The 228,963-nt window shown below is 66.3% G+C and carries 213 protein-coding genes, 1 other RNA gene and 2 riboswitches (2 of these 216 running past the window's edge); of the genes, 115 read left to right on the top strand and 99 right to left on the bottom strand.

Annotated elements, in window-relative coordinates:
- Positions 1-383, top strand: the 3' end of a protein-coding gene (locus ACFPK0_RS02695) for a polyprenyl synthetase family protein (RefSeq protein ID WP_377338185.1). 619 nt of this gene lie to the left of the window's left edge; the window shows 383 of its 1,002 coding nt (coding positions 620-1,002); the start codon falls outside the window, past its left edge; the stop codon is at positions 381-383.
- Between the two features lie 85 nt (positions 384-468).
- On the opposite strand, the gene ACFPK0_RS02690 is transcribed toward ACFPK0_RS02695, so the two are convergent.
- From ACFPK0_RS02690 to ubiH, 3 genes are read right to left on the bottom strand one after another with little or no spacing between them, the layout of a single operon-like run.
- Complete coding sequence (locus tag ACFPK0_RS02690; RefSeq protein ID WP_056606153.1) at positions 469-1,257, bottom strand: dienelactone hydrolase family protein; 789 nt, start codon at positions 1,255-1,257, stop codon at positions 469-471.
- 21 nt (positions 1,258-1,278) lie between these two features.
- A complete protein-coding gene (locus ACFPK0_RS02685; protein ID WP_377338183.1) occupies positions 1,279-2,487 on the bottom strand; it encodes a UbiH/UbiF/VisC/COQ6 family ubiquinone biosynthesis hydroxylase in 1,209 nt (402 codons plus the stop codon).
- Positions 2,484-3,713, bottom strand: coding sequence for a 2-octaprenyl-6-methoxyphenyl hydroxylase (ubiH, locus tag ACFPK0_RS02680; RefSeq protein WP_377338181.1), 1,230 nt, complete (start codon positions 3,711-3,713; stop codon positions 2,484-2,486). The genes ACFPK0_RS02685 and ubiH overlap by 4 nt, the downstream gene beginning before the upstream one ends.
- An 82-nt stretch (positions 3,714-3,795) precedes the next feature.
- Between ubiH and ACFPK0_RS02675 the strand changes: the two genes are divergently transcribed.
- Genes ACFPK0_RS02675 through ACFPK0_RS02665 form a run of 3 tightly spaced genes read left to right on the top strand, consistent with a single transcriptional unit; the run spans position 3,796 to position 5,912 of the window.
- Positions 3,796-4,401: a hypothetical protein gene (locus tag ACFPK0_RS02675; protein ID WP_377338179.1), complete on the top strand. Its 606-nt coding sequence runs from the start codon at positions 3,796-3,798 to the stop codon at positions 4,399-4,401.
- A gap of 6 nt (positions 4,402-4,407) precedes the next feature.
- On the top strand, positions 4,408-4,983 hold the full coding sequence (locus ACFPK0_RS02670; RefSeq protein ID WP_056082316.1) for a cob(I)yrinic acid a,c-diamide adenosyltransferase: 576 nt from the start codon (positions 4,408-4,410) through the stop codon (positions 4,981-4,983).
- 8 nt (positions 4,984-4,991) lie between these two features.
- A complete protein-coding gene (locus ACFPK0_RS02665) occupies positions 4,992-5,912 on the top strand; it encodes a histone deacetylase family protein (protein WP_377338177.1) in 921 nt (306 codons plus the stop codon).
- Positions 5,913-5,937: 25 nt separating this feature from the next.
- Here the strand turns inward: ACFPK0_RS02665 and msrB are convergent, their stop codons facing one another.
- Entirely contained in the window at positions 5,938-6,336 is a 399-nt protein-coding gene (gene msrB / locus ACFPK0_RS02660; protein WP_056082322.1) for a peptide-methionine (R)-S-oxide reductase MsrB, read from the bottom strand.
- Positions 6,337-6,430: 94 nt separating this feature from the next.
- Between msrB and ACFPK0_RS02655 the strand changes: the two genes are divergently transcribed.
- From ACFPK0_RS02655 to ACFPK0_RS02625, 7 genes are all read left to right on the top strand, one after another.
- On the top strand, positions 6,431-8,809 hold the full coding sequence (locus ACFPK0_RS02655) for an LPS-assembly protein LptD (RefSeq protein ID WP_377338174.1): 2,379 nt from the start codon (positions 6,431-6,433) through the stop codon (positions 8,807-8,809).
- Between the two features lie 23 nt (positions 8,810-8,832).
- Positions 8,833-10,167, top strand: coding sequence for a peptidylprolyl isomerase (locus tag ACFPK0_RS02650; protein ID WP_377338172.1), 1,335 nt, complete (start codon positions 8,833-8,835; stop codon positions 10,165-10,167).
- Positions 10,168-10,183: 16 nt separating this feature from the next.
- Complete coding sequence (gene pdxA / locus ACFPK0_RS02645) at positions 10,184-11,233, top strand: 4-hydroxythreonine-4-phosphate dehydrogenase PdxA (protein ID WP_377338169.1); 1,050 nt, start codon at positions 10,184-10,186, stop codon at positions 11,231-11,233.
- Entirely contained in the window at positions 11,230-12,018 is a 789-nt protein-coding gene (gene rsmA, locus ACFPK0_RS02640) for a 16S rRNA (adenine(1518)-N(6)/adenine(1519)-N(6))-dimethyltransferase RsmA (RefSeq protein ID WP_056082332.1), read from the top strand. Before pdxA ends, rsmA begins: the two co-directional genes overlap by 4 nt.
- A 75-nt stretch (positions 12,019-12,093) precedes the next feature.
- Positions 12,094-12,477 carry a Co2+/Mg2+ efflux protein ApaG gene (gene apaG, locus ACFPK0_RS02635; RefSeq protein ID WP_040670114.1) on the top strand — a complete coding sequence of 128 codons (384 nt, stop codon included), beginning with the start codon at positions 12,094-12,096 and terminating at the stop codon, positions 12,475-12,477.
- Positions 12,478-12,492: 15 nt separating this feature from the next.
- Positions 12,493-13,344: a symmetrical bis(5'-nucleosyl)-tetraphosphatase gene (locus ACFPK0_RS02630; protein ID WP_056082335.1), complete on the top strand. Its 852-nt coding sequence runs from the start codon at positions 12,493-12,495 to the stop codon at positions 13,342-13,344.
- 127 nt (positions 13,345-13,471) lie between these two features.
- Entirely contained in the window at positions 13,472-14,242 is a 771-nt protein-coding gene (locus ACFPK0_RS02625) for a class I SAM-dependent methyltransferase (RefSeq protein WP_377338166.1), read from the top strand.
- 49 nt (positions 14,243-14,291) lie between these two features.
- Here ACFPK0_RS02625 and secA read toward each other — a convergent pair whose 3' ends face one another.
- Together secA and ACFPK0_RS02615 are read right to left on the bottom strand one after the other, a co-directional pair.
- Positions 14,292-16,997, bottom strand: coding sequence for a preprotein translocase subunit SecA (gene secA, locus ACFPK0_RS02620; RefSeq protein WP_056606180.1), 2,706 nt, complete (start codon positions 16,995-16,997; stop codon positions 14,292-14,294).
- A gap of 195 nt (positions 16,998-17,192) precedes the next feature.
- Positions 17,193-18,122, bottom strand: a complete 930-nt coding sequence (locus tag ACFPK0_RS02615; RefSeq protein ID WP_056082341.1) for a M23 family metallopeptidase — start codon at positions 18,120-18,122, stop codon at positions 17,193-17,195.
- Between ACFPK0_RS02615 and ACFPK0_RS02610 the strand changes: the two genes are divergently transcribed.
- On the top strand, positions 18,117-18,629 hold the full coding sequence (locus ACFPK0_RS02610; protein WP_082520205.1) for a DciA family protein: 513 nt from the start codon (positions 18,117-18,119) through the stop codon (positions 18,627-18,629). The two genes, ACFPK0_RS02615 and ACFPK0_RS02610, sit on opposite strands and share 6 nt — an antisense overlap.
- A gap of 228 nt (positions 18,630-18,857) precedes the next feature.
- Here the strand turns inward: ACFPK0_RS02610 and lpxC are convergent, their stop codons facing one another.
- The 17 genes from lpxC to rsmI form a co-directional block, all read right to left on the bottom strand.
- Positions 18,858-19,772 (bottom strand): UDP-3-O-acyl-N-acetylglucosamine deacetylase, encoded by a 915-nt coding sequence (gene lpxC, locus ACFPK0_RS02605; protein WP_056082347.1) that lies wholly within the window; start codon positions 19,770-19,772, stop codon positions 18,858-18,860.
- A gap of 400 nt (positions 19,773-20,172) precedes the next feature.
- On the bottom strand, positions 20,173-21,360 hold the full coding sequence (gene ftsZ / locus ACFPK0_RS02600; RefSeq protein ID WP_056082350.1) for a cell division protein FtsZ: 1,188 nt from the start codon (positions 21,358-21,360) through the stop codon (positions 20,173-20,175).
- Positions 21,361-21,467: 107 nt separating this feature from the next.
- The gene (gene ftsA / locus ACFPK0_RS02595; RefSeq protein ID WP_056082352.1) at positions 21,468-22,700 is read right to left on the bottom strand and encodes a cell division protein FtsA; all 1,233 of its coding nucleotides are present in this window, start codon (positions 22,698-22,700) and stop codon (positions 21,468-21,470) included.
- The gene (locus ACFPK0_RS02590) at positions 22,697-23,446 is read right to left on the bottom strand and encodes a cell division protein FtsQ/DivIB (protein WP_056606183.1); all 750 of its coding nucleotides are present in this window, start codon (positions 23,444-23,446) and stop codon (positions 22,697-22,699) included. The genes ftsA and ACFPK0_RS02590 overlap by 4 nt, the downstream gene beginning before the upstream one ends.
- Complete coding sequence (locus ACFPK0_RS02585) at positions 23,443-24,492, bottom strand: D-alanine--D-alanine ligase (protein ID WP_377338161.1); 1,050 nt, start codon at positions 24,490-24,492, stop codon at positions 23,443-23,445. The genes ACFPK0_RS02590 and ACFPK0_RS02585 overlap by 4 nt, the downstream gene beginning before the upstream one ends.
- On the bottom strand, positions 24,489-25,928 hold the full coding sequence (murC, locus tag ACFPK0_RS02580; protein ID WP_056606191.1) for a UDP-N-acetylmuramate--L-alanine ligase: 1,440 nt from the start codon (positions 25,926-25,928) through the stop codon (positions 24,489-24,491). Before murC ends, ACFPK0_RS02585 begins: the two co-directional genes overlap by 4 nt.
- Complete coding sequence (murG, locus tag ACFPK0_RS02575; protein WP_377338159.1) at positions 25,925-27,031, bottom strand: undecaprenyldiphospho-muramoylpentapeptide beta-N-acetylglucosaminyltransferase; 1,107 nt, start codon at positions 27,029-27,031, stop codon at positions 25,925-25,927. The genes murC and murG overlap by 4 nt, the downstream gene beginning before the upstream one ends.
- Complete coding sequence (ftsW, locus tag ACFPK0_RS02570) at positions 27,028-28,260, bottom strand: putative lipid II flippase FtsW (RefSeq protein WP_056082369.1); 1,233 nt, start codon at positions 28,258-28,260, stop codon at positions 27,028-27,030. The genes murG and ftsW overlap by 4 nt, the downstream gene beginning before the upstream one ends.
- 126 nt (positions 28,261-28,386) lie before the next feature.
- Positions 28,387-29,487, bottom strand: coding sequence for a phospho-N-acetylmuramoyl-pentapeptide-transferase (gene mraY / locus ACFPK0_RS02565; RefSeq protein WP_056606196.1), 1,101 nt, complete (start codon positions 29,485-29,487; stop codon positions 28,387-28,389).
- Complete coding sequence (locus ACFPK0_RS02560) at positions 29,477-30,859, bottom strand: UDP-N-acetylmuramoyl-tripeptide--D-alanyl-D-alanine ligase (protein ID WP_377338156.1); 1,383 nt, start codon at positions 30,857-30,859, stop codon at positions 29,477-29,479. Before ACFPK0_RS02560 ends, mraY begins: the two co-directional genes overlap by 11 nt.
- Positions 30,856-32,370 (bottom strand): UDP-N-acetylmuramoyl-L-alanyl-D-glutamate--2,6-diaminopimelate ligase, encoded by a 1,515-nt coding sequence (locus tag ACFPK0_RS02555; RefSeq protein ID WP_377338154.1) that lies wholly within the window; start codon positions 32,368-32,370, stop codon positions 30,856-30,858. Before ACFPK0_RS02555 ends, ACFPK0_RS02560 begins: the two co-directional genes overlap by 4 nt.
- A complete protein-coding gene (locus ACFPK0_RS02550; protein WP_056082382.1) occupies positions 32,367-34,178 on the bottom strand; it encodes a peptidoglycan D,D-transpeptidase FtsI family protein in 1,812 nt (603 codons plus the stop codon). The genes ACFPK0_RS02555 and ACFPK0_RS02550 overlap by 4 nt, the downstream gene beginning before the upstream one ends.
- The gene (gene ftsL, locus ACFPK0_RS02545) at positions 34,178-34,447 is read right to left on the bottom strand and encodes a cell division protein FtsL (RefSeq protein ID WP_007080234.1); all 270 of its coding nucleotides are present in this window, start codon (positions 34,445-34,447) and stop codon (positions 34,178-34,180) included. Before ftsL ends, ACFPK0_RS02550 begins: the two co-directional genes overlap by 1 nt.
- A complete protein-coding gene (rsmH, locus tag ACFPK0_RS02540) occupies positions 34,444-35,382 on the bottom strand; it encodes a 16S rRNA (cytosine(1402)-N(4))-methyltransferase RsmH (RefSeq protein ID WP_377338151.1) in 939 nt (312 codons plus the stop codon). The genes ftsL and rsmH overlap by 4 nt, the downstream gene beginning before the upstream one ends.
- A gap of 42 nt (positions 35,383-35,424) precedes the next feature.
- Entirely contained in the window at positions 35,425-35,871 is a 447-nt protein-coding gene (mraZ, locus tag ACFPK0_RS02535; protein ID WP_056082387.1) for a division/cell wall cluster transcriptional repressor MraZ, read from the bottom strand.
- 312 nt (positions 35,872-36,183) lie between these two features.
- Positions 36,184-36,562: RNase P RNA component class A (gene rnpB / locus ACFPK0_RS02530), an RNA gene on the bottom strand.
- Between the two features lie 153 nt (positions 36,563-36,715).
- The gene (gene rsmI / locus ACFPK0_RS02525; protein WP_056082389.1) at positions 36,716-37,543 is read right to left on the bottom strand and encodes a 16S rRNA (cytidine(1402)-2'-O)-methyltransferase; all 828 of its coding nucleotides are present in this window, start codon (positions 37,541-37,543) and stop codon (positions 36,716-36,718) included.
- Between the two features lie 84 nt (positions 37,544-37,627).
- Between rsmI and ACFPK0_RS02520 the strand changes: the two genes are divergently transcribed.
- The 19 genes from ACFPK0_RS02520 to dusB all read left to right on the top strand — a co-directional run bounded on the left by ACFPK0_RS02520 (position 37,628) and on the right by dusB (position 56,807).
- Complete coding sequence (locus ACFPK0_RS02520) at positions 37,628-39,559, top strand: penicillin-binding protein activator (protein ID WP_056082392.1); 1,932 nt, start codon at positions 37,628-37,630, stop codon at positions 39,557-39,559.
- Positions 39,559-39,915 (top strand): YraN family protein, encoded by a 357-nt coding sequence (locus ACFPK0_RS02515; RefSeq protein WP_056082395.1) that lies wholly within the window; start codon positions 39,559-39,561, stop codon positions 39,913-39,915. The genes ACFPK0_RS02520 and ACFPK0_RS02515 overlap by 1 nt, the downstream gene beginning before the upstream one ends.
- 345 nt (positions 39,916-40,260) lie before the next feature.
- Positions 40,261-40,803 (top strand): hypothetical protein, encoded by a 543-nt coding sequence (locus tag ACFPK0_RS02510; protein WP_377338148.1) that lies wholly within the window; start codon positions 40,261-40,263, stop codon positions 40,801-40,803.
- Positions 40,803-41,678: a VirB8 family type IV secretion system protein gene (locus ACFPK0_RS02505; protein ID WP_056082398.1), complete on the top strand. Its 876-nt coding sequence runs from the start codon at positions 40,803-40,805 to the stop codon at positions 41,676-41,678. The genes ACFPK0_RS02510 and ACFPK0_RS02505 overlap by 1 nt, the downstream gene beginning before the upstream one ends.
- Positions 41,675-42,442: a TrbG/VirB9 family P-type conjugative transfer protein gene (locus ACFPK0_RS02500; RefSeq protein ID WP_082520206.1), complete on the top strand. Its 768-nt coding sequence runs from the start codon at positions 41,675-41,677 to the stop codon at positions 42,440-42,442. Before ACFPK0_RS02505 ends, ACFPK0_RS02500 begins: the two co-directional genes overlap by 4 nt.
- 29 nt (positions 42,443-42,471) lie before the next feature.
- Positions 42,472-43,599 (top strand): TraB/TrbI/VirB10 family type IV secretion system protein, encoded by a 1,128-nt coding sequence (locus ACFPK0_RS02495; RefSeq protein ID WP_082520207.1) that lies wholly within the window; start codon positions 42,472-42,474, stop codon positions 43,597-43,599.
- Positions 43,600-43,636: 37 nt separating this feature from the next.
- Positions 43,637-44,668, top strand: a complete 1,032-nt coding sequence (gene virB11, locus ACFPK0_RS02490) for a P-type DNA transfer ATPase VirB11 (RefSeq protein ID WP_056082407.1) — start codon at positions 43,637-43,639, stop codon at positions 44,666-44,668.
- A complete protein-coding gene (locus ACFPK0_RS02485) occupies positions 44,669-45,625 on the top strand; it encodes a lytic transglycosylase domain-containing protein (RefSeq protein WP_377338144.1) in 957 nt (318 codons plus the stop codon).
- A gap of 136 nt (positions 45,626-45,761) precedes the next feature.
- Positions 45,762-46,157 carry a TrbC/VirB2 family protein gene (locus tag ACFPK0_RS02480; RefSeq protein ID WP_377338142.1) on the top strand — a complete coding sequence of 132 codons (396 nt, stop codon included), beginning with the start codon at positions 45,762-45,764 and terminating at the stop codon, positions 46,155-46,157.
- Positions 46,150-46,458 carry a VirB3 family type IV secretion system protein gene (locus ACFPK0_RS02475; RefSeq protein ID WP_377338140.1) on the top strand — a complete coding sequence of 103 codons (309 nt, stop codon included), beginning with the start codon at positions 46,150-46,152 and terminating at the stop codon, positions 46,456-46,458. Before ACFPK0_RS02480 ends, ACFPK0_RS02475 begins: the two co-directional genes overlap by 8 nt.
- A gap of 51 nt (positions 46,459-46,509) precedes the next feature.
- On the top strand, positions 46,510-48,999 hold the full coding sequence (locus ACFPK0_RS02470) for a VirB4 family type IV secretion/conjugal transfer ATPase (RefSeq protein WP_377338138.1): 2,490 nt from the start codon (positions 46,510-46,512) through the stop codon (positions 48,997-48,999).
- Between the two features lie 34 nt (positions 49,000-49,033).
- Positions 49,034-49,876: a hypothetical protein gene (locus tag ACFPK0_RS02465; protein WP_156458984.1), complete on the top strand. Its 843-nt coding sequence runs from the start codon at positions 49,034-49,036 to the stop codon at positions 49,874-49,876.
- 112 nt (positions 49,877-49,988) lie between these two features.
- On the top strand, positions 49,989-51,113 hold the full coding sequence (locus tag ACFPK0_RS02460) for a TrbL/VirB6 family protein (RefSeq protein WP_056082424.1): 1,125 nt from the start codon (positions 49,989-49,991) through the stop codon (positions 51,111-51,113).
- Complete coding sequence (locus ACFPK0_RS02455) at positions 51,110-51,601, top strand: DUF4189 domain-containing protein (protein WP_162245070.1); 492 nt, start codon at positions 51,110-51,112, stop codon at positions 51,599-51,601. Before ACFPK0_RS02460 ends, ACFPK0_RS02455 begins: the two co-directional genes overlap by 4 nt.
- A gap of 151 nt (positions 51,602-51,752) precedes the next feature.
- Entirely contained in the window at positions 51,753-52,079 is a 327-nt protein-coding gene (locus ACFPK0_RS02450) for a hypothetical protein (RefSeq protein WP_056082427.1), read from the top strand.
- Positions 52,080-52,308: 229 nt separating this feature from the next.
- Positions 52,309-53,679, top strand: a complete 1,371-nt coding sequence (locus ACFPK0_RS02445) for an FAD-binding oxidoreductase (protein ID WP_377338134.1) — start codon at positions 52,309-52,311, stop codon at positions 53,677-53,679.
- Positions 53,676-54,284: a uracil-DNA glycosylase family protein gene (locus tag ACFPK0_RS02440; protein ID WP_377338132.1), complete on the top strand. Its 609-nt coding sequence runs from the start codon at positions 53,676-53,678 to the stop codon at positions 54,282-54,284. Before ACFPK0_RS02445 ends, ACFPK0_RS02440 begins: the two co-directional genes overlap by 4 nt.
- 218 nt (positions 54,285-54,502) lie before the next feature.
- The gene (locus ACFPK0_RS02435) at positions 54,503-55,780 is read left to right on the top strand and encodes a nucleoside permease (protein WP_377338130.1); all 1,278 of its coding nucleotides are present in this window, start codon (positions 54,503-54,505) and stop codon (positions 55,778-55,780) included.
- Between the two features lie 40 nt (positions 55,781-55,820).
- Positions 55,821-56,807, top strand: a complete 987-nt coding sequence (dusB, locus tag ACFPK0_RS02430) for a tRNA dihydrouridine synthase DusB (protein WP_056082435.1) — start codon at positions 55,821-55,823, stop codon at positions 56,805-56,807.
- Between the two features lie 4 nt (positions 56,808-56,811).
- Here the strand turns inward: dusB and ACFPK0_RS02425 are convergent, their stop codons facing one another.
- The 6 genes from ACFPK0_RS02425 to ACFPK0_RS02400 all read right to left on the bottom strand — a co-directional run bounded on the left by ACFPK0_RS02425 (position 56,812) and on the right by ACFPK0_RS02400 (position 61,582).
- The gene (locus tag ACFPK0_RS02425; RefSeq protein WP_056082438.1) at positions 56,812-57,597 is read right to left on the bottom strand and encodes an ABC transporter permease; all 786 of its coding nucleotides are present in this window, start codon (positions 57,595-57,597) and stop codon (positions 56,812-56,814) included.
- Between the two features lie 65 nt (positions 57,598-57,662).
- Positions 57,663-58,868: an ABC transporter substrate-binding protein gene (locus tag ACFPK0_RS02420; RefSeq protein WP_377338127.1), complete on the bottom strand. Its 1,206-nt coding sequence runs from the start codon at positions 58,866-58,868 to the stop codon at positions 57,663-57,665.
- 31 nt (positions 58,869-58,899) lie between these two features.
- On the bottom strand, positions 58,900-59,730 hold the full coding sequence (locus ACFPK0_RS02415; RefSeq protein WP_377338125.1) for an ABC transporter ATP-binding protein: 831 nt from the start codon (positions 59,728-59,730) through the stop codon (positions 58,900-58,902).
- Between the two features lie 8 nt (positions 59,731-59,738).
- Entirely contained in the window at positions 59,739-59,903 is a 165-nt protein-coding gene (locus ACFPK0_RS02410; protein ID WP_007081516.1) for a rubredoxin, read from the bottom strand.
- Positions 59,903-61,018, bottom strand: coding sequence for an acyl-CoA dehydrogenase family protein (locus tag ACFPK0_RS02405; protein WP_056082447.1), 1,116 nt, complete (start codon positions 61,016-61,018; stop codon positions 59,903-59,905). The genes ACFPK0_RS02410 and ACFPK0_RS02405 overlap by 1 nt, the downstream gene beginning before the upstream one ends.
- 21 nt (positions 61,019-61,039) lie before the next feature.
- Positions 61,040-61,582, bottom strand: a complete 543-nt coding sequence (locus ACFPK0_RS02400) for a carboxymuconolactone decarboxylase family protein (RefSeq protein WP_056606256.1) — start codon at positions 61,580-61,582, stop codon at positions 61,040-61,042.
- Between the two features lie 184 nt (positions 61,583-61,766).
- Positions 61,767-61,928, top strand: a riboswitch (cobalamin riboswitch).
- A 138-nt stretch (positions 61,929-62,066) separates the two neighbouring features.
- On the opposite strand from ACFPK0_RS02400, the gene metE reads away from it, so the two are divergent.
- On the top strand, positions 62,067-64,358 hold the full coding sequence (gene metE, locus ACFPK0_RS02395; protein WP_377338122.1) for a 5-methyltetrahydropteroyltriglutamate--homocysteine S-methyltransferase: 2,292 nt from the start codon (positions 62,067-62,069) through the stop codon (positions 64,356-64,358).
- Between the two features lie 193 nt (positions 64,359-64,551).
- Here the strand turns inward: metE and groL are convergent, their stop codons facing one another.
- Both groL and ACFPK0_RS02385 read right to left on the bottom strand, forming a co-directional pair.
- Positions 64,552-66,207 (bottom strand): chaperonin GroEL, encoded by a 1,656-nt coding sequence (gene groL / locus ACFPK0_RS02390; RefSeq protein ID WP_056082455.1) that lies wholly within the window; start codon positions 66,205-66,207, stop codon positions 64,552-64,554.
- 138 nt (positions 66,208-66,345) lie between these two features.
- On the bottom strand, positions 66,346-66,639 hold the full coding sequence (locus ACFPK0_RS02385; protein ID WP_007081521.1) for a co-chaperone GroES: 294 nt from the start codon (positions 66,637-66,639) through the stop codon (positions 66,346-66,348).
- Positions 66,640-66,865: 226 nt separating this feature from the next.
- Between ACFPK0_RS02385 and cutA the strand changes: the two genes are divergently transcribed.
- The 11 genes from cutA (at position 66,866) to ACFPK0_RS02330 (ending at position 77,575) form a co-directional block, all read left to right on the top strand.
- Entirely contained in the window at positions 66,866-67,210 is a 345-nt protein-coding gene (gene cutA, locus ACFPK0_RS02380) for a divalent-cation tolerance protein CutA (protein ID WP_377338119.1), read from the top strand.
- A 177-nt stretch (positions 67,211-67,387) separates the two neighbouring features.
- On the top strand, positions 67,388-69,571 hold the full coding sequence (locus tag ACFPK0_RS02375; protein ID WP_377338117.1) for a protein-disulfide reductase DsbD family protein: 2,184 nt from the start codon (positions 67,388-67,390) through the stop codon (positions 69,569-69,571).
- Positions 69,568-70,101, top strand: coding sequence for a TlpA family protein disulfide reductase (locus ACFPK0_RS02370; RefSeq protein WP_056082461.1), 534 nt, complete (start codon positions 69,568-69,570; stop codon positions 70,099-70,101). Before ACFPK0_RS02375 ends, ACFPK0_RS02370 begins: the two co-directional genes overlap by 4 nt.
- Before the next feature lie 153 nt (positions 70,102-70,254).
- Entirely contained in the window at positions 70,255-70,707 is a 453-nt protein-coding gene (gene aroQ, locus ACFPK0_RS02365) for a type II 3-dehydroquinate dehydratase (protein WP_377338114.1), read from the top strand.
- A 65-nt stretch (positions 70,708-70,772) separates the two neighbouring features.
- The gene (gene accB, locus ACFPK0_RS02360; RefSeq protein ID WP_056082466.1) at positions 70,773-71,231 is read left to right on the top strand and encodes an acetyl-CoA carboxylase biotin carboxyl carrier protein; all 459 of its coding nucleotides are present in this window, start codon (positions 70,773-70,775) and stop codon (positions 71,229-71,231) included.
- 11 nt (positions 71,232-71,242) lie between these two features.
- Positions 71,243-72,610, top strand: a complete 1,368-nt coding sequence (gene accC, locus ACFPK0_RS02355) for an acetyl-CoA carboxylase biotin carboxylase subunit (RefSeq protein ID WP_377338112.1) — start codon at positions 71,243-71,245, stop codon at positions 72,608-72,610.
- A gap of 95 nt (positions 72,611-72,705) precedes the next feature.
- A complete protein-coding gene (gene prmA / locus ACFPK0_RS02350; protein WP_377338110.1) occupies positions 72,706-73,602 on the top strand; it encodes a 50S ribosomal protein L11 methyltransferase in 897 nt (298 codons plus the stop codon).
- 91 nt (positions 73,603-73,693) lie between these two features.
- Positions 73,694-74,491, top strand: a complete 798-nt coding sequence (locus ACFPK0_RS02345; RefSeq protein WP_377338108.1) for a zinc-ribbon and DUF3426 domain-containing protein — start codon at positions 73,694-73,696, stop codon at positions 74,489-74,491.
- Positions 74,492-74,694: 203 nt separating this feature from the next.
- Positions 74,695-74,994: a helix-turn-helix domain-containing protein gene (locus tag ACFPK0_RS02340; protein ID WP_056082481.1), complete on the top strand. Its 300-nt coding sequence runs from the start codon at positions 74,695-74,697 to the stop codon at positions 74,992-74,994.
- Between the two features lie 89 nt (positions 74,995-75,083).
- Complete coding sequence (purH, locus tag ACFPK0_RS02335) at positions 75,084-76,694, top strand: bifunctional phosphoribosylaminoimidazolecarboxamide formyltransferase/IMP cyclohydrolase (RefSeq protein WP_377338106.1); 1,611 nt, start codon at positions 75,084-75,086, stop codon at positions 76,692-76,694.
- A 170-nt stretch (positions 76,695-76,864) separates the two neighbouring features.
- Positions 76,865-77,575, top strand: a complete 711-nt coding sequence (locus ACFPK0_RS02330; RefSeq protein WP_377338104.1) for a glutathione S-transferase — start codon at positions 76,865-76,867, stop codon at positions 77,573-77,575.
- Between the two features lie 7 nt (positions 77,576-77,582).
- Here ACFPK0_RS02330 and ACFPK0_RS02325 read toward each other — a convergent pair whose 3' ends face one another.
- Both ACFPK0_RS02325 and ACFPK0_RS02320 read right to left on the bottom strand, forming a co-directional pair.
- Positions 77,583-78,014: an EamA family transporter gene (locus ACFPK0_RS02325; protein WP_377338102.1), complete on the bottom strand. Its 432-nt coding sequence runs from the start codon at positions 78,012-78,014 to the stop codon at positions 77,583-77,585.
- Between the two features lie 51 nt (positions 78,015-78,065).
- Positions 78,066-78,539, bottom strand: a complete 474-nt coding sequence (locus tag ACFPK0_RS02320; protein ID WP_056606279.1) for a DUF2782 domain-containing protein — start codon at positions 78,537-78,539, stop codon at positions 78,066-78,068.
- 135 nt (positions 78,540-78,674) lie between these two features.
- Here ACFPK0_RS02320 and polA point away from each other — a divergent pair, with 135 nt between their 5' ends.
- The 3 genes from polA (at position 78,675) to ACFPK0_RS02305 (ending at position 84,349) form a co-directional block, all read left to right on the top strand.
- Positions 78,675-81,419 carry a DNA polymerase I gene (gene polA, locus ACFPK0_RS02315; RefSeq protein ID WP_056082495.1) on the top strand — a complete coding sequence of 915 codons (2,745 nt, stop codon included), beginning with the start codon at positions 78,675-78,677 and terminating at the stop codon, positions 81,417-81,419.
- A gap of 322 nt (positions 81,420-81,741) precedes the next feature.
- The gene (locus ACFPK0_RS02310; RefSeq protein ID WP_377338099.1) at positions 81,742-81,963 is read left to right on the top strand and encodes a hypothetical protein; all 222 of its coding nucleotides are present in this window, start codon (positions 81,742-81,744) and stop codon (positions 81,961-81,963) included.
- Positions 81,964-82,078: 115 nt separating this feature from the next.
- Positions 82,079-84,349 (top strand): 3'-5' exonuclease, encoded by a 2,271-nt coding sequence (locus ACFPK0_RS02305; protein ID WP_377338097.1) that lies wholly within the window; start codon positions 82,079-82,081, stop codon positions 84,347-84,349.
- A 125-nt stretch (positions 84,350-84,474) separates the two neighbouring features.
- On the opposite strand, the gene ACFPK0_RS02300 is transcribed toward ACFPK0_RS02305, so the two are convergent.
- From ACFPK0_RS02300 to ACFPK0_RS02290, 3 genes are all read right to left on the bottom strand, one after another.
- Complete coding sequence (locus tag ACFPK0_RS02300; RefSeq protein ID WP_377338095.1) at positions 84,475-85,731, bottom strand: heme biosynthesis HemY N-terminal domain-containing protein; 1,257 nt, start codon at positions 85,729-85,731, stop codon at positions 84,475-84,477.
- On the bottom strand, positions 85,728-86,885 hold the full coding sequence (locus ACFPK0_RS02295) for a uroporphyrinogen-III C-methyltransferase (RefSeq protein WP_377338093.1): 1,158 nt from the start codon (positions 86,883-86,885) through the stop codon (positions 85,728-85,730). The genes ACFPK0_RS02300 and ACFPK0_RS02295 overlap by 4 nt, the downstream gene beginning before the upstream one ends.
- 180 nt (positions 86,886-87,065) lie before the next feature.
- Positions 87,066-87,860: a uroporphyrinogen-III synthase gene (locus ACFPK0_RS02290; protein WP_377338091.1), complete on the bottom strand. Its 795-nt coding sequence runs from the start codon at positions 87,858-87,860 to the stop codon at positions 87,066-87,068.
- Between the two features lie 63 nt (positions 87,861-87,923).
- On the opposite strand from ACFPK0_RS02290, the gene ACFPK0_RS02285 reads away from it, so the two are divergent.
- From ACFPK0_RS02285 to ACFPK0_RS02275, 3 genes are all read left to right on the top strand, one after another.
- Positions 87,924-88,424 carry a YiiD C-terminal domain-containing protein gene (locus ACFPK0_RS02285; protein WP_377338089.1) on the top strand — a complete coding sequence of 167 codons (501 nt, stop codon included), beginning with the start codon at positions 87,924-87,926 and terminating at the stop codon, positions 88,422-88,424.
- Between the two features lie 68 nt (positions 88,425-88,492).
- Positions 88,493-88,900, top strand: a complete 408-nt coding sequence (locus tag ACFPK0_RS02280; RefSeq protein WP_056082516.1) for a hypothetical protein — start codon at positions 88,493-88,495, stop codon at positions 88,898-88,900.
- Positions 88,901-88,988: 88 nt separating this feature from the next.
- Positions 88,989-89,435: a rhodanese-like domain-containing protein gene (locus tag ACFPK0_RS02275; protein WP_056082518.1), complete on the top strand. Its 447-nt coding sequence runs from the start codon at positions 88,989-88,991 to the stop codon at positions 89,433-89,435.
- 44 nt (positions 89,436-89,479) lie between these two features.
- On the opposite strand, the gene ACFPK0_RS02270 is transcribed toward ACFPK0_RS02275, so the two are convergent.
- The gene (locus ACFPK0_RS02270; protein ID WP_377338086.1) at positions 89,480-90,532 is read right to left on the bottom strand and encodes a 2Fe-2S iron-sulfur cluster-binding protein; all 1,053 of its coding nucleotides are present in this window, start codon (positions 90,530-90,532) and stop codon (positions 89,480-89,482) included.
- Between the two features lie 120 nt (positions 90,533-90,652).
- Here ACFPK0_RS02270 and ACFPK0_RS02265 point away from each other — a divergent pair, with 120 nt between their 5' ends.
- From ACFPK0_RS02265 to ACFPK0_RS02225, 9 genes are all read left to right on the top strand, one after another.
- Positions 90,653-91,093 carry a hotdog fold thioesterase gene (locus ACFPK0_RS02265; RefSeq protein WP_056084129.1) on the top strand — a complete coding sequence of 147 codons (441 nt, stop codon included), beginning with the start codon at positions 90,653-90,655 and terminating at the stop codon, positions 91,091-91,093.
- Between the two features lie 46 nt (positions 91,094-91,139).
- The gene (locus ACFPK0_RS02260) at positions 91,140-92,102 is read left to right on the top strand and encodes a serine/threonine protein kinase (protein WP_377338083.1); all 963 of its coding nucleotides are present in this window, start codon (positions 91,140-91,142) and stop codon (positions 92,100-92,102) included.
- 81 nt (positions 92,103-92,183) lie between these two features.
- Complete coding sequence (locus tag ACFPK0_RS02255; protein WP_377338081.1) at positions 92,184-92,726, top strand: DUF1190 domain-containing protein; 543 nt, start codon at positions 92,184-92,186, stop codon at positions 92,724-92,726.
- Complete coding sequence (locus ACFPK0_RS02250; RefSeq protein ID WP_377338079.1) at positions 92,726-93,907, top strand: glutathionylspermidine synthase family protein; 1,182 nt, start codon at positions 92,726-92,728, stop codon at positions 93,905-93,907. Before ACFPK0_RS02255 ends, ACFPK0_RS02250 begins: the two co-directional genes overlap by 1 nt.
- A 54-nt stretch (positions 93,908-93,961) precedes the next feature.
- Entirely contained in the window at positions 93,962-94,396 is a 435-nt protein-coding gene (locus ACFPK0_RS02245; protein WP_377338077.1) for a hypothetical protein, read from the top strand.
- Between the two features lie 144 nt (positions 94,397-94,540).
- On the top strand, positions 94,541-96,052 hold the full coding sequence (locus tag ACFPK0_RS02240; RefSeq protein ID WP_377338075.1) for an ATPase domain-containing protein: 1,512 nt from the start codon (positions 94,541-94,543) through the stop codon (positions 96,050-96,052).
- Position 96,053: 1 nt separating this feature from the next.
- Positions 96,054-98,165 carry a PAS domain-containing hybrid sensor histidine kinase/response regulator gene (locus ACFPK0_RS02235; protein WP_377338073.1) on the top strand — a complete coding sequence of 704 codons (2,112 nt, stop codon included), beginning with the start codon at positions 96,054-96,056 and terminating at the stop codon, positions 98,163-98,165.
- Positions 98,166-98,219: 54 nt separating this feature from the next.
- Positions 98,220-99,389, top strand: a complete 1,170-nt coding sequence (locus ACFPK0_RS02230; protein ID WP_377338071.1) for a class I SAM-dependent rRNA methyltransferase — start codon at positions 98,220-98,222, stop codon at positions 99,387-99,389.
- A gap of 68 nt (positions 99,390-99,457) precedes the next feature.
- Positions 99,458-100,528 (top strand): DNA topoisomerase IB, encoded by a 1,071-nt coding sequence (locus tag ACFPK0_RS02225; RefSeq protein WP_377338069.1) that lies wholly within the window; start codon positions 99,458-99,460, stop codon positions 100,526-100,528.
- Positions 100,529-100,536: 8 nt separating this feature from the next.
- Here ACFPK0_RS02225 and ACFPK0_RS02220 read toward each other — a convergent pair whose 3' ends face one another.
- The gene (locus ACFPK0_RS02220) at positions 100,537-101,730 is read right to left on the bottom strand and encodes an NAD(P)/FAD-dependent oxidoreductase (protein ID WP_377338067.1); all 1,194 of its coding nucleotides are present in this window, start codon (positions 101,728-101,730) and stop codon (positions 100,537-100,539) included.
- A 122-nt stretch (positions 101,731-101,852) separates the two neighbouring features.
- On the opposite strand from ACFPK0_RS02220, the gene ACFPK0_RS02215 reads away from it, so the two are divergent.
- Positions 101,853-103,286: a DNA recombination protein RmuC gene (locus ACFPK0_RS02215; protein WP_377338065.1), complete on the top strand. Its 1,434-nt coding sequence runs from the start codon at positions 101,853-101,855 to the stop codon at positions 103,284-103,286.
- A 15-nt stretch (positions 103,287-103,301) separates the two neighbouring features.
- On the opposite strand, the gene ACFPK0_RS02210 is transcribed toward ACFPK0_RS02215, so the two are convergent.
- Entirely contained in the window at positions 103,302-103,745 is a 444-nt protein-coding gene (locus tag ACFPK0_RS02210; RefSeq protein ID WP_377338063.1) for a hypothetical protein, read from the bottom strand.
- 91 nt (positions 103,746-103,836) lie between these two features.
- Between ACFPK0_RS02210 and ACFPK0_RS02205 the strand changes: the two genes are divergently transcribed.
- Complete coding sequence (locus tag ACFPK0_RS02205) at positions 103,837-105,807, top strand: DNA methyltransferase (protein ID WP_377338061.1); 1,971 nt, start codon at positions 103,837-103,839, stop codon at positions 105,805-105,807.
- Between the two features lie 125 nt (positions 105,808-105,932).
- Here the strand turns inward: ACFPK0_RS02205 and ACFPK0_RS02200 are convergent, their stop codons facing one another.
- Both ACFPK0_RS02200 and ACFPK0_RS02195 read right to left on the bottom strand, forming a co-directional pair.
- Positions 105,933-106,238 carry a HigA family addiction module antitoxin gene (locus tag ACFPK0_RS02200; RefSeq protein ID WP_377338059.1) on the bottom strand — a complete coding sequence of 102 codons (306 nt, stop codon included), beginning with the start codon at positions 106,236-106,238 and terminating at the stop codon, positions 105,933-105,935.
- Positions 106,239-106,250: 12 nt separating this feature from the next.
- A complete protein-coding gene (locus ACFPK0_RS02195; RefSeq protein ID WP_426698203.1) occupies positions 106,251-106,619 on the bottom strand; it encodes a type II toxin-antitoxin system RelE/ParE family toxin in 369 nt (122 codons plus the stop codon).
- Between ACFPK0_RS02195 and ACFPK0_RS02190 the strand changes: the two genes are divergently transcribed.
- The 10 genes from ACFPK0_RS02190 to ACFPK0_RS02145 all read left to right on the top strand — a co-directional run bounded on the left by ACFPK0_RS02190 (position 106,618) and on the right by ACFPK0_RS02145 (position 118,078).
- A complete protein-coding gene (locus tag ACFPK0_RS02190; protein WP_377338057.1) occupies positions 106,618-109,560 on the top strand; it encodes a DEAD/DEAH box helicase family protein in 2,943 nt (980 codons plus the stop codon). The genes ACFPK0_RS02195 and ACFPK0_RS02190 overlap by 2 nt on opposite strands.
- 80 nt (positions 109,561-109,640) lie before the next feature.
- Positions 109,641-110,243 (top strand): GTP cyclohydrolase I FolE, encoded by a 603-nt coding sequence (folE, locus tag ACFPK0_RS02185; protein ID WP_377338055.1) that lies wholly within the window; start codon positions 109,641-109,643, stop codon positions 110,241-110,243.
- Between the two features lie 67 nt (positions 110,244-110,310).
- A complete protein-coding gene (locus ACFPK0_RS02180; RefSeq protein WP_377338053.1) occupies positions 110,311-111,513 on the top strand; it encodes a GGDEF domain-containing protein in 1,203 nt (400 codons plus the stop codon).
- A 35-nt stretch (positions 111,514-111,548) separates the two neighbouring features.
- Positions 111,549-111,899: an EF-hand domain-containing protein gene (locus ACFPK0_RS02175; RefSeq protein WP_377338051.1), complete on the top strand. Its 351-nt coding sequence runs from the start codon at positions 111,549-111,551 to the stop codon at positions 111,897-111,899.
- A 102-nt stretch (positions 111,900-112,001) separates the two neighbouring features.
- On the top strand, positions 112,002-113,273 hold the full coding sequence (locus ACFPK0_RS02170; RefSeq protein ID WP_056606332.1) for a TCR/Tet family MFS transporter: 1,272 nt from the start codon (positions 112,002-112,004) through the stop codon (positions 113,271-113,273).
- Positions 113,270-113,776 (top strand): DUF1993 domain-containing protein, encoded by a 507-nt coding sequence (locus ACFPK0_RS02165; RefSeq protein WP_377338049.1) that lies wholly within the window; start codon positions 113,270-113,272, stop codon positions 113,774-113,776. Before ACFPK0_RS02170 ends, ACFPK0_RS02165 begins: the two co-directional genes overlap by 4 nt.
- Before the next feature lie 113 nt (positions 113,777-113,889).
- Positions 113,890-115,530, top strand: a complete 1,641-nt coding sequence (locus tag ACFPK0_RS02160) for an NAD(P)/FAD-dependent oxidoreductase (protein ID WP_377338047.1) — start codon at positions 113,890-113,892, stop codon at positions 115,528-115,530.
- Between the two features lie 77 nt (positions 115,531-115,607).
- A complete protein-coding gene (locus ACFPK0_RS02155) occupies positions 115,608-115,865 on the top strand; it encodes a helix-turn-helix domain-containing protein (protein ID WP_082546030.1) in 258 nt (85 codons plus the stop codon).
- 32 nt (positions 115,866-115,897) lie between these two features.
- Positions 115,898-117,244, top strand: a complete 1,347-nt coding sequence (locus ACFPK0_RS02150) for a type II toxin-antitoxin system HipA family toxin (protein ID WP_377340218.1) — start codon at positions 115,898-115,900, stop codon at positions 117,242-117,244.
- A gap of 180 nt (positions 117,245-117,424) precedes the next feature.
- The gene (locus ACFPK0_RS02145; protein ID WP_377338045.1) at positions 117,425-118,078 is read left to right on the top strand and encodes a DsbA family oxidoreductase; all 654 of its coding nucleotides are present in this window, start codon (positions 117,425-117,427) and stop codon (positions 118,076-118,078) included.
- 55 nt (positions 118,079-118,133) lie between these two features.
- Here ACFPK0_RS02145 and ACFPK0_RS02140 read toward each other — a convergent pair whose 3' ends face one another.
- Positions 118,134-118,301, bottom strand: a complete 168-nt coding sequence (locus tag ACFPK0_RS02140) for a hypothetical protein (RefSeq protein WP_156458986.1) — start codon at positions 118,299-118,301, stop codon at positions 118,134-118,136.
- A gap of 69 nt (positions 118,302-118,370) precedes the next feature.
- A complete protein-coding gene (locus ACFPK0_RS02135) occupies positions 118,371-121,274 on the bottom strand; it encodes a bifunctional diguanylate cyclase/phosphodiesterase (protein ID WP_377338042.1) in 2,904 nt (967 codons plus the stop codon).
- Positions 121,275-121,549: 275 nt separating this feature from the next.
- On the opposite strand from ACFPK0_RS02135, the gene dinG reads away from it, so the two are divergent.
- The 3 genes from dinG (at position 121,550) to ACFPK0_RS02120 (ending at position 124,472) form a co-directional block, all read left to right on the top strand.
- On the top strand, positions 121,550-123,670 hold the full coding sequence (gene dinG, locus ACFPK0_RS02130; RefSeq protein ID WP_377338040.1) for an ATP-dependent DNA helicase DinG: 2,121 nt from the start codon (positions 121,550-121,552) through the stop codon (positions 123,668-123,670).
- Between the two features lie 160 nt (positions 123,671-123,830).
- Positions 123,831-124,028, top strand: a complete 198-nt coding sequence (locus ACFPK0_RS02125; RefSeq protein ID WP_056082576.1) for a hypothetical protein — start codon at positions 123,831-123,833, stop codon at positions 124,026-124,028.
- Between the two features lie 42 nt (positions 124,029-124,070).
- Positions 124,071-124,472 carry a YchJ family protein gene (locus ACFPK0_RS02120; RefSeq protein ID WP_377338038.1) on the top strand — a complete coding sequence of 134 codons (402 nt, stop codon included), beginning with the start codon at positions 124,071-124,073 and terminating at the stop codon, positions 124,470-124,472.
- Positions 124,473-124,499: 27 nt separating this feature from the next.
- Here ACFPK0_RS02120 and ligB read toward each other — a convergent pair whose 3' ends face one another.
- The 3 genes from ligB to ACFPK0_RS02105 all read right to left on the bottom strand — a co-directional run bounded on the left by ligB (position 124,500) and on the right by ACFPK0_RS02105 (position 128,306).
- Positions 124,500-126,182 carry an NAD-dependent DNA ligase LigB gene (ligB, locus tag ACFPK0_RS02115; RefSeq protein ID WP_377338036.1) on the bottom strand — a complete coding sequence of 561 codons (1,683 nt, stop codon included), beginning with the start codon at positions 126,180-126,182 and terminating at the stop codon, positions 124,500-124,502.
- 114 nt (positions 126,183-126,296) lie between these two features.
- Positions 126,297-127,064, bottom strand: coding sequence for an NRDE family protein (locus ACFPK0_RS02110; protein ID WP_377338034.1), 768 nt, complete (start codon positions 127,062-127,064; stop codon positions 126,297-126,299).
- A 72-nt stretch (positions 127,065-127,136) separates the two neighbouring features.
- Positions 127,137-128,306: an aldose epimerase family protein gene (locus ACFPK0_RS02105; protein WP_377338032.1), complete on the bottom strand. Its 1,170-nt coding sequence runs from the start codon at positions 128,304-128,306 to the stop codon at positions 127,137-127,139.
- Between the two features lie 294 nt (positions 128,307-128,600).
- On the opposite strand from ACFPK0_RS02105, the gene ACFPK0_RS02100 reads away from it, so the two are divergent.
- Genes ACFPK0_RS02100 through ACFPK0_RS02075 form a run of 6 tightly spaced genes read left to right on the top strand, consistent with a single transcriptional unit; the run spans position 128,601 to position 133,685 of the window.
- Entirely contained in the window at positions 128,601-129,275 is a 675-nt protein-coding gene (locus ACFPK0_RS02100) for a FadR/GntR family transcriptional regulator (RefSeq protein WP_082520210.1), read from the top strand.
- Positions 129,259-130,230, top strand: a complete 972-nt coding sequence (locus ACFPK0_RS02095) for a 2-dehydro-3-deoxygalactonokinase (RefSeq protein WP_377338030.1) — start codon at positions 129,259-129,261, stop codon at positions 130,228-130,230. The genes ACFPK0_RS02100 and ACFPK0_RS02095 overlap by 17 nt, the downstream gene beginning before the upstream one ends.
- Positions 130,227-130,862, top strand: coding sequence for a 2-dehydro-3-deoxy-6-phosphogalactonate aldolase (locus tag ACFPK0_RS02090; protein ID WP_377338028.1), 636 nt, complete (start codon positions 130,227-130,229; stop codon positions 130,860-130,862). Before ACFPK0_RS02095 ends, ACFPK0_RS02090 begins: the two co-directional genes overlap by 4 nt.
- The gene (gene dgoD / locus ACFPK0_RS02085; protein ID WP_377338026.1) at positions 130,859-132,007 is read left to right on the top strand and encodes a galactonate dehydratase; all 1,149 of its coding nucleotides are present in this window, start codon (positions 130,859-130,861) and stop codon (positions 132,005-132,007) included. Before ACFPK0_RS02090 ends, dgoD begins: the two co-directional genes overlap by 4 nt.
- Positions 132,008-132,012: 5 nt before the next feature.
- The gene (locus tag ACFPK0_RS02080; RefSeq protein ID WP_377338024.1) at positions 132,013-132,780 is read left to right on the top strand and encodes an SDR family NAD(P)-dependent oxidoreductase; all 768 of its coding nucleotides are present in this window, start codon (positions 132,013-132,015) and stop codon (positions 132,778-132,780) included.
- Complete coding sequence (locus ACFPK0_RS02075; RefSeq protein ID WP_377338022.1) at positions 132,777-133,685, top strand: SMP-30/gluconolactonase/LRE family protein; 909 nt, start codon at positions 132,777-132,779, stop codon at positions 133,683-133,685. Before ACFPK0_RS02080 ends, ACFPK0_RS02075 begins: the two co-directional genes overlap by 4 nt.
- A gap of 68 nt (positions 133,686-133,753) precedes the next feature.
- On the opposite strand, the gene ACFPK0_RS02070 is transcribed toward ACFPK0_RS02075, so the two are convergent.
- Complete coding sequence (locus ACFPK0_RS02070; protein WP_377338020.1) at positions 133,754-134,629, bottom strand: methylglyoxal synthase; 876 nt, start codon at positions 134,627-134,629, stop codon at positions 133,754-133,756.
- Positions 134,630-134,794: 165 nt separating this feature from the next.
- On the opposite strand from ACFPK0_RS02070, the gene ACFPK0_RS02065 reads away from it, so the two are divergent.
- Complete coding sequence (locus ACFPK0_RS02065; protein ID WP_377338018.1) at positions 134,795-136,009, top strand: murein hydrolase activator EnvC family protein; 1,215 nt, start codon at positions 134,795-134,797, stop codon at positions 136,007-136,009.
- Positions 136,010-136,086: 77 nt separating this feature from the next.
- On the top strand, positions 136,087-137,451 hold the full coding sequence (locus ACFPK0_RS02060) for a S41 family peptidase (protein WP_377338016.1): 1,365 nt from the start codon (positions 136,087-136,089) through the stop codon (positions 137,449-137,451).
- A 3-nt stretch (positions 137,452-137,454) separates the two neighbouring features.
- On the opposite strand, the gene tatC is transcribed toward ACFPK0_RS02060, so the two are convergent.
- The 4 genes from tatC to ACFPK0_RS02040 all read right to left on the bottom strand — a co-directional run bounded on the left by tatC (position 137,455) and on the right by ACFPK0_RS02040 (position 139,650).
- The gene (gene tatC / locus ACFPK0_RS02055; RefSeq protein ID WP_056082614.1) at positions 137,455-138,216 is read right to left on the bottom strand and encodes a twin-arginine translocase subunit TatC; all 762 of its coding nucleotides are present in this window, start codon (positions 138,214-138,216) and stop codon (positions 137,455-137,457) included.
- The gene (tatB, locus tag ACFPK0_RS02050; RefSeq protein WP_056082616.1) at positions 138,213-138,647 is read right to left on the bottom strand and encodes a Sec-independent protein translocase protein TatB; all 435 of its coding nucleotides are present in this window, start codon (positions 138,645-138,647) and stop codon (positions 138,213-138,215) included. Before tatB ends, tatC begins: the two co-directional genes overlap by 4 nt.
- A 30-nt stretch (positions 138,648-138,677) precedes the next feature.
- Positions 138,678-138,899: a twin-arginine translocase TatA/TatE family subunit gene (gene tatA / locus ACFPK0_RS02045; RefSeq protein ID WP_056082619.1), complete on the bottom strand. Its 222-nt coding sequence runs from the start codon at positions 138,897-138,899 to the stop codon at positions 138,678-138,680.
- A gap of 61 nt (positions 138,900-138,960) precedes the next feature.
- Entirely contained in the window at positions 138,961-139,650 is a 690-nt protein-coding gene (locus tag ACFPK0_RS02040) for a lipid-binding SYLF domain-containing protein (RefSeq protein ID WP_056082623.1), read from the bottom strand.
- Positions 139,651-139,768: 118 nt separating this feature from the next.
- On the opposite strand from ACFPK0_RS02040, the gene hemH reads away from it, so the two are divergent.
- The 3 genes from hemH (at position 139,769) to ACFPK0_RS02025 (ending at position 143,104) form a co-directional block, all read left to right on the top strand.
- On the top strand, positions 139,769-140,836 hold the full coding sequence (gene hemH / locus ACFPK0_RS02035; RefSeq protein WP_056607482.1) for a ferrochelatase: 1,068 nt from the start codon (positions 139,769-139,771) through the stop codon (positions 140,834-140,836).
- Positions 140,833-141,687 carry an alpha/beta fold hydrolase gene (locus ACFPK0_RS02030; RefSeq protein WP_056606401.1) on the top strand — a complete coding sequence of 285 codons (855 nt, stop codon included), beginning with the start codon at positions 140,833-140,835 and terminating at the stop codon, positions 141,685-141,687. The genes hemH and ACFPK0_RS02030 overlap by 4 nt, the downstream gene beginning before the upstream one ends.
- 112 nt (positions 141,688-141,799) lie before the next feature.
- Positions 141,800-143,104, top strand: coding sequence for an NAD(P)/FAD-dependent oxidoreductase (locus ACFPK0_RS02025; protein WP_056084138.1), 1,305 nt, complete (start codon positions 141,800-141,802; stop codon positions 143,102-143,104).
- Positions 143,105-143,188: 84 nt separating this feature from the next.
- On the opposite strand, the gene rpoH is transcribed toward ACFPK0_RS02025, so the two are convergent.
- Positions 143,189-144,049, bottom strand: a complete 861-nt coding sequence (gene rpoH / locus ACFPK0_RS02020; protein ID WP_056082628.1) for an RNA polymerase sigma factor RpoH — start codon at positions 144,047-144,049, stop codon at positions 143,189-143,191.
- A 258-nt stretch (positions 144,050-144,307) separates the two neighbouring features.
- A riboswitch (TPP riboswitch) is annotated at positions 144,308-144,408 on the top strand.
- 72 nt (positions 144,409-144,480) lie between these two features.
- Here rpoH and thiC point away from each other — a divergent pair.
- From thiC to ACFPK0_RS01980, 8 genes are all read left to right on the top strand, one after another.
- Complete coding sequence (gene thiC, locus ACFPK0_RS02015; RefSeq protein ID WP_377338011.1) at positions 144,481-146,313, top strand: phosphomethylpyrimidine synthase ThiC; 1,833 nt, start codon at positions 144,481-144,483, stop codon at positions 146,311-146,313.
- Positions 146,314-146,318: 5 nt separating this feature from the next.
- Positions 146,319-147,308: a glycine oxidase ThiO gene (gene thiO / locus ACFPK0_RS02010; protein WP_377338009.1), complete on the top strand. Its 990-nt coding sequence runs from the start codon at positions 146,319-146,321 to the stop codon at positions 147,306-147,308.
- Positions 147,293-147,490 carry a sulfur carrier protein ThiS gene (gene thiS / locus ACFPK0_RS02005; protein WP_056082634.1) on the top strand — a complete coding sequence of 66 codons (198 nt, stop codon included), beginning with the start codon at positions 147,293-147,295 and terminating at the stop codon, positions 147,488-147,490. Before thiO ends, thiS begins: the two co-directional genes overlap by 16 nt.
- Before the next feature lie 3 nt (positions 147,491-147,493).
- Complete coding sequence (locus tag ACFPK0_RS02000; protein WP_377338007.1) at positions 147,494-148,264, top strand: thiazole synthase; 771 nt, start codon at positions 147,494-147,496, stop codon at positions 148,262-148,264.
- Positions 148,261-148,869 carry a thiamine phosphate synthase gene (locus ACFPK0_RS01995; RefSeq protein ID WP_082520263.1) on the top strand — a complete coding sequence of 203 codons (609 nt, stop codon included), beginning with the start codon at positions 148,261-148,263 and terminating at the stop codon, positions 148,867-148,869. Before ACFPK0_RS02000 ends, ACFPK0_RS01995 begins: the two co-directional genes overlap by 4 nt.
- Positions 148,866-149,852 (top strand): ThiF family adenylyltransferase, encoded by a 987-nt coding sequence (locus ACFPK0_RS01990; RefSeq protein WP_377338004.1) that lies wholly within the window; start codon positions 148,866-148,868, stop codon positions 149,850-149,852. The genes ACFPK0_RS01995 and ACFPK0_RS01990 overlap by 4 nt, the downstream gene beginning before the upstream one ends.
- On the top strand, positions 149,849-150,595 hold the full coding sequence (gene thiD / locus ACFPK0_RS01985) for a bifunctional hydroxymethylpyrimidine kinase/phosphomethylpyrimidine kinase (protein ID WP_377338002.1): 747 nt from the start codon (positions 149,849-149,851) through the stop codon (positions 150,593-150,595). Before ACFPK0_RS01990 ends, thiD begins: the two co-directional genes overlap by 4 nt.
- A 106-nt stretch (positions 150,596-150,701) precedes the next feature.
- Entirely contained in the window at positions 150,702-151,376 is a 675-nt protein-coding gene (locus ACFPK0_RS01980; protein WP_056082647.1) for a Fe2+-dependent dioxygenase, read from the top strand.
- A 22-nt stretch (positions 151,377-151,398) separates the two neighbouring features.
- On the opposite strand, the gene ung is transcribed toward ACFPK0_RS01980, so the two are convergent.
- The 5 genes from ung to ACFPK0_RS01955 all read right to left on the bottom strand — a co-directional run bounded on the left by ung (position 151,399) and on the right by ACFPK0_RS01955 (position 156,536).
- Complete coding sequence (ung, locus tag ACFPK0_RS01975) at positions 151,399-152,097, bottom strand: uracil-DNA glycosylase (RefSeq protein WP_377338000.1); 699 nt, start codon at positions 152,095-152,097, stop codon at positions 151,399-151,401.
- Positions 152,090-152,956 (bottom strand): response regulator, encoded by an 867-nt coding sequence (locus ACFPK0_RS01970; protein WP_056082653.1) that lies wholly within the window; start codon positions 152,954-152,956, stop codon positions 152,090-152,092. The genes ung and ACFPK0_RS01970 overlap by 8 nt, the downstream gene beginning before the upstream one ends.
- 86 nt (positions 152,957-153,042) lie before the next feature.
- Positions 153,043-154,017 carry a permease-like cell division protein FtsX gene (ftsX, locus tag ACFPK0_RS01965; RefSeq protein WP_056082656.1) on the bottom strand — a complete coding sequence of 325 codons (975 nt, stop codon included), beginning with the start codon at positions 154,015-154,017 and terminating at the stop codon, positions 153,043-153,045.
- Positions 154,014-154,691 carry a cell division ATP-binding protein FtsE gene (gene ftsE, locus ACFPK0_RS01960; RefSeq protein ID WP_056082659.1) on the bottom strand — a complete coding sequence of 226 codons (678 nt, stop codon included), beginning with the start codon at positions 154,689-154,691 and terminating at the stop codon, positions 154,014-154,016. The genes ftsX and ftsE overlap by 4 nt, the downstream gene beginning before the upstream one ends.
- Positions 154,692-154,805: 114 nt before the next feature.
- Positions 154,806-156,536, bottom strand: coding sequence for a DEAD/DEAH box helicase (locus ACFPK0_RS01955; RefSeq protein WP_056084144.1), 1,731 nt, complete (start codon positions 156,534-156,536; stop codon positions 154,806-154,808).
- A 450-nt stretch (positions 156,537-156,986) separates the two neighbouring features.
- Here ACFPK0_RS01955 and trxA point away from each other — a divergent pair, with 450 nt between their 5' ends.
- The 3 genes from trxA (at position 156,987) to ACFPK0_RS01940 (ending at position 161,106) form a co-directional block, all read left to right on the top strand.
- The gene (gene trxA, locus ACFPK0_RS01950) at positions 156,987-157,313 is read left to right on the top strand and encodes a thioredoxin TrxA (RefSeq protein ID WP_007081605.1); all 327 of its coding nucleotides are present in this window, start codon (positions 156,987-156,989) and stop codon (positions 157,311-157,313) included.
- A gap of 165 nt (positions 157,314-157,478) precedes the next feature.
- Positions 157,479-159,335 (top strand): transcription termination factor Rho, encoded by a 1,857-nt coding sequence (gene rho, locus ACFPK0_RS01945; RefSeq protein WP_377337996.1) that lies wholly within the window; start codon positions 157,479-157,481, stop codon positions 159,333-159,335.
- A 403-nt stretch (positions 159,336-159,738) separates the two neighbouring features.
- The gene (locus ACFPK0_RS01940; RefSeq protein WP_056082662.1) at positions 159,739-161,106 is read left to right on the top strand and encodes a glutamate--cysteine ligase; all 1,368 of its coding nucleotides are present in this window, start codon (positions 159,739-159,741) and stop codon (positions 161,104-161,106) included.
- Positions 161,107-161,248: 142 nt separating this feature from the next.
- On the opposite strand, the gene dcp is transcribed toward ACFPK0_RS01940, so the two are convergent.
- The 4 genes from dcp to ACFPK0_RS01920 form a co-directional block, all read right to left on the bottom strand.
- A complete protein-coding gene (dcp, locus tag ACFPK0_RS01935; RefSeq protein ID WP_377337993.1) occupies positions 161,249-163,396 on the bottom strand; it encodes a peptidyl-dipeptidase Dcp in 2,148 nt (715 codons plus the stop codon).
- 97 nt (positions 163,397-163,493) lie between these two features.
- Positions 163,494-163,841, bottom strand: coding sequence for a hypothetical protein (locus tag ACFPK0_RS01930; RefSeq protein ID WP_377337991.1), 348 nt, complete (start codon positions 163,839-163,841; stop codon positions 163,494-163,496).
- Positions 163,842-163,953: 112 nt separating this feature from the next.
- Positions 163,954-164,652, bottom strand: a complete 699-nt coding sequence (gene bioD, locus ACFPK0_RS01925; protein ID WP_056082673.1) for a dethiobiotin synthase — start codon at positions 164,650-164,652, stop codon at positions 163,954-163,956.
- Positions 164,649-165,338 carry a TMEM175 family protein gene (locus ACFPK0_RS01920; RefSeq protein ID WP_056082677.1) on the bottom strand — a complete coding sequence of 230 codons (690 nt, stop codon included), beginning with the start codon at positions 165,336-165,338 and terminating at the stop codon, positions 164,649-164,651. Before ACFPK0_RS01920 ends, bioD begins: the two co-directional genes overlap by 4 nt.
- A gap of 59 nt (positions 165,339-165,397) precedes the next feature.
- Between ACFPK0_RS01920 and ACFPK0_RS01915 the strand changes: the two genes are divergently transcribed.
- On the top strand, positions 165,398-165,889 hold the full coding sequence (locus ACFPK0_RS01915; protein WP_056082680.1) for a GAF domain-containing protein: 492 nt from the start codon (positions 165,398-165,400) through the stop codon (positions 165,887-165,889).
- 9 nt (positions 165,890-165,898) lie between these two features.
- On the opposite strand, the gene ACFPK0_RS01910 is transcribed toward ACFPK0_RS01915, so the two are convergent.
- A complete protein-coding gene (locus ACFPK0_RS01910; RefSeq protein WP_377337988.1) occupies positions 165,899-167,263 on the bottom strand; it encodes an NAD(P)/FAD-dependent oxidoreductase in 1,365 nt (454 codons plus the stop codon).
- Between the two features lie 139 nt (positions 167,264-167,402).
- On the opposite strand from ACFPK0_RS01910, the gene ACFPK0_RS01905 reads away from it, so the two are divergent.
- Positions 167,403-169,385, top strand: coding sequence for a UvrD-helicase domain-containing protein (locus ACFPK0_RS01905; RefSeq protein WP_377337986.1), 1,983 nt, complete (start codon positions 167,403-167,405; stop codon positions 169,383-169,385).
- A 279-nt stretch (positions 169,386-169,664) separates the two neighbouring features.
- Here ACFPK0_RS01905 and ACFPK0_RS01900 read toward each other — a convergent pair whose 3' ends face one another.
- Both ACFPK0_RS01900 and ACFPK0_RS01895 read right to left on the bottom strand, forming a co-directional pair.
- Entirely contained in the window at positions 169,665-170,144 is a 480-nt protein-coding gene (locus ACFPK0_RS01900; protein ID WP_156458987.1) for a hypothetical protein, read from the bottom strand.
- 954 nt (positions 170,145-171,098) lie between these two features.
- Positions 171,099-172,091, bottom strand: coding sequence for an AI-2E family transporter (locus ACFPK0_RS01895; protein WP_056606469.1), 993 nt, complete (start codon positions 172,089-172,091; stop codon positions 171,099-171,101).
- A gap of 194 nt (positions 172,092-172,285) precedes the next feature.
- Between ACFPK0_RS01895 and ACFPK0_RS01890 the strand changes: the two genes are divergently transcribed.
- The 6 genes from ACFPK0_RS01890 to ACFPK0_RS01865 all read left to right on the top strand — a co-directional run bounded on the left by ACFPK0_RS01890 (position 172,286) and on the right by ACFPK0_RS01865 (position 178,854).
- The gene (locus ACFPK0_RS01890; RefSeq protein ID WP_056084153.1) at positions 172,286-173,134 is read left to right on the top strand and encodes a 5'-nucleotidase, lipoprotein e(P4) family; all 849 of its coding nucleotides are present in this window, start codon (positions 172,286-172,288) and stop codon (positions 173,132-173,134) included.
- A 299-nt stretch (positions 173,135-173,433) separates the two neighbouring features.
- Entirely contained in the window at positions 173,434-174,360 is a 927-nt protein-coding gene (locus tag ACFPK0_RS01885) for a hypothetical protein (RefSeq protein ID WP_377337983.1), read from the top strand.
- Positions 174,361-174,386: 26 nt separating this feature from the next.
- On the top strand, positions 174,387-176,918 hold the full coding sequence (gene plsB, locus ACFPK0_RS01880) for a glycerol-3-phosphate 1-O-acyltransferase PlsB (protein ID WP_377337982.1): 2,532 nt from the start codon (positions 174,387-174,389) through the stop codon (positions 176,916-176,918).
- Between the two features lie 188 nt (positions 176,919-177,106).
- Positions 177,107-177,874, top strand: a complete 768-nt coding sequence (gene ubiE / locus ACFPK0_RS01875) for a bifunctional demethylmenaquinone methyltransferase/2-methoxy-6-polyprenyl-1,4-benzoquinol methylase UbiE (RefSeq protein ID WP_056606480.1) — start codon at positions 177,107-177,109, stop codon at positions 177,872-177,874.
- Between the two features lie 90 nt (positions 177,875-177,964).
- Positions 177,965-178,231 (top strand): DUF2249 domain-containing protein, encoded by a 267-nt coding sequence (locus ACFPK0_RS01870; protein ID WP_056082698.1) that lies wholly within the window; start codon positions 177,965-177,967, stop codon positions 178,229-178,231.
- Positions 178,232-178,239: 8 nt separating this feature from the next.
- On the top strand, positions 178,240-178,854 hold the full coding sequence (locus ACFPK0_RS01865; RefSeq protein ID WP_056084156.1) for an FmdE family protein: 615 nt from the start codon (positions 178,240-178,242) through the stop codon (positions 178,852-178,854).
- Positions 178,855-178,944: 90 nt separating this feature from the next.
- Here ACFPK0_RS01865 and ACFPK0_RS01860 read toward each other — a convergent pair whose 3' ends face one another.
- From ACFPK0_RS01860 to ACFPK0_RS01825, 8 genes are all read right to left on the bottom strand, one after another.
- Positions 178,945-180,672 (bottom strand): dipeptidyl-peptidase 3 family protein, encoded by a 1,728-nt coding sequence (locus ACFPK0_RS01860; protein ID WP_377337980.1) that lies wholly within the window; start codon positions 180,670-180,672, stop codon positions 178,945-178,947.
- An 84-nt stretch (positions 180,673-180,756) separates the two neighbouring features.
- Positions 180,757-181,965: an ABC transporter permease gene (locus ACFPK0_RS01855; protein ID WP_377337978.1), complete on the bottom strand. Its 1,209-nt coding sequence runs from the start codon at positions 181,963-181,965 to the stop codon at positions 180,757-180,759.
- Entirely contained in the window at positions 181,962-182,696 is a 735-nt protein-coding gene (locus tag ACFPK0_RS01850; protein ID WP_377337976.1) for an ABC transporter ATP-binding protein, read from the bottom strand. The genes ACFPK0_RS01855 and ACFPK0_RS01850 overlap by 4 nt, the downstream gene beginning before the upstream one ends.
- 12 nt (positions 182,697-182,708) lie before the next feature.
- The gene (locus ACFPK0_RS01845; RefSeq protein WP_377337974.1) at positions 182,709-184,283 is read right to left on the bottom strand and encodes an alpha/beta hydrolase; all 1,575 of its coding nucleotides are present in this window, start codon (positions 184,281-184,283) and stop codon (positions 182,709-182,711) included.
- A 123-nt stretch (positions 184,284-184,406) separates the two neighbouring features.
- Positions 184,407-184,601, bottom strand: a complete 195-nt coding sequence (locus ACFPK0_RS01840; RefSeq protein WP_082520214.1) for a helix-turn-helix transcriptional regulator — start codon at positions 184,599-184,601, stop codon at positions 184,407-184,409.
- A complete protein-coding gene (locus ACFPK0_RS01835; RefSeq protein ID WP_377337972.1) occupies positions 184,594-185,202 on the bottom strand; it encodes a hypothetical protein in 609 nt (202 codons plus the stop codon). The genes ACFPK0_RS01840 and ACFPK0_RS01835 overlap by 8 nt, the downstream gene beginning before the upstream one ends.
- Before the next feature lie 39 nt (positions 185,203-185,241).
- Entirely contained in the window at positions 185,242-186,171 is a 930-nt protein-coding gene (locus ACFPK0_RS01830; protein WP_377337970.1) for an alpha/beta fold hydrolase, read from the bottom strand.
- A gap of 151 nt (positions 186,172-186,322) precedes the next feature.
- Positions 186,323-187,069, bottom strand: coding sequence for a ferredoxin--NADP reductase (locus tag ACFPK0_RS01825; protein ID WP_377337968.1), 747 nt, complete (start codon positions 187,067-187,069; stop codon positions 186,323-186,325).
- Between the two features lie 91 nt (positions 187,070-187,160).
- On the opposite strand from ACFPK0_RS01825, the gene ACFPK0_RS01820 reads away from it, so the two are divergent.
- The 3 genes from ACFPK0_RS01820 to ACFPK0_RS01810 all read left to right on the top strand — a co-directional run bounded on the left by ACFPK0_RS01820 (position 187,161) and on the right by ACFPK0_RS01810 (position 189,786).
- On the top strand, positions 187,161-188,144 hold the full coding sequence (locus tag ACFPK0_RS01820; RefSeq protein WP_377337966.1) for an ABC transporter ATP-binding protein: 984 nt from the start codon (positions 187,161-187,163) through the stop codon (positions 188,142-188,144).
- Entirely contained in the window at positions 188,141-188,920 is a 780-nt protein-coding gene (locus ACFPK0_RS01815) for an ABC transporter permease (RefSeq protein ID WP_377337964.1), read from the top strand. Before ACFPK0_RS01820 ends, ACFPK0_RS01815 begins: the two co-directional genes overlap by 4 nt.
- A 146-nt stretch (positions 188,921-189,066) precedes the next feature.
- On the top strand, positions 189,067-189,786 hold the full coding sequence (locus ACFPK0_RS01810) for a pseudouridine synthase (protein ID WP_056082727.1): 720 nt from the start codon (positions 189,067-189,069) through the stop codon (positions 189,784-189,786).
- A gap of 98 nt (positions 189,787-189,884) precedes the next feature.
- Here the strand turns inward: ACFPK0_RS01810 and tsaD are convergent, their stop codons facing one another.
- On the bottom strand, positions 189,885-190,949 hold the full coding sequence (tsaD, locus tag ACFPK0_RS01805; protein ID WP_377337961.1) for a tRNA (adenosine(37)-N6)-threonylcarbamoyltransferase complex transferase subunit TsaD: 1,065 nt from the start codon (positions 190,947-190,949) through the stop codon (positions 189,885-189,887).
- Positions 190,950-191,016: 67 nt separating this feature from the next.
- Between tsaD and rpsU the strand changes: the two genes are divergently transcribed.
- From rpsU to ACFPK0_RS01775, 6 genes are all read left to right on the top strand, one after another.
- Positions 191,017-191,232 carry a 30S ribosomal protein S21 gene (gene rpsU / locus ACFPK0_RS01800; RefSeq protein WP_007081639.1) on the top strand — a complete coding sequence of 72 codons (216 nt, stop codon included), beginning with the start codon at positions 191,017-191,019 and terminating at the stop codon, positions 191,230-191,232.
- Positions 191,233-191,425: 193 nt separating this feature from the next.
- The gene (locus ACFPK0_RS01795) at positions 191,426-191,872 is read left to right on the top strand and encodes a GatB/YqeY domain-containing protein (protein ID WP_377337959.1); all 447 of its coding nucleotides are present in this window, start codon (positions 191,426-191,428) and stop codon (positions 191,870-191,872) included.
- A gap of 104 nt (positions 191,873-191,976) precedes the next feature.
- Positions 191,977-192,147, top strand: coding sequence for a DUF1328 domain-containing protein (locus tag ACFPK0_RS01790; protein ID WP_007081641.1), 171 nt, complete (start codon positions 191,977-191,979; stop codon positions 192,145-192,147).
- A gap of 113 nt (positions 192,148-192,260) precedes the next feature.
- On the top strand, positions 192,261-194,006 hold the full coding sequence (gene dnaG, locus ACFPK0_RS01785; protein WP_377337957.1) for a DNA primase: 1,746 nt from the start codon (positions 192,261-192,263) through the stop codon (positions 194,004-194,006).
- Between the two features lie 130 nt (positions 194,007-194,136).
- Complete coding sequence (locus ACFPK0_RS01780; RefSeq protein WP_377337955.1) at positions 194,137-194,757, top strand: DedA family protein; 621 nt, start codon at positions 194,137-194,139, stop codon at positions 194,755-194,757.
- A 48-nt stretch (positions 194,758-194,805) separates the two neighbouring features.
- Positions 194,806-195,798: a bile acid:sodium symporter family protein gene (locus ACFPK0_RS01775; protein ID WP_377337953.1), complete on the top strand. Its 993-nt coding sequence runs from the start codon at positions 194,806-194,808 to the stop codon at positions 195,796-195,798.
- A gap of 93 nt (positions 195,799-195,891) precedes the next feature.
- On the opposite strand, the gene mgtA is transcribed toward ACFPK0_RS01775, so the two are convergent.
- From mgtA to ACFPK0_RS01745, 6 genes are all read right to left on the bottom strand, one after another.
- On the bottom strand, positions 195,892-198,519 hold the full coding sequence (mgtA, locus tag ACFPK0_RS01770) for a magnesium-translocating P-type ATPase (protein ID WP_377337951.1): 2,628 nt from the start codon (positions 198,517-198,519) through the stop codon (positions 195,892-195,894).
- Between the two features lie 140 nt (positions 198,520-198,659).
- A complete protein-coding gene (locus ACFPK0_RS01765; RefSeq protein WP_377337949.1) occupies positions 198,660-198,857 on the bottom strand; it encodes a hypothetical protein in 198 nt (65 codons plus the stop codon).
- 665 nt (positions 198,858-199,522) lie between these two features.
- Positions 199,523-200,434 carry a heme o synthase gene (gene cyoE / locus ACFPK0_RS01760; protein WP_377337947.1) on the bottom strand — a complete coding sequence of 304 codons (912 nt, stop codon included), beginning with the start codon at positions 200,432-200,434 and terminating at the stop codon, positions 199,523-199,525.
- Between the two features lie 63 nt (positions 200,435-200,497).
- Positions 200,498-201,673 (bottom strand): COX15/CtaA family protein, encoded by a 1,176-nt coding sequence (locus ACFPK0_RS01755; protein WP_377337945.1) that lies wholly within the window; start codon positions 201,671-201,673, stop codon positions 200,498-200,500.
- Positions 201,673-202,257 carry a hypothetical protein gene (locus ACFPK0_RS01750; RefSeq protein ID WP_377337943.1) on the bottom strand — a complete coding sequence of 195 codons (585 nt, stop codon included), beginning with the start codon at positions 202,255-202,257 and terminating at the stop codon, positions 201,673-201,675. Before ACFPK0_RS01750 ends, ACFPK0_RS01755 begins: the two co-directional genes overlap by 1 nt.
- Positions 202,258-202,269: 12 nt before the next feature.
- Positions 202,270-202,998 carry an SURF1 family protein gene (locus tag ACFPK0_RS01745; protein WP_056606512.1) on the bottom strand — a complete coding sequence of 243 codons (729 nt, stop codon included), beginning with the start codon at positions 202,996-202,998 and terminating at the stop codon, positions 202,270-202,272.
- Between the two features lie 59 nt (positions 202,999-203,057).
- Between ACFPK0_RS01745 and ACFPK0_RS01740 the strand changes: the two genes are divergently transcribed.
- Complete coding sequence (locus tag ACFPK0_RS01740; protein WP_082520216.1) at positions 203,058-203,273, top strand: twin transmembrane helix small protein; 216 nt, start codon at positions 203,058-203,060, stop codon at positions 203,271-203,273.
- A gap of 171 nt (positions 203,274-203,444) precedes the next feature.
- On the opposite strand, the gene ACFPK0_RS01735 is transcribed toward ACFPK0_RS01740, so the two are convergent.
- The 5 genes from ACFPK0_RS01735 to ACFPK0_RS01715 all read right to left on the bottom strand — a co-directional run bounded on the left by ACFPK0_RS01735 (position 203,445) and on the right by ACFPK0_RS01715 (position 207,706).
- The gene (locus tag ACFPK0_RS01735; RefSeq protein ID WP_056606515.1) at positions 203,445-204,332 is read right to left on the bottom strand and encodes a cytochrome c oxidase subunit 3; all 888 of its coding nucleotides are present in this window, start codon (positions 204,330-204,332) and stop codon (positions 203,445-203,447) included.
- A gap of 107 nt (positions 204,333-204,439) precedes the next feature.
- The gene (locus ACFPK0_RS01730; protein ID WP_255357426.1) at positions 204,440-204,562 is read right to left on the bottom strand and encodes a hypothetical protein; all 123 of its coding nucleotides are present in this window, start codon (positions 204,560-204,562) and stop codon (positions 204,440-204,442) included.
- A gap of 56 nt (positions 204,563-204,618) precedes the next feature.
- Entirely contained in the window at positions 204,619-206,235 is a 1,617-nt protein-coding gene (gene ctaD, locus ACFPK0_RS01725; protein ID WP_056082757.1) for a cytochrome c oxidase subunit I, read from the bottom strand.
- Positions 206,236-206,309: 74 nt separating this feature from the next.
- Positions 206,310-207,245: a cytochrome c oxidase subunit II gene (gene coxB, locus ACFPK0_RS01720; protein ID WP_056084173.1), complete on the bottom strand. Its 936-nt coding sequence runs from the start codon at positions 207,243-207,245 to the stop codon at positions 206,310-206,312.
- A 20-nt stretch (positions 207,246-207,265) separates the two neighbouring features.
- The gene (locus ACFPK0_RS01715; RefSeq protein WP_056084176.1) at positions 207,266-207,706 is read right to left on the bottom strand and encodes a DUF2244 domain-containing protein; all 441 of its coding nucleotides are present in this window, start codon (positions 207,704-207,706) and stop codon (positions 207,266-207,268) included.
- 335 nt (positions 207,707-208,041) lie between these two features.
- On the opposite strand from ACFPK0_RS01715, the gene putA reads away from it, so the two are divergent.
- Positions 208,042-211,218 (top strand): bifunctional proline dehydrogenase/L-glutamate gamma-semialdehyde dehydrogenase PutA, encoded by a 3,177-nt coding sequence (gene putA / locus ACFPK0_RS01710; protein ID WP_377340214.1) that lies wholly within the window; start codon positions 208,042-208,044, stop codon positions 211,216-211,218.
- A 49-nt stretch (positions 211,219-211,267) separates the two neighbouring features.
- Here putA and folK read toward each other — a convergent pair whose 3' ends face one another.
- Together folK and folB are read right to left on the bottom strand one after the other, a co-directional pair.
- Complete coding sequence (gene folK / locus ACFPK0_RS01705; protein ID WP_377337939.1) at positions 211,268-211,756, bottom strand: 2-amino-4-hydroxy-6-hydroxymethyldihydropteridine diphosphokinase; 489 nt, start codon at positions 211,754-211,756, stop codon at positions 211,268-211,270.
- The gene (folB, locus tag ACFPK0_RS01700; protein WP_056082762.1) at positions 211,756-212,115 is read right to left on the bottom strand and encodes a dihydroneopterin aldolase; all 360 of its coding nucleotides are present in this window, start codon (positions 212,113-212,115) and stop codon (positions 211,756-211,758) included. The genes folK and folB overlap by 1 nt, the downstream gene beginning before the upstream one ends.
- Before the next feature lie 217 nt (positions 212,116-212,332).
- Between folB and dbpA the strand changes: the two genes are divergently transcribed.
- On the top strand, positions 212,333-213,712 hold the full coding sequence (gene dbpA / locus ACFPK0_RS01695; protein WP_377337936.1) for an ATP-dependent RNA helicase DbpA: 1,380 nt from the start codon (positions 212,333-212,335) through the stop codon (positions 213,710-213,712).
- 247 nt (positions 213,713-213,959) lie between these two features.
- Here the strand turns inward: dbpA and ACFPK0_RS01690 are convergent, their stop codons facing one another.
- The 13 genes from ACFPK0_RS01690 to gspG form a co-directional block, all read right to left on the bottom strand.
- Complete coding sequence (locus tag ACFPK0_RS01690) at positions 213,960-215,222, bottom strand: TIGR03862 family flavoprotein (RefSeq protein WP_377337934.1); 1,263 nt, start codon at positions 215,220-215,222, stop codon at positions 213,960-213,962.
- A gap of 82 nt (positions 215,223-215,304) precedes the next feature.
- Positions 215,305-215,637, bottom strand: a complete 333-nt coding sequence (locus ACFPK0_RS01685) for a DUF1161 domain-containing protein (protein ID WP_200945369.1) — start codon at positions 215,635-215,637, stop codon at positions 215,305-215,307.
- A 93-nt stretch (positions 215,638-215,730) separates the two neighbouring features.
- Positions 215,731-218,367: a bifunctional diguanylate cyclase/phosphodiesterase gene (locus tag ACFPK0_RS01680; protein WP_377337932.1), complete on the bottom strand. Its 2,637-nt coding sequence runs from the start codon at positions 218,365-218,367 to the stop codon at positions 215,731-215,733.
- A 186-nt stretch (positions 218,368-218,553) separates the two neighbouring features.
- Positions 218,554-221,052 (bottom strand): ATP-dependent helicase HrpB, encoded by a 2,499-nt coding sequence (gene hrpB, locus ACFPK0_RS01675; RefSeq protein ID WP_377337930.1) that lies wholly within the window; start codon positions 221,050-221,052, stop codon positions 218,554-218,556.
- Between the two features lie 225 nt (positions 221,053-221,277).
- A complete protein-coding gene (gspD, locus tag ACFPK0_RS01670) occupies positions 221,278-223,485 on the bottom strand; it encodes a type II secretion system secretin GspD (protein WP_377337927.1) in 2,208 nt (735 codons plus the stop codon).
- A 2-nt stretch (positions 223,486-223,487) separates the two neighbouring features.
- Positions 223,488-224,234, bottom strand: a complete 747-nt coding sequence (locus ACFPK0_RS01665; protein ID WP_377337925.1) for a hypothetical protein — start codon at positions 224,232-224,234, stop codon at positions 223,488-223,490.
- The gene (gspM, locus tag ACFPK0_RS01660) at positions 224,231-224,845 is read right to left on the bottom strand and encodes a type II secretion system protein GspM (protein WP_056082779.1); all 615 of its coding nucleotides are present in this window, start codon (positions 224,843-224,845) and stop codon (positions 224,231-224,233) included. The genes ACFPK0_RS01665 and gspM overlap by 4 nt, the downstream gene beginning before the upstream one ends.
- Entirely contained in the window at positions 224,842-226,008 is a 1,167-nt protein-coding gene (locus ACFPK0_RS01655; protein ID WP_377337923.1) for a PilN domain-containing protein, read from the bottom strand. The genes gspM and ACFPK0_RS01655 overlap by 4 nt, the downstream gene beginning before the upstream one ends.
- Positions 226,005-226,835 (bottom strand): type II secretion system minor pseudopilin, encoded by an 831-nt coding sequence (locus tag ACFPK0_RS01650; RefSeq protein WP_377337921.1) that lies wholly within the window; start codon positions 226,833-226,835, stop codon positions 226,005-226,007. Before ACFPK0_RS01650 ends, ACFPK0_RS01655 begins: the two co-directional genes overlap by 4 nt.
- A 35-nt stretch (positions 226,836-226,870) precedes the next feature.
- A complete protein-coding gene (locus ACFPK0_RS01645; RefSeq protein ID WP_377340212.1) occupies positions 226,871-227,548 on the bottom strand; it encodes a prepilin-type N-terminal cleavage/methylation domain-containing protein in 678 nt (225 codons plus the stop codon).
- Between the two features lie 160 nt (positions 227,549-227,708).
- The gene (locus ACFPK0_RS01640; protein WP_377337919.1) at positions 227,709-228,293 is read right to left on the bottom strand and encodes a type IV pilus modification PilV family protein; all 585 of its coding nucleotides are present in this window, start codon (positions 228,291-228,293) and stop codon (positions 227,709-227,711) included.
- Positions 228,290-228,736, bottom strand: a complete 447-nt coding sequence (locus ACFPK0_RS01635) for a type II secretion system protein (RefSeq protein WP_377340209.1) — start codon at positions 228,734-228,736, stop codon at positions 228,290-228,292. Before ACFPK0_RS01635 ends, ACFPK0_RS01640 begins: the two co-directional genes overlap by 4 nt.
- A gap of 116 nt (positions 228,737-228,852) precedes the next feature.
- A protein-coding gene (gene gspG, locus ACFPK0_RS01630; protein ID WP_056606552.1) for a type II secretion system major pseudopilin GspG crosses the window boundary here: on the bottom strand, positions 228,853-228,963 show its 3' portion. The gene runs 258 nt beyond the window's last position; only the last 111 of its 369 coding nucleotides appear in the window; its start codon lies off the right edge, out of view — the gene reads right to left on this strand; the stop codon is at positions 228,853-228,855.

Genomic DNA, 228,963 nt, shown 5'->3' with positions numbered 1-228,963 from the left:
TGCGCCGCTACGGCATGGAGCTGGGCTACGCGTTCCAGATCGCCGACGACCTGCTCGACTACGTCTCCAGCCCCGAAGCGCTGGGCAAGAACATCGGCGACGACCTGGCCGAGGGCAAGCCCACGCTGCCGGTGATCTACGCGCTGGAAAAAGCCAGCCCCGATCAGGCGCAGTCGCTGCGTCATGCGATCGAGCACGGCGGCCTGGATTCGCTGGACCGCATCATCGCCTCGATCCGCGACTCCGGCGCGCTGGAGCGCACCCGCGAGCGTGCGCTCGCCCATGCGCAGGCAGCCCGCGATGCCTTGGCCGCCCTGCCCGCTTCCGACTATCGCGACGCGCTGGCCACCCTCGCCGACTATTCGGTGCAGCGCACCTTCTGAGTCCGAGGCTTGCAGGAGCGGCTTCAGCTTCAGCCGCGATGCCCTTCGTCCATCTCGTCAGAAAGGCACCGCGACCGAATTCACCTTACGGCTTGCCCGCAAACGTCTCGTGCAGCCAGTCATGCATCAGGCGATAGCTGCGCTTGGCGATGGGCTCGTCATAGCGGCAACCGGGCGAGTTCTCGCCCACCTCGGTGAAGCAGTGCACCGCGTGGCCGATCACCACGAACTGCCAGTCGGCCGGGCTCTGGCGCATCTCATCCATGAACGCATCGGCGGCCGGCATGGTGCCCTTGTCGTCGGCACCGTTCAGCACCAGCACGCGCGCCTTGATGTTTTTCGCCAGCGCCGGGTTGTCGGTTTCCAGCCCGCCGTGGAACGACACCACCGCCCCCACGTCGGCGCCGCTGCGGGCCAGGTCCAGCACCGCGCTACCGCCGAAACAGAAACCGATCGCGCCCAGGCGGGCGACGTCGAGCGGCGCCGTGCCGGCTTGTGCCTTCAACTGATCGAGCGCGTGGCCGATGCGCTGGCGCATCAACGCACGGTTGGTGTACAGCGGCTTCACCGCGGCCTGCGCCTCGGTGAAGGAGGTGGGCCGCACCTTTTCACCGTACATGTCGGTGAGCAGGATCACGTAGTCGCTGCCGGCGATCGCCTCGGCCTTTTTCACCGCGCCATCGTTGACGCCGTACCAGTTCGGCACCATCACCAGGCCCGGGCGTTTCGCCGTGGTGGCGTCGTCGTAGATCAGCACGCTGTGGAATTTGGTGCCGTCCAAAGTCCAGTCCACGGCACGATGGACCATCTTGGCGTTGGCGGAAAACGCCGCGCCGGCAAGCACGAGCAGGCAACACAATCGAACGATGCGCATGAGGTTGGCTCCGGTGGGTGGTTATTGCCCTGCCGCGTGTCCCGACAGCAGGCGTTTCAAGGGCGTGAGGCGATCGAGCAGGCGGACACCGGCGCCGCGTGCGGCCACCAGCGGCGACGATTGCCAGGCGTAGACCCGCGCCAGCGCGTCGAAACCCAGCGCGTCCAGCGTGTCGGCGCTGCGGCGACGGCGGGCGTAGCGGCGCAGCACGTGCGCGGCGCCGATGTCCCGGCCGGCGGCGCGCGCGGCCAGCAGCGTGTCGCGCAGTTCGGCCACGTCGCGCAGACCCAGATTGACGCCCTGCCCGGCCAGCGGATGCACCGCATGCGCCGCATCGCCCAGCAGCACGAAACGATCGGCCTGGTAGCGCTGGGCCAGTTGCAGCTTCAACGGAAACGAGGCGCGCGGCGTGGTACCGGTGACGCGGCCCAGCCGGAAATCGCTGGCCACGCCCAGGGCATCGCTGAAGGCGGCATCGTCCAGCGCGAGTACGTGTTGCGCCTGCTCCTCGGGCAGCGACCACACCAGCGAGCTGCGGCCATCGGCCAGCGGCAGCAAGGCCAGCGGACCATCGGGCAGGAAACGCTGCCATGCGGTGCTTTCGTGAGGGCGCTCGGTATGCACGTGGGCCACCACCGCGCGCTGCGCATAATCACGACCACGCGTGCCGATGCCCGCCAGCTGGCGCAAGGGTGATGAACTACCGTCAGCCGCCACCAGCAACGCTGCCGACAGTGTTTCGCCGTTATCCAGTTGCAGCCGGACGTGATCCTCGCGCGCCTCGAAACCGTGCACCGCCGACGGACACAGCCGCCGGACGCCGGCGGCTTCCAGCGCCTGCCACAGCGCCCACTGCACCAGATTGTTCTCGACGATGAAGCCCAGTTCGCGCCGACCTTCGGCCGCCGCATCGAAATCGATCGCCGCGCCGCTGGCCGCGTCCCATACGTGCATGTGTGCATAGGCGGATGCACGCGCGTCGCGAATGGACGGCCAGACGCCGAGATCGTCCAGCAGCGCGATCGACGAGGGCGCCAGCCCGACCACGCGCAGATCCACCTCGTCCTGCGACTGCCACGGCGAGGGCGCACGCGCTTCCAGCAGCACCGTGTCGAAGCCCGCGCGCGCCAGCGCCAGCGCGGTGGCGGCGCCGACCATGCCGCCGCCAACCACGGCAACGTCAGGCATCGCAGTACGCCGGCGCGGCATTTCCCGCAAGGGACGGTTCATGGCAAGCGCTCCAGCACGGCCAGCGGCGGCTCGCCGCGAAAGCCCATGCCGCGCCGCGCCAGCGCGCGTTGCAAGGGCGGCACCCGATCGCAGGCCAGCAGCGCCAGCGAGCGCAGCGGGCCCAGCAAAGGCTGCGGCAGGCAGGCAAGCTGCACCAAGCCATGGCTCATCGCCATGGTGCCTTCGCGATCCGCCGCACGCCGCGCCGCATAGCCTCGCAGCAGGTCGGCGGCGCCCGGATCGCTGGCGCTGGCCAGCAACTCGGACAGCGTCAGCGCATCGCGCAGGCCGAGGTTGAAGCCCTGCGCGCCGATCGGATGGATAGTTTGCGCCGCGTTGCCAACCAGTACCGCGCGCGGGCCGATCACCTGCTGTGCGGCAATGCGGTGGATGGCATAGGGATGCCGCCGGCCCGGCCGGCTCAGGCGACCCAGCCGCCAGCCAAAACGCTGCTGCGCCAGCGCGATGAAGTGCTCGTCGTCCATCGTCGCCACCGCCTCGGCCTGCGCGGCAGGCACGGTAAGCACCAATCCGCAGCGACGCTCGGCCAGCGGCAGCAGCGCCACCGGGCCGTCATCGGCGAAGCGCTCGTAGGCGCGGCCGGCGTGGTCGCGCTCCGGTGTGACGGTGCTGACAAACAGGGTCTGTTGGTAGTCGTGCCGTTCCGCATCGATGCCCAGTTGCGTGCGCACGAACGATTCGCTGCCATCAGCGCCCACCAGCAGCGCCGCATCGACGTGACGCACGCCATCGGCGGTGGCGATACCGGCACGCCAGCCCGTCGCCAGCGGCTGCAGGGTTTGCAAGGTGGCGGGCGCCAGGCGCGTCAGTCGGGTGCATTCGTCCAGCCGCCGCAACAAGGCGGTGCCGAGTTCACGCGCGGGCAGGGTCCAGCCCAACGCGTCCACGTCATGCCGCGCCGCGTCGATGCGCGCGCTGCCGAACTCGCCCGCGCGGCTCACATGGATATGCCGGATCGGCGTGGCGCGCGCGGCGGCATGACGCCATACGCCGATGGCATCCAGGCCGTTGACAGTGGCGCGCGCCAGCGCCAGGTTGCGCTCGTCGTAGCTGGGCTGCTGGTCGGCGCGCGGTGCAACGGTTTCCACCAGGGTGGCGGCGATGCCGGCCGCATCCAGCGCGATGGCCAGGCTGGCGCCGACCAGGCCGCCGCCAACGATCAGCACGCCGGAGTTCGAGTGGGGGAAAGAAAGCGGTGCGTTCATCCGCCGATGATACCCGCGGCTCTCGTCGCGGCCACATTGGGCTAAACTGCGCATCTCTCACCGCCGCACATGGAGCCTCCGCATGCCCAAGACATCAACCCAGCGCCTGGGCATTTTCGTGGCTCTCGCCGTGGTGATGGCCGCCACCCGCATGCACCACTCGATCCTGCATCACTTCGATGCGCTGCCGGACGCGTCGTGGGGCATCTTCTTCCTGGCCGGCTTCTGGCTGCGCGGGGCGGGCCGCTGGGCGTTCCCGCTGTTGATGGCCGAAGCGGTGCTGATCGATTACCTGGTGATTTCCGGCCAGGGCCTGGATTTCTGGAGTCATTACTGCGTATCGCCGGCGTACCTCGCCCTGCTGCCCGCCTACTTCAGCCTGTGGATGGGCGGCAGCCTGCTGGCGCGTTACCAGGTGGGCCTGCGGCTGCAGACGCTGGGCATGGCCGCGGTGGCCTTTCTGGCGAGCTGGGCCGTCTGCTACCTGCTGTCCAACGGCAGCTTCTACTGGCTGAGCGACAGCGTGCCGCTGCCCCGCAGCATGGCGGCGTGGTCGGCCAACATGGCGGACTGGTACCTGCCGTTCCTGCAGACCACGGCCTTGTACGTGGGTATCGGCGCCGTGCTGCATGTGCTGGCAACGCAGGTGTCGCGCGCACTGAACGGCGCGGCTCACTCGTCCCGCTGATCGGCGATGGGCAACCGGCTGTCGCGGATCTACACCCGGACCGGCGATGACGGCAGCACCGGGCTGGGCGATGGCTCGCGGGTGGGCAAGGATTCGCTGCGCGTCACCGCCTACGGCACCGTCGACGAGCTCAACAGCACGATCGGCATGGTGCTGGCCACCGATGGCGTGCCGGATGACGTGCGCGAGGTCCTGACCCAGGTGCAGCACGACCTGTTCGACCTGGGCGGTGAGCTGTGCATTCCCGGCATGGCCACGGTGCAGGACAGCGATATCGCGCGGCTGGAATCGACCCTCGACGACCTCAACGAACCGCTGCCGCCATTGAAGGAATTCATCCTGCCGGGCGGCGGTATGGCGGCCGCCTGCGGCCACCTGGCGCGCACGGTCTGCCGCCGCGCCGAACGCGAAGTGGTGGCACTGGCACGCGCGGAAGACATCCGCGCGCAGCCGCAGCGCTATCTGAACCGGCTGTCCGACCTGCTGTTCGTGATCTGCCGCGTGCTGGCGCGCGCCAGCGGTCACGGCGAAGTGCTGTGGCAGCACGAACGCCGGCGGAAGCCCAAACCCGCCGCGGAATAGACCGCCGGATGATGCGGCTCTACACCCACGCCGATTGTCTGCAGCACGCTGGCGGCCTCGATCACGCCGAACGCCCGGCCCGCCTGCGCGCCGTGCTGCAGGCGCTGGATCACGACCGCTTCGCGGCACTCGACCGCATCGAGGCGCCGCGCGCCAGCCGCGAACAGTTGTTGCGCGTGCACAGCGCCACTCACGTCGACCGCATCCTGGCCCATGCCGGCGACAGCGAGTTGCATGCACTGGATGAAGACACCTGGATCGGCCCCGGCTCGGTCGAGGCGGCACTGCGCGCCGCCGGTGCCGTGGCGGCGGCGGTCGATGCGGTGATCGGCGGGCAGTGCGAGGCTGCGTTCTGCGCAGTGCGTCCGCCGGGCCACCATGCCACCCGCGATGAGGCGATGGGGTTTTGCCTGTTCAACAACCTGGCCGTGGGCGCGGCCCAGGCGTTCGCCGTGCACGGCTTGAAGCGGGTGGCGATCGCCGACTTCGACGTCCACCACGGCAACGGCACCCAGGCCATCTTCGAGCGCGAACCGCGCGTGCTGTTCCTGTCCAGCCATCAGTCACCGCTGTATCCCTCCAGCGGTGCCGAGGACGAATGCGGGGTGGGCAATATCGTCAACGGCACGCTGTCGCCCGGTGCCGGCTCGCTGGAGTTCCGCGAGCTGTGGACGCACCGGCTGCTGCCGCGGCTGCACGCGTTCAAGCCGCAACTGGTGCTGGTGTCGGCGGGTTTCGACGCGCACCGGCAGGACCCGTTGGCCGATCTCCGGCTGGGCCAGGAAGACTACGCCTGGATCACCGATCAACTGCAGGCGCTGGCCCGGCGCCATGCCGGCGGGCGGCTGGTCTCCACGCTGGAAGGCGGCTACGACCTCGGCGCCCTGGCCGCCAGCGTCAGCGCCCATGTCGGCGCGCTGATGGCGTGACGGGAACCGCCGAGACCTTCGGCCATCAGGCCGGCTTGAAATCCAGCGCCATCGAGTTGATGCAGTAGCGCAGCCCGGTCGGTGGCGGGCCATCGGGGAAGACGTGGCCCAGGTGCGAATCGCAGCGCGCGCACACGACTTCGGTGCGGTGCATGCCGTGACTGTCGTCGTCCAGCTCGGCCACCGCTGTCGGCGCGATCGGCTGGAAATAGCTGGGCCAGCCGCAGCCGGACCGGAACTTGCTGTCCGAACCGAACAGCTCGGCCTGGCAAGCCGCGCAAACATAGGTGCCCGCGGCATCATGCTCATAGAATTTGCCACTGAACGGCGCCTCGGTCGCCGAACAGCGACAGGTGGCATATTGCTCGGGGCTCAATTGCGCCCGCCATTCGGCGTCCGACTTGGTGATTTTCTGCTCGGCCATGCTGAATCCTCGCTCGGTTTCGGAAGTACCCGCCTGCCGTACATGGGGTCTTTCTGCTAGCTTAACGAGCCTTCGAAGTCGGCAGAATCCCATTGTGACGCGCAAGCTACCCCCACGACGCCTGCTGGCCGTTGCCGCCGCACTCGCCCTGATCGGCCATCAGGCCAAGGCGGAAACCGCGCAGCCGGGCCGCACCACCACGGAAGACACGGATACGGCATGTCCGCTGGGCACCTTCCATTGCCCGCCCAAGCCGCCCAGCTACGCGATGTGCCGACCCAACGCGATGCTCGACTTCTACGACCCCACGCTGAGCCGTGACCCGAGCCTGCGCGAAACCAGCCCCACCAGCGTGCTGGCGCAGCACGTGGACAGCTCCGACCAGGCGGTCTACCACCTTTCCGGCGACGTGAAACTCGACCGCGCCGACCAGAAGCTGCAGGCCGACAGCCTCGATTACAACAACGTCAGCACCGATTACGACGCCCGCGGCAACGTGCGCTACCAGGAAGCCGGCCAGCTGCTGTCGGCCAGCCACATGCAGGGCAACACCAACGCCAGCCACGGCATCGCCCATGACGTGAGCTATCAGATGCTGGACGCACGCGGCAACGGCGTCGCCGAGCAGGGCCAGATGTTCGACGCCCAGCGCACCCGCTATACCCGCGCCACCTATTCCACCTGCGACGTGGGCCACCACGTGTGGGAATTCCGCGCCAAATCGATCGCCATCGACAAGACCACCGGCGTGGGCGTGGCGCGCAACGCCACCATGCGCCTGGGCAAGGTGCCGTTCCTGTACCTGCCGTACATTTCCTTTCCGGTGAACGACCAGCGCAAGAGCGGCTTCCTGTACCCGGTCTTCGGCAAGAGCAGCCGCGGCGGTTTCGAGCTGAGCACGCCGTATTACCTGAACCTGGCGCCGAACTACGACGCCACCCTGGACCCGCGCATCTACACCGCGCGCGGCCCGATGCTGGGCGGTGAATTCCGGTATCTGTTCCCGCGCACCCGCGGCCAATTCAACGTGCAGTACGTGCCGGACGATCGCGGTGAGCGGGTTGGTCTCGAAGATACCAAGGACACGGAACGTTACCTGGTCAACTTCAGCAACGTCACCAGGCTGTGGGGGAGCTGGAACCTGATCAGCTCGATCAACCGGGCCTCGGACAGCGGCTACTACTACGATTACGGCGAAGACCTGGCGACCACCGGCGCCGTGGTGCGCACGCTCAGTTCCAACGTGGCCGTGCGCGGAGCGGGAAAGTGGTGGAGTGCGGCCGTGGGCGCCACCGTCTATCAGAACGTAAACCCGTTCGTGACCGACGCGTCGCTGCAGTACCGGCAACTTCCCTACGCAACCTTTTCGATGGATGTGCCGCTGACGCCATGGCTTGAATTCGGCATGGATACGCAAGCCGTCGCGTTCCGCAAGCCCGGCTACATCGAGGGCGAGCGCGAGGATCTGTACCCCTACCTGGCCGCCTATTTTGGTACACCCGCGTGGTTCGTGCGGCCGAAGGTGGCGTACCGGTATACCGCCTACCAGCTTGACGGCGACTTCCAGAAATACGGCGGCTCACGCGGAGCCCTTCTGGGCGCGGGCGGGATTTCGCAGTTCACCGAGCAATCGCCCACCCGTGCCCTGCCCATCGTAAGCGTCGACAGCGGGCTGGTGTTCGATCGCAGCACGTCGCTGTTTGGCAGCAGCTACACCCAGACGCTGGAACCGCGGCTGTATTACCTGTACGTGCCCTACCGCAACCAGAACAACCTGCCGGTGTTCGACACCCGGCTGATGTCGTTCGACTATTGGCAGCTGTTTTCGCCGAACCAGTTTTCGGGCGCCGACCGGCAGATGGACGCCAACAACCTCACCGCCGCACTGACCAGCCGGCTGCTGGACGAGAACGGCGTGGAGCGGATGTCGGTCAGCCTGGGGCAGATCCACTATTTCTCGCCGCAGCGTGTGGTCGGAAACGACTGGGTGCACTCGGCCTACGTGGCCCAGTTCGGCCTGCAGCTGAGCGACCGCTGGCGGTTGAACAGCAGCTACCAATGGAGCCCGAATACCCGGATGACCGAAATGGGCTCGTTTGAGTTGCAGCGCCGCGTTGGCGACGACGGCATCCTCAACGTGTCCTACCACTATCGCCGCAACCTGCTGGAACAATATGGCGTTTCGGGGGTCTACCCACTCTCCGACCGCTGGCGGGTGGTGGGCGCGGTGGCGTGGTCGGTGCCCGATGGCCATTCGGTGGAAGCCGCGGCCGGCGTGCAGTACGACAGTTGCTGTGTGGCGCTGCGGCTGGTTGAACGCAACTACGTGAAGCAGAGCGGCTACGGCCACCCTGCCGGCAGCGGCAACCAGCGCGACAACGCGATCATGTTCGAAATCGTCTTCAAGGGCCTCGGCTCATCCGGCCATCAGATCGACTCGCTCTTGCAGCGTGATATTCTCGGCTATCAATAATCGCATTACGCGGGCTTTCATCGATGAAGCAACTCCTCGCCTCCCTGCTGCTCGCCCTGGCGATCGCGCTCCCGGCCCATGCCCAGTTGCTGGCGCCTGCTGCACCGGCCAGCCAGCCGCTGGATCGCATCGTGGCGGTGGTGGACGAGGATGTGGTCCTGCAGAGCGAGCTGGACCAGGCCGTGGCCTCGGTACAGCAGCAGTACGCGGCCCATCCCGAACAACTGCCGCCGCAGCAAGTTCTGCAGAAACAGGTGTTGAATCGCCTGGTACTGATGAAACTGCAGATCGCGAAGGCACACGAACAGGGCATCCGCGTATCCGATGCCGACGTCGACCAGGCCGTTGCCGCCGTGGCAGCGCAGAACAGGATCACGCCGGAACAACTGCGCATGGAAGTGGAGCGCAGCGGCGACAGCTATGCAGCGTTCCGCAGCCAGCTGAGCGATCAGCTGCTGGTGCAGCGCCTGCGCCAGAGCGTGGTGCAGAGTGCGGTCACGGTCACCGACAGCGAGATCAACAACCTGCTGAGCAGCCCCACCTACAAGGCCGGTGAGGTCCATCTGGCCCACATCCAGATCAGCATCCCCGGCGGCGCCGACGCGGCGGCCATCCAGGCCAGCGCGCAGAAAGCGCAGCAGGCGCTCGATGCCATCAAGGGCGGGATGGATTTCAACGCCGCGGCGATCCGCTACTCCGACGCCCCCGATGCGCTCGATGGCGGCGACCTGGGCTGGCGCAAGCTCGACGAGATCCCGCCTGCATTCGCCGAAACGCTGGCGCCCATGAAGCCCGGCGACGTCAGCAATGCACTGCGCGGCCCCACCGGCTTCCACATCCTCAAGCTGATCGGTCAACGCGAGCCGAGCAAGCAGATCGTCACCGAGTTCCACGCACGACAGATCCTGATCAAGCCCAGCGAACTGATGACGCCGGCCCAGGCCGAGCAGAAAGCCCGCGATCTGTACGACCGCATCGTCAACAAGCATGAGGACTTCGCCAAGCTGGCGAAGGAAGATTCCGACGACGACACCACCGCCAATGCCGGCGGCGACATGGACTGGTTCCCGCAGAAGGCCTGGGGCGCGACCATTGCCGCGCAGCTGGGCAACCTGAAAGACGGTGAAGTGTCCCAACCGTTCCAGAGCGAAGCGGGCTGGCACATCCTGGAGCGTCTTGGCACGCGCCAGAGCGACCAGACCGTCGAACTCGAGCGCAACGAGGCCCGCCAGGCCATCGGCAACCGCAAGGCCGAGCAGGCCTACGACGACTATCTGCGCGATATCCGCTCCAATGCCTACGTGCACGTCGTCGTGCCCGAGTTGCGCGACGCCGACACCGACAGCGCTTCCTCGTAATACCCGCAGCATGCCGATGTCCCTGCCACGGCTCGCCCTCACCGCGGGCGAACCCGCGGGCGTCGGCCCCGAACTGCTGATCCGGTTGGCGGCCACGCCGCTGGCCGCCACGCTGGTGGCGATCACCGATCGCGCCCTGCTGCAACGCGCGGCCGCACGATGCGGCGTGGCGATCGAATTGATCGACGACGATGGCAGCGCCCCCGCCGATCGTGCGGCGGGTACTCTCCGCGTTCGGCACGTGCCGCTGGAAACGGAAGAAATCCCGGGCCAGCCCGATCCCCGCAACGCCGGGCATGTGCTGACCACCCTCGCCATCGCCGCCGACGGCTGCATGGCGGGAAGCTATGCCGCCGTGGTCACCGCACCGCTGCAGAAATCATCGATCAACGAAGCGGGTATCCCCTTCAGCGGACACACCGAGTTCTTCGCCGAACGGGCGCAGGCCGATGTGGTGATGATGCTGGCTAGCCCCGAGCTGCGGGTGGCGCTGGCAACGACCCATCTGCCGCTGCGCGCGGTCGCGGACGCGATCACCGCCCCGTTGCTGACCCGCGTATTGCGCATCGTGCATGCCGAGTTGCGCGGGAAGTTCGGCTTGCCGCATCCCCGTATCGCCGTGCTGGGCATCAACCCGCATGCGGGCGAAGGCGGGCATATGGGGCGCGAGGAAATCGACACCGTGATTCCCGTGCTGGACCAGTTACGCGCCGAGGGCATGCAGTTGCTGGGGCCGCTCCCCGCCGATACCGCCTTCGTGCCGACCATGCGTCCGCGCTACGACGCCGTGCTGGCGATGTACCACGACCAGGCGCTGCCGGTGCTGAAGAGCGAGGCGTTCGACCGCACCGTCAACCTCACGCTCGGCCTGCCGTTCATCCGCACCTCGGTCGATCACGGCACCGCGCTGGACCTGGCCGGTAGCGGACGCGCCGACCCATCCAGCCTGATAGCCGCCGCCAACATGGCACTGGACCTCGTGGCTCGTGGCTCCACGCAGCCCTCCTCGTCCCTCGGTGACGGGGAGCCCGGCGAGGGGCCAATCCTGCGGGGAACGACCCAGTGAACGCGCGCCCCAAGAAAAGCTTCGGCCAGCACTTCCTGCACGACAGCCGCTACATCGACCGCATCGTCAGCGCGATGGCGCCACGCGCCACCGACTTCGTGCTGGAGATCGGGCCTGGCGAAGGCGCGCTGACGCTGCCACTGCTGGCAGCGGCCGGCAAACTCACCGCCATCGAACTGGACACCGACCTGATCCCGGCGCTGCAGGCGCGCGCGGCCAGCGTCGGCGAGCTGCAGATCATCCACGCCGATGTCCTGAAGGTCGATTTCACCGCACTGGCGCAGCGCCATGGCATCGACCGGCTGCGCATCGCCGGCAACCTGCCGTACTACATCTCCAGCCCGATCCTGTTCCATTGCGTCGAGCACTTCGGCGCGATCGCGGACATGCACTTCATGCTGCAGAAGGAAGTGGTCGAACGGATGGCCGCCGAACCCGGCAGCAAGGTCTACGGCCGCCTGTCGGTAATGCTGCAACTGGCCTGTCGCGTGGAACCGCTGTTCACCGTGCCGCCCGAAGCCTTCCGGCCACCGCCCAAGGTGGAGTCGGCGGTGGTGCGGCTGGTGCCGCTGGCACCGCAGGATCGCCACGATGCCGATGCGGGTGACGTCTACACCGTGGTCAAGGCGGCCTTCGCGCAACGGCGCAAAACCCTCAACAATGCACTCAAGCAGTTGATGGATACCGACGCCATCCGTCGTGCCGGCGTCGAACCGGGTGCCCGCGCCGAAACGCTCGCGCCCGGAGATTTCGTGCGGCTGGCGAAAATCTACGGCGGCCAGTGACCCTTCCTGCATCCTCGCATGCAATTGCGCCACGCGCCGTGCCCCATGCGTGGCGACAAGCCCTACAATCCGGACATGACTGAGAAATCTTCCTACACGATCGATGTGCAGGTCGAAACACGTTTCGTCCCCGATCAATCCAAACCCGGCGACAACCGCTACGTTTTCGCCTACACCATCACGCTGCGCAACGCCGGCGACGTGCCCGCTCGACTACTCACGCGGCACTGGATGATCACCGACGCAAACGGCAAGGTCGACGAAGTGCGCGGTGACGGCGTGGTCGGCGAGCAACCGTGGATACGCCCTGGCGACGCCTTCGAGTACACCTCCGGCGCGGTGCTGGAAACCTCGGTGGGCACGATGGGCGGCAGCTACCAGATGCTGGCCGACGACGGCACCGAGTTCGACGCACCCATTCCCACCTTCACCCTGTCCATTCCGCGTACGCTGCATTGATGGACGCGTTCTGACATGGCCACCTACGCCATTGGCGACGTGCAGGGTTGCTACCCCGAGTTGCAACGGTTGCTGGAGAAGCTGCGCTTCGATACGGCGCAGGACGAGCTGTGGTTCTGCGGCGACCTGGTCAACCGTGGTGGGCAGTCGCTGGAGACGTTGCGGCTGATTCACGGCTTGCGCGAATCCAGCGTGGTCACGCTGGGCAATCACGACCTGAGCCTGCTGGCGATCGCCCAGCGCAGGCCCGAGGCGCAGGCGCGGGTGAATCCCGAATTGCGCGAAGTCCTGTTCGCCCACGACGCACCGGTGCTGTTCGAGTGGATGCGCTCGCAGAAGCTGCTGCACCACGACGAGAAGCTCAACTGGACCATGATCCACGCCGGCCTGGCGCCGAGCTGGACCTTGCGCCAGGCACAACGCGCAGCGCAGGACGTGGAACGCGAGCTTTCCAGCCCACGCCATCCGCGACTGCTGCGCAACCTGTTCGGCAACCGGCCCGCCGTCTGGTCCAACCGCCTGCAGGGTATGGATCGCCAGCGCGCCACCATCAATACGCTGACCCGCATGCGCTATTGCGACGTCAACGGCCGCATCGATTTCGATGCCAAGGGCGTACCCGGCACGCAGAAGCCGGGCCTGTATCCCTGGTTCGAAGTCCCCGGCATGCGCCGGCGCGATACGCGCATCGTCTGCGGCCACTGGTCGGCGCTGGATCGTTTCGCCGGCTTTGGTGTCCACGCCATCGATACCGGCTGCGTCTGGGGCGGAAAGCTCACCGCGCTGCGACTGGATGCGGAAGAGCTCCAGTACATCACGGTCGACGCGGAACCCCATCGCGTGCGTCCGCCCGGCGGCGGCGACTAAGTCAATCGCACCACCTGTTGCGCGGCATCGGCTGTAACCATTCGACCATCCCGAACGCGGCGCGTTGACGGCGCACACGCCTCGCATCGCGTGCTAGCTTTGCCGCTCCGCAACATGAGCGATGGCCATGGAACATCACGACAAGGTCGACCGGCAATTCGGTTCGCGCGCACAGGCCTACCTGGAAAGCGCCGTACACGCGCGCGGGCAGGACCTGCAGCACCTGGCGGCACTCGCGGCGACGCTGCCGACCGACGCACGCGTACTGGACATGGGTTGCGGCGCCGGCCACGCCAGTTTTGCGATGGCGCCTCATGTGGGCGAGGTGGTGGCCTACGACCTCTCGCGCGACATGCTTGCGGTGGTGCGCGACGCGGCGGCGCAACGCGGGTTGTCGTCGGTGCGCACCGAGCAGGGCGCCGCGGAACAATTGCCGTTCGAGGCCCACGCGTTCGACCTCGTCGTCAGTCGCTACAGCGCCCATCACTGGAGTGATCCGGCCGCCGCGCTGCGCGAAGCGGCCCGGGTGCTCAAGCCGGGTGGGCACCTGTGCTTCATCGACGTGGTGGGCCCGCAAGGGCCCCACGCGACGCTGCTGGACACGCATCTGCAGGCGCTGGAGCTGCTGCGCGACACCTCGCATGTTCGCGACTACAGCCCCGCCGAATGGCAGGCGATGTTGCAGCGTGCAGGTTTCGAGTTGACCGCCGAACAGACCTGGCCGCTGGAAATCGAGTTCGCGAGCTGGGTCGCGCGCATGCGTACGCCGCCGGTACTGGAAGCGGCCATCCGCCATCTGTTGGCGGATGCGCCGATGGAAGTGCAGCGTTACTACCGTATCCGGGCGACGCTCGATTTCACGCTGGAATCGTCGATGTTCACCGCGCGCCGGGCGTAAAAAAAGGCGGCCACGCGGGCCGCCTTTCTCTTTCAATCACCCGACATGGTCAGGACAGCTGGCCATGGCAGTGCTTGTACTTCTTGCCCGAGCCGCACGGGCACTGGTCGTTGCGCCCGACTTTTTCGCCCGTGACCGGCCGCATGGATCCACCGCCGGCGGGCAACGGGGATTCGCCCGGCGCACCGCCACCGCTGGCGAGCATCTGCTTCTGCATGCGCTCGGCGAGACGTTGCTGCTCGGCCTCCATCGCGGCCACCTCCTCCTCGCTGCGAATGCGGATGCGCGCCAGCATCTGCACCACTTCGGTCTTGATCCGGTTGAGCATCTCGGAGAAGAGCTTGAACGCCTCGCTCTTGAACGCCTGCTTCGGATCCTGCTGCGCGTAGCCGACCAGGTAGATGCCCTGGCGCAGGTAATCCATGTTGGCCAGGTGGTCCTTCCAGGCGTTGTCGACCACCGTCAGCATGATGTGCTTTTCCAGCTGACGCATGGTTTCCGCGCCGATCTGCGCTTCCTTGGCCACGAACAAGGTGTCGAGCGCCTCGCGTACGTGCGCCAGGATGGCGTCCGCGTCCACTTCCGCCTGCTGTTCCACCCAGTGAACGAGGTCGAGCGACAGACCGAACTGGCCCTCGAGCTCACGGTTGAGCGCGGGAACGTCCCACTGCTCGTCGATGCTCTCGGGCGGCACGTGGGTGCGCACGATGTTGCCCACGACATCCTCGCGGATGTCGGCCACGGTAGCGGCCACTTCCTCGCCTTCGAGCAATTCGTCGCGCTGGCGGTAGATCACCTTGCGCTGGTCGTTGGCGACGTCATCGAACTCCAGCAAGTGCTTGCGGATGTCGAAGTTGTGCTGCTCGACCTTGCGCTGCGCCTTCTCGATCTGCCGGCTGATCATGCGATCTTCCAGCGAGTCGTCGTCCTTCATGCCGAAGCGCTTCATCCAGCGCACCAGGCCTTCGCCGCCAAAGATGCGCAGCAGGTTGTCTTCCAGCGACAGGTAGAAGCGCGAGGAGCCCGGGTCGCCCTGGCGACCGGAGCGGCCGCGCAGCTGGTTGTCGATACGCCGCGATTCGTGCCGCTCGGTACCGATGATGTGCAGGCCGCCGGAGGCCAGGACCTGGTCGTGCAGCTTCTTCCATTCGGCCTTGACGCGGGCACGATCGACCTCGCTGGCGCCTTCGGGCAGCGCGGCCAGCGCCACCTCCAGGCTGCCGCCCAGCACGATATCGGTACCGCGGCCGGCCATGTTGGTGGCGATGGTGACCTGCCCCGGCGCACCCGCCTGGGCCACGATTTGCGCTTCGCGCTCGTGCTGCTTGGCGTTCAGCACCTCGTGCGCCACGCCGGCCTTGTTCAACAACCCGGAAAGCAGCTCGGACACCTCGATCGACGTGGTACCCACCAGCACCGGCTGGCCGCGCTTGTGGCAGGCCTTGATGTCCTCGATCACCGAGTTGTACTTCGGTGTCTGCGACAGGAAGATCATGTCCGGGTTGTCCTTGCGGATCATCGGCTTGTGGGTGGGGATCACCACCACCTCCAGGCCGTAGATGCTCTGGAACTCGAACGCCTCGGTGTCGGCCGTGCCGGTCATGCCGGCCAGCTTCTTGTACATGCGGAACAGGTTCTGGAACGTCACCGTGGCCAGGGTCTGGTTCTCGCGCTGGATCGGCACACCTTCCTTCGCCTCGACCGCCTGGTGCAGGCCGTCGGACCAGCGCCGGCCGGTCAGGGTGCGGCCGGTGAACTCGTCCACGATCACCACTTCGCCATCGCGCACGATGTAATCGACGTCGCGCTGGTAGATGCCGTTGGCGCGCAGCGCGGCGTTGAGGTGATGCACCACCGCCAGGTTCTTGGAGTCGTACAGGCCGCTGTCCTGGTCGATCACACCGGCGGCGCGCAACAGCTCATCGGCGTGCTGCATGCCCTCTTCGGACAGGTGCACCTGCTTCTGCTTTTCGTCGACCCAGTAATCGCCGCTGCCGTCTTCCTCGGTCTGGCGGATCATCTGCGGCACGATCTTGTTCAGCGCGATGTACAGCTGCGGGGAATCCTCGGCCGGGCCGGAGATGATCAGCGGCGTGCGCGCTTCATCGATCAGGATCGAGTCGACCTCGTCGACGATCGCGTAATTCAGGCTGCGCTGGTAGCGCTGCTCCTTGCTGAGCGCCATGTTGTCGCGCAGGTAGTCGAAGCCGAATTCGTTGTTGGTGCCGTAGGTGATGTCGGCGGCGTACGCCGCATTCTTGTCGGCGTGATCCATGCCCGGATACACGACGCCCACCTCCAGGCCCAGGAAGCCGTACAACTGACCCATCTGGGCCGAGTCGCGCCGCGCCAGGTAATCGTTGACGGTGACCACGTGCACGCCCTTGCCCTCGAGCGCATTGAGGTAGACCGGCAGCGTACCGACCAGGGTCTTGCCTTCACCGGTACGCATTTCGGCGATCTTGCCCTGATGCAGCACGATGCCGCCGATCATCTGCACGTCGTAATGGCGCATGCCCAGCACGCGCTTGGCCGCCTCGCGCACCACGGCGAAGGCCTCGGGCAGCAGCTTGTCCAGCGACTCGCCCCCGGCGACGCGCTGCTTGAATTCCTCAGTCTTGCCGCGCAGTGCTTCGTCGCTGAGTTTCTCGAACTCGGGTTCCAACGCGTTGATGCGGGCGACGGATCGGGAAAGCTGACGCAGCACGCGCTCGTTGCGGCTACCAAACAGGCTCGTCAAGGCACGATTGAACATCGATCTTCCGGGTAGATAAACGGGATGCCCGCCGACTGGCGCAGGCCAATCAGGCATATTACTACACACCCCGAGGGCGATCGGGAATGTGGTGATTCGGAATGGCGGTCGCAGCGCCGGTATTCAAGGGCGATACGCCATGGTGACGGCCATCGGCCTCGGCCGAGCCATCACGAGGGGGATAGCGGGAGCTATTCAGCGATGGCTGCGCACGTAGGTGAGCGGGTTGACCACCCGACCACCGCGCCACACTTCGAAATGCAGATGCGACCCGGTCGAACGCCCGGTCGAACCCGCATCCGAGATCACCTGACCCACGCGTACGCGCTGGCCCGGATGCGCCAGCAAGGTGCTGTTGTGCGCGTAGCGCGTCATGTAGCCGTTGCCGTGGTCGATCTCGACCACCTTGCCATAGCCGCGACGCACGCCGGTGAACGTCACCATGCCCGCGGCCACGGCGTGCACGGGCGTGCCCTTGGGCACCGCGATATCAATCCCGGTATGGCGCGCCATGTGGCCGTCGAAGGGGTCGGGGCGCGTGCCGAAATACGACGAGATATAGCCCTGCACAGGCATGCCCGTGGGTTTCAGGCTTGATTCGATGCGCGCGTCCAGCAACAGGCTTTGCAGCGCGGACAACTGCGCCTGCTGGCTGTCGAACTGTCCGGCGAGCTGGTCGATGCTGGCTTCCAGCACCGGCGGCAGCGCATAGCCTGTCTCGCCGGCTTCCTCGATGCCGCCCACCGGGGGTGGCTGGTCGAAACTGAACTCGCCGTCATCGAGCTTGCCGACCTGGGCCAGCCGCACGCCCAGCGCATTGAGGCGGGTCGATTGCGCCTGCAGCTGGCCGAGTTTCAGCGCCAGCGCGTCCAGTCCGCGCTCGGCGTCCTGGCGGACCCCGCTCAATTGCGCATCCTGTTGCTGGATCTGCTGCTGCAATTCGTGGATGTGCGCCAATGTGCGGTCCTGCGGACTGGCGATGGTCAGTGCCAGCGCGGCCCCCACGCCAACGCAGCCAAGCAGCACGAATCCCGCGGCCGCATAGAGCTTCCAGCGCAGCCAGCGCCGGGAAAGATCGAGCGTGCGTGGCAACTTTCGATGACGTGAGACGAGTATGATTTGCATGAGTTTCCCAAGTCGAATCCCGCCGTGACGCAGCACGCCAACCCCGCTTCGCGCCGCCACGGCCACGGCCCGAAAGCCCTGGTCGATTGCGGCTCCTTCGCGGCCCTGGCCCGAAAGGCCGGCGCGCTGGAAGCGCTCGATCGCGCATTGCGTCAGACATTGCCCTTGCCGTTGCGCGACGAAATACGTTTCGCCAATGTGCGCTACGGACGCCTTGTCTTCCTAGCAACCTCACCAGCCTGGGCGGCACGTCTGCGATTGATGCAGACGCAGATCCTGGCCGCCGCCGATGCCATTGGCACCAACGCCAGTGCGATTACCGTGAAAGTGGTCCCCCAACCGCCGGCCCCTACCGAGCCGTCCCGATCAAAACCGCTTTCGCCTGCCGCCGCCGCCCATCTTCGGGCCGCCGCCGCGTCCATGACAGACCCCGAATTGCAGGGACTGTTCCTTGAATTGGCGTCCATCGCCGAACCCGCTGATTCCCCTTTTCCCGGGGCAGAGTAGCCACGAGTCGCTCATTGCGTCCTCGTCGGCTTGTGCGCCAGGAACCCCCCGTTGGCCGCCTGCGATCGCGGCCGAGGGGTTTTATAGCACGCGTTTGTGCCGCCAAGCACCTTGTCGATCACGAAAGTGTGAACTGACCCGGCCCGACGAGCGGGCACGGCGCATGCGAAAACGGCCCTGTCAGGGGGCTGACAGGGCCGTCGGGGTGTTTCGGTTAGCCGGGTGGCGTCAGATCGCCTGGGCCGGATGCGCGTAGGAAATCGGCGAGGTGGCCGGATCGTCCTGGTAGCTGACTTCTTCCCACGCCGAGGCGTCGGCGATCAGCGTGCGCAGCAGCTTGTTGTTGAGTTCGTGGCCGGATTTGTGCGCGTCGTAGGCACCGATCAGGCTGTGGCCCAGCAGGTAAAGGTCGCCGATGGCATCGAGGATCTTGTGCTTCACGAACTCGTCCTCGTAGCGCAGGCCGTCTTCGTTCAGCACCCGGTAGTCGTCCAGCACCACCGCGTTGTCCATCGAGGCGCCGAGCGCCAGGTTGTGTTCGCGCAGCATCTCGATGTCACGCATGAAACCGAAGGTGCGGGCGCGGCTGACTTCCTTTACGAACGAGGTCGTGGAGAAATCAATCTCGGCGCGCGAAGTGCGCTTGCTGATGATCGGATGGTTGAAGTCGATCGAGAAGCCCACCTTGAAGCCGTCAAACGGCGTGAAGCTGGCCCACTTGTCGCCTTCCTGCACCTTGATCGGTTTCTTGATCCGGATGAAGCGCTTGGCGACAGCCTGTTCCTCGATGCCCGCCGACTGCAGCAGGAACACGAACGGGCCGGCGCTGCCATCCATCACCGGCACTTCCGGTGCGGAAAGGTCGACATAGGCATTGTCGATGCCCAGCCCGGCCATGGCCGAGAGCAGGTGTTCCACCGTGGAAACACGCACGTCGCCCTTGGCCAGCGTGGTGGACCGGCGCGTATCGCCGACATTGTCGGGTCGCGCGTGGATTTCCACCGGTGGCTCGAGGTCGGTACGGCGGAACACGATGCCCGTATTCGGCGCGGCCGGGCGCAGGGTCATGTAGACCTTGTCGCCGGTATGCAAACCCACGCCGGTGGCCCGGATGATGTTCTTGAGCGTACGCTGCTTGATCATTTTTGTTGGTACCTGTGTAGGTAGCAGCCAATCAGGGAGCGGATGCTAACACAGATTTAACCTGTGATAAAAGCAAACCGAACCGTACAGTCTGATTAAGCCTTCATGATTCCTTCATCCCTGCAGAGAGCGACCCACGAAGCCGGGTCGAGCGGTGGCGGCGAAGCCGTACGTATGAGCGCGCCGCAAGAGCGAAATGACCGTAAGTGACGTACACGCTTGATTAGGCGTGACATCACACCATCCGCTTGTCGCAGTGAACCCACGCCGACTTTCGCCGCACGACAATCACGTCCGCGCGGCAACGACGCAACGCTACAGCGCCGGATGCAACCGACCGACGCCAGGCGATGCAGAGATGGACAAGCTGTGCGTATGTTTGTTCAGTCTATGTGATACCTCAGTCGGCCTGGCGACGCAGGAAAGCGGGAATGTCGAGGTAATCGATGTTCGGCTCGGCGTTGCGGGCCGGCGCGGCACCAGCATCTGCACGGTTGTGACCGGCCACCGCGTCAGGCTGCGCATAATCGACCACTTCGTTGCCGGTGCCGGTACGCAGCACCACCGGGCGCGGACGCATCTGCACCTGCTGCTGGGTCTCGACCGCACGGATCGGCTGACGCGATGCCGCAGCGCGGTTCAGGCCGGTGGCGACCACGGTGACGCGCACGTCGTCCTTCATTTCCGGGTCCATCGAGGTGCCGATCACCACGGTGGCGTCTTCGCTGGCAAAATCGTGGATAACCCGCCCAATTTCGTCGAATTCACGCATGGTGAGGTTCGGGCCGGCCGTCACGTTGACCAGGATGCCGCAGGCGCCGTTGAGGTTGACGTCTTCCAGCAGCGGGTTCTTGATCGCCGCTTCAGCGGCTGCCTGGGCGCGGTCGTCGCCGCATGCGGTGCCGGTGCCCATCATCGCCAGGCCCATTTCCGACATCACGGTGCGCACGTCGGCGAAGTCGACGTTGATCAGGCCGGGGGCGGTGATCAGGTCGGCAATGCCCTGCACGGCGCCTTGCAGCACGTCGTTGGCGGCCTTGAACGCATTCAGCAGGGTGACTTCGCGGCCCAGCACGCTGAGCAGCTTTTCGTTGGGAACGGTGATCAGCGAGTCCACGTGCTGCTGCAGATCCTCGATGCCCTTCAGCGCCACCTGCATGCGGCGGCGACCCTCAAACGGGAACGGCTTGGTGACCACGGCCACGGTGAGGATGCCCTTTTCCTTGGCCAGCTGTGCCACCACCGGCGCAGCGCCAGTGCCGGTGCCGCCGCCCATGCCGGCGGTGATGAACACCATGTCGGCGCCTTCCAGCATCGCCTCGATGCGTTCACGGTCCTCCAGCGCGGCCTGCCGGCCGACTTCCGGGTTGGCGCCGGCGCCGAGGCCCTTGGTGACGTTGCCGCCCAGTTGCAGGTGCGTACGCGAGCCGCAGCTGGTCATGGCCTGGGCGTCGGTGTTGGCGACGATGAATTCCACGCCTTCAATGTGGGCATTGAGCATGTGCGCCACGGCATTGCCGCCACCACCGCCCACGCCGATGACCTTGATGACGGCATTGGGTGCGAGTTTTTCGATCAGTTCAAACATTTCCCGTTCTCCGTGGAGTTGTTGTCGTTGTAACCGCGAGTACGGCTCCTGCCGTTTCGCGGTGGGTGGGTGAATCCGTCACCCGCGGTGGCGCGTCCCGCGCCCCCTCAGAAATTCCTGGTGAACCAGTTGCGCCATTTGCCGACCAGGCCGCCCACGCTGCCGCCCATCGGGTGGCTGACGCGGGTGCCGCCGGCGCGCGAACCGTGCAGCAGCAGGCCCACGCCGGTGGCGTGCAGCGGGCTGGAGACGACTTCGCCCAGGCCGCTGATCTCCTGCGGTACGCCGATGCGCACCATCATGTGGAAGATCTCCTCGGCCAGTTCCAGCGCGCCTTCCATCTTCGAAGCGCCGCCGGTGAGCACCACGCCGGCAGCCACGAGGTTCTCGTAGCCGGAGCGGCGCAACTGGTCCTGCACCATCTCGAAGATTTCCTCGTAGCGGGCCTGCACGCTCTGCGCGAGGGACTGGCGCGCCAGCCGGCGCGGCGGTCGATCGCCCACGCTGGGCACCTGGATGGTTTCGTCCGCGTGCGCCAGCCCGGCCAAAGCGCAGGCGTACTTGATCTTGATTTCCTCGGCATGCGCGGTGGGCGTGTGCACGCCCTGGGCGATGTCGCCGGTGACGTTGTCGCCGCCCACCGGCAGCGAGGCGGTGAAGCGGATCGAGCCGTGGGTATAGATGGCGATGTCGGTGGTGCCGGCGCCGATGTCGACCAGGCACACGCCCAGCTCGCGCTCGTCGTCGGTCAGCACGGATTTGGCGCTGGCCAGCGCCGAGGGCACCAGCTCGTCCACCGACAGGCCGCAGCGCTGGATGCACTTGGTGATGTTCTGCACCGCCGCCGCCGCGCCGGTGACTAGGTGCACATTCGCCTCAAGCCGCACGCCACTCATGCCGACCGGCGAGCGGATGCCGTCCTGGCCGTCGATGCGGTATTCCTGCGATTCCTTGTAGAGCACCTTGCGGTCGGCAGGGATCGCCACCGCGCTGGCCGCTTCCAGCACCTGTTCCAGGTCGCCCACGGTGACCTCGCGGTCGCGGATGGCCGCGTTGCCGTGCGAGTTGCGGGTTTCCAGGTGGCTGCCGGAAATGGAGGCGTAGACCGAGCGGATATCGCAGCCGGCCATCAGCTCGGCCTCCTCCACTGCGCGCTGGATCGAGTGCACGGTGGATTCGATGTCGACCACCGAGCCGCGCTTCATGCCGCGCGATACGTGGGTGCCGATGCCGATCACGGTGATCGGCTCGCCGATCTCGTATTCGCCGACGATCGCCACCACTTTCGAGGTGCCGATATCGAGACCGACGACGAGTTGCTTGTCGTTGCGTGGTTTCATGAGGAAATGTTCATGGTGGGGGGCGAACCTCCAGCGTTGGCGGGGGCCGCTTGCGACCAGCGCACGGCGAATCCGTTGGTGTAGCGAAGATCGGCGTAGGCAAACGGCTCGGTATGGCCGGCCATCAGCTGCGGGTAGACATCCAGGAAACGGCGCAAGCGGCGGCCCGCCTGTTCGCGATCGCCGATCACGATGCGCGCGCCGGTGGCGGTGCTGATGCTCCAGCTGCCGCGCTCGCTCAGTGCCACGCCGTTGATGCGCAATCCGCTGCCGCCAAACGCCTTCTGGGTCTGCGCGTAGAAGCTGACCACCTCGGCCAGCCGATCGTCCGGGCCTTGCAGATGGGGCAACGCGACGAGGTCGCCCGCGCCGGGCGCATCGAACACCAGGCCCTGGCGGCTGATCAGCCGCTTGTCGTTCCAGCGCGCGAACGGCTGGCGCTCGTAGATGCGCAGCGACAAGGTATCGGGCCAGCGCTTGCGTGCCTCCACCGACTCCACCCATGGCAGCGCGGCGACGGCCTTCTGCACGTTGTCCAGGTTCAGCGCGAAAAACCCGCGGCCGATGCCGGGCAACACCGCGGCACGCACTTCCGCGGGCGTCACGTGCTTGAACTCCGCCTGCACGGTCAAATGGTTCACCGGCCACCGCGCCGCCGCAAACCAGCCGCGCAGCACGCCCACGATGGGCAGCGCCACCAGGGCGATGGCCAGGCACCAGGCGATCAGGCGGACGGAGCTTTTCACTGGGCGCCTCCTTCGGAGTCGCGGGAGTGGGGAATGGGGAATGGGGAATGGGTAGAGCCAGCTGTCGGTTTTCCCGATTCCCTATTCCCTATTCCCGACTCCCTGGCGAAACTCGTTTCCAGCACGCGCCAGCACAGCTCCTGATAATCGATACCGGCGGCGGCGGCGGCCTTGGGTACCAGCGAATGCGAGGTCATGCCGGGCGCGGTGTTCACTTCCAGCAGCCAGTTGCGGCCCTGGCGATCGCGCATCACATCGACGCGGCCCCAGCCGTTGCAACCGAGCGCATCGAAGGCCTGCAACGCCAGCGCGCGCAGCGACGCTTCGGCCTCGCCGTCCAGACCCGGGCACAGGTACTGGGTGTCTTCGGCCACGTATTTGGCGTTGAAATCGTAGAACTGCGCCTTCGGCACGATATGGATGCTGGGCAGCACATCGCGACCCAGGATGCTGACGGTGAGCTCGGCGCCTTCGATCAGCGTTTCCATCAGCATGTCGCCGGGATACTGCGTCGCCAGCGCCACCGCCTGATCCAGTTGCGAGGCATCGAACACGCGGCTTACGCCCACGCTGGAGCCCTCGCAGGCCGGCTTCACGATCAACGGGAAACCGATCGTCCGCGCCGCGGCTTGTACTTCGGCGCCGCGCGGCAACGGCATGAACGCCGGCGTGGGCAAGCCCAGCGACTGCCACACCCGCTTCGAGCGCGTCTTGTCCATCGACAAGGCGGAACCCAGCACGCCCGAGCCGGTGTACGGCACGTTCAGCGCTTCCAGTGCGCCCTGCAGCACGCCGTCCTCACCACCGCCATGCTGGCCGTGCAGGATGTTGAACACGCGGTCGAACCGGCCTGCCCGCAGCGCATCCAGCAAGGCCGGAATGCCGTCGACGGCATGCGCATCGACGCCGCGCGCCTGCAGCGCGGCCAACACGTTGCGGCCGGAATCCAGCGACACGCTGCGCTCGGTGGAACTGCCGCCCATCACCACGGCCACGCGGCCGAAGTCGGCGGGATTGTCGATGCGATGGCGTTGCATGGTGCTCATTTGCGTGTCCTCAGCTCACCGACCCGCCCCAGCTCGACCGCCACCGCGCCGATATCACCGGCGCCCATCAGCAGCAGCAGGTCGCCATCGCGCAGCAGCGCCGGCAGGGTGTCGGCGAATTCGCGCGGGTGATCAACCAGCACCGGATCGACCTTGCCGCGCGCACGCACCGCACGTGCCAGTGCGCGGCCATCGGCACCGGCGATCGGCGCTTCGCCGGCGGCGTAGACATCGGTCAGCACCAGCACATCGACCTCGGCCAGCACGTTGGCGAAATCGTCCAGCAGGTCGCGCGTACGGCTGTAGCGATGCGGCTGGAAACCCACCACCAGCCGCCGCTCGGGCCAGCCGCCGCGCACCGCGGCGAACACCGCCGCCAGCTCGCTGGGGTGATGGCCGTAATCGTCCACCAGCAGGACCGAGCCCTCGTCGAGCGCGATTTCGCCACGCCGATGGAAGCGCCGACCCACGCCCTGGAACTTGCCCAGCGCATGCGCGATAGCTTCCGCCTCGACCCCGAGCTGCCAGCCGATCGCCGCCGCGGCCAACGCGTTCAGCACGTTGTGGCGCCCGGGCAGGTTCAGCATCACCGGCAAGGCTTCGCCCCGACCCGGCAGATGCAGGTTGAAATGCATCTCGAAGCCGCTCTGCCGCAACCCGCTGGCGCGCACGTCGGCGTCCTGCGAGTCGATGCCGTAAGTCATCACCCGGCGGGTGGTGCGGCTGGCCAGTTCACGCACTTCGGCGTCATCCACGCACAACACGGCCAGCCCGTAGAACGGCAGCCGGTGCAGGAAATCGGCGAACGCCTTCTTCACCAGGGCGAAGTCGCCGCCGTAGTTTTCCAGGTGATCGGCGTCGATATTGGTGACCGCCGCGATGATCGGCGACAGCAGCAGGAATGAACCGTCCGACTCGTCGGCCTCGGCCACCAGGTATTGACCGGTGCCCAGCCGCGCATTGGCGCCAGCAGCGTTCAACTGGCCGCCGATGACGAAGGTGGGGTCGTAGCCGGCCTCGGCCAGCACGCTGGCGGTGAGGCTGGTGGTGGTGGTCTTGCCGTGGGTGCCGGCGATGGCCACGCCACGGCGGAAACGCATCAGCTCGCCCAGCATTTCCGCGCGCGGCACCAGCGGGATGCGCGCCTCGCGGGCGGCCAGCAATTCGGGATTGTCCTGCGGGATCGCGCTGGACGTGACCACCACATCGGCATCACCCAGGTTCGCCGCCGCATGTCCGATGTGCACGGTGATACCCAACTCCTGCAACCGCAACGCCGTGGGAGACGCGTTGCGGTCGGAGCCGGAAACGGCATAGCCCAGGTTGTGCAGCACCTCGGCGATACCGCTCATGCCCACGCCACCGATGCCGATGAAATGCACCCGGCGGAACGTGCTCATCAGATCTTCCTGAGCGGAGAGTCGACGCGGGTTCATGCGGCCACATCCAGGCAGGCGCGGGCGATGACCGCGGCGGCATCGGGTTTGGCCAGCGTGCGAGCTGACTCGGCCATGGCCAGCAACCGGCTGCGGTCGCCAAGCAGCGCAGCGAGTTGCTGCGCCAGAAGTTCTACGTTCAAGCTGTTCCCTTTCAGATCGGATTCCGGCAGCAGTACGGCGGCGCCGGCCTGCACCAGTACGTCGGCGTTGCGGGTCTGGTGGTCGTCCACCGCGTGCGGAAACGGCACCAGCACCGCACCCAACCCGGCCGCCGACAGTTCGGCCAGGGTCAGCGCGCCGGCGCGGCAAACCGCCAGATCCGCCCAGGCATAGCTGGCCGCCATGTCTTCGATGAACGGCACCACCTGCGTGTGGACGCCAGCTTCGGCATAGGCCGCGTTGGTCTCGTCGATACCGCGCGCGCCGCACTGGTGCAGCACCTCGGGCCGCTGCGACGGGTCGAGCCGGGCCAGTGCCTGCGGCAGCGCCAGGTTCAATGACCGCGCGCCCAGGCTGCCACCCAGCACCAGCAACCGCGGCGGATCCTGGCGCTGCGCCATGCGCGACGCGGGCGGCGGCAGTTGGGCGATCGCCTGGCGCACGGGGTTACCCACCCATTCCGCCTGCGGCAGCGCATCGGCAAAACCGGTCAGCACACGGCGGGCCATGGTGGCCAGTTTGCGATTGGTGAAGCCGGCCACGCGGTTCTGTTCGTGCACCAGTAACGGCCGCCGCAACAGCCACGCCGCCAAGCCGCCGGGCCCGGCCACGTAGCCGCCCATCGACAACACGCTGCGCGGCTGGATCCGCCGCAGCAGCGCCAGCGAAGCGAACAAGGCCTGCAGCAGCATCGCCGGCGCCAGCAGGCGGGCCTTCCAGCCTTTGCCGCGCAGCCCGCGCACCGCCACCGTGTGCAGGGGGATGTTGTGGGCCGGAACCACGCGGGTTTCCATGCCACCGGCCGCACCCAGCCACATCACCGGCACACCCTGCCCACGCAGCGTTTCCGCCACGGCCAGGCCCGGGAAAATGTGGCCACCGGTGCCGCCGGCCATGATCAGCACGGGGCGGGAATCGGCAACACGGGATTCGGGATTCATGCGGCCACCTGCTCACGCGGGGTGACCGCGGCATTCGCATCGACGGCGGTCACCGCCGCCGGCATCCGGGTCGCCATGTGCCGAGCGTCCAGCGCGCGGTTGATCTCGAACGTGGCGCGCAGCAGCACGCCGGCCATGGCGCAGGTCAGCACCATCGAGGAGCCGCCGTAGCTGATCAGCGGCAAGGTCAGGCCCTTGGTCGGCAACGCGCCGAGGTTGACGCCCACCGAGACGATCGCCTGCATCGCCAGCATCAGCGAGATGCCGAACGCCACGTAGCCGGCGAAGCGCTGCCCCACTTCCACACCCTTGAGGCCCAGGTAAAGTCCACGCCCCACCACCATCGCGAACAGGCCGATCACCAGCACCACGCCCGCCAGGCCCAGCTCTTCGCCGATCACCGCGAAGATGAAATCGGTATGTGCCTCGGGCAGGTACGACAGCTTCAACACGCTGGAGCCCAGCCCCACGCCGGTCCACTCGCCGCGACCGATCGCCATCAGCGACTGGGTCAGCTGGAAACCGTCGTTGAACGGGTCTTTCCACGGATCCATGAACGAGGTCAGCCGCTTCATGCGGTAGCTCTCGCCGGTGGCCGCGATATACAGCAGCGGCATCAGCGGCAGCCCCATCAGGAACAGGAAGATCGGCCGCGCGCCACCCAGCCACACCATCGCGATGGTCACCGCGATCACCAGCGTGGCCGAGCCGAAATCCGGTTGCGCCAGCAGCAGCAATACGATCAACCCCGCCACCACCACCGGCTTGAACAAGCCAAGGAAGCGCGTTTCCACGTTCTCGCGGTGACGCACCAGATAGCTGGCGATGTACACCACCAGGATCAGCTTCACCGCCTCCACCGGCTGGAAGCTGGTCACCAGCAGGTTCAGCCAGCGCCGCGCGCCATTGATGCGCATGCCCAGGTGCGGCACGAACACCGCCAGCAGCAACACGAACGCCAGCGCCAGCAACGGAAACGCGAACTTCTCCAGCAGCTTCATCTCGGTGCGCATGGCCACGCCCGCCACCAGCAGCCCCAGGCTGAGAAACACCAGGTGCCGCTCCAGGTAATAGAACGCCCCCAGGTGCTGGCTGTCCGCCACCGAGATCGAACTGGACGCCACCATCACCACACCGATGCTGGCCAACGCGATCAACGCCACCAGCAACAGCAGATCGAAGCTGCCGCGCGGGCCGTGCCGCCGTTTTGCCTGGGTGGTGTCAAACATGGGCTTGCTCCGCAAGCCGGGAATGGGGAATCGGGAATGGGGAACAGGTAAAAGCGCGCACGACACGATGAGCCGGCGCGCACGTGCCGTTCCTATTCCCGATTCCCGATTCCCGATTCCCGGCCATCACCGCACCTTCAACGTGGCGAGGCCGATCAGCACCAGCACCACCGAGATGATCCAGAAACGCACGATCACCCGGGGTTCCGGCCAGCCTTTCAGTTCGAAGTGGTGATGGATCGGCGCCATGCGGAAGATGCGTTTGCCGGTGAGCTTGAAGCTGGCCACCTGCAACATCACCGACACGGTTTCCATCACGAATACGCCGCCCATCACCAACAGCACGATTTCCTGGCGCACGATCACTGCCACGCAGCCCAGTGCCGCGCCCATCGCCAGCGCGCCCACGTCACCCATGAACACCTGCGCGGGATACGTGTTGAACCACAGGAAGCCCAGTCCCGCCCCCGACAACGCGCCGGTGAAAATCGCCAATTCGCCCGCGCCAGGAATGGAGGGAATGCCCAGGTATTCGGAGAACACCTTGTTGCCGGCCAGGTAGGCGAACACGCCCAGCGCGCCGGAAACCAGCACCGTCGGCATCACGGCCAGGCCATCCAGGCCATCGGTGAGGTTCACCGCATTGGAGAAACCCACCATCATGAAGTACGCCACCACCACGAAAAACAGCCCCATCGGCAGCACCACGTGCTTGAACAGCGGCACGTACAGCGCGGTCTCCGCCACCGGCAGCGTGCCGGTCGCGTGGGGTGCGGTGTAGTACAGGAACAACGCGGCGCCGAGGCCGAACACGGACTGCCAGAAATATTTCCAGCGACTGGCCAGGCCGCGGCTGTCCTTCAGCACCAGCTTGCGGTAGTCGTCGTAGAAACCGATCACGCCGAAGGTCAGCATCACCGCCAGCACCACCCACACGTAGCGGTTGTGCAAGTCGGCCCAAAGCAGCGTGGCGACGCTCACCGACAGCAGGATCATCACGCCGCCCATGGTCGGCGTGCCGGCCTTGACCAGGTGCGTCTGCGGGCCATCGCTGCGCACCACCTGGCCGGCTTTCAGCGCGCTCAGCTTGCGGATCAGTGCCGGGCCCAGCAGCAGCGACACCGACAGCGCGGTGAGCGCGGCCATGATCGCCCGGAAGGTGATGTACTGAAACAGATGCGGTGCCACGAAGTGGCGCGACATCCATTCGGCCAGTTCATAAAACATCGGACGTGCCCTCCTGCGCGGGGCCGGACGCGCCCGAAGGCTGCGCCAGCGCCACCACCACCTGTTCCATGCCGGCCGAGCGCGAACCCTTCACCAGACAGGTCACGCCCGGATGCAGTTGCGAGCGCAGCGCCGCGATCAGCGCGGGCTTGTCGGCGAAATGCGTCGCACCGTCGCCGAACGCCTCGACCGTGGCCGCGCCCAGCGGGCCGACCGCGAACAACCGTTCCACCCCGCGCTCGCGGGCGCGTTGTCCTACCGAGGCGTGCAGGGCACGCGCATCGGCGCCCAGTTCCGCCATGTCGCCCAGCACCAGCCAGCGCTCGCCTTCGGCCAGCAGCAGCGTGTCGATCGCCGCCAGCATCGAGCTGGGGTTGGCGTTGTAGCTGTCGTCGATCACCGTCCAGCCACCGGCCGTCACCTCGCGACGAAGCCGGCCGGGTACGCCCTCGGCCGATTGCAGCCCCGCCACGATGGTGGCCAGCGGCACCTCCAGCGCCAGCGCGATGGCGCTGGCGGCCAGCGCATTGGCGATGTTGTGGCGACCGGGCAGCGGCAGCGAAACCTCGGCCTCGCCAACCGGCGTCTGCAGCACGAAACGCGATCCATCCGGGCGCTGCTCAAGGATGCGGGCGCTCACATCGGCCGCATGATCCAGCCCGAAATGCAGCAGCTTGCGGCCACCAGCCAGGCCATCGAAAAAGCTGGCGAACGCATCGTCGGCGTTGACGATCGCCACGCCGTCGGCGGGCAGCGCCTGATACAACGCGCCCTTGGTTTCGGCCACGCCTTCGATGCTGTCCATGCGCTCCAGATGCGCCGGCGCAATCAGGTTGACCACACCGACGTCGGGCCGCGCGATGGCTGCCAGATAAGCGATGTCACCCGGTTTGCCGGCGCCCATTTCCAGCACCGCGAACTGGGTGTCGAGCGGCATCGCCAGCAGGCTCAGCGGCAGGCCCAGCTCATTGTTGTAATTGCCCGCGCTGACGTGGGTACGGCCGTGCCGTGCCAGGATCGAGGCGGTCAGCGTCTTGACGGTGGTTTTGCCGTTGGAACCGGTGATGCCCACCACGCGCACATCGCGCTGCGCGCGCACCGCGCTGGCCAGGTCGCCCAGGGCCAGTGCGCTGTCGTCCACCACGATCTGCGGTAGTTCGTGCTCCAGCTTGTGCGTCACCATGGCGGCGACGGCACCGCGGGCGGCCGCGTCGGCCAGGTAGTCATGGCCATCGACGTGCTCGCCCTTGATCGCCACGAACAGGTCGCCGGGCTTCACCCGGCGCGTGTCGATGACCACGCCGGTGACCTTGGCGTCGGCGCCGTGCAGGCGGCCGTGGGTCCACATGGCGATGGTGTTCGCGGACATCATGCGCGCGGCTCCCGGCGTTCCAGCGCGGCTTGCGCCACGGCCATGTCGTCGAAGGGATGCTTGCCGGTGGCGTCTTCCTGGTATGGCTCATGGCCCTTGCCGGCGATCAGCACCACGTCGCCAGCGCGTGCGTCGCGCAACGCGAGGGCGATCGCCGCCGCGCGGTCGCGTTCGATCGTCGTGCCTTCGGGCATGCCGGCCACGATCTGCGCCACGATGGCGTCGCCGTTTTCGCGGCGCGGGTTGTCGTCGGTGACGATGGCCACATCGGCCAGTCGCGCCGCGATTTCACCCATCAACGGACGCTTGCCGGCATCGCGCTCGCCGCCGCAGCCGAACACGCAGATCAAGCGGCCGGCGCAATGCGCGCGCAGCGCGGTCAGTGCCTGATCCAGCGCATCGGGCGTGTGCGAATAGTCCACCACGACCAGCGGCAGATCGCCCTGCCCGCCGAGGCGGCTCATGCGGCCGGGCACCGGCTGCAGATTCTCGAGTGCGGCGACGATGCGCTCGAACGGCTCGCCCAGCGCGCCAAGGCAAGCGGCCACCGTGAGCAGGTTCGCCACATTGAAACGCCCCAGCAGCGGGCTCTTGACGGGCGCGGCACCCCACGGCGTGCGCAGGTCGAAGCTGAGCCCGTTGGACGAGGTGACGATGGTGCTGGCGGCGACATCCGCATCTGCGCTGTCGGCCATGCTGGTGCGCAGCGGCTGCACAGCGCCATCGAGCTGCGCCAGCAGTTCGGGACCGAACGCGTCATCCAGGTTGATCACGGCGGCGCCGAGGCTGGGCCACGCGAACAGCTTGGCCTTGGCCGCGCCGTAAGACGCCATGTCACCGTGGTAGTCCAGGTGGTCGCGGGTCAGGTTGGTGAAGGCAGCCACGTCGAAATCCACCGCGGCCACGCGATGCTGCGCCAGCGCGTGCGAGGACACCTCCATCGCCACATGGCTCACGCCCGCGTCGCGGAATTCCGCCAGCAGCCGATGCACGGCCACCGCATCGGGCGTGGTGCGCTCGCCCTCGTGCAGCTGCCCGTGCACACCGGCGCCGAGTGTGCCGATGGTGGCGCTGCGATGGCCCAGGAAACTCAGCGCCTGCGCCAGCATCTGCACGCACGACGTCTTGCCATTGGTACCGGTGACGCCCACCACGCGCATCGCTTCGCTGGCGCGCCCGTAAAGGCGCGCGGCGATCTCGCCGACCTGCGAAGCGAGGTGGTCGATCCACACCACCGGCACGCCTTCGATCGCCTCCGAGGACAAGGTGTCGATGTCGGCCGGTACCGGCGCCTCGGCCAGCACCACCGATGCGCCGCGCTGCACGGCGACGGGGGCGAAACGGATGCCATGCGTCTGCGTGCCGCGCAAGGCGACAAAGGCATCGCCGCGCACGATCTGGCGCGAGTCGATGGCGAGCCCGGTGATCGAAAGGTCACGCGCGCCGGCTACCTGCGCCAGCGCCGTATCGCCGATGCCCAGCAACAGGCGGTCGAGACGATGCATGCTCATGGCGCACCCTCGTCGATGGGTGCGTCATCGATCGGCACATCAGCCGGTGGGTTACTGCCAACCAGGCCACCTGCGCCCTGCAGCGGGCCACCCACGTACCAGCGGCCCACGTTGTCCGGCGGCACGTCCAGCAATCGCAGCGCGCCTTCCATTACCTTGGCGAACACCGGCGCGGACACCATGCCGCCGTAGTAGCTGCGCTTTTGCGGGTTGTCGATCACCACCACACCGACCAGCCGCGGGTTCGACGCGGGCACGATGCCGGCGAACGCGGCGGTGTAATTGCTCTTGGAATAGCCGCCGGCGTTGGCCTTGTGCGCCGTGCCCGTCTTGCCCGCCACGCTGTAGTTGGGGATGCGTGCCTGCGGCGCCGTGCTGCCGGGCCCGGTCACCGTTTCCATCATCCGCACCAGCTCATGCGCCACTTTCGGCGAGATGATCTGCTTGGTGGGGCCGTCGCTGTCCTTGATGAAGGCGGGCGTGTGCATCAGGCCGCCATCGGCGATGGTGGCGTAGGCGTTCGCCAGCTGCAGCACGGTCACGTTGAGGCCGTAGCCGTAACCGAGGATGGCCTTTTCCAGCGGCCGCCAGTCACGCCCGATCCGCAACAAGCCGGACGCCTCGCCCGGAAAGCCGCTGTTGGTGCTGTTGCCGAAACCGAAGCCCCGATAAGTGTCGTACATCAACGTGGTATCCAGCGACATCGCGATGCGCGCCGCGCCCACGTTGCTGGATTTGGTGATCACGCCGGTGGGCGTCAGCAGCCCGTAGTTGTGCGTGTCATGAATGTCGTGGCCCTGGAAATACCAGTGGCCGCCGGTGGTATCGATGATCGGCGTGGTGGGCGTGTACTGGCCGCTGGAAAGCGCCGCCGCCATCAGGATCGGCTTGATCGTGGAACCGGGTTCGAGCAGGTCGGTCATGGCCCGGTTGCGGCGCTGGCCGGGTTGGCTGTCGTTGAGCGCGTTGGGGTTGTAGGCCGGCAGGTTGACCATCGCCAGCACTTCGCCGTTGCGCGCGTCGAGCACCACCATCGAGCCGGAGTCGGCCTCGAATTTCTCCAGCGCGTTCTTCAGCTCGTTGAAGGCGAGGAACTGGATGCGCCGGTCGATGCTGAGCGTGAGGCTCTGCCCCGGCTTGGGCGCGCGCACCTGCTCCACGTCTTCCACCACGTGACCCATGCGATCGCGGATGACGCGCTTGGCGCCGGGCTTGCCGGACAGCCAGTCGTCATACGCCAACTCCAGCCCTTCCTGGCCGTGGTCATCGATGTTGGTGAAGCCGAGCACGTGCGCGGTCAGCTCGCCCGACGGGTAATAGCGCTTGAACTCGCGCTGGCCGTTGATGCCCGGGATGCCCAGATCCAGTACGGCCTGCGCCGCTTCCGGCGCCATTTGCCGGCGCAGGTACACAAACTCGCGCTCGGAGCGCTGCGCCAGCTTGTTTTTCAGCTCGGCGGCATCGACACCCAACGCCCGCGCCAGCGCGGGGATGCGCTCTTCATTGGCCAGCACTTCGGGCGGATTGGCCCAGATCGAGGTGACCGGGGTGGACACCGCCAGCGGTGCACCGTTGCGATCGAAGATGGTGCCGCGCGATACCGGGATCGGCATTTCGCGCAGGAAGCGGGCGTCACCCTGACGCTGGTAGAACGCCTTGCGCACCACCTGCAGATCGAACGCGCGCGCCACCAGCCCCAGCCCGCTGAGGCTCAGCAGGGACACCACGATCAGCATGCGCTTGCGTGCGCTGGGGCCGGCCGCGTGGCGGCGGCCTTGCGGTGCGGCGATGTGATTGCGCCAGCCCATCAGCGCAGCAACCTGACATCTTGCGGACGCGGATCGACCATGCCGAGCTTCTCGCGCGCCTCGGCATTGATGCGGCTGGGGTCGGCCTTGGTGGCCTGCTCCAGTTCCAGCTTGCCGAACTCGATGTTCAACTCGTCGCGCTGGTTTTGCAGCGCCGTGAGGCTGACGAACAGCACGCGGCTTTCGTGGCGCGTCCACACCACGCCCAACGCGCTGGCCAGAACGGCAACCAGCAACAGCAGGGTGGCGATGGCGCCGACTGCCTTCATGCGCCTTCCTCCGCCAGCTTTTCGGCCACGCGCAACACCGCCGAACGCGAACGCGGATTGGCCGCCAGCTCTTCCGCGGAAGGAAATTGCGCCTTGCCCACGGCCTTCAGGTGCGCGGGCGCGGCCTGCACCGGCGGGCCGCGGCGGGAGTTCTGCACGCGACCGGACTGATCACGGATGAACTGCTTGACCGCGCGATCCTCCAGCGAATGAAAGCTGATTACCGACAGGCGGCCCCCCGGGTTGAGCCGCGACAGCGCCGCATCGAGGCCGTCGTGCAAGGCATCCAGCTCGCCGTTGACGCGGATACGCAGCGCCTGGAACGTGCGCGTGGCCGGATGTTTGCCCGGCTCGCGCCGGCCCACCACGCGTTCGCACAACGCCGCCAGCTGGCCGGTACGGGTGAACGGCGTGGCGTCGCGATCGGCCACGATGGCACGGGCGATGCGCCGGCCGTGGCGCTCCTCGCCGAAATTCCACAGCACGTCCATGATCTCGCGCTCGCTGGCGTGGGCCAGGAATTCGGCCGCGCTTTCGCCGCGGCTGGTGTCCATGCGCATGTCCAGCGGGGCGTCCGCCATGAAGCTGAAACCACGCGCGGCTTCATCCAGCTGCGGCGACGACACGCCCAGGTCGAGCAGCACGCCATCGAGGCCAGAGGCGGTTTCGTCCCACTCGGCCAGGCTGGAGAAATTGGCGTGGCGGATGGCCACGCGCGGATCGGCGGCGAATTCGGCCTGCGCCGCGGCGATCGCCTGCGGGTCACGATCCATCAACAGCAGCCGACCGTCGGGGCCCAGGCGCGACAGTACGGCGCGAGCGTGACCGCCGCGTCCAAAGGTTCCGTCGAGATAACGCCCGTCAGAACGCACGGACAGACCCTCCACCGCTTCGCCCAGCATCACCGGGATGTGCCGCAAAACTTGCTCGGCCATGCCGCACTCCCGCCCTCATCCCACGTGTGTTGCCGCGCCCGCTTACAGGCGCAGTTCGGCCATTTCGTCTGTGATGTCGTTCTCGCCGATCGTCTGGCGGGTTGTCTTCAGGTGCTCCTGTTCGCTCCACAACTCGAATTTGTCGCCCATGCCCAGCAGCACCGCCTTCTTCTCGATGCCGGTGGTGGTGCGCTGACTGGCGGGCAGCAGGATCCGCCCGGCCCCGTCCGGTTCGACCACGGCCGCCGCACCCACCAACTTGCGTTGCAGGTTGCGGTGCTGGGCCCGGACGCTGGGGAGCGCATTGACCGAGTCGCGCACGCGCTCCCATTCGGCATACGGGAACAGCCACAAACAACCTTCGTCGAACGGGTTGTAGGTGATCACCAGACGGTTGCCACACTCGCCCGCCACCTGTTCCCGATACGCAGTCGGAATGGCCAGGCGGCCCTTGTCGTCGACGGTGATGGCGGTCTCGCCCTGGAACACGGTGTCAGAACTCCACTAAAACCCACGATTTCACACAGGAACCCACGATAGTCTCGCCCTATGAGACTGTCAAGGGAATTTCGCTTGTGAATCAAGGAGTAAAGGCAGAATGCTGACCGTACGTGCAGGAGTTTATGAGCTATGCCGGCAAGGTGGTTGAATGCAGGGAGTTTTCTTATCGGGAGCCGCCACCCTTTTCAGGCCAAATCGGCGCCGTTGCAGGGTTTTCCGGGGGGCGGGGATGAATCGGCGTTCACACAACAAACCGCCGGCGCGTGAATCCACGCGCCGGCGGTTTATCAGGCAAAAAAGAGGTGGAGTCGGCCTGTAAGCCGGGTTCTGTACGTCTTGCGACGCGACAGTCATTCCTCTCGGCCAGGCGTCGCCGCCTGGCTCCAGCAACCTACCCGGGAACAACGCGGGCCGCGTTATCGTTCCCCTATTTGGTCTTGCTCCGAGTGGGGTTTACCGTGCCGTACGACGTTGGCCCCGTACGCGGTGCGCTCTTACCGCACCCTTTCACCCTTACCTGTGCCCGAGCTACCCGAAAGTAGCCATGGCCATCGGCGGTCTGCTCTCTGTTGCACTGGCCGTCGGCTCACGCCGCCCAGGAGTTACCTGGCACTCTGCCCTGCGGAGCCCGGACTTTCCTCGATGCGCTTGCGCGCGACGCGACTGTCCGGCCGACTCCATGAGGAAGTGTAGCGCGAAGCGCTATCAATACTTCCCTCTCCCCCTGGGAGAGGGTGCCCGCAGGGCAGGAGAGGGTGCGCAGGTAGCCGCGCGCCTTCAACAGGAAACCGCAAAGCGTCGCGGCTGAAGCCGCTCCTACAACAGCTGGTGACTACCCCTCATACAACAGCTTCCGCGCCGCCCCGCTGATCGCCGCCGCCAGCTTCGCCGCCTTGGCCGGCGGCAGCTCCTCGCGCAGGATCGCGAAAATGCGCCGGCCTTCGGCCAACTTCGCGTCAGCCTCCTCGCCGCGGCCGGCCACCACGATCACATGCTCGCCGCGTTGCTGGTCGGGGTCGGCGACGACGTGCGCGGCCAGCTCCGCCAGCGGCTCGCCCAGCACGGTCTCGAACATCTTGGTCAGTTCGCGCGCCAGCACCGCCTCGCGCTCGGCACCGAACACGTCGCGCATGTCGGCCAGGCTCTCGGCCACGCGGTGTGACGACTCGTAGAAGATCAGCGTGCGCGTCTCGCTCGCCAGCTCCTGCAGACGACTGCGCCGTGCGGCGGCTTTCGATGGCAGGAAACCCTCGAACACGAACCGGTCACTGGGCAGGCCAGCCACCGACAACGCCGCGATGGCCGCGCAGGCGCCCGGCACCGGAATGCAGCGGATGCCGGCCGCCCGTGCCGCGCGCACCAGCCGGAACCCGGGGTCACTGATCAACGGCGTGCCCGCATCGGAAATCAGCGCGACGGATTCGCCGCCCTGCAGCCGCCGCACGATCGCATCCACCACCTCGCGCTCGTTGTGCTCGTGCAAGGCCACCAGTGGCGTCGCCACATTGTGGTGTTGCAGCAGCGGCCGGCTGTGGCGGGTGTCTTCGGCCGCGATCACCGCCACCGCGCGCAAGGTCTCGATCGCACGGGCGGACAAATCATCGCGATGGCCGATCGGGGTGGCCACCACCCACAGGCATGCGGGTTGAATTGCTGACATCGGGGAAGCTCCTGCGCCGTGGGTCGCGCGAATACGATCGGCTATGATCGCGCATTGCCGACCATGACGAACAAGGGACCTCCCATGCACCTCATGCGCCCGATTCGCGCCGCCGGATTCTGCCTGCTGGCGGCGCTGGCCTTGAGCGCCTGCGTACCCGGCAACGTGCAGCGCACGCCGGAGGAAACCGCCGCGGCGCAAAGCGCCAATGCGCTGGCCCAGCGCGGGCAGTTCGATCAGGCCGCACAGGCCTATCTCGCGCTGGCCGCGCAATCACCGGGGCGCGCCGATGAATACCGCCTGCTGGCCGCCGAAGCCTGGCGCCAGGACGGCCACATCGCGCAGGCCGCCCCCACCATGGCGGCCATCAACCGGCGGCGTTTGCGCGGTGACGAACCGTTTCGCCTGGACCTGTTGCAGGCCGAGCTGGCGCTGGAACGCAACGATGCGGCAACCGCATTGCAGATCACCCTGCACCCGAGCATGGGCGCGCCCGATGCCTACCTGACGCGGCTGCTGGAACTGCGCGCGCGCGCCATGGCCGCCAGCGGCGATCGCTGGGGCAGTGCGCGTACGCGGGTGGGGATGGATACGCGGCTGACCGGCCTCGACCAGAGCCAGAACCGCCAGCAGATCCTCGACCTGCTCACCCAGCTCGGCGTGGGGCCGCTGCAGCGACGCGCGTCCGCAATGCAGCCGGGCAGCCGCATGCTGCCGTGGGTCAATGAAGCGCTGAGCCAGCTCGGCGTGGCCGTGGCCCGTCCGCAGCCAACCCTGCAACAGCCGGTCGGCACCTTGTTGCCGGGGGCCGATGCCAACGTTCGCGAAGGCTACAAAGTCCCCGCGCACCTGGCCTTGCTGCTGCCCGCCAACGGCAACTACGCGGCGGCCAGCAGCGCCATCCGCCAGGGTTTTTTCGCGGCCTACCTCGACGCAGCGCGCAACCATGCACCACGACCCAGCGTGCGGGTCTATGACAGTCTGGGCAGCCCCGACGGCGCCGTGAAAGCCTACCGACAGGCCGTCAGCGATGGCGCACAGCTGGTCGTGGGCCCGCTGACACGCACGGAAGTGGCGGCCGTATTCGCCCAATCGCCGCTGCCGGTGCCGCTGCTGGCGCTGAACCACCCCGACGACAAACAGCTGCCTGCCGGCGACGTCAGCGAATTCGGCCTGCTGCCGGAAACCGAAGGCGCGCAAGCGGCCGACCACATGGTCGAACGCGGCATCCACCATGCCTATGTGCTGACCTCCGACGACGACTTTGCCCAGCGCGCGGCCAGCGCGTTCAAGGCCGAGATGGAATCCCACGGCGGCGACGTATCCGGCCGCACCATCCTGCCCAACGGCTCGGTGACCTATACCGATGCCATCGCCAGCCTCAAGATTCCGGGCGCCGGCACGCCAGCGACTCCTGTCGCAAACCCGGCCACCACTGACGACACCACCATCACCACCGTGCCGGCGCCTGTCAGCGACACCGGCATCTTCATCAGCATGCGGCCTGCCCAGGCACGCCTGCTGGTGCCGCAGTTGAAGATCGCCAACGTCACCCTGCCGATCTTCGCCACCTCGCACGTCTACGCCGGCGTGGACGACACCAGCGCCAATGGCGATCTGGACGGCGTGGAATTCTGCGACGCGCCGTGGCTGTTCGATGCCCAATCCGGCCTGCCGCGCCACGACGATGTGGCCAACCTCCTGCCCACCGCCCGCGGCGGCGCCGCGCGGCTGTTTGCGTTCGGCATGGACGCATGGAATCTGGTGCCGTACCTCGACTGGCTGCGCGACCACCCCGGCAGCTACCTGCCCGGCGCCAGCGGCCAGCTCACCGCCGACCAGTTCGGTCGCGTGCGGCGCGTGCTGATCTGGGCAAGATTCCAGGGCGGCCTGGCCCGGCCGCTGGGCGGCAGCCTGCAGATGGACGAGGTACCGGTCACCGTGCCGCCCGTCGGCGACACACCCGCACCCACCACCAGCACGTCCGCGCCAGCCAGCCAGCCCGTCAACTACTGATGCGCGCCGCCGGCGACGTCTTCGAGCGACGCGCCCGCGCCGAACTCGAACGGGCCGGCCTCAGCTGCCTCGCGCAGAACTTCACCACCCGCCACGGCGAGCTCGACCTGGTGATGCGCGACCGCCACACCATCGTCTTCGTCGAAGTGCGCTACCGCAAAAGCGCCACTCATGGCGATGCCGCGGCGTCGGTCACGCCGACCAAGCAGGCGAAGCTGATTCTCGCCGCACAGCAGTGGCTGGCCGCGCATCCGCAACACGCGAAGCTGCCGTGCCGGTTTGATGTGATGAGTTATGACGGCCCGGCCGGGGCAATATCGCAACAGTGGTTGCGCGGCGCGTTCGAAGCGGCCTGATCTATCCCTGCCGGCATCCGCCGACTTCCTCGCCCGCTCCGGGCCGCCCGTCCGTAGGAATAGGACTACGTCCTTCGGCGCATTTCTATGACTACCCCTACGCAAAACGCTTACTTGGCCGTCTAGACGTCTGTTCTATATTCACGGCTCCAAAACCGAGGCACGTTCAGCGGCTTTGTCGCCGATACACACGACGAAGTTTCCGCCGACCGGGGGCTTGCACGAACGTGCCCGACTCAACATGCAATTCGTGGCGCAGCTAGGGACCGGCTGTCGCAACGGTGAATCGGATTCGGGAAGGCCTTTCCCGGACAGGGGGATCGAATGGAATCGACGTGCGGGAGCTTGTTCTCCACCACCATCATGGCGAATCGGGAAGTAGCGACCGATGGCATCGGCCGAACCCGTCGCACCTCCCTTCCTTGCAGCTTCATCTTCAGGACCGGCCTGATCATCGCGGCTGGCGCCCTGGCCGCGTGCGGAACACCTCCCACCAAGAACTTCGGTGGACGCTGGAAGGCCGTCAATCATTTTCAGGCACAACCCACCGAAATTCCGCTGGTAGCGGACTACACCTACTACGCGGCACCGATGGATGGGACGCTCAAGACCATGCTGGTGCGTTGGGCAAACGACTCCGGGCGCGAGCTGTCGTATCAGCTTCCCTTTGACGTCACCCTCTACACGCCGGTATCGAGTATTCACACCACCAGCATCGACAGTGCCGCGCAGCAGCTGACACAGATCTACACCGCGCAACACGTGCACGTTTCCGCAACCGATCAAAAAATACTGGTGCTCGCTTCCGACGCCGCCAGCCGTGGCGGCCCTCATCCGAAGATCGCTTCAACGGCACCCACTCCGGCCGAACACGCGGGTGCCAAGTGATGCCGAACAAGAAGCCTTCCTCCGGCCGGAAAGTCGACGAAGCGGTTTCCAGGTCGGTCAATTTCGAGCTGACCCTTGCCGACATCGCCCGGCGCAGTGAACGACGAGCGTGGTACGTGGCGTTCGCTGCCATGGCGATGGCACTGATTCTTGCCGGCGGCTATTTCTACATGCTGCCGTTGAAGCAGAAAGTCCCTTATCTCGTCATGGCGGATGCCTATACCGGCACCGCCACCGTCGCCCGCCTCGATGGCGATTTCGCCATGCGCGGCATCACCACACGTGAGGCCGTCAACCGCAGCAACGTCGCCCACTTCGTGCTGGCCAGGGAGTCCTACGACCAGGCTCTGGTGAACCTGCGCGACTGGAAAACCGTGCAGACGATGGCGTCCGGCGGAGTCAAGGCCGAATACATGGCGATGTTCTCGTCGACCAACCCGGACAGCTGGGTCAAGCAGTACGGGCCGTATCAATCCATCCGCATCAAGTTGCTCAGTATCCAGCTGGTGGGTGGCGGTCGTGGCAAGACGCCCCGGGGCGCGACCGTGAGGTTCCAGCGCAGCCTTTTCAACAAATCGAGCGGGGCGACCCGGGCGATCGACAACAAGATCGCCACCATCGAATTCACGTACAAGCAGAACCTCGAAATGGACGACCAGAACCGCATCGAAAACCCGCTGGGATTCTGGGTCACCAGCTATCGCGTGGACGATGACTACGCCACCGCGCCACCGGCGGAGATTCCCGGGCCGCCCATCGCATCAACAGCTGGCGCGCAAACCGACATCGCCCCTGTGGCGCCGGCGGCTACCGCCGTCACCCTGCCAGGGCCGGCGATGGCCACTGACTCCGCCACGGGAGCATCACGCCAATGAATCGATCGGTCCTCTGGCGTCTTGGAGCCATCCTGTGCATCGCCGCCACCGCCGCGCCTTCAGCGGCAACGGCACAGGTGCTGACGCGTTATCAATTCAAGCCGGACAGCATCTACCCGGTGAACACCGGCCTGGGCATCACCACCCAGATCGAGCTCAGCCCCAATGAAAAAGTGCTCGACTACAGCACGGGTTTCAGCGGCGGCTGGGACCTCACCCGCCGCGAAAACGTGTTCTATCTGAAACCCAGAAACGTGGACGTGGACACCAACATGATGGTGCGTACCGCCACGCACTCGTACATCTTCGAACTGAAGGTGGTGGCCACGGACTGGAAAACATTGGCGCAGGCCCGCCGCGACGGCGTGCAGTACAAGATCGCCTTCAGCTACCCGGCCGACACCAGCTTCGCCAATCAGAAGAAAAAGCAGCTGCAGGCGACGGCGCAGAACAGCGCCCTGTTGCCCGACCGCAGCTACAACTTCAATTACGACTACGCCACCAAGAGCAAAGCGGCCCCATGGCTGATCCCCGCCAACGTTTATGACGATGGCCGCTTTACGTACATCCGGATGAGTGACCTGAAGGCCTTTCCCACCGGCGACTTCCCTGCCGTCTACATGCGCGAGCAGGAGAAGAGTGAGGACTCGCTGGTGAACACCACGGTGGAGGGCAACACCATCGTCGTCCACGGCACCTACAACTATCTCGTCATCCGCCACGGCAGCGACGTGGTTGGCCTGCGCAGGAATACCAGAAAGTGAATACTCCCCCGTATCCCGACGGCGAGCGCATGGGCAACGACGCGGCGGCTCCAGCCAACCCCTACGCCAACCAGTACCAGCGCAGCGCCGAACCCGACCTGGACGCCAGCGCCCCCTCGCTGCAGAGCAGCGAACTGAGACAGATGAACCGCCGCGCACTATTCCTGCTTGGCGCGGTGGTGCTGCTGCTGTTGTTCCTGGCGTACTGGATGGTCAGCGGCGTCGGCAAGAAGGATGAACGTGCCAAGCCGCGCGAGGAAAAGGTGACGGTGGCGGACGCCCCCACATCGATGGCCTTGCCGCCACTGCCTCCCGCCGCAGCGCCAGCGGCGCCAACACCGCAGCCGGCTCCTCAATCCATCCCGCTGTTGCCTACCTCGACAGCCATGTCGGCGAGGCCGATGCCGGCGGCGCCCAGTGGCCCCACCTTGTTGCAGCGGCGCATCGCCGCCAGCAGCATCGATACCGGCGGTGGCGAACCGTCCAATCCACTCACGGCAGCGGGGATCGTCGGAAAGAAGCTGCCTGGCGATGTTGATTCAAAACCCACCAGCGCCCAATCGCTGCCGCACCCCGACACGCTGATGCAACGCGGAACCTACATCCGCTGTGTGCTGGAGACGCGCATCGTTTCGGATATCCCCGGTTTCAGCACCTGCCTGGTCACCGAGCCCGTCTATTCCTTCAACGGCCATACCTTGCTGCTACCCAAGGGCTCGAAGTTGTTGGGCAGTTACAGCGGCGGCCCCACGGGCGATCGCGAAGCCGTGATCTGGGATCGCATCATCACCCCCACCGGCATCGACGTGAACATGTCCAGCCCCGGCATCGACAACCTCGGCGGTGCAGGCCTGCCCGGCTATTACGACGCCCACTGGGGCAAGCGCATCGGATCGGCCTTGCTGATCAGCCTGCTCAGCGACGCCTTCAAGTACGAGGCCGCCGAACACGGGCCGCGCAACACCACCATCAGCAATGGCCTGGTGACCCAGACCCCGTTCGAAAGCAACACCGCCCAAACCATCCAGAACCTGGCCAATCAGGCCGTGCGCGAGGCCGCCAACCGGCCGCCGACCGTCACCATCAACCAAGGCACGGTCATCTACGTCTACGTGACCAAGGATGTGGATTTCAGCGGCGTGGTCGCCCGCTCCTGACGCCATCGTCAATCAACGGAATGACAGAAAGCACGTAATGGAAGACGTCACCACCCACATCTCGCATGACTTTCTCGACTACCAGTACGAGGTGCTGGGCGTGCGCGAATACATGGCATCTGCCGACGTCACCGAGATCTGCATCAACCGCCCGGGCGAGCTCTATCTGGAGAGCCGCGGCAACTGGCAGCGGGTGGAAGTACCCACGCTCACCTTCGAGCGGGCGCGGCAGTTCTGCACGGCAGTGATCAACGAAAGCAACACCGGCCAGCGCATCACTGACGTGGATCCGGTGGTGTCGCTGACCTTTCCCACCGGCCAGCGCGCCCAGTTCGTGATTCCACCGGCCTGCGAAGCGGGCTTCGTCTCGATCACCATCCGGCTACCGTCCAAACAGCTCAAGACGTTGCAACAGTACGAAAGCGACGGCTTTTTCGACCAGATCGTGGAAATAGGTCACGGCCTCAGCGAGTTGGACACCCAGCTCCTGGAGCTTCGCGCCGCCCGCCGCTACGCGGACTTCTTTCGCCAGGCCGTGCTGGGCAAGAAAAACATTGTGGTTTCCGGCGCCACCGGCAGCGGCAAGACCACCTTCATGAAGTCACTGGTCAACCATATTCCCGCCGATGAACGTCTGGTCACCATCGAGGACGCGCGCGAGCTTTTCATCGACCAGCCAAACGTGGTGCACCTGCTTTATTCCAAGGGTGGGCAGAGCGCCAGCAACGTTACCGCCAAAAGCTGCATGGAAGCCTGCCTGCGGATGAAACCCGACCGCATCATCCTGGCGGAGCTGCGCGGTGACGAGTCGTTCTACTTCATCCGCAACTGCGCCTCGGGCCACCCCGGCTCTATCACCAGTTGCCACGCCGGCAGCACCAAGCAGACCTGGGACCAGCTCGCGCTGATGGTCAAGGCCTCGGCCGAGGGCGCCGGGCTGGAATTCAACACCATCAAGCGTTTGCTGATGATGACCATCGACATCGTGGTGCACATCAAGGCGCACGGCGGGCGCCGCTGCATCACCGGCATCGACTTCAACCCGCAGCGCGCTCACGAGGAGCACTGAATGCTGCCCGGGATGGAAATGCTGGCCTGCCCCAACCTCGCAGTCTCGCCCGAGGTGATGCAGCACATCGTGCATGTCGAATCCAGCGCCAACCCCTACGCCATCGGCGTGGTCGGCGGCCAGTTGGAGCACCAGCCCGGCAGCCTGCCCGAGGCGTTGGCGACCGTCCGGATGCTGGACGCCAAGGGTTACAACTTTTCCCTGGGTCTTGCCCAGGTGAATCGCGCCAACTTTGATCGTTACGGGCTCGATTCCTACACGAAGGCCTTCGACGCCTGCGCCAATCTTTCGGCCGGCGCACGGATTCTGGCGGACTGCCATACCCGCGCGCACGGCGATTGGCCCAAAGCCTTCAGTTGCTATTACTCGGGCAATTTCACCACGGGTTTCCGCGACGGCTACGTACAAAAGATCTACGCGTCGATCGACCACCAGGCCGGCAAACCGGTGAACCCGGCCGGTGCCGCACCGGCACCCGTCGGAACCACTGCGCGGCGCGCGCCACCAGCGGCCACACCGATGAATGTGGTGACAAGCCGCCATGTCGATCTCAAACCCGTCACCGTCTATGCCCCTCGCGGAGCCAACTATCGCGTGACTCTACGCAGCATGGCGATCGACGCCACCGCTGCAGCAACGGTGCCTGCGACCGCGGCGATGGCCGACGCCCCCTCACCAACGCGGACGCCAACGTCAGATGGCGGCAGGACTGCGTTGCTGGCATCCCGCCAGTCGAACGTGCCTGGAAAGCCGACTTTCCCTCAACGGCAGGGCGCGGCCGACGGCAGCTCACCCGATGACGCCGTGTTCGTACCCGAAGTGCGCGGACCTGATGATTTGCCTGGCATCTCCGCCCCCGCTCGAACCCGGATCACGGCACAAACAGGGCGCTCCAAACCCGGCGTAGATCCCGCCAACCCACGCCAGGAGCAGCGCGATGCCGCTTTTGTCTTCTGACGGGACCAGACCCAGTCCATCCCATCACATTCTTTCCAACCAGCGTGCACCTCGGTTCGCGTTGTCCTGGCCTCACGGCCGTCCACGCGTCACGGGGCAACCCGGGACTTCAATCATCAAGAAAAGGAAAACTTAGATGGCCATCCAATCACTCAACGAAAGCATTCTCCACTCGCAGCGCACGCGTCTTTTCATGGTCATGTGCATCATGGCCCTTATCGTGATGCCCGGTCTGGCGCTTGCACAGGACGCAGGCGCAACCATCGATACAACCTGCAACTTCGCCTCGAACATCCAGAAAATCCTCAATGCGCTGTCCATCGTCGTCGTCACCATCGCCGTGATTTTTTCCGGCTATCAGATTGCCTTCGCGCACAAGCGCATCGGTGATGTCGCACCCGTCATGATCGGTGCCGTGCTGATCGGCGCCGCCGGACAGATTGCCAAGATGTTCCTGGGTACCAGCGCGGGAGCTGACGCCTGCAAACCGACGGCGGACCTGCTCACGCACATCCTCACCAACTATGTATAAAAACCCGCTATTTCGCGGCTGCACCCGCCCGCCAATGTTCATGGGCGTGCCATATGTGCCCTTTTTCATGGGGGCGGGCGGGTGTTTTCTGCTGGCGGTCTACACCAACATCTTCTATTTGCTGCTGCTGCCGGTGGTGATCTTCATCATGCGGCAAATGGCACGCCGCGATGAAATGATCTTCCGGTTGCTTGGCTTGCGCTTGCAGTTCCGCACGCGGGTAAGAAACCTGGGGGACAACGATGGCATGTGGGTATTCACCCCCAACAACCATCGCGGCCAAGGCAAGGACAAACCGTAGTTATCCCAGATGGCCTGGCCTTCAACACCAGGCATCACCCCGGACCGGATCATGGCCAAACCAAGCTTTACACCCGACACCCCCATCGCGGAATTCCTGCCGTTGTCGACGCACGTCTCACCCACGGTGCTGAAGACGACCGGCGGGGATTTCCTGCTGGTGTGGCGCCTCGGCGGGCTGCCGTTCGTGGGGCGCGAAGAATGGGAGATCGAGCACCGCCACAACGGCTTCAACCGCCTCTTGCAGACATTACGGGCGCCGGATTTCGTCAACGTGGCGTTCTGGGTGCACGACGTACGTCGCCGTCGCCGCTTGAAGGATCACAGCCGCTTCCGCCAGAGCTTCAACCAGCAGATGTCCGATGCCTATTACGAGGCCTTGTCGACGCAAAAGCTGATGCAGAACGAGTTGTACCTGACCATGCTGTACCGGCCCATCGTCAGCGGCAAACGCTTCGCGGAAAAATCCAGCGATATCGGACGCCTGGAGTCGCAGCAGCTCGACGCCGTAAACACCATGCTGGAGCTGGCCGGCAACGTGGAAGCCGTGCTCAAGGACTACGCACCCTACCGCCTCGGCATGTACGAGGCGAGCAATGGCGTGGTGTTCTCCGAAGCGCTGGAGTTCTACGGCTATCTGCTCAATCGGATCGACGAGCCGGTGCCGGTACTTGACGCACCTGTCTACAACTACCTTGCCGTGAGCAAGCAGCGCTTCTCGGCCAAGACCGGCGATTTCGTCATCACCACGCCGGAAGGCAAGAATCACTTCGGTGCCATCCTCAACATCAAGGAATACACCGACAGCACCTACCCGGGCATTCTCAACGGGCTGAAGTATCTGGATTTCGAGTACGTCATCACCCATTCCTTCAGCCCCATGGGTCGGCAGGACGCGCTCAAGGCGTTGGATCGCACCAAGGGCATGATGGTGTCCTCCGGTGACAAGGCCTTCAGCCAGATCGCCGAGCTTGACCACGCCATGGATCAGTTGGCCTCAGGCAACTTCGTGCTGGGCGAGTACCACTTTTCCATGGCGATCTACGCATCAAGCCAGGAAGCGCTTTCGCAGCAGATCGCCACCACCCGCGCGGAACTGTCCAACGCCGGCTTCGTCACGGTGAAGGAAGACCTGGCCGTCACCGCGGCGTTCTACGCGCAGTTTCCGGGCAACTGGAAATATCGCACCCGGCTGGCCAACGTCAGCTCGCTCAACTTCCTGGGTCTGTCGCCCATGCACAACTTCGCCACGGGCAAGAAGGAAAACAATCCCTGGGGCAACTGCGTCACCACCCTGCAGACCACCAACGGCCAGGCCTACCACTTCAACTTCCACGCCACCCACCCCGCGGAAAACTCGCTGGGGGAAAAGGCCATCGCCAACACCATGGTCATCGGCAAGTCCGGTACCGGCAAAACCGCACTGATCAACTTCCTGCTGAGCCAGGTGCAAAAGCTCGAGCCGTCACCCACCATCTTCTTCTTCGACAAGGACCGCGGCGCGGAGATCTTCGTGCGCGCTTGCGGCGGCAACTACCTTGCGCTGGAAAACGGCAAGCCCACCGGGTTCAACCCGTTCCAGTGCGAACACACCGAAGCCAACGTGCAGTTTCTGGCCGAGCTGGTGAAGGTGATGGTGGGCAAGAGCGTCTACAGCTCGCGCGAGGAAGAGGACATCTTCCGCGCCGTCGAAAGCATCCTCGACACCCCGATGCATCTACGCACCATGACCAACTTCCAGAAAAGCCTGCCCAACATGGGTGATGACGGCCTTTTCATCCGCATGCGCAAGTGGACGGCTGGCAATTCGCTGGGTTGGGTTTTCGACAACCCCATCGACACCATCGACCTGGAAAAGGCCAACATCATCGGCTTCGACTACACCGAGCTGATCGACAACCCCGAAGCGCGCGTACCCGTCATCAACTACCTGCTGCACAAGCTGGAAGCGCTCATCGACGGTCGCCCGCTCATCTACGTGATGGATGAGTTCTGGAAGATTCTCGATGGCAAGGGCGGCCTCAAGGACTTCGCCAAGAACAAGCAGAAAACCATCCGCAAACAGAACGGCCTGGGCATCTTCGCCACCCAGAGCCCCGAAGACGCGCTCGCCAGCGACATCGCGGCCGCCCTGATCGAACAGACGGCCACCATGATCCTGCTACCCAACCCCAACGCGAGTCGCGATGACTACGTGGGTGGGCTGAAGCTGACAGACGCCGAGTACCAGGTTGTCGTAAGTTTGGATGAACGCTCGCGTTGCTTCCTGGTCAAGCAGGGCCACGCCAGCGCCGTCTGCCAACTCAACCTGCGCGGCATGGACGACGCCTTGGCCGTGATCTCGGCCTCCACCGACAACATCGAGATCATGCACGAGGTGCTTGCAGAACGCGCAGAAGCCGAAGGCCTACCTGTCGAGGGGCTTCTTCCCGAGCAGTGGCTGAGTCGGTTCTATGAAACCCGCAAGGGAAGCGGTAAATCCAAGCCCAGGCCGTCTGACCCGCAGTCCGCCACCCGAGCCGCAAGCGCGGTCGTACGTTAGGCCGTCGCCAACGGCAACACGAGAGGAATGCATCATGACCAACTCAAGCACTCATACGACGCCTTCCAGCTTGAGGATCAACCATATCTGTCTGGTCACGTTGTCTGTGGTTCTACTCGTCGGCCTCTTCGCTGGAACCGCTCATGCCCAACAAGCAGTCGCGGTGACAGACCGCACGGTCGAAAACAACACCAGTGACATCAAAAAGAATACCGGTGACATCAGAACAAACACTGGCGATATCAAAAAGAACACCAACAACATCAGCAAGCAGATTGGCGGTAGCACCTCTGGTGGCTCCGACACAACCAATGGGCACCTGAAAAATATCGATACCTTAGGCGCTGCTCCCTCCAACGCGCTCAGCACCGTTGCCAAACCCGACGTCGATTTGGACACCATTACTCAAGGTACAGATGCCGGTTCGTGCGGTGGGCGTGCCACGGCGCAACAACAGAACTGCAAGGACATTCTCAGTACCAAGAACGCACAATTCACGTACATGAAAGCCATGTACGACATGGCGATCGAGCGGCAAACCACCTTGAACGATCTGCAAAGCGCGCGCCGCAATCTAGGCACGGAAGACTTCGGAAAACTGCAGGACAACACCAATCAGATCCTCACCCTTATTGCGCAAATACAGATCGATCACCAGAAAATGGAGTCCGTCAACAACGCCTACGCAGCACGCCTGACATACCTTCAGAACCAACAGACTCAGTTGGCAAAGTCGGCAACCGCACCCAGCTCGGCCACCATCATCAGCAATGTTGCTTCGCAAGCAATCGCTGGCATCGTCCTGAAAGGTGCATTGGACATCCAATCATCGGACGACACCAAGCCCTTGAGCATCGAGAATTCAAATGGCTGGTAGGAGACGCGTCGCGTCCAGTATTGCTTACATTGCAAATAAGCGAACGATCCGACGCATGGTCCACGCCTACCATTGTTCCGCCAGAAATACGCTCGGCAAGGAAGCCTGACCCATGGGATCGTTCGTTTTTTTCACCATCATAAACGAGTGGTTGAGCAACGAGATCTACAGCTTCCAGGGTGGGCTGTTGACGCGCATGACACTGCTCATCAGCGGCATCGCGTTGGTTGTTCTGACGATCTGGATCATGGTCCACGGCTATCGCGCCGTCACGGGTCAGTCACAGCAGCCAATGATGGTTCTGGTCGGCGATTCGTTGCGTGCAGTGGTAGTCGTGATGGCGGCCACCTCAATGGGCGTGGCTGGTTCACAGCTGTACTGGACACTGACTGACGGTACTTCCACCGCAATCGTGCAGGTGGTTACCGGCAACAACAGCGGGCCATTCCAGAAGATTGACGACAACCTTGCCGCAATGCAGATAGCCATGTCCACTATCGACACCATTGACGACGGCGGTAACAGCAATATCGCCAATGACCTCGCCCGTGACAAATGGATGTCTGGCATTGGCATCGCCGGTCCAGCTGTGGTTGCTGGCTCCCTATTGTTGCTTAACAAGATCGCGTTGGCGCTGTTCATCGGATTCGGCCCGCTGTTCATTTTGTGTCTACTTTTCAAACAGACCGCATCACTTTTCCAGAAATGGTTGATGTACGGAGTCGGCACGGTGTTTTCGCTGGCCGTCTTAAGCATCATGATTACCATCTCCATGAAAATGTTGGGGGCCATTACCGTCGCCTATATCGGCCAGTACGTCGCGTCGATGGCTTCCCACGGCATCACGGGTGGCGCAATAGATCTGTCTACCGACGGCCTCAACTCCATGGCGCTGCAACAGGGGGGCATCGGCCTGATCCTCACCACTTTGATCATCTCCGCACCGCCCATGGCCGCGGCGTTTTTCCAGGGAACCTTGGGGCAGTTCCAGTCGTATAGCCCATTCGGCCGCACCGGTGAGGGTCCTGCAGCTTGGCGGCAGCAGACTGCACTGGGGCATCATCCCGGTAGTGGCATGTCACCGACATCTAATCAGGATAACGGTCACGCTCGGCCCGGCCAGGCTGCATGGGGTACCCAAGAAACCGGGCGCGGCCACCGGCCAACCAGCAACGCTCAAGCCGTAGGCACTTATGGCTTGGCAAACGGATCGGGTGCCATGGGACCGGGCTCATGAAAATTTTCCTTGCAATGATCTCCCTGATCGCCGTTTTCTACGTGCCTGTGGTCCTGGGGCAATGCGCCACAGGCGTGAACACGGGCGGTCAATGCATTCCACCGGATGCCTTGGGGCCATACAACGGCTCACCTCGATATCGTCAACCGCAAGAACCTATGATCATTTGGGCAGATCGGTGGGGAGCGATCGCCGAAGACCCTCAAATTCTCGGCGCGATCGGGACAGTTGTTGGAAAGAAAAGCAAATCAAAGGCCAAGAAAGATGCGCTGGCCATTTGTGCCCTGCATAACGGAAGAAATTGCAAGATTATGTTGGCTTACTACAACCAGTGCGCGGCCGTCGCAGTGGATGATAGGGGCTTGGCTGTACGCGCCCACGCCTCTACGAGAGAGGAGGCGGAAAACTTGGCACTGACCGGCTTTGATCCGGGCGACAGTAGCACTCTCGTTTACAGCGCCTGCAGCCTGCCTGAGCGAATTCAGTAGCACCTGTCAATGAAATACCTTCTTACCGCTCGTTTTACGCAGGGGAGCCCGGCGTAGAAGCGCCGCTCGTCAACAAAAGCACCGGCTTCTGCGTCGGTAGATCAAGCACCTGAAAAAATCCGTTGCAAGGGAATTCAACCGGAGAACCGTCATGAAACTGCGCGCTCTTTTTGCCACCGCTGCCATCGGCGCCTTTGCCAGCCTCACAACCACTCCCGTCTACGCTCAGGACGCCTGCGCAAGCTTTCTCTGCATGGCCGGCAAGACCCAGGGCAAGAACAACGTCCCGGGCTGCGCCTCCCCAGTTCAAGCTTTCTTTTCTCCCAATCTATATATTTACGATGAAGAGAGCATCGATTGGCCTGCCACTTCTGCCAATCGAGCTTTGTTCCTTGCTCAATGTCCCGGCAGCCAAGGTCAGAACTCCGGCGTCCTGACCACAATCATCAGCGAGTACGGCATGGAGGCCTCAGGCTAACTCGGCCTGACGGCAACGCGCTGGCACGGATCATCGACAAGAGCCTCGCCCGCATCTCAAGGGCCTTGGCTACCTTCGGCACGTACAGATCCGACGAGTGCTGTCGAAAGTACCGCCCGCGACGTGCATGGCCAGTTACCTGCCGCTGTCGGCATCATTTCGCTCTCCGTCGCGTGTGATGGCGCTAGGGAAACGGGGGTTGCAATAGGTTCAGCGTTAAACTTGGCAGATGCCGCTCCCGCCCGCTCTGCTCGACAGCCTTCGCTCCACCTTCCCCGCCGATGCGTTCGCCATCGGCGAAGCCGAGCGCATTGCCTATTCCTACGACAACTCGCGCCGGCATGCCTTGCCGGATGCGGTGGTGTTTCCGACGGAGCACGCGCAGGTGGAGGCGCTGGTGCGGGCGTGTCGGGAGCATGGCGTGCCAGTGATCGCGCGGGGCCGCGGCACCAACACTACCGGGGCCACGGTGCCGGTGGCCGGTGGCGTGGTGGTGAGCTTCGAGCGGATGAACCGGATTGTGCGCATTGATCCGGACAACCGCCTCGCGGTGGTGGAGCCGGGGGTGCTGAACGCGGATTTGCAGAAGGCGCTGGCGCCGCACGGTTTCTTCTGGCCACCGGACCCGAGCTCGGCGCCATGGTGCAGCGTGGGTGGCAACCTGGCGTGCAACTCGGCGGGGCCGCGCGCGGTGAAGTACGGCACGCCGCGCGAGAACACGCTGGGCTTGCGTGCGGTGGCGGGCAGTGGCGAGGGTTTTCGTTGCGGCACTTACACCAGCAAGGGCGCGACGGGTTACGACCTGACCCGGTTGCTGATCGGCTCGGAGGGTACGCTGGCGCTGATCACCGAGGCCACGTTGAAGCTCACGCCGAAACCCTCTGCGGTGCGCACGTTGCGCGCAACTTATCGCGATGTGAGCAGCGCGGCGCGGGCGGTGGCGCGGATCATGGCGCAGCCGGTGACGCCGTGCGCGCTGGAGTTCATCGACGACGTGGCGTTGAAACTGGCGCATGCGCATGGCGGCGACAGTGTGCCGCTGGCCGGTGCGATGCTGATGATCGAGGTGGATGGCGAACCGGCCACGCTGGACAGCGCCGTCGATGCGGTGGCTGCGGCCGCGCGAGGCGACGGGCTGGAGGAGTTGCGAGTGGCGCAGAGCGCCGACGAGACGCGCGCGCTGTGGGCCGCACGCAAGGCGCTGTCGCCGGCGCAGCGCACGATCTCGCCCAACAAGATCAACGAGGACGTGGTGGTACCGGTCAGCCATCTGCCTGCGCTGGTCGACGGGATCAAACGGTTTGCGGCGAAGCACGATGTATTGATCGTGACGTTTGGCCACGCGGGCAACGGCAACCTGCACGTGAACCTGTTGCCGCGCGACGACGCCGAGCGCAAGCGCGCGCATGCCTGCCTGGCCGAGGTGTTTGCGCTGGTTATCGAGCTGGAGGGCACGCTGTCGGGCGAGCACGGCATCGGCCTGGCGAAGCGTGAGTTCATGCCGCTGGCGGTTCCGGCCACCACGTTGGAATTGATGCGCAACGTCAAGGCGGCGTTCGATCCCGATGGCATCCTCAACCCGGGCAAGTTGTTGCCGTGAGCACGGCGTTGCCCACGAAACTGGAGCGCCTGCTTCGCGAGATTCGCGCCTGCCAGATCTGCGCCGCGCACCTGCCGCATGGCCCGCGGCCGGTGCTGCAGGCATCGGCCACGGCGCGCTTGCTGATCGTGAGCCAGGCGCCGGGACGCAAGGTGCACCTGAGCGGCGTACCGTTCGACGACGTCAGCGGCGACCGCTTGCGCGAGTGGATGCAGATCGATCGCGACACGTTCTATGACGCCAGCCGCGTGGCGATCGTGCCGATGGGTTTCTGCTTTCCCGGCAGCGCGCATGGCGGCGATCTGCCGCCGCGGCCGGAATGCGCACCCACCTGGCATCCGCGATTGTTGCCGTTGCTCAGCCAGGTGCAACTGACCCTGGTGATCGGGCAGTACGCACAGATGGGCATGCTCGGCGTACCGCGTGGCACCCGGCTCACCGACACCGTGCAGCGCTGGCGTGACTATCTGCCGAGCGGGCGATTGCCGCTGCCGCACCCCAGTCCGCGCAACCGGCCCTGGGTGATGCACAACCTGTGGTTCGAGGCGGAGCTGCTGCCGGTATTGCGCCAGCGCGTAGCCGACGCGCTGGCTGCGCCACGCTGAAGCGGGTCTTGCATAGTTCCAGTAACTCCTCATTCCAACCGGAGCTGGAATCCAGTAGCTCTGCTTTTCAAAAGCTTGAAGGCACTGGATTCCGGCTTGCGCCGGAATGACGGGCTTTTGGCATCCCTGAAACGGTACCGCTGCGCTGCAGCGTGCCTTGCCGGTTTCGGGCCGCTTCTCTAACCTCCAAAATTTTATGGCCGTGTGCCGGATATCAGATGAGCATCAAGCTGCGCCTCGTGGCCATGAACTTCCTGCAGTTTTTCGTGTGGGGGGCGTGGCTGATCACCATCGGCGCCTATTGGTTCCAGTATCGCCATTGGTCAGGCGCGCAGTTCGGCGCGATCTTTTCCACCATGGGTATCGCCGCGCTGTTCATGCCCTCGCTGATGGGCGTGATCGCGGACAAGTGGCTCAACGCGGAGAAGCTCTACGGCCTGCTGCACATCGGCGGCGCAGTGGTGTTGTTCATGGTGCCGACGATCGACGACCCGAACACGCTGTTCTGGGTGATGTTGCTCAACATGATGTGCTACATGCCGACCCTGTCGCTGGCGATCACCGTGGCCTACAACGCGCTGAAGGAAAACGGCGCCGACGTGGTGCGCGTGTTTCCGCCGATCCGGGTGTGGGGCACGATCGGTTTCATCGCCGCGATGTGGACGGTGAGCCTGCTGCACCTGGAAACGTCCGGCGGCCAGTTCCGCGTGGCGGCCGCGGCCGCGTTGCTGCTGGGGCTTTACGCGTTCACCCTGCCGCCCTGCCCGCCGCGCCTGCGCAGCACGGCGCGGCGTTCGTGGGTGGATGTGCTGGGGCTGACCGCGTTCAGCCTGTTGCGCAACCGCAAGATGGCGGTGTTTTTTGTTTTCGCGATGCTGCTCGGTGCGGCCCTGCAGTTGACCAACGCCTACGGCGACACCTTCCTGCATGACTTCGCCAACGTGGACGCGTACCGGGGCATGCTGGCGGTGCGTTATCCGGCGATCATCATGTCGATCTCGCAGGTATCCGAAACGCTGTTCATCCTGGCGATTCCGTTCTTCCTGAAACGCTTCGGCATCAAGACGGTGATGCTGATCAGCATGGTGGCGTGGGTGCTGCGTTTCGGCCTGTTCGCCTATGGCAACCCGGGCAACGGACTGTGGATGATCGTGATGTCGTGCATCGTGTACGGCATGGCGTTCGACTTTTTCAACATCTCCGGCTCGCTGTTCGTCGAGGGGCAGAGCGACCCGTCCATCCGCGCCAGCGCGCAGGGCCTGTTCATGCTGATGACGAACGGCATCGGCGCGATCCTGGGCAGCTCGATCAGCGGCTGGATCATCGATTTGTGGTTCACCGCCGCGGACGGCGCCAAGGACTGGCGTGGCATCTGGCTGACCTTCGCGGCCTACGCGCTGGTGGTGGCGGTGCTGTTCATGATCTTTTTCAAGCACCGGCATCATCGCGAGGGCGAGGCGGTGCCGCTGACGCCGGAAGGCACGCTGCGGGTCTGAGCTGCGACCGCCGATCCAGCGCTGCCGCTACAATGGGCGGATGCGTATCGGCCCCTACCTGATCGACCCGCCGGTGGTGCTCGCCCCCATGGCGGGCGTCACCGACAAGCCGTTCCGGCTGCTGTGCAAGCGGCTGGGCGCGGGCCTTGCCGTGTCGGAGATGACCACCGCCGATCCGCGCCTGTGGCATACGCGCAAGTCGCTGCAGCGGATGGATCACGACGGCGAACCGGAACCGGTCAGCGTGCAGATCGCCGGCTACGACCCCACGATGCTGGCCGAGGCGGCGCGCTTCAACGTGGCCAACGGCGCGCAGCTGATCGACATCAACATGGGCTGCCCGGCCAAAAAAGTGTGCAACGTGTGGTCCGGCTCCGCGCTGCTGCAGGATGAGCCGCTGGTGGCGCGCATCGTGAAAGCGGTGGTGGACGCGGTCGAGGTACCCGTGACATTGAAGATCCGCACTGGCTGGAACCGCGACAACCGCAACGCGCTGAACATCGCCCGCATCGCCGAGGACGCCGGCATCGCCGCGCTGGCCGTGCACGGTCGCACCCGCGCCGACAAATACGAAGGCGAGGCGGAATACGACACCATCGCCGCGGTGAAGGCGGCCGTGCGCATTCCGGTACTGGCCAATGGCGACGTCTGTTCGCCGCAACAGGCAAAACACGTGCTGGATGTCACCGGCGCCGATGCGGTGATGGTGGGCCGCGGGGCGCAGGGGCGGCCGTGGATCTTCCGCGAGATCGCCCATTACCTGGCCACCGGCGAACTGCTGCCCGAGCCGACGCCGGCCGAGGTCGCCACGATCCTGCTGGGCCACCTCGACCAGCTTTACGCGTTCTACGGTGAACAGCAGGGTGTGCGCATCGCGCGCAAGCATCTGGGCTGGTACGCGAAGGACCGACCCGAAAACGCCGCCTTCCGCCAGGTGGCCAACCGGGCCGAGACCGCTGCCGAGCAACGACGGCTGACGCGCGATTATTTCGCCGCGCTTGGCGACGCCAGCGCGCTGGCGGCCTGAGGTATCAATCGGTGCCGGCGGGCACCCAGTGCCGGTGCAGCCGCTGCGCCAGCGCGTCCAGCAGGAAACCCAGCGCACCGATCAGCACGATCGCGGCCATCAATTCCGAATAGGCCAGCCGGTCGCGGGTGTCGAGGATGAAATAGCCCAGGCCGGAGCTGACGCCCAGCATTTCGCAGGGAATCAGCAGGATCCAGATCATGCCGATGGCGACCCGCACGCCGGTGAGCACGTGGCCCAGGGTGCCCGGCACCACGATGCGCCACAGGATCTCGCCACGGGTGGCGCTGAGGCTGCGCGCCAGCAGCAACCAGCGCGGGTTGAGCTGACGCACGCCCGCGGAGGTGTTGAGGATGATCGGCCACACCGCCGTGATGGTCAGCAGGAAATAGATCGGCGCATCGCCGATGCCGAAGATCATCACCGCGATCGGCATCCACGACAGCGGCGAGATCATGCGCAGGAACTGGAACGCACCGCTGGTGCTGCTGTCCAGCGCGCGCGAACTGCCCACCGCCACGCCGATCGGCACGCCCAGCGCCAGCGCCGCCAGCAGGCTCACCATGACGCGCTTCAGGCTGGTCAACGTGTGCCGGGTCAGTTCGTTCCGTGCCAGCAAGTCGTACAGGCTGTGAAAGGTATCGCTGGGGCTGAGCGCGCCGGCCAGCGGCATGCTCTTGCCCAGCACGTGGATGCCCAGCGACCACAGCACCAGCAGCACGAACAGGCCGAACAGGCTCAGCCCGATGCGGGCGCTGGAACGGTGGAGGGGAATGCTTGTTGCGTTCATGGAGTTGCAGCCTGCATGCGGGCGCCGCGCCATGCGGCGAGCGGCGGCGGCATGGCGTTACGGGTTCAGGTGGTGATGTGTTCTTGGCGGGTGAAACCTTCGGGCAGGCCGAAGGCCGTCATGCCGCCCAGCCCGGCGATTGCCTTCTTCACGAAGCGGTCGTCGACCAGGTCGCGCGCCACGAAGGCGGGGTCCAGCCCGGGCAGGAAGTCGTTCTTGCCCTCGACGTAGGTGGTCTTGAGCATCGACACCAGGGTTTCGGTGTAGCTGGGGAACGGGTACGGCTGGAAGTCGATGCGGTGCTGCTTCCACTCCGGATGGTGGATCGCACCCGACGCGATGTAGGCCGCGTCATCGGACGGCGGCGGCGCCAGCACCTTGGCCAGGGTTTCGTAGCTGTGCGGGGTGTAGTGGTCGGCGGCGTCCTTGGCCAGCAGATGCGAAGTGTCGTCGCGATGGTCGCGTGCCCAGGCCTGCGCCTGCACGATGCCGTTGACCACTTTCTGCGACCACTCGGGGCGCTCGTTCAGATCGCGCTCGTGCATCTGCACAACGCAGCAGGCGTGATCCTTCCACACATCGCCGGTGAAACGCAGCACCTTGCCGACCTTGAGTATCTCGGCCAGCGCCACGAAGGGTTCTGCCACGATGTAGGCGGAAATCTGCCCGCCGGCCAGCGCCGGCAGCATGTCCGACGGCGCCATCACCACCAGCTTGACCTGTTTGGGCCCGGGCGTGCCGCTGCCGATGGACTCGATGCCGCGGGCTTTCAGAAGATGTTGCAGCACCACGTTGTGCACCGAATACCAGAACGGGATCGCCACCGTGGTGCCGGCCAGGTCGTCCAGCTGCTGGACGTCCTTCTTGACCGTCATCGCCAGCGCGGAGCCGCAGACGTGGTTCCACGCCACCACCTTCGCCGGCGCCTTGCTGCCGTAGCGCGCCCAGACCGTCATCGGCGACAGCATGTGCACGACGTTCACCTGGCCGCTGAGAAAGGCCTCCACGATCTGCGCCCAGCTGCGGAACATGCGCGGCTTCTCCACCGACAGTCCCTGTTTCTGGAACAGGCCGCGCTGATGCGCCACCAGCAACGGCGTGGCGTCGGTGATGGGCAGGTAGCCGATGCGCACGGGCGCATCGGGTTCGGCCGCCACGGCGCGGTTGAAGCCCTGCAACAGCGGCAGCGCACCGGCCACGGTGAACATCGCCGAAAGCTTGAGGAAGCGGCGGCGGGAGGCGTTGCTGTCGGAATCGTGGTCTGTGGTCATGACGGCTCGATGATTGGATGGGTGCCGTCGCTCACGCCACGGCGCGCTGGAGCTCGGCGGGTGGTGAACCGGCGCGGCGGGCGTCGCGCAGCGCCTGCACGATCTCCACGCGAACGCGGGTCAGTTCGGTGGCAACGGCATCGCGCGGATGCGGCTGCTCGATGCGCCACTCGCCGATCAGCCCGCCCGGCTGGCCGCCCAGCAGCACGATGCGGTCGGCCAACACCAGCGCCTCGTCGATGTCATGGGTCACCAGCACCGCCGCCGTCTTGTGGCGCGCGGTGATCTGCTGCAACAGGGTCTGCATGTCGCCACGGGTGATTTCATCCAGCGCACTGAACGGCTCATCCAGCAACAGGATTTCCGGCTGGCGCGCCAGGCAGCGTGCCAGCGCCACGCGCTGCGCCATGCCGCCGGACAATTCACTTGGGTAGTGACCCAGCGCGTGCTGCAGGTCGACCTCGGCGATCGCATCGCGCACCCGCTCGCGCCGTGTCCTGGCATCGAGCACGGGTTGGTGACGGAAATCCAGGCCAAAGCCCACGTTCTCTTCCAGCGTCAGCCACGGCAGCAGGCACGGGTCCTGAAACACCAGGCCCACCCGCGGATGCGGCCCTTTCAGCGACTCACCATGCACCCGCACGCCGCCGTTGTCCGGCGTCTGCAGGCCCGCCAGCACGCGCAACAAGGAGGATTTGCCGACGCCGCTGGGGCCGAGCACGGCCACCACTTCACCCGCCTTGAGCTGCAGCGAGAAATCGCGCAGCACCACGTTGGTCGCGCGCCCGGCATGGCCGTAGCTCAGCGCGATGTGGCTGGCTTCCAGCACGGCGGGATGCAGCATTGGGGTGGGCTTGCTCATGCTTGCACTCAATTCGGTACCAGGAAGAAATCGTCCTTGCTCACGCCGCAGTCCGGGCAACTCCAGTCATCGGGAATCGATTCGAACGGCGTACCCGGCGCGATACCGTCCTCGGGCATGCCTTCCGCCTCGTCGTACACGAAGCCGCATGGCCCGCACATCCACTTCGCCATTACGCGGCCTCGGCTTGCTGTTGCCGCTGCTCGAGGTCGCGGATTTCCTTGCGCAGATGCTTCAGCGCCGGCGTCACGATGGCCACGAAAACTGCCTCGCGCAGCTGGCGCTGGGCTGGGTGGCGCATCAGGTAACCACGCGCACCCGCATGCAGCACCGCCGAGTTGGCCGCACGCAAGGCCAGCTCCGACGCGGCTGCGCGCAGCTTCAGCACCGGCAGGATAGCGACTGCACCGGCCTGCGCCTGGCGCGACAACGCATCGGCTTGCGTCTGCAGCGCCACCAACTCGGCCTGCAGATCGGCTTCCTGGTCGTCCAGCAGAGCATTCACGTGCGCATGGGTGACGTTGCTTTCGCGCAGCGTTTTCAAACAGCCCTCGACCACGCCGAAGCCCATGCCTGCCTGACCCAGCACGAAGCCGGCCTTGATCCGCGCCATGAAGGCCTCGAACTGTTCCGGATGCGCCAGCACGCTGTCGGCGCCCACTGCCACGTTCTTGAAACGCAGGTTGAGCGTGCTGGTGCCTTCCATGCCCGAGAAATCGGGGCACGGGTGCAGCTCCAGCCCTTGCGCACGGCCTTCCACGGCAAACATCAGGTAACCGCCGCCTTCGACCGCCGCGGCCACGATCACCAGGTTGTCGGCACCCGCGTTGGACACCCACGGCAGCACGCCGTTGACCACATAACCGTTGCCATCGCGACGCGCGTCGAGACGGATCTTCTCGATCCCGGCCAGATGCTTCACCGCATTGGACATGCCGGTACCCGCCAGCAGCGAGCCGCTGGCGACCTTGTCCAGATAGCGCTGCCGCACCGCGGCCGAAGGCGCATGTTGCAGGTACCAGGCGCAGGTGGACTGGCACCACACCAGGAACGCGGTGGAACCGCAGACGCGGCCCACCTGCGTGGTGATGGCGATCTGCCGCGGGAGGTCGAGCGCATACGCATCCGTGCCGGTCGCGCCGAAACCGCCCAGCTTGCCCAGCTCACGCATGAAGTCGACCGGATAGAAGCCTTCGCGATCGATGCTGTCGGCCAGCCGCGACAGCGACGCGTCGACCAGCGTGGCGATCGCCTGCAACGACGGGTTGTGGTTTTCGGACGGGCTCATGCCGTTCCCTCCGCTGATGACTCAGGCGTACGGTTGCAATTCGGGGTTGATCGGGGTCTTCGCCAGGTTGTTGGCGTAGTTGCACAGCGTGGCCAGGCTCACGCCCAGCACCACTTCCAGCGCCTGGCCCTGGTTGTAGCCGGCGGCAAGGAACGCCTGCAGTTCGTCGTCGGACACCTGGCCACGCTCCTCGATCACGGCCAGCGTGAACAAGGCCAGCGCGTTGAGCTTCGGGTCATCCAGCGCCTGCTTGGCGCGCAGGGCCTCCAACAGGGGCTCGGGCATCTGCAGCTTCTTGCGCGCGATGGCGGTGTGGCCGGCGACGCAGAAGCCGCAACCGTTGCGGGCAGCGGCGGTGATCTGGATCACCTCGCGCTCGGTGTCGGACAGGCTGTTGCGTGCATTGATGGCGCTGACGGTCTGGTAGGTCTCGATCGCGGTGGGCGCATTGGCCAGCACACCCAGAAGATTGGGCACGAAACCGCTGTTTTTCTTGGCGGCGGCAAGGCGCGGGCCGGCTTCTTCCGGGGCGCTCTCGATGGTCTGGATGGCAATGCGGCTCATGGACTTACCTTTACTAATAGACGGCTAGACGTCCGTCCACCTTATCCTGCGGATCGCCGCATCACAAAGGATCGGTTTCCATGTGCTTATAACCAACGAGCATGGTCGTGGCGGTGGGCGACGAGTAACGGGCAACGGCCCGGACGGAATTGACATGGATCATTGATTCGCCCCTTCCGCACCTCTATCCTGCGCTCGCTGGTTCAGATATCTCTCTATTCGAATAGAAAGATATATGGCAGGGAATCCCGGTCCTGAAGCCGGAGCTGCCCCGCAACGGTAGGTGGACGCGACGTTCTGAGACGCGTCCACGAGCCCGAATACCTGCTCCAGCCGGAAGCGTTCGCGCTTCCGCCCGACTTGGTCCGGGCGCGCCATCACGGCGCCCGGCTCGATCGCCCGCGGGGGCGAAGGTCGCGGGGCGGCGGACATTGCCCCACTCCTTCGTTCCTCTTTGCTCACTGTCTGCAAGAGGAATCACTACATGTCACAGGTCACCTACTCCGGCTTTCCGCGCATCGGCTTGAAACGCGAGCTCAAGCGCGCGCTGGAATCCCACTGGCGCGGCGAAATCACCGCCGACGCCCTGCAAGACACCGCCCGCGAGTTGCGCCAGCGTCATTGGCAACTGGCGTCCAACGCCGGTGTCGACGTCGTTCCCTGCAACGATTTCAGCCTCTACGACCATGTGCTGGACACGGCGGTGTTGTTCGACGCAATCCCGGACCGCTATCGTCCGGTGTTCGCGTCTGGCCATCTGGACGGCTATTTCGCCATGGCGCGCGGCCACAAGCGCAACGGCCATGACCTGCACGCGCTGGAAATGACCAAATGGTTCGATACGAACTACCACTACCTCGTGCCGGAGCTGCAGGCCGGCCAGCAGTTCCGCCTGGCCGGCGACAAACCCGTGGCCGAATTCCTGGAAGCGCGGGCGCTGGGGCATCAGGCGCGCCCGGTGCTGCTGGGGCCGGTCTCGTTCCTGCTGCTGGCCAAGGCGGTCGACGGCAGTGACCGGCTGGCGCTGCTCGACGCGTTGCTGCCGGCTTACGTCGAGCTGCTCGGCAAGCTGACCGCCGCGGGCGCGACATGGGTACAACTGGATGAACCGTGCCTGGTGCTGGATCTTGATGAGGAGGCACGGGCTGCCTACCGTCGCGCGTACGCCGCACTGGCCACAGCGGGCGGCCCCAAAATTCTGCTGGCTAGCTATTTCGGGGCGCTGGGCGACAACCTGCCGGTGGCCGCCTCGCTGCCCGTCGACGGCTTGCATGTCGACCTGGTGCGCGCGCCGGGCCAACTCGACGCCGTGCTGGATGCGCTGTCACCGACACAGGTGCTCAGTGCCGGCGTCATCGACGGCCGCAATATCTGGCGCAGCCGGCCGGACAAGGTGCTGACACTCTTGCGCAAGGCGCAGTCGCGGATCGGTGACGAGCGGCTGTGGCTGGCGCCGTCGTGTTCCCTGCAACATGTGCCGATCGATCTGGAGGCGGAAACTGCGCTCGATCCGGCACGGCGTGCCTCCATGGCCTTCGCGCGGCAGAAGCTGGAGGAGCTGCGCACCTACGCCGACGCCCTGGCCGGACAGGCCGAGGCCACGGCCGCACTCGCCGCGCAGCAGGCATTGCTGGATGCCCAGGCGCAATCGGCAGGCGTGGTGGATGCCGGCGTGCGAGCACGGCTGCGTACCCTCAGCCCGCAGATCGCGCTGCGTCGTTCGTCCTACGCCACCCGCCACGCCGCCCAGGCCGAGACGCTGAACCTGCCACCGCTGCCGACCACCACGATCGGCTCGTTCCCGCAGACCGACGACCTGCGCAAGGCCCGCGCCGCCCACCGCGGCGGCAAGCTCAGCGACGTCGCCTACGACGATCTGCTGAAGTCGGAAATCGCCCGGGTGGTGCGCTTCCAGGAAGCCATCGGACTGGACGTGCTGGTTCACGGCGAGCCCGAGCGCAACGACATGGTCGAGTATTTCGGCGAGCAAATGGATGGCTATCTGTTCACCAAGCTGGGCTGGGTGCAGAGCTACGGCTCGCGCTGCGTGAAGCCGCCGGTGATCTGGGGCGACATCGTGCGGCCGGCGCCGATGACGGTGGCCTGGTCCAGCTATGCGCAATCGCTGACCAGCAAACCGATGAAGGGCATGCTGACCGGGCCGGTGACGATGCTGCAATGGTCGTTCGTGCGCGACGACCTGCCGCGCGAAACCGTCTGCCGGCAGATCGCGCTGGCGCTGCGCGACGAGGTGCACGACCTCGAAGCGGCCGGCATCCAGCTGATCCAGATCGACGAGCCGGCCTTGCGCGAAGGCCTGCCACTGCGTCGCGCGGAATGGCCGCATTACCTGGCGTGGGCTGTGGAGTGCTTCCGCATCACCGCCGGTGGCGTGCGCGATACCACCCAGATCCACACCCACATGTGCTACTCGGAGTTCAACGACATCATCGAGGCGGTGGCGGCGATGGATGCCGACGTGATCTCGATCGAGACCAGCCGCTCGCGGATGGAGCTGCTCGACGCGTTCGTGCGGTTCCGCTACCCCAACGGCATCGGCCCCGGCGTCTACGACATCCATTCGCCACGCGTGCCCGACCCGGCCGAAATGCTGGAATTGCTGCGCAAGGCGCTGGACGTGCTGAGCGTGGACCAGCTCTGGGTCAACCCCGACTGCGGCCTGAAAACCCGCGGCTGGCCGGAGGTTGAAGCGGCCCTGCGCGGCATGGTCGGCTGTGCCCGGCAACTGCGCGGCGAGTTGGCTGAAAAGGCGTAGCGCGTCCAGGGCACCCTTGTGGGAGCGGCTTCAGCCGTGATGCTCTTGTGGCTTGATGAAAAGCATCGCGACTGAAGTCGCTCCTACAAGAAGGCAAGAAGGCACGCAGCGGGGCGACGCCAGGCCACACCACAAGCAAAGAAAAACCCCGCCGAAGCGGGGTTTTTCGTGGATGCAGCTGGTGGAGCGAGACTTAGAAGCCCATGCCACCCATGCCGCCCATACCACCCATGCCGCCGGCGTCGCCGCCGTGGTTGTGGGCTTCTTCCTTCTTCGGCGCTTCGGCAACGATCGCCTCGGTGGTGATCGCCAGACCGGCAACCGACGCGGCGTGCTGCAGGGCCGAGCGGGTGACCTTGGTCGGGTCCAGGATGCCGAACTCGATCATGTCGCCGTATTCACCGGTGGCGGCGTTGTAGCCGAAGTTGCCCTTGCCTTCCTTGACCTTGTTCAGCACCACGGACGACTCTTCGCCAGCGTTGGCGACGATCGCGCGCAGCGGCGCTTCCAGCGCGCGGCGGGTGATCGCGATGCCCAGGTCCTGATCGGTGTTGTCGCCCTTCAGGCCTTCGACGGCCTTCAGCGCGCGGATCAGCGCCACGCCACCGCCGGGGACCACGCCTTCTTCGACGGCTGCGCGCGTGGCGTGCAGGGCGTCTTCGACGCGGGCCTTCTTTTCCTTCATCTCGATCTCGGTGCCGGCACCGACCTTGATCACGGCAACACCGCCGGCCAGCTTGGCCACGCGCTCCTGCAGCTTCTCGCGGTCGTAGTCGGAGGAGGTCTCCTCGATCTGCGCCTTGATCTGGCCGATGCGCGACTGGATCTTCTCCGCCTCGCCCGCGCCGTCGATGATCGTGGTGTTTTCCTTGGTGATGACGATGCGCTTGGCGCGACCCAGGTCGGCGACCGTGGTCTTCTCCAGCGACAGGCCCACTTCCTCGGACACGACCTGGCCGTTGGTGAGGATGGCGATGTCTTCCAGGATGGCCTTGCGACGATCACCGAAGCCCGGCGCCTTGACGGCGGCGACCTTGACGATGCCGCGGATGGTGTTGACCACCAGGGTGGCCAGCGCCTCGCCTTCCACTTCCTCGGCCACGATCAGCAGCGGCTTGCCGGCCTTGGCGACGGCTTCCAGCACCGGCAGCAGGTCACGCACGTTCGACACTTTCTTGTCGTGGATGAGGATGTACGGGTCATCCAGCTCGACCTGCTGGCTCTGCTGGTTGTTGATGAAGTACGGCGACAGGTAGCCGCGATCGAACTGCATGCCCTCGACCACGTCGAGCTCATTGTCCAGGCCCGAGCCTTCCTCGACCGTGATCACGCCTTCCTTGCCGACCTTCTTCATCGCGGTGGCGATGATGTCGCCGATGTTGGTGTCGGAGTTGGCCGAGATCGTGCCGACCTGGGCGATTTCCTTGTCGTTCGCGGTCGGGTTGGACAGCTTCTTCAGCTCGCCCACGGCGGCCGAGACGGCCTTGTCGATGCCGCGCTTCAGATCCATCGGGTTCATGCCGGCGGCAACCGCCTTCAGGCCTTCCTGGATGAACGCCTGCGCCAGCACGGTGGCGGTGGTGGTGCCGTCACCGGCCACGTCGGAGGTCTTGGAAGCGGCTTCCTTGACGATCTGCGCGCCCAGGTTCTCGTACTTGTCGGCCAGCTCGATCTCCTTGGCGACGGACACGCCGTCCTTGGTGATCGTGGGGGCGCCGAAGCTCTTCTCGAGCACCACATTGCGGCCCTTGGGACCGAGGGTCACCTTGACCGCATTGGCCAGGGTGTTGACGCCTTTCAGCATGCGGGCGCGGGCATCTTCGCCAAATCGGACTTCTTTAGCTGCCATTTTCGTTGACTCCGGGATTCGTAATTCGGGATTTGGGATTCGGAAAAGCGGTTACGGCAAGAATGGGGGCGGAGTCGGCTACGGGCCGCGGCGCGAAGCGCCGACGAATCCCGAATCCCGACTGCCGAATCCCGGCTCTCAGCCCTCGATCACCGCCACAATGTCGTCTTCCTTCAGGAACACCAGATCCTCACCATCGATCTTGATTTCCTGGCCGGCGTACTTGCCGAACAGCACGGTGTCGCCAGCCTTCAGCGACATCGGGCGCACCTTGCCGTCGGCCATGATCAGGCCGGTACCGGCCGCGACGACCTTGCCGCGGGTGGGCTTTTCGGTGGCGCTGTCGGGGATGACGATGCCGCCGGCGGAGACGCGCTCCTCTTCCAGGCGCTTGACGATGACGCGGTCGTGCAACGGACGCAGTGTGCTCATGGATGACTCCAAACGGTTGAGGTGGAACAAGGCTTCGAAGACCCGATCCTCGGTCTTGTTAGCACTCGGGGTATATGAGTGCCAATTTTAGCGATACAGCATGCCACTGCAAGCGGTTTGATCGGGTGACCCGACAGCTAATTGGGTGAATGGGCGACGCTTTCAAGGGCACCGGGGCAAATGACCTGGCGGCGACGGCAGCATCGCGTTTTCCGGTTACGCTGGCATGATGGTCGCCACCCCACCACCCGCCGATGCCGTGCTGCTTTGCTATTGCAGTTGTCCCGACGCGGCCAGTGCCAAGGCCATCGCCGCGACGCTGGTGGACGAGAAACTGGCCGCCTGCGTCAGCTGCCTGCCTGGGGTCACCTCCACCTACCGCTGGCAGGGCGCGGTCACCACCGATGACGAGCATCTCCTGCTGATCAAGACCACCGCCGCCCGCTTCGAGGCGATGAAGACGCGGCTGCTGACGCTGCACCCGTACGAGCTGCCGGAGCTGGTGGGTGTACCCGTGGCGCAGGGCCACCGTGCCTACCTCGACTGGGTGCGCGAACAAAGCGCGGGATGATGAGGACACCAGCGGCCGGGCGCGCATAACGCCGCACGACGCGGCTCGATCCCCGCCACTGATCCATAATGTGCAAGAGAGCGTATCGACGACGACGCTGCGGAACCGTTGCGGACACGCCGCCATCCATAGCCCGCCTTTACCTGTTGTCTGCCCGCGTCACCCGCCGGAGTTGTAATGCAAGCGCTGCATTTCCCCCGTTTCCACCGCCTGCCGGTCCAGTTGATGCTGTTGCTGGGCCTGCTGTTCGCCGCGCTGCCCACCTGGGCGCAGGAGGACAACCTGCTGCCGGTGACCGAGGCCTACCAGCTCAGCGCCGACGTCTCGACTCCCGGCGTGCTGAAGCTGCACTGGACCATCGCGCCGGACTATTACCTCTACCGCGGCCGCATGAAATTCAGCGCCGGCCCCGGCGTCACCCTGGGCACGGCACAGCTACCCGACGGTGAAAAGCATCACGACGAATACCTCGGCGACGTGGAAACCTACCACCACGGCGTGGATGCCACGGTGCCCTACACCGTGGCCGCCGGCACCACCCGCCTGAAGCTGGATGTGCAGTACCAGGGCTGCCACGAGGTCGATCCGAAGATCTGTTATCCGCCCCACACCGAACACCTCGACCTGCCGCTGCCAGCCAATGCGGTCGCGTCCCCGCCGGCCGGGCAAAGCCTGGGCGCGGCATTGACCGGGCTGGGCAGTCGCGGCGCCAGCGCGCCGGCGGGCATGGCCGCCGCACCGCTGCCGGAGGATGAGGCGTTCCGCTTTGAAGCCGTGGCACCGGACCCCAGCCACCTGCTGCTGCGCTGGTCGATGCCCAAGGGCTATTACCTGTATCGCGATCGCACCACGCTGAAGCTGACCGATGCCGACGGCCTGCGCCTGCGGCCGCCCGAATGGCCTGACGGCGTCACGCATGCCGATCCGCAGTTCGGCAATGTCGTGGTTTATTTCGACCAGGTCGACGTGCCGGTGGCGGTGGATGGCGACCTGGCCGGCCGCAAGCAGCTGAGTGTGCAGGCCACGTTCCAGGGCTGCCAGGACGGCGGGCTTTGCTATCCGCCGATGACCCGCACGGTCAAGGTCGATCTGGGCGGCGCCGCCACGGCTGCCGCATCGGCACCTGTCGACGCCACGCCCTCCTCCCCGATTCGAACCGGCCTGTTTGCCGCGCTGGCGCTGGCGTTGCTGGGCGGTCTGGTGCTGAACCTGATGCCCTGCGTGTTGCCGGTGCTGTCGATCAAGGCGGTCAGCGTGCTGGAAAGCGGCGAGAGCCGGGCCGCGGCGCGGCGGCATGCCTTGTTCTATACGGCGGGCGTGCTGTGCAGTTTCGCCGCGCTGGGCATGGGCATCCTGGCGTTGCGTGCCGCCGGCCACTCGCTGGGTTGGGGTTCGCAATTGCAACAGCCGTTGCTGGTGGGCGTGCTGGCCTGCGTGATGCTGGCGGTGGGGTTGTCGCTGTCCGGCGTGGTGCAGCTCGGCGCCTCGCTGGGCAATACGGGCGCCGGGCTGGCGTCGCGCTCGGGGCCGGCTGGCGATTTCTTCACCGGCGTGCTGGCCGTGGTGGTGGCCAGCCCCTGCACCGCGCCGTTCATGGGTGGCGCGCTGGCCTATGCGTTCGCGGCACCGATGCTGTCGGCGCTGGGGGTGTTCCTGGCGCTGGGCGTGGGCCTGGCGTTGCCGTTCCTGGCGATCGGCTTCGTTCCCGCATTGGGCCGGCTGCTGCCGCGACCGGGCCGCTGGATGGAAACCCTGAAACAGGTGCTGGCGTTTCCGATGTACCTCACCGCCGCGTGGCTGGTGTGGGTGCTGGCCAACCAGCGCGGTGCGGACGCGGTGGGCCTGGTGCTGGTGGCAATGGTGCTGCTGGCGATGACGCTGTGGTGGTTCGAGCGCAGCCGTTCGCGCGGCATCGCCGGCCGCGCGTGGGTGCTGCCGCTGGCGTTGGCCACGCTGGCACCGCTCTATCTGCTGGCCCACGTGCCGCCAGTGGCGGCCGGCGCCGTGGCTGAGGAAGGCGTGGTGGCGTACAGCCCCGAGAAGCTGGCCGCGCTGCGCGCTGCCGGCACGCCGGTTTTCGTCGACATGACCGCCGACTGGTGCGTCACCTGCAAGGCGAACGAACACACCGTACTCAACACCGCCGCCTTCCGCGCGCTGCTGCAGCGCACCGGCGCGGTCTACATGAAAGGCGACTGGACCGACGTCAACCCGGTGATCAGTGCCTTCCTGCAGCAATACAACTCGCCCGGCGTGCCGCTATATGTGGTGTTTCCGAGCGACGGTGGGCCGGGCCGCCAGCTTTCCACCGTGCTGACCTCCTCGATGGTGGAGCAGGCACTGACGGAGGCGGCGAAATGATCTTCAGCCGCAGCAACTGGATCATCCTGGGGATGGCGGTGCTGGTCGCCGGCGTGGGTGGTTACTGGCAACGTCAGGCCGACGCGCCGCCAGCATCCACGCCCCTGGTCGGACAACCGGCGCCCGCGCTCAAGTTGCCCGACCTTTCCGGCACGACACACGACCTGGCCGACTACCGCGGCCACCCGGTCGTGCTGAATTTCTGGGCCAGCTGGTGCCTGCCCTGCCGTGAGGAAATGCCGGCACTGGATCGCGCCCAGCAGCGCCACGGCGCCGGCGGCGTGACCGTGATCGGCGTCGCGATGGACCAGCCGGCGCCCGTCCGCGCGTTCCTGGCCGCCCACCCGGTGAGCTACCCGATCGTGCTGGGGCAGCTGTCACACCCGAGCTCGGCCTACCGGTTTGGCGACGTCAGCGACGTGTTGCCCTACAGTGTGCTGATCGGCGCCGATGGCCGCGTACGGGCCCAGCATGCCGGCCCGCTGGACGATGCCCAGCTGCAGCAATGGCTGGCGCCGCAGGCCGATTGAGGCGGCCAAACGTACGATTGCGTATCGTCGACGTCGCCGGGAGCGGGACTTCTTCTTCAAACATCGCCGATCTGCGCCGAACTGGACAACTTTGATGCCGACGCGCACACTGCGCGGCATTCCGGGCGTCCGGAGCAAGCAGTCAGGTGGCGTGTGGCAAAGATCCTGGTTCTCCATGGGCCCAATCTCAATCTGCTGGGCTCGCGCGAGCCGCATATCTACGGGCACCTGACCCTGGTCGACATCAACACCCAGCTCGCCGCGCAAGCGCAGGCGGCCGGCCACGAGCTGGTCTGGTTCCAGTCCAACGCCGAGCATGAGCTGGTGGGGCGCATCCAGCAGGCGCGCGACGATGGCACCGCGCTGATCCTGTTCAACCCCGCCGCGTTCACCCACACCAGCATCGCCCTGCGCGACGCGCTGGCCGCGGTGGCGGTGCCGTTCATCGAGGTGCACCTGTCCAACGTGCATGCACGCGAGCCGTTCCGCCACCACTCGTATTTGTCGGACCTGGCCATTGGCGTGATCTGCGGCTTCGGTGGCGACAGCTACCGCCTGGCGCTGGAGGCGGCGATTCACCGCCTGCAGCCGGCCGCGACCGCCTGACCCGGCCGTCAACATTTTTCCAGCCACCCACCGGTGGCATTCACTGAAACTGAAGGGCTGATCCGATGGATTTGCGCAAAATCAAGAAGCTGATCGACTTGCTGGAGGAATCCAACCTCGCCGAGCTGGAGATCAAGGAAGGCGAGGAAGTGGTACGCCTCTCGCGCGTCCCCAAGGGCACCGCGCCCGTCGCCGCCCCGGTCGCCGTGGCCGCCGCACCGGCCCCGGTTGCCGCCGCGGCACCGGCGCCCGTCGTTGCCGAAGCCCCCGCCGCCAACGCCCTGCCGGCCGGCAACGTGGTGAAGGCGCCGATGGTGGGCACGTTCTACGCCTCCGCATCACCGGGCACACCCGCCTTCGTCAAGGTCGGCCAGCAGGTGAAGGTCGGCGACACGCTGGGCGTGATCGAGGCGATGAAGATGTTCAACCAGATCGAGGCCGAGGTCTCCGGCACGGTCAAGGCAATCCTGATCGAGAATGGCCAACCGGTTGAGTTCGACGAACCGATGTTCGTGATCGCCTGAGGGCCACCGGCATGCTAGAAAAAGTCGTCATCGCCAACCGCGGCGAAATTGCGCTGCGCGTGTTGCGCGCCTGCCACAGCCTCGGCATCAAGACCGTGGCCGTGCATTCCACCGTCGATCGCAACTTGAAACACGTAGGCTTGGCGGATGAAAGCATCTGCATCGGCCCGGGGCCGTCGACGGACAGCTACCTCAATATCCCCCGCATCATCGCGGCGGCGGAAATCACCGACGCCCAGGCGATCCATCCGGGCTACGGCTTCCTGTCCGAGCGGGCGGATTTTGCCGAGCAGGTGGAGCAATCCGGCTTCATCTTCATCGGCCCGACCGCCGACGTGATCCGCCTGATGGGCGACAAGGTCGAGGCGATCCGCGCCATGAAGGCGGCCGGCGTGCCCTGCGTGCCGGGTTCTGGTGGCCCGCTGGATGACAACGTCGAGGAAAGCCTGCGCATCGCCCGCGAGATCGGCTATCCGGTGATCATCAAGGCGTCCGGTGGTGGTGGCGGTCGCGGCATGCGCGTGGTGCGCACCGAGGCGCACCTGGCCAACTCCATCGTGATGACCAAGCAGGAGGCCAAGGCGGCCTTCGGCAACGATCAGGTGTACATGGAGAAGTACCTGGAAAATCCACGCCACGTGGAAATCCAGGTGCTGGCCGACGGTCAGGGCAATGCGATCCATCTGGGCGAGCGCGACTGCTCAATGCAGCGCCGCCACCAGAAGGTGGTCGAAGAGGCCCCCGCACCGGGCATCACGCCGGAGCTGCGCGCCGAGATCGGCAAGGTCTGCACCGATGCCTGCATCCGCATCGGCTACCGCGGCGCCGGCACGTTCGAGTTCCTGTTCGAGGGCGGCAAGTTCTACTTCATCGAGATGAACACCCGCATCCAGGTCGAGCACCCGGTGACGGAGTGGATTACCGGTGTCGATCTGGTGCGCGAGCAGTTGCTGATCGCCGGCGGCGAGAAGCTGTCGATCAGGCAGGAAGACATCGTGATCCGCGGCCACGCGATCGAGTGCCGCATCAACGCCGAAGACCCCGACACCTTCATGCCCAGCCCCGGCACGGTGAAGCGCTTCGAGGCGCCGGGTGGCCCGGGCGTGCGCGTGGACACCCACCTGTACGACGGCTACCGCATTCCGCCCAATTACGACTCGATGATCGGCAAGCTGATCGTGCACGGGCCCGACCGCGAAACCGCCATCGCCCGCATGCGGCTGGCGCTGGCCGAGACGGTGATCGAGGGCGTGAAGTGCAACATCCCGCTGCAGCAGCGGATCATGAGCGACGTCGGATTCCAGCACGGCGGCCAGAACATCCATTACCTCGAAAAGCGCATGGCTGAGCAGAAAGAGAAAGCCGCCAGCGGCGCCTGACCACCTGCAGGGGCGCACCCTGTGCGCGATGCTCTTCGTTACGGACGAAAGGCATCGCGCACAGGGTGCGCTCCTACCTGCCACAGAAAACTCCCATGCCTTTCCTCGAACTCTCTCTCGTCGTGCGCACCGAACAGCAACCCCGCGCGGAAGAGGCGCTGGAGGATCTGGGTGCACTCTCGGTCACCTTGCGCGACGCCAATGCGGAGACGCCTGACGAACAGGCGATCTTCGAGCCCGGCGTGGGCGAGTTGCCGTTGTGGCCCACGATCACGCTCGATGCGCTGTTCGACGAGCACACCGATCGCCGCGGTCTGGGCGCCGCGCTGGGCGAACTGCTGCCCTGGCTGGAACCCGACCAGCTCGGCTTCACCGAGGTCGCCGACCAGGATTGGGAGCGCGCCTGGATGGACCAGTTCAAGCCGATGCCGTTCGGGCGCCGGCTGTGGATCTACCCCTGGAACATCGAGCCGCCGGCCGACGACGACCTGGTGGTGGTGCGGCTCGACCCCGGCCTCGCCTTCGGCAGCGGCACCCATCCCACCACCGCCTTGTGCCTGGAATGGCTGGACGGGCTGGAGCTGGCCGGCAAGACCCTCACCGACTACGGCTGCGGCTCGGGCATCCTGGCGATCGCGGCGCTGAAGCTGGGCGCCGCCAGCGCCGTCGGCGTGGACAACGATCCGCAGGCGCTGACCGCGTCGCGCGACAACGCGGAACGCAACGGCGTGGCCGACCGGCTCGCCCTGTTCCTGCCCGACGACGTGGAAGCCGACCTGGCCGACGTCTTCGTCGCCAATATCCTGGCCGGCCCGCTGGGCGCATTGGCGCCCACCTTTGCCGCCGCCGCGAAACCCGGCGCGCCGTTCGCCATCTCCGGCATCCTCGACGGCCAGCAGGATGAACTGCTGCAGCGCTACGACGAATGGTTCGACGCGTTGCGCGTTGACATCCGCGAGGGCTGGGTGCGCATCAGCGGACGGCGCCGCTGAGCATGCGGGCTCGGGCCCGCTGACCGCTGACCGCTGGCCGCTGGCCGCTGGCCGCTGCGCTAAGCTTGCGGCTCACCGAACGAAGGCGCCCATGTATACGCAGTGTCCCGCTTGCCTCACCGTGTTTTCGCTGGACGTCGGGACACTGACGCTCGCCGGCGGACAGGTGTCGTGCGGGCATTGCGGCGACACCTTCGACGCGCTGGCCAACCTCACCGACCAGCTGCCGCCGGAGCCATTCCGGGAACTGCCGCTGCACCCGCCGCTGATGCGTCCGCCGCTGCTGGAGCTGGCGGTGTATCGCCCGCCGGTGGAGCCGATCGCGGTCGTCGTGGCCGATGCCGCCGGCAACGCGACAGCCGATGCATCCGGGCCGCAGGCCTTTGCGCCACGCTTCGCGCGCAACCGGCGCGAATCGACCGAACGGTTCTGGCCATGGGTCTTCGCCTGCACCTTCCTGACCTTGCTGCTGGGCAGCCAGCTGGCCTGGGCCAAGCGGGATTTCCTGATCCGCGATCCACAAAGCGGGCCCATGCTGCAGCAGATCTGCAACACCTTGCATTGCCAGCTGCCACTGGTGGCCGCACCCGGGCAATTGCGGCTGCTCGCCAGCAACGTGCAAACCCACCCCAGCGTACCGGGCGCGCTGGTGATCAGCCTCGGCGTGCGCAATGACGCGCCCTTCAGCCAGCCCTATCCGGTGGTGGCGCTGACGCTGTCCGATGCACAGGGCAAGCGTGTGGCGATGCGGCGCCTGCAACCGGCCGAATACCTCGATGACCCGCAGGCCGTGCAGCGCGGGCTGGCGCCGGGCAGCCGCACAGCCTTGTTGTTCGAGGTGGAAGACCCGGGCACACGTGCCGTCGCGTTCGCGTTCGATTTTGAATAGGCGACATCCTGCCGCACGAACATGACTGCACACGTCATGGCGAACGCGAACTCTCGCATCAGCACTTAAAATTCCTGCCGCGCGCGGGTAGACTCGGTCCCTTCCCGCATGCGGCACATCGCCTTGCATGCGCGCCGCCATCGGCGGAGTCGAAAGAACTATAGCCAGCGGCCTATGCAGCCGCGCTTCGCATGCCAGAGGAAATGCTCGTGAACGCCGTCAGACTGCCTGTTGCCGAGGCCGCAAAACAGCCCCCGTCGCAGAGTACTTCGCAAAGCGCGTTGAGCGAGTGCGTCAGCCGCACCGTGCGCCGCTATCTCGCCGACATCGGCGATGCCGAATGCAGCGAGGGCCTGCACGCGATGGTGCTGCGCGAAGTCGAAGGGCCGCTGCTGCGCGAGGTGATGGCGTTCCACGAAGGCAACCAGAGCCGCGCCGCCACCGCGCTGGGCATCAACCGCGCCACCCTGCGCAAGAAGCTGGCCATCTACGGGCTGCTGTGATCGCGTCACCCCGCGCCACGTTTCCTCGCTGAAAACCGGGCAATCGTTCAGACGGCTATACTGTGACGTTTTCCCCGCTGGAAAACGTCATGCCCACACCCGATCTCGTCCCCGTCCGCCGCGCCCTGCTCAGTGTTTCCGACAAGAACGGCCTGATTGACCTGGGCCGGCGATTGAGCGCGCGCGGCGTGGAGCTGCTGTCCACCGGCGGCAGCGCACGCGCATTGCGTGAGGCCGGCATCGCGGTCACCGACGTCAGCGACGTTACCGGTTTCCCCGAGATCATGGATGGCCGCGTCAAGACGCTGCACCCGAAAGTGCACGGCGGCCTGCTTGGCCGGCGCGGCACCGACGACGCGGTGATGGCCGAGCTGGGCATCGCGCCGATCGACCTGCTGGTGCTGAACCTCTATCCGTTCGAAGCCACCGTGGCCAAGCCCGACTGCACGCTGGAGGACGCGATCGAGAACATCGACATCGGCGGCCCGGCGATGCTGCGTTCGGCGGCCAAGAACTGGAACGACGTGGGCGTGCTGACCTCGCCCGACCAGTACGCCGACGCGCTGGCCGAGATCGAAGCCGAAGGCGGCCTGCGCCGCGCCACCCGCTTCAAGCTGGCCGTTGCCGCGTTCAACCGCGTGGCCAACTACGGCGGCGCCATCAGCGACTACCTCTCGGGTCTGCAGCTCGACGACGCACACACCGCGGTAGCCGGCCACGCGACCTTCCCGGCGCAGGCCAACGGCCGCCACGAAAAGGTGATGGACCTGCGCTACGGCGAGAACCCGCACCAGCAGGCCGCGTTCTACCGCGACCTGGCGCCCGTACCCGGCACGCTGGCCACCTTCCGCCAGTTGCAGGGCAAGGAGCTTTCGTTCAACAACATCGCCGATGCCGACGCCGCGTGGGAGTGTGTGCGCAGCTTCGTGAAGCCGGCCTGCGTGATCGTGAAACACGCCAACCCCTGCGGTGTGGCAGTGAGCCTGGACGGCATCGGCAAGGCCTACGACCTGGCCTACCAGACCGATCCCACCTCGGCGTTCGGCGGCATCATCGCGTTCAACCGCGAGCTGGACGGCGCCACCGCGCAGGCCATCGTGGAGCGTCAATTCGTCGAAGTGGTGCTGGCGCCGGGCTATGCCGACGATGCGCTGAAGGCGTTCGCGAAGAAGGGCAACGTGCGCGTGCTGGAAATCCCGCCGCCGGCAGATGGCAACCTGCGTGCGCCGCATCCGGGCATGAACGTGAAGCGCGTGGGCTCGGGCCTGCTGATCCAGACCGCCGACACCGGCATGATCGGCGCGGGCGACCTCAAGGTGGTGACCCGGCGCGCGCCCACGCCCGCACAGATCGACGACCTGATCTTCGCCTGGAAGGTGGCCAAGTTCGTCAAGTCCAACGCCATCGTCTACGCCCGCGACCGCCAGACCATCGGCGTCGGCGCCGGCCAGATGAGCCGCGTCTACAGCGCGAAGATCGCCGGCATCAAGGCCGCCGACGAGAAGCTGGAAGTACGCGGTTCGGTGATGGCGTCCGATGCGTTCTTCCCGTTCCGCGACGGCATCGACGCCGCCGCGGCAGCCGGCATCAGCGCGGTGATCCAGCCCGGCGGCTCGATGCGCGACAGCGAGGTGATCGCCGCCGCCGACGAACACGACATCGCGATGGTGTTCACCGGCATGCGCCATTTCCGGCATTGATGACAGCCCCAGCAGAGCGGCTTTTGTAGGAGCGACTTCAGTCGCGATGCCTTTGCTTTGGGTTCCGCAGCAGGAGCATCGCGGCTGAAGCCGCTCCCACAGGAAGCACTGCGCTCACGCGCTGTTGAAGCTTTTAGTCACAGCATTGGTGCCCCAGACGGGAGGCTGCCATGCGCTATGCGTTGTATTACTGGTCGGGTATCCAGGGCCGCGGTGAATTCATCCGGCTGGCACTGGAAGACGCCGGCGCCGATTACGACGACGTAGCCCGCGACCAGGGCGACGATGCCATGACGCCCTTTCTCGAAGGCAAACACGAAGGCGCGCTGCCATTCGCGCCACCGTTCCTCAAAGCGGGCCGGCTGGTGATCGCGCAGGTGGCGGAAATCCTGCAATACCTGGGGCCACCGCTGAAGCTGGTGCCCGACGGGGACTCGCGTCGGCTGTACGCGCACCAGTTGCAGCTGACCATCACCGACGTCGTGGCCGAGATCCACGACAGCCATCATCCGATAGCCAGCAGCCTCTATTACGAGGACCAGCGCAGCGAAGCACGACGCCGCGCCAAAGACCTGCGCGAAAACCGCCTGCCGAAATTCCTGGGCTATTTCGAGCAGGTGCTGGAACGCAACGGTGGCCGGCATGCGCTGCGCCAGCACTCGTACGTCGACTTGTCGTTGTTCCAGTTGATGAGCGGCCTGGACTACGCCTTTCCCCGCGCGATGCAGCGATTGAAGCGCGAGCTGCCGCTGCTGTGCGCGTTGAGCCAGCGCGTGACGGAGCGGCCGCGGATTGCCGCCTACCTGGCATCGCCGCGCCGCCTGGCGTTCAACAAGGACGGCATTTTCCGCCACTACCCGGAACTGGACGACCCGCGCTGACCTGCGCTCAGAACAGCGCGATCACCATCGCGCCGGCCACGATCAGCACGCCACCGATCAGCAGCGGCCAGCTTGGCCGTTCGCCCAGGAACACCAGCCCCAACACGATCACCAGCGCCACGCTGAGCTTGTCGATCAGCGCCACCTTGCTCACCGGGCCGAGTTGAAGCGCGCGGTAGTAGCACAACCACGACAAGCCGGTGGCGATGCCGGACAACACCAGGAACAGCCAGCTGTGCAGCGGCAGGCCGGCAGGCCTGGCCCATTCGTGGCGCAGGCTGAGAATGCCGGCGGTGACCACAAGAATCACCACGGTGCGGATGAACGTGGCGAGGTTGGAGTTGATACCGACCACGCCGAGCTTGCCGAACAACGCAGTCAGCGCCGCGAACAACGCCGAGCCCAACGCAAACAGCAACCAGCTTTCACGCAATGGCATGGTGCGTCTCCGCTTCCAGTTGTCGCTCCTGGGCTTACGCGGTCAGGACGATCAGCGGCCGGTGTCGGCGGGGGTCGAGTCATCCGTGGCCGGCGGGCTCTTGCCCCACTCCAGCACCTTGTACATCACCGGGCGGGTGGGCTTCTGGCCATGCTCATCCACCAGCCGGCCCTGCGGGTCGACGGTGTAGGTGTGGGGAATGCCGGTTTTCGGCGTCACCACCACCATGTAGAGCTGGCCGTTGCGGCGGTATTCCTGGATGGTGTTGTCGCCCTCCTTGCGCACGGCGACGTCGGGCAGCGCATCGCTGGTGTCCGGCGCCGCAACCACGTTCGCCTGCGTTGACGGCACCGCGTGCGGCTTCAGGTCGAGCGGCTTTTTGGCGGGCGTGGCGGCGGGAGCCGTGGCGTGCACGCCCGGATCGTTGATGCCCGGCGGTGGCAGCGCCTTGGTCGGCGGTGTCTGCGCGAACGCGCTGGCGGCGAACAGCAAGCTGGAGGTGGCCAGCAGGACAACGGATTTCATGACGGTATCCTCGATCGGAGCCCGCAGAATAACAGCGCCCATGCCCGCCAACCGTGAAGCGCAGCTGGCCACGCGTGCGAGAATGATCGGCCAACGGCCAGCGCGAAGCCGGCCGCCAGCAACGGTTGCCCTGTCATGCCCAAACTTGTCCTGATCGACGGCTCGTCCTACCTGTACCGCGCGTTCCACGCGTTGCCGCCATTGACCAACGAATTCGGCGAGCCTACCGGCGCGCTGTTCGGCGTGGTCAACATGCTGCGCGCCACCTTGCGCGAGGCGCCGGATTACCTGGCGTTTGTCTGCGACGCGCCCGGCCCCACGTTCCGCAACGAGCTGTACGACCAGTACAAGGCCAACCGCCCGTCGATGCCTGACGACCTGCGCAGCCAGGTGCAGCCGATGCTGGCGATCGTGGGCGCGCTGGGCTTCCCCATCCTGTGCGAGAGCGGCGTCGAGGCCGACGACGTGATCGGCACCATCGCGCTGCAAGCGCAGGCGCAAGGCATCGAGGTGGAGATTTCCACCGGCGACAAGGACCTGGCGCAACTGGTCGGATCGCAGGTGACGCTGGTCAACACGATGACCAATACCACGCTCGACATCGAGGGCGTCACCGCGAAATTCGGCGTGCCGCCCGAGCGCATCATCGATTTCCTGGCGCTTACCGGCGACACCGTGGACAACGTGCCGGGTGTCAACAAATGCGGCCCCAAGACCGCCGCCAAATGGCTGGCCGAATACGGCTCGCTGGATGGCGTGATGGCCAACGCCGACAAGGTCGGCGGCAAGATCGGCGAATACCTGCGCGACGCGCTGCCGCAGCTGCCGCTGTCGCGCGAGCTGGTCACCATCAAGACCGACGTGCCGCTGCCACTGGCGCCCACCGACCTCACCCTGCGCGAACGCGACACCGACACCCTGCGCGCGCTGTTCACCCGCTACGGTTTCAAGGCGGCGCTGAAGGATCTGGACGCGGAAGCCGGCGGTAGTAACGTGGTGGTCGAAGTGGTGGCGGTCACGGCCGCTGCCCAAACGCCCGCTGCCTCCGACGCGCCCGACCCTTCGCTGTCGCAGCCGGGCGAATACGAACTGGTGACCACGCCCGAACAGTTCGCGATCTGGCTGCAGCGACTGCACGACGCCGAGCTGATCGCGTTCGACACCGAAACCACCAGCATCGACGCGATGCGCGCCGACATGGTCGGCATCAGTTTTTCGGTGGAGCTGGGCAAGGCCTGCTATATCCCGCTGGCCCACGACTATCCCGGCGCACCCGCGCAGCTCGATCGCGACACGGTGGTGCGCGCACTGAAGCCTATTTTTGAAGACCCGGCCAAGCCCAAGCTGGGCCAGCATGCGAAGTACGACATCAACATCCTGTCGCACTACGGCGTCACGGTGCAGGGGCTGAAGTACGACTCCATGCTGGAGTCCTACATCTGGAACGCCACCGCCACGCGCCACGACATGGATTCGCTGGCGAAGAAATACCTGGGCTACGACACCGTCAAATACGAAGAGGTGGCCGGCAAGGGGGCGAAGCAGATCTCGTTCTCGCAAGTGGATCTGGACACCGCCTGCCGCTACGCCGCCGAGGACGCGGACATCACCTGGCGCCTGCACCACGCGCTGTGGCCGAAGCTGCAGGTGGAACCCAGCCTGCGCAGCGTGTACGAGGACATCGAGATTCCGCTGGTGCCGGTGTTGGCGGCGATGGAGCGGCGCGGCGTGCTGATCGACGGCGACGAGCTGCGCCGGCAGAGCCAGCAACTGGGCAAGCGCATGCTGGAATTGCAGCAGCAATGCCACGGCCTGGCCGGGCGCGAGTTCAACCTCGATTCGCCCAAGCAGCTGCAGGCAATCCTGTTCGACAAGCTGGGCCTGCAGGCGAAACTGAAAACGCCGAAGGGCCAGCCATCGACCAACGAGGAGGCGCTGGAGGCGATCGCGGACATGCACGAGCTGCCGCGGCTGATCCTGGAATACCGCGGCCTGGCCAAGCTGCGTTCCACCTATACCGACAAGCTGTCCGGCATCGTCAATCCGCGCACCGGCCGCGTGCACACCAGCTACCACCAGGGTGCGGTGGCGACCGGGCGGATTTCCTCGTCCGACCCGAACCTGCAGAACATTCCGGTACGCACCGAGGAGGGCCGACGCATTCGCCAGGCCTTCATCGCGCCGCCCGGCTGGAAGGTGATGGCGGCGGATTACTCGCAGGTGGAGTTGCGCATCATGGCCCACCTGTCGGCCGACGAAGGCCTGCTGCGCGCCTTCCGCGAAGGCGGCGACGTGCATCGCGCCACCGCGGCGGAGGTGTTCGGCGTGGCACCGCAGGAGGTGACCACCAACCAGCGGCGCGCGGCCAAGGCGATCAACTTCGGCCTGATGTACGGTATGAGCGCGTTCGGCCTGGCCCGCGCGCTGGGCGTGGATCGCGGCGAGGCCAGCGATTACATCGGCCGCTATTTCACCCGCTATCCCGGCGTGCGCGGCTACATGGATGCCACCCGCGAGAAGGCCCATCGCGATGGCTACGTGGAAACCATCTTCGGCCGTCGGCTGTATCTGGAAAACCTCAACTCGCGCAATCACGGCCTGCGCCAGGGCGCCGAACGCGCCGCGGTGAATGCGCCGATGCAGGGCAGCGCCGCCGACATCATCAAGCGCGCGATGATCGCCATGGCCGGTTGGATCGACGACCGCGACGACGTGCACATGCTGATGCAGGTGCACGACGAACTGGTGTTCGAAGTGCGCGACGACGCCGTGGACACCGTGCGCGCCGCGGTGATCGAGCGGATGTCCGGCGCGGCGGAACTGGAGGTGCCGCTGTTGGTGGACGTGGGCGTGGGCGCGAATTGGGACGAGGCGCATTGATGGGGAGAGCGATTCCCATGGCGCACAACGGCTTGCAGGTTAACGTTCCGTAAGCATGAATCGGCTCTGAATTCTTTCGGCCATCGTGCAACTTTGTGGGCCCGGCGCGTTCCAATCCATCGGATGCACGCAATGGCATCCACGGTTGGCTCACCTCCCTGAACCACCCGACCGGAATGCGAGCCTCTCCCCTGGGCCTCGCCTTCCCCCGGCCCCGAAGGTCCCCCCTGGCCTTCGGGGCCTTTTTTGTGGCGCATCTCCACCTTTCCTGCACACCCTCGGCCGGCATACTCCTCTGCACATCCACAGAGGGGACGTATACATGCGTATGGGATTGATCATCGCCGGCGTCATTCTGCTGATTGCCGGCATCTGGGTAAGCGTGGGCAATGCCAGCTACAAGGACACCGACACGGTGGCGCAGCTTGGGCCGGCCAAGATCGAAGCCACCCACGACCGTGCCGTGCCGCAATGGGTGGGCATCGCCGGCATTGTGGTCGGCGGCCTGTTGCTGGTGGGCGGCATCGCCAACAAGAAACGCTGATCTGTGGCCGGGGCTGAGAGGTTGAAAAAACACAACCTCTCAGCGACCGCACGAAAAACCGCCGCTTTTGCGGCGGTTTTTCGTTTGTGGCACAGCGCGCCCTTACAATGGCGTGATGGATGTTTCGTACCTGATCGACCCGCTCAACGATGCGCAGCGCGAAGCCGTCTGCGCCCCGCCCGGTCACTACCTGGTGCTGGCCGGCGCCGGTTCCGGCAAGACCCGCGTATTGACCCACCGCATCGGCTGGCTGACCCAGGCCGAGCGGGTGCCGCCATGGGCGATCCTGGCCGTCACCTTCACCAACAAGGCCGCCGGCGAAATGCGCGCGCGACTGGGTGCGTTGATCCCCGGCGGCACGCAGGGGCTCACCGTGGGCACCTTCCACGGCATCGCCCACCGCCTGCTGCGCCGGCACTGGCGCGAAGCCGGGCTGCCCGACACGTTCCAGATCCTCGACGCCGACGACCAGCTGCGTCTGATCAAGCGGGTGATCGCCGGCCTGGGCCTGGATGACGCCAAGTTCCCCGCACGCCAGGCCAGCTGGCAGATCAACAACTGGAAAGACGAGGGCAAGCGCCCGGACGGCATCGAACACCGCGACCACCCCGTCACCCGCACCTTCGTGCAGATCTACCAGGCCTACGAAGACGCCTGCCGCCGCGCCGGGCTGGTCGATTTCGCCGAACTGCTGCTGCGCGCGCACGAACTGTGGCTGAAGAATCCCGCCGTACTGGAGCATTACCAGCAACGCTGGCGCTACTTGCTGGTGGACGAATTCCAGGACACCAACACGCTGCAATACGCATGGATTCGCGTGCTGGCGGGCGCCACCGGCCAGGTGTTCGTGGTCGGCGACGACGACCAGGCGATCTACGGCTGGCGTGGCGCCAAGGTGGAAAACGTGCAGCAATTCCTGCGCGACTTTCCCGGTGCGCGCACCATCAAGCTGGAGCAGAACTACCGCTCCACTTCCACCATCCTGAAAGCCGCCAACAGCGTGATCCAGCGCAACGGCAGCCGCCTGGGCAAGCAGTTGTGGACGGCCGGCGACGAGGGCGAACGCATCGCGTTGTACGCGGCCTACAACGAGCAGGACGAAGCGCGTTTCGTGATCGAACGCATCCGCGAGTTCATCGCCGAGCATGGCGACGCGAAGGACTGCGCGATCCTGTACCGCTCCAACGCGCAGTCGCGCAACTTCGAGGAGCAACTGGTCCAGCGCAACATCGCCTACCGCGTTTATGGGGGCCAACGCTTCTTCGACCGCGCCGAGGTCAAGGACGCGCTGGCCTACCTGCGCCTCACCGCCAATCGCCATGACGACGCCGCGTTCGAGCGCGCAGTGAACACACCCACCCGCGGCATCGGCGATCGCACGCTGGATGCGCTGCGTCGCCGTGCCCGTCGCGAGGATGTCTCGATGTGGGAAGCCGCGTTGGGTGAATTGAGCAGCGGCGGCGAACTGGCGGGGCGAGCGAAGAATGCAGTGAAGGCGTTTCTTGGCCTGATCGATGAAATGGCGCGCAGCTTCACGGGAATCGGGAATGGGGAATCGGGAATCGATAAAACAGATACCACGCTTCCCGCTGTTGATCCTCCCATTCCCGATTCCCCATTCCTGATTCCCGTCCTTACCCTCGCCGAGCAGATCGACCACGCCATCATCCACAGCGGCCTGCGCGACTTCTACGAAAAAGACAGCCGCGGCAACGGCGAAGCCCGCGTCGAGAACCTCGACGAACTGGTCAACGTGGCCAGCCGCTTCGAGCGCACCGACGAAGACAACGAACTGGGGCTCAGCGAGCTTTCCGCGTTCCTGGCGCACGCCACGCTGGAAGCCGGCGAACACCAGAGTGAAGCCGGCGACGACTGCGTGCAGTTGATGACGCTGCATTCGGCCAAGGGCCTGGAATTCCCCGTGGTGTTCCTGGTCGGCATGGAAGAAGGCCTGTTTCCCAGCCAGCGCTCGGTGGACGACGAAGGCCGGCTGGAGGAAGAACGCCGCCTGGCCTACGTGGGCATCACCCGCGCCCGCGAAAAACTCATCGTCAGCCACGCCGAATCACGGCGCATGCACGGCACCGAAATGCTGGCCCGCCCGTCGCGTTTCCTGGGCGAAATGCCGGCCGAACTGATCGACGAAGTCCGCCCACGCGTGCACGTGACGCGGCCGATGTTCGCCGGCCGCCCCAGCGAGGTGTCCTCGTCGCTGGAAGAATCCCTGCCGGTAAAACTGGGCCAGCGCGTGAGCCACCCCAGCTTCGGCGAAGGCGTGGTGATCAGTGCCGAAGGCAGCGGCGCGCACACCCGATTGCAGGTGAATTTCGAAGGCGCGGGCAGCAAGTGGCTGGTGGCGGCGTACGCCAACCTCACGCCGCTGTAAAACGGCTGAAGTGGCGCCGGCTTCTTGTTCTTGTGGGAGCGACTTCAGTCGCGATGCTCCTGGCTCGGAAGCTTCAGAGCAAAAGCATCGCGACTGAAGTCGCTCCCACAGGCCGCTCCTGCAGATCACTCCCGCAAACGCGGCACGCCATGCACGTCGCGTTCTTCCACCGCCGTCGGGTGGGTGTCGGGGTAGGCCGGGTTGGCGGCCGCTGCCAGCGGTGCAACGGTTTCGCCCCGGGTTGCGGCCAGCGCGTTGCGATAGCAGCGCTGTGCATGGGTGAAGTCGCCCTGCCCTGCGAAGGCGTCGCCGGAGGCTTCCCAGGCGGCACCGCTGGGGGCGAGCGCCAGCGACCGGTTCAGGTATTGATGGGCCTTGCCCCACAGCTTCAGGCGTACGCACATGCGGCCCAGGGTGAGCAGCAGGTTCGCGTCGTTCGGGTGTGCGTCCAGCCAGCTTTCGGCGCGATGCAGGCGCGCCTCGATGTCCTCGCCGGCCAGCGCGCCGTAGGTTTCGATCAGCAGTGGCGACCATTCGCGGCGCAGCGCGGATTCCACTTCGTCCATGGCCGGCAGGGTCAGGCCGAAGCTTGCGGCACGGCGGGCATACGCATCGATGATGGCGGGTACACGACGCTGCGCCTTGGGCAGCTGCGACCACAGCGTATTGAGCGTGGCGCCATCGGGGGCGGCGTTGATGGTGGCGGACAGCACCTGGATTTCCAGCGCGGCGTAGCCGCGCGTGCCCAGTGCGGCGCTTTTCTGCAGCGGCGCCAGGGCCTCGCGGGCGCGGCGCAGGTCACCGCTGGCCAGTGCGGCCAGTGCCAGTTCACGCCACCCGGCCGGTGCCAGGCTGCCCTTGTCCGCCTCGGGTGCCAGCAGGGCCAGCGCCTCGGCCGACTTGCCTTCGCGGCGCAATACGCGGGCCCGCAACACGCGTGCTGCCTGCGGCGCCGACTGCGCCGCCTGGTTGAGCGCTTCCAGCGCGCGACCGTGTTCGCCGCGGCGTGATGCGGCCTCGGCGGACGCCAGCAGAGCCGGGCCGCGCACGCTGGGCAGGCGCGAGGCGCGGTTCAGATCGCGCTCGGCGTCGCCATGGCGGCCTTCGAAAAGGGCGATGAGACCTTCGCCCAGGCGTTGCTGGCTGAGCCGCCGATGGCGTCGCGAGAGCGCGCCGAACGGCCAGCGCAGCAGCCGCCACGCCAGGCTGAGCAAGGCCCATACCAGTACCAGGATGACCACGGCCGCCACCACCGTGGTCTCCACCCGCCAGCCGCGCAGGCGCAGCAGGACGTAGCCGGGGTCTTCGGCAATCCAATGCCAGCCGAAGGCAGCCAGCGCGGCCACGACCACCAGCAGCAGGATCCAGCGCCAGAGCTTCATCGCCGCGCTCCGCCCGCCGCGGCGCTGCCCGAGCGCACCGGTGCTGCGTTGCTGGCCGCATGGGCGGGGCCACTACCGCCCGCATTCAACGCATGCACGGCGCGCAGGTTGTGCAACTCGATCAGGGCCGCGCCCAACACCACTTCGTCGCCGGCAGGTCGCGCGGCGATGAGCTTCTTGATGGTGGCCCGCGCCTGCTGCACGGCGCTGGCATCGGGGTCGAACCAGGTGGACAGGCTGGCGTCCACCCGCTGCAACGCCTCGGCGTAGGCCTTGCCGTCATGGGCCAGCAAAGCGGCTTGCGCCTGGGCCAGGTCGATCGCGGTCAACTCGCGCGCAAAGCGCGCGTCGGCCACGGCCAGCGGGGCACCGTTATCACGCTGCACGCTGACCACGCTGGCGAGCGCGCGACCGATGCGCGCCCAGCCATCCGCCGCCGGCGCCGAGGCGGCGGTATCCAGCGGTTTCAGCGGCAACTGGGTGAACGTGCCGCGCAAGTCATTCAGCTGCTGCAGCGTGCTGGTCAGATCGACCGGCTGGCTCTTGGCCAGCGCGTCGCGCTCGGCATCGATGCTCTGGCGCAGACCGGTGAAAGCGCCATCGTCCACGCCCGCCAGGGTCTGGTCGGCCAGCGTGTACGCGGCGGCGGCGCCTTGCGCGTCATGGAACAGGGTGTAGCGCTCGCTGGCCATCCGCAGCAGCGATTCGGTTTCGTCCAGCAACATGGCGTCATGGCCGGACAGGCTCTTTTCCGCCAGCTGCGCCACCGCGTCTTCCAGATGCCGCGTGCGCTGGGCCTGGCTGAGCAGGCTTTCGCGCAGTGACTGGTTGACCTGCGCCGCCTCGTTGAGGCGATGGTCGACGCTGCCGCGCTCGCCGCTGATGGTGGCCACGGTGGTCTCCAGCGCGTCGATGCGCTGGGTCAGCGCCACGGCGCCGCGACGGCTGGCGTCGCTGCCCTGCTCCTGTTGCCACTGCCGCCAGCCCACGTACGCGGCCACGGCGATGGCGACCAGCGCCAGCAGGATCGCCAGCGCCAGCATGCCGCCACCGGGGCGCGCGGGGCGCGCGGCGGCGGGAGTCCGGGCGGGACGTGCCGGCACGGGGTCGGGGCGGGAATCGCGGGGCGCAATCGGTTCGTCTGGAGTGGTCATAACGGCATGCTAAGAGGCTGGAAGGGAGAAAGCGAGCGAGGATGAAACGCGAAACGCCGCGCGCTTTTTCGACGTGGAAGGGTGGCGGATCGACGGCCCCGGCAGCACACCGCGCGCCGTGGCTACCGCCAGCGACCTTAACCCGTCAGCCTGGCGACCCGGCGTGAAGACAGCGGCAAGTCATTTGCCCATGGCCGCCGCCAGCAGGTCATCCGCCATCGCCGAAGCGGCCTGCCTGATCCGCGCAAAGCCGGCTGCGGCCGCGATGCCTGCCAACCGCTCGCTGCTCACCACCGCGGTGGTGGCGCACAGGCGGCTCAACGCGTCCGGCGGTAGCGCGGTGGCAAGGTTGTGCCAGCTCTCGGCGCTGGACAGCAGCAGCAACGCCGACGCCGGCAATCGCCGCACGGCGTCGACATGGCGCCGGTCCAGCCGCGCCGGCACGCGCCGATAGACATGCACCTCGCGCAAGGCGGCGCCGCGCTCGGCCAGCGTCGTGCGCAAGATGCCGCGACCGCCGGGTGCACTGATCAGCGCGACGGCGCGGCCATCCAGCTCGCGCAGTTCAGCCAGCGCCAGCAAGCCCTCGCTGTCTTGCCGCTGCGGCGCACGCACGTCGTTGAAACCGTGGCGCCGCAATGCCCGGGCGGTGCCCTGGCCCACCGCCAGCACCAACGCGGCCGTTCGTGGCGGCGCCAGCGCCACGGCGTAGCGCACCGCCGCCGGGCTGGTGAAAATCAGCACCTCACCCGCGCACGCGGCCTGCCATTCCCGGCGCGCCGCGGCTTTGTCCGCCACCTCGCGCAGGGCAAGCCCGGGCAGCAGCAGCGGCAGCCCGCCCAGCGCACGCACCTTGCGCGCTAGCCCCGCGCCACTGCCCACCGGGCGCGTGATCACCACCGTGCGGCCGCGCAAAGGCCCCGCTGGCGACGTGCCGGCAACAGCGCGCGCGTGATTCGATTCACCGATAATCATGGTGACCAGTGTAGCGGCGCCCTACACTATGCGGTTTGCTCCTTTGGTTTGGATTCCACCGACGTGACCTTGCCCGATACACCGTTGCTGGCCCGGCAGCTGATCCAGTTCATGCGCTCGACGATTCCGCTGGCCAAGGCCATGGATCTGCAGCTTGGCGGCTGTGACGCCGACAGCCTCACCCTGTTCGCGCCGCTGCAACCCAACATCAACGACAAGGGCTGCGCGTTCGGTGGCAGCCTGGTGAGCGTGATGACCCTCAGCGGCTGGGCCCTGGTCGAGTTGGCCCTGCGCCAGCGCGGCGATGATTGCGACGTTTTCGTGGGCGAATCGACGGTGCGCTACCTGAGCCCGGTATGGGCCGACTTCACCAGCGTGGCCCGCTTGCCGGTCGATGTCAGCTGGACCAGCTTCTTCCGTTCGCTGGACAGCCGCGGCAAGGCACGCATCGAGGTCAGCTGCGTGATTCCGGGCGACAACGGCAAGCCCGCCGCCACCCTGATCGCGCGCTTCGTGGCCAAACGCCGCGACGCGTCGGCGGCCGTCGCCGACGGCACGCACTGAGAGCCGCGCGCAGCGACGCACGTCTTGCGGCAGAATGCAGGGTATCGCGCTTGCCGGGGGAGCCATCCATGCGTCGCATTCTTATCGTCGTTGCCGCCGTCGTTTTGCTGGCCGGCTGTGCCACGGCCCAGCGCAAAGACGCGCTGACCAGCACACTCAACACCTACGCCGCCACCTTGCGCTGGGGCAATTTCCAGAGCGCGCTGAAATTCGTCGACCCCAAGGTGCTGGAGACAAACCCGCCCACCTCACTGGACATGGCGCGCTACCAGCAGGTGCGCGTGAGCGACTACGACGAGGGCGCCGGCCCGAGCGTGGTGGCGGAAAACGAGGTGCAGCAGGTGGTGCAACTTCACCTGATCAACATCCACACGCAGTCCGAGCGCACCGTGATCGACCGCCAGACCTGGCGCTACGACCCGGAAGCGAAGCGCTGGTGGCTCACCAGCGGCCTGCCGGACGTCACCCAGGAATAAGCCTGACCACGGCGGCGCTGCCGCCACGCTGCCCGTATAATCGCCGGTTCACCCGAACCCGCGCGGTCGCCGCGCCTGTGGACACACGATGAACGAAATACTGCACAAACTGCCGGAATTTGTCGGCAACCACCTGGCCTTGTCGGCCCTGTTCGTGATCCTGCTGCTGGCGCTGATCGTGATCCAGGTCAGCATGCTTTTCAGCAAGACGCGCGAGCTGACCCCGGCCGGCCTGACCGCGCTGATCAACCGCGAAAGCCCGCTGATGATCGACCTGTCCGCGATCAACGATTTCGAGAAGCGGCACGTGCCCGGCGCCAAGCACCTGCCGATGAGCCAGTTCGACCCCGAGAAAAAAGACCTCGCCAACGCGCGCGACCTGCCCGTGGTGTTGATGGACAAGGACGGCCGCGGCAACGCGCCGAAGGCGGCGCAGCGGCTGGTGAAGGCCGGCTTCAGCAAGGTCCACATCCTCGCCGGTGGCGTGCTGGCCTGGCAGGCGGCGCAGTTGCCGATGGCCAAAGGCAACAAGTAAGCGGCAACAAATAACCGCCGCATGGCGGCGAACAGCGCCGCCGGTCAGAAGCCGGTGAAACCCGCGCGACCGGTGATGATGCGCGCCAGCACCTCGGGCGCGTAATCGAACGAGTCGTAGTACAGCCGATCTTCCGGCAGGCCCGCCTCGACGAAAAGCTGGTGGCCGGCGTCGATCATGGGCGGCGGGCCGCTCATGTAGAGATCGTGGCCGGACAGGTCGGGGTGATCGGCCAGCACCGCCTCATGCACCAGGCCGGGCCGCTCGCCGGCACCCACGTCGGCCCCTGAAATCACCGCGTGGAAACGCACGTTTTGCGTGCTCGCCGCCCAGCGCTCGGCCAGCGGTCGCAGGTACAGGTCGGCCGCGCTGCGCGCGCCCCAGTACACGTCGATCGGGCGGCGCGAACCCAGCCCGATGAAGTGTTCGACGATGGCCTTGACCGGCGCAAAACCGGTGCCGCCGGCCATGAAGATCATCGGCCGCTCCGAATCCTCGCGCGGCACGAACGTACCCAACGGCCCTTCGATGCGCAGCCGGTCGCCAACCTGCAGCTTGCCGTCCACCCAGGAAGTGAACTCGCCGCCGTTCACGTGGCGCACGTGCAGCTCGATCATGCCGTCGTCCTGTGGACCGTTGGCGATCGAGAACGGACGATGCTGGCCATCGTCCAGCACCACATCAAGATACTGGCCAGGCAGCCGCAGCAGGCGGCGCTCGCCGGGGGCCGGCACCAGGCGCAAGCCGATCACGCCGGACGCCAGCGTCCATTTCTCCACCACCATCACGCTGAGCTGGCGACGGGCGATGTCCTCGACCGAGGTGACCTCGCGCGCGCGCAACAACATGTCGCTGGTGGCTACCGCCTGGCACGGCAGGATCGCGTGCTGCGCCAGCTCGCCCGCACTCAGTGCCAGCGGCGGATTGCTGGGATATTCACAACTGCCTTCCAGCATGATCGCCTTGCAGCTGCCGCACACGCCGGCGCGGCACGAATAGGGCAGGGCCACTCCGGCTTGTTGCGCCGCCCCCAATACGGTTTCACCAACGGCCACGGGAAACTGGCGGCCAGACGCTTGGAGAGTGACGGTAAACAAGGCAAGCCCCGAATGATCCGCTGCACGCGGCAGCGTAAATACAACGACACAGGTGACGTATCGCATTGCTGCGGCGATATCAGCGATCAACAATACGGTTTCGACCGAGAGGAAGCAACGATGAGCATCTGGAAACAGCCGACCGATCTGGCCCGCATCAACGGCTGGAGCAAGGCCACCATGATGGAGACCCTGGGCATCCGCTTTACCGCCGTCGGCGACGACTGGCTGCAGGGCACCATGCCCGTCGACCACCGAACCCACCAACCCTACGGACTGCTGCACGGCGGCGCCTCCGTGGTGCTGGCCGAGACGCTGGGCAGCACCGCGGCGATGCTGACGCTGGACCCGGAGAAGGAGGTGGCGGTCGGCCTGGACATCAACGCCAACCACGTCCGCGGCGTGCGCGAAGGCACCGTCACCGGCACCGCGCGCATGCTGCACCTGGGCCGCACCACGCAGGTGTGGGAGATCCGCATCGAAGGTGACAACGGCGTGCTGGTGTGCATTTCGCGCATCACCATGGCGGTGATCCCGGCACGTGTGGTGGCGCCGCGTTGAACGCGCCCCACCACGCTCCACCCAACCTCTCGGGGTGCGGCACGCCATGAACGCGCAAGCACCCTACGCGCGACTGAGCCCCGACCTGGTGCTCGATGCCGTCGGCGCCTGCGGCCTGTGGCCCGATGGCCGGTTGCTGGCGTTGAACAGCTACGAGAACCGCGTGTGGCAGGTGGGGCTGGAAGCCACGGGCGACGCGCCGGCGACGCCGGTCATCGCCAAGTTCTACCGGCCCGGTCGCTGGAGCGATGCGGCGATCGAGGAGGAGCACACTTTCGCGCAGGAGCTGGCGAACGACGAGCTACCCGTCGTGGCGCCGCTGGCGTTCAACGGAAAAACGCTGCTGCATCACGACGGCTTTCGCTACGCGCTGACACCGCGGCGCGGCGGACGGGCGCCGTCACTGGAATCGGTCGAACAGCTGCAATGGCTGGGGCGGCTGATCGCCCGCATGCACGTGGTGGGCGCGCGCCAGCCGTTCGTCCATCGCAGCCGGCTCGATCGCGACACGATGGTGCAGCAGCCGATGCAGGCCGTACTCACCTCCACATTGTTGCCCGCGTCGCTGCAAGGCAACTACCGCGCGGCCGCCCATCGGCTGGATAACGCCATCGCGCAGCGACAGGAGGCAGTGGGCGCGGTGCGGCAGATCCGCCTGCATGGCGATTGCCATCCAGGCAATGTGTTGTGGACCGACAACGGCCCGCACTTCGTCGATTTCGACGACGCGCGCAGCGGCCCGGCGGTGCAGGATCTGTGGATGCTGGCCGGCGACGATGCGGCGATGGGGGCGCTGCTCGAGGGCTACCAGCAATTCCGCGATTTCGATCCCGGCGAGCTGGCGCTGGTCCCCGCGCTGCGTGCCATGCGCCAGCTGCACTACGCCGGCTGGATCGCCGAGCGCTGGCACGATCCCGCCTTCCCCACCGCCTTCCCATTCGCCGCCGAGCCGCGCTGGTGGGAGCAGCACGTGGCCGACCTGCACGAGTTGGCCGACGATCTGGAATAAGCGCCACGCGCGCGAAAACCGGGCTTTCCCCCACGCGCGCGAGCAGGCATGCTTGACCGGATACTTTCCCCGAGCATCCCCATGAAGCGATCCAAGACCGCCGCCCTGTTGCTGATGAGCGCGGCCCCCTTGTTGTTGACCGCCTGCGACAGCGAAAGCCCGGCGCGCGAAGGCCTGTACACCTCGGTCGAGGCCTGCGTGGCGCAGACCAACGACAGCTACACCTGCCAGCAGGCCTATGCCAAGGCCGAGCAGCAAGCCGCCACCACCGCGCCGCGCTTCGCCAATCGCGAGGAGTGCGAGGCCAGCTACGGCAAGGAAAAGTGCGCCGAACGCAGCGACGGCGCCCAGCATTCGTTCTTCGGGCCACTGATGACCGGCTTCTTCCTGTCGCAGATGCTGTCGCGCAACGGCGCACCGATGAACGGTTTCAACAGCGGCCCGGCCTTCCGCGACAGCAGCGGCAGCTGGCAGCGCCCGGCCGCCGGTGGCGCGACCGGCAGCGTGTATCGCGGCAGCAGCCGCACGGCGATGGTGCCGATCAGCGCCACGCCAAACCGCGCCGTCACCACCAGCCGCTCCGGCTTCGGCACCTCCGGCCACAGCCGCGGCTTCGGCGGCTGATGCGCCGCGTCGCCACGGCCGAGCGCCCCGATTGGCGCGACAAGGCCGCCGCGTGCGGCTTCGGTTTCCACACCATCGACGATGCGCCGTACTGGGACGAGTCCGCGTATTACGCGTTCAGCCTGCGCGAGATCGAGGATGATCTCGAAGCGCCCACCGAAGAGCTGCACGCGATGGCGCTGGACATGGTCGACCGCATTGTCGGCAGCGAAGAACACATGCAGCAGCTGGCGATCCCCGAACCGTACCGCGACTGGATCGCGCAGAGCTGGCGCGACCGCCAGCCGCACCTGTACGGCCGCATGGATTTCGCCTACGACGGCAGCGGCCCGGCCAAGCTCTACGAGCTGAATTACGACACCCCGACCTCGCTGTTCGAGGCGGCGTTCTTCCAGTGGCAATGGCTGGAAGACCAGCTGGCACGTGGCCAGTTGCCCGCCGGCAGCGACCAGTTCAATTCGATCTACGAAACCCTGGTGGAAGCGTTCGGCACCATCGCGCGCAACATCGCGCGGCCGTTCCATTTCGCCGCGGTACGCGACTCGATGGAAGACCAGGGCACCGTGGATTACCTGCGTGACTGCGCGCTGCAGGCCGGTATCGAATGCGGCGCGCTGGCGATCGAGGACATCGGCGTCTCCGATGACGGCCGTTTCACCGATCTGGACGACAACGTGATCGGTTGCCTGTTCAAGCTGTATCCGCTGGAAGACATGTTCCGCGAATCGTTCGGCCAGCACCTGCCGCGTTCCGGTCTGCAGCTGATCGAGCCGCCGTGGAAGGCGCTGCTCAGCAACAAGGGCATCCTGCCGCTGCTGTGGGACGCGCACCGCGGCCACCCCAACCTGCTGCCGGCCGAGTTCGACAACGGCGGCGCGTTGCCGCGCGGCTGGGTGCGCAAGCCGCTGCACTCGCGCGAAGGCGCCAATATCGCAATGCACCTGGACGACGGCCGCGAGCTGCGTACCGACGGTCCCTACCTGCATGGCGCGAGCATCCGCCAGGCCTGCCATCCGCTGCCCCGCTTCGACGGCCATTACCCGCTGATCGGCAGCTGGGTGGTCGGCGATCGCGCTTGCGGCATCGGTATCCGCGAGGACAGTTCGCTGATTACCAGGGACACCGCCCGCTTCGTGCCGCACCTCATCGTCGAGGAACCCAGCGGCGTGTTGATCGCGTAACCGCCCGCTGCGGCATCGGCTAAGCTCGTCGTCTTTTCTGGACAGGACCCAAGCGTGCGCACTCTTCTGTTCCGCCTGATCGGCATCTTCGAAATCGCTGGCGGCCTGTACGGCGCGGTGAAGATGTTGAACCGCCTGCTGCCGCTCGGCTCCCATGACAGCGTGCTGGCGCTGATCGGCCTGGCCGTGTTCACCTTCGTGCTGGTGGCCGGCGTGCTGCTGGTGGAGGGCAGCGAACAGGGCGTGCGGCTTTCACGCTGGGCGCAACTGCTGCAATTGCCGCTGATCGCCACGCCGGTGTTCAGCTATGCGCTGCACAGTGGTGCCTTCGTCAACGTGTTTGCCACCTTGCAGGCGACCCCGCGGCTGGGCATCGACTGGCATGTCGGCTCGCAGGGTTTCGTGCTTGCGGTGGCCGGGCCGTCGGTCTCGCGGCTGGGCATCAACCTGCTGGCATTGGTGTCGTGGTTGGTCCTTCGGCTGCGCTAGGCGGTCACTCCCCGGAAGTTTTCACGTACCGTCACAAAAGGGTTGAGTACGCTTCCGCGCCAGTCGCCCTCGGCTGCGAACGCATAGCGGAGCCTATGGCAGACGAGGGCGTAGCCGCGTCAACTCGCCTTCCCGGAGCTAATCTTGACCAATCTTTCATCTCCCCTGGTTTCCACCGGAAATGCGGGCCTGGATGCGATCCTCGGCGGCGGATTGCCGGCGAACCGGCTGTACCTGCTGGAAGGGGCGCCGGGCTCGGGCAAAACCACGCTGTCGCTGCAGTTTCTGCTCGAAGGTGCGCGACGCGGCGAGCGGGCGCTCTACATCACGCTGTCGGAAACCTATGACGAACTGGCCGTGGTGGCCGCTTCGCACGGTTGGGATATCAAGGCGTTCGACGTGTTCGAGCTGGAATCAGCCGCCGATGTGCTGGGCGGCGGCACCGAGCAGTCGATCCTGCACCCGTGGGAGATGGAGCTGGGTGAGACGATCCGGCTGATCCAGCAGGAAGTCGAGCGTGTGAAGCCGTCGCGGATCGTTTTCGACAGCTTGTCGGAAATGCGCCTGCTGGCCCAGGACTCCTTGCGCTATCGCCGCCAGGTGCTGGCGCTGAAGCAGTTTTTTGGCAGACGCAACGCCACCGTCATCCTCGTCGACGACATGACCGGCGGCGAGAAAGGCGCGGACGCGCACCTGCACAGCCTCTGCCATGGCGTGATCACGTTGGAGCGGCTGACCCTGGATTTCGGCGCGGCGCGGCGACGGTTGCAGGTGCAGAAGCTGCGTGGCGTCGATTTCGTCGCCGGCTACCACGACCTGGCCATTCGCAAAGGCGGGCTGGAAATCTGGCCGCGCCTTACCGCGTCATCCCACCACAGCCCGTTCAATGGCGAACCGACCCCCAGCGGCGTGGCGGCGCTGGACCGCTTGCTGGGTGGCGGCCCGCTCCGCGGCACCTGCACGCTGGTCACCGGGCCGGCGGGTACGGGCAAGACCACGATCGCCCTGCAATACATCGACGCGGCCTGCCGCCGCGGTGAGCGTTGCACCATTTACGAATTCGACGAGCGCATCGGCACGCTGATGGCCCGTGCCAAGGCGTTCAACCTGGATCTGGACAAGCATATCGAGGACGGACTGCTGGTGATCGAACAGATCGACCCGGCCGAGCTGTCGCCGGGCGAGTTCTCGTGGCGGGTGCGCCAGCAGGTGGCGGAGCGCCGCGCGGGCATGATCGTGATCGACAGCCTGAACGGTTACCTGGCGGCCATGCCGCAGGAGCAGCATCTGATCCTGCAGATGCACGAGCTGCTCTCTTATCTCAGCCAGCAGGGCTTGGTGACCTTCCTGATCAATCCGCAAAGCGGGCTGCTCGGCAGCATGGCGACCAACCTCAATATTTCCTACGTCGCCGATGCCGTGTTGCTGTTGCGGTTTTTCGAAGCCGAAGGGCGCATCCGCAAGGCGATCTCGGTATTGAAGAACCGCGGCGGCATGCACGAGGACTGCATCCGCGAGTTGCGCATCGACTCCCAGGGGCTGCGCGTGGGCGATTCATTGTCGCAGTTCAAGGGCGTGCTTACCGGTACACCCGAGTACATCGGCGCGGCTTCGCCCTTGCTGGAAAGCCGCGACGATGACCGTCGCGGCGGCTGACATGAATGCCGGGACGGCCCCAACCCCAGAGGGGCAACGCGTACTGATCGCCGCCCCGTTCGGCCGCGATGCGCAAAGCGTGGCAAAACTGCTGCAACAGGCCGGGCATGAAACCGTGATCTGCGGGGACCTGCGCGAGCTCGGCGCACAGATCGACGTGCAAACCGGCGCCGTGCTGCTCACGCAGGAAGCACTGGTGGGCAACATGGCCGCGCTGAACCAGGCCCTCGACCAGCAGCCACCATGGTCCGACGTGCCGTTCATACTGCTGATCGCGGCATCGGCCGGTCGCAGTGGCCGGGTCGAGACGGCCCGTCTGCAGTTTCTGGAACTGGCCACCAACTGCGTGATCCTGGAACGACCGATCGGCAAGGGTTCGCTCACCAGCGCGGTGGCCTCGGCACTGCGTCTGCGCCGCAAGCAATTCGAGATGCGCGATCGCCTGGTGGAGCTGCGCGAGAGCGATCGACGCTTCAAGGCCATCACCAATTCCATCGACCAGATGATCTGGACCACCCTGCCCGACGGTCTTCACGACTACTTCAACGACCGTTGGTACGAATTCACCGGCATGGCGCCGGGCGCGACCGATGGCGACGGCTGGAACGCCGTGTTCCACCCCGACGACCGGGAGCGTGCGTGGCAGCGCTGGCGTGCGTCGCTGGCGACCGGCCAGCCCTACGAGATCGAATACCGGCTGCGCCATCACTCCGGTACCTACCGATGGGTGCTTGGCCGCGCCCAGGCGCAGCGCGACGAGGAGGGACACATCGTGCGCTGGTTCGGCACCTGCACCGAAATCCAGGATCTGGTCGAGGCACGTGAAGTGCTGTCCCGTTCGCGCGAAGAGCTGGAACAGCTGGTAGCCGCGCGCACGGCTGCACTGGAGGCCGAGATGGCCAGCCGCAGCGAGGTGGAAGCAGCGCTGCGGCAAAGCCAGAAGATGGAAGCGGTGGGACAACTCACCGGCGGCATCGCGCACGACTTCAACAACATGCTGGCCGGTGTCATTGCCGGGCTGGACCTGATCAAGCTGCGTATCGACAGCGGCCGTTTCGATGGCGTCGAGCGTTTCATGGAAGCCTCCATCGCCTCGGCGCAACGAGCCGCCAGCCTCACCGCGCGTCTGCTGGCGTTCTCGCGCAAGCAGTCGCTGGATGCCCGGCCGCTCGACATCAATGCGCTGGTGGTCTCGCTGGAGGATTTGTTCCGCCGCACGCTCACCGAGTCGATCCGACTGCGCGTGGTGCCCGGCAAAAACCTGAGCCTGGTGGTCGCCGACAGCAACCAGCTTGAGAGCGCCCTGCTCAACCTGGCCATCAATGCCCGCGACGCGATGCCCCAGGGTGGCGAGCTGACGGTCGAGACGTCGATGGTGGAGCTGGATGAAGCCCATGTCGCGGCCGAGCCCGGCATGCAGGCCGGCCGCTACGTGGCCATCGCCGTGTCAGACACCGGCGTGGGCATCAGCGAGGACATGCTGGAAAAAGTCTTTGAGCCGTTCTACACCACCAAACCCATCGGACAGGGTACGGGCCTGGGCTTGTCGATGATCTACGGCTTCGCACGGCAGTCGGGCGGGCGGGTGCGCATCCACAGCCAGCCCGGCCAGGGCACCACGGTCTCCCTCCATCTGCCCGCCAACGACGCCGCCAGCCTGGAGCAGACGCCCCCGGCCGTGGGGCGGGTGCGCGAGGGCAAGGGCAAGGGCAAGGGCAAGGGCCAGAGCGTGTTGCTTATCGAGGACGATCCATCGGTGCGGATGATGGTGCGCGAGCTGCTCAATGAACTGCAATACGAGGTGCACGAGGCGCCGAACGCGGACGCCGCACTGCCGATACTCACTTCGGACTGCGCCATCGACCTGATGCTTTCCGATGTCGGCCTCCCCGGCATGAACGGGCGCCAGCTGGCCGAGATCGCCCGGCACCATCGCCCCGCCTTGCCGATATTGTTTCTCACCGGCTACGCCGAGAATGCGGCGCATCGCCCGGATTTCCTCGGCAACGGCATGGCCATGATGACAAAGCCGTTTTCACTGGAAACGCTGGCGGGCAAGATCGACGAGATGATCGCCTCGACAACCAGTGCGCATTCGGCCCCGGCCCTCTGACGTATCCGCCGGATCGCGTCACGGGCGACCACGGCGACCGGCTATCATGCGCGGATGCCCACGCCCGCCTTGCCCATCATCCGACTCAAATCCGACCGCGCCCCCGGCCACCCCTGGGTGTGGTCCGCCCAGGTGCACAAGCCCGAACAAAAACTGCCGCCCGGCAGCCTGGTCGACGTGCACGACGCGCGGGGTCGCCCTGTCGGCAAGGCCTTCTGGAACGGCCACGCGCGCATCGCGCTGCGCCTGCTGGAAACGCATCCGGATGAAACCGTCGACGCGGCGTGGGTCGACGCGCGCATCGCCCGCGCCGTGCAGTTGCGTCGCGATTGGCTGCAACTGGACAAGGTCAGCGACGCCTGGCGCGTGGTGCACAGCGAAGGCGACGGGCTTTCCGGGCTGATCGTCGACCGCTACGCCGACGTGCTGGTGATCGAGTATTTCGCCGCTGGCATGTGGAAGTTCCGCGAGGCCATCCACGCCGCGCTGCTGGCGCATTTCCCCGGCGCGCAGTTGTACTGGTTTGCCGAGTCGCACGTGCAGAAGCAGGAATCGTTCGATTGCCGCAGCCCCGACGTGCCCCCGCCGTTCGAGGTGCACGAGCACGGCCTGCGCTTCCACGCCGCGCCCGGTTCCGGCCACAAGACCGGTTTCTTCGCTGACCAGCGCGACAACCGCAAGCGCTTTGCCGAATTGGCGAAAGGCCGCCGTGTGCTCGACCTGTGCTGCAACGCCGGCGGTTTCGCCGTGCACGCGATGGCCGCCGGCGCGCGCGAGGCGGTGGGCGTGGATCTGGACGCCGGCATTCTTGAGGTCGCCCGCGCGAATGCGCAGGCCAACAACGTGGCGGTGACCTTCGAGCAGGCCGACATCTTCGACTGGGTGCGTGCGGCGGTGGCGCGCGGCGAGCAATACGACGCGGTGATCCTGGATCCGGCCAAGCTCACCCGCGACCGCAACAAGGTGATGGACGCGCTGAAGAAATACTTCGCGATGAACCGCATGGCGCTGGACATCATCCCACCCGGCGGCCTGCTGCTGACCTGCTCGTGCACCGGTCTGGTGGGCGAGAGCGAGTTCCTGGAAATGCTGCGCCGGGTGGCACTCAACGCCGGCCGCGAGATCCAGGTGCTCGAAGTGCGCGGTGCCGGCGCCGATCATCCGTTCCGCACCGACGTGCCCGAAGGGCGCTACCTGAAAGCGGTGTTCTGCCGGTTGGATTAAGGCGACGCTGATCAGCGTTGCCTTAAGGCTCACATCGGCTTGACCGTCGCCTCGCGCACCATCCGCGCATGGCCAGCTCTCCCGATGACATCGACCCCGTCCTGCGCCGTGAAGTGCGCGCCGCCGGCCTCGTCTACGTCCACGACGACCAACCCGGCATTCGCCGCCAGCGTTGCGGCAAGGGCTTCAGTTATCGCGATGCCGATGGACGTTGTGTGCGCGACGAAGGCCATCTGCAACGCATCCGCGCATTGGCCATTCCGCCGGCGTACGTGGACGTGTGGATCTGCGCCAACCCGCGCGGCCACCTGCAGGCCACCGGACGCGATGCGCGCCAGCGCAAGCAATACCGTTATCACGCGCAATGGCGGGCGCTGCGCGACCACGGCAAGTTCGATCGCGTGCTCGCCTTCGGTGCGGCGCTGCCGGGATTGCGCCGGCGTGTGCGCCGCGACCTGGCCCGCCCCGGCCTCCCCCGCGAAAAGGTGCTGGCCCTGGTCGTGCGGCTGCTCGACGACACCCTGATCCGCGTCGGCAACGAAGGCTATGCGCGCGACAACAAGAGCTACGGACTGACCACCTTGCGCTCGCGCCACGTACGCGCTGAACGCGGCCGCCTGCGTTTCGCGTTCCGCGGCAAGAGCGGCCAGGAGCAGGAAGTGGAACTGAGCGACCGCCGCCTGGCACGCATCGTGCGCCGCGTGCAGCAGCTGCCCGGCCAACGCCTGTTCCAGTACCTGGACGACGACGGCCAACGGCAGCCGATCGACTCGGGCGAGGTGAACGACTACCTGCATGAGGCCTGCGGCGAGGACTTCAGCGCCAAGGACTTCCGCACCTGGGGCGGCACCGTGAACGCCGCCGGCGTGCTGGCGCGCACGCCGCTGCCCGAAACCGGCGGAGAGCGCGCCGTACGCAGCACGCTGGCCGCGGCGATCAAGGAGGTGGCCGCGATTCTCGGCAATACACCGGCGGTGTGCCGCGCCTCCTACATCCACCCGCTGATCCTGCAGGGCTGGCAGGACGGCAGCCTGCAGCAGGCCATCGCGCCCACCGTGGCGGCCCATCCGCGCCAGCTTGAACAACACACGCTGCGCTACCTGCGCCGCCAGCTGCGGCTTGCCCGTCGCGGCGGCTGAGGTGCGCCTCAGCCCGCAGCTGGCAATCGCCCGCGCAGACTCGCCGCGTCGAACGGGCCGGGTTCGGCCAGCAAGGCGCGGGCGGCGTCGACCTGATCCCACACGTTCCACAGCAGCACGCCGCGTACGCGGCCACCGTCGAGGTAATAGATCACGCCCTCGCGGTTGGGCTCGCGCCAGTCCTCGACCACCTGCAGCCGGGTGTCGAGCAGGCCCACCGCCTCGTAGCCCAGGTCGAACAGGTCCGAGTAGAAGAACGGTTGGCTGACGTAATCCCCGGCGACGCCGGCCATGGCGCGACCGGCGTGCCGGCCCATGCCGATGGCGGCATCCTCGTGTTCCACCCGCATGCGCCGGTCCAGCGCCACGCTGTGGAAATTGGCCACGTCGCCGGCGGCCCAGATATCCGCGTCGCTGCTGCGCAACTGCGCATCCACCACGATGCCGTTGTCGACGGTCAGGCCCGCCTGTTCGGCCAGGGCGGTGTCCGGTGTCACGCCGATGCCGGCCACCACCGCGTCCACACGCAAGGTGCCGCCTTCGGACAGCTCCAGCTCCACGCCACCGTCGACGGCGCGACCGCCAGTCACCTTGGTGCCCGCACGCAGCTCGACACCGTGCTCGCGATAGTAGGCATCGAGATAACTGCACAACCCGTCCGGATAGCGGCCCGCGCCGATCGACTTGCCGGGAAACAGCATCGTCACCTTGCAGCCGATGCCGCAAAGCGACGCGGCCAGTTCGCTGCCGATGAAGCCGCCGCCGATCACCGCGATGTGCGCGCCGGGTTTCGCATAGCGGCGCAACGCCTCGTAGTCGGCCAGGGTGCGGAAATCGATCAGCCGCTCGCCGCCATCGAAGCCCAGCGCGCGCGGCGTGGCGCCTGTGGCCAGCAACAGGCGGCGATAGCGATAGGTGTCACCCTGCTCGTCGCGCGCCACGTGGGCCGCGCGATCCAGCGAGACGATGCGCCGGCCCAGGTGGAAGCTCGCCCCGGTCTTCGCCGTGGCCAGGTCGATGTCCGCCGGCGACTTGTCGCCCTTCCACAACGCCTTGCTCAGCGGCGGGCGCTGGTACGGCGGCGAGACATCATCGCCCACGATGCCGATATTCGCGCCGCGCTCGATCTCGGCGATGGCCTTGGCCGCCGCATCGGCCGCCATGCCGCCGCCGATGATCAGGTAATCGTGTACGTATTCCATGATGTTCTCCTGGCTGACGTCAGCCCATGATGCGCCTAGTGACGGCGGCGGAGCGGCAAGCCCGACGCAGCTGGTGAGACGGCGCGACGTACACTGGATGCATCTACCCGGGAAAACGTTCCATGCCGCTCATCCAGATCCTGCTGATTCTCCTCGTTGTGCTGGTCGCCGCCGTGCTGCTGCTTCAGGTGGTGGCGCTGCTGCGTGGCCGCGGCGATCCCGGCCTGGGCGTGAAACTCGACGCACTCAAGGACGACAGCGCCCGCGTGGAACGCACCTTGCGCGAGGAGCAGCGCGCCGGCCGCGAAGAGCTGCAGCAGGGTTTCGATCGCTTCCGTGGTCATTTGGGTGAACAACTCGGCAACGCCTCGCAACAGCAGGCCGAGCGCATCGAAGGTTTCGCCCAGCGCCTGACCCAACTCACCGAACGCACCGACAACGGCCTGCAGTCCCTGACCCAGCGCCTGATCGACGACGCCCGCAAGGGCCGTGAGGAAGTTGCCGCCACGCTCAACCGGCTGGGCGAGCAGCAACAGCAACGGCTTGCCGCGCTCACCGCCGACAACGAAAAACGCATGGGCGAGATGCGCGCCACGCTGGAAGCCAAGCTCGGCGCGATCCAGCAGGACAACGCCGCCAAGCTGGAGCAGATGCGCGCCACCGTCGATGAAAAACTGCACGCCACGCTGGAAACGCGCTTGGGCGAATCGTTCAAGCTGGTGTCCGAACGGCTCGAAGCGGTGCAGCGCGGCCTGGGCGAAATGCAGAACCTGGCCACCGGAGTGGGCGACCTGAAGCGCGTGCTGACCAACGTGAAGAAACGCGGCATCTTCGGCGAGGTGCAGCTGGGCGCACTGCTCGAGGACATGCTCACCGCCGAGCAGTACGCCTCCAACGTCATCACCATTCCGGGCAGCAACGACCGGGTGGAGTTCGCCATCCGCATGCCGGGCCAGGACGAAGGCGACCACGTCTACCTGCCGATCGACGCGAAATTCCCGGTTGAGGATTACCAGCGCCTGCTCGACGCACAGGAGGCCTCCGACGCCGAAGGCGCGCTGGCCGCCGGGCGCGCACTCGAACTGCGCGTGCGCGAGGAGGCCAAGCGTATCCACGGCAAATACGTGGCGCCGCCGCACACCACCGATTTCGCCGTGCTGTACCTGCCCACCGAAGGCCTCTACGCCGAGGTGATCCGCCGCCCCGGCCTGTTCGAAAACCTGCAGCGCGAGCACCGCGTCACCGTCGCCGGCCCCACCACGCTGAGCGCCCTGCTCAACAGCCTGCAGATGGGCTTCCGCACCCTGGCCATCGCCAAACGCTCCAGCGAGGTCTGGAAAATCCTCGGCGCGGTAAAGAACGAATTCGGCAAGTTCGGCACGGTGCTGGACCGAACCCGCAAACAACTCGACGCCGCCCGCAACAGCATCGACAGCGCCGGCCAGCGCACCCGCGCCATCGAACGCAAACTGCGCGACGTGGAATCCTTGTCCGGCGGCGCCGGCGAGGCGTTGCTGGAAGACATGCCGGCCATTGACGACGGGGATACCGAGTGACAGTACCGGTTACGGTCAGCTGCGCTTTGCCTTCGTCACCGCTCCAGGCTTGGCCAGGCTCGTCAGCTTTGATGAGGATGCGGCAAAAGCCATGATCACCTCACATACGGCTTTTTGCTGCGTCTGCGGCAACCTGCGGTATATGTCGAATACCCTCTCGTCGTCGTAGGTCAGCGCATCCTCTTTGACTTGCCTGACCTCACGCTTGCCGCGGCCGGCCCGGTCGCCGAACAGCAGAAGGCATGGATCGGCCTTCAACCAGTCCGCCAACGCGACCAGCTTTTCGTACTCGGGAATCCCGCCGCCGTTCAGCCAGCGCGAGGCGGTCGTGAAGCTCACCGACGCACCGTTGAAGCGCACGTTGAACTGCGTCGACAGCACGCCCGGGCGTGGCTCGTAGCCTTGCGCGGTCATCGCCGTGGCGAGACGTTTCGAGAATTCGGCGCGTTCATTGCTCATCCCATGGCAACTTAGCGACCACCCCGGCTATCGGATCACGCATCGCGTTCACTATGATTAACGTTTGTAGTTAATTCATGGGAGCGGCTGCGTGGCCAACTCACTGCTGGAACAGCTGCCAGAGATCGTCAGGGAAGGTCGCAAGCAGGCCGAGAAGATCCTGGAGAGCCTCGAAGGCCGCCACCGGGTAAGCCTGCAAACGCGCGAATGGGTGCTGCCGTCGAAGGACACCCGCGACAGCGACTGGATCGCCGCGGCGAATCGGCAGGCGCATCTGAGCGAGGAAGACACCGCCGACTGGACCAATCGGCTGATCTACGGCGACAACCTGCTGGCGATGGCCGCGCTGCTGGCCGGCGACGAACACACGCCCAGCCTGCGCGGCAAGGTCGACCTGATCTACATCGATCCACCGTTCGATTCGAAGGCCGACTACCGCACCAAGGTTTCGCTGCCTGGCGTGGAGCTGGAGCAGCGGCCAACGGTGATCGAGCAGTTCGCGTATTCGGATACGTGGTCGGATGGCACGGCGTCGTATCTGGCGATGATCACGCCACGACTGATCTTGATGCGGGAGTTATTGAGCGAGACAGGCTCGATCTACGTGCATCTGGACTGGCACGTAGGGCACTACGTGAAATTGGTAATGGACGAGGTATTTGGAAAAGACAACTTCGTGAACGAAATTTGTTGGTGGTACAAACGGTGGTCAGCTGCCGCCAGCACCTTTCAGCGAATGCACGACACAATCTACTTTTATCGAAAATCTGAAAAATACAAATTCAACCAATTATTCCAACCACTTGCTACCTCAACTGCCTCAGTGCACGGAAACACTCGTCGCATAAATGTGCCCGACGACACCGGGAAGCTCATTACAGTTCGAACGGATGAGCCAAGCAAAGGTGTGCAAATGCATGACGTCTGGGAGGTGCCGTTTGTTGTTGCGCACTCTCAAGAACAAGTTGGCTATGCGACGCAAAAACCAATTGAATTGGTGGCTCGAATACTTGAAGCGTCATCCGATCCTGGCGACCTCGTAGCCGATTTTTTTGGTGGGAGCGGAAGCTTCGCTGCCGCCGCCGAGGGCCGCAGGGTCGAGAAACACGGAAATACAAGTGTGTATACCAATTCAGCGTCCCGCCGCTGGATTGTCACCGACCTAGGCAAACCCGCATGCATGATCATGCGCAAGCGCTTGATCGACCAAGGCGCCAAACCGTTCCTGTATCAGGCGATCGGCGATTACCAGGTCGAGGCGGCGAAGAGCGCGATGGGGCGCAGCTTCCGTGTCGGCGACCTGTCTGGCATCGTGCTGTCTCTGTATGGAGCACAGCCACTCGATCCGGACGATAGCCCTCTGCGCAACCTTGGCAAAGTGGTCTATGCCGGCAAGAAGACGCTGGTCTTGGTGGATTCGCCAAACAAGCTCACTGGCGCCGCCACTCTGCGCAAGGCAATCACTCAACGCGAGCAACTGCTTGGTGGTTGGGACCGGGTGGTGGTGCTGGGCTGGAACTTCGAACCATCGATCGGCCAGAGCATCACCGTGCTGAACGACTCGCGGCTGGAAGTGCTGGTGATCCCGCCCGACCTGCTCGACCGCCTGCGCAAGAAGGGCGGCATCGAGAAGCTGCGTGGCCAGGTGCGCTTCTCCAGCCTGCAATACCTCACGATCAAACCGGTGCGGCGCACGCGCAGCGGCGAAGAAGAAACTTTGCAGGTCACCCTGGACAACTACGTGCTGCTCTCGCCCGAGGCGATCAACCTCGACGACGACAACCGCAAGAAGCTGCTCAAGGTGGCGAACGCCGAACCGCTGGCGCTGATCGAATACTGGGCAGTCGACCCCGACTACGACGGTGAGGTATTCCGTTCGGTCTGGCAGGACTACCGCGGCAACAGCGCCAACGACAACGACCCGCTGCGCGTGATCACCGCCGCCGAATTCAGCGTGCCGCGCAAGGCGGGCGAACGCCGGGTGTGTGTGCGCGTGGTCGACGTGTTCGGCTTCGAGGCTGAAGTGGTGCAGGTGGTGGCCGGGACGGGGGCGGAGGCATGAACGCACTCGCGGGTGCCCCCCGCCCGTCATTCCGGCGGAAGCCGGAATCCAGCGCCTTGGCTTGTCGAAAGTCACTGGATCCCAGCCTTCGCTGGGATGACGGTGAAAGAGACGACAAGGTGGACTCAGGCGGCCAGAGCACGCACCTTGCGCAGGCTGGCCTTCAACTCACGTTCGGTGATCTTCAGGTCATAGTCGGTCTGCAGATTCATCCAGAACTGCGGGCTTTGTCCAAAGGCACGGCCAAACCGCAGGGCCAGCTCAGCAGTGACTGGCCGCACCTCCCTGATCACATGCGAGATACGCATGGGCGACACGTCAATGGCGCGTGCAAAGGCCGCTTGGGTCATTCCATGGTCACTCAGGATTTCCTCCAGAAGCTCACCGGGATGGATGGGTGGAAGACCGTTGGTGGTGGCGGGAATGGACATGATGATGAACTCTCAGTGGTAATCGACGATCTCGACATCAAAAGCGTGGCCGCCCTCAAAGCGGAAGCACAGCCGCCATTGATTGTTGATGCGGACGCTCCATTGGCCGGCACGGTCGCCAGCCAACAGTTCAAGACGGTTGGAGACCGGTTCACGCAGGTCTTCGGGAACTGTGGCGATATCGAGGTATTTCAGCCGAGTCAACGCCCGGCGAACGATGTCCTGCGGCAGTCGTCTGGTCGCTCCAGTGGCAAACAGCAACTCTGTTTCCTTGTCAGCAAAGCTCCTTATCACCCGGTCACTCCTGTGTACACGGTCGATTTTCGTCCGCCAACCATAAACAATTTGTTTACTTCGAGCAAGCCAGCGGAGCGCGCCCATGTCTGACGCGAACAACCCGCTGGCGCTCGCCGCCGCCCTCACCCGCCGTACCGAACAGCTCTGCATCGGCCTCGAACAGGGCATTGCCGATATCTACGAACTGGTGACGCCGGTGACCGCCGAGTTGCTGCGCTGGTGGTTCGGCGAGGATGCCTGTCAGTCGCGTACGTTCAATTTCCATCCGGGCCAGCGCCAGGCAATCCTCAATGTGATCGTGGCCCACGAGGTACTGGACAGCCCGAACCTGAAGAACCTCTACGAGCAGGTCTGCGCCGACGCGCTGCTGGAAGGCACGCGGCTGACCGACGTGGCGCAAGGCAAACACGGCCATCCGAAGTACTGTCTCAAGATGGCCACCGGCACCGGCAAGACCTGGGTATTGCAGGCGCTGCTGGTGTGGCAGCTGTTGAACAAGACCGCGGCACTGGACGAAGGCCGTGACGATCCGCGCTTCACCCGCCGTTTCCTGATCGTTGCGCCGGGGCTGATTGTTTACGAGCGGCTGCTGGATGCGTTCCTCGGCAAGGAGAACGAGGACAAGAGCCGCGACTTCGCCAGCTCCGACATCGCCAGCTATGCCGAGCTGTTCGCACCACCGGCACAGCGCGAGCGCATCGCCCAGTTCGTGCGCGGCAATGTCTGCACCAAGACCGAGATCGGCTTGAAGGCCACCGGCAACGGCATGATTGCCATCACCAACTGGCACCTGCTCAGTGACGCTGGTGACGAGATCGAGGACGACGAAGCCGATTGGGTCGATTCCCCCGGCATGGTCGCCGACGCTTCCCGCGTGGCCTACAACGTGCTCCCGCTGACGCCCGGCCGCGCCACCGGCAACAGCCTCGACGTGCTGGATCGGCGCTGGGCGCGCGGCAATGTATTGAGCTACCTCGCTGACCTGCCCGAACTGATGGTGTTCAACGATGAAGCCCACCACATCCACGAGTTGAAGAAGGAAGGCGAAACTACCGAGGTCGAATGGCAGAAGAGCCTGTCGATTATTGCCACGGGCAAGGGCCGCCGCTTCGTGCAGATGGATTTCTCGGCCACGCCGTACAACGACGTTGGCGGCGGCAAGAACCGGCGCAAAGTGTATTTCCCGCACATCGTGGTCGACTTCGACCTTAAGGACGCGATGCGGCTTGGCCTGGTGAAATCGCTGGTACTGGACAAGCGCAAAGAGCTTGGCGCGTTGCCGCTGGAGTTCAAGGCCGAGCGTGATGCCGACGGCAATGTCGCACTGTCCGAGGGCCAACGCGTGATGCTGCGCGCGGGGCTGCAGAAATTGCGCAAGCTGGAAGCCGATTTTTCCCGGCTCGATGCTGCGCGCCATCCAAAAATGCTGGTGGTGTGCGAAGACACCACGGTGTCGCCGCTGGTCGCGCAGTTCCTTCGTGACGAAGGTCTGCACGACGATGATGTACTCACCGTCGACTCCGGCAGGAAGGCCGAACTGGGCGAAAAACAATGGGCGCCATTGCGCCAGCGACTGTTCAACGTGGACCGTCACGCGCAACCGCGGGTGATCGTCAGTGTGCTGATGTTGCGCGAGGGGTTCGACGTCAACAACATCTGCGTGATCGTGCCGTTGCGCTCCAGTCAGGCGCAGATCCTCCTGGAACAGACCATTGGCCGCGGCCTGCGCCTGATGTGGCGCGACCCGGAATACGCGGATATCAAGCGAGAGAACCGTGAGCGGATCAACCACGGCGAGGAGCCGGGGTCGATGATCGACATCCTCTCTATCGTCGAGCACCCGGCGTTCCAGAGTTTTTACGACGAGCTGATGCGCGATGGCCTGGTCGGGGAAACAGGTGACGACGAGGGCAGCAGCACCGGCGACCTGATTCCGTCCGAATTGCGTGAAGGCTACGAGCGATACGACTTTGCCATCCCGTTCATCCTGCGCGAGGCAGACGACAGCGTCGAACATCTGCCGATCGACGTCACCGCGCTGCCGATCTTCAACGCGATGAGCCGCACGAAGTTGGCCGAGCTGCTCGGCAAGGGCGACACCTTCACCTCGCAGGACCTGCAGAGCAGCACTTTGTTTGGGGACTACCGCGTTGATGGCGCGGCGATGAGCGTCAGCGGTTACAACGAACTGCTGTCGCGGCTTACCCGGCGGGTCAGCCAAGCGCTGAACCATCCGCTGCCGAAGGGCAACAAAATCTCGCCGCACCTGGATCGCCCGTACCTGCAGATGAATACCGCGGCGCTGGCCACGGCGCTGGACGACTACATCCGCGAGCGACTGTTTGGCGAAGCGTTCGAACCGTTCGACGACGAAGGCTGGCGGCTGTTGTTGTTGCAGCCGGTGATCGACCACATCGTGAAGATCTTCGGCTTGGCACTGGTGCGCGCGGAAGAGCACACCGTCACCGGCAGCACCGAAGTACGGCATCGCCGGCTGTCGGAGGTGACTCGATTGATGGTGCGCGAAAGTGCTTCGCTGGAAGTGACCAAGTGCATCTACGAGCGCCTGCCCTACCCCAGCCGCAGCGGTGGGCTGGAGCGCGCCTTCATTGAATGGGCACAAAGCGACGCCAGCGTCGAAGCGTTCTGCAAGATCAGCGAGAACCGGCATGATTTCGTGCGGCTGCGCTACGTCAAGAACGATGGCATGGCGGCGCTGTACATTCCCGATTTCCTGGTGCGCACGGGTGATGCGATCTACCTGGTCGAAACCAAGGCGCAGGAGCAGGTCAACCACCCGAACGTGCAGCGCAAGCTGAAATCGGCAGCGACTTGGTGCGAGCGGATCAACGCGCTGGATGCGGAACAGCGTGGTGAGCGCCAATGGCATTACGCGCTGGTCGGCGAGTCGCTGTTCTACGACTGGCGGGAAAAGGGCGCCCGCATCGATGAATTACTGGCGTTCTGCCGGTTGCGTCCGGCGCCAACAGCCCAGTCACAGGGTGGCTTGGCTCTGGGCGATTGACGGCACGCCCGAAGGATGGGCAGACGGGATTTGCCTCGGGCGCTAAACTGCCGCATCCGTCATTTCCGGAAGCCCCCCGCATGAGCGATCCAAGCAATCCCCATGGCGTTAGCCAGCAAGAAGCCGAAGATGCCGTCCGCTTGCTGCTGCGCTGGGCCGGCGACGATCCCGCGCGGGAGGGTCTGATCGACACGCCCAAGCGTGTGGCCAAGGCTTACCGCGACTGGTTTTCCGGCTACGAATCCGATCCGGCCGAGTTCCTGCTGCGCACCTTCGAGGAGGTGGGCGGTTACGACCAGATGGTGGTGCTGCGCGACATCCAGTTTGAAAGCCACTGCGAGCATCACCTGGCGCCAATCATCGGCCGCGCCCATGTGGGCTACATGCCGACCAACCGCGTGGTCGGCATCAGCAAGCTGGCGCGCGTGGTGGATGGTTTCGCACGGCGGCTGCAGGTGCAGGAAAAACTCACCGCGCAGATCGCCCACTGCATTCAGGAAACCCTGCAGCCGGCGGGCGTGGCGGTGGTGATCGATGCCAGCCACGAATGCATGACCACCCGCGGCGTGCACAAGCGCGGTGTGTCGATGGTGACCAGCCAGATGCTGGGCTCGTTCCGCGACGACGCCCGCACACGGATGGAGTTTCTGCAGTTCATCGGCCTGCAGGGCGGCCATCACTGAAGAATTTCCGGCACCGGCCGATGAGGAGCCACCGGCTGTAGCACGGCCGCCCTGACCCCTCCCCACTGTGCACATTGATCTGGTCACCCTGAGCCTGGTCGGCGCGCTGCAGGCCTTGCTGCTGGCGCCTTTGCTGCTTGCCGCCACCCGCGCCTACACCGGCGTGGCGCGCCAGAGCCTGCGCATCTGGGGCACGGTGCTGGTGTTGCAGGCGCTGGGCTGGGCGCTGATGGGTGCGCGCGACCAGATCAGCGGCTGGCTGTCGATCGTGCTGGCCAACGGCGTATTGATGATCTCCTACGCCGAGACGACGCGCGCCTTGCGCCTGCTGCTGGGCGTGCCGCCGCGACGCGGCCTGCTGGCGGCCATCGGCATCAGCGGCTGGCTCGGCATCGTGTGGTTCGCCCAGGTGCAGCCGGATTACCCGATGCGGGTGTATATCGCGACTGTGTCGCTGGGCGGCTTCCTGCTGTTGTTGCTGTGGCCGCTGCGGCATGCGCTGCGACCGGGCGGGTCGACCGCGCAGCGGGTGATGCTGCTGGTGTTGCTGGGTGCAGCGGCGGGCTGGTTTTTCCGCGTGTGCGAGTTGATATTCGGCGACGTGCCGACACCTGGCCTGCTGGCCGCCACGCCGGGCAATATCGCGCAGATGATCTACAGCGCGATGGAGCCGGTATTCGCCAGCGTCGGTTTCCTGCTGATGTACAACGAACTCGCGCAGGCGGAATTGCGGCGCCTGGCGCGCACCGATGCGCTCACCGGCATGCTCAACCGGTTTGCGCTGGACGAGATGGCGCAGCGGCTTTTCCAGCAGACTTCACCGCATTCCGGCGCGGTGTTGATGATCGACATCGACCACTTCAAGACGATCAACGACCGCTTCGGCCACGCCGGCGGTGACCGCATGCTGGCTGCGCTGGCCCGCGGTATCAGCCAGTGTCTGCGTGCGGACGACGTGCTCGGCCGCGTGGGCGGCGAGGAGTTTCTGGTGCTGCTGCCCGGTACCGGCATCGACGACGCGCTGACCCTGGCCGAACGGTTGCGCACGGCGGTGTCCGGCATCCAGGTGACACTGGATGGCGAGCCGCAGACGGTAACGATATCGGTCGGCGTCGCCGTGCGGCAGGCGGAAGACAAAGGCCCCGGCGCCCTGGTTCGCCGCGCCGACCGCGCGCTTTACGCGGCCAAGAACGCCGGCCGCGATCAGGTGGCCACGCTGGACGCCACGCGGCCCACCCCGACCCGCGACGTCGCGGAATGCAGCGGCTGATGGCAAGCGCGCGGCCAAACTGATCCAATGCGCCGATGCGTTTACCGCCGACCCTGCCGCTGACCCTGCTGTTTTCCCTGTGCTGCGCCGCCGCGCACGGGCGCGATTATCCGGCCACGCCGTCCGGCTACCTGGCCATGATCGATGCGAGCGGTGACGGCCGCATCAGTGAGGCGGAATACGTGGGCTACCTGAGCGCCGGCTTTCGCCGCATGGACCGCAACGGCGACAACGTGCTCGATGCCGATGAACTGCCGCCCAGCCCGCGCCAAACGCCGCGCAGCCTGGCGGCGTTCCAGGCCGACCTCGCCGCGCAATTCCACCGACTGGACCGCAACGGCGACGGCTCGCTGAGCGCGAAGGAACTGGCCCAGCCACCGCGCTGAACAGCCGGGCAGCGTCCACATGCGAGCGTACGGCGCGGATGGCGAATGCGCGCCATGCCGCCATGATTCCGCTATCGTGCGCTTCTTTTCCTGCGCCACCCCATGAACCCGCCGACCGCCACTCGCCATCGCGCCGCGCTGGCTTTCATCTACGTCACCGTGCTGCTGGACATGCTGGCGTTCGGCATCATCATCCCGGTGTTGCCGCACCTGATCGAGCAGCTGGCCGGCGGCGGCATTGCCAAGGCCGCGTGGTGGGTAGGCATTTTCAGCACGGTGTTCGCGATCGTGCAGTTCGTGTTTTCGCCGGTGCAGGGCGCGTTGTCGGACCGCTTCGGACGGCGGCCGGTGATCCTCGTCTCCAATCTCGGCCTGGCGGTGGATTTCGTGGTGCTGGCACTGGCGCCCACGCTGTGGCTGCTGTTCGTGGCGCGCATCCTGCTGGGTATGACCGCGGCCAGCTTCAGCACCGCCAATGCCTATATCGCGGACATCACGCCCAAGGAGAAGCGCGCGGCCGCGTTCGGCATCCTGGGCAGCGCGTTCGGGCTGGGCTTCATCATCGGACCGGGGCTGGGTGGCTTTCTGGGCGGCATCGCGTTGCGGCTGCCGTTCTGGGTGGCGGCGGGGCTGGCGCTGTGCAACTTCCTGTACGGCTGCTTCATCCTGCCCGAGTCGTTGCCGAAGGAACGTCGCACCGCGCGCATCGAGCTGCACAGCGCGCACCCGTTCGGGGCGCTGAAGCTGCTGCGCCGCCAGCCGCAAGTATTCGGGCTGGCGGTGGTGCTGTTTCTGGTTTACCTGGCGCATTACGTGTTGCAGACGGTGTTCGTGCTGTACGCGGATTACCGCTACAGCTGGGGCCCGCAGGCGGTGGGCTATGTGCTGATGCTGGTCGGCGCCTGCGACGGTTTCGTGCAGGCGGTGCTGACCGGCAAGCTGGCGCCGCGCTTCGGCGAGCGCCGCGTGTTGCTGGCCGGCATGGCGTTCGGCGTCGGCGCGTTCCTGGTGATGGGCGTGGCCGACAGCGGCAGCGTGTTCCTGTTCGGCGTCCCGTTGCTGGCGCTGTGGGGACTGGCGATGCCGCCGATCCAGTCGATCATGACCCAGCATGTGGAGCCCTCCGAACAGGGCCGGCTGCAGGGCGCGATCGGCAGTCTCGGCAGTTTCGCGGGCATCTTCGGGCCGTATCTTTTCGCGCAGGTTTTCGCGCTGTCGATCGCACCCTCCGCGTCGATCCACCTGCCCGGTGTAGCCTTCGTGCTTTCGGCCACGCTGATGCTGGTGGGCCTGGTGATTGCCGCCCGCGTCACCCGGCATCCACCGCCGGCGGTGGCCGCGCCCCTTCTCCACGAAACCCAGGAACAACCATGACCCTGTCCATGTACCAAGCCTCCGCTCCCGTCTTCATCCGCGCCCTGGGCAACCTCACCCATGTGCTGAAAAAGGGCGAGGCCCACGCCAAAACCAAGAACGTCAGCGACGAAGCCCTGCTGCAAACGCGGCTGATCATCGACATGCTGCCGCTGATCAAGCAGGTGCAGATTGCCTGCGACATGGCGACCCGCGGCATGGCCCGACTGGCCGGCGTGGAACCGCAGAGCTTCGAGGACAACGAAACCACGCTGGAGCAGGCGTACGACCGCATTGCGCGCGCCACCGACTACATCAAGAGTTTCACGCCCGAACAGATCGACGGCAGCGAAAGCCGCGCCATCCATCTGAAAATGCGCAGCGGCGAATTGAATTTCGACGGCCAGACGTACCTGTTGCACTTCCTGATCCCGAACGTCTTTTTCCACTGCACCACCGCGTACAACATCCTGCGCGAGGCGGGCACGGAGATCGGCAAGATGGATTTCGTCGGCCAGGCGTAAGCCCTGCTCCCTCTCCTCCGACGACGTCCGGGGAGAGGGTTGGGGTGAGGGGCGCTTTGATCCCACCCCACCCACATCTGCGAAAATGCAGTACCCATGCGCCGGATTTACCCATGTTGCGATTGACCGACCTCAAGCTGCCGCTCGACCACAGCGAGGCGGCACTCACCGCCGCGCTGCTCAGGCGGCTGGGCATCGAGGCGGCCGACCTCACCGGTTACCAGGTGGCGCGGCGCGGCTACGATGCGCGCAAGCGCGGCGCGATCGTGCTGATCTATGCACTGGATATCGACACGCCGCGCGAAGCCGAACTGCTGCAGCGCTTCGCCGACGACACGCATGTACGACCCACGCCGGATACGAATTACCACTTCGTGGCCAAGGCGCCACCGCGAATCGAACACCGTCCGCTGGTGATCGGCTTCGGGCCCTGCGGTCTGTTCGCGGGGTTGATCCTGGCGCAGATGGGTTTTCGCCCGATCATCCTGGACCGCGGCAAGGAAGTGCGCGAGCGCACCAAAGACACGTGGGATCTGTGGCGCAAGCGCGAGCTGCATCCGGAATCCAACGTGCAGTTCGGCGAGGGCGGCGCGGGCACGTTTTCCGACGGAAAGCTGCACAGCCAGATCCGCGACCCGCTGCACCACGGCCGCAAGGTGCTGACCGAATTCGTCAAGGCGGGCGCGCCGGAGGAAATCCTCTACGTCAGCAAGCCGCACATCGGCACGTTCCGGCTGGTGTCGATGGTGGAGAACATGCGCACCACGATCGAGTCGCTGGGCGGCGAGATCCGCTTCAGCCAGCGCGTGGATGATCTGCTGCTGGAAGCGGGTGCGGATGGCCAACAGCGGATCCGTGGCGTCGCGCTGGCCAGCGGCGAGCAGATCCGCGCCGATCACGTGGTGCTGGCGCTGGGCCACAGCGCCCGCGACACCTTCGAGATGCTGCATGCACGCGGCGTGTATCTTGAAGCCAAACCCTTCTCCATCGGCTTCCGCATCGAGCATCCGCAGTCGGTGATCGACCGCGCCCGCTTCGGGCCGCAGGCCGGTCATCCGATGCTCGGCGCGGCCGACTACAAGCTGGTGCATCACGGCAAAGGCGGACGCTCGGTCTACAGCTTCTGCATGTGCCCCGGCGGCACCGTGGTCGCGGCCACCAGCGAGCCCGGCCGCGTGGTCACCAACGGCATGAGCCAGTACTCGCGCAACGAGCGCAACGCGAACGCCGCCGTGGTGGTCGGCATCGAGCCCGCCGATTTCGCGCCGTATGGCGAAGGCCCGCTGGCCGGCATCGCCTTGCAGCGCGCGCTGGAGAGTCACGCCTATGTCCTGGGCGGTGAAAACTACAGTGCTCCCGCGCAGCTCGTGGGTGATTTCCTGGCCGGCCGCGCGTCGCGCGACTTCGGCGACGTGCAGCCGTCGTATCAACCTGGCGTGACGCTGGGCAACCTGGACAGCGCGCTGCCCGATTACGCCATCGCCGCCATCCGCGAAGCGCTGCCCGCGTTCGAACGGCAGATACGCGGTTACGCGATGCCGGACGCCATCCTCACCGGCGTCGAAACCCGCACGTCCTCACCCGTGCGCATCACCCGCGATAACGACAGCCTGGAAAGCCTCAACACCCACGGCCTGTATCCCGCCGGCGAAGGCGCCGGTTACGCCGGCGGCATTCTTTCCGCCGCCGTGGATGGGATCAAGGTGGCGGAAGCGGTGGCGCGGGATATCGCGGCGCGAGGCTTGTCTGCATAATTTCAACCCAAGGGTTGAAATGCCGCATTTAAACCTGTAAGTTGAACATCACCATATCAACCTATAGGTTGAAGTGCATGCATTCGACGCCAATCCTCCTTCCCACTCAGTTGGGCGATATTCTGCGTAGTGCACGGCTGAATCGCGGTCTGACCCAAACCGATATCGCCCGGCAACTCGGCATCAGTACCCAAGCCGTATCCAAGCTGGAGAACAATGCCGCCCGGGTCTCGTTCGACCGGATCCACCGGTTATGCCAGGTGCTGGGGCTCGAACTGCTTGTGCAGGACAAACCCACAATGAACTTGCGCGACGCAGGCGCGCCGGAGTGGTAACCACGCCGCGCTCGCTGGCCCTGGACCTATGGATGAACGGCCAGTACGTCGGCACCTGGGAACGCTCCAAAGGTGCCGCCGATCGGCTGACCTACGACGCCGGCTGGATCCAGTCCGAAGCAGGACGCCCGTTGTCACTGTCGCTGCCGTTCGGACACGCCCATGGACGCAGCAATGACATACCGGTCTTGCGCGGCGACAAGGTCGCGGCCTATTTCGAGAACCTGATTCCGGACAACGAGCGCATCCTGCAACGCTTGCGCGATCGCCATGGCGCGCGCTCCACGACCCCCTTCGACCTGCTCGCGGCGATCGGCCGCGACTGCGTCGGCGCCATCCAGTTGTTGCCCGCAGGAATGGACCCGGGCGACATCCGCCGCATCGAGGCCACGTCGCTCAACGAAGCGGGGGTCGCGGATGTATTGCGCAACACCACCCTGTCCCGATACCCGGGCCAAACGGCCGATGACGACGCGTTTCGCCTGTCGATTGCCGGTGCGCAGGAAAAGACCGCGCTGCTGCGGCATCGCGGACGCTGGTGTATCCCGCACGGCGCCACGCCATCCACCCACATTTTCAAGTTGCCCCTGGGATTGGTCGGCAATGTGCAGGCCGACATGCGCATGTCGGTCGAACTGGAATGGCTTTGCATGGCCTTGGTGCACGAATACGGCCTGCCCGTTGCCCATGCTGAAATTGGCCGTTTTGAAGACCAGAAGGCCCTGATCGTCGAGCGCTTCGATCGCATTCGCGCACGCGACGGCCACTACTGGCTGCGCATTCCGCAGGAGGATTTCTGCCAGGTCACCGGATTGCCGCCGAACCGCAAGTACGAAAGCGACGGCGGCCCGGGCGTTCGTCAGATCATGGATGTCCTGCGCGGTTCCGAAAACGCCGACACGGACCGCGAGAACTTCTTCCGGACGCAAATAGTGTTCTGGATCATGGGCGCCACCGACGGCCACGCCAAGAATTTCAGCCTCACCCTGCTCGCCGGCGGCCGCTATCGACGCACGCCGCTATACGACATCCTGTCCACCTGGCCCATCCAGGGCCGCGGCGCAAACCGCATGGATGCGCGCAAGGCGCGGCTGGCGATGGCGGTGGAAGGCGACAACCGCCACTACCTGATTCACGACATCCATCGCTGGCACTGGGTCGGCATGGCCGAAAGCCTGGGACTCGGCGATCGTATTTCGGCGATGATCGAAGACCTCATCGACCGTACCCCGCGCGCACTCGATGCCATGGCAAAGCGCTTGCCGGAGGATTTCCCCGCGGAGCTGTTCGACCGTGTGGCAAGCGGCATGACCGATGCCGTCAAACGGCTGGCCAGAGAGCCTGATCGTCGATCAGCAACGTCAATCGGCAAACGTTGAGCTGAACCTCGCCCAGGCCCCACGCGCACATGCCTGTGGTTGCCATGCAGGTCGTCGCAAAGCGTCTGCCGGGCGCCGTGCAATTCGCTGCGCTTCCTGCGATGGGCGTCGCTGCAGCGCCTTGAAGCAGTCAGCCCCACCCCCAATCTCCTGTCTGTTCACTTCATTGGCAGACAAACCATGACCACTCCCGCCTCCGTCCGCATCGACTTTGTCTCCGACGTTTCCTGCCCGTGGTGCGCGATCGGGCTGACGTCCTTGCAGCAGGCGTTGGCGAAACTCGATGGCGAGGTGGCTGCCGAGATTCATTTCCAGCCGTTCGAGTTGAATCCGCAGATGGCGGCAGAAGGCGAGGATTCCACCGAGCATCTGGTGCGCAAGTACGGCAGCTCGGCCGACCAGATCGACGCGAACCGCGCGATGATCCGCGAACGTGGCGCCGCACTGGGCTTCACCTTCAACATGGATCGGCGCAGCCGCGTCTACAACACGTTCGATGCGCACCGGCTGCTGCATTGGGCCGAGCTGGAAGGGCGACACATCGCGTTGAAGCAGATCCTGCTGCGCGCGTATTTCACCGACGGCGAAGACGTCAGCGCGCACGACACGCTGGTGCGGCTGGCGGTTGAAGCGGGCCTCGATGCGGAGCGTGCGCGGCAGATTCTCGCCGGCGACGAATTTGCCGACGAGGTGCGCGCGCAGGAGCAGTTCTTCCAGTCGCGCGGCATCCATTCGGTGCCGGCCACGATCGTCAACGGCCAGCACCTGATTTCCGGCGGGCAGCCGCCGGAGGCCTTCGAGCAGGCGCTGCGTCAGATCGTTGCGGCAGCCTGAAATCCCCGCGCGGGTTGCTTTCGCTGACCGCGCAGGTACGTACTAGTCCAGCGTTTCAGGGGTGCTCGATGCCCATGTCGCGATGCGACTGGCGCTTCACTTCCTCGGCGCCTTTTTCCTTTTTGTCATCGCGGCGATCCTGCAGCTTCTCGTCGTGTTTGGCGACGTCGCTCTCGTTGCGATCGCCGGTGCCGTGCTTGCGGTCAGCGGGTGGACGGGTCATGGCGCTCCTCCGGGGTTTTCGCCCAGATTAGGCCGCCGCCACTGATGGATTCGTGATGCCGTGCGAGCGTCAGGCGCTCTCGGACGTCAGCCAGTGCGCGATGGGCGAGGGGTAGCCCATCAGATAACCCTGCCCCAGCTCGCAACCCATCGCCTGCAACGCACCGTATTGCACGTCGGTTTCGATGCCTTCGGCGATCACCTCGATACCCAGCGCGCGCGACAGCGCCAGAATCGCGGCGACCACCGTGGTGCTGTTGGTGTTGGCGCCCTTGTCCAGCTCGTGCACGAAGGCGCGATCGATCTTCAGCATCCGCAGCGGCAGCGAGTGCAGGTAGCTCAACGATGAGTAGCCGGTGCCGAAATCGTCAAGTGCGGCGCCGACGCCGGCGGCGCGCAGGCGCTCCAGCGTCGCGCGCACGCGTTCGGGGTTGTCCAGCAACGCGCCTTCGGTGACCTCGGCGATCAACCGCGCGGGTGGCAGGCCGGTGCGTTCCAGCAGGGCGATCAGTCGCTCGTCGAAATCGGCGTGGCGCAGGTGCAGCGCCGAAACGTTGATCGTCATGAAAGTGTCGGCGGCGCCGTCGCGCATCAGATGCGTGCAGCTCAGCTCGAACATGCGCCAGTCGATCGCCTCGATCAGGCCGCTGTCCTCGGCGATCTTGAGGAAGTCGGCCGGGCGCAGCACGCCGCGTTGCGGATGGTTCCAGCGGATCAGCGCCTCGTAACCAACCACCTTGCCACCATCGAGGTGGCAGATCGGTTGGAAGTACGGCTCGAACTGATCCTGCGCCAGCGCCTGGCGCAATTCGCCCTCCATTGCCAGCACGTCGATCACGTTCCTGGCCAGCGTCTCGTCGAACAACGCATAGCGCTTGCGACCCAGCGCCTTGGCGCGGTACAGCGCGATGTCGGCGTCGCGCAACATCTCGTCGGCCGCGTTGTACTGCCCGTCGCCGATGGCAATGCCCACGCTGGCGGTGGTCTGCAGCTCCTTGCCGGCGATCATCATCGAGGCGCTGAGGGCGTCGAGCACGCGTTGCGCCACCATCATGGCGTCGGCGGGTTTGTCCACCTCTTCCACCAGGATGGCGAACTCGTCGCCGGACAACCGCGCTACCAGGTCGGGGTAACGCACGCAGTTGGCGAGGCGGTTGGACACCTCTTTCAGCACCTCGTCGCCGGCCAGGTGACCGAGGCTGTCGTTGATGATCTTGAAGCGATCGACATCAAGGTAGAGCAAGGCGCAGCGGCGCGAGGGCTCGCGCCGGATGGCGGCCAGCACGCGATCCATGCGATCGCGCAGGTAGCCACGGTTGGGCAAGCCGGTGAGCAGGTCGTGCATGACCTGATGCTTGAGCTGGTCCTGCACGCGTTCGCGCTCGATGATCTCCTTGCGCAGCGCCAGCGTGCGCTCCTCGACGCGCTGCTCCAGCTCTTCGTAGGCGCGCCGCAACGACTCGGCCGAGCGCCGCCGCATCAAACTGCTGGCGATCTGGGTGGCGACGAAGCTGAGCAGTTCCTGGTCCGCCTGGTCATAGACGACATCGCGCGAATAACTCTGCACGGTGACCACGCCGATCACCTCGTCACCCACGATCAGCGGCACGCCCAACCAGCAGGTCGCCTTGGCACCGGCCTGCGCCGACGATGCTTCACCGCTGCGCACGAGCTTGCGGATGTCGGCCTTGTTGGCCAGCAGCGCCTTGCCGTGGCGCAATACGTATTCGCTGAGGCCACGCCCCAGCGGGCGCTCCGCCAGCTGCGGATTGGCCGCATCCACCGAGTATGGAAACATCAGCCGCTTGCCGTCGTCGGACACCAGCGCGATGTAGAAATTCTTGGCGTTGAGCAAATCGTCGACCACCGCATGCACGCGGCGATAAAACTCGTCCTGGCCGATGTCGGCGGTCGCCAGCTGCGCGATCTGGAACAGCGCCGCCTGCAGATGCTCGGCGCGCTGGCGCTCCACGATCTCCAACTGCAAGCCGCGGTTGGCTTCAGCCAGTTCCAGCGTGCGCAGTTGCACGCGCTGCTCGAGATCGGCCTTGGATTGCTTGCGCTCCAGCGCCGTGAGAATGTGGCTGCCGACGAACTCCAGCAGGGCCAGGTCCTCATTGGTGAAGCCCAAACCTTGCTGGTAGTTGTGCACCACCAGCGCGCCGCCCAACTGGCCGTCGCGCAGCATCGGCACGCCGAGCCAGTCGTAACTTTCCGGGCCCTGCAGATTCATCGGGCCGGACACCTGACTGCGCAGCTCGCGGGTGTTGCCCATGCGCGCCTTGCCGTCGCGGATTACGTACCAGGTGAGCGTGTGCTCGATGGCGCTCAGCGGCAGGTCCTGGCCATCGCCAGGTACGGCCGGCTCCTCCACGTCCACGAAATACAGGAAACGGATCGTGTCGTTGGCGGGGTGGTACATCACGATGCAGAAGTTTTCCGCGTACATCAGCGTGCTGACAATGCCGTGGATGTCGCTGAGCATGTCCGGCATGTCGCGGTCGGAACCGGCCAGGTCGGAAATGGCGAACAGCGCACGCTGCAGGGTTTCCGAGCGCGCCAGTTGACGGTGGGAATCCTGCAGTTCGAACCATTCCAGCGCCCGGCGCAGGTGCTGACCGGCCAATTGCAGCGGCGCCGCCAGGCCATCGAGGAGCCCGGTGCCGTCCTGACCTCGCGCGATCGTCAGTACCAGCAGCACCGGCTCGGGCCGCTGGCAGATGCGCAGGGCCACGCGGTTCTGTTCCGGATGCGGGCACGCCGAACTGGAGCGCGCGGCATCCTGCAACCATGGCCAGTCGGAAGAATCGACCCAGCATGGCGGCGCGCTGTAATGGTTGGCGGGGTCACCGAGCCCCCACACCACGAACGCCTTCTCGCAACCGGGCTGAGCCTGCGCCAGTGAAGCAATCGTCACGCCGACTTCGTCGGGCGTGTGCGCAGCGGCGAGGCGCGCCAGCCATATCAGCTGCAAAGAGCCTTCTGACGGCGTCGATCGCACAGCACCCGCCTGCATCATTCTGAGGTTCCCCAATCGCGGCCCGCCAACGCCTGTTGGCCGCCGACGGCTTATTGTCGCGCATCGCTCCCTTGCGCGTCGCATGAGCGTGCCCGCAAGCGGGCGTCGGCGCAATACCGATATAAACTGTGCTGCTCGCACCGCGCGCACGGCCGGTGCCCGCGGCATCATCCGCGCCTGCCATCATCGGCCGCGGCGATGCCCTTCCAGCGTCACAGGTTTACCCACGCATGCTTGCCGACACCACCAAAGATGCCATCCGCGCCGCCTATGCACGCCTGAAAGACGGCCTGCCGGGTTTCCGCGCGCGCGCCTCGCAGGGCCGGATGATCGCCGAGGTGGCCAAGGCGTTCGGCCAGGCAGGCGGCGTGGCGGTGATCGAGGCGCCCACCGGCACCGGCAAGTCGATGGCGTACCTGATTGCCGGGGTGGAAGTGGCGCGCTTCCAGAAAAAGAAACTGTTGATCGCCACCGCCACCGTGGCGCTGCAGGAGCAACTGGTACAACGCGACATCCCGCTGTACCTGCAGCTCAACGGCATCGAGGCGAAAGTGGCGCTGGCCAAGGGTCGCGGCCGCTATCTGTGTCCGCGCAACCTGGCACTGGCCGCCAACAGCATCAACGACACCGCGCAGATGGGCCTGGCCGGCTTCGATGCCGACCTGGTGCTGTGGACCAAGCCGCCGCAGCCACGCGACAAGCAGGCACTGGTCAAACTCGGCGCCGCGTTCGAGAGCCACGAGTGGAATGGCGACATGGACAGCGCGCCGGAGCCGGTCAGCGACCTGCTGCGCCCGATGCTAACCACCAGCGCCGGCGGCTGCACCAACCGCAAATGCGCGCACTTCATGAACTGCCCGTTCTTCACCGCGCGGCGCGCGGTGGAAGACGCCGAGATCATCGTGGCCAACCAGGATCTGGTGCTGGCCGACCTGACCATGCCGGGCGAGAGCGCCAGCAACGGCGAGCCAGCTTGGGGCGGCGTGATCCTGCCGCGACCGGACGAGACGCTGTACATCTTCGACGAAGGCCACCACGTGCCGGGCAAGGCGATCGATCGAGGCGCCGCCGAGGTGTACATGAACGTCACCGTGCGCCAGCTGAGCCGGCTTGGCCGGCAGGTGCACGCGGCCTATTCACTGACCGACAAGGAAACCCTGGGCAAGCTCAGCCTGGACAAGGGCGACGAGAAACTGCAGGAACTCAGCAATACGCTGGAGGAGCTGGAGAAGGAAATCCGCCTCGGCTGGCTGCCCGATCCTTCCGAGACCGAACCGATGTACCGCGGCTCGCTGGGCCAGTTGCCGGACGCGTGGGTGGCGCACGCGCAAGTGCTCAGCGCATACACCAACGAGGTGCAGCGCTGGCTGGCCGCCGTGCGCCGCGCGGTGGTGGAGATGACCGACGGCGGCCCCACCCAGGAGGCGCTGTCGCGCGAACTGGGCATCGCGCTGGAGCGGATCGACAAACAGGCCCGCTGCTGGCGCGCATGGGCGGCGGAGGACCCCGACAACGCCCCACCGATGGCGCGCTGGGTCACCCTGGGCGGCGATCAGCAACTGGTCTGCCACGCCTCGGCCGTCTCCGCCGGTGGCCTGCTGCGCAGCGTGCTGTGGGGCAACGCCAGCGGCGTGGTGCTGACCTCGGCCACGTTGAGCGCGGGCGGCAACTTTCGTGGCTTCGCCGACGCGGTGGGGCTGCCCGGCGATGCGGTGACCTTGAGTTTGCCTTCGCCATTCGACCTCGCCGCGCAGGCACGGCTGGAAGTGCCGATGATGCGCACACTGCCCGACGCACGCGAGGCGCACGCCGAGGAGATCAGTGAATGGCTGGCCGAGCATCTGGACTGGGATGCGGGCAATCTGGTGCTGTTCACTTCGCGGGTGAAACTGGACCGCGTGTTGCAGAAACTGCCCATCGCGATGGTGCGCAAGGTGCGCGCCCAAGGCTCGCTGGGCAAGTCGCAACTGGTCGCCGAGCACTGCGCCGACATCGAAGCCGGCAAGGGCAGCACGCTGTTCGGGCTGGCCTCCTTCGGCGAAGGCCTGGACCTGCCCGGCAAGCTGTGCGAGACAGTGGTGATCACCCAGCTGCCGTTCGCCGTACCCACCGATCCGGTGGGCGCCACCTACGCCGAGTGGCTGGAATCACGCGGCCGCAACCCGTTCATCGAAGTCAGCATCCCCGAGGCCACGCGCCTGCTCACCCAGTATTGCGGCCGCCTGATCCGCGCCGAAACCGACCAGGGCCGCATCGTGCTGCTGGATCGACGCGTGGTCACCAAGCGCTACGGCAGCGGCATGCTGAAGGCACTGCCGCCGTTCCGGCGGGTGATTGAGCGCACCGCCTGAACGGCGCGCGCCTTGCTGCATCCCCTGCTCGCAGGGGAGGGCCGGGTTAGGTCGCTCTTGATCTCGCGCTCCCGCAACCCGGAGGTACCGAAAGTCATCTACGCCACACGACGGCCCTGCGCTAGAGTGACCGCATTCTCCGATCCGCGAGGCACACGACATGGCCGGTTTCCTGCTTTGGTTGTTGCTGCTGGTGTTCTGCTGGCCGCTGGCGCTGCTGGCGCTGGTGCTGTACCCGATCGTGTGGTTGCTGTTGCTGCCGCTGCGGTTGGTGGGCATTACCGTGACGGCGGTGTTTGCCTTCCTCGGTGCGCTGATGATGTTGCCGGCGCGCGTGCTGCGTGGGCGTCCCGCCTGAGCGCGACCTGCACAATGCCGCCAAACCGGGTACAAGTGCGGCATGAAATCCATCGACACCATGACGCCGTGCCCGTGCGGCAACGACGCCGGCTACGCCGCTTGCTGCGGCCCGCTGCACGACGGCAAGCCGGCTGAGTCGGCCGAGCAGTTGATGCGCTCGCGCTACAGCGCGTATGTGCTGTTGCGTGAGGATTACCTGCTGGCCAGCTGGCATGCCGATACGCGGCCGGCGTCGTTGCGATTGGCCGCGCAGCAACCGGCGCCGACCTGGCTGGGGCTGGATATCCGCCAGCATCACGTCATCGACAGCGATCACGCCACCGTCGAGTTCGTGGCCCGCTACCGGCTCGGTGGAGGTCGCGCGCAACGCCAGCACGAAACCAGCCGCTTCGTGCGGGAGAACGATCGCTGGTTCTATCGCGATGGCGAGATCAAGGCCTGACCGCCCGCAGCGACGCGGCGGCTTTCTTCAAAACCCGATCACGCCCAGGGCATGGAGGTGCGCTGCCAACGCACGCACGTCGGCATGCCGGAAGAACGCCAGCAGGTGCTGCGCCCGCCCCGGCCCGATGCCTCCGCTGGCTTGCCACTGATCATCGTTGCGCGCCGCCAGAGTGTGCCAATCAGTCAGTGCGATGGTGCCGCTGGCAGGCATGCCCAGCGCGTGCAGCCAGCGTTTGAAAGGACGCGCACGGGCGGCGGCGAACGCGTGCAGCAGTGCCTCCGCACGCGCATCGCCGACGCCGGGCACGGCCGCCAACTGCGCGGCCGTGAGATCCATCCAGTCGAGCAGCCCGTGCACCAGTCCGGCGTCGATCAGGGCTTGCCACGTATCGGGACCCAGGCCATCCAGCTGCAATCCGGATTTGCCGCCCAGCCAGACCAGCCGCGCCAGGAACTGCTGCTCGCAGCCTGGCGCCCATCGCCAGCAACTGAGGGTATCGTGCTGCGCCGGATCGGGCGGCGTCACCGGCTGGCGTTGCTGCGCTCGCCACGCCACCGATTGCAGGCGCGGAATGGTCAGCCCCGCCAGCGCCACTTCCACCTGATCGCCGGGACGAATATCCAGCTGCTGCCAGCGTCGCAGCGAACCCACGCTGACCCGTTGCACGCGGTGATCGTCCAATTGCACCGGCTCCAGTTCCAGCACGGGCGTAATACGGCCGCTGCGACCAACGGTGAAGGTCACCGCACGCACTTCGGCCAGCGCCTGGGCGGCAGGATATTTCCACGCCACGGCCCATTCCGGCGGCTCGGCCCGCCAGGTCGAGGCTTCCGGTCGCCGGCTCTGGCGCAGCACGGTGCCATCGGCGGCAAACGGCATCGGCTGCCGGTACCACCGCCGCCGCCAACGCTCGACATCGGCAAGTGTGCTCACTGGCTGGGTGTAATCCGCGCTGTCGATCAGGCCCATCGCGCGCAAACCGGCCAACCGCGAGGGCATGTCGGCCGGGCCGCTGGGCCAGTCCCACACGAACAAGCCGATGTGCGCCGCGGTCGCCGCGCCCAGCGTGTCGCGCGCCATGGCGCCAGCCACCGCCGAACGTGCGTTGACGCCGCCATCGCGCGCCTGCACATGGCTGCGCAGGCGCCAGTAGAGCTCACCCTGCAATACCACCCGCGACGGCGCGTTGGGTAGGTGGCGCGGGATCGCAGCGATCCGCAACGCCTTGGCGGTCCAGTTCGACCCATGCAGGCCATCGCCGCGGCTGGTCGCCTGGCGCAGTTCGCCATCGCGATATAGCAAGGTCACCGCCACCCCGTCGGCCTTGGGCTGCACCCACAGATCGCTGCCGTGCGACCGCATCCACGTTGCCACCGCGGCGGCATCGGGCAACTTCGCCAGCCCCGTCTGCGCCACTGGCGCGGTTACCGCACCGCGCGCGTCAGCGAGATGCGCGAGGGGTGCGGGTGCCTGCTGGGGAAAACAGGCGCGCCAGCGATCGAACCGCTGCAGCGCCTGGTCGTACACCGCGTCATCGACCGGCGACTGACCGGTCACGCGGTAAGCATGGTTCCAGCCATCCAGCCGGTCATGCAGCGCGCCGAGTTCCTGCCGAGCCTGCGCCGCAGTCCACTGGGGACAGGTCGCCCCCGCCATCGTGGCCACCAGGAAACCGGGCACCCCCAGCCACCGCCATCGCTTGCGCATGTGTGTTCCGCATCGTGATCGTCACCGCAGCGTGACGGGCACGCCCGGTTGCGGAGTAGCGGCCCATGACCTGACCCTTCGTAGTCGGTCGCCGCAACGCGGCGCAGCCGATCGCTAGCCCGCGCCGCCGATGGGTATCGACGATTGGCCGTCCATACGGCCATTCGGTCCGTAGCGACGCTCGACGATCACGCCCGCACCGTGGCGGTCGATCGCCACCACCGTGCTGGCGCGCGTGCCGTAGCTTTCGCCGCGGATGAAGGCGGCCGAAAGCAGCCGCTCGCGCTCAAGCCCCACGCCGGTCTGCGGCAGTTCCGCATCGGCGGCGGGCTGTTCGTCCGCCAATGCCGCGAACAGCGGCTCGAAGCCATCGTCACCGCCGTCATCGATCCACTGCCGCAGCCGCTGCATCAGGTTGCGCGTCTTGGGCCACGGCGTATTGAAATCGGCGTTGGACAAGCCATGCACGCCCGGGGTGATCGCCTGCGCCCGTGGCTGCGGCCGGTTGCCCAGGTAGAAGCCGTCACGGCCGTGGAAGGTGAGCAGATTGAATGGCCGGAACGTGGCCGCCGATGCCAGCAATTGGGTGGCGTGGGTGGCGGCATCGGCGGCACCGGCCAGATAGTCGGTGGCCAGCATGCCGCGCGACACACCCAATTGCGGATCGCTGGGATCACGCACATTGGTCACCACGCAGCAGCGCCCCGCATCGGTGACGCCCAGCCAGGTGCCACCAGCCTGCAGGTCGCGCCCGCCGATGATCGGCAGGTCGTCCCAGCGCGCCAGCGCGGCGCTGGGGCGTGCGTGCATTTCGTCGCGATTGCCTGCCAGCAGCAGGCGCCAGCGCGGATGGGCATCCCAGGCGAAAGCGATCAGACACATGGCGGAACAATGATGGTCGACATGCCGACCATTGTGGGCGATGCGCCACGGCTCGGCCAGCCGTGGCCGGCCTCAGGGCGACGGCGCGACGGCATCCGTGGTGGAGAACGCATACACAATGTGGTTGCGGTAGGTCTGGCCGGGCATCAGGCGCGCCGAACCGAACGCCGGCTGGTTCGGCGTGTCGGGAAACAGCTCCGGCTCCAGCGCGAACCCGGCGTTGTGCTGGTAGCGCGTGCCGCTGGTGCCGATCGAGGTGCCGTTCAGATGATTGGCGGAATAGAACTGCAGGCCCGGCTGGTTGGAATGCAGGGTCAGCACGCGGCCGGAAGCGGGATCCTCCGCCCGCGCCATCAGCCGCATTTTGTTGTCGGGATGGCGGCTGATCACCCAGTTGTGGTCGTAGCCATGGGCAATCAGCAACTGCGGCTCGCCGTTGCGATGGATGTCCTGGCCGATCGGCTTGCCCTGGCGGAAATCGAACGCGGTGCCGGTCACGTCGGCGAAATTGCCGGTGGGGATCGCGCCCGCATCCACCGGAAGGTAGGTGTCCGCGGGGATCGTCAGGCGCTGGTTCAGCACGTTGCCCGAGGCCTCGCCCGCCAGGTTCCAGTAGATGTGGTTGGTGATGTTGACGATCGTGGGCTTGTCGGTGGTGGCGGTGTAGTCGATCGTCAGCCGGTTGTCCGCACCCAGCGTGTAGACGGCGGTGGCGGTCAGCTTGCCCGGAAAACCCATGTCGCCATCGGGGCTGACATAGCGCAGGGTGACGCTGGCGCCGTTGGCGTCGTGCGCGGTGTCGACCACTGTCCACAACACCTTGTCGAAACCGATCGGGCCACTGTGCAGCGAATTGACGCCGTCAGTGAGCGGCAGTTGATAGGTGTGGCCGTCCAGCGTGAAGCGGCCCTTGGCGATGCGGTTGGCATAGCGCCCCACCGTGGCGCCGAAGCACTGCGGCCTGGCCAGGTACTCCGCCAGGTCGATCGAGCCCAGCACGATATTGGCCGGCTTGCCGTCGCGATCGGGCGCGCTGAGCGAGCGCACCGCGGCACCCAGCGTGATCACCTGCGCCACCAGGCCGTGGCCGTTGTCCAGCGTGACCTCGCCCACCTTGCGGCCATCCGGCATGGTACCGAAATCGCCACGGGTGACGCTGGTGGCCGTGCTGGCCACTGCGGTCAATGGCAGCGCGACCACCGCCCAACCCAACCACCGCCTGATCCGATTCGCTCGCTTCATGTCCGGCCTCGTTGAAGGGCACAGCACCATGCGCGGCCGGCCCGTGTGATAATATTGTATGACTAATTGAACTATCCGCCGGGCCGATACCCAACGCCATCCGGCCTTCCGCACACCCTTGCCAGCGCCCCTTCCAACCATCGTACTTACTATGACGACTGCACCCCGCTCTCAGCAAGGCGACCGGCAGCGAGTGGCTGGACGCCCGCTCGTCCGGCCACCCATCGATGCCGGTGCGGCAGGCCTGCGACCATGATCAGGTCGACATCTCCCCGAAACCTGCACGGCCACGTCATGCACGAGCTTGGGCGGCGCATCGTGGGTGGCGAGTTGCGCCCCGGCGATGTGCTGCCGCGCGAGGAACTGCTGGCCGAACAGATGAACGTGAGCCGCACCGCACTGCGCGAGGCGATGAAGGTGTTGTCGGCCAAGGGGCTGGTGGAGTCGCGCACCAAGGTCGGCACCCGCGTGCGCGACCCGCGCTACTGGCATCAGCTGGACGCCGACGTGCTGGCGTGGCGTTGCGCGCTGATGCCCACCGAGGATTTCGTGCAGAAGCTGGCGGAGATGCGCGAGATCATCGAACCCAGCGCCGCTGCCGCCGCCGCGCGGCGCGGCAGCGAGGAACAACTCAAACGACTCGAAGCCGCCTACGCCGCGATGGATGCCGCCCAGACGCTGGACGCCTGGGCCGAGGCCGATCTCGATTTCCACGAGGCGCTGCTCAGCGCCACCAACAACGAGCTGATGATTTCGCTGTTCTCGGTGATCGAAACCGCGCTGGGCACGTTCTTCGTGCTGTCCGCGCGCACCGTGAAAAATTTCAAATATTCATTGCCCCACCATCGCAAGGTGCTCGACGCGGTGCGTCGCCGGCAACCCGAAGCCGCCCGGCGCGCCATGCAACGCATGATCGCCGACTCCAGCGCCCCCACGAACAAGACGCGCCGCCATGTGGAGAAAGGTTGAAACCATGGGCTGGCTGATCGGCCTCGACTGGGGCACCACCAGCCTGCGCGCGATGCTGTTCGACGGCGAAGGCGGCGTGCACGAAACCCGCCACCGCGCCTGGGGCATCCGCCAGTTGCCGCAAGGTGGGTTCGAGGCTGCGCTGTCATCGATCTGCGAAGGCTGGCCGTCATGCCCGGTGCTGGCCGCCGGCATGGTCGGCAGCCAGCAGGGCTGGCACGAAGCGCCCTATGTCGACACGCCCGCCGACGTGCACGCGTTGGCTGCCCATCTGGTAACGGTAGCGGCCGCCGACGGACGCCGCATCCACATCATTCCGGGCGTGCGCGATGGCGTGGGCCCCAATGTGATGCGGGGCGAGGAAACCCAACTGATCGGCGTGCTGGATGCGCAGCCACGCCTCGCCGAAGGCACGCCGCTGGTGTTGCCCGGCACGCACAGCAAATGGGTGCAGTTGTACCGGCGCCGCATCACCGGTTTCACCACGATGATGACCGGCGAGTTGTACGGCTTGCTGCGCACGCACTCGATCCTTGGCACCGGCCTGCCCGATGCACGCGCCGCAGCACGCCACCACGAAAGCTTCGATGGCGGCGTGCGCGCCGCCCGCGCCAGCGGCTCGGCCGGCGTGCTGACGCGGCTGTTTTCCGCGCGCACGCTGGTGCTCGAAGGAAAGCTGGATGCCGCCGCCGTGCCCGACTATCTGTCCGGCCTGCTGATTGGCGAAGAGTGGCGCGCCGCGCTCGCCGCCGGCTGGCTCGATCGCGGCGAGATCCCGGTATTGATCGGCGATGAAGCGTTGTGCCTGCGCTACCGCCGCGCCGCCACCTTGTTCGACCTGCCCGACCCCACCTGGATCGCCGACGCTACCGCGCGCGGCCTGTGGCGCATCGCCCGCGTCGCCGGCCTGGCCGTCGATCGCACACCTCCCGTCCCCATGGAGCTCCCCGGATGATCCGTTCCTGGCTCGACCCGTTACCGCTCATCGCCATCCTGCGCGGCCTCACCCCACGTGAGGCCGTCGCCATCGGCGAAGTGATTGCCGACGCCGGCTTCCGCATGCTGGAAGTGCCGCTGAATTCGCCCGACCCGCTGGAAAGCATCCGCTTGCTGCATGAACGGCTGGGCGAGCGCTGCCTGATAGGCGCCGGCACGGTGATGACGCCGGCGCAGGTCGAGGACATCGCTGCCGCCGGCGGCAAGCTGATCGTGATGCCGCACGCGGACACGCAGGTGATCGCCGCCGCCAAGCGCGCCGGCATGGTCTGTACACCCGGCGTAGCCACGCCCACCGAGGCGTTCGCCGCGCTGGCAGCCGGCGCCGATGCGCTGAAGATCTTCCCGGCCGAACAGGTCAGCCCGGCCGTGGTGAAAGCGTGGCGTGCGGTCTTGCCGCGCGATCTGGCGCTGCTGCCGGTGGGCGGCATCACGCCCGACAACATGCAACCCTACGTCGACGCGGGCGCCAACGGTTTCGGCATCGGGTCGGCGCTTTACGCGCCCGGCCGCGACGTGGCCGACGTGGGCCGCCGCGCGCAGGCGTTTGCGCGAGCGTGGGCTGTGCTGCCGCGGGGAGAACGCGCATGAAGATCACCAAGCTCACCACCTTCCTGGTGCCGCCGCGCTGGTTGTTCCTGCGCATCGACACCGATGCGGGCATCAGCGGTTGGGGCGAGCCGGTGGTGGAAGGCCGCGCGCATACCGTGGCCGCCGCCGTGGATGAGCTTTCCGATTACCTGATCGGCAAGGACCCGCGCCACATCGAGGATCTGTGGAACGTGATGTATCGCGGCGGCTTCTATCGCGGCGGCCCGATCCTGATGAGTGCCATCGCCGGCATCGACCAGGCGCTGTGGGACATCAAGGGCAAGGATCTGGACGTGCCGGTGCATGCGCTGCTGGGCGGCCCGGTGCGCGACTGCATCCGCGTGTATTCGTGGATCGGCGGCGATCGCCCGGCCGATACGGCCAGGGCCGCCAGCGAGGCGGTGGGGCGCGGCTTCACCGCAGTGAAGATGAATGCCACCGAGGAAATGCAATACGTCGACACGCACGACAAGGTCGAGCACGTACTGGCCAACGTGCAGGCGGTGCGCGAGGCGGTAGGGCCGAACGTAGGCCTGGGGCTCGATTTCCACGGCCGCGTGCACAAGCCGATGGCCAAGGTGCTGATGCGCGAACTGGCGCCGTACAAGCTGATGTTCATCGAGGAGCCGGTGCTGTCCGATCATCTGGAGGCGATCCCCGAACTGGCGGCGATTTCGCCCGCGCCGATCGCGCTGGGCGAACGGCTGTACTCGCGCTACGACTTCAAGCGCGTATTGCAGCGCGGTGGCGTGGACATCATCCAGCCCGACCCCTCGCACGCCGGCGGCATCACCGAAACCCGCAAGATCGCCGCGATGGCCGAAGCCTATGACGTGGCGCTGGCGCTGCATTGCCCGCTGGGCCCGATCGCGCTGGCAGCGAACCTGCAGATCGACGCGGTGTGCCACAACGCGTTCATCCAGGAGCAGAGCCTGGGCATCCACTACAACGCCGGCAACGACCTGCTCGACTACATCAGCGACCGCAGCGTTTTCGCCTATGAAAAGGGCTTCGTCACCATCCCCGGCGGCCCCGGCCTGGGCATCACGGTGAACGAGGAATACGTCGCCGAACGCGCCGCCGTCGGCCATCGTTGGCGCAACCCGATCTGGCGCCACGCGGATAACAGCGTGGCGGAATGGTGACCCCGATGAAGCCCGCCTACGCCAGCTATCCCAGCCTCGCCGACCGCGCGGTATTGATCACCGGTGGCGCCAGCGGCATCGGCGCCGCCTTCGTCGAGCACTTCGCGCGCCAGGGTGCGCGGGTGGCGTTCCTGGACGTCGACGCCACTTCGGCACAACAACTGCTCGATGGCCTGGGCGAGGTGAACCACACGCCGCTGTTCATCGCCTGCGACCTCACCGACCTGGATGCGCTGAAGGGCGCGATCGACCAGGCGCGCGCGCACATCGGCCCGATCGCGGTGCTGATCAACAACGCCGCGAATGACGTGCGGCACGATTTCGCCGCCACCACCGCCGCCGATTTCGAGCGCAGCGTGGCGGTGAACCTGCGCCACCAGTATTTCGCCACGCAGGCGGTGGTCGAGGACATGAAAGCGCTGGGCGGCGGCTCGGTGATCTGCCTGGGCTCCACCGGCTGGATGATCAAGAACGCGGGCTATCCGATGTACACGATGGCCAAAGCCGCCATCCACGGCCTGGTGGCGGGGCTGGCCCGCGAACTGGGCCAGCACCACATCCGCATCAACTGCCTGGTGCCCGGCTGGGTGATCACCGAGAAGCAGCAGCGGTTGTGGCTGGACGCCGAGGGCGAAGCCGACATCGCCCGCAATCAATGCCTGCCCGGCCACGTGATGGCCGACGACCTGGCCCGCGGCGCGCTGTTCCTGGCGGCCGACGACAGCCGTATGCTGACCGCCAAGGATCTGATCATCGACGGAGGCTGGACATGAGCAACTCGGCACAACCCGTCGTCGAGGCGGCCAACCGGCTGGGTGAGGGCGTGCAGTGGTGCCCGCGCACGCAGGCGCTGTACTGGACCGACATCCTCGCCTCGACGCTGTGGCGCTACACGCCGCACGACGGGGCCACGCGCCAATGGGCGATGCCCGAGCGGCTGGCTTCGTTCGCGCTGTGCGAGGCCGATGGCTGGCTGCTGTTGGGACTTGCCTCGCGGCTGGCGTTTTTCAACCTCGACAGCGGCGAACTGCAACCCATCGCCGCAGTGGAAGCCGATCTGCCCACCCGCCTCAACGACGCCGTCTGCGACCGCCAGGGCCGGTTCGTCTTCGGCACCATGCACGAACCCGAAGGCGATGCGCCGAAACAGGCCATCGGCGGCTTCTACCGGTTGAACACCGACCTGTCGCTGGAACGCCTGCCGCTGCCGTCGGTGGCGATCAGCAACAGTCTGGCCTTCAGCCCCGACGGCACCACGATGTATTTCTGCGACTCGCCCACCCAGCGCATCCAGTGCTGCGATTACGCGGCCGATGGAAGCCTGGGTGCCCCGCGCACCTTCGTCGACCTGGCTGGCATCGAAGGCGACCCCGACGGTTCCACGGTGGACGCCGAGGGTGGTTTGTGGAATGCGCAATGGGGCATGTCGCGCGTGGTGCGCTACCGCGCCGATGGCCGCGAAGACACCATCGTGCTGCTACCCGCACGACAGCCGACGCGGCCGGCACTGGGTGGCGCGGCGCTGGACACGCTGTACATCACCAGCGCCCGCGACGGCCTGTCCACCGCTACGGTGCGCGATGAACCGCGCAACGGCGCGCTGTTCGCCACACCTGCTCCCGCGGGCGTGCGCGGCCTCGCCGAGGCCCGCTTCGGCGGCAACCCTTCGCTCAGCTGAGCGGCTCGAACTGAGTCGTGCCAAACCCGGTGCGTATCACTCGTGCCGGGTTTTGGCAAAACAGCCGTCTAGACGGCTGCTTTGCGCAGCGCCACTGCTTCGGCCCAGCGCGCGGCCACGTTTGGCGAGGTCATGCAGACGGTGGCGTCGGTCACCGTGGTCACCGCACGCTCCAGCAGCTGGATATCGGCCTCGTGCTGGCGCGCCACGTGCGGGTCCTCGAAGAAGATCGCGCGCTGGCAGCGGCGTTCCAGCACCAGGTCGGCGATCTGCGCGTCACCACCCATCGGGCCGCTCTGGTAGCGCTGCACCCACAGCTTGTCCTGCGGCCAGCCGCGGCTCCAGGCCAGTTCGTTGAGCCGCTGGCCGGTGGTGCCGGTGGCCACGCGGGCGGCGAAGCGCGACAGCAGGTCGAAGTGTTCGGCGGCGAACGCCAGCATCTGCGGCTTCATCGCATCGTGGGCGATCAGCGCCAGCGTATGCGTCTCCAGCGCATGCAGGTCGCTGGCGCCGGGGTCCGGCGCGAAACCGGCGTGGATGCGCTCGATCTCCACCCAGTCGCGCGCCGACGCCACCGTCGAAATGAACGGCTTCTGGTGGATCACGCACTGGCGCTTCAACGCGATCGCCTCGGGGAAGATCGAGGACGGGTCGACCGGATCGATCAGGTAGATCGCACCATCCAGCGCGCGCTCCGATTCCTGCAGGCCGACGACCTCCGCCACCAGCTTCATCAAGCCGCCATCGCGGCCATAGGGATAGCGGCGCAACGCCGGATAGTTGTTGAGCCAGCCGGCGCGGACGATGGCGTCGCAGGTTCGGCCCACCGCGTGCAGGCCCAGTTCCAGCTCGCGGATACCCGGCTCGCAGGCACGCAGCCAGCGAAACAACGCCGCATCGTCGTGACCGTGGTGGCGTTGGTTGGCAGCCAGGCCCATGCGCATAGTGCTCTCCTTGAACATGCATCGATTGAGTTGCGTCGATCCATCGGCCAGCGCCGGGCGCCGCGCCATGAACATCTCGACAGACGGGAAGCTTAACCAACCTGCGTGACAATCGGCACGCCATGGCCGCTCGCTCCCACCGGCCGGCTCGGTGATAATCATCCGATGCCCAGTCCCGCCCGTTTCCTTCGCCTGCCCGCCTGCCTGGTAATCGCCGCGGTGCTGTTCGGCGCAGCGCCCACGCTCGTCGCCAGCCCGCAGAGCAGCACGGAGCAGGCCGCCGCCCGCAAGAAGCTGGCCGACGTGCACAACAAGATGCAGGCCCTGGCCAAGCAGCAATCGGAAACCGCCGCGCGGCGCGAGCAGCTCAATGCGGAACTCGCCAAGCAGGCCACGGCGCTGGCCGTCGCCGCCCGCGCCCTGCGCCAGACCGAGGCCGAGCAGGCGGCCAAGCAGCAACAGCTCGACGAGCTGCAGCAACAACGCAGCGCACTGCAGGAAAAACTGTCGGGGCAACGCGCCGCCATCGCCGCGCTGCTGCGCGCCACCTACACCCTGGGCCGGGGCTCCGACCTGCGCCTGCTGCTGGGCGACGAGGATGTGGGCCGGATCTCGCGGGCGCTGGTCTACTCCACCTATTTCCAGCGTGACCGGGTCGAGCGCGTGCGCCTGCTGATGACCGACCTGGCCCGCCTGCAGCAGGTCGAAACCACCATCACCGCCGAGCAGCAGGCCTTGCAGGCGGTACGCGAAAAGCGCGAGGAACAGGCGCAAGCACTGAAAAAGCAGCGCGCCGCGCAGCAAAAACTCGCCCGCGAGGCCGATGCCACCTACCAGGACCAGGCACAGCGGCTGGCTGCGCTGAAAGAGAACGCACAGGCCTTGAACGCATTGGTCGACAAGCTGCAGAAAGCCATCGACGAAGCGGCCCGCAAGGCCCGCCAGGCGGCGGCGCGCGAGGCGGCGAAACAGAAACGGGCCGGCCACAAGGCGCCGCCGGTGGAAGTGGGCAATGCCGGCGCCAATATCCGCGGCAACCTGCCGTGGCCGGCGGCCGGCGACGTGCACAGCTACGGCAACGGCGTATTGATTCGCGCCAGCGGCGGCAGCGAGATTCACGCCGTGGCGCGTGGCCGGGTGATCTACGCGGGCTTCCTGCGCGGTTACGGCATGCTGTTGATCCTCAACCACGGCGACGGCTGGATGAGCATGTACGGCAACAACGAAACCCTGCTGCACGGCGTGGGCGACGCGATCGAAGCGGGCCAGGCCATCGGCACCGCCAGCGCACCCACCGGCGTCAACACCGGCGTGTATTTCGAGCTGCGGCACAACAGCCAACCGGTCGATCCGCGCAGTTGGCTGAGCAAGCACCGTTGACGCCGAAGGCGTGGCGCCGCAGGCTGGCCCGAACCGCGTCCCCGGCGACGCACCCCGTTTTCCTGGAGTCTTGCGTCATGCGTGTTTTCCTTCGCGGATCCCTCGCCGGCCTGGCCGGCCTGCTGCTCGCCGCACCGCTGCTGGCGCAGACAGCTGCACCGGCGGCCGCCCGCAGCGCCGCCGCCCCGATCGACCTGCCGGCCACCGCCAGCTCCGCCTCCGGGCCGAATGAGGATGCGATCGACCTGGACGACGTGCGGCGCTTCAGCCGCGTGTACGAGGTGGTGCGCCAGGCCTACGTGGAGAAGGTCGACAACAAGACGCTGATGAATGCGGCGATCAGCGGCATGCTCAGCCAGCTCGATCCGCACAGCGCCTACCTCGACAAGGAAGGCCTGCAACAGCTCAGCGAGGACACCACCGGCCAGTACAGCGGGCTCGGCATCGAGGTGTTGCAGACCGACGGCGGCCTGCACATCGTCACCCCGATCGACGACACGCCCGCCGCGCGCGCCGGCATCCAGCCGGGCGACGACATCGTGAAGATCAACGGCACCACCATCGCCCCGCAGAATGTCGATGAGATGTTCAAGCAGCTGCGTGGCGACCCCGGCAGCAAGATCAGCCTGACCATCGTGCACGCCAACAGCGACAAGCCGATCGACCTGGATCTGGTGCGCGAGAACATCTCCATCGCCAGCGTCAAGACGCGCCAGCTGGAGCCGGGCTATGCCTATATCCGGCTGACCCAGTTCCAGAGTGACACCGCCGCCGACCTGGAAAAGAAGCTACCCGAACTGCTGCAGAAAACCGGCCCGCTGAAGGGCGCGGTGCTGGACCTGCGCAACAACCCCGGCGGCCTGCTGACCGCCGCTGTCTCGGTCAGCGACGACCTGCTCGATTCGGGCGTGATCGTCACCACCCGCGGCCGCCTGCCCGACGCCAACCTGCGCTTCGCCGCGCACCCGGGCGACCTGCTCGACGGCGCGCCACTGGTGGTGCTGGTCAACAACGGCACCGCCTCGGCCGCCGAGATCGTTTCCGGCGCATTGAAGGACAACCACCGCGCGCTGATCATCGGCCAGCGCACCTTCGGCAAGGGCGTGGTGCAAACCGTGCTGCCGCTGGACGCCGACCACGCGGTGAAGATCACCACCGCGCGCTACTACACGCCCAACGGCACCTCGATCCAGGCCAAGGGCATCACGCCCGACATCGTGCTGGCCGACCTGGCGGTGCGCAAAGCCGATCGCGCCACCGGCCCGGTGAACTTCGAATCCGACCTGCCTCATCACCTGGCCAACGAAAAAGCGGTGACCTCCCATGGCGACAGCGCCGACGAGGAGGCCAAGCTGGCCACGCAGGATTTCGCGCTGTCGCAGGCGCTGAACGTGCTCAAGGGCATGTCGCTCAACCGTACGGCGGTCAAGCCGGCGCGGTGAAATTCACGCGTCGGGCGACGCCGCCTCGCGCGGCTTCACCAACCAACCCACCGCCAGCACGCCCAGCTCGTACAGCAGGCACATCGGGATCGCCAGCATGATCATCGAGGTGATGTCCGGCGGCGTGATGAACGCGGAGATGGCAAACGCGCCGACCACCGCATAGCGACGGCCGCTGCGCAACTGCTTCACGTCGACCACGCCGACGGCGGCCAGGATCACCACCCCCACCGGCACCTCGAAGCACAGCCCGAACGCGAAGAACATCAGCATCACGAAATCGAGGTAATGGGAGATGTCGGTCATCATCTCCACGCCCTGCGGCGTCACCGCCGTGAGAAAGCGGAACGCGGCCGGCAGCACCAGGAAATAGGCAAAGGCGCAGCCCAGATAGAACAGCCCCATCGCGGCCACCAGCAGCGGCCGCGCCAGGCGCTTCTCGTGCTTGTACAGGCCCGGGCTGACGAACGCCCACAACTGGTAGAGGATCATCGGCATGCCGATGAACAGCGCCGCGTAAAAAGCCAGCTTCAGCGGCGTCACGAACGGGCTGGCGACTTCGGTGGCGATCAGGTGCGCCCCCTCCGGCAACCGGGCCACCAGCGGCGCGGCCAGCTCGGTGTAGAGGCGATTGGCGAAGGGGATCAGCACCAGCAGGATCACCACCACCGCCGCCACCGCCTTGAGCAGGCGCGAGCGCAGTTCGATCAGGTGCGAAAACAGGCCTTGCTGCAGGTCGTCGACGGGATCGTCAGGCGTGGTCATGCGGAGTGATCCCTGTTCGGTTCGGCCGGCGCCGGCGCGCTCAGCGGCAGTTCCGCCTGCACCTGGCTGGACGGATCATCGCCTGCTTCCGTGCCCGTTTCTGCGCCATCCCCGGTCGCCGGGGCCTTGGGGCGCACCATTGCGGCCGCTTCGTCCAGCGCGCCGGCCAGCGGCTCGCGAACCTTTTGCACGCCGTCATTCAACTGGCTCTGCAGCGCTTCGGCGCGCGCCGCGGCCTCGCGCGCGGTGCGCTTGATCTCCTCGATCTCGAACTCCCGCTCCACTTCGGCGCGCACGTTGTCCCAGCCGCTGCGTACCCGCCGCAGCAAGGCACCGGCGGTGCGCGCCACGCCGGGCAGCTTCTCCGGGCCGAGCACGATCAATGCAACCAGCGCCAGCAGCACCAGCTTGCCGAAGCTGATCTCGATCATCGCGATGTATCCCGCCGCGCCCGCGCGCGGTTACTTCGATTCGGTGGAATCAGGTTGCTTCTGCTCGGCAGGTTTCGCGACCGGCGGGTCGGCCTGCAGGCGCTGCTCGTCCTTGGGCTTGTCGTCACCCTCCAGGCCCTTCTTGAAGTCGCGCATGGCGCCGCCCAGGTCCGAGCCGATGTTGCGCAGCTTCTTGGTGCCGAAGATCAGCACAACGACGATCAGCAGGATGATGAGATGGGTGATGCTCATGGTTTGACCTCAAAACGGCGACGGACAGCGATGTGCCGGAGCGCGCCGCAGCGCCGACGGCTCATCGCTGAGTGTACTCTTCCAGCCGGTCGCGAAAATCGACCACCGGCGCGGGGATATTGCTCACGCCACCTTCGAAAATGCGCCGCGGCGTGATGCCGGGGCCATAGATGGCAGCATTCGCATCATAATCGATGCGCAGCGCCGAGCCATCCAGCGCCACGCCGGCAAACAGCCCGCGGGTGCGCGAGTAGGAATAGATTTCCGCCTTCAGCTGGCCATCGGTGGCGGCGCTGGCGGTGCGGCCGACGGGGCCGGCGGCGGCCGACGCATCGGCGCCCAGGGTGAACTTGCCGTTGACGATGGAATCGACGCCGCGCTGGGTGCGAAACACCAGGATCACGTCGGTCGACGACACGCCCGCCTGGAAGCCCACGCTGCCGCCGGTCATGGTGATGAAGCTGGGGTTGGACCAGGTGCCGTCGCGGGTCTTCACCGAGATCAGCCCTTCGCCGCGGCGGCCGCCGAAGATGAAACCGGCCTTGATCATGTCCGGAATCACCGCGATCGCCTTGGCTTCGCGCAGCAGATCGCTGGGGATCGCCTTGTCCGGCGCCTGCATGATTTCGCCCAGGACGCGCACGGCATTGTTGGCACGGACCAACGGCGGATCTTCGGCGTGCACGGCCATGGCGGGCAGCAGCAGGGCAGCGCCGATCACAAGCAGACGATGCAGCGGGATCTTGAACATTGGCTCAGCTCCACGTGGGGTTGGGATGCGGGGCGACGATAGGCGTGCTCACGGCCCGGATGGGCGCTTGTGGCAGACTGCGCGATTGATCGTCTTCGACGCCATCGCCCTCGTCACGATGCCACCCAATTACTATACCGGCCCCACCGGCCATTCCCACACAGCCGACGTTCAGTCCGTTCAGACAGCCGTTTTGCTGGTCAACCTGGGCACGCCGACCGCACCCACCGCACAGGCGGTGCGGCCCTATCTGGCGCAGTTTCTCGGCGACACGCGGGTGATCGATTACCCGCGCTGGCTGTGGTGGCTGATTCTGCACGGGGTCATCCTGCGCATCCGGCCGGCGCGTTCGGCGCATGCCTACGCGCGGATCTGGACCGAGCGCGGCTCGCCGCTGCGCTTCGAAAGCGAGGCGCTGGCGGCGGCACTGCAGGCCAAGCTGGAGCGTGAGCAGCCCGGCACGCTGCGCGTGGCACTGGCGATGCGCTACGGCGAGCCCGCCGTGGCCGATACCATCGCCCAGTTGCATCGCGAAGGTGTACGCCGGCTGCTGGTATTGCCGCTCTATCCGCAATATTCGGCCACGTCCACCGGCTCGGTGATCGATGCCGTGGCCGACGCGATGAAGGCGATGCGCTGGCCGCCCGAGCTGCGCCTGATCAACGATTACCACGACGACGACGCTCACATTGAGGCGCTGGCGCAACGCATCGAGCGCTGGTGGGCCGAGAACGGTCGCGGCGACAAGCTGCTGCTGTCCTTCCACGGCATCCCGGAGCGCTACGTACGGCTGGGCGATCCTTACGCCGACCAGTGCCAGACGACGGCACGGCTACTGCGCCAGCGGCTGCAACTGGGCGAAGGCGAACTGCTGGTGAGCTTCCAGTCGCGCGTGGGCCGAGAGCGCTGGCTGCATCCCTACACCGACGCCACCGTGCGCCAACTGGCAGCCGACGGCGTGAAGCGCCTCGACGTGGCCTGCCCCGGTTTCGCGGTGGATTGCCTGGAGACACTGGAGGAAATCGCGATGCAGAACCGCGATTTCTTCCTCGCCGCCGGCGGCCAATCGCTGCGCTACATCCCCGCCCTGAACGACAGCCCCGAGCAGATCGACAGCCTGGCCGCGTTGTTGCAGCGCCATCTCCGCGGCTGGCCGGCATCCCGCACCGACGACGGCGCGGCGTGATCGAACCACGCGAACGGCGCATCACGCTGCCGCACCTGACCCTGGCCGCGCAGGTCTGGGGCGACGACACGCTGCCGCCGCTGCTTGCCCTGCATGGCTGGCTCGACAACGCGGGCAGTTATGCACGGCTGGCGCCCCTGCTGGCCACGCGGTTCCAGCTGATCGCGCTGGATCTGCCCGGCCACGGGCACGCCGACCATGTGGCGGCGGGCGCGCAGTATCACTATGCGGATTACGTACGCACCGTGCTGGCCGCCGCCGATGCGCTGGCACTGGATCGCTACAGTCTGCTGGGGCATTCGCTGGGCGCCGGCATTGCCTCGCTGGTGGCGACAGCCGCGCCGTCGCGGATCGAACGGTTGTGGTTGATCGAAGGGCTGGGACCCCTTGGCGACGATGGCACGCGTACGCTGCAACGCTTTCGCGAGGCGCTGGCGCCGCAGGCCACACGCAAGCCGCTGCGGCTGTTCCGCAGTGTCGAACAGGCGGTCGACGCTCGCAGCATCGCCAGCGGTTTGCGCGGCGACCTGGCGCGACCGATCGTCACGCGCGGCCTCGTCGACGTCGACGGCGGCTGGCGTTGGCGCAGCGATCCGCGCCTGACCCAGCCCAGCGCCACGCGGTTGGCCGAATCGCAAGTGCGTGCCTTGCTGCAAGGCATTGCGTCGCCCACCGCGCTGCTGCTGGCGCGACCGTCGACATCCTACTTGCCGGCCGCCTTGATGCAGGCGCGCATCGACTGTGTCGAGGACATCGCCGTCAGCCATATGGATGGTGGCCACCATCTCCATCTGGAACATCCCGCCGCCGTGGCGACCTGGATCAAGGCCGCGGACGAACCCGCGCGTTAGCATCGATCACGATCGCCAGCGCACCTGAAGGTGTCGCGGCATTCGACCGCGCATCGACACCCGGGCTGCAAGGATGCAGCGACTGGCACCCGCCATCGCCGAAGGAGCCCCCATGCCAAACCGTCCGACCGATGATCCGGACACCCACGCGAACTGGCCGCATGTGCTGATCCTGGGCGGCGGTTTTGGCGGGCTCGCCGTGGCGCGGCGGCTGGCCGGCGCGAGGGTGCGGATGACGCTGGTGGACCGGCGCAACCATCACCTGTTCCAACCGCTGCTGTACCAGGTGGCCACCGCCAGCCTGGCGGCGCCGGCCATTGCTGCGCCCTTGCGACAGATCCTGCGCCGCCAGCGGGACCTCACCGTGCTGCTCGACGACGTCATCGGCGTGGACACGTCGGCACGCGAGGTACGGCTGGCGCACGGCACCCTGCATTACGACATGCTGGTGGTGGCGACCGGATCGACGCATGCCTATTTCGGCCACGACGAATGGGCGCCCTTCGCACCGGCGCTGAAGACACTCGACGATGCCTTCCTGATCCGCCGCCGCGTGCTGCTGGCCTTCGAGCACGCCGAGCGCGAAAACGATCCGGCGCGGCGTCAGGCCTGGCTGAATTTCTTGGTCGTGGGCGGCGGCTCCACCGGCGTCGAACTGGCGGGCACGCTGGCCGAACTGGCGCGACGCACCCTGCCGCGCGATTTCCGTCGCAGCGATCCGCGCCGCGCCAGCGTGCGGTTGATCGAGGCCGGGCCGCGTCTGCTGCCCGCGTTCGATCCGCTGTTGTCGGAACGCGCCCGCCGCCAGCTGGAACGCCTGGGCGTGGCCGTGCATACCGGCACGGCGGTGACTCACATCGATGCGCAAGGCGTGAACCTGGGCGATCAACGACTGCCGGCGCGCACCGTGTTGTGGGCTGCTGGCGTGGCGGCCTCACCACTGGGTCGCATGCTGGGAGCGCCGCTGGATCGCGCCGGCCGGGTACAGGTTCGCCCCGACCTCAGCCTGCCGATGCATCCGGAGGTATTCGTCATCGGTGACCTGGCGGACGTGCAGCAACCAAACGGCAAACCAGTGCCGGGCGTGGCGCCGGCGGCCAAGCAGATGGGTGAATACGTGGGCGCGGCTATCCGCGCGCGACTCGACGGGAAGGACAGCCCCACGCCGTTCCGCTATCGCGACGCCGGTTCGCTGGCCACCATAGGTCGCATGGCGGCGGTGGCCCAGTTTGGCCGTCTGAAACTGTCGGGCTTTCCCGCGTGGGCGGTGTGGCTGCTGGCGCACATCTATTTTCTGATCGGCTTCCGCAACCGGCTGGTGGTGATGCTGGACTGGGCGTGGGCGTACTGGACCCACGAACGCCACGCCCGCATCGTCAGCGGGCAGGACGAAACGGACGAAGCGGAAAATCGCTGATCGTTTCGGCCACCGATCCCTCCGCGTTGCCCGCCAACGCAAACGGCCCCTTGCGGGGCCGTCTGTCAGTGCGTTTCGAGCCGCTCAGGCTTCGGCGAACAGCCCGCGCATCTTCTTCATCGCGTTCGCCTCGACCTGGCGGATGCGCTCGGCGGACACGCCGTACTCGTCGGCCAGATCCTGCAGCGTGGCCTTGTTGTCGTCGTCCAGCCAGCGACGCTGGATGATGTCGCGCGAGCGGGCATCCAGTTGCACCAGCGCGTCGGACAAGGCCTGCAGACGGTTGTCGCTGGCATCGGCATCGGACACGTTTTCGTACGGATCGGCGCCGTCGTCGACCAGGAACGCGGCCGGGGCAGGCTTGGCGTCCTCATCGTCGCTCACCGGCTCGAAACCGATGTCACGGCCGGACAGGCGCGATTCCATCTCGCGCACCGTCGCCTCGGGCACGCCCAGATCGTTCGCCACCGTGCGCACTTCGGCGGCATTCATCCAGCCCAGCCGCTTCTTGCTCTTGCGCAGGTTGAAGAACAGCTTGCGCTGCGCCTTGGTGGTGGCGACCTTCACGATGCGCCAGTTCTTGAGGATGAACTCGTGCATTTCGGCACGGATCCAGTGCACCGCGAAGCTGACCAGGCGCACGCCCTGGTCGGGGTCGAAGCGCTTGACCGCCTTCATCAGGCCGATGTTGCCTTCCTGGATCAGGTCGGCCAGCTGCAGGCCGTAGCCGCTGTAGCCGCGGGCCACGTGCACCACGAAGCGCAGGTGCGACATCACCAGTTTCTTGGCTGCATCGAGATTGGCGTCCTCGAGGTAGTCGCGCGAGAGCGACTGCTCCTCTTCGGAGCTCAGTACCGGGATGCGATGCACGGCGGAAATATAGGCATCCAGACTTCCGACCACGCTCGGCAGCGGGAAGTTGGCGGTTACCAAGGCTTGAGACATGGTTGGAACCTCCAGAATGGCAACAAAGTTTAGCACTCGGTGGGTTGGAGTGCTAAGTCCGGACATTGGTTCCGGGCCTTTAATGAACTAAATGGTACACATATTGGTGAGCGCTGTCCATCACCCTTCTATTCGTCGCCAGTCTGGCCAGAGTTACGTTCAGAACGCGTCATGTCCAGGTGTCCGTTTCCTGCACCGACGCCGACCAACGGGCACGAGGCGCGCTTGACAGCACGCAACCGTGGCCACCATCCTGCCGTCCATTCCGAGGGGTGCCCCGCAAGGGGCTGAGATAGCGCGAGCTGACCCTTGAACCTGATCCGGGTAATACCGGCGTAGGAACGGGAATCATCACCATGGGCGGCCGGCTGCGGCGCGTCCGTGCGCCGTTGCAGCGTCGCGTCCCGGATCTCCATCGAAGGAGGAGATCCATGAACCATCCCGCTGCCGCACCTCTCAGCGTCACCACCGGGCCGATCGGCGGCTCGCGCAAGGTCTACGTGTCGCCGCCCGCGCATCCTTCGTTGCGGGTGCCGGTGCGCGAGATCGCGCTGAACGATCCGCTATCGCCCGCGCTGCACGTCTACGATCCGTCCGGCCCGTATACCGACGACACGGCGCAGATCGACCTGGCCGCAGGCCTGCCACCGGTGCGCGATGCGTGGATCGCGGCACGCGGATTTCCGGTCACCGAAGGGCGAACAACTCGTCCGGAGGACAACGGCGGCGTCGGCCCGGACCGGCTGGTGGCGCCTTGCCCCGCGCACCACACATTGCGCCGGGGCGAAGCCGGGCAACCGGTAACCCAGCTGGAATTTGCCCGCGCTGGCATCATCACCGAGGAAATGATCTACGCCGCCCAGCGCGAGAACCTGGGCCGCACGCAGATGCATGAAGACGCGCACGCCCGGCTGGCCGACGGCGAAGCGTTCGGCGCGGCCCTGCCCGCCTTCGTCACGCCCGAATTCGTACGCAGCGAGATCGCGCTGGGGCGCGCCATCATCCCGGCCAACATCAACCACGGCGAGCTGGAGCCGATGGTGATCGGGCGCAACTTCCTGGTGAAGGTCAACGCCAACATCGGCAACTCGGCGGTGTCCTCCGGCGTGGCCGAGGAGGTCGAGAAGCTGGTGTGGGCGATCCGCTGGGGCGCGGACACCATCATGGATCTCTCCACCGGCCGCAACATCCACAACATCCGCTCGTGGATCATCCGCAACGCGCCGGTGCCGATCGGCACCGTGCCGATCTACCAGGCGCTGGAAAAAGTCGGTGGCGATCCCGCGCGGCTGACGTGGGAAGTCTTTCGCGACACCCTGATCGAGCAGGCCGAGCAGGGCGTGGACTATTTCACCATCCATGCCGGCGTGCGCCTGCACCACGTGCCGCTGACCGCGCAGCGGGTCACTGGCATCGTGTCGCGTGGCGGTTCGATCATGGCGCGCTGGTGCCTCAGCCATCACCGCGAGAGTTTCCTGTACGAAAACTTCGCCGAAATCTGCGACATCATGCGCCGCTACGACGTGGCCTTTTCGCTGGGCGACGGCCTGCGCCCCGGCTCGATCGCCGACGCCAACGACGCGGCCCAGTTCGGCGAACTGGAAACGCTGGGCGAGCTGACCCAGATCGCCTGGGCGCACGGCTGCCAGGTGATGATCGAAGGGCCCGGCCACGTGCCGATGCACAAGATCAAGCTCAACATGGACAAGCAGCTGGAGCACTGCGCCGAGGCGCCGTTCTACACGCTGGGCCCGTTGACCACCGACATCGCGCCGGGCTACGACCACATCACCTCGGGCATCGGCGCGGCGATGATCGGCTGGTTCGGCACCGCCATGCTCTGTTACGTCACGCCGAAGGAACACCTCGGCCTGCCCGACCGCGACGACGTCAAGACCGGCGTCATCACCTACAAGATCGCCGCCCACGCCGCCGATCTCGCCAAGGGCCATCCCGCCGCCCAGCACCGCGACAACGCACTGTCGCGCGCGCGCTTCGAATTCCGTTGGGAGGATCAGTTCAATCTCTCACTCGATCCCGACACGGCGCGCGCCTACCACGACGCCACGCTGCCGAAGGAGGCGCACAAGGTGGCGCATTTCTGCTCGATGTGCGGGCCGAAATTCTGCTCGATGAAGATCACCCAGGACCTGCGCCGCGAGGTGCGCGAGATGGAAGCCTCCACGGTCCGCGCGGGCATGGATGCGAAGTCACGCGAGTTCGCCAAGCAGGGCGCCACGATCTACGTGCCAGCCGGGGAATGAGCGCCATGCGCGTCACCGTCATCGGCGCGGGCGTGGCCGGACTGGTCACGGCCATCGAACTGGCCAGCCGCGGCGCCCGGGTGGAGATCGTGGAACGCGGCGCCGCGCCGGGCGCGCAGGCCTGTACCTGGTTTGCCGGCGGCATGCTGGCGCCATGGTGCGAACAGGCCACCGCCGAACCGCAGGTGGCGGCGTTGGGCGCCGCTTCCATCGCGTGGTGGCAACGTCATTTCGCCGATACCGTGCAGCGCGGCACGCTGGTGGTCGCCGCCTCCCGCGATGCCGGCGAACTGGAGTTGTTCGGCCGCCGCACCGACCGGTTCGAAGCAACCGACGCCGCCCTCATCGGCGCACTGGAACCGGACCTGGCCGGACGGTTTCACCGAGGCCTGTTCTTTCCCGACGAGGCGCACCTGGACCCGCGCCGCGCGCTGCAGGCGTTGACGGCGCAACTGGCTGCGATGGGCGTGACGATCCGCTACGGCGTGGACGCCGATGTCGAACGGGTGGTGGCCGATCGCGTGATCGATTGCCGTGGCATCGCTGCACGCGACACGCTGGAGGATCTGCGCGGCGTACGCGGCGAAATGATCATGCTGCGCGCACCGGACATCCATCTCACCCGCCCCGTGCGCCTGCTGCATCCGCGCTTCGGGGTGTATGTGATCCCCCGCGGCCAGGGCGTTTTCATGCTCGGCGGCACCTTGCTGGAAAGCAGCAGCCACGGCCCGGTCACCGTGCGTTCGGCGATGGATCTGCTCAACGCCGCCTACGCGCTGCACCCGGCGTTTGCCGAGGCGCAGATCCTGGAACTGGGCGTGGGCGTGCGCCCTGCCTTTCCCGACAACCTGCCGCGGGTGTCCCGTCGCGGCAACGTCATCCACGTCAACGGCCTCTATCGCCACGGCTTCCTGCTCTCGCCTGCGATGGCGCAGCAGGCCGCGCAGATGGCGCTGGCCAACATCCCGGAGGCAAGCGCATGCATCTCCTCGTGAACGGCGCCGCGCACGACCTGCGCGCAACCACCTTGTCGCAGGCACTGGACGCACTTGGTTACCGGCAGGCCATCGTGGCCACGGCGCTCAACGGCATTTTCGTACCCGCCGACCGACGAGAAACCACCACGCTGGCCGACGGCGATGCGCTGGAAATCCTCGCGCCGATGCAGGGAGGCTGAGCCATGCAGCTTTATGGCATCGAACTGGCATCGCGCCTGCTGCTGGGCAGCGCCCGCTATCCGTCGCCGGCGATGCTTGCCGATGCGGTGCGCGCCTCGGGCACCGAGGTGGTCACCGTGTCGCTGCGGCGCGAATCGGGCGGACAGCGCAGCGGGCAGGGTTTCTGGTCGCTGATCCGCGACCTGGGCGTGCACGTGCTGCCGAACACGGCCGGCTGCCATTCGGCGAAGGAGGCGGTGACCACCGCACGGATGGCGCGCGACATCTTCCAGACGCCGTGGATCAAGCTGGAAGTGATCGGCGACGCCGACACGCTGCAGCCGGACGTGTTCGGCCTGGTCGCGGCGGCGGCCGAGTTGTGCGCCGATGGCTTCGAGGTATTTCCGTACACCACCGAAGACCTGGTCGTGGCCGACCGGCTGCTGCAGGCCGGCTGTCGCGTGCTGATGCCGTGGGGCGCGCCGATCGGCAGCGGGCGCGGGCTGAACAACACTTTCGGCCTGCGCACCTTGCGCGCGCACTTTCCCGACGTGCCGCTGATCATCGACGCCGGCATCGGCCGGCCATCGCACGCGGTGGAGGCGATGGAGCTGGGTTTCGACGGCGTGCTGCTGAACACCGCGGTGGCGCTGGCGGGCGATCCGGTGGCGATGGCCGCGGCGTTCGCCCGCGCGATCGAAGCGGGCCGCGCGGGTTTCCAGGCGAAGCCGATGGCGCCGCGCGATCTTGCCGAACCCTCCACGCCGATCGTGGGCAAGGCGTGGCTGGCGTGATCACCCTGCCCCCGTTCTACCCCATCGTGGACAGCGCCGAATGGGTGGGCCGGCTGGCGCCGCTCGGCATCGAGCTGGTGCAGTTGCGGCTCAAGGCGCAGCCGCCGGAAGTGATCCGTCGCGAGGTGCACGCCGCACTGGCGGTATGTCGCTGGCAGGGGGTGCAACTGGTGGTCAACGACCATTGGCAGATCGCGCTGGACGAAGGCGCCGAGTTCATCCACCTCGGCCAGCAGGACTTGCTCGACGCGGATCTGAAGGCGATCCGCGGGCGCGGCATGCGGCTGGGCATCAGCACGCACGACCACGCCGAACTGGACCTCGCACTGGCGGTGTCACCCGACTACGTGGCGCTGGGGCCGATCTATGCCACCACGCGCAAGCAGATGCCATGGGCGCCGCAGGGCCTTTCGCGCATCGCCGAGTGGAAGCGGCTGATCGGCGATCGAGCGCTGGTGGCGATCGGCGGCATCACGCTGGAGCGCGCCGCCGGCTGTTTCGACGCGGGCGCCGACAGCATCGCCACCATCGGCGACGTGACCGGCCACGCCGACCCGCTGGCCCGCGCGGCGGCGTGGCTCACCGCGACGGCAGCACATCCATGAGCGACCGTTACGCGCGCCAGACCGTGCTGCCCCACGTCGGCGAAGCGGGCCAGGCGCGGCTGGCGGCAGCGCATGTGCTGGTGATCGGTGCGGGCGGCCTGGGCTCTCCCGTGCTGCAGTATCTGGCGGGCGCCGGCGTCGGGCGGATCACCGTCATCGATCATGACCACGTCGAGGAGAGCAACCTGCATCGGCAGCCGCTGTATGCGATGGCTGATATCGGTTCGTTCAAGGCGCAGGCGGTGCGCGCCGCCCTGTTGCGCCTCAACCCGACCATCACCGTGGAAGCACTGGCGCAACGGCTGACCCCGACCAACGCGGCAGCGCTGGTGGCCGGCGCCGATGTCGTCGTCGACGCGGCCGACAGCCTCGCTGTCACCTACACCGTGAACGACATCTGCCTGCAACACCACACACCACTGATCAGCGCGTCCGCCGTGGGCCTGACCGGCTATGTCGGTGGCTTTTGCGGCGGCGCGCCCAGCTATCGCGCCGTATTTCCCGACATGCCCGCACGCGCGGCCAGCTGCAGCAGCGCCGGCGTGCTGGGCAGCGTGGTCGGCATGATCGGCAGCCTGCAGGCGCAATGCGTGCTGCAACTGCTGCTGGGCATCGCGCCGTCGCCGTTGGGCCGACTGCTGAGTTTCGACGCGGGCCGCCTGGCGTTCGGCGGCTTCGATTTTCACCAGGCGAGCGAACCCGAAGGCGACGCGTTGCGCTTCATCGACCCCAGCGATGTGGCGCCCGACGACCTGGTGATCGACCTGCGCAGCCTGGACGAAGCCCCGATATCGCCACTGGCAACGGCCCTGCGTTTCACCCTGGAACACATCGACGCTTTCATCGACGCCCATCCACCCGCCGACCGCCGCGTGGTGCTGTGCTGTCACAGCGGCGTGCGCGCATGGCGCGTCGGTCGGCGATTGCAGTCGCGCGGCTACGCCAATCTGGCCTTGGCGACGCTCGCCGGGATACCCGCATGACGCAGGTATTGTCCATCGCCGGCTCCGATTCCTGCGGCGGCGCCGGCTTGCAGGCGGACCTGAAAACGTTCGCGGCCTTCGGCGTCGACGGCGCCACCGTGGTGACCGCCGTCACCGCCCAGAACACCGCGGGCGTTCGCGCCATCCAGACCATGTCCGCGGTGATGGTGCAGGCGCAGATGGACGCGGTATTCGAGGAGCAGGCCATCGACGCCGTGAAGCTGGGCATGCTGGCCAACGCGGACATCGTGGCCACTGTCGCGCAACAACTCGAACGCTGGCGACCACCGTTCGTGGTGCTCGATCCGGTGCTGCTCGCCACCTCGGGGGCGCAACTGCTGGAAGCCGCAGCGGTGGATCTGCTGCGCACGCGATTGTTGCCGCTGGCCGATTGCCTCACCCCCAATCTCGCCGAGGCCGCCGCGCTGCTGGATACGTCGCAAGCAACAGACGAGGCGGAGATGGCACGGCAAGGGCAGGCGCTGCTCTTGTTGGGACCGCGATCGGTGTTGATGAAAGGCGGCCACGCGGCCCTGCCCGAAGCGGTCGACCTCCTCGTCACCGCGCACGACACGCAGCGTTTTGCCGCGCCATGGATAGCCACCACCCGGCTTCATGGAACCGGCTGCATGCTCGCAGCCGGCATTGCGGCCGGGCTGGCAAAAGCACACCCACTGCACGAAGCAATTGATCGTTCCCGACGCCACCTGCGCCAGGTGCTGATCCAGCGGGCGCGCGGCTGAACGCCTGACGTCTGCTGCACCGCGCGTTTCCCCGCCAATCGGTGCCCGATACAATGATTTGCGCATCGAACGCGCCCTTCCCTCCACTGCGTCCAGGCGGCATCCCGTGATCCTTTGCGTCCCCAACGTGTTGACGGCCGACGAACTCGGCGCCCTTCGCAGCGAACTGCGCGACGCGTCGTTCACCGACGGCGCGCGCACCGCGGGCTGGTCGGCGCGGGAGGTGAAGAAGAACCTGCAGGCCAGCGACGACAATCCGAATCAGGAGCGTTTGCGCGACATGGTGCGCAACGCTTTCATGCGCAATGGCATGCTGCAGACGGCGTTGCTGCCGTCGGCATCGACGCTGCCGCTGTTCAACCGCTACGACATCGGCATGCAGTACGGGCAGCATGTCGACGCGCCGGTGATGGGCGGCATGGGCAATGCGGTGCGCACCGACGTGGCCATCACGCTGTTCATTTCCGAGCCGACGAGTTACGACGGCGGCGAGCTGATGATCGATTCCGGCGGCATGGAATACGCGTTCAAGCTGGACGCGGGTGCCGCCATCGCCTACCCCGCCAATTCGCTGCATCACGTGACCCCGGTGACGCGCGGCAGTCGCCATGCGGCGATCATCTGGGTGCAAAGCCTGGTGCGCGACCCGGCCCGGCGCGAATTGCTGTGGGATCTGGAAAACGCCAAGCGGCAACTCTTCGGCCGCGAAGGGAAGAGCGTCACCTTCGACACGGTCAGCCGATCCCACGCCAACCTGCTGCGCATGTGGGCGGACGTCTAGGACGCGAAACCCGGCGCGATTTTCACATCGCGGCCCGCGGCGGCAGCGACCAGTCGATCGGCGCCTGACCACGGCTTTCCAGATACCGGTTGGCCGCCGAGAAATGGCCGCAACCCAGGAAACCGCGATGGGCCGACAACGGCGAGGGATGCACCGAGGTCAGCACGCAATGGCGGTTGCGGTCGATCAGGCTGCCCTTGCGCTGCGCATAGGCGCCCCATAGCAGGAACACCAGGCCTTCGCGCTCGTGGTTGAGCGCGGCGATGGCCGCGTCGGTGAAGCCTTCCCAGCCCTTGCCCTGGTGCGCGCCGGCGCGGCCTTCTTCCACCGTCAGCACGCTGTTGAGCAGCAGCACGCCGCGATCGGCCCAGGGCGTGAGGCAGCCGTGATCGGGGCGCGCGATATCCAGGTCGCGCTGGATTTCCTTGAAGATGTTGTCCAGCGAAGGCGGCACCCGCACGCCCACCGGCACGGAGAAGCACAAACCATGCGCCTGCCCCGGGCCGTGGTACGGGTCCTGCCCCAATATCACCACGCGCACGGCATCGAACGGTGTGTGGTCGAAGGCCGAGAAAATCGCCGGCCCGGGCGGGTAGATGCGTTTGCCCGCCGCCTTCTCCGCCCGCAGGAACGCCGCCAGTGCCTGCATCTCGAGGCGTCGCAGATAGTCCTCCAGCCGCGCCTTCCACGAGGCTTCCAGCCGGATCGGGGCGTCACTCATCGCCGGCCGCTTCACGCAAATGGCGGGCCACCCGCAGCTGGAACAACAGCTTGGTCACCAGCAGTTTTTCCTCCACCGGTTTCTCCACCAGGTCGTTGGCGCCGGCCTTGATCAGCGCCGCCTGGTTGACCGGGTTCTCGTCGCCGGTCATCACCAGCACCGGCAGCCGGCCCTTGCCGTAACCGTATTCGGTACGGATGCGCTCGAGCAGGTCGCCGCCGGTCAGCTCGCCCTTCAGGCTGACGTCGGTCAGCACCACGTCCGCACCGATCCGCCCCTGCGCGCGGGCGGTTTCCAGCAGCACCAGCGCGTCTTCCACGCTGATCACGTGACGCACGGTGAGGCCGTATTTCTCGAGCATGCGACGGGTGGCCAGCGCCACCACGCGGCTGTCTTCCACGTACAGCACGGTGCCCTCGACGCTGCTTTCGGGCCGTACGTAGCCGCGGATGAACTCGGCCAGCGCCTGGAAACCCAGGGACTTGTCGAAGTAGTCGGTGACGTGTTCGCCCAGCTCGCGGCGGTGCAGGCGCGAATCCACGTCGCCGGAAACCACCACGATGGGTACATAGAATTGCGGCGCCGACTCGCGCACGAATTGCGCCAGCTCCAGCCCGTCCATGTCGGGCAGGCGCAGCGCGATGGTGATGAAGTCGAACACGCCCACGCCCAGCAGTTGCTGCGCCTCGTTGCCGCTGCCGCAGCCGACGATCTCGACGCCCGGCAATTCCGCCTCCAGTACCCGGGTGATCAACTGCCGCACCACTCGCGAGCCGTCAACCACCAGCACCCGCGGCGCGGTGGTCAGCAAGCGGTTGCTGATCGCCTGGGGTACTTCCTGGTTGTCCACTCCATTCATGACGATCCCGATTCACGTCGCGGCACGACCCTGTCTGCCACCATACTTTACCGACACCGGGCGGGGTGTCGGCGCAAGTCACAAGTTCAGGCGGCCTTGCGCAATTGCCACGCGCTGACCAGCCGCGCGCCCAGCCAGCCCAGTGCGGCGGCAGCCAGCGGCACGGCCAGCAGCAGCCAGGTGGGAAGGCCGGCCACTTGCAGCTTGCCGTCGTAGGTCTGGCTCAGCTGCGCCACCGGCGCGGCCAGGCCCAGCTCGATCACCACCGCCAGCGCGGCGGCGAAAATACCGCTGAACAAGCCGTACCAGATGCCGGCGTACAGATAAGGACGGCGCACGAACGCATCGCTGGCGCCCACCAGCAGCAGCACGCCGATTTCCTCGCTGCGGCTGGCGATGTCCACCCGCACCGTGTTGCCCACCACCAGCAGCGCCGCCGCGGCCAGCATCAACGCCAGCATCAGCACCACGCGGTTGCCCACGCCGAGCAGCGCCTCCAGCCGTTTGCGCCAGCTGTCGCTGTCCTGCACCAGCTCGACCCCGCGCATCGCGCGCACGTCGGCCACCAGCGTCTCGACGGCGGCGGCACTGACGTCGGTACGCGGCTGCAGCTGCACCACATAAGGCAACGGGTTGTCGTCCAGCAACTCCAGCGCGCCGGAGAAGCCCTGCATCTTCGCCAGCTCTTCCATCCCTTGCTGCGGGCTTTTCACGGCGACGGACGCCACCTCCGGCCGATTGCCCAGCTGCGTGGCCAGCAACTGCGTGGCCTGGCCACTCTGCCCGGTTTGCATGAAAACACTGATCGCCTGGCTCTGGCCCATGGCGTCGCCCAGCTTCTGCACGTTGCCCAGCAGCAGGTAGAACGCCAGCGGCAAGGCCAGCGCCAGGCCCATCACGGCAATGGTCAGCAGGCTGCCCAGCGGGCGCGTGGCCAACCGGCGCAGGCTGGCCGCGGCACTCCAGCCGTGGTGCTCCTGCCAGCTGGCGAATCGCTGTGGCCGCGGCGCCTGCGCTGACGGCCCGTTGTGCCCCGAGGGGGATTCCGGCGACGCGTTCACAGCACCTCCTGCGCGGCAAGGTCGGCCACCAGCCGGCCGTGATCGAGCACGATCACGCGTTTGCGCATGCGCTTGATCAAGGGCAGGTCGTGGCTGGCGATCAGCACGGTGGCACCCACCTGCTGGAATTCGGCGAACAGGCCCATGATCTCCACCGCCAGCTGCGGATCGAGATTGCCGGTGGGTTCGTCGGCGATCAGCAAGGTGGGCCGCGCCACGATGGCGCGGGCGATGCCCACGCGCTGCTGCTCGCCGGTGGACAAGGTGGCCGGCAACTGTCGCTCGTAGGCCAGCAGGCCCACTTTCTCCAGCGCGGCACGCACGCGGCGCGCGCGTTCAGCCCGCGCCACGCCACCGATCATCAGCGGCAGTTCGACGTTGGCGAATACCGTGCGCTCCATCAGCAGCCGGTGATCCTGGAACACCATGCCGATCCGGCGGCGCAACTTGGGAATGCCGCCCCGGCGCACCCGGGCCAGGTTCTGGCCATCCAGGGTGATCACGCCGTGCGAGGGGCGCTCGATCAGGCCCAGCAATTTCAGCAGCGTGCTCTTGCCGGCGCCGGAGTGGCCGGTGACGAAGGCCATCTCGCCGGTAGGCACCTCGAAGGACAACTGCGAGAGCGCCTCGTGGCCGCCTTCGTAGCGTTTGCTCACTTGCTCGAATTGGATCACCGGTTTCCTCGCACCTGCATGGCCTGCCAGCGACAAGGATAAGGGAAGCGCATGCGAAGTGGCGGCCTCCGACAGCGGCGGCGACCGATCCCGGCCGCCGCACGCGGGGGTCGATCAGCGGCCGGTCAGCAACCGCGTCAGGCGGCTGAGCAAACCGGGCTTTTTCGCCGGGGCGTTGTCGCGCGTCTTGCCCGCCGTCACCGCCACCTGCCGCGAGGGCCGATGGTAGGCAACCGCTTCGGCCGGCGCGGCGTTCGACTCGCGCGCGGGACGATCGGCACGCGGTGCGCGCTCGGCGCCCGCCTGGGCCACCGATGCGCCGCCGGCATCCGCGGCGACTCCGTCACGACGGCGGTTGCGGCCACCACGACGGCGGCGCGGCTTGCGCGGCGCGTCACCATTGGCGTCGGCACCTGCCTCGGTGGCGTGCACCGGCACCGGAATCGGCTGCGCGGCGGCCACCTCGGCGCTGGCATCGGCGGCGGGAGCCGGCCGCGGCTTGCGCGGCGGGCGCGGGCCGGAGCGATCCGCCCCGCGTTCACCACCGTGACCACTGCGACTGCCGGAGCGGCGCGGCTTCTCGCCCGGCCGCGGCGGCACCACGTCGCCGAACGCGGCGCTGTCGGCAGCAGCATTGGCGGCGAATTCGGCATCGATGGCACGCGGCTTGGGCATCACCAGCAACTCGGCATCCATGTGCGCCACCGGGATGCTCTGGCCGATGTACGCCTCGATATCCGGCAGGCTCATCGCATACAGGTCGCAGGCGAAACTGATCGCGTCGCCCTCGGCACCGAGGCGCGCGGTGCGGCCGATGCGATGCACGTAATCCTCGGCCTCGTGCGGCAGGTCGTAGTTGAAGACGTGGCTGACCGCCGGGATGTGCAGGCCGCGCGCGGCCACGTCGGTGGCCACCAGGATGTCGAGCTGACCGTCCTGGAAACGCTGCAGCAGCTTTTGCCGCTTCAGCTGCGGCACGTCGCCGGAGATCGCGCCCACGCGGCAGCCGTGGCGCTTCACCCGCTCGGTGACGCGCTCGGCGGCGGCCTTGGTGTTGACGAAGATGATGCTGCGGGTGGGCTGGTGCTTGTCGATCAGGTTGAGCAGCAGCGGCATCTTTTCTTCCTTGGCCGGGAAGTAGACCAGCTGGCGCACCTTGTCGGCGGTGACGTTGTCGCTTTCCACCACCAGCTTCTCGGCCTCATGCATGTGCTCGTAGGCCAGCTCCAGCACGCGGTGGCTCAGCGTGGCGGAGAACAGCAGCACCTGGCGCTGCTCACGCGGCGGCAGCTTGCGGAAGATGAAGCGGACGTCCTTGATGAAGCCGAGGTCGAACATGCGATCGGCCTCGTCGATCACCATCACCTCGACGCTGTTGAGGTTGAAAACCCCCTGCTTGTGGTAATCGAGCATGCGGCCGGGCGTGGCGATGATGATGTCGCAGCCGTCTTTCAGCTGCTGGCGCTGCTTCTCGTAATCGACGCCGCCGTAGATCAGGGCGATCTTCAGGCCGGTGTGACGGCCGATGGCCTGGGCGTCCTTGTCGATCTGGATGGCCAGCTCGCGGGTAGGCGCGATGATCAGCGACCGCGGGTCGGCATCCTTGCGCTCGGCCACCGCTGGCGTGGTCAGCAGGCGGTTCATCAGCGCCACCAGGAAGGCGCAGGTCTTGCCGGTGCCGGTCTGTGCCTGGCCGGCGACGTCCTTGCCGGACAGCGCCAGCGGCAGGGTCATTTCCTGGATCGGCGTGCAGCGGGTGAAACCGCTGTCGTCCAGGCCCTGCTGCAGCAGCGGGTGAAGATCGAAGTTGGTGAAAAAGGTGTCGGTGAGTACGGTTTGGGACATATGCGGATGGTTGACCTGGCCAGACGGCGGCGTGAAGCGCTGCACCCGCTTGATGCCGGATGTCGGCGCAGGGCGGTGCAGGACGGGATGCGCGGGTGAAGCGAGCGACCCAGCGCCAGGCCCGACGGGCCGCGCCGCAACGGGCGGCACCGGAGGTTGTCGGCTCCCTGGCTGGCGGCCTTCGCAGGCCGCCCTTGAATCGTGCCCGGAGTTGCGCTGGAATGAAGAACCTGCCGCAAGGCAGACCATCTTCCGGCTCGACCCGCGCTTCATGGGCACCCGAGTGTAGCTGATGACGGCTCCCGGAGTCTTTACCGGCCCGGCCGCCGCCGGCGCGGCGCGCCTGCCGTGGCCGAGTTGCATCCGAACGTGTTGCATTCGAGCGCGGCCGCCCCATTTTTCAACCACGCGGTTTACTTATCGCGTTTTGCCCAGTCACGGAGATCCCCGGTGAGCGACCTGATTACCCATGTGAACGACGATGCCTTCCAGCAGCAGGTGCTGGAATCGGATGTACCCGTATTGCTTGATTTCTGGGCGGAATGGTGCGGCCCGTGCAAGGCCATCGCACCGATGCTCGAGGATCTGGCCAAGGATTACGAAGGCAAGCTGCGGGTGGTCAAGGTCAATATCGACCACAACCAGCAGACCCCCCGCACCTATGGCGTCCGCGGCATTCCCACCCTGATGGTGTTCAAGAACGGCAAGGTCGAGGCGACCCAGATCGGCGCCGTCAGCAAGGGGCAACTGGCCCAGATGATCGACAAGGCCATCTGAACCGCTCCACCTGAACCATCCAGTGATTCCCGCCGCGTGCTTTACGGCCGCACGCGGCGGATGCTAGATTCATCGCGTCCGTCGGGACAGTCCTGTCCCCCAGCGCCCTCCGCGCGACGCACATCCTCCCTCCTGTAATTCAACGGCGCCCCGCGAGGATTGCCCGTGTCCGATACCGAAAACCACACCCCGAACGACGCCGTTGGCGCCGACGCCAAACCTGTTGCCGAAGGCAAGCCCGAGCCGCGCCCGCGCGCGCCGCGCCGCACGGCGGCAGCCATAGCGGCGGCAAACGCCGAGAAAGCGGCCAAGTCATCCGCGGCGGAAAAACCGGCCGCCGAAACCGCCGACCGACCGGCCCCCGCGCCAGCCCCGACGCCGTCCGCCCCCGTGCAGGGCAACCTGCCCGTAGCGCCGCCGGCCGCCGCCTCATCCAGCGAGGCGCCCGCTCCACGCGCGCCGCAGGAATCACGCGAAGCGGGCCCGGCCGGCAACGCCAACCCCCAACAGAACCAGGGCCAGGCGTCGAACCCGAACCAGGGACAGAACCCGTCGTCCAACCAGGGCCAGAATCAGGGCCAGGGGCAGAACAACGGCAACGGTGGTCGCGAGGGTCGCGAAGGCCGTGGCCGGCGCCGCCGCAACGAGCGCAACCCGCAGCAGCAACCACCGCGCGGACAGAACAACAACCCGCGCCACAACAACCCGAACGGCTTGCCGGTGGACGACGACAACGCCGATCCGGGCAGCAACGACCGCGTCATCAACCTCACCGAGCTGAAGCGCAAGAACGCGCCGCAACTGCTGGAATTCGCCGAGTCGCTGGGCATCCACGAAGGCATCGCCCGCGCGCGCAAACAGGACGTGATCTTCAACGTGCTCAAGGCGCACGCCCGCTCCGGCGGCGGCATCTGGGCCGAAGGCGTGCTGGAAATCCTGCAGGACGGCTTCGGCTTCATGCGCTCGGCCGACGAAAGCTACCTGGCCGGCCCCGACGACATCTACGTCTCGCCCAGCCAGATCCGCCGCTTCAACCTGCGCACCGGCGACTACATCACCGGCCGCGTGCGTCACCCGAAGGAAGGCGAGCGTTACTTCGCCATGCTGCGGGTGGAGACGATCAACGGCGATCCGCCGGAAGCATCGAAAAACAAGATGCTGTTCGAGAACCTCACCCCGCTGTTCCCGCGCAAGGCGTTCAAGCTGGAACGCGGCAACGGTTCCAGCGAGGACATCACCGGCCGCATCCTCGATTTGATCGCACCGATCGGCAAGGGCCAGCGCGGCCTGATCGTCTCCCAGCCGAAATCCGGCAAGACGATGATGCTGCAGAACATTGCCCAGGCCATCCAGTACAACCACCCCGAAGCGCACCTGATCATCCTGCTGGTCGACGAGCGGCCCGAGGAAGTCACCGAAATCGCCCGCACCGTGCGCGCCGAAGTCATCAGTTCCACCTTCGACGAGCCGGCCGTGCGCCACGTGCAGGTCGCCGAGATGGTGATCGAGCGGGCCAAGCGCCTGGTCGAGCACAAGAAGGACGTGATCATCCTGCTGGATTCGATCACCCGCCTGGCGCGCGCCTACAACACCGTGATCCCCAGCTCCGGCAAGGTGCTCACCGGTGGCGTGGACGCGAACGCGCTGCAGCGCCCGAAGCGCTTCTTCGGCGCGGCCCGCAACGTCGAGGAAGGCGGCAGCCTGACCATCATCGCCACCGCGCTGACCGAAACCGGCAGCAAGATGGACGAGGTGATCTACGAGGAGTTCAAGGGCACCGGCAACATGGAAGTCCACCTGAGCCGGCGCATCTCCGAGAAGCGTGTCTACCCGGCCATCGACATCAACCGCTCCGGCACCCGCCGCGAAGACTTGCTGATCGACCCGGACATGCTCGCCAAGATCTGGATCCTGCGCAAACTGCTGCACCCGATGGACGAGCTGTCGGCGATGGAGTTCATGCTGGACAAGATGAAGAACACCAAGTCCAACGACGAGTTCTTCAACTCGATGAAGCGCTGAAGAGCCGGGAATAGGGATTCGCAAAAGCCTCGAAGCCGAGCTTCTGCCCCCTCTCCCCCAAGCGACGCTTGGGGGAGAGGGCTGGGGCGAGGGGCGCTCTCCGCAAAGGCCGGCCTGTCGCCGGCTTTTTTTGTGCCGTAAGCTCTGTGCTGGAACGCCGCCACCGGCCGGGAACGTCACTGGCCACGATTGGCCGGAAGAATGGATTGCCCGAACCGCTCGCACAGCGACTGGCGTGTCCCGCCATCGTAGCGGCGCACTGAACGCATACCGCCTGATCCAGCTCAGGGCGTACGCGGTCCCGTGTTGGTTCAATGAGCTGTCCGACCCCGCATTCCACGACACCCCTTTTCGTCGCCTTGCGCCGCCCCCATAGTGTCGGCTTCCCCTGCGAGGCTATGACGTGTCCATACCCAGTGCCGCCAAAAGCACGCCGATCGGCGGTCGCCAGCAACTCGCTGATTACCTGGCTGCCGGCGAAAAGCCCCGCGAAGCCTGGCGCATCGGTACCGAGCACGAGAAGTTCGGCTTTCTCACCGACAGCCTGCGCCCGCCCACCTTCGAGGGTGATCGCGGTATCCGCGTGTTGCTGGAAACGCTGGCCAGCCGCTACGGCTGGCAGATCGCCCGCGAAGGCGACATCCCGGTGGCGCTGACCCGCGGCATGGCCAACATCACGCTGGAACCGGCCGGCCAGCTGGAGCTTTCCGGTGCGCCGCTGGAAACGGTGCACGACACCTGTCGCGAAGTGAATTCGCACCTGGACGAAGTGCGCTCGGTGGCCGACACGCTGGGCATCGGCTTCCTGGGCATGGGCTTCCAGCCGAAATGGCCGCGCGACGAAATGCCGTGGATGCCCAAGGGCCGCTACAAGATCATGCACGAGTACATGCCCAAGGTCGGCTCGCTGGGCCTGGACATGATGACCCGCACCTGCACCGTGCAGGTGAACCTGGATTTCGGCAGCCAGGCCGACATGGTCAAGAAATTCCGCGTCAGCCTGGCACTGCAGCCGATCGCCACCGCACTGTTCGCCGACTCGCCGTTTACGGAAGGCCGTCCAAACGGCTATCAGTCCTACCGCTCGCACATCTGGACCGACACCGACAACGATCGCACCGGCATGCTCGATTTCGTGTTCGAGGACGGCTTCGGCTACGAGCGCTATGTCGACTACATCCTCGACGTGCCGATGTATTTCAGCCTGCAGAACGGCAAGTACCTCGACCTGGCCGGTCAGGATTTCAAGCAGTTCATGGCCGGCAACCTCGCCGCCCTGCCCGGCACCCGCGCCACCATGAAGGACTGGGCCGACCATCTCACCACCGCGTTCCCCGAAGTGCGGCTGAAGCAATACCTGGAAATGCGCGGCGCCGATGGCGGTCCGTGGAACCGGCTGTGCGCCCTGCCCGCGTTCTGGGTCGGCCTGTTGTACGACGATGAAGCGCTGGATGCCGCCTGGGACCTGGTCAAGGATTTCAGCCTCACCGAGCGCCACGCGCTGCGCGAAGGCGTGCCGAAGCATGCGCTGAAGCTGCCGTTCCGCAACGGCACCGTGCGCGACCTGGCCGAGCAGGCACTGAAGATCGCCGCACACGGCCTGCAGCGCCGCGCCCGCCTCAACGCCAACGGTGCCGACGAACGCGTCTTCCTGGAACCGCTGCTGGAAATCGTGCAAGCCAACCAGACCCCGGCCGATCGCAAGCTGGAGCTTTTCCACGGCCCGTGGAATGGCAGCGTGGACCCGGTGTTCCGCGAGTTCGCGTACTGAAACGTGTAGGAGCGCACCCTGTGCGCGATGCTTTTCGTTGCGGCGAAGAGCCATCGCGCACAGGGTGCGCTCCTACCGACGGTGTATCGAGCAACGGAAAAGGCCGGCTTTCGCCGGCCTTTTCCTCATGCGTCAGGCAACATCACTTTGCCGCCGGCGCATCCTTCAAGCCACGATTCTCCAGCATCGGCTCGATCTGCGGCTCCTGGCCGCGCCAGTTGCGGTACATCGTGGCCAGGTCTTCGGTGTTGCCGCGCGAGAGCACTATCTTGCGGAAGCGATCGCCGTTGGCGCGGGTCATGCCGCCGTGGTCCTTGAACGCCACGAAGGCGTCGTCGGCCAGCATTTCGGTCCACAGGTAGGCGTAGTAGCCGGCGGCGTAGCCGTTGCCCCAGATGTGCTGAAAGTAGCTGGAGCGGTAGCGCGGCGGCACGTAGCTGAGGTCGGTCTTGTCCTTTTTCAGGGCGGCGGCCTCGAACGCGTCGGCGTCCTGCAGCGGCGCGCTGGCGGGTAGCGTGTGCCAGTTCATGTCCAGCAGCGCGGCGGAGACCAGCTCGGTCATGTTGTAGCCCGAGTTGAACTTGCCCGCCTTTTTCATCTTGTCGACCAGCGGCTGCGGCATCGGCGCACCGGTCTTGTAGTGCTTGGCGTAGTGCGCGAATACCTTGGGGTTGGTCGCCCAGTGCTCGTTGAACTGCGAGGGGAACTCGACGAAGTCGCGCGCGGTGTTGGTACCGGACAGGGTCGGGTACTGCTCGTCGGCGAAAATGCCGTGCAGCGCATGGCCGAACTCGTGGAACATGGTGATGACGTCATCGAACGACAGCAGTGCCGGCTGGCCCGCGGCTGGTTTGCTGAAGTTGCCGACGTTGTAGATCACCGGCTTGGTGCCCAGCAGTTTCGACTGGGTGACCAGGTTGTCCATCCAGGCGCCGCCGTTCTTGTTGTCGCGCTTGAAGTAGTCGCAGTAGAACAGCGCCAGCGAGCTGCCGTCCTGGTCGAACACCTCGAACACGCGCACGTCCGGCTGCCATACGGGGATGTCGTGGCGCTCCTTGAAAGTCAGGCCGTAGAGCTGGTTGGCGGCGTAGAACACGCCGTTCTCCAGCACGTTGTCCAGTTCGAAATACGGCTTGATCTGGCTTTCGTCGAGGTCGTACTTCGCCTTGCGCACCTGCTCGGCATAGAAGTTCCAGTCCCACGGCGCCACCTTGAAACCACCGTGCTGCTGGTCGATGACGGCCTGGATGTCCTTCGCCTCGGTTTCGGCGCGGGCGGTGGCGGCAGGGACCAGCCGCTGCATGAAGGCGATCGCCGTTTCCGGCGTCTTGGCCATCTGGTCGTCCAGCTTCCACGCGGCGTAGTTCTTGAAGCCCAGCAGCCTGGCCTGCTCGGCGCGGATCTGCGCCAGCCGCTCGATGGTCTTGCGGGTGTCGTTGGCATCGCCTTGTTCGGCACGGTTCCACGAGGCCTTGAACAAGGCCTCGCGCGTGGCGCGATCGTTCAGATCCTGCAGTTCCGGCTGCTGGGTGGTGTTCTGCAGGGTCAATACGTACTTGCCATCCAGCTTGCGGTCCTTGGCGGCCGCGGTGGCGGCGGCCAGTTCGGCATCGGACAGGCCGGCGAGTTTCGATTTGTCATCGACCACCAGCGCGGCAGCCTTGGTCGCGGCCAGCAGCTTGTTGGTGAAGGCGGTGCTGAGCGTGGATTCTTCCTTGTTCAGCGCCTTCAGCTTGGCCTTGTCGGCGTCGGAAAGCTTGGCGCCGGCGTGGACGAAATCACGGTAGACCACCTCGACCAGCCGCTTCGATTCCGGGTCGAGCTCGAGCGTGTCGCGCTGGTTGTAGACGGTTTCGATACGATGGAACAGCTTGTCGTTGAACGAGATCGCATCGCGATGTGCGGACAACCGCGGCGCTTCCTGCTCCTGGATTTTCTGCAGCGTGTCGTCGGTGTTGGCGCCGGTGACGGTGTCGAACGCGGCCATCACGCGGTTCAGCATGGCGCCGGATTTCTCCATCGCCACGAAGGTGTTTTCAAAGGTGGGTGCGGCGGGATTGTTGGCGATCTTCTCGATTTCCGCCAGATGCTGGCGCATGCCCTCTTCGATCGCCGGCTGGTAGTCGCCATCACTGATCTTGTCGAACGGCGGCGCCTGGAACGGCAGCGTGCTGGCGGCGTAGAACGGGTTGCTGCCGAGGTCGGCGCCAGCGATGTTCACGGCAGCCTGGGTGGAGAACGCGGCAAGCGACATGGTGGTGGCGATCACTAGAGTGCGAAGGGGAAACATCGTGCTTACTCCGTTGGGTACACCCAAACGTGCAACCTGGCAACAATGGGGTCAATGCCACTAACGGCACTGGTGATCACCACGACCAACCGCGCGTTCAAGCCGCCCGCAGATCGCGCAATTGCCACGCCGAGCCCACCAGCAGGTACAGGCGATGGCGCACCACGCTCATCGGCAGTGAGGTCACCAGGTCAACCTCGGTGTGCAGGCCGGCCAGGTGCGCGCTGACCTGCGCATCGGGATCGGCATCGCCCAGGCTCGCATCCACGGCGTCCGGATCAGGCTGCACGGCGCGCCAGCGCTGGAACAGGCCATCGTCGCGCAATGATTCCTGCAGGATGGCGGCAAAACTGCGCGGATCGACGCCGTCATAGCTGAAACGCGGGTCATCGCCACGTGCGTGGGCCAGGTCGGCGATGGAGAGGTAGTAGTGGTGTCGACTCATGTTCACTCCGGTGGGCATCGGGGATGTGCCCACCGGATATCGACGCATAGTGGCCGTGAAGCGCGCCTGACGGCGGCGCGTGAAATGCGCGACCGCAGCGCTGGAAAGGTCGTTACGCGGCCGCCATCCGGTTGGCGTCCTGCACCGCGGCGACGGCGGCAGTCAGTTGCGCAGCGGCCAGCGCCGGCACGACGCCATGCGGCAGCACGCCGAGGCAAGGCGCAGGCAACAGCTCGCGCAGGGTGGCCAGGTTTTCGTCCAGCGCATCCATCGCCGGGTCGATCCGGTTGCCGATCCAGCCGATCAGCCGGCAACCATCGGCGACGATCGCCCGCGCGCTCAACTGCGCATGGTTGAGGCAACCCAGTCGCAAGCCCACCACCAGGATCACCGGCAACTGCCACTGCCGTGGAATGTCCGCGGCGGATAGCCCGGGCGCCAGCGGCACCATCCAGCCGCCCACGCCTTCCACCACCACGCAGTCGTGCGTGCGTTCCAGTTGCTCGAACGCGGCGCGCAGCGGCGGCATCGAGATCAGCACGCCATCGTGGGCGGCCGCCAGGTGCGGCGACAACGGGTCGCGCATCGAGAACGGGTTGATCACCGCATACGGCAACGGCGCGCTGCTGGCCGCCTGCAGCGCCAGCGCATCCTCGTTGCGCAGGCCGTCGGGTGTTTCCTCGCAGCCGCTGGCCACGGGTTTCATGCCGCACGCCACCAGGCCGGCGGCGCGCAGCGCATGCAGCAGGGTGCAGGAGCTGTGGGTCTTGCCGATGCCGGTATCGGTGCCCGCGATGAAGACGGCGCTCATGCTGCTTGCCCGTAGCGCCGGTTGAAACGGCTCACCACCGGGCCGATCAGGAACAACAGCGCATACATGAAGCCGGGCAGCGCCCACATCCAGCCCGGCGCCGACAGCGGCAGCAGCAGCGCCACGAGGGCGGACGCCAGCCCGATCACGGCCGGCACGCTCCACACGCGCATCTCGCGGCGCGCGCCCAGCGTGTCGAAGCCCGCCCTGCCCGCGCGACGCGCTGCATGCCCGAACAGCGCCGTCAGCGTGCCGGCCATGCAGGCATAGGCCAGGCCGTAGCAGGCGAACAACGTGCGCATGTCGGCGGCGCCGCCGACGAGGTGGAAGTCGCTGGGCAGGCGGCCCGCGCTCAAGCCGTTGAACAGTCCCGCAAACACCATGTGCAACGGGTACACGAAGATCATCGCGAAAAACACCAGCAGCAACGACAGCCACCGGCCGGTGGTGGTGGCTTCATGGCAGCGTCGGCGCCAGCGCACGTGGCCATGCCAGAAGAACGCGATGTGGAAAAAGCACACCGCGAAAGCGGGAATGCCGCCCAGCATCAGCAGCAGTTTGTCGGTGCTGTCGGGGATGGAACTGCCGCCAATCAGCAGCAAGGTAAGCGTGAACGCGAAAGCGCCGTCCACGAACGCATCAAGCCGCCCGGCCTCGATTCCTTCGCGTTGCCCGATCAGACTCATGCTCCCTCCCGTCACGATGGCTCGGCGCATAATACGAGCTTTGCCGCCGGACGCGTCGCATGTTCGAACTGAAACCACACACCTATGCCAGCAAGCGCGAGCATTACGACGACCTGGTGTCGCAGGCGCGCGGTCTGCTCGCCGGCGAGCGCGACCTGATTGCCAACGCGGCGAATTTCAGCGCACTGGTCTACCACAGCCTGCCCGACATCAACTGGGCCGGCTTCTATCTGTACGACGGCAACGAGCTGGTGGTGGGGCCGTTCCAGGGCAAGCCGGCCTGCATCCGCATCGCGCTGGGCCGCGGCGTCTGCGGCACCGCCGCGCAGACACGGGAAACCCAGTTGGTGGCCGACGTGAACGCCTTCGACGGCCATATCGCCTGCGATGCCGCCTCGCAATCGGAAATCGTGGTGCCGCTGGTTCGACCCGATGGCCGGTTGCTTGGCGTATGGGACGTGGACAGCCCGCATACGCGGCGCTTCGACGAGGACGACCGCGCCGGCATGCAGGCGCTGTGCGCGGTGTTCATCGAAAACCTGGGCGACTGAGCGCGGCCCTCAGGCCGGATCCAGTGGCGTGGTGCCACCGGTAAATTGCAGCCGCGCCTGCGCCAGGCGGTATTTGCGCTCGCGCCGCGCCCGGCGCCAGTCGCGCAGCGTGTAGACGGCATACACCAGCTTGAACAGCCGCAGTTTGCGCAGCACCAGCGGCATGTCGAACAAGTCGCCGGCCAGCATCGAGATCACGCCCTGCTCCAGCCGCCAGATGTTGCGCGGCTGGCGAAACATCTGCTGCATCACCGGGCCGTTGAAACGGTAGATGAAGAACGCGAAGCGCTTCATCGCCGCGCGCTGCCGCTTTTCCAGCTTGCGCATCAGCACCATTTCGCAGGTGGGGTCGCGCAGCGCCTGGTCGACCACCTCGACTGCCTTTTCCGCGCCGCTCATGGCCAGGTACACGCCGGAGGAAAACACCGGGTCGAGAAACGCGAACGCATCGCCCACCAGGATCCAGCCCGACCCGCCCATCGCGGTGGCGTCGTAGGAATAGTTGCCGGTGACGCGCACTTCGTCGCCGATCAACTCCGCCTGCTGCAGCCGCTGCCACAGCGCCGGCACCTGCTGCAGCGTCTGCAGCAGGAATTCGCGGGGGCTGCCCTTGCGCTGCTTCAGGTATTCCGGCCGCGCCACCGCACCCACGCTCATGCTGCCGTTCGGCAGCGGGATCATCCACATCCAGCCGTAATCGAAGTTGTAGATGCTGATATTGCCCGCGTCCTCGCCCTCGCGCGTCTGCGCGCCGCGGAAGTGGCCGAAGATGGCCGCGCTCTGGTGCGCGGCATTCTTGCGCCGCAGCTTCTTGCGGCTGGCGAAGAACGCGTCGCGGCCGCTGGCGTCCACCACGTAGCGGGCGCGCAGGCGGTAGCTCTCGCCCTGGTCGGTGCGCACGTCGAGCAGGGAGTCACGCGGTCCGGCCTGCTCAACCTGCTTCACCTCGTGACCCTCGCGCGCATCGGCGCCGCACTCGCGGGCGTGCTCGTAGAGCATCTTGTCGAAATCCTGCCGCCATACCTGGAAGGCGTGCGGCGGGCTGTTGCCGATCGCCCGGTTGAACGCGTAGGTGTTGTAGCCGCGCTCGTTGTCCGCCTCGAAATCCGCGCCGGCCTTGAACAGGCCCATCGCGCGCACTTTTTCCAGCACGCCCAGGCGCTCGAACACCGGCAGGTTCATCGGCAGCAGCGATTCGCCGATGTGGAAACGCGGGTGATGCTCCTTCTCCAGCGCCACCACCTTGTAGCCGCGCCGCGCCAGCAAGGCCGCCGCGGTGCTGCCGCCGGGGCCACCGCCGATCACCACCACGTCGCACTGCTCGTCGGCGCCCCCTGCCGGCGCCACGTGTGCGTGCTCTTCCTGTGCCGTCATGCATTCCCCCGTTGGTTGTCGGTCACGAGGTGGCCGCAAGCCGGTGATTATGCCCAAGCGCCCGCGACCCGCCCAGATCGCGCAGACGCCTCTGCTACCATCGGCCGCCACCGCCTCACCGTTCCGGCTGCCTCGATCCATGCTCAACCCGCAACAACAGGCCGCCGTCGAACATTGCGACACGCCGCTGCTCGTCCTCGCCGGCGCGGGCTCCGGCAAGACCTCGGTAATCACCCAGAAGATCGCCTACCTGATCCAGCGCAAGCGGCTGGCGCCGTCGCGGATCGCCGCGATCACCTTCACCAACAAGGCGGCGCGCGAGATGCGCGAGCGCGTGGGCAAGCTGGTGAGCGCCGACGATGCGGCCGCGCTCACGGTGAGCACCTTCCACGCCCTGGGGCTGAAATTCCTGCAGATCGAACACGAGCGCGCCGGCCTGCGCCGCGGCTTCTCGGTGCTGGACGCGGACGACAGCGGCGGCATCGTGAAGGAGCTGGCGCCCAAGGGCGTCAAGAACGACGTGCTGTTCGGCATACGCAATCTGCTCAGCCGGGCCAAGAACGGCGGCCTGTCGCCGGAGGAAGCGCTGGCCGCCGCGCGCAGCCCGCGCGAGCTGGAGGCGGCCACGATCTACGATCTGTACCAGCAGCGCCTGGCGGCCTTCAACGCGGTCGATTTCGACGACCTGATCCGGCTGCCGCTGCGCATCCTGGAAAGCGATGCCGAATGCCGCGACGCCTGGCGCGAACGCCTGCGCTACCTGCTGGTGGACGAGTACCAGGACACCAACGACGCGCAATACCGGCTGCTGAAAGCGCTGACCGGTGAGCGCGGCGGTATCACCTGCGTGGGCGACGACGACCAGTCGATCTATGCTTGGCGTGGCGCCAACCCCGAGAACATTGACCAGCTCGGCCGCGACTGGCCCAACCTGCGCGTGATCAAGCTGGAGCAGAACTACCGCTGCGGCAAGCGCATCCTGCGCGCGGCGAACAAGCTGATCGCCAACAACCCGCACCTGCACGAAAAGAAGCTGTGGAGCGAGCACCCGGAAGGCGCGCCGATCCGCGTGCTGGAATGCAAGGAAGCCGAGCACGAGGCCGAGCGGATCGCCGCCATCGCCACCACGCTGGCCGAAAAGCACAAGGCGCGTTGGGATGACATGGCGATCCTGTACCGCGGCAATTTCCAGGCGCGACCGCTGGAAAAGGCGCTGCGGCTGGCGCGCATCCCGTACCACCTCACCGGCGCGCTGAGCTTCCTCGACCGCGCCGAGGTGAAGGACCTGCTGTGCTATCTGCGCCTGCTGACCAACCCCAGCGACGACGCGGCCTTCCTGCGCGTGGTCAACGTGCCCAAGCGCGAAATCGGCGCCACCACGCTGGAGAAGCTGGGCCAGTTCGCGCAATCGCGCCACTCGTCCCTGCTCGACGCCACCCGCAGCGACAGCGTGCTGCGCCAGCTCACGCCGCGCCCGGCCGCGGCGCTGGCCTCCTTCGCCACCCTGCTCGACGAACTGCGCAGCGCCTCGTTGCATGAAAGCGCCGCCGACTTGGTGGAACGCATCCTGAAACGCATCGGCTACGCCGCCCAGATCGCCGCCAGCACACCCGACGCGACCGTGCGCGAGCGCAAGCTGGGCAACCTCAAGGAGCTGGCCGACTGGTTCCGCGCGATGCAGAAGGGCGGCAACACCGCCGGCGACCTCGCCTCGCAACTGGCCCTGCTCAGCCACGCCGACCGCGACGAGCCGGGCAATGCCGTGCGCATGATGACGCTGCACGCGGCCAAGGGGCTGGAATTCCGCTTCGTCTTCATCGTGGGCTGTGAGGATGGCACCCTGCCCCACGAAGGCGCCATCGACGAAGGCCGCACCGACGAGGAACGCCGCCTGATGTACGTGGGCATCACCCGCGCCAAGGAATTGCTGACCCTGTCGTGGTGCGCGCAGACCAAACGCTGGGGCGATATCCACCGCAACCAGCCCAGCCGCTTCCTGCACGAACTGCCGCAGGACGACCTGCACTGGCAAGGCAAGGACCCGGAAGCGGACAAGGAAATCACCCGCGAAACCGCCGAATCGCACATGGCGAAGATCAAGGCGATGCTGGCGGGCGGGTAAAACTGCGCAGAAGCCGCCTTCACCGGGCAGGAGCCCGCTCGCAGGCGATGCTTTTGGGGCATAGGGAATAGCGGGACCGGGACTGGGTAGATCATCACCTGCGAGTGGACGGTCAGATGAGGCCTTCTACCTCCAACTCACTTTTCAGAGACGCAGAGACGCGGCGATCGCCACTGCAGGGGGGAAGCAAGGCGCCAGGCGCCTTTATTCGCAGCCGAATCCCGCTCGCTCAAGCGGGAAATAGAGCGCACAAAATGCAACCAGAATCTGCCCGCGCTCTTAATCCAGCTTCGGCGGCTGAGTTTGGAGGGTTTTCGTCCCACCTTTATCTACCGTAGGAATCGGTACATAAACGCCCGCCTTTCCGTGCATGTAGATATTGGCTGCGGTGGTCTGACCCCAGGTTCTTATCTTGTACGGATGGGTGTGACCGGGGAACTCTCTGATTACCTTGTAGGCGGAAGGCTCAAGCAGCGCAAGACGCTTCTCCAGCGCTGCCGTGCGCTCCTCGGCGGCGGCACTGCGCTTTTCGAGCGCAGCAATATGCGCCTTCAAATCCTTGATGACAGGATCCTCCATGACGATTACCGGTCTCTTACTCAGATCCGGATTCAACACAGTCTTGGCTCTCACTGCTGGAATTGTCGACTGCGGTTTGTCCGCGGAGCCAGGTGCTTTTTGAGCATTAATGTCTTGAGCGGCGATGAGCGACAGGGCCGCGATTAAACCGACCACAGAGATGGAGAGGGAGGTCTTCATGGAGACGTACCGTAAGACGTGGAGTGTCCCATCGTAGCTTGTGTCCCGCTGCCGTGAAAAGTGCGCGATTCACGTGCATCAAGGGGCAGGTCTAGATGAATCTAGGAGTCAGGCCTAGCATCGTAACATTTGCTGATTGTCGCCTACTTCCGAGTCCATCTCACTACGGTCGGACGCATCGTCCACCGGGACGATCCTATTGTAACCCCGGAAAAGCATGAGGTCGTCATACCTGGAATAGCGGGACAATGCAGGGAACAGCCTTGAAATATTGATTGTCCCTGAAACCGAACCCCTGGGTGGAATTTTCACCTCTTTGATTGGAAAGTTGGAAATCGGCCCTGCTTCCACAAGAGGCTGCCCACCCCGAGGGCCAGCTGCATACACAACGAGGCCGATAGCATTTTCGGCCCATGGCATATCCGCCAATTGCGGGGCCACGGGCCGTCGCGAACAATTCCAGACAGCCAAATCAAGGTAAAGAGACTTTTTGACGGCTCTGATTCGATTTGCTCTTCCACCAGAAATTTCGCGGCGGTCGCGTCAAGGCACGGCGTAAAACAGAGGATCATAAAAAGAGCGCAAGACGTCATTCTAGGAGAGGTGGATTTTGAGCCAGTTTTCCTAACCCGCCAGCCTCGCTTACTAGATATCGATAGCTTTTTTCGACGGTTTTCTTGCACTCATCGCAATCGGCAAGTTCTGCAAGCTTCCTTCGAAGACATGCCAATTGAATTATGTATGCCCGCACCTCGGATTGCGCTCTGTCCCATAAGGATCAATGCAAGCCTGATCGGGATCAGCGCCCTACCCAGCCCAGGCATGCGCACGACGTTGCCCACCACGTTGCTCAATACATAAACCGTCTTCCAGCCGCGCCAGCCTGGGGTGGCGATGTCGCCGAGGCGATGGGTATCAGGACGTTTCGCCAGTGGATTTCCGCGATCCGCAGCGTTACAGCAACTTCTCCGCCTCAAGCTCGCTTTTCAGGTACGCGTAGTAGATCGGCGCGGCGATGACGCCGGGCAGGCCGAAGGCCGCTTCCATCACCAGCATCGCCACCAGCAGCTCCCAGGCGCGGGCGCGGATCTGGGTGCCCACGATGCGGGCGTTGAGGAAGTATTCCAGCTTGTGAACCAGGATCAGGAAGACCAGCGCCGCCAGGCCCACGCCCAACGATACCGACAACCCGGCGATGGTGATGGCGGTGTTGGAGATCAAGTTACCGACCACCGGCAGCAGGCCGACGATGAAGGTCACCACCACCAGCGTCTTGGCCAGCGGCACGTGCACGCCGAACAACGGCATCACGCCGAGCAGGAAGACCGCGGTGAACACGGTGTTGATCAGCGAGATCTTGACCTGGGCGAACACGATGTTGTGAAACGCGTCGGCCAGGCGGCGGCAGCGCAGGCTCAGTGCGGCAGCCAGCGGCCCGACCTGATGCGCCGGCCGGGTGCGGCTGAGCGCGATGATGGCGCCCAGCACCAGGCCGATCAGCACATGCACGAAGGTACGCGCCGCCTCCTTGCCGGCCAGACGCAGGGTGCCGGCGTGCCGGTGGGTCAGCTCCATCACGCTGACCCGCAGGTCGTCGACGCTGTCGGGCAGGTGGTTGATCAGCACCGCGGGCAGTTGCTGGCGGGCCTTCTGCACCAGCGGCATCAGCTGCTGTTGCCACAGCAGCTCGGGGTTGCCGATCTCGGCGCGGAAAAAGCTGATGGCGCCCAGGATCAGCAGCAGCAACAGCCCCACCACCAGCGCACCCAGCAGGGCCACCACCACCACGCGGGCGCGGTCGCCAGAGATGCGCCGGCCCAGCAGCGGCGTCATCGACTGCACCAGCTCGAACACCAGCAAGCCACCCAGCAGCGCGGGCAGCAGGTGCAACTCCACCACCAGCAGCAGCGCGATCGCGGCCAGCACGTAACTGATCTTGCGCAACATCGGGGACGGTGGGCGCCAGACGGGCGGCGAGGGGAAGGACGACGCGGGATCCATGCATATCACTGCGAGGTGGGGCGGCCAGTGTAATGCCTGGACGGGCTCCGCCTGGCGGACCGATGCATGCCGATCGGCCGATGTTTCGCACCCACCGGTTCGGCGATCATGGCGGCTTCACTCCACGCTTCAGGAACGCCATGACTCTTCGTCTCCCCGCCGGCTTGCTCGCGTTTGCCCTGCTGGCCGGTTGCGCCAGCGTACCGGTGCCGACGGCCACGGTGCCGGCCGATGACAACCTCAACGCGGTGGCGTGGAGCCAGACGGCCATCGAGCACGACCTGATCTACCTGCAGACCTATCGCGATGCGCAATCGCAGTTGCTGACCGCCCTGAACGACCCGCAGTGGGATGCACTGGCGAGTTCCGACCGGGTCGCGCCGCTGGCGCAACTGCCGCCCGCCGTGGTGCTGGATATCGACGAGACGGTGCTGGACAACTCGCCCTACGCGGCGCGCCTGGTGCGCAGCGGCAAGGAGTACGACGAGGCAAGCTGGCAAGCCTGGTGCCGTGAGGAGAGCGCCCGCGCGTTGCCGGGTGCGGTCGCGTTCACGAAGTTCGCCGCCAGCCATGGCATCGCGGTGATCTACATTTCCAACCGCAGCCGCGAGCTGGACCAGGTGACGCTGGCCAACCTGCGCAAGGTCGGCCTGCCGGTTTCCGGGCCGGACGCGTTCCTGGGCCTGGGCACGGTGGTGGCTGGATGCACCCAGGTGGGCAGCGACAAGAGCTGCCGCCGCCAACAGGTGAGCCGGCATTACCGGGTGCTGATGCAGTTGGGCGACCAGCTCGGCGATTTCGCCGACTTCCCCACCGACCGAGCCGCGCGGCCACAGGCCATGGCCCGCTACCTGCCGTGGATCGGCACCCGCTGGTTCGTGCTGCCCAACGCCACCTACGGCGCGTGGGAATCGGCGCTTTTCCACGACCAATGGAGCGCTCCGCGACAGCAGCGTCGGCGGCAGAAAATCGAGGCGCTGCGCTACTGATCGAACACGTCAATCAAAATCAACATGTTACGTAACAATAGATAGGTGTTGCCTTAACTTTCACACCAAAGTAATATCTGCCTTGCCGATCCTGCTCACCGCGAGTTTGCAGACGAGGCCGTTTCCCATCCGGTTTTGCCGGATTTCCCCGTGAGGCTCCAGCCCGCGGGGTTTTCTTTTTGTGGGCTGCCTGAAACCGGCTCCTCGCCCTTGTTCCGCATCGCGCCGGCCCTTAACCTGCCCGGTCACGGCGCGCACCGGCGTTTCGCCCTGCTGCCACCCACCGCGAGAATCCGCCCATGCGCATCACCCTTGTTCGTCACGCCCTGCTGCCGCTGCTGGCCGCGTTCGTCCTGGCCGGCTGCCATGGCAAGGACGATCCGACCCAGCCCGGCGGCAGCACGCCGGTAGCCTCCGTGCAGAGTTCGGTCGAGCTGCTGAAGAAGGGCGACCTTGCCGGCCTGTGGAAGCACGCACTGCCGCCGGCGGATTACGCCACGCTGCGCGCCGACTGGAGCAAGCGCGACCCCAACCAGCCGCCGATCACCGAGCAGGACCGCGCCCGCTTCAACGAGACACTGCAGAAATTCACCGCGCCCGATGCCGAGCAAAAGCTGTACGCCGAGCTGGAGCCCAAGCTGACCCAGATGGAGCAGCAGTACAAGGATCAGCTGCCGGTGTTGATCAGCATGGGCGACGCCCTGGTCAAGCGCGGCATTGCGCAGAACACCACGCTGGATGCGCAGCAAAAGACCCAGGCCAATGCGGTGGTCGACGTGCTGGCGCCGTGGGCGCAGAAGACCCCGTGGTTCGACCAGGCCAAGGCGAAACAGGCCGTGCACGTGGCCGTCACCACCGTGCGCCAGCTCGACCTGAAAAGCCCGGAAGCGCTGCGCGCGATGGATTTCGACACCGCCATGAAGAAATACGCGACCGGCTATGCCGGCGCCAAGCAGTTGCTGGCCATCTACGGCCTGTCGGTGGATGACACGCTCGATTCGATCAAACTCAGCGAGCTGGAGAACAAGGACGGCCACGCCAAGGTGAAGATCGACTACACCCTGCTGGGCAAGCCGCTCTCCACCGAAACCGCGATGGTCGAGGTTGATGGCCGCTGGTACAGCGAAAGCATGCTGAAGAACGCCCGCCAGTCGCATCAGCAGCACGAGGACAACGCGGCAACCGCCGAGCCGGCACCGGCCGGCAGCACCGCTCACACGGACTGATCGGCGCAACCGTTTAGAATAGGCGGATGCCAAATCATTCAAACGCGGACGCCCCGCGCAGCCGTGCACCCTGGTGGTTCACCCTGGCCGGGCAGTTGTTGCAGTCCTGGGTGCGCATCCGCCGCGACCCGGCCGAACCGGCGACCTTGCTGCAGGCGGGCGTGCCCGTTTGCTACGCGATCGAGCGCGACGGCTTTTCCGACGCCCTGATCCTGCAGCGCGCCTGCCGCGAGGCGGGCCTGCCCAGCCCGATGCAGCCGCTGGCCGGCACCCGCCGGCGGCGCTCGGTGTTTGCGCTGGCGCGCCGCGACGGCTGGATCTTCGGCCGCATCCGCAGCCGCACGCCGAACGAACCACTGGGCCAACTGGTGCACTCACTCGAGGGCTTCCCCGAGCGTGACATCCAGATCGTGCCGGTATCGATCTACGTGGGCCGCGCGCCCAACCGCGACACCGGCTGGTTCCGCGTGCTGTTTTCGGAAAACTGGGTGATGGTCGGCAGTTTCCGCCGGCTGCTGGCACTGCTGTTGAATGGCCGCGACACGGTGGTGCAGTTTTCCGCGCCGGTGTCGCTGCGCAAGGTACTGGACGAATCGGGCGACATCGCGCCGGAGCGTTTCGCGCGCAAGATCGCCCGCGTGTTGCGTACCCATTTCCGCCGCATCCGCACCGCCGTGGTGGGGCCGGACCTGTCGCACCGGCGCACCGTGGTCGATTCGGTACTCAATGCCGAGCCGGTGCGCGCGGCGATCGCCGCCAGCGCCGCCAAGGAAAAAATCAGCCACGCCAAGGCCTGGCGCAAGGCGCACAAGATGCTGCTGGAGATCGCCGCCGACTACTCGCACCCGGTGGTGCGCTCGGCGTCGTTCGTGCTGTCCAGCTTCTGGAACAAGTTGTACGACGGCATTGCCATGCACCACTTCGACAAGGCGCGCGCGGTGGCGCCCGGCCACGAAGTGATCTACGTGCCCTGCCACCGCAGCCACGCCGATTACCTGCTGCTGAGCTACCAGTTGCACGTGTCCGGCGTGGTGGTGCCGCACATCGCCGCGGGCGTGAACCTCAACCTGCCGGTGATCGGGCCGATCCTGCGCCGCGGCGGCGCGTTCTTCATGCGCCGCAGCTTCAAGGGCAATGCGCTGTATTCGGTGGTGTTCAACGAATACCTGGCGCAGCTGATCGACCGCGGCGTGCCGATGGAATATTTCATCGAAGGCGGCCGCTCGCGTACCGGCCGCCTGCTGGCACCGCGCGCGGGCATGCTGGTGATGACCATACGCGCCTTCCTGCGCGCGCCGCGCCGGCCGGTGCTGTTCCAGCCGGTCTACATCGGCTACGAAAAGCTGATGGAAGGCAACGCCTACGCCGGCGAACTCAGCGGCAAGCCGAAGGAGAAGGAATCCCTGCTGGGCCTCCTGCGCGGCCTGAAGGTGCTGCGCCAGCGCTACGGCCACGTGGCGTTGAACTTCGGCGAGCCGATCGAACTGAACCCGCTGCTGGACGCCACCGGCACCGACTGGCGCGCCGCCAGCGGCGACCCGGACGCCCGCCCCGAATGGCTCAACGACGTGGTCGACCAGGTGGCCGAGCGCATCCAGGTCAACATCAACCGCGCCGCCGACGTCAACCCGATCAACCTGCTGGCGCTGGTGCTGCTGGCCACGCCCAAGCACGCGATGGCCGAGAGCGACCTGCTGGCGCAACTGGAACTGAGCAAGGCGCTGCTGGAAGAACTGCCCTACTCCGACCGCGTCACGCTGACCCCGATGAACCCCGCCGGGATCATCGCCTACGGCGAGCAGATGGGCTGGATCCAGCGGGTCAAGCACCCGCTGGGCGACGTGCTGACGGTCAGTGGCGAGCAGGCGGTGCTGCTGAGCTATTTCCGCAACAACGTGCTGCACCTCACCGCCACCGCGGCGTGGGTGGCCTGCTGCTTCCTCAACAACCGGCGCATGGCGCGCGCCACCGTGGTGCGGCTGGGCACGCTGATCTACCCGTTCATCCAGAGCGAGCTGTTCCTGCCGTGGGACAGCGACGGTTTCGCGGCGCAACTGGAAGCCACGCTGGACTTCTTCATCCGCCGCGGCCTGCTGGAATCGCGCAGCGACGGCCGTACGGTCGAGCGCGGCCCGGGTCAGGAAGACAGCGCCTTCCAGCTGAAAGTGATCGCGCGCGGCCTGCTGCAGGCGTTCGAGCGCTACTACATCACCCTGGCGGCGCTGGCCAAGCACGGCCCGCACACCATCACCGGCGCCGAGCTGGAAACCACCTGCACCCTCACCGCGCAGCGGCTGGGCCTGCTCAACGAATTGTCCGCGCCGGAGTTCTTCGACAAGGCGCTGTTCCGCGGCTTCATCCAGAAACTGCGCGAGCAGCGCGTCGTGTGGACCGACGAAGGCGGCAAGCTCGATTACGACAGCGCGCTGGAAGGCATGGTGCGCGACGCGCGGGTGATCCTGTCGCGCGATGTGCGCCACTCGATCCTGAAGATCACGCAGGGCGCTGGCGAGAAGGAGCCGCCGGCGGGCGGCGACGCGGCGGAGCAGGCGGCGTAGCGCTGGCTTCAAGAGCGGCCCCCTTCCGCCCTTCGGGCACCTTCCCCCGTAAACGGGGGAAGGAAGTATCCGGGCCTCCTCGAAACAGCCAGCTTCCTTCCCCCGCTTCGCGAGGGAAGGTGCCCGAAAGGGCGGAAGGGGGCGCTTTTCCCATAACCACTTCAACCCATCCTGTAACATCGCACCCCATGACCGACCAGCCCACACCCGCTCCCACGCCAACCACCCATTTCGGTTTCCGCGACGTACCCGTCGGCGACAAGCAGAAGCTGGTGGGCCAGGTGTTCACCTCGGTGGCGCGCAGTTACGACCTGATGAACGACCTGATGTCGTTCGGCGTGCATCGGCTGTGGAAGCGGCATTTCGTGGCGATCAGCGGCGTGCGCCGCGGCGATCGCGTGCTGGACCTGGCCGGCGGCACCGGCGACATCGCCGCGCTGCTGAAGCCGGTGGTGGGCGCGGACGGTGAAGTGGTGGTGGGCGACATCAACGCCGCCATGCTGGGTGTGGGCCGCGACCGGCTGACCGACCGCGGGCTGGTGTCCGGCCTGCGCTGGGCGCAGCTCAACGCCGAGGCGCTGCCGTTTCCCGACAACAGCTTCGACGCGGTGACCATGGCCTTCGGCCTGCGCAACGTCACCGACAAGGACAAGGCGCTGGCCGACATCTGCCGCGTGCTCAAGCCCGGCGGCCGCCTGCTGGTGCTGGAGTTCTCGCGGGTGCAGAACGAGCTGTTCAACAAGCTCTACGACTTCCACTCGTTCAAGGTGCTGCCGAAACTGGGCCGCCTGTTTGCCGGCGACGCCGACAGCTACCAGTACCTGGCCGAATCGATCCGCAAGCACCCCGACCAGCAAACGCTGAAGGGGATGATGGAACGCGCCGGCTTCGGCAAGGTCGAGGTGCGCAACCTCACCAACGGCGTCGTGGCGATCCACCGCGCGTACAAGCTGTAGACCGCGAGCGCGGCCTCGCTGATCCAGATCAGGGGCCCGGCGCGGATCGCGGCGTATGTTGATGGCCTCCTGCAACGAGGTATCAACACCATGTCTATCGACGCCCTACCCGAAGCCAATGTCCACACGTTCGACGCACGCGGCGTGGCCCGGCGTTTCCGCCATTCGGCGATCTTCGCCGCCATCGGCGTGCTGCGCTCGGGCGAGACGATGCGCTTCATCAACGACCACGACCCGATCCCGCTGATCGCGCAATTGAACGACCGCCTCGGCGAAAACCTCACAGTGACCTACCGCCAGCGCGACCCCGGTGCGATCGTGATCGACTTCGGCATCGTCGGCCTGCCGATCGAGTGAGCGCCGCGATGCATTACCCCGCGTTCTACGACGAAGCCCCGCGCATCGCGATGCACGATCCGCTGGCCGCCCTGCTGGGTGCCGCCGACGACGGCCTGATCGACTACGGCTACGTTGATGCCGTGCGCCTGGCCGGCCACTCCTGCCCCACCGTGGCCGGTGCCTACCTGATGGCGCGCGCAGCATTGCGCGCGTTGTACCCGGACCAGCCGGCCGAGCGCGGCGGCATCTGCGTGCGCATGCCGGCGGCGGAAGACGAAGGTGTCACCGGCGTTACCGCGCAGGTGTTGACGCTGATCACCGGCGCGGCCGCCAGCAATGGTTTCCACGGCATCGGCGGACGTTTCGTGCGGCAATCGCTGCTCAGTTACGCCGCAGTGCGGGGCGCCAGCGCCGTGCAGTTCCATCGTCGCGACAACGGCAACGCCGTGTCCGTCGAACTGGACCTGAGCCGCATACCGCCAGCGCCGCAACTGCGCGAATTGATGGGCGCGGCACTCGACCCGGCCGCCACCGCGGCACAACGCACGGCATTCGGCCAGGCCTGGCAGGACCGCGTGCGGCGGCTGTTGCTCGATCACGCCGACGACCCCGAGGTATTGCGGCTCACACCGCTGCACTGAATCGCCGGCATACACCTCAGAGGGTGTGAAAAATTCGGGCCAGGAATGGAAGCGCCATGCTGTTCCTTCCCCCGCTTGCGGGGGAAGGAATCAAGGCTTGGCCAGACCCAGCACGTCCAGACCCTGCTCGAAGCGGATATCGACCGGGATGTTCGCCTCGGCCAGCCGGTTCAAATCACCCGCAAGCTTCGCATCGGCCGCGCCCAGCTGGTCGGTCAGCTGCTTGGCCGCTTCGTAGTCGCCATCGCCCTGGATGGTCAGCAGCTTGGTCGACAGCGAGCTCATCGCGGCGGTCATCTTGTCGAAATCGACGCGGTAGCGGCCGGTCTTGTCGTCGCGCGTGAACGCGCCCGCCTGCTTGAAATAGTTGAAGCGCACCATGTTTGCCCGTGCGTGCGCATCGCTGGCGCCGAAACGCACCGAGCGCAGGATGCCGGCCAGGAAGGTGACGTAGTTGTCCATCAGCTTGGTCTTGTCCAGCTCGCCCTTCCCGGCCAGCCTGGTCACCATGTACAGGCCCAGCACATCGGCCTTGCCTTCCTCGAAGCTGGAGGCCTGATCCTTCAGCGCCTTGCGCACCGTGCCCTTGCCGTCCAGCGTCTGCTTGATGCCCAGCCCGTGCGCCACCTCGTGGAACATGGTGTTCTGGAAGAACGCGTCGAAGGTGAGGTTCTGCTGCTGGTCGTCGGCGATCAGCAGCTTGCCGATCGGCAGCATGATGGTGTCGAACTTCGCCTTCATCACGTTTTCCAGCTGCAGCCGGCGCGTGCCCTTTTTCAGCTGCACCTGCTCGTCGTTGGGCAGGTTGATGGCGATGGTCTTGGCGCCCGCGTTGGCGTCGCCGCCGTAGTACACGGCGAAGTAGGCGTTGAGGTCGGCATCGGAGCCAGGCTTTTCCGCCTTGTAGCGGTCGGGCACGGGCAGGCCGCGCTGCAGCTCGGGCAGGTATTTGGCAAAGCGCGCCAACTTGGCGCTCCAGGCCTGGTCCTTGATCAGCACGTAGGATTCGTAGCTGGCCTTGTAGCCGTAGAGCTGGTCTTCGTAGGTTTCGATCGGGCCGATCACGATGTCGATCGGGTTTTTCTTCATGTCCATCCAGGCCAGGTCGCTGGGCTGGTAGTTGTCGTCAAGCAACGCGTCGGCGCGCAGCGCGAGGTATTTCCTGAAGCCCGCGTCCTGCGCCAGCTTGGCGGCCTCGCGCAGCAGGCCGGCGGCTTTCTGCAGCTCGGCCTTGTACGCCTCGTGATAGGGCACGGTGATCAGCTGGCCCTGCGCGTCGCGGCGCAGCAGGGTGTACAGCGAGGTCTTGTCTTTCAACGGCGACTGGTCGAACTGCTCGCGAGTCATGTCGGCCGGATAGAACTGCGCGCCGGGCGGTCGCTCTTCGATGCCCCCGACGAAGGGCTTGTCGTTGTTCAACCGATCCCACGGGCCGTAGTTGAGCTGGGCGAACTCGCGCGTGGCCGGGTCGGTGATGCGGCTCATCAGCGCATCCTTGTCGCCCCACGACTGGCGCCAGTAGATCGCGTTCATGCTGTCGGCCGCCTCGACCAGCAAGGCAATCATCTTCTTCTGGCGCTTGTTGAACGCGGACAGGTCGGCTTCCAGTTTCACCGGCGCGTAGCTGGCCAGGCGCTGCGCCACGCTGCCCTCTTCCGCCGTCGCGGCGGCCGCACTTGCGGCCGTGGCCGGCGCCGAGCTGGCAGGGGCCGGCGCCAGTTCCTCTTTCGACACCGGTGCGATCGGCGCCGCATCGTGGCCGGATGAACAACCCGCCAGCGCGAGCAGCAGGCACAACGGGAGCAGGCGTCGATACATGGAAAGTCCTCCGGCGAAAGGGCCATGGTATCGCCTGCGCCGGTGTCCGCAATGCGATGGTGATCGCATGCGGACGCGCGCTGTTCAGCCGGAAATGGCCAATCGCTCCGAGCGGTACAACTGCATGCCGATCGCCACCGCCACCAGTGCGGCCGCCGCGGTACCCGCCAGACACAACAGCATGTGCATCGGCGCCACGCCGGTGCCGCGCAGCAGGTCGATGATGCCCAGGTGCTGGCCCAGCAGCGGCACGGCGTACATCCAGTCCTGCGGTTTGACCGGCATCACCATCAGCAGGATGCTGGGCAGGATCGGCAGCATCATCAACAGCGACAGATAGGTCTGCGCCTCGCGATAGCTCTTGGCGAACGCCGCCACCAGCGACTGCAACGCCGCCAGCAGCACGATCATCGGCCATTGCAGCAGCAACACGTTGGCGGCGAAGTGCCAGCCCAGGTTGATCTCCATGCCCAGCTTGTCGGTGGGCAGGAAGCGCCCCACCAGCGAGAACGCCAGCAGGCAGATCAGCAGGCTCGCGGTGGAAAACGCGCAGATCGCGGCCAGCTTGCCCAGCAGGATTTTCCAGCGCGGCACCGGGTTGGCGAACAGCGGCTCCAGCGATTGCCGCTCGCGCTCGCCCGCCGTGAGGTCGATCGCCAGGTACATGCCGCCGATGAAGATGGTCAGCACGAACAGGTACGGCAGCATGTTGAACAGCAGCACCGCCCGCGATTCCGCCGTGGCCTGGTCGCGCCGTGCCACCTGCACCGGCCACGCCGTACCGGGCGACAGGCCGCGCGCCACCAGCCGCATCACGCCTTGCTGGCGTGCGTACGACTGCACCAGCTGGTTTACGCGGTCCACCGAACCGCCGGCATCGCGCTGCGAGGAGTCGTAAATCATTTCCACCTGCACCGGCTCGCCCTGGCGCCAAGCCTTGGGGTACTCGGCGCTGAGGCGCAGCACCAGGTCGGCCTCCTGTTCGCGCACGGCTTTTTCGGGGTCGGCAATGGCCGGCTGCGGCACGATGCCGCCGGCTTTCAGCGCATCGATCAGGTTGGGCGCGTATTGCGCGCCGATCACCGGCACCTTCAGCGGCTGCTCGGCCTTGTCCAGCTCGCGGTGGATGGACACGCTGATCAGCATCACGAAGATCAGCGGGGTCAGCAGCGGGCCGGTGACGAAGGCGCTGGTCAGGGTGCGGCGATCGCGCAGGTTCTCGCGCACCTCTTTCAGGAACACGGTGAGAAAGGCGCGGCTGCGGCGCGTGCGGCTGGACTTGATCACGTTCATGCGGCCAGGCCCTCGTCGCTGCCGATGATCTTCACGAAGGCATCCTCCAGGTTCGCTTCACCGGTTTGCGCACGCAGCGCATCGGGTGTTTCGTCGGCCACCACGCGACCGCGGGCGATCACCACGATGCGATCGCACAGCGCACCCACCTCCTGCATGATGTGGCTGGAAAACAGCACGCAACGGCCTTCGGCGCGCAGTTTCAGCATGAACTGGCGCAGCGCGCGGGTGGCCATCACGTCCAGCCCGTTGGTGGGTTCGTCGAGGATTACGTTGCCGGGATCGTGGATCAACGCACGGGCGATCGCGGTCTTCACCCGCTGGCCTTGCGAGAAGCCTTCGGTCCGGCGGTCGGCGATGTCGCCCATCTCCAGCGCCTGCACCAGCGCTTCGCGGCGCGTGCGCAGCTCGTCCTCGGGCAGGCCTTGCAGGCGTGCGAAATAGTCGATGTTCTCGCGCGCGGTGAGTCGCTTGTACAACCCGCGCGCATCCGGCAGCACGCCCAGCCGGCGACGCACCGCCAGCGGATCGACGGCGGCGTCGATGCCGTCCACCAGCACCTGGCCGCGGTCGGGCGTCATCAACGTATAGAGCATGCGCAGCGTGGTGGTCTTGCCCGCGCCGTTGGGGCCGAGCAAGCCGGTGATCTCGCCATCGCGGGCGGTGAAGCCGACGCCATCCACGGCGCGCACGTCGCCGAATGCCTTGTGCAGATCTTTTACTTCGATCATGGCGGCGCTCCCTTAAGGTGTTGAACCGTTGAAATCGATGAACAGCGGCGGGGCCTGCAACCGGTCCAGGCAACTGGCGTCCAGCGCCTTCGGCTGCAGATCCTCGATGAACTTTTTCACCAGCCGCGGCGCGCAGCCGGCCCCCATCACGTTGTGACCCTGGCCCTTGAGCACCAGGTGGCGCGCGTCGGTAAGCCCCTTCAGCACGGCTTCGCCATACGCCGGCGGTGTCACCGGATCGTATTGGCCCGACAGCAGCAAGGCCGGCGTGGCGCTGCGCAACGGCTGGTGGAAATCGGCCGGCCGCGTGCTGCGCGGCCACACGGTGCACACCGCCTGCAACGCGGTGATCATCCGCGTGCCCAGGATGGTGTCCTCATCCTGCGGACGCGGGCGCAGCAGATCGGCATCCTCGCTGCAGATCACCGACGACTGCATGCCGCCATCCATCGAATCGACCAGATCGCCCTGCAGCAATTTCGCCTGGCCCAGCAACGGTCCCACGTCGCCGTGTGCGGCCGCGTCGATCGACAACGGCAGCAGCGCGGCGGTGAGCGGCGTGTAGGCGAACATGCGCACCACGCTGGCCAGCGAATCCTCGCTCAGCACGCGCTGCACGCTCTGGTAGCTCTGCGGGTCGCGAAAACTCACCTTGTGCGGGTTGGCGCGCAGCGCATCGCGCAGTTGATAGAGCGTCTGGTACGGGTCGCCAAACCGCGCCTTGCAGGCAGGTTGCGCCGTGCAGCGGGCGAATTGCATCTTCAGGGCCGCGTCGAGGTTCTGCGCAAAATCCTCCCCCAGCACCAGTGGGTTGGGCACCACGCCATCGAGCACCAGGCTGCGGATCGCGTCCGGGTGATGCATGGCGTATTGCTGCGCCACGCGGGTGCCGTAGGACACGCCGACCAGATCGAAACGCGGCGAACCCAACGCACGGCGCACGTCTTCCAGATCCTGCACCGCGATGGTGGTGGTGTAGTAGCGCGGATCGGCACGCGCCTGCACCTGCTGCAGGCAACGCGCCGTTTCCGCCCGCAACGCCTCCGGGTCGAAGCCCACCTTTTCGTCGGTGGCCGCCTGCTCGGGCCCCTTGCAACTGAGCGGATTGGAATGGCCGGTGCCGCGCTGGTCCAGCAGCAGCACGTTGCGGTGCGCCAGCAGCGGATCGAGCGCATTCGCCACCCCGGACCAGCTTTCCGTGGCGGCCTGGCCGGGGCCACCGGCCAGCAGCACCACCATGTCTTTCGCCGGCAGCTGCGCCGCCGAACGGATCACCGCCAGGTTCAGGCTGATCTTGCGGCTGTGTGGGTCGGCGCGGTTCTCCGGCACCTCGAACGGTGCACACCACGCCGCGCTGGACAGCCCGGTATGCGGCTGCGGCAATTCGCAGGCGGTCAGCGTGAGCGAGCCCAGCCGCCAGGTGCGCGGCTTTTGCGGCACGCTGGGGGCGGTGGGCTGGGTACTGGCAGCGGTCGAAGTCGTGGCGTCGGATGGCGCCTGATCCGTATGGAAATAGCTCCAGGCGAACCAGCCCAGGCCCGCTGCGGCGAGCACGATGCGGAACACGGTACGGGGTGCGAGCTTCATGGCATGGGCTCCTCGTGGGACCGGAAGGGAATGATGGCGGCATGGCGGCGCGTTGACCGCTCGGGCCTGTAGGCCATGCTTTCGCCGTACATCGTCATCGCGGGGTTGCTCATGGACAGGCCCTCATTCGCCCGGATCGAAGATCGATTCGATCGGACGGCCAAACAGGGCGGCAATCTTGAACGCCAGCGGCAGGCTGGGATCGTACTTGCCGGTTTCGATCGCGTTGACGGTTTGCCGCGAGACGTCCAGCCGCTCGGCCATTTCCGCCTGCGACCAGCCCTGGTCACCACGCAATTCGCGGACATGGTTATTCACGGTCGCGGTAACGCCTGGCGACCAGCGGCTTGGTGATACCGAAGATGGCGAAAAGGCACGGCATCACCCAGATCGCGACCGTATGGCCACTCACCTGCCACCCGATGTCCGCCAGCGGCAGCAGGCCGAAACTGAAGAAGCCGAATGCCGTCGACATCGCGGCGATCGCGATGGCCTCCAGGTCGATACGCCGCTCCAGTTCGTCCTGGTCGCGCAGCACGCGAACCATGGCACGAACCAGCAGCGCGATCGGCAGCAGCGGCAGCGCAGCCAGCGCCACCCGTGCGGCGATACTTTCCATGCGGGGCACCAGCGTGCCGGACACCATCATCAGCACCACATAGCCCGCCATCGCCGGAAAAAATTCGCGCAGGTAGCGCACATGCACCGGGCGCATCACCTCCTCGCGGGCGAAGCGTGCGCACAGCAGCCACGCTGCACCGGTGGCGGCAACCACAAGGCCCAGGGTGACCAGCCAGCGGCGACCGGTGAGCATACCCGCGAGCAGACAGGGCAAGGCGCAAAGTACGGCCACGCCCCCCATCATCGCCAGTGCGCGGCGGTTGGTGAGTTTCGACGGTGATTTCGATGGTCCGGACATGCGGCGGCTCCTGTCATCTTCCATGCTGGCAATCATGGCCTAGTCTCCCAGCGCTGCCAGGAAGCCATCCAGCGTCCGCTGGAATTCCGTCGGCTGGTCGAGCATCACGAAATGCCGCGAAGGCGAGATCGAGACCACTTTCGCCTGCGGAGCCTCTGCCAGCAGGCCCTCGTAGTATGCGGTCTTCTGCGCTTCGCTCATCGCCTTCGGTGGCTGACTGAAGTCCGGCGCGTTGTACGGCGAGATCTCCAGGATCGGCACGTTCGCATTCTTCAACAGCGGGCGATAATCGGCCGCCATGTCTTCTGCCATGTACTGCGCGCTGGCCTTGATGTCGCTGCGCGCATTCATTGGCGCATAGCGCGCGGCCAGTTGCGGATCGATCACCCCGACGTTCTGCATGTAGGCCAGCGACTGCGCCGCAAACTGCCCGGGCGAGAGCGCGGCCACCTGCTGCTGTATCCGCGCGGCCATGGCCTTGCGCTGATCCACGCCCATCCGCTCCATGCCGGGGAAGACGGGCAACCCGTCGACCGCCACCACGCCGGAAATCATTTGCGGATGCTCTCCGGCAAAGCGCAACGCCAGCGTGCCGCCCAGGCTGTGACCCACCAGCACCGGCTTGTCGATCTTCCGCCGCTCGATCAACTGCTTCAGCGACGCATCCGCCTGATCGAACAGGTTGCCGCCGCCGGCCGGAGGCGGCACGCCATCAAACCCGGCCAGCGTCACCGCATACACCACGTGGTCTTTTTGCAGCGCCCGAATCGTCCGCTCCCACACCCACGGCCCGCCCTCCAGCCCGGGAATCAGGATCACTGGTTGGCCATGGTTGCCATGGCGTTCGACTTTCAGCGTGCCGACCTTGCCTGTCGCCGCAAGCGGTTGCGCATACACGGGGCCATGCGACAGCCATGCCGCGAACCCGAGCAACAGCGGCACCATCATCCGATATCCGATCTTGTTCATGGCCATGCCTCCGTCTATGTCAAGTAAACTTGACACAAGACTAGAAGCACCACGATCGTGATGTCAAGCAAACTTTACATGACGCGAAAGGGTGCGGAGGTCATCGCGCCATCGCCACGCCAAGGCCATTCCGATCGATACGAAACGCCTCTCAACGCGACGAGATGTATTTCTCGCGCCTGATCTGCGACACCGGCAGGCCGAATTCCTTCAGCGCGCTGAAGGCGGCGTCGACCATGTTGGGGTTGCCGCAGAGGTAGGCGATGTCGCGCTCGGCGGCGGGACCCAGCTCGGCCAGCACGTTCTGCACATGGCCGCTGCGATCGCCGGGACGCGGCACGGCACGCGCCTCGCGGCTGAGGCAGCCGTGGAACAAAAAGCCCGGGTGCGTCTGCGCGAACACCTCGAATTGCTCGCCGTAGAGCAGCTCGGTTTCGTTGCGCGCGCCATACAGCAACACCACCTCGCGATCGCCGCGCGCCAGCAATTGCTCGATCTGCGGCAGCATGGCGCGGTAAGGCGTAACCCCGGTGCCGGTGGCCAGCAGCAGGTAGCGCGGATGCGCGTCGGTGGCTTGCAGGCAGAAACGGCCGTAGGGGCCGCTGGCGTCCACGATGCCGCCGACGGGCAGGTCGCCGAGCAGCCTGGTGGCCGCACCGCCTTCCACGTAGCTCACGGCGATCTCGATGCGCGACACCGGCGAACTGCCGTCGCCCACGCTGGCCACCGAATAGCTGCGCTTGGTGGCCGTGCCGTCGTCGTAATGGAAATGGATCTGCAGGAACTGGCCGGGCGTGAACGCCAGCGGTTGCCCGTCGACCCGCTCGAACACCAGGTGGCGTACGGCGGAGGCCAGCATGTGACTGTCGACGAGGCGGAGCTGGAAGTGATCGGCCATGGTGATTCCGGAAACGGTGTGTGCTTCTGGCACGGCCAGACGGCAGGATGTAGCCCGCTATAATAAGGGGCTAGCCTTTTCGGTGCAGCCCATGTCATTGCAGTCCCTTTCTTCCGCACCCGCGCTCGTGGTCGACAACCTGCGCAAGATCTATGGCAACGGCGTGGAAGCGCTGAAGGGCATCAGCCTCACGGTGCAGCCGGGTGATTTCTTCGCCCTGCTCGGCCCCAACGGCGCGGGCAAATCCACCTTGATCGGCATTCTTTCGTCGCTGGTCAACTCCACCAGCGGCGACGCGAAGGTGTTCGGCGTGTCGGTCAACGACGACCGCAGCGCCGCGATGCGGCTGATCGGGCTGGTGCCCCAGGAAATCAACTTCAACCAGTTCGAGAAGCCGTTCGACATCTGCGTCAACGAGGCCGGTTTCTACGGCATCCCGCGCAAGGAGGCCGCCCGCCGCGCGGAGAAATACCTGAAGGAGCTGCGCCTGTGGGACAAGGCGCAGATGCAGGCGCGCACGCTGTCCGGCGGCATGAAGCGGCGCCTGATGATCGCCCGCGCGATGATGAACGAGCCGAAGCTCTTGATCCTGGACGAGCCCACCGCGGGCGTGGACATCGAGATCCGCCGCTCGATGTGGCAGTTCGTCAGCGCCATCAACGCGGCCGGCACCACGGTGATCCTCACCACGCATTACCTGGAGGAAGCCGAGTCGCTGTGCCGCAATATCGCGATCATCGACCACGGCACCATCATCGAGAACACCAGCATGAAGCGGCTGTTGGCGACGCTGGACGTGGAGACCTTCGTGCTCGACGTGATCACCATCCCCGACGAGCTGCCGAACCTGCCCAACGTCACCCTGCGCCGCCGCGACGACCACACGCTGGAGGCCGAAATGGCCCGCTCGCACGACCTCAATTCGCTGTTCGCGCAGCTCTCCACTCACGGCATCATGGTGACCTCGATGCGCAACAAGACCAACCGGCTGGAGGAGCTGTTCGTGCGGCTGGTGGAAGGCGGACGGGGAGCAGGCCGCATGAGCGCATCGAACAAAAGCGAGATCCGCGCATGAGCAACACCACCGCCAACCTGGTCGCCCTCAACACCCTGGTGCGCCGCGAGATCGTGCGCATCATGCGCATCTGGACGCAAACGCTGATTCCGCCGGCGATCACCATGACGCTGTACTTCGTGATCTTCGGCAAGCTGATCGGCAGCAAGATCGGCCCGATCCAGGGTCACTTCAGCTACATGCAGTACATCGTGCCGGGACTGGTGATGATGAGCATCATCACCAACAGCTACGGCAACATCTCCAGCTCGTTCTTCGGCGCCAAGTTCAGCCGCGCGGTGGAGGAGATGCTGGTGTCGCCGATGCCGAACTGGGTGATCCTGCTGGGCTATGTCACGGGCGCGGTGGCGCGCGGTCTGGTGGTGGGCGTGCTGGTGCTACTGATCGCGCTGTTCTTCACCGACCTGCACGTGATGCACCCGCTGGTCACGTTCGCCTCGGTGCTGCTGGGCGCCACCATCTTCTCGCTGGCCGGCTTCGTCAACGCGGTGTACGCGAAGAAATTCGACGACATCGCGCTGGTGCCGACCTTCATCCTGACCCCGCTGACCTACCTGGGCGGCGTGTTCTACTCGGTCAACATGCTGGCCGAACCGTGGCAGGCGATCTCGCGCGCCAACCCGATCCTGTACATGGTCAACGCCTTCCGCTTCGGCGTGCTCGGCATCAGCGACGTGCACCTGGGCGTGGCGTTCGCGGTAATGTTGGGCTTCGTGGTCGGCCTCTCGGCGCTGGCGCTGCAGCTGTTGAAGCGCGGCGTGGGGCTGAGGAGCTGAGAATCGGGAATGGGGAATAGGGAATGGGTGAAGCGCCGCGACCATAAGCGGCACGCTTTGCTCATGATCGGGCCGCCAAATCAGCACCCTCTCGCCTCACCTCATCCATTCTCCATTCCCTATTCCCCATTCCCGGCCTTCCATCCATGCGCGTAAACAAATACATCAGCGAAGCTGGCCTGTGCTCGCGCCGCGAGGCGGACGAGTTGCTGCTGGCCGGGCGCGTCACCATCAACGGCGAGGTGGTCACGACGGGCGCCAAGGCGCTGGACGGGGACGAGGTGCGCGTGGATGGTGAGGTCGTCAAGGCGCGCATCCTGGCCGCCACGCCAGCGGCGAAGAAGGCGGTCTACATCGCGCTGAACAAGCCGGTCGGCATCACCTGCACCACCGATCAGGGCGTGGACGGCAACATCGTGGATTTCGTGGATCACCCGCAGCGGATCTTTCCGATCGGCCGGCTGGACAAGGATTCCGAGGGGCTGATCCTGCTGACCAGCAACGGCGACATCGTCAACGAGATCCTGCGCTCGGAGAACCACCACGAGAAGGAATACCTGGTGGGCGTGAACAAGGCGGTCACCGACGACTTCCTCAGCGGCATGAGCAAGGGCGTGCGCATCCACAACCAGATGACGAACCCCTGCCGCGTGCGGCGCATCGCCAAGTTCGGCTTCTCGATCGTGCTGACCCAGGGCCTGAACCGGCAGATCCGGCTGATGGCCGCCGCGTTCGGCTACCGCGTCACCCAACTGCGTCGCGTGCGCATCGACAACGTGAAGCTGGCCCACCTGAAACCCGGCCAGTGGCGCAACCTCACCGAAGCGGAATTGAAGGGCCTGCTGCCCGGGCGTACGCAGTGGTGATGCCGCGCCGATCTTCTGTAGGAGCGGCTTCAGCCGCGATGCTTTTCGGGTTGCCCCAAGAGCATCGCGGCTGAAGCCGCTCCTACAACAACGATCCGCTAGGCGGCCGGCAGCGTCTGCAGATCCCAGCGCGGGCGCACCTGCACGGTTTCGTCCTGATGCTGGCCGCTGGCCAGACGGATGGCGCCGGCCAGCGCAATCATCGCGCCGTTGTCGGTGCAGAACACCAGCCGCGGGAAATACACCTGGAAACCGTCTTTCTCGCCGGCCTTCGCCAGCTCCGCGCGCAGGTGCCGGTTGGCGCCCACGCCGCCGGCGATCACCAGCCGCTTGGCGCCGCAGGCCTGCAGCGCACGACGGCACTTGATGATCAGCGTGTCGACGATCGCCTCCTGGAACGCGCGGGCGATGTCGGCGCGGGTCTGCTCGCTCTGGTCCGATTTCTGCCAGGCCAGCAAGACCTGGGTCTTCAGGCCGGAGAAGCTGAAATCAAGCCCGGGCCGATCGGTCATCGGGCGCGAGAAGCGGAACGCGCCGACCGTGCCCTGCTCGGCCAGCTTCGCCAGCGCCGGGCCGCCGGGATAGGGCAAGCCCATCATCTTGGCGGTCTTGTCGAAGGCCTCGCCCGCGGCATCGTCCAGGGTATCGCCCAGGATCGTGTACTGGCCGATCGCCTTGACCTCCACCAGCAGCGAATGGCCGCCGGACACCAGCAAGGCCACGAACGGCGGCTCGGGCGGGTTTTCCTCCAGCAACGGCGCCAGCAGGTGGCCCTCCATATGATGGACACCCACGGCCGGTACGCCCAGCGCCCAGGCCAGCGCGCGGCCCGCCGAGGCACCCACCAGCAGCGCGCCGACCAGGCCGGGGCCGGCGGTATACGCCACCCCGCCCAGGTCCTGCACGGTGAGGCCCGCCTGGGCCAGCGCCTCGCGGATCAACGGCAGCAGCTTGCGCACGTGGTCGCGGCTGGCCAGCTCCGGCACCACGCCGCCGTAATCGGCGTGCAGCTTGATCTGGCTGTACAGCGTGTGGGCCAGCAAGCCACGGCCCGGCGCGTCCGGCTCCCAGCGCAGCAGGGCTACCCCGGTCTCGTCGCAGGAGCTCTCGATGCCCAGGATTGGCCGGTTGTTGACCGGCTTTGAAAATTCTTTGTTATCCACGGTATAATTCGCGGCTCGCTCTATCCAACAGTCCCGACAGCGGGACAGATTACCACTCGGAGTTTCCATGCCCAACGTAAAAGTTCGCGAGAACGAGCCGTTCGAGATTGCACTGCGTCGTTTCAAGCGTACCTGCGAAAAGGCCGGCGTCCTGGCTGAAACGCGCAAGCGCGAGTTCTACGAAAAGCCCACCCAGGAGCGCAAGCGCAAGCGCGCTGCCGCCGTCAAGCGTCACCTGCGCCGCCTGTCGCGCGACGTGTCGCGCAAAGTCCGCCTGTACTGATTCCTGTCTCGATCCACCGCCCGTCGGTGGGTCCGCACACAGGAAGCGCGGTCGGCGCCAGCTCTTTGACGAGAGCCGCTCGCAGCCACCGCAAGCACTCGGATGCCAATTGGCCGGTGTTGTCCTCGGGGCAACGCCGGCTTTGCCGTTTCCGTAAAATCGATTTTTCGCCCTACCCCACGAGGCTTTCGCCATGACGCTCAAGCAGCAGCTTACCGACGACATGAAAACCGCCATGCGCGGCGGCGACAAGCACCGGCTGGGGGTGATCCGGTTGATGCTGGCCGCGATCAAGCAGCACGAAGTGGATGAGCGCGTGGAACAGACCGACGCCATGGTGCTGGCCACGCTGGAAAAGATGCTGAAGCAGCGCCGCGATTCGGTCAGCCAGTTCGATGCGGCCAACCGTGACGACCTGGCTGCCATCGAGCGCGCCGAAATGGTGGTGATCGAGGCCTATCTGCCGGCCAAGCTGAGCGAGGCGGAGATCGACACGCTGATCGACGCCGCCATCACCGAAACCGGCGCCAGTTCGCCGCGCGACATGGGCAAGGTGGTGGCCGCGGTGAAGGACAAGGCCGCCGGCCGCGCCGACATGGCCGTGGTCTCCGGCAAGATCAAGGCGCGCCTGGCACCCTGACCCGCCGCGGCGCGCCGATGCGCCGCATTCACGCCGATCCCGCTAAAACATGACGGCATCTGCCGGCATACCGCCGCGCGAGACCTCATGGGTGGGAGAAACGCATGCTGAAGTGGGCCATCATTTTCGCCATCGTGTCGCTGATCACCGGCTGGCTGGGTTTTGGCGGCGTCTCCGGCGCCACCGCCACGATCGCCAAGATCCTGTTCGCCTGTTTCGTGATCCTGTTCCTGCTGGCGATACTGGCGGTCATCGGCGTGTTCCACATCCTTTGAGCGCCATTTGGCGCTGTGGGAGCGACTTCAGTCGCGATGCTTCTGCTTTGCAGCTTCAGGGCAAGAGCATCGCGACTGAAGTCGCTCCCACAACCGACTAAACTAGGCCGCTTATGCGCGGCCTGATCCCCGACAGCTTCATCGATGAACTGCTTGCCCGCGTCGACATCGTCGACGTGGTCGAGCGGCGGGTGCCGCTGAAGAAGGCCGGCCGCGAATGGACCGCCTGCTGTCCTTTCCACGACGAGCGCACGCCGTCGTTCTACGTCAGCCCCGCCAAGCAGTTCTTCCACTGTTTCGGCTGCGGCGTCAGCGGCAGCGCGATCAAGTTCATCATGGACTTCGACCGCCTGGAATTCCCCGATGCGGTGGAGGAATTGGCGCAGACGGCAGGCATGACGGTGCCGCGCGAAGCGGGCCGCGACGCCGCCCCGCGCGAGGACAAGACCGATCTCTACAGCTTGCTTGAGGACGCGGCCAGCTGGTACGAGCGTGAACTGCCACGCCACGCCGACGCCCAGGCGTATTGCAAGAAACGCGGCCTGGACCCCGAGACCATCAAGCGTTTCCGCATCGGCTGGGCGCCCGCCGGCTACGACGGCGTGATGAAGGCGCTGGGCAACAGCACCCGTCGGCGCGACCTGCTCGATCAGGCCGGCATGCTGGCCAGCGGTGACCGCGGCAAGTACGACCGCTTCCGCGAGCGGCTGATGTTCCCGATCCTGGACCGCCGCGGCCGCGTGATCGCGTTTGGCGGCCGCGTGGTGCAGGCCGCGCCGGCGTCGGGCCAGGCGCCGCCGAAATACCTCAATTCGCCCGAGACGCCGCTGTTCCACAAGGGGCGCGAACTGTTCGCGCTGTGGCAGGTGAAGCAGGCCAACCAGAGCCTGGCGCGCATCGTGGTGGTCGAGGGCTACATGGACGTGATCGCCCTGCACCAGGCCGGCCTGCCGATCGCGGTGGCCACGCTGGGCACCGCGACCACGCCCGACCACACCGAGATCCTGTTCCGCGCGGCGCCCGACGTCGTGTTCTGCTTCGATGGCGACCGCGCCGGCCGTGCCGCCGCGTGGAAGGCGCTGGAGGCCGCGCTGCCGCGGCTGCGCGATGGCCGCCAGGCGTATTTCCTGTTCCTGCCCGATGGCGAGGATCCCGATTCGCTGGTGCGCAAGGAAGGCAAGGACGGCTTCGAGAAGCGCATCAAGGAAGCGATGCCGCTGTCCGATTATTTCTTCAGCGAGCTGTCGCACGACGTGGACATGGGTAGCCTCGACGGCCGCGCGCGGCTGGCCGAACGGGCGCGCCCGCTGATCGGCAAGCTGCCCGATGGCGCGTTCCGGGACTTGATGGTGCAGGAGCTGGAGAAGCGCAGCGGCGTGGGCGCCAACCTCCCCGCCAGCGTCCTCCACCGCGTCGCGCATCAGCCCACGACGGTGCAACGCAGCCTTGTCCGCAGTGCCATTTCGCTGCTGCTGGCCCAGCCGACGCTGGCCGACCGGGTCGACAAGCCCTATCGCTTCCTGCGCCTGGACAAGCCCGGCGTGGGTTTGCTGGCCGAATTGCTGGACCTGGCGCGGGCCCGGCCGGGGATCAATTCGGCGATGCTGGTGGAGCATTTCGTCGAGCGGCCCGAATACGTCCCGCTGAAGAAACTGATGGCCACGCTGTCGGTGGGCGAGCCGGAAGCGCAGGCGATGGAATTCTTCGACGCCCTGGCGCGCATGGACGACCAGGCCACCACCCAGCGCCGCGACACCTTGCTGGACAAGAGCCGCAGCGGTGCGCTGGACAGCGCCGAAAAGGCCGAGCTGCGCGAATTGCTGGCCGCGCGCGCGCGTCCACCCGTGGCATCGGCATGACGATGCTGCACAACCGCATCCGGGTGCACGCACCGCGTCATCGTGTCCCGCCCTCCCTCCGCCGCGGGCCGACTGTGGGATCATGCCGGCCCGCGGCGATGCATGCCGCGCATGGCGCGCAAGGATTTCGATGGATCTTCTGCAACAACTGATCACGCTGTTTGCCGAGAACGGCTACGTCGCCGTCTTCATCGCGCTGATGATCTGCGGCGCGGGCCTGCCGTTGCCGGAGGACATCACCCTGGTCGCCGGCGGCGTGATCGCCGGGCTGGGCTACGCCAACGTGCACGTGATGTTCGCGCTGACGATGTTCGGCGTGCTGCTGGGCGATGCGGCGATCTTCCTGCTGGGCCATCACTACGGCCCGCGCATGCTGAAGTGGCGCTTGGTGGCGCGCGTGCTGACGCCGGAGCGCTACGCCCGGGTGCAGGAGAAGTTCGACCGCTACGGCAACCGCGTGCTGTTTTTCGCGCGCTTCCTGCCCGGCATGCGTACCACCGTCTACATCACCGCCGGCACCACGCATCGGGTGTCGTTCTGGCGGTTCCTGCTGATCGACACGCTGGCGGCGCTGATCAGCGTGCCGTTCTGGGTTTACCTGGGCTACATCGGCGCCAACAACCACGAGTGGCTGGTGAAGTGGATGCGCCGCGGCCAGACCAGCCTGTGGGTGGTGGTCGGCATCCTGCTGGTGACGCTGCTGGTGCTGTGGTGGCGCCATCGCTGTCGCGCGCGCTGCAACCTGCCTTGATCACCGCCCGGCGCAGGCCGCCCTGCCGATCGACCGGGCGCTGATCCCATGTCGCCACGGCGCCTGCTCCCGGACAACTTCACCCTGGCCTTGCTGGCCACGGTGGTACTGGCCTCGCTGCTGCCCTGTCGCGGCGAGACGGCCCGGGTGTTCGACATCGTCACCGATGGCGCGATCGCGCTGCTGTTTTTCCTGCATGGCGCCAAGCTGCCGCGCCAGGCGATCGTCCAGGGCGTGACTCACTGGCGGCTGCATTTGACCGTATTCGCCAGCACCTTCGTGCTGTTTCCGCTGCTGGGCCTGGCGTTGCAACCGCTGGGCCGTGCGCTGCTGACGCCACAGCTTTACCTGGGCGTGCTGTTCGTCTGCGCGCTGCCGTCCACCGTGCAGTCGTCGATTGCCTTCACCTCGATCGCCGGCGGCAATGTGCCGGCGGCCGTGGTCAGCGCCTCGGTGTCCAACCTGATCGGCATCGTGTTGACGCCGCTGCTGGTGGGCCTGCTGCTGGCCAGCCACGGTGGCGGCATCTCATGGCACGGCGTGCTGGACATCGTGCTGCAGTTGTTGCTGCCGTTCGTGCTGGGTCACGTCGCGCGACGCTGGATCGGCGCGTTCGTGGACCGGCACAGGCCGCTGCTGCGCTTCACCGACCAGGGCACGATCCTGCTGGTGGTGTACACCGCGTTCAGTGCTGCCGTGGTGCAGGGCCTGTGGCATGACACGCCGGTGGGCGCCCTGGTTTCCACCCTGGCGCTGAGCGCGCTGTTGCTGGCGCTGGTGATGACCACCGTGACCTGGGCCGCGCGGCGGCTGGGCTTCTCGCGCAGGGACGAGATCGCCATCGTGTTCTGCGGCTCCAAGAAAAGCATGGCCAGCGGCATCCCGATGGCCAAGATCCTGTTTGCCGGCCAGCTTGGCGGCCTCGGCGCACTGGTGCTGCCGTTGATGATCTTCCACCAGCTGCAGTTGATGGTGTGCGCCGTGGTGGCGCGCAGGTATGCCACGCGGGGCGATCATCCGGATACCCAAGAGGGCGTTTGAGTTCGTGTAGGAGCGGCTTCAGCCGCGACGCTCTTGCCTCGCTTGCCACAGAGCATCGCGACTGAAGCCGCTCCCACAGGAACAGCGCGTGACCTACAGCCACCGGCCGTAGCGGCGGATATAGATCACCTTCACCAGCTGCGTCAGCACGCAATAGCTCGCCAGGGTGAGCGCCAGCCATGCGAAGTAGATCGGCGGCAGCGGCACCATGCCGATCTTCGCGCCCAGCGCGCTGAACGGAATCAGCATGCCGGCGACGATGATGGCGACGGTCAGGCCCAGCACCGACGCGGCAGCCGTGCTTTGCAGGAACGGGATGCGACGGGTGCGGATCATGTGCACGATCAGGGTCTGCGACAGCAGGCCCTCGATGAACCAGCCGGACTGGAACAGCGACTGCTGCGCCGGTGAGTTTGCACCGAAGTAATGCCACATCAGCCAGAACGTGGTGATGTCGAATATCGAGCTGACCGGCCCCACCCACACCATGAACCGACCGATGTCGCCGGCATCCCATTGGCGCGGCACGGCCAGGTAATCCTCATCCATGCGGTCGAACGGGATCGACAGCTGCGAGATGTCGTAGAGCAGGTTCTGCACCAGGATCTGCAGCGGCAGCATCGGCAGGAATGGCAGGAACGCGCTGGCCACCAGCACGCTGAAGACGTTGCCGAAGTTGGAGCTGGCGGTCATCTTGATGTACTTCATGATGTTGCCGAAGGTGACGCGCCCTTCCAGCACGCCCTCCTCCAGCACCATCAGGTTTTTTTCCAGCAGGATGATGTCGGCCGACTCCTTGGCGATGTCGGTGGCGGTATCCACCGAGATGCCCACGTCGGCATCGTGCAGCGCCGGCGCGTCGTTGATGCCGTCGCCGAGAAAACCCACCGTGTGCCCCAGCCGCTGCAGCGAGCGCACCACCCGCGACTTCTGCAGCGGCGACATCTTGGCGAACACGGTGACGCGCGCCACCTGCGCATCCAGCGCCGGGTCATCGAGCGCCTCGATCTCGCTGCCCTGCATCGAGTGGCGGACATCCAGCCCCACCTCGCGGCAGATCTTGCGCGTCACCGCCTCGTTGTCGCCGGTGATCACCTTCACCGCGACACCGTGCTGGTGCAGCGCGCGAATCGCGGTGGCGGCCGAATCCTTCGGTGGATCGAGAAACGCCAGGCAACCGACGGCGATCAAGCCGCTTTCGTCGGCCACGCTGTAGGGCTGCCCGCGCGCGCTCTGGCGCTGCATGGCCACCACCAGCACGCGCAAGCCGTCCTCGTTGAGGCGGTGGGTCATCGCCTTGATGGCGCGGCGCCGGGCATTGGTCATCGGCGCGATCGCGTCGCCGGTCCGGGCGAAATCGCAGATCGCCAGCATCTCCTCGACCGCGCCCTTGCAGATCAGCAGGTGGTCGCCATCGCCTTCGGCCAGCACCACCGACATGCGCCGGCGCTGGAAGTCGAACGGGATTTCGTCGATCACCCGAAAGCGCGCCGCCGCCGTTTCCAGCTCGCGGTGTTCCAGCACCGCCTTGTCCATCAGGTTGCGCAGGCCGGTCTGGAAGCGGCTGTTGAGATAGCCGTATTCCAGCGCCTCGCCGGAGGCCTCGCCATCCAGGTCGAGGTGGCGCTCCAGCACGATGCGGTCGAGCGTGAGCGTGCCGGTCTTGTCCGTGCACAACACGTCCATCGCGCCGAAGTTCTGGATCGCGTTGAGCCGCTTCACCACCACCTTGCGGCGCGACATCGCCATCGCGCCGCGGGCCAGGTTGGCGGTGACGATCAGCGGCAGCATCTCCGGGGTCAGGCCCACCGCGATCGACAACGCGAACAGGAAGGCCTCGGTCCAGCTGTGCTTGTCCAACCCGTTGATCAGGAAAACCACCGGCACCATCACCGCCATGAAGCGGATCAGCAGCCAGCTGACCCCGCTCACGCCGCGATCGAAACTGGTCTGCACACGCTGGCCGGTCATGCTGTGCGACAGCGACCCCAGATACGTGCGCGGGCCGGTGGCAAGCACCACCGCCACCGCCGTGCCGCTGACCACGTTGGTACCCATGTAGCAGATCGTGGGCAACTCCAGCGGATCGCCATCCGCCTGCGCTTCGGCGGCGGTGACAGGTGCGGACTTTTCCACCGGCAGCGATTCGCCGGTGAGGATCGCCTGGCTGATGAACAGGTCCTTGGCGCTGAGCAGTCGCACGTCCGCGGGCACCATGTCGCCCGCGCCCAGGTGCACGATGTCGCCCGCCACCAGCTCGGCCACCGGCACCTCGATCATCTCGCTGTGGCCGTCGGACGCGCGCCGGGTCAGGCTGGCAGTGTTGCGCACCATCGCCTTCAGGCTGTCCGCCGCGCGCGACGAACGGTATTCCTGGCTGAAGCTCAGCGCCACGCTGATCGCCACCATCACCGCGATGATCGCCGGCCCGGTCAGGTCCGTGCGATCGGTGAACAGCTGCACCCCGGCCAGCACCAGCAGCACCACGATGAAGGGGTTCTTGAACGCACGCAGCAGCTGCCGCGCCCAGTGCGGCGGCTTCTCGTGCGCCACCTCGTTTGGCCCGTCACGATGCAGTCGCGCCCTGATCTGCGCCTCGTCGAGGCCGCCGTGCGTGGTCTCCAACGCCCGCAGCAACGCATCGACGGGACGAAACGCCTCCGCCGCGGCACCTGCCCGCGCCCCCTTCTTTTCCGGTCGCTGGATCGTGAAGTTGTTCATCGGATACTGCTTTGGATGCGGTGAGGTCGCAGTCGCCACGCGTCATCACGAATGGACGTATGGACGTCCATTCGATGAAAACACGGAAAAAGTCGTGATATCGCGCAGCGGTCAAGGCCCGTCTGCCGGGCAGTCGCCCGTCAGTGGCTGAGTGGCGCGAAAGACGGGCCAGTCGCAGGTGGCGTCACCGGCTCGGCGGCATGCACGCCATCGGCCACCGGCGCGGTCAGCGGCGGCGGCACGGTCACCACAAAGCCGCGCTCGCGTCGGTCAGCGCCAGCGGTCAACCAGGGCCGGCCGGCGAGACGCCGGCGGCAGAATTCACGTATGAGCTTCATGGGCCCATCTCCTCGTAACGGCGCCAACGGCGTCGTCAGGGGGAGGGCCGGACTTCCCTAGCGGAAAGCACCAACCGTCCGCAGGCGATCGCTGCAGGCGTTCAATGTGAAATGCGACGCCGGCACCCGAAGCAAGCGGATGTCGACGGTGCGACTAGGGTAGACGTCCATAGGCCTTGATCAGTCAGGACTGGGTACTCACCGGCGCGGGCGCGCCGGAGGGCGCGCGCATTGTTGTGCTGCATTGCGCGGCTGTCAATCCATTTCACGGCGACCGTCGATCGCCGCCATGAACCCGTTTGCTAAGATGCGCCGCTACCGGTTCATTCCCTCATGGCGCAGTTTGGGCGACGGTGGAATCCACGGTCGCTGCCGAACCACACGTCTCATGCCCATGACCCACCCGCCCCACCCAGGCCGCAGGCCGCGAAGTTGCTTGCCGAGGCCCACGCCGCCCTCCTGCAGGGAGGCCCGGGCAAAGCGAGGGAACTTGCATTGCTGCAGATGGCCGTCCACCACGGCCAGCTCGGTGCAGGTGCGTGCGCCCATGCATCGCGACGCCGTGAGGCGCTGGACGAAGTACGAGGACCAACTGAAGAACTTGCGTACCCTGCTGAGCGATGCAGGGATCGATTGCGACCGCTAGCCTTGAACCCGGCGGTCGATCAGACCGTCTGCTGCAGCATCTGCCCCTGCTGCAGGATCGGCTCCACCAGCCAGTGGTCGGCCAGCAGGAAAGCGAACAGCGCCATCAGGTAGACGATCGAATAACTGAACACCTTCATCGCGAAGCGCTCGTCGGGCGGGTTCAGCAGGCGCACCGCGTAATACAGGAAGGCCCCGCCAAGCACGGCCGCGCCGCCCAGGTAGATCAGCCCGCTCATGCCGGTCAGCGCCGGCAGCAGGGTCACCAGCACCAGCAGCACGGTGTAGAACAGGATGTGCCAGCGCGTGTAGACCACGCCATGCGTCACCGGCAGCATCGGCACCTGGGCGCGCGAGTAATCGTCGCGACGGAAGATCGCCAGCGCCCAGAAATGGGGCGGCGTCCACACAAAGATGATCAGGCACAGCTGCAACGCGTACGGGTGCAGCGAACCGGTGACGGCGGTCCAGCCCAGCACGGGCGGAATCGCGCCGGCCAGCCCGCCGATCACGATGTTCTGCGGCGTGGCGCGCTTGAGAAACGCGGTGTAGATCACCGCATAGCCGATCAGGCCCGCGAAGGTCAGCACCGCGGTCAGCGTGTTGACCAGCAGCACCAGCACCACCATCGAGGCGATACCCAGCACCATCGCGAAGACGAACACCTGACGCGGGTTGAGGTTGCCAGTGGCCAGCGGCCGGTTCGCGGTGCGCACCATCACCTTGTCGATGCGCTGGTCGATCAGCTGGTTGAATGCCGCCGCCGACGATGACGCCAGCCAGATGCCCAGCGTGCCGAACACCAGCGCGCGCCATGGCGGCATGCCGGGCACGGCCAGGAACATGCCGATCACCGCGCAGAACACCAGCAGCGCCACGATGCGCGGCTTGGTCAGTTGCAGGTATTGGGATAAGGACAGCTTCACGGGCAACTCGGCAACGGGCGACTGCCTAGTGTAATGCCTGACGATGCCGGCGGCATGGCGTGTGGCAGTTCAATCCCCACGCACCGGTTCGTCCGCGGCGACCGCCGCCCGGCGCTGGGTCCGCGCCAGCGTGGCCAGCAAGGCGAACAGCAACAGCGCCGCCATGCCGTTGTGCGCAGTGGCCACGGGCAACGGCAGGCCGAAATGCACGTTGCTGATGCCCAGCAGCACCTGGCAGACCAGGGTCACCGCGATGGCGATGCCAAACCCGCGCAGGCCCTGCCGCGACGCCTTGAACGATAGCCATGCCAGATAGCAGAACACCACCAGCGCCCCCAGACGGTGCACCAGCTGGATCGCGCTGCGCGCCGGCAGATCCAGCACGCCGCCCTCGTAATTGACGCCAATACCGCGCCACAGGATGAAGCCCTGCTTGAAATCCGTCGCCGGCATCCATTGGCCAAGGCATTCGGGGAACGAGCCCGGGCCGTAGCCGCAGGCCAGCGCCGCGTAATTCGCCGAGGTCCAGCCGCCCAGCGCGATCTGGCAGGCCAGCAACACCACGCCGATCACCACCAGCTTGCGCAGGCTGGCCAGGCCATTGTCCGCCGCGCCCACGCCGGCAAAGCGCAGCGCCGCCCAGGCCAGCAGACCGAACGTGGTCATGCCGCCGAGCAGGTGGCTGGTCACCACCACCGGCTTCAGCAGCAGGGTCACCGTCCACATGCCCAACATGGCCTGGAAGATGATCACCGCCAGCGCGAACACGCTGATCTTCCACGCGCCCGGCCGATTCAGGCCCAGCGACGCGAACAACGGCAGCGCGATGGCGCAGGCCGCCAGCGCGGACGACCACAGGTGTTCGCCGTGCATGTACATGCCCACGCCAACGGCCGCGAAGACGGCGCCGGCCACCACTGCCGCCAGCGCGCGGCGACGGCGCCAGCTGGCCAGCAAGGCCAGCACCAGCACCATCACGCCGAGCGTACCGGCAAGAAAGCGGTGCACCTGCTCACGCCAGGCCTTGTGCGCCTCGTAGGGACGATCCGGGAAACTGGCGTCGGCATGCGCCACCGCCTGCGCATGCTGCGGCCAGGTGACCTGGCCATAGCAGGTCGGCCAATCCGGGCACGACAGTCCGGCATTGGACAGCCGCACGAACGCGCCGAACATCACCAGCCCGAACGCGAACAGGGCCGCAAAGGTCGCCAGCCAGCGCAACCATCCCTTCATTCGCGGCGACATCACTTGACCACCTTCTGCAGATCACGCGCCAACCCGGGGCCATCGAAGCCGGCCGGGTAATACGACAGCGCGGTGCCGTTGGATTCCACCAGCACCACGCTGAGGCTGTCCGGCGCGGACGGACGGAACTTGGCCAGCTTGTCGCCCACGTCGTTGCCCAGCAGCCAGAACGGCTGCATCGCAGCGCGGCGTTGCGGGTCGGCCGGCGGCGCGCCGAGATAGAGCAGGCGCAGACGCCCCTGGTTGCGGTTGAGCATCACCCGCGCCTTGGCCAGGCCGGTGAGCAGGTCGAAACACTGCGCTGCGCAATCGGGCCCCGGCAGCGCCACCAGGGTCATCCGCGGCTTGCTGTCGCGCCAGGCATATGGATGGCCATCCGCCAATTGCACGTCGAGCTTCTCCGCCACGAAATTCCGCTGCGGCACGATGGGCTCGCCGTTGCCCTTGGTGCCGGGCTGCCACCCCGCCAGAGTCAGCAGGCCGGCCACCAGCATGGGCGCGGCAAACACCAGCGCGATCAGCACCAGATACAGTCGGCTTCGCTTGCGCGAATGGGGCGACGAAGGGGAGCGGGTTTCATTCATGGTCAGGCATCTTCAAGGGGAGCGGCGGCGCTTGTCGCGATTCAACACCAGCAGGATCGCCACCGCCGCCAGCGCAAACGAGAACCACTGGAACGCATAGGCGCGATGGCGCGCGGGCGTCATCGAAAGTTCAAGCGAATGCTGGCGGATGTAGCCGGAAGCGGGGTCTGCATCCAGCGCCAGCACGCGTGGAAACAGCGGGCGGCCCAGATCGGCGGCGAGCTCGGTCGGGTCGAGAAAAATGCTTTCCTTCGGCCAGTGCGTCTGCCGCGCCAGCGCGTTGCCGCCCATCTCGAAACCAACCGGCGGCGGCGGCACGTACAACCCCTGCAGCGTGGTTTCCTCTTTCGGCAAGGCTGGCAGCGTTGGCGTGGCGCCGTTGGCGCCGGGGTGCAGAAAGCCCGCGTCGACCAGCAGCAAACTGGTTTCACCCTCGACCGCAAACGGTACGAACACTTCGACGCCACCGCGATGATCGTGGTGCGGGTTGTCCAGCAGATAGATGCGATCGAGCAGATAGCGGCCGCGAGCGCGAACGCGCGGAAAGCTGTCCGTCGGCGGCCGCACCGCGACGCCGGCAAAGTCCTGCGGCGCGGCCGAAACGGATGTGGCATAGCGCCGCAGAAGCGCTTCCTTGTAGTCGGCCCGATGCAGCTGCCAGACGCCCAGATACACGAACAGCGCCGCTCCGGCCACGGCAAGCAACAACGCCCACCAGGGCGGACGACGCAGCCGCATCATGCGGAACGCCCGCCGTCGGTGGTTATACTGGCGATGTCGAATTCCTTCGGATCAATCACGTGGAAACCATCTACAAATATGCGCTGGTGGTGATGCTGCTGGTGGTGATTTTCAGCCTCGGCCAGGCGCTGTACTTCATGATGACCGACAAGGACGACGACAAGCGCACGGTGTGGGCGCTGACCCGGCGCATCGGCCTGTCGATCGTGTTGATCGGCATGGTCGCGTTCGGCATCTGGATGGGATGGCTGCAACCGCACGCCGTCGGCGGCTGATTGTACTGCCCCCGCGGCGCCCGCGCGCCGCGCGCCGCGCGCGACATTCGCTCACGCTTTCGCAACGCACCCACCCCACACGCACGAACCGCCCCTTGCAGAACACGCCGGATCACCGGCCAAAAAAAACCCGCCGACATGGCGGGTTTTTTCATGCGGCGGATCTGTCGTTCAGAGGATGTAGACGAACAGGAACAGGCACAGCCAGACCACGTCGACGAAGTGCCAGTACCACGCCACCGCCTCGAAACCGAAATGGTGATCCTTGTTGAAATGACCTTTCAACACGCGGAACCAGATCACCAGAAGCATGATCGTGCCCAGCGTCACGTGCAGGCCGTGGAAACCGGTCAGCATGAAGAAGGTGGCACCGTAGACGCCGCTGCGCAGGGTGAGGTTCAGCTCGTTGTAGGCCTCCATGTACTCGTGCGCCTGGAAATACAGGAACGTGGCGCCGAGCAGAACAGTGAGGCCCAGGAACAGCAGGATCTTGCCGCGTTGCCCCGCGCGCAGCGCGTGATGGGCGATCGTCACGGTGACGCTGGAGGTGAGCAGCAGCATCGTATTGAGCAGCGGCAGGCCCCACGCCGGCACGGTGCGGAACGCGCCACCGACCTGCTCCGGGCCGCCGCCACCATTGGCGCCCCAGGAGGCGACGTAATCGCTCCAGAGGAACTGGTGGGTCAGTACGCCGTGGCCATGGCCACCGAGCCACGGCAGCGAGTACATGCGGACGTAGAACAGGGCACCGAAGAAGGCGCCGAAGAACATCACTTCGGAAAAGATGAACCACATCATGCCCATGCGGAACGAGGTGTCCACCTGAGCGTTGTAGCTGCCAGCCAGCGATTCGTTGATCACCGAGCGGAACCAGCCGAAGAACATGCCGATGATGCCGATCACGCCGATCGTCAGCACACCCTTGCCGAAGCCGGCTTCGCCGGGACCGGCGTTCAACCAGTGCGCGGCACCGAACACGGTGATGAACATGACTACTGCGGCCACGATCGGCCAGTAGCTCTTGGTCGGAACGAAATACGCGTCGTGCTGCTGACCCATGGTGAGACCCCGTGGATTTCTCTTGATGACTTTTGCCCCGTCGTGCCGCCCGGGGAACTGCATGCCGGTCAGTAACCGACCGGTTGAAAGGAAAGATGTGGCAACCGCTACTTCATCAGCAGGATCTGCACGAACGACAGCGCGAAGAACACCAGCACGATGACGAGAAGTATCTTCACGGTGCGATTCACACCCTTGCGGCTTTCGTCGTCTTGTTGATGCTCGCTCATGTCCTCGGCTCTCTTTGCACCCTTGCAGCCACGAAGGCGCAAGGGTGCGGGAAGAATCAGTCGTTCACGTGGCCGTGGGCCAGTTCTTCGTCACGAACCACCGGCGGCAACTCGAAGGTGTGATACGGCGCCGGCGACGGCACGGTCCACTCCAGCCCCTTGGCACCTTCCCACACGCGGTCGGTGGCCTTCTTCTTCGAGAAGAACACGCAATGGATCAGCACGCCGATGAAGATCAACTGCGAGGCGCCGAACAGGAAACCGCCGATCGAGCTGATCATGTTGAAGTTGGCGAACGCCACGTTGTAGTCGGGGATGCGGCGCGGCATGCCGGCCAGGCCCAGGAAGTGCTGCGGGAAGAACAGCACGTTCACCCAGATCACGCTGTTCCAGAAATGCACCTTGCCCCAGAACTCGCTGTACATGTTGCCGGTCCACTTCGGCATCCAGTAATACGCCGCGGCGATGATCGCGAACAGCGCACCGGTCACCAGCACGTAGTGGAAGTGCGCCACGATGAAGTAGGTGTCGTGATATTGGAAGTCGGCCGGCACCAGCGCCATCATCAGGCCGGAGAAGCCGCCGATGGTGAACAGGATGATGAAGGCGATCGAGAACAGCATCGGCGTCTCGAACGTCATCGAACCGCCCCACATGGTGGCGACCCAGTTGAACACCTTCACACCGGTCGGCACCGAGATCAGCATGGTGGCGTACATGAAGAAGATTTCGGCGCCCAGCGGCAGGCCCACCGCGAACATGTGGTGCGCCCACACGATGAACGACAGGAACGCGATGCAGGCGATCGCGAACACCATCGCCTTGTAGCCGAAGATGGGCTTGCGGGCGAAGGTCGGCACGATTTCCGAGATGATCCCGAACGCGGGCAGGATCATGATGTAGACCTCGGGGTGGCCGAAGAACCAGAAAATGTGTTGATACAGGACGGGGTCGCCGCCGCCGCCCGGGTTGAAGAAGTTGGTGCCGAAGTACTTGTCGGTGAGCAGCATCGTCACCGCGCCGGCCAGTGCCGGCATCACGGCGATCAGCAGGAACGCGGTGATCAGCCAGCTCCACACGAACACCGGCATCTTCATCAGGTCCATGCCGGGCGCGCGCATGTTGAGGATGGTGGCGATGATGTTGATCGCGCCCATGATCGAGCTGATGCCCATCAGGTGGATCGCGAACACCACGTACGCCAGCGAGTTGCTCTGCAGCGACAGCGGCGGGTACATCGTCCAGCCACCGGCCGGGCCACCGCCGGGCAGGAACAGGGTGGACAGCATCAGGATGAAGGCGAACGGCAGGATCCAGAACGACAGGTTGTTCATGCGCGGCAGCGCCATGTCCGGCGCGCCGACCATCAACGGGATCATCCAGTTACCCAGGCCCACGAAGGCCGGCATGATCGCGCCGAAGATCATCACCAGCGCATGCATGGTGGTCAGCTCGTTGAAGAAGTACGGCTGCATCAGCTGCAAGCCGGGCTTGAACAACTCGGCACGGATGCCCATGGCGAACGAGCCGCCGATGAAGAACATCGTCAGCGCGAAAACCAGATACAGCGTGCCGATGTCCTTGTGGTTGGTGGACATGCACCAGCGCTGGAAGAAACTTTTCGGCGCGCCGTGGTGATCGTCGTGCTGATCATGGGTGGCTGCGTAGGACATGGCCGTGCACCTCTAACCTGAAATATTGAATGCGACTGCGTGAAACTGCGGAGGGCGAAAAGAGTGCGGAGCGATCAGCCCTGCCCGCCAGCGGGTACCGGTGCGGGTGCGGCCACTTGCGCGGTCTGCGGCGCCGCTGCCGGCGCGCCGGAAGCAGCTTCCTGCGCGGCCAGCCAGGTGGCGAAATCCGCCTTGGACTTGACCACCACCACGATCGGCATGAAGCCATGATCCTGGCCGCACAGTTCGGCGCACTGGCCGCGGTACGTGCCCGGCGTGGTGAAGTTGGCCCATGCCGAGTTGACGATGCCGGGGATCGCGTCGATCTTCCAGCCGGTTGCCGGGACCCACCATGAGTGGATCACGTCGCCGCTGGTGATCACGAAACGGATCTTGGTGTCGACCGGAACCACCAGCGGCTTGTCGACATTCAGCAGGTAGGTGTTTTCGTCACCGACCTTGACCGCGTACGGGTCCATGCCCGAATCGAGCTGGCGGGTGTCGTCGCTCTGCTGGTCCAGCTTGGACATGAAGCCGACCTTGGCGACCGGCTTGCCCATGTAATCGACGTAGTCGTAGCGCCATTTCCACTGGTAGCCAGTGACCTTGACCGTCATCTGCGAGCCGGTGGTGTCCGCCCACGAGGTGACGCCGGTGGTGGCAAGCCAGGCCAGCGTGATCAGGATCAGCACCGGAATCGTGGTCCAGACCACTTCGACCATGGTGTTGTGCGACCACTTCTCGGCCACGGCGCCGCGTGATTTGCGGAAGCGGAACATCGCGACGAACATCGCGCCGAACACCAGCAGGCCGATCACCGTGCAAACGGCCAGCGAGATGTTGTTCAAGTGATATGGCACCGGGGACCAGGTGCTCGCGCCGCGAGTCAGGTTCAACTGCCAGGAGTGCGGATTGGCCTGGGCGGCGCCACCGAACAGCGCGAGCGCGCCAATGGTCAGTGTGGTGAATGCCCGCCTGATGCCGTGATGCCTGATGCTGCCAGATGTCATGTCTTGCACCTTTGTTGTACCTACTTGCGCGGCTGGCCGTGAATGGCGGACAGCAACACCATGAGTTTCTTCGACAGCTCGGCACGCTCCTGTTCGGCCAGGAACGCACCAATTTCCAACGCGTTTCCGTGCGATGCCAGCAAAAGCCGATGGCGTCCTTCGCCCGGCTCCAGCACCACGCGCACCCAGTACGACTGGAATCGCGTGCAACGCCGCCCAGGCAGCGATTGCACCTCCAGCGACGATTCGTCGAGGGTGATGCGTTCGCCGCGATCGCCAGCACGCCAGGCCACGCTCAGCGCGCAGGCCACGGCGACCGACTCGATCACGGCAAACAGCGGGGCAAACACATTCCCCTGCCACACGCCAAGCCCCGCCGACATCAACGCCAGAACCACCAGAGCCACGATGAGCCGTACCAGCCCCCTCCGGCTCAGCATGCGATTGGGCCGAAGCCACATCGTCACGCACGGCAGCCCGGCGGCGGTTGGTCGAAGCACGATCATGAACATCCGGCGCGCCTGGAACGACGGAATGATAGGCCGCGGCGAGGCAGTGGGCAAGAATGTCGCACCCTGCTGACCTGGATCAGCCCGAAAGACGCGCCGTCGCGCAACGCCAATAGCGCCCGGCGTCGCCCGTCAGGCGCATGCATGACAGCACGCCATACCCCCCTTTTGGCAGGGGTCCGGGCGGTCATGCCGCGGCGTACAATCCGGCGATTCCCGCCCCTCCCCGGCGGATTCCCCAGCATACCTGCGGTCCTTCCGTGAACTACCCTCCCCCTGCATCACCCATCCTCAGCCCCGAATTGCCGGAGGCTGTCGAACCCGCCCGCGCCCGCATCACCGCCGCCTGGCTGCGCGACGAAACCGAAGCGGTGAACGACCTGCTGGCGCAGGCCACGTTGCCGCCAGTCGAACGCGAACAGGTGATCGACGTCGCCGCCGGCCTGGTCACGCGCGTGCGTGCGCGATCGAATGACCAGAGCGCGATCGAATCCTTCATGCGCCAGTACGACCTCTCCTCCGAGGAAGGCGTGCTGCTGATGTGCGTGGCCGAGGCATTGCTGCGCATTCCCGACAAGGGCACCGCCGACAAGCTGATCCGCGACAAGCTGGGCGACGCCGACTGGAAAAAGCACCTGGGCCAGAGCGAGTCGCTGTTCGTCAACGCCTCCACCTGGGGACTGATGTTGACCGGCCGGCTGGTGAACCTCAGCGAGGACACCCGCCACGACTTCGCCGGATCGCTGCGCCGGTTGGTGGGCCGCGCGGGCGAGCCGGCGATCCGCCTGGCGGTGCGCCAGGCGATGCGCATCATGGGCCATCAGTTCGTGATGGGCCGCACCATCGGCGAAGCGCTGGACCGTTGCGCGAAGAAGGAAAACGCGCGTTATCGCTATTCGTACGACATGCTCGGCGAATCGGCGATCACCGCCGAAACCGCCGAGCGCTACCAGGAGGACTACCGCCGCGCCATCGCCGCCATCGGCGCACGTGGCCCGTTCGCCAACCACACCGACGCGCCGTCGATCTCGGTGAAGCTGTCGGCGCTGTACCCGCGCTACGAAGTGGCCAAGCGCGAGCTGGCCCGTCGCGCGCTCGGCGAAAAACTGCTGGAGCTGTCGCAGCTGGCGATGAAGCACGGCATCGCGTTGTCGGTCGATGCCGAGGAGGCCGATCGACTGGAGCTGTCGCTGGACATCATCGGCGACGTCTTCGCCCACCCGTCGCTGGAAGGCTGGAACGGCCTGGGCATCGTGGTGCAGGCCTACGCCAAGCGCACCCCGTTCGTGATCGACTGGCTGATCGAAACCGCGCGCGCTGCCAACCGCCGCTGGTACGTGCGCCTGGTGAAGGGCGCCTACTGGGATGCCGAAATTAAGCGCGCGCAGGAAACCGGCCTGGCCGGCTACCCCGTCTACACGCGCAAGCCGAACACCGACGTGTCCTACCTGGCCTGCGCGCGTCGCCTGTTCGATGGCGGCAGCGAGCTGATCTATCCGCAGTTCGCCACCCACAACGCGCACACCATCGCCGCCGTGCATCACATCGCCCAGGGTCGCGCGTTCGAATACCAGCGCCTGCACGGCATGGGCACCGACCTGTACGCCGAGGTGATCGGGCCGGACAACTTGAACGTGCCCTGCCGCGTATACGCGCCGGTGGGCACGCACGAAGACCTGCTCCCCTACCTGGTACGCCGCCTGCTGGAAAACGGCGCCAACACCAGTTTCGTCAACCGCGTGGTGGACGAGAGCGTCCCAGTGCGCGACCTGGTGGCCGACCCGTGCGAGACGGTGCGCGCGTTCGCCTCGATCCCGCATCCGCGCATTCCCCTGCCGGTGAACCTCTACGCCGAGAGCACGGCGCTTGCGCAGAATCCCAACGCTGTCTCCAGGAAGAATTCCATGGGCGTCAACTTTTCCAACGACAACGAATTGAAGGCGATGGCCGAGGCGGTCAACGCGCACGCCGGTCCGTGGACCGCCACGCCGCTGGTGCCCGGCGCCGCCGCCGGCAATGTGACCGTGCCGGTGACCAACCCCGCCGACCGCCGCCAGAGCCTGGGCAGCTACCTCAGCGCCGATGCCGCCACCGTCGACAAGGCGCTGAACAACGCGCTGGCCGCGCAACTGGGCTGGGACCGCCTGCCCGCCGCCAGCCGTGCCGCGATCCTCGAGCACGCCGCCGATCTGCTGGAAGCGCGCCGTGGCGAATTCATCGCGCTGTGCGTGCGTGAGGCGGGCAAGAACCTGCCCGACGCGATCGCCGAAATCCGCGAAGCGGCCGATTTCCTGCGCTACTACGCCGCCATGGCGCGGCGCCTGTTTGGCCAGCCGGAGCAACTGCCCGGCCCCACCGGCGAAAGCAACCAGTTGTTCCTCAACGGCCGCGGCGTGTTCGTCTGCATCAGCCCGTGGAATTTCCCGCTGGCGATTTTCCTGGGCCAGGTCAGCGCGGCACTGGCCGCGGGCAACGCGGTGATCGCCAAGCCCGCCGAGCAGACCAGTCTGATCGGCTACCTGGCGGTGAAGCTGCTGCACGAAGCGGGCGTGCCCGCCGAAGTGCTGCAGTTCGTGCCGGGCGATGGCGCCGTGGTGGGCGTGGCGCTGACGAAGGACCCGCGCGTGTCCGGCGTGGCCTTCACCGGCTCCACCGACACCGCGTGGGCGATCAACCGCGCGCTGGCCGCGCGCAACGCGCCGATCGCCGCCCTGATCGCCGAAACCGGCGGCCAGAACGCGATGATCGCCGACTCCTCCGCCCTGCCCGAGCAGATCGTGAAGGACGTGATGGCGTCCTCGTTCCAGTCCGCCGGCCAGCGCTGCTCGGCCGCCCGCGTGCTGTTCGTGCAGGACGACATCGCCGACAAGGTCGTGGCGATGCTGGCCGGCGCGATGGCCGAGCTGGAGGTGGGCGACCCCGGCCTGCTGTCCACCGACCTGGGCCCGGTGATCGACGAGGACGCGTTGAAGATCCTGGTCGACCATGCCGCGCGGATGGATCGCGAAGCAAAGAAGATCGCCGAGGTGACGCTCGATCCCGCACGCACGGAGCACGGCAGCTTCTTCGCGCCGCGCGCCTACGAAATCGCATCGCTCGATGTCCTGCAGCGTGAAATCTTCGGCCCGGTGCTGCACGTGATCCGCTGGAAGGCCAACGACCTGGCCGGCGTGGTGGCACAGATCAACGCCGCCGGTTACGGCCTCACCCTGGGCATCCACAGCCGCATCAACGATACCGTCGACTACCTGGCCACGCACACCCGCGTGGGCAACTGCTACGTCAACCGCAACCAGATCGGCGCGGTGGTGGGCGTGCAGCCGTTCGGTGGCGAGAACCTCTCCGGCACCGGCCCCAAGGCCGGCGGCCCGCATTACCTGCTGCGTTTCGCCACCGAGCGCACGCTGACCATCAACACCACCGCCGCCGGCGGCAATGCCTCGCTGCTGACCATCGGCGAGTAAACAGGCGCGTGTCGCGTTGCCAACTGGCACGCGACACGTCGGCTCGGCCTCAATCCGGCAACGGTTCCAACGTCAGCGGCTCGCGTTCCACCGGGAATGTCGCCCACAGCTCGGCCATGCGCTGGCCGCTGATCGGATGGCGGAAATCCGGTGCGATATCGGCGATCGGCCGCAGCACGAACGCGTGCTTCAACTCCTTGCGCGGCAGTTGCAGGTGGCCCGGACCGTCGATCACCAGCGCGTCGTAGAACACGATGTCCAGATCCAGCGTGCGATCCGAATAACGCGGGCCGTCGCGGCGACGGCCGTGGCGATCCTCCAGCGCGTGCAGCCAGTCGTTCAGCGCGGCCGGCGACAGCGGCGTATCCAGCCCCACCGCCAGGTTCACGAAATCCGCGCCATCGAAACCCACCGAGCGGCTGCGATACGCCGGCGACACCGTGATCGGGCCGAACGCCTGCCGCAATTCCGCCAACGCGGCGGGCAGGTAGCGCTGCGGCTCGATATTGGAGCCCAGGCTCAGATAGACACGTGCCATCAAGCGGGCCGCTCGCCGCGTTCGATCCGCACGCCCACCGCATGCGCGCCGCGCACCGCGCCCGGCTTGGACAATTTCAGCCGCACCCAGCTCACGCCGAATTCCTCGCGAATGATCGCCGCGCAACGCTCGGCCAGCGTCTCCACCAGGCCGAAACTGGACTCGCCCACGTAGGCGCTGAGGCGCTTGGCGATGTCCTTGTAGTTGAGCGTCTTCTCGATATCGTCGTCGGCAGCGGGCACGGTGTTGTCGAACGCCATCTCCACATCCAGCGACAGGGTCTGGCGCACGCGGCGCTCCCAGTCGTAGATGCCGATGACGGTATCGACGCGCAGGTCTTCGATGAAAACGATATCCATGGCGGTGACCACTGATGACGGTAGCCGCACAGGGTCGGTCAGTGCGCGGGCGGATGCAAGCGTGGCGATGCATGCTCTTCGACTCCGCTGCGCTCAGGGCCATCGGCGTGTAGCGCTGCAATCCAACCACCGTTCTCCCTGAGCGTAGCGCAGCGGAGTCGAAGGGCCGCCAGCCGCACACCCAACGAGCGCGCGGCATAGATGCGATCATGCACACATGACTTCCTTCAGCACGCTCCCGCTCAAACCCGCCCTGCTCGCCAGCGTGGAAACCCTCGGCTACACCGAAATGACCCCGGTACAGGCGCAAAGCCTGCCGCCGATGCTCGACGGCCGCGACGTAATCGCGCAGGCGCAGACCGGCAGCGGCAAGACCGCCGCGTTCGGGCTGAGCCTGCTGCAGGCGATCGACGTGGATACGATCCGGCTGCAGGCGCTGGTGCTGTGCCCCACCCGCGAGCTGGCCGACCAGGTCAGCAAGGCGATCCGCAAGCTGGCCGCCAACATCCCCAACGTGAAACTGCTGACCCTGTGCGGCGGCATGCCGCTGGGCCCGCAACTGGCCTCGCTCGCACACGACCCGCACATCGTGGTGGGTACGCCCGGCCGCGTGCAGGAGCACCTGAAACGGCAGAGCCTGCACGGCGGCGGCATCAAGGTGCTGGTGCTGGACGAAGCCGACCGCATGCTGGACATGGGCTTCACCGAGGCCATCGACGACATCATCGGGCGCATCGCCAAACATCATCAGACCTTGCTGTTCTCGGCCACCTACCCTGATGAAATCCGCGCCGTGAGCCAGCGCGTGCAGAACGATCCGGTGGAAGTGACGGTGGAAGCGCCGGCCGATGAAAAGCCGGCCATCGAGCAGCGTTTCCACGAAGTGGAGCCGGCGCAGAAGATCGACGCGCTGACCCAATTGCTGGGTGGCGCGCACGCCGAGCAGGCGCTGGTGTTCTGCAACATGCGCCGCGAGGTGGACGCGGTGGCGCAGGAGCTTGATCGCCGTGGCTTCTCCGCGCTGGCCCTGCACGGCGACATGGAGCAGCGCGATCGTGATGAAGTGCTGGTGCGTTTCGCCAACCACAGCTGCGCGGTGCTGGTCGCCACCGACGTGGCGGCGCGCGGGCTGGACATCGCCGCGCTGCCGCTGGTGGTCAGCTACGACATCGCCCACGACCCGGAAACCCACACCCACCGCATCGGCCGCACCGGCCGCGCCGGCCAGGCCGGCCTGGCGATCACGCTGTGCTCGTCGCGCGAGCGACCGAAAGCCGCCAACATCGAAGAACTCAGCGGCGCGCCGCTGCCGTGGCGTCCGCTGAAAGTCGCGCCGTCGCGCGGCAAGACCCTGCACCTGGCACCGATGAAAACCCTGGTGATCGACGCCGGCCGACAGGACAAACTGCGCCCCGGCGACATCCTCGGCGCGCTCACCGGCGAGGCGGGATTGGCGGCGAAGGACATCGGCAAGATCGACGTGTTTGCCACCCGCGCCTACGTGGCGATCACCCGCGCGCTGGCGAACAAGGCTCTGGAACGGCTGCGCGCGGGGAGGATCAAAGGGCGGAATTTCCGGGTAAGGCCGCTGGGGTGATGAGAGCCTCGAACGAAGGCCTGTCCTTCGCTTCCCGACAACAGAGAAGCCCGAAGGGACCTTAATCTCCTCTCCCCATTGGGGAGAGGACACAGGAGAGGGGGCGGTGCTTGCGGAGAGGTCGGGCGGAGCTTTTCGGCGTCGTGGGTGGCTTCGTTGAAGCTTCCCGCGGCGTGTCCCCCTCTCCCCGGCCCTCTCCCCGAGGGGAGAGGGTATTACGGCTTTTTTGGGGGCTGAGGTGCGGCGGTTACGGTTTTGATTTGCTGCGCGCCTGTTCCTGCAACCACTGCGCGGCGCCGCGGCCGGCGATCAGGCCACTGGCGAAGCAGGCGGTCAGCAGGTAGCCGCCGGTGGGGGCTTCCCAGTCCAGCATTTCGCCGGCGCAGAATACGCCGGGGCGGGTGCGCAGCATTAGTGCATCGTGCAGCGATTCCAGTCGCACGCCGCCGGCAGTGCTGATGGTTTCGGCCAATGGGCGCGGTGCGCATAGCTGCAGCGGCAGCGCTTTCAACTGCGCGGCCAGCGCGACGGGGTCGGCCAGGGTGAGCTTGTCGGTCAGCTCGAATACCAATGCCGCCTTGGCGCCATCGAGCCCCGCCCGCCGTCGCAGCCAGTCGCCGATGCTGTGTTTGCCGCGCGGTGCCGCCAGCCGTTCGGCCAGCACGCTCTGGCTGTAGCCGGGGACCAGATCCAGCATGAGCTGCGCTTCGCCGCGCGTGGCCAGTTGCTCGCGCAGTTCGGCGCCGATGGCATAGATGAGACTGCCCTCGATGCCGTACTCGCTGATCACGCACTCGCCCTGGCGCGCGTGCGTCTGCCCGGCGCGATCGCGCCAGTGCGCCACCACCGGTTTCAATGGCGCGCCGGCGAAACGCTGGATCAGGTATTCGCTCCAGCGCACCTCGAAACCGCCGTTGGCCGGTTGCAGCGGCGCCACTTCGGCGCCGAGTTGTTCCAGCGCGCCGACCCAGGCGCCGTCGGAACCCAGCCGTGGCCAACTGGCGCCCCCCAACGCCAGCAGCACGGCATCGGCTTGTCGTTCCTGTTCTCCCGCGGGTGTGGCGAAGCGCAGTGCGCCGGAGGCGTTCCAGCCCAGCCAGCGATGGTGCATGTGAAAGCCCACGCCCGATTCGCGCAGGCGCCGCAGCCACGCGCGCAGCAGCGGGGCGGCCTTCATGTCGCGCGGGAATACCCGACCGGAACTGCCGACGAAGGTTTCCACGCCCAGCCCGCGCGCCCACTCACGCAGCGCGTCGGCATCGAACGCCGCCAGCCATGACGCCACGGCGTGCTGGCGTTCGCCATAGCGCTGCACGAAAGCGGCCAGTGGCTCGCCGTGGGTGAGGTTGAGGCCACCCTTGCCGGCGAGCAGGAATTTGCGCCCGACCGAACCCATCGCGTCGTACACGTCGACTGCCACGCCCGCCGCGACGGCGGCCTCCGCCGCCATCAATCCGGCGGGGCCGCCGCCGATGATGGTCAGGTGCGGTGAATGGTTTTCTTGCGTCATGCGTCCATGGTCGCACGAGCGCCCGCGATGGCATCCGTGCCATCAACATCAGCGTTGCTTGGGCGCAACGGCGCCCGCGGGATCAATGACCGGCGGTGGATGCCGGTGCCGGCTCGCTGCCCTTGGCGCTGTCGTCATTCATCGGCATGGCCGGGCTGGCCGGGCTGTCGCTGGTCGGGCTCGAAGCGCTGACGGCGCCGCGCGTGTAGACGATCTGCTGGTCACCCTGGCAATGCCCCACCACCTTGCCCGACGCTGCCTCCTGCCCCGCCGGCACGACGGCCAGCGTGTAGTCGGCCACGCCGTTGGCCTTGATCTTGGCGTCGATATCCGCCTTCACCGTGTCGCAGGACGCGTGGGCAAGCAGCGGCATCATCGCCAGCGCCAGTACTCCCAATCCGATACGCATGTTCATGGCGACCTCTCCTGGGTGGAATCTCGCCATCAGACGACAGCCGCGATGAACGCCGCGTCTAGGAACGTTGCATGACCTGGCCACGCCTGCGCATCACGGTGCAGGCGGATGCACCGTTCCGCCGGACTGGAATCGCGCCGGCTCCGGCGCATGCAGGCTGAAACCTTGCGCGTGGCCGACGCCCATCGCAGTGAGCACGCGCAGCGTTTCCTCGTCGGCCACCCACTCGGCCACCACTTCCAGCCCCAGCCGCTGGCCGATGTCGGCGACCGCACGCACGATGGCGTGGCTGACCGGGTCGGTGAGCATGTCGCGAATGAAGCTGCCATCGATCTTGATGATGTCGATCGGCAGGTTCTTCAGATACGCGAACGACGACATGCCGACGCCGAAATCGTCCAGCGCGGTCTTGCAGCCGACCTGGCGCAGTTGCTCCATGAAACGGGCCACGCGCGACAGGTTGCGCACCGCCACGGTTTCGGTGATCTCGAAACACACCCGTGACGGCGCCACCCCGTGTTTCTTCAGCAAGGCGATGATCAGGTCGGCCAGCGCGTCGTCCTCGACGCTGGCGCCGGACAGGTTGATCGTCGCCAGCCGCAGGTCGGCCCCAGCCGGGTGCAGCTGGTCGAAATGCGCCAGCGCGGTCTCGACCACCCAGCGATCGAGCATCGGCATCAGGCTGTAGCGCTCGGCCGCGGGCATGAACACGCCCGGCAGCACCAGCGCGCCGGAATCGTCACGGAAGCGCAGCAGCAACTCCACCCGGGGGCCCGAGCCGGGCCGCGGCGACAGCGGTATCAGTTCCTGGTAGACCAGCACCAGACGCTTTTCATCGATGGCCCAGCGCAGGCGATTGGCCCACTCCATCTCGCCGCGGCGGCGCGCGGCCTCGTCATCGCGTTCGGAATAGAAATGCACACGGTTGCGGCCCAGCTCCTTGGCCATGTAGCAGGCGGTGTCGGCGCGGGCCAGCAGGTCCTTCATGGTCATGCCCGGCTGGTCGATCATCACCACGCCGATGCTGGCGCTGACCGTGTAGCTGCGCTGTTCCCACACGAAAATCCATTCATCGATGCAGTGGCGCACCCGCTCGGCCACCGCCTCGGCGGCCTGTCGATCGGGTATGTCCAGCGCCAGCACGCCGAACTCGTCGCCGCCCAGCCGCGCCAGTACATCGCTACCGGACAGCTGCTTGTGCATGGTGGCGGCCAGTTGCGCCAGCAGGTGGTCGCCGGCGATGTGGCCGGAGGTGTCGTTGATCAGCTTGAACTGGTCCAGGTCGATGTACAGCAGCACCGCCATCGGCGCACCGGTTTCGGTGGCGTTGAGGATGCTTTGCAGGCGGCTCTCGAATTCGCGCCGGTTGTACAGTTCGGTCAGCGCGTCGTGGCTGGCCTGGAAGCTCAGCATCTCGTTCAACTGCCGCTGCTCGGTGACGTCGATCGCCACCATCAGCAACTTGTCGGCGCCGTCCAGAACCACCTTGGAGATGGCCACGTCGGCCCAGAACCGGTAACCCTGCTCATCGCACAGCTGGGCGCTGAGGCGGTGGAAATCGCGTTGGTCCGGTTGCCCCATGTCGGGATACAGACGCGGGTCCTCGAACAGGTCCGACAGCCGCCGCTCACCCACGTTCTCGCCAAGCCGCTCGCGGGACGCGCGGTTGGCATAGGTGATGGCGCCGTCATGCCCGTCGGCCAGCAGGACCAGCGCCGGCAGCAGATCGTTCAGCGCGCGAAAGCGCTCTTCGCTCTCGCGGTAACGACTGGTCATGTGCCACGCCAGGGCGATCGCCCGCTGGCGGGTGCTGGCGATGGTGAACACCAGCATCGCCAGCAGGATGCTGGCCAGCACGCCGACAGGCAGCGCCGAGTCGCCCAGGTCGAAGCCGGCCCGGGCGGTCGCGCGCGGTTGCAGGTCCAGGCGCCACACCCGCCCGCCATAGGCAAGCCGGCGGTGGAAATCCTTGTCGTCATCGACCTTCGCCGTCGCGGCCGAGTCGAACAGCAGTTGCTGCCCGGCATCGGTGACGTCGGTGATGCGCACGCGGAACATCTGCGTGACGTCTTGCGAAATCGCATTGCCGATCAGGCCGCTGACCCGAAACGACACCGCCAGCGACCCGGCCTCGCGCCGACGCCGCTCCTCCACCGACGCCGGTGGCGACCCGGGGTTGAAGATCGGCATGCGCAGGGTGATGCCGTCGTTGCGCGGCAACGCACCCGTCTGCTGCGCCAGCCGGAACGGGGCCGACAAGGTGGGCAGGTCGGTATCACGCGAGGCGATCACGCCTTGCAGGTTGTTCGGCTGCGCGTTGACGTCCAGCCCGGCCAGGGCGGCATTGCCCGACAGCGGTTGCACCCAGGTAGTGACGTAGTGGACGCCATCCGCCTTTATCTCTTTTCGCGCATAGGCAAGCGCCTGCAGCGAAGGGAAGCGGCGGCGTGGCTGCAGGTTGGCGTAGATATTGGCGAACTCCTGCTCGCTTACCTCGTCGGAGGAAAGGAACAGGCTCTGCACCGCGCGCAGCAGGCTTTCCGCCGCATGCAACTGCGTTATCAATGCGACCGAGCTCTTGTCGACCAGGGCGCTGCGGGTGAGCTCCAGCGCGGCTTGCTCCCGCTGGATCTGCTGGTAACGCAGCAGCATCGTCAGTGCCAGGCCCAGCAACAACGCCAGCAGGCTCCACCCGTAAGCGGAGGATCGCCGAGGCCCCGGCGCGGGCATACCCCGATCCGGGCCGAAGACTGCGGTGTCCGGCACTGCTGGAGCAGTGGAGCGTTTGGTTGTACGCAAGACGTCCCCCATGGATAGCCATGGCGTGATCGATGGTACAGATAACCACGCAGCGCGAACACCGCAGTTGACCGGCCACGCAGCCCGGTGAAGGTCGCCAGAATTCCTCGACGATCGTCAGCGCGGGCGAGGTTTGGCGCGATGGGTCGGTGGCGCCGTCCATGGATCGTCCGGCCACGGGTGGCGCGGATAGCGACCTTTCAGTTCGCGCCGGACCTCGGGATAGGTGCGCTGCCAGAAACCGTGCAGGTCCTGGGTCACCTGGATCGGCCGGCCGGCCGGCGACAGCAGATGCAGCGTGACTGGAATGCGTCCGCCACCGATGCGCGGCGTGTCGGCCAGGCCGAACAGTTCCTGCAGTTTCACCGCCAGCACCGGTGGTTCGCCGGGCACATAGTCGAGCCGCCGCTGCTGGCCACTGGGCACGGTGAGGCTTTCGGGCGCGTGCTGGTCCAGCGCCTGACGCTGCGCATGATCGAGCATCGCCGACAGCGCCTGCGACAGCGTGTCGGCGCGCAACGCATCGAGCCGGTGCACGCCGTCCAGATACGGCGCCAGCCATTGTTCCAGCGTGGCCAGCAACGCGGTGTCGGCAACGTCGGGCAGACCCAGCGCCGGCATCCACGCGCGCAATGCCTGCATGCGGGCGCGCAAGCGGCGCGCCGATTCACTCCACGGCAGCAGGTCAAGCCCACCGCTGCGCACGGCGGCGAGCAAGGCCGGCAACGCATCGCGCGCGTCCACCAGCACGCTGCGGCGCTCCAGCACGATGGCGCCGAAGCGGCGTTCCTCGAACGCCTCCACTGCACCGCGCTCGTCGTTCCAGCGCTGCGTGCGCTGGCGGGTGAATTGTTCCGGGTAATCGCGCTCCAGCACGTCCGGATCCAGCGGTGCGGCGGCCAGGATCAGGCTGTCGCGCGCCTCGTGGCGCAGATCCAGCGCCACCAGCCATGGTTCGCCATGCAGGGCGGTGTTCTCATGCAATCGTGCACCACGGCCGTTGGCCAGCGTGTAGCGCAGCGGATCGCTGCCGCTGCGATGCGCCACCCGATCGGGAAACGCGTGCAGAAGGAGGTCGCCGACGGCATGGCTTCCCGGCGTACCGCTGGCGGACGTATGGACGTCCAGACGTCTGCGCCAGCCCTTGCTGGCCTGCTCGATCGCGGCCAGCGCGCCGGCATCCACCGCGCCCCGCGCCAGCGCGCCGCGCCGGTCGCGCCAGGCATGCAGGGCGGTGACCCGGTCGCGGAAATCATCGCTGCGCGACTGCTCGCCGCGCAGCGGCGAGCGCGCCTCCATCAGCGCCAGCAGGTCGGCGATCAGCGGACGCAGCGTGGCCGGCGCGCGCAAGGCAGCGGCGCCCAGCCGCGGCGTGGCACCCAGTTCCAGCAGGTCGCGGCCCAGCGCGGTGATGCGGTGGTCGTTGTCCACCGCCGCCAGGGCGCGCAGCAGTTCGCGCGCCTGCGCCAATGCACCGGGCGGCGGCGGGTCCAGCCACGGCAGTGCGGCGCTGCCCCATGCGGCCAGTTCCAGCGCCAGGCCGGACAGGTCGGCCTGCGCGATCTCCGGCGTGCGCGCGGTTTCCAGCCGCCTGCTCTGCGGCCACAGCCGGTACGCCGTACCCGCGGCCACGCGGCCGGCACGGCCCGCGCGCTGGTCGGCGGAGGCCTGCGAGATGTTCACCGTTTCCAGGCGGCTGAAGCCGGAGTTCGGATCGAAACGCGGCTCGCGCGCCAGCCCGCTGTCGATCACTGCGCGGATGCCCGGCAGCGTGATGCTGGACTCGGCCACGTTGGTGGCCAGCACCACGCGGCGCGTCCCCGGCTCCGCATCGCTCAAGGCCGCCTGCTGTTCGGCCAGCGAAAGCTCGCCATGCAGCGGCACGATCTCCAGCGCGGGGCAGTCATCGGCCAGTGCAGCCAGCAAGGCCTGCGTCCGCGCGATCTCGCGCCGGCCGGGCAGGAAGGCGAGCACGTCGCCGGCGTTCTCCTGCAGCGCCAGCCGCGTCACCCGGGCCAGCTGCTGCTCCACGCTCTCCTGCGCGCGCGCGGGTGGATGCACGATGTGCACGGGAAAACTGCGGCCGGGGCTGGTGATGCGCGGCGCATCCAGCCACTGCGCGATGCGCTCGCCATCCAGCGTGGCCGACATCAACAGCAGCCGCAGGTCGGGCCGCAAGGTGGCCTGGATATCCAGCGCCAGCGCCGCGCCCAGGTCGCCGGCCAGATGCCGCTCGTGGAATTCGTCGAACACGATCGCACCGATGCCGGCCAACTCCGGGTCGCGCTGGATCAGCCGGGTGAGCACGCCCTCGGTGATCACCTCGATCCGCGTGGCGGGACCGACCTTCGCCTCGAAACGGATGCGATAGCCCACCGTCTGCCCCACCGCCTCGCCCAACTGCTGCGCCATGTATTGCGCCGCCGCGCGCGCCGCGATGCGGCGCGGCTCCAGCATCAGTATTTTTCCACCCGCCAACCACGGCTGGTCGAGCAACGCCAGCGGCACCTGCGTCGTCTTGCCCGCGCCGGGCGGCGCCTCCAGCACCAGCCGCGGATGATCGGCGAGCGAGGCGCGGATGCCGGGCAGCAGCGGAGTGATGGGAAAGACGGTCATTCAGCGAATGATAGCGGCGGGGTGTGGCTTCCCCACGCCCCGCCTCAACGCCGAAAGAAACCGTAATCCCCTCTCCCCTTGGGGAGAGGGCTGGGGAGAGGGGACACGCCGCGGGGAAGCCCCAACGAAGTTGCCCACGACGCCGAGAGCCCCGTCACCAACTTCCCCGCGAGCACCGCCCCCTCTCCTCAATCCTCTCCCCGCAGGGGAGAGGAAGCAGAGCAGCTATTTCGCCCGCAACGGCGCCAGCGATTCGAACTTGCGCTGGTACTCATCAGTGACTTGCCGCGCATCATTGCCGCTGGTGATCACGCGGGGCGTAATCAGCACCAGCAGTTCGGTGCGGTCGCGGTGGCGGTTGGTGGTGCCGAACAGGCGGCCGATCAGCGGGATCTTGTTGAGCACGGGGATGCCGGTGTCGGTGGTGCCTTCGTTCTGCTGGATCAGGCCGCCGAGCAGCACGGTCTGGCCGCTCTGCACGGCCACCTGGGTTTCCAGCAGGCGCTTCTGGATGGGGAAGTTGCCGTTGTTGTCCTTGATGCCCGGCGCACTGACTTCCTGGCTGAGCTTCAGGTACACCAGGCCGCCGGGATTGACCCGCGGCACGACTTTCAGGATCACGCCGGTCGGCTTGTACTGCACCTCGCCCAGCGTGCTGATGCCGCTGCCCGCGTTGCCCAGGCCAGGGCTGATGAAGCTCTGGTTGACCGGGATCTCGTTGCCGACCTGGATGTTCGCCTGCTGGTTGTTCATCACCACCAGTGACGGCTCGGACAACACCTTGGTGTTGCCGCTGGTTTCCATCGCGCGCAGCGCCACCTGCAGGTTGCTGTTCATGAACGAATAGAAGAACGGCTCGCCGCCGAAATTCACGCCGCCCTGGCCCAGCGCGATCTGTCGCGGGTTGTTGGCATCCCCCGGCGAAAACGTGATGTTGCCGTTGCTGTCGGTGGTGCTGGTGGCGCCGCGGAGCCCCTCCAGATACCACTGCACGCCGAAGCTGAATTCGCCGGTGAGGCTGACTTCGAGAATGCGGGTTTCGATCTGCACCTGCAGCGGCACGCTGTCGAGTTTCTGGATCGCCGACTCGATCTCGCTCCATTGCGAGGGCCGTGCGCGCACCAGCAACTGGTTGTTGCTGTCGACCGCGCTGATGCGCACGCTGCCGTCGCTGGAGCTGTACGACTTGCTGGGCGCGGCATTGCCGTCGACAGGCTGCGTGGCCGATCCGGTCATGGCGCCGCCGTTGTCGATACCGCTGACCAAGGTGTTGCCGGTGTCGCCATCGGCACTGCCCAGGGTGGCGCTGCTCAGGCCGGGGCCGACCTGGCCGCCGTTGTCGCCAGCGCCGGTGCCGGCGCCGTTGGTGTAGATCTGCGCCAGGTAGCGGGCCAGGTCCGACGCCTTGATGTTGCGCACGTCGTACACGAACAATTGCGGCTCGTTGCCGCCGCCGCGATCGATGCGGGCGATCCAGTCGCCCACTTCGCGCAGGTAGTCGGCCTGGGTGCTGATCACCACCAGCGCGTTGGTGCGCTCGATCGGAATGAAGCGCAGCATGCCCGCCAGCGGCGTGTCGCCCTTGGGACCGAACATGTCGTCCAGCTTGGGCATCAGTTCATCGACGCTGGCGCGCTGCAGGCTGAACACGCCCACCGACATGCCGCGCAGCCAGTCCACGTCGAACGTGCGCACGGTGCGTTGGTAATTGGCCAGCTCCTGCGAGGTGCCGGACATCACCAGCAGGTTGCGCGACGGATCGACCAGCAGGATCGAATCCGGCCGCGCGAACGGTTTGATCAGTTTCTGCATCTCGGTGGCCGAGATGTAGCGCAGCGGAAACAGCCGCGCCTGCAAGCCGCCTTGCGGCGCCGATGCACCGAGGCTGGGCACCAGGTTGCCGCCCAGTGCGTCCTTCGCCGGCAGCACCACGTAACTGCCGCCGCGCAGCACCAGCGCGTTGCCGGTCCACGACAGCAGCGTCTCCAGGATCGGCAACGCCTCGCTGGCATCGACCGGTTCGGCGGTGGAGAACGAGATGTTGCCCTGCACGCCGGGCACGATGGTGTAGTTCTTTTTCAGCAAGTCGCCCAGGATCGCCTTGACCACCGCCTGCACCGGCTGGTTCTCGAAGTTGAAGGTGACGCCATCGGGGCCGGCCGCGGGCGCGCGCGGCGTGGCCAGCCCGCTGGGATGGATGAACTGGCCGCTGCCCTCGCTCAGTTGTGGGCGCATTGCCGATGCCGAATCGGGAGCGACCGTGGTGTTCAGCGGCAACGGCGCCGGCACCGGGTTCCGGGTGCCGGCCACCGCCTCGCGTTGCAACGCATCGTTGTCGCGCGGTTGCGGCAGGCTGGAGCAGCCCACCAGCCATACCGCCAGCGCCAACCCCAGCGCACGTAGCGGATGGGTCTGTCTATGCGTGCGATGCATGCTCAATGCTCTCCTTCGTGGACCGCGGCGGCTTGCGCGGCGCGACGTTTCTGGATGATCTCGCGCAGCGCGCGGATGCGCTGCGTTTGGGTATTGGTTCGAGTGTCGGGAGACGTCTGCGCCGGAGCGCGGATTGCACCCGCAACAGGCTCGCCGGGACGGCCGCCCGGCCCGGCCGCTGGAGCCGGGGTGACCAGCGACGTCGACGGCCAGGACACGCTGCTGCCGGGACCTGGCCCAACAGCCTGACCCGGCGCCGGCAACGGGCCATCGATCGGTGCACCCGCGCGCAGGGACAACTCCACCCGACCGTTGGCGGTGTCGAAAACCGCCGAGCGCGGCTTCACCTCGACCAGGGTGATGTCACCACCGGACACCCGCTCGCCAGCACGCAGCCGCACCTGCCGATTGCCCTGGTGGTCGTACAGCAGCGCCATTTGCATGGTCGGCGTGATGATCACCCCGGTGAGTTCCAGCTCGCCGATGCTGCCGCTGCCTGCCGACGGCGTCACGGGCTTGCGATCGGGATTGAACAGCGGTTGCTGCCAGACCACGGCGAACTGGTTGCGCGGCACCGGAGGCGGCAACGGCGCGGCACGATCCGCCACCGGCGCCACCGACGGCGGGCTGGCGGCCGGCCAGTGCGCGCGGCTGCCAGCGCCGGACAACAGCAGCAGCCACAAACCCGCCAGCACGGCCAGCAACAGCAGCAGGGCCGGGGTCAGCCGGCGCTGGCTGGCGGCATTCATGGCTGCACCTGTGTGGTGGTGCGGGCGGGGCGCAGATAGCCCGATACGGTAAGCTGCACTTCCAGCGGCGCGGTACCGTCCTGCTGCGCTGCCGTCGGATTGCGGTAGATGTTGAGCTCATCGACGAACAGGTACGGCGTGCCCTGCTCCAGCGCGTGCAGCACCGCTGCCAAGGGTTCGATGGCGCAACTCAGGCTGACGCGCGCGGACGCCTTGCGATAAGGCTCGTTGCCTGCCGCCGGTGGATCGGGGATGGGCATTTTCTGGCTGACCACGCAACCCCGGTTGGCAGTCTGTGCAGCCACCACGTCGACCACGCGCTGCATCAAACCTGCCGCCGCGGTGTTGGTATCGCTTTCGGGAAGGAACGCACTGCTGGCCGCCTGGCCCGCGCCCAACGCAGCCAGCCGCTGCTCCAGCCGTGGCTGCTCGGCGATCGCCGCGGCGTAGTGGGCGTGCGTCTGTTGCAGCTCATCCATGCGGGCATCGATCTGCCGCAGCGGCGCCACCCACCACCAGTGCAGCAACAGGAAATAGGCCAGCGCCAGCGCCGCCAGCAGCAACAGCATGGCGGCGATGCGGCGCTCGCGCGGGGTGGGCGAATAACTCATGGCGCGCTGCCGCTGCTGGCCGGCACGGCGCTGCCGGCTTGCGCCTGCGCCTGCCGCAACTGCGCCACCAGGTAGAAACGCTCCTTGCCGGTGAGCGCATCAGGCTGGATCGAGCCCTGGAAACTGGCGTCGGTGATCAGCGGTGAATCCTTCAAGGCATCCAGCAATCGTGCCGCCTGCCGGCTCTGGCCCTGCATGCCGACCTGGCCATCGGTATCGATACTGAGCCGCTCCAGCCAGGCGCTGTCAGGCAGACGTCTGGTCAGGTCGGCAAGCAGCGCCAGCATGGTCGTCGCATGCTGTTTGCGCTGCACCAGGAAACCGGCGGCGCCGGCGTTGTCCTGCAGTTGCTGGCGCAGGGCGAGCACCTGCTGCGCATCGGCGTGCAGGCTTTCCACCTGCGCCTGCATCCGCACCAGCGCCTGCCGACGGTTGTGCAGGTATTGCCACAGCACCAGCGCCAGCAGCGTCACGCAGGCCACCGCCAACGCGCGATTCCAGCGGCGGCGCGGATGGACATGATGCGGCCGGCGCGGGGGCGGCAGCAGGTTGATGCCCAGCCGTCCATTCCCCTCGGGCAGATCCACCGCATCGATGACCACACCGACGGCCGCCAGGGACGCCAGCAACGGATCGAGCCTGTTGCGCGGCGTGGCCAGCAGCTCGGCACGGAAAAGCCCGGCCGCGGCCAGCGTGGCCGACGGCAGTTCGCGCGCGGCGTAATGCACCTGTTCGACGGTGAACGGCGTCTGCCGATCCATCTCGAACGCCATCACCTGCGCCAGCTGGCTGCGCGCGGCCAGCGGCAGCGAAACGGCGCGCCGCAATACCGTGCGCGGATCCAGCAGCAAGGCGAGGCGGCGGTCTTCGCGATCCACACCTTGCAGCGCCGTGCTCACCGCGGCGCGTTGGGCGGGCGCGTCATCGACGGACCAGCGCGCCAGCGGCTGCGCCTCGCCGACGCGGCGCAAAGTCCACTGCCCCTGTTCCTGCTGCAGCAGATGCCACGCCACGCCATCGCCCAGCCAGCCACGCCAGCGCGGCGGCAACAGCGCGCGCAGTTCAGTACCCCACCAGGCGAAAAACGCCGGGCACGGCGAGCTGCGCCAAGCCTGGCGCAGGCGATCGCGCCCCGACCGCAGCGGCGGCAGCAGCGTATTCATTCCTCGTCTCCCTCCTGCCAGCGCAACACCGCGTAAGGTTGCGCGGCGGCGCTCCCCGCCCGCCAGCGAACCGTGGCCCGCAATACCGCTTGCGTGCCATCCGCTAGCGTAGCTTGCGAACGCACGCTGTGGGTGACTCCGCTGCCAACGGTCAGCTCGGGATCAGCGGCATTGCGCTGCCGCGCGGCCAGGATTTCCTGCACGCGCCCGGCGGTCATGCCGGGAATCGCGGCCAGCGCCAGCGACGTGGCCACGTTCGGGTCCGGGCTGGCCTGGCCCGACCACAAGGTGATGTGCGGCGCCAGCGTGCGATACAGCGCCGGCGTCATGCCCAGCACCATCTGCAACTCCTCGACGCTGGCGAAGGGGGCGTGCCGCGGCCGGTAGCGGCGACCCTCCGCCGCATATCCCGCGGCATCGCCGGTCGTGCCATCGAACACGGAAGGGCTGCGCCATTCCACCACCCGCACGGCCAGCGCCTGCGCCGCATCCGGGGCCACGCCCGCGGCCTGGAACAAGCCCTGCAACACCTCGGGCGTGGCGCTGTTCAAATCCACCTTGCCGCTCTCGTCCACGGCATGAATCCGCACCTCGGCGCCGTCGTAAGACATCGTGTACAGACGGCCATCACCGATCCAGCGCTGTTTGGCGCGCGTATCGTGCAACCCGCGCAAGGCGCGCATGAGCCCTGCTTCGGCGGCGTAATGGGCGCGGGTCTGCGCCAGTTGATGGCGCGCCAGCACCGCCTCGGTATGCACCACGGCCGCGTAACCGCCCAGCAGCACGGCCAGCAGCGCGCACGCCCACAACACCAGCAGCAAGGCCACGCCGCGCTGCCGTCGAGGTGATGGACATGCGCGCATCACTGCGTCCCCATGCGACGGATCGGCAAGCTCGACGCGCCGCGGCCAGTGTCGCCAGCCTCCACGCGCAGCGGTACCTCCAGCGTGGGCCAGGGCACCATGCCATCCAGCTGCAATTCCACCCGCACCAGCCGCGGCAACACACGGCCATCGGGCCAGCTGGCGAGCCACGGCGTGGCGCGCCCCCGCACGTCGACGCCGCGATAGCTGAAACGGCCGGCACGCACATGATCGACCAGCACCTGCGGTTCACCCACCGGCTGCGGTTCACTGCCATCGGGCGGCAACAGGGCCAGGCCAAGTTCCAGCCGCAAGCCACCCGCGTCGTCATCAACCAGGCGCAAGGTTTGCAGCTGCGGCCCCAACTGGCCGAGGTAACCCGGCAACGGCGCTACGTAACGCAACCGCTGCGGCGCGCCATCGACAACCAGCGGCGCGCCGTGGTCATCGTGATCAATGGTCTGATTCAACGCCTGCGCCAGCTCGCGACGCAACAGCTGCTGCGCCGCGCGCACCTGGTCGAGCCGGTCGACCCGCGCATTGCCGGCATGCACGCTGCGCGTGGCGATGCGGACGCCGGCGTAGACACCCAGCATCAGCAAGGCCAGCAAGGCCAGCGAGGCCAGGACTTCCAGGAGGGTGAAGCCTTGTTGGAGCCGGGATTGGGAATTCGGGATTCGGGATTTGTTAGAGCAAAAACGCCTCTCAGCAAGCCGTGGAGTTGGCACCGTGCCGGCAGGCTGGGCACCGAGTGCTTTCCGAATCCCGAATCCCGAATCCCAAATCCCGGGCGCGCCTCGCCAAACTCCGGTTCTCATCGCACCCTCCCGCGCCCAATCATCGCGTCGGCGCCATCGGGTTGGCATCCGCGCCAGTCGAGAGCAGACGCAGGGTGCGGAAATTCGCCGTGTGCGGATGTGCGGCAACACCCCAGCTGACCTGCAGATCCAGTTGGTAGAGCTGCAGCGGCGTCTGGTCATTGGCCGTAGCGGCAGCGTTCCATGGCGTCACGTCCAGTTGCCACTGGAATTTGCGATTGAAACGACCGGCACTGTGACCCGGGCGCAGCGGCTCAACCACGTATACGCTGTCGAGCTTGCTGCGCGCCCACATCGCCGCCTCACTGGCATCGGCCGCCTGCCCGGTGAGACCGATGGCGCCACCGACGACCTGCATGAGTACTGCGAACGCGATGCCGAGCAGCGCAATGGCGGCCAGGACTTCGAGGAGGGTGAAGCCGTTGGCGCGCGCAGCGCGCCTGGGATTCGGGATGACCAGACATTCGTCTGTTGAAAGCCGGGATTCGGGATTCGTTAGAGCAAAGGCGCCTCCCGGCAAGCCGTGGCGCTGAGGCTGTGCCAGCGGGCTGGATGCCGAGTGCTTTTCGAATCCCAAATCCCCAATCCCGAATCCCGGCTTCATCGCACCACCACCGCGCCCGTCAGCCACGCCACGTCGATGCGCCATTGACGCTCACCGCGCTGCACCACGATGTGGCCGCCGGTGGAGCTGCCGTCGGGAAAGAAGCGGATGCGGCCGGTGTGGTCGTCGGGGGCATCTTCGCGGGCGCTGGTGATGCTCAACTGCATGCCGGGCGGCAGTTGCACGCTTTGCCCGCGGGCATTGCGCCAGCGGTTGTCGCGGGTATCGAGGTCGAACACCTGCGCCTTGCCGCGCACGATCGCCTGGGCGCGGGTGGCGCGCAGCGCGGCGGCCAGGTCGGCGCTGGCCGCTGCGGCACGGGCGCCGGCCAGGCCCTGCGTCACCGAGAATGCCACCGCCGCCGTGGCCACGCCGATCAGCAGGATCACGGCCAGCATTTCAAGGAGGGTGAAGCCGGTGGCGCGCGTTGCGCGCCGGGGAATGGGGAATAGCGAATGGGGAATGGGAAGAGCGAAAAGCTGGCGCTCGCCGGCTTTTCCCATTCCCCACTCCCCACGACCGTAAGGAAGTCCCCCTGTGGGATTCCCCATTCCCGGCTTCATTGCCAGCTACCCACATCCTGGCTGTAGCCGTCGCCGCCGGGCTTGCCGTCCTGGCCGTAGAAGACCAGGTCGAAATTGCCGTGTTCGCCGGGCACGGTGTAGCCGAA

The organism is Rhodanobacter ginsenosidimutans (genome assembly GCF_042655685.1).
GTDB lineage: Bacteria > Pseudomonadota > Gammaproteobacteria > Xanthomonadales > Rhodanobacteraceae > Rhodanobacter > Rhodanobacter ginsenosidimutans.
The sequence above is the reverse complement of the archived record's forward strand: the minus strand, read 5'-3'. Positions and strand labels throughout refer to the sequence as shown.

Coding starts and splice junctions, on each gene's coding strand:
- secA (WP_056606180.1), bottom strand. CDS start 16,997: ATGTTCAATCGTGCCTTGACGAGCCTGTTTGGTAGCCGCAACGAGCGC.
- ACFPK0_RS02060 (WP_377338016.1), top strand. CDS start 136,087: ATGCGTGTTTTCCTTCGCGGATCCCTCGCCGGCCTGGCCGGCCTGCTG.
- ftsZ (WP_056082350.1), bottom strand. CDS start 21,360: ATGTTTGAACTGATCGAAAAACTCGCACCCAATGCCGTCATCAAGGTC.
- ACFPK0_RS02405 (WP_056082447.1), bottom strand. CDS start 61,018: ATGAGCCCGTCCGAAAACCACAACCCGTCGTTGCAGGCGATCGCCACG.
- tatC (WP_056082614.1), bottom strand. CDS start 138,216: ATGACCACGCCTGACGATCCCGTCGACGACCTGCAGCAAGGCCTGTTT.
- ACFPK0_RS02100 (WP_082520210.1), top strand. CDS start 128,601: ATGCACGAGCTTGGGCGGCGCATCGTGGGTGGCGAGTTGCGCCCCGGC.
- ACFPK0_RS02220 (WP_377338067.1), bottom strand. CDS start 101,730: ATGGAATACGTACACGATTACCTGATCATCGGCGGCGGCATGGCGGCC.
- ACFPK0_RS02140 (WP_156458986.1), bottom strand. CDS start 118,301: ATGACCCGTCCACCCGCTGACCGCAAGCACGGCACCGGCGATCGCAAC.
- ACFPK0_RS02255 (WP_377338081.1), top strand. CDS start 92,184: ATGAAGCGATCCAAGACCGCCGCCCTGTTGCTGATGAGCGCGGCCCCC.
- ACFPK0_RS01685 (WP_200945369.1), bottom strand. CDS start 215,637: ATGAACATGCGTATCGGATTGGGAGTACTGGCGCTGGCGATGATGCCG.
- rsmH (WP_377338151.1), bottom strand. CDS start 35,382: ATGGCCGAGCAAGTTTTGCGGCACATCCCGGTGATGCTGGGCGAAGCG.
- ACFPK0_RS02155 (WP_082546030.1), top strand. CDS start 115,608: ATGCATTCGACGCCAATCCTCCTTCCCACTCAGTTGGGCGATATTCTG.
- ACFPK0_RS01835 (WP_377337972.1), bottom strand. CDS start 185,202: ATGTCCGGACCATCGAAATCACCGTCGAAACTCACCAACCGCCGCGCA.
- ACFPK0_RS01735 (WP_056606515.1), bottom strand. CDS start 204,332: ATGGGTCAGCAGCACGACGCGTATTTCGTTCCGACCAAGAGCTACTGG.
- ACFPK0_RS02415 (WP_377338125.1), bottom strand. CDS start 59,730: ATGAGCAAGCCCACCCCAATGCTGCATCCCGCCGTGCTGGAAGCCAGC.
- ACFPK0_RS01855 (WP_377337978.1), bottom strand. CDS start 181,965: ATGAACGTGATCAAGTCCAGCCGCACGCGCCGCAGCCGCGCCTTTCTC.
- ACFPK0_RS01715 (WP_056084176.1), bottom strand. CDS start 207,706: ATGTGGCTTCGGCCCAATCGCATGCTGAGCCGGAGGGGGCTGGTACGG.
- pdxA (WP_377338169.1), top strand. CDS start 10,184: ATGTCCCTGCCACGGCTCGCCCTCACCGCGGGCGAACCCGCGGGCGTC.
- ACFPK0_RS02265 (WP_056084129.1), top strand. CDS start 90,653: ATGAGCATCTGGAAACAGCCGACCGATCTGGCCCGCATCAACGGCTGG.
- coxB (WP_056084173.1), bottom strand. CDS start 207,245: ATGACATCTGGCAGCATCAGGCATCACGGCATCAGGCGGGCATTCACC.
- ACFPK0_RS02195 (WP_426698203.1), bottom strand. CDS start 106,619: ATGGGCGCGCTCCGCTGGCTTGCTCGAAGTAAACAAATTGTTTATGGT.
- ftsL (WP_007080234.1), bottom strand. CDS start 34,447: ATGAAGGCAGTCGGCGCCATCGCCACCCTGCTGTTGCTGGTTGCCGTT.
- accB (WP_056082466.1), top strand. CDS start 70,773: ATGGATTTGCGCAAAATCAAGAAGCTGATCGACTTGCTGGAGGAATCC.
- rpoH (WP_056082628.1), bottom strand. CDS start 144,049: ATGTCTCAAGCCTTGGTAACCGCCAACTTCCCGCTGCCGAGCGTGGTC.
- lpxC (WP_056082347.1), bottom strand. CDS start 19,772: ATGATCAAGCAGCGTACGCTCAAGAACATCATCCGGGCCACCGGCGTG.
- thiO (WP_377338009.1), top strand. CDS start 146,319: ATGCGCGTCACCGTCATCGGCGCGGGCGTGGCCGGACTGGTCACGGCC.
- ACFPK0_RS02435 (WP_377338130.1), top strand. CDS start 54,503: ATGAGCATCAAGCTGCGCCTCGTGGCCATGAACTTCCTGCAGTTTTTC.
- ACFPK0_RS02325 (WP_377338102.1), bottom strand. CDS start 78,014: ATGCCATTGCGTGAAAGCTGGTTGCTGTTTGCGTTGGGCTCGGCGTTG.
- ACFPK0_RS01655 (WP_377337923.1), bottom strand. CDS start 226,008: ATGAATACGCTGCTGCCGCCGCTGCGGTCGGGGCGCGATCGCCTGCGC.
- ACFPK0_RS01825 (WP_377337968.1), bottom strand. CDS start 187,069: ATGGCCGATCACTTCCAGCTCCGCCTCGTCGACAGTCACATGCTGGCC.
- ACFPK0_RS02485 (WP_377338144.1), top strand. CDS start 44,669: ATGCTGCCCGGGATGGAAATGCTGGCCTGCCCCAACCTCGCAGTCTCG.
- ACFPK0_RS01830 (WP_377337970.1), bottom strand. CDS start 186,171: ATGAACAAGATCGGATATCGGATGATGGTGCCGCTGTTGCTCGGGTTC.
- ACFPK0_RS01795 (WP_377337959.1), top strand. CDS start 191,426: ATGACGCTCAAGCAGCAGCTTACCGACGACATGAAAACCGCCATGCGC.
- ACFPK0_RS02175 (WP_377338051.1), top strand. CDS start 111,549: ATGCGTTTACCGCCGACCCTGCCGCTGACCCTGCTGTTTTCCCTGTGC.
- ACFPK0_RS02665 (WP_377338177.1), top strand. CDS start 4,992: ATGATGCGGCTCTACACCCACGCCGATTGTCTGCAGCACGCTGGCGGC.
- ACFPK0_RS01665 (WP_377337925.1), bottom strand. CDS start 224,234: ATGAATGCCGCCAGCCAGCGCCGGCTGACCCCGGCCCTGCTGCTGTTG.
- ACFPK0_RS02625 (WP_377338166.1), top strand. CDS start 13,472: ATGGAACATCACGACAAGGTCGACCGGCAATTCGGTTCGCGCGCACAG.
- ACFPK0_RS02305 (WP_377338097.1), top strand. CDS start 82,079: ATGGATGTTTCGTACCTGATCGACCCGCTCAACGATGCGCAGCGCGAA.
- ACFPK0_RS02425 (WP_056082438.1), bottom strand. CDS start 57,597: ATGAACGCAACAAGCATTCCCCTCCACCGTTCCAGCGCCCGCATCGGG.
- ACFPK0_RS02120 (WP_377338038.1), top strand. CDS start 124,071: ATGAAATCCATCGACACCATGACGCCGTGCCCGTGCGGCAACGACGCC.
- ACFPK0_RS02340 (WP_056082481.1), top strand. CDS start 74,695: ATGCTCGTGAACGCCGTCAGACTGCCTGTTGCCGAGGCCGCAAAACAG.
- ACFPK0_RS02460 (WP_056082424.1), top strand. CDS start 49,989: ATGGGATCGTTCGTTTTTTTCACCATCATAAACGAGTGGTTGAGCAAC.
- bioD (WP_056082673.1), bottom strand. CDS start 164,652: ATGAGCGCCGTCTTCATCGCGGGCACCGATACCGGCATCGGCAAGACC.
- thiS (WP_056082634.1), top strand. CDS start 147,293: ATGCATCTCCTCGTGAACGGCGCCGCGCACGACCTGCGCGCAACCACC.
- ACFPK0_RS01775 (WP_377337953.1), top strand. CDS start 194,806: ATGTCGCCACGGCGCCTGCTCCCGGACAACTTCACCCTGGCCTTGCTG.
- mraY (WP_056606196.1), bottom strand. CDS start 29,487: ATGTTTTATGAACTGGCCGAATGGATGTCGCGCCACTTCGTGGCACCG.
- ACFPK0_RS02370 (WP_056082461.1), top strand. CDS start 69,568: ATGATCTTCAGCCGCAGCAACTGGATCATCCTGGGGATGGCGGTGCTG.
- gspD (WP_377337927.1), bottom strand. CDS start 223,485: ATGCATCGCACGCATAGACAGACCCATCCGCTACGTGCGCTGGGGTTG.
- ACFPK0_RS02125 (WP_056082576.1), top strand. CDS start 123,831: ATGGCCGGTTTCCTGCTTTGGTTGTTGCTGCTGGTGTTCTGCTGGCCG.
- thiC (WP_377338011.1), top strand. CDS start 144,481: ATGAACCATCCCGCTGCCGCACCTCTCAGCGTCACCACCGGGCCGATC.
- ACFPK0_RS02320 (WP_056606279.1), bottom strand. CDS start 78,539: ATGAAATCCGTTGTCCTGCTGGCCACCTCCAGCTTGCTGTTCGCCGCC.
- ACFPK0_RS01870 (WP_056082698.1), top strand. CDS start 177,965: ATGTCTATCGACGCCCTACCCGAAGCCAATGTCCACACGTTCGACGCA.
- ftsA (WP_056082352.1), bottom strand. CDS start 22,700: ATGAAACCACGCAACGACAAGCAACTCGTCGTCGGTCTCGATATCGGC.
- ACFPK0_RS01640 (WP_377337919.1), bottom strand. CDS start 228,293: ATGAAGCCGGGATTCGGGATTGGGGATTTGGGATTCGAAAAGCACTCG.
- ACFPK0_RS01680 (WP_377337932.1), bottom strand. CDS start 218,367: ATGCCCGCGCCGGGGCCTCGGCGATCCTCCGCTTACGGGTGGAGCCTG.
- ACFPK0_RS02550 (WP_056082382.1), bottom strand. CDS start 34,178: ATGGGCTGGCGCAATCACATCGCCGCACCGCAAGGCCGCCGCCACGCG.
- ung (WP_377338000.1), bottom strand. CDS start 152,097: ATGAGTGACGCCCCGATCCGGCTGGAAGCCTCGTGGAAGGCGCGGCTG.
- ACFPK0_RS01895 (WP_056606469.1), bottom strand. CDS start 172,091: ATGTTGCGCAAGATCAGTTACGTGCTGGCCGCGATCGCGCTGCTGCTG.
- purH (WP_377338106.1), top strand. CDS start 75,084: ATGCCCACACCCGATCTCGTCCCCGTCCGCCGCGCCCTGCTCAGTGTT.
- ACFPK0_RS02500 (WP_082520206.1), top strand. CDS start 41,675: ATGAATCGATCGGTCCTCTGGCGTCTTGGAGCCATCCTGTGCATCGCC.
- ftsW (WP_056082369.1), bottom strand. CDS start 28,260: ATGTTTGACACCACCCAGGCAAAACGGCGGCACGGCCCGCGCGGCAGC.
- ACFPK0_RS02465 (WP_156458984.1), top strand. CDS start 49,034: ATGACCAACTCAAGCACTCATACGACGCCTTCCAGCTTGAGGATCAAC.
- ACFPK0_RS02410 (WP_007081516.1), bottom strand. CDS start 59,903: ATGGCGAAGTGGATGTGCGGGCCATGCGGCTTCGTGTACGACGAGGCG.
- ACFPK0_RS01920 (WP_056082677.1), bottom strand. CDS start 165,338: ATGAGTCTGATCGGGCAACGCGAAGGAATCGAGGCCGGGCGGCTTGAT.
- ACFPK0_RS01765 (WP_377337949.1), bottom strand. CDS start 198,857: ATGAAGCTCATACGTGAATTCTGCCGCCGGCGTCTCGCCGGCCGGCCC.
- ACFPK0_RS02025 (WP_056084138.1), top strand. CDS start 141,800: ATGCCAAACCGTCCGACCGATGATCCGGACACCCACGCGAACTGGCCG.
- ACFPK0_RS02455 (WP_162245070.1), top strand. CDS start 51,110: ATGAAAATTTTCCTTGCAATGATCTCCCTGATCGCCGTTTTCTACGTG.
- rpsU (WP_007081639.1), top strand. CDS start 191,017: ATGCCCAACGTAAAAGTTCGCGAGAACGAGCCGTTCGAGATTGCACTG.
- dnaG (WP_377337957.1), top strand. CDS start 192,261: ATGCGCGGCCTGATCCCCGACAGCTTCATCGATGAACTGCTTGCCCGC.
- ACFPK0_RS02470 (WP_377338138.1), top strand. CDS start 46,510: ATGGCCAAACCAAGCTTTACACCCGACACCCCCATCGCGGAATTCCTG.
- ACFPK0_RS02165 (WP_377338049.1), top strand. CDS start 113,270: ATGACCCTGTCCATGTACCAAGCCTCCGCTCCCGTCTTCATCCGCGCC.
- ACFPK0_RS02345 (WP_377338108.1), top strand. CDS start 73,694: ATGTATACGCAGTGTCCCGCTTGCCTCACCGTGTTTTCGCTGGACGTC.
- ACFPK0_RS01810 (WP_056082727.1), top strand. CDS start 189,067: ATGCGCGTAAACAAATACATCAGCGAAGCTGGCCTGTGCTCGCGCCGC.
- dcp (WP_377337993.1), bottom strand. CDS start 163,396: ATGTTTCCCCTTCGCACTCTAGTGATCGCCACCACCATGTCGCTTGCC.
- ACFPK0_RS02585 (WP_377338161.1), bottom strand. CDS start 24,492: ATGAGCACCATGCAACGCCATCGCATCGACAATCCCGCCGACTTCGGC.
- ACFPK0_RS02310 (WP_377338099.1), top strand. CDS start 81,742: ATGCGTATGGGATTGATCATCGCCGGCGTCATTCTGCTGATTGCCGGC.
- msrB (WP_056082322.1), bottom strand. CDS start 6,336: ATGGCCGAGCAGAAAATCACCAAGTCGGACGCCGAATGGCGGGCGCAA.
- ACFPK0_RS01885 (WP_377337983.1), top strand. CDS start 173,434: ATGCGCATCACCCTTGTTCGTCACGCCCTGCTGCCGCTGCTGGCCGCG.
- dgoD (WP_377338026.1), top strand. CDS start 130,859: ATGAAGATCACCAAGCTCACCACCTTCCTGGTGCCGCCGCGCTGGTTG.
- ACFPK0_RS02420 (WP_377338127.1), bottom strand. CDS start 58,868: ATGACCACAGACCACGATTCCGACAGCAACGCCTCCCGCCGCCGCTTC.
- ACFPK0_RS02095 (WP_377338030.1), top strand. CDS start 129,259: ATGTGGAGAAAGGTTGAAACCATGGGCTGGCTGATCGGCCTCGACTGG.
- ACFPK0_RS02225 (WP_377338069.1), top strand. CDS start 99,458: ATGGCCAGCTCTCCCGATGACATCGACCCCGTCCTGCGCCGTGAAGTG.
- ctaD (WP_056082757.1), bottom strand. CDS start 206,235: ATGTCCTACGCAGCCACCCATGATCAGCACGACGATCACCACGGCGCG.
- ACFPK0_RS02290 (WP_377338091.1), bottom strand. CDS start 87,860: ATGATTATCGGTGAATCGAATCACGCGCGCGCTGTTGCCGGCACGTCG.
- hemH (WP_056607482.1), top strand. CDS start 139,769: ATGCCACCCAATTACTATACCGGCCCCACCGGCCATTCCCACACAGCC.
- ACFPK0_RS02555 (WP_377338154.1), bottom strand. CDS start 32,370: ATGAGCATGCATCGTCTCGACCGCCTGTTGCTGGGCATCGGCGATACG.
- apaG (WP_040670114.1), top strand. CDS start 12,094: ATGACTGAGAAATCTTCCTACACGATCGATGTGCAGGTCGAAACACGT.
- ACFPK0_RS02170 (WP_056606332.1), top strand. CDS start 112,002: ATGAACCCGCCGACCGCCACTCGCCATCGCGCCGCGCTGGCTTTCATC.
- ACFPK0_RS01915 (WP_056082680.1), top strand. CDS start 165,398: ATGTTCGAACTGAAACCACACACCTATGCCAGCAAGCGCGAGCATTAC.
- hrpB (WP_377337930.1), bottom strand. CDS start 221,052: ATGACCGTCTTTCCCATCACTCCGCTGCTGCCCGGCATCCGCGCCTCG.
- ACFPK0_RS02040 (WP_056082623.1), bottom strand. CDS start 139,650: ATGTTCAAGATCCCGCTGCATCGTCTGCTTGTGATCGGCGCTGCCCTG.
- ACFPK0_RS02160 (WP_377338047.1), top strand. CDS start 113,890: ATGTTGCGATTGACCGACCTCAAGCTGCCGCTCGACCACAGCGAGGCG.
- ACFPK0_RS02520 (WP_056082392.1), top strand. CDS start 37,628: ATGCACCTCATGCGCCCGATTCGCGCCGCCGGATTCTGCCTGCTGGCG.
- ACFPK0_RS02235 (WP_377338073.1), top strand. CDS start 96,054: ATGAATGCCGGGACGGCCCCAACCCCAGAGGGGCAACGCGTACTGATC.
- ACFPK0_RS02515 (WP_056082395.1), top strand. CDS start 39,559: ATGCGCGCCGCCGGCGACGTCTTCGAGCGACGCGCCCGCGCCGAACTC.
- ACFPK0_RS01990 (WP_377338004.1), top strand. CDS start 148,866: ATGAGCGACCGTTACGCGCGCCAGACCGTGCTGCCCCACGTCGGCGAA.
- ACFPK0_RS02445 (WP_377338134.1), top strand. CDS start 52,309: ATGCCGCTCCCGCCCGCTCTGCTCGACAGCCTTCGCTCCACCTTCCCC.
- ubiH (WP_377338181.1), bottom strand. CDS start 3,713: ATGAACGCACCGCTTTCTTTCCCCCACTCGAACTCCGGCGTGCTGATC.
- ACFPK0_RS01890 (WP_056084153.1), top strand. CDS start 172,286: ATGACTCTTCGTCTCCCCGCCGGCTTGCTCGCGTTTGCCCTGCTGGCC.
- ACFPK0_RS02330 (WP_377338104.1), top strand. CDS start 76,865: ATGCGCTATGCGTTGTATTACTGGTCGGGTATCCAGGGCCGCGGTGAA.
- ACFPK0_RS02450 (WP_056082427.1), top strand. CDS start 51,753: ATGAAACTGCGCGCTCTTTTTGCCACCGCTGCCATCGGCGCCTTTGCC.
- ACFPK0_RS01900 (WP_156458987.1), bottom strand. CDS start 170,144: ATGAAGACCTCCCTCTCCATCTCTGTGGTCGGTTTAATCGCGGCCCTG.
- folK (WP_377337939.1), bottom strand. CDS start 211,756: ATGGCACGTGTCTATCTGAGCCTGGGCTCCAATATCGAGCCGCAGCGC.
- ACFPK0_RS02065 (WP_377338018.1), top strand. CDS start 134,795: ATGCCCAGTCCCGCCCGTTTCCTTCGCCTGCCCGCCTGCCTGGTAATC.
- ligB (WP_377338036.1), bottom strand. CDS start 126,182: ATGCGCAAGCGATGGCGGTGGCTGGGGGTGCCCGGTTTCCTGGTGGCC.
- ACFPK0_RS01860 (WP_377337980.1), bottom strand. CDS start 180,672: ATGTATCGACGCCTGCTCCCGTTGTGCCTGCTGCTCGCGCTGGCGGGT.
- ACFPK0_RS01815 (WP_377337964.1), top strand. CDS start 188,141: ATGAGCAACACCACCGCCAACCTGGTCGCCCTCAACACCCTGGTGCGC.
- rsmI (WP_056082389.1), bottom strand. CDS start 37,543: ATGTCAGCAATTCAACCCGCATGCCTGTGGGTGGTGGCCACCCCGATC.
- accC (WP_377338112.1), top strand. CDS start 71,243: ATGCTAGAAAAAGTCGTCATCGCCAACCGCGGCGAAATTGCGCTGCGC.
- ACFPK0_RS02630 (WP_056082335.1), top strand. CDS start 12,493: ATGGCCACCTACGCCATTGGCGACGTGCAGGGTTGCTACCCCGAGTTG.
- folB (WP_056082762.1), bottom strand. CDS start 212,115: ATGGATATCGTTTTCATCGAAGACCTGCGCGTCGATACCGTCATCGGC.
- ACFPK0_RS01845 (WP_377337974.1), bottom strand. CDS start 184,283: ATGAAGCTCGCACCCCGTACCGTGTTCCGCATCGTGCTCGCCGCAGCG.
- ACFPK0_RS01820 (WP_377337966.1), top strand. CDS start 187,161: ATGTCATTGCAGTCCCTTTCTTCCGCACCCGCGCTCGTGGTCGACAAC.
- ACFPK0_RS01930 (WP_377337991.1), bottom strand. CDS start 163,841: ATGAGTCGACACCACTACTACCTCTCCATCGCCGACCTGGCCCACGCA.
- ACFPK0_RS02215 (WP_377338065.1), top strand. CDS start 101,853: ATGCCGCTCATCCAGATCCTGCTGATTCTCCTCGTTGTGCTGGTCGCC.
- ACFPK0_RS02615 (WP_056082341.1), bottom strand. CDS start 18,122: ATGCAAATCATACTCGTCTCACGTCATCGAAAGTTGCCACGCACGCTC.
- ACFPK0_RS02560 (WP_377338156.1), bottom strand. CDS start 30,859: ATGATGTCCGCGAACACCATCGCCATGTGGACCCACGGCCGCCTGCAC.
- folE (WP_377338055.1), top strand. CDS start 109,641: ATGAGCGATCCAAGCAATCCCCATGGCGTTAGCCAGCAAGAAGCCGAA.
- ACFPK0_RS02300 (WP_377338095.1), bottom strand. CDS start 85,731: ATGAAGCTCTGGCGCTGGATCCTGCTGCTGGTGGTCGTGGCCGCGCTG.
- ACFPK0_RS02150 (WP_377340218.1), top strand. CDS start 115,898: ATGAACGGCCAGTACGTCGGCACCTGGGAACGCTCCAAAGGTGCCGCC.
- virB11 (WP_056082407.1), top strand. CDS start 43,637: ATGGAAGACGTCACCACCCACATCTCGCATGACTTTCTCGACTACCAG.
- dinG (WP_377338040.1), top strand. CDS start 121,550: ATGCTTGCCGACACCACCAAAGATGCCATCCGCGCCGCCTATGCACGC.
- ACFPK0_RS01755 (WP_377337945.1), bottom strand. CDS start 201,673: ATGTCGCCGCGAATGAAGGGATGGTTGCGCTGGCTGGCGACCTTTGCG.
- cutA (WP_377338119.1), top strand. CDS start 66,866: ATGATGGTCGCCACCCCACCACCCGCCGATGCCGTGCTGCTTTGCTAT.
- ACFPK0_RS02670 (WP_056082316.1), top strand. CDS start 4,408: ATGGGCAACCGGCTGTCGCGGATCTACACCCGGACCGGCGATGACGGC.
- ACFPK0_RS02400 (WP_056606256.1), bottom strand. CDS start 61,582: ATGAGCCGCATTGCCATCCAGACCATCGAGAGCGCCCCGGAAGAAGCC.
- ACFPK0_RS02190 (WP_377338057.1), top strand. CDS start 106,618: ATGTCTGACGCGAACAACCCGCTGGCGCTCGCCGCCGCCCTCACCCGC.
- ACFPK0_RS01910 (WP_377337988.1), bottom strand. CDS start 167,263: ATGACGGCACAGGAAGAGCACGCACACGTGGCGCCGGCAGGGGGCGCC.
- ACFPK0_RS01865 (WP_056084156.1), top strand. CDS start 178,240: ATGCATTACCCCGCGTTCTACGACGAAGCCCCGCGCATCGCGATGCAC.
- metE (WP_377338122.1), top strand. CDS start 62,067: ATGTCACAGGTCACCTACTCCGGCTTTCCGCGCATCGGCTTGAAACGC.
- ACFPK0_RS02000 (WP_377338007.1), top strand. CDS start 147,494: ATGCAGCTTTATGGCATCGAACTGGCATCGCGCCTGCTGCTGGGCAGC.
- tatB (WP_056082616.1), bottom strand. CDS start 138,647: ATGATCGAGATCAGCTTCGGCAAGCTGGTGCTGCTGGCGCTGGTTGCA.
- ACFPK0_RS02105 (WP_377338032.1), bottom strand. CDS start 128,306: ATGAAGCGAGCGAATCGGATCAGGCGGTGGTTGGGTTGGGCGGTGGTC.
- ACFPK0_RS01790 (WP_007081641.1), top strand. CDS start 191,977: ATGCTGAAGTGGGCCATCATTTTCGCCATCGTGTCGCTGATCACCGGC.
- ACFPK0_RS01750 (WP_377337943.1), bottom strand. CDS start 202,257: ATGAATGAAACCCGCTCCCCTTCGTCGCCCCATTCGCGCAAGCGAAGC.
- ACFPK0_RS02685 (WP_377338183.1), bottom strand. CDS start 2,487: ATGAACCGTCCCTTGCGGGAAATGCCGCGCCGGCGTACTGCGATGCCT.
- ACFPK0_RS01850 (WP_377337976.1), bottom strand. CDS start 182,696: ATGATCGAAGTAAAAGATCTGCACAAGGCATTCGGCGACGTGCGCGCC.
- murG (WP_377338159.1), bottom strand. CDS start 27,031: ATGAATCCCGAATCCCGTGTTGCCGATTCCCGCCCCGTGCTGATCATG.
- ACFPK0_RS02475 (WP_377338140.1), top strand. CDS start 46,150: ATGTATAAAAACCCGCTATTTCGCGGCTGCACCCGCCCGCCAATGTTC.
- prmA (WP_377338110.1), top strand. CDS start 72,706: ATGCCTTTCCTCGAACTCTCTCTCGTCGTGCGCACCGAACAGCAACCC.
- ACFPK0_RS02275 (WP_056082518.1), top strand. CDS start 88,989: ATGAACGAAATACTGCACAAACTGCCGGAATTTGTCGGCAACCACCTG.
- ACFPK0_RS02480 (WP_377338142.1), top strand. CDS start 45,762: ATGGCCATCCAATCACTCAACGAAAGCATTCTCCACTCGCAGCGCACG.
- ACFPK0_RS02070 (WP_377338020.1), bottom strand. CDS start 134,629: ATGCGCATGGGCCTGGCTGCCAACCAACGCCACCACGGTCACGACGAT.
- ACFPK0_RS02260 (WP_377338083.1), top strand. CDS start 91,140: ATGAACGCGCAAGCACCCTACGCGCGACTGAGCCCCGACCTGGTGCTC.
- ACFPK0_RS02210 (WP_377338063.1), bottom strand. CDS start 103,745: ATGAGCAATGAACGCGCCGAATTCTCGAAACGTCTCGCCACGGCGATG.
- ACFPK0_RS02145 (WP_377338045.1), top strand. CDS start 117,425: ATGACCACTCCCGCCTCCGTCCGCATCGACTTTGTCTCCGACGTTTCC.
- groL (WP_056082455.1), bottom strand. CDS start 66,207: ATGGCAGCTAAAGAAGTCCGATTTGGCGAAGATGCCCGCGCCCGCATG.
- ubiE (WP_056606480.1), top strand. CDS start 177,107: ATGACCGACCAGCCCACACCCGCTCCCACGCCAACCACCCATTTCGGT.
- ACFPK0_RS02505 (WP_056082398.1), top strand. CDS start 40,803: ATGCCGAACAAGAAGCCTTCCTCCGGCCGGAAAGTCGACGAAGCGGTT.
- ACFPK0_RS02250 (WP_377338079.1), top strand. CDS start 92,726: ATGCGCCGCGTCGCCACGGCCGAGCGCCCCGATTGGCGCGACAAGGCC.
- mgtA (WP_377337951.1), bottom strand. CDS start 198,519: ATGAACAACTTCACGATCCAGCGACCGGAAAAGAAGGGGGCGCGGGCA.
- plsB (WP_377337982.1), top strand. CDS start 174,387: ATGCCAAATCATTCAAACGCGGACGCCCCGCGCAGCCGTGCACCCTGG.
- ACFPK0_RS02080 (WP_377338024.1), top strand. CDS start 132,013: ATGAAGCCCGCCTACGCCAGCTATCCCAGCCTCGCCGACCGCGCGGTA.
- ACFPK0_RS01730 (WP_255357426.1), bottom strand. CDS start 204,562: ATGAGCGAGCATCAACAAGACGACGAAAGCCGCAAGGGTGTGAATCGC.
- dbpA (WP_377337936.1), top strand. CDS start 212,333: ATGACTTCCTTCAGCACGCTCCCGCTCAAACCCGCCCTGCTCGCCAGC.
- tatA (WP_056082619.1), bottom strand. CDS start 138,899: ATGAGCATCACCCATCTCATCATCCTGCTGATCGTCGTTGTGCTGATC.
- ACFPK0_RS02200 (WP_377338059.1), bottom strand. CDS start 106,238: ATGTCCATTCCCGCCACCACCAACGGTCTTCCACCCATCCATCCCGGT.
- polA (WP_056082495.1), top strand. CDS start 78,675: ATGCCCAAACTTGTCCTGATCGACGGCTCGTCCTACCTGTACCGCGCG.
- ACFPK0_RS02230 (WP_377338071.1), top strand. CDS start 98,220: ATGCCCACGCCCGCCTTGCCCATCATCCGACTCAAATCCGACCGCGCC.
- ACFPK0_RS02690 (WP_056606153.1), bottom strand. CDS start 1,257: ATGCGCATCGTTCGATTGTGTTGCCTGCTCGTGCTTGCCGGCGCGGCG.
- ACFPK0_RS02090 (WP_377338028.1), top strand. CDS start 130,227: ATGATCCGTTCCTGGCTCGACCCGTTACCGCTCATCGCCATCCTGCGC.
- ACFPK0_RS02675 (WP_377338179.1), top strand. CDS start 3,796: ATGCCCAAGACATCAACCCAGCGCCTGGGCATTTTCGTGGCTCTCGCC.
- gspM (WP_056082779.1), bottom strand. CDS start 224,845: ATGAGTTATTCGCCCACCCCGCGCGAGCGCCGCATCGCCGCCATGCTG.
- ACFPK0_RS02495 (WP_082520207.1), top strand. CDS start 42,472: ATGGGCAACGACGCGGCGGCTCCAGCCAACCCCTACGCCAACCAGTAC.
- ACFPK0_RS01955 (WP_056084144.1), bottom strand. CDS start 156,536: ATGTCCCAAACCGTACTCACCGACACCTTTTTCACCAACTTCGATCTT.
- ACFPK0_RS02075 (WP_377338022.1), top strand. CDS start 132,777: ATGAGCAACTCGGCACAACCCGTCGTCGAGGCGGCCAACCGGCTGGGT.
- ACFPK0_RS02280 (WP_056082516.1), top strand. CDS start 88,493: ATGCGTCGCATTCTTATCGTCGTTGCCGCCGTCGTTTTGCTGGCCGGC.
- murC (WP_056606191.1), bottom strand. CDS start 25,928: ATGAACCCGCGTCGACTCTCCGCTCAGGAAGATCTGATGAGCACGTTC.
- ACFPK0_RS01745 (WP_056606512.1), bottom strand. CDS start 202,998: ATGATGCGGCTGCGTCGTCCGCCCTGGTGGGCGTTGTTGCTTGCCGTG.
- ACFPK0_RS02385 (WP_007081521.1), bottom strand. CDS start 66,639: ATGAGCACACTGCGTCCGTTGCACGACCGCGTCATCGTCAAGCGCCTG.
- ACFPK0_RS02110 (WP_377338034.1), bottom strand. CDS start 127,064: ATGTGTCTGATCGCTTTCGCCTGGGATGCCCATCCGCGCTGGCGCCTG.
- ACFPK0_RS02650 (WP_377338172.1), top strand. CDS start 8,833: ATGAAGCAACTCCTCGCCTCCCTGCTGCTCGCCCTGGCGATCGCGCTC.
- ACFPK0_RS01970 (WP_056082653.1), bottom strand. CDS start 152,956: ATGAATGGAGTGGACAACCAGGAAGTACCCCAGGCGATCAGCAACCGC.
- ACFPK0_RS01690 (WP_377337934.1), bottom strand. CDS start 215,222: ATGACGCAAGAAAACCATTCACCGCACCTGACCATCATCGGCGGCGGC.
- ACFPK0_RS01905 (WP_377337986.1), top strand. CDS start 167,403: ATGCTCAACCCGCAACAACAGGCCGCCGTCGAACATTGCGACACGCCG.
- ACFPK0_RS01780 (WP_377337955.1), top strand. CDS start 194,137: ATGGATCTTCTGCAACAACTGATCACGCTGTTTGCCGAGAACGGCTAC.
- dusB (WP_056082435.1), top strand. CDS start 55,821: ATGCGTATCGGCCCCTACCTGATCGACCCGCCGGTGGTGCTCGCCCCC.
- thiD (WP_377338002.1), top strand. CDS start 149,849: ATGACGCAGGTATTGTCCATCGCCGGCTCCGATTCCTGCGGCGGCGCC.
- ACFPK0_RS02375 (WP_377338117.1), top strand. CDS start 67,388: ATGCAAGCGCTGCATTTCCCCCGTTTCCACCGCCTGCCGGTCCAGTTG.
- ACFPK0_RS02295 (WP_377338093.1), bottom strand. CDS start 86,885: ATGACCACTCCAGACGAACCGATTGCGCCCCGCGATTCCCGCCCCGAC.